Origin of the sequence: Duganella dendranthematis (assembly GCF_012849375.1) — a bacterium.
Taxonomy (GTDB): Bacteria; Pseudomonadota; Gammaproteobacteria; order Burkholderiales; family Burkholderiaceae_D; genus Rugamonas; species Rugamonas dendranthematis.
Genome location: NZ_CP051684.1, coordinates 6,225,690 through 6,456,375, shown reverse-complemented (window position 1 = coordinate 6,456,375; position 230,686 = coordinate 6,225,690). Strand labels below are relative to the sequence as shown.

The following is a 230,686-nucleotide window of genomic DNA, read 5'->3' as shown; positions in this document are numbered from 1 at the left end:
CCAGCAGCGCACCGTCGGCAATACCGCGCTGCGTCCTGAAATCGCCCGCAACAAGATCTTCGGCATCGTGCTTGATCGCCCATCGTGGGCGCCTGGCTTCAGCGCTTCGCTGGACTACTTCGACATCAAGGTCGGTGGCGTGATCTCGACCCTGAACGCGCAGCAGGAGGTGGATCTGTGCGTGGCCGGTAACAAGGAAATCTGCAACGTCATGTCGCTGGGGAATGCGGTCCAGACCAACAACTACGTGACGGTGCAGTCGTTCAACCTGGCCTCCATGCGCCTCAAGGGCTACGACCTGGAAGCGGCATATCGCCTTAACCTGAAGGACTGGAACCTGCCGGGCCGTGTCACCCTGCGTGGCCTGGTGACCCGCAACATCACCTTCCTGACCGACAGCGGCGTGGTGGGCACCATTCCATCCGAGGGCGCGGGTAACAACCTGGGTAACACGCCACGCTGGAAAGGCCTGACCTCGCAGTCGTGGGATACCGATAAATACAGCCTGACCCTGACCGAACGCTGGATCAGCAGCGGCAAGTACAGCAACGAGTTTATCGAGTGCCAGACCAACTGCCCGGTATCGACCGTGATCCATCCGACCATCTACGACAACCACATGAAGGGCGCCTTCTACGTGGACCTGGGCGGCACCTGGAAGTTCTCGGACAAGGCCACCGCCTTCTTCAAGGTCGATAACATCGGCAACGTCGATCCGGCCGCCGCGCCGCAGACCAACCTGAGTTACGGCATCAACCCGGCGCTGTACGATGTGGTCGGCCGTGTATACCGTGTTGGCATGCGCTATAACTTCTAAGCGATGACCACTACCAGTCCGTTGGCGGCGCTGTTCGGCGTCACGCCAGCTGTTTGGGCGCTGCTGGCCGTGGCTTTGTCGGTCGGCTTGCTCACGCTGCTGATCGCCTGGGCCAAGCTGCAGCCGCTGATCGCGTTTGTGGCGGCGGCCTTGGCGGCCGCACTGCTGCTTGGCATGTCGGTGGAAAGCATCCCCAAGTCGATCGACAAGGGGATCGGCGATCTGCTTGGATCGCTGATCGTCATCGTCTGCCTCGGCGCGGTGTTCGGCAAGCTGATTGCCGACAGCGGGGCGGCGCAGCGCATCGCCAGTTACCTGATCGGCGTATTCGGTTCCGCGCGCATGCCGGTGGCGTTGACGCTGACCGGCTTTGTGGCGGGCATACCGCTGTACTACAACGTCGGTTTTGTGCTGCTGGTGCCACTGGTGTTCTCGCTGGTGTACCAGAGCGGCCGGCCGGCGGTGGCGCTGGCGATACCCCTGCTGTGTGGCCTGTCGATTGCGCACGGGTTCCTGCCGCCGCATCCGTCGCCGACAGCGCTGGTGGCGCAGTTCCATGCCGATATGGGCCGCACGCTGATGTATGGGCTGATCGTGGCGGTGCCGACGCTGATCATCGCCGGGCCGTTGTTCGCTATGACGCTCAAGCGCATCCAGGCCACACCGGCGCCGATGTTCCGCACCGGCTTGCGTGACGAAGCTGAGCTGCCCGGTGTATTCAACAGCTTCGCGACGGCGCTGCTGCCGGTGTGGCTGCTGGCGGCCGCCACCGCCGCCGCCGCGTTGCCGATTGCCGATCCGGCATTGAAGTCGCTGGTTGGTTTTCTCGCCAATCCGATGATCGTGATGCTGGTGGCATTGCTGGTGGCGGTGATCACGCTGGGTGTGGCGCGCGGACAGAAGCTGGTGGCGTTGATGTCCGGCGCGCAGGATGCGTTGCGTGACATCGCCCCCATCCTGCTGGTGATTGCCGGCGCCGGCGCCTTGAAACAGGTGCTGGTGGATTCCGGCGTCAGCGCGCAATTGGGCACGCAGCTAGGCGCGCTGCCCGTGCCGCCGCTCCTACTGGGCTGGCTGGTGGCGACGCTGATCCGCATCTGCCTCGGTTCTGCCACGGTGGCGGGGCTGACGGCGGCTGGCATCGTGGCGCCGGTAGTGCAGGCGTCCGGTACTGATCCAGCGCTGATGGTGCTGGCGATTGGCGCCGGCAGTTTGATGTGCAGCCATGTGAACGATTCCGGCTTCTGGATGTTCAAGGAGTATTTCGGCCTGTCGCTCAAAGACACCTTCCGTTCGTGGACCTTGATGGAAACGTTGGTCGGCGTATTCGGGCTGATTTTCGTATTGATTCTTTCTGCCTTATTGGGATAAACAGATGAAACCATTATTGACGATGCTGGCGGCGGCAGCCCTTGTTGCGCCCCTGCTGGCGCAGGCGGCTTCCATTTCCGCGTACCAGACCATGCCGGACGATCCGCGCGCGGTGCAAGTCAAGGGTGCCGGCGACGGCCGCACCGACGATAGCACCGCGATCCAGGAAGCGCTGAACGAAGCCTCCAATCAGGGCGAGGGCGGCGTGGTGTTCCTGCCGTCCGGACGCTATCGCATCACGCGTTCGCTGCTGGTGCCGCAGGCGGTTCGCTTGTATGGCGTTGGCGCCACGCGGCCGGTGCTGGTGCTGGCCGCGAATACGCCGGGCTTCCAGAAAGGCGTGGCGAACATGGTAGTGTTCACCGGTGGCGACCAGTACACGGTCGGCAAAGTGCCGGTGCCGGTGAAAAGTGCCGTGCCATACAGCGACGAGGTACGCGATGCGAATTCCGCCACCTTCTATTCGGCGATGAGCAATGTGGACTTTGAAATCGGCGACGGCAATCCCGCCGCTGCAGCAGTGCGCCTGCGGACAGCGCAGCACTCGTACCTGAGCCACATGGACTTCCACATCGGCTCTGGCCTGGCGGGCGTATACATGGTCGGCAACGAAAGCTTCGACCTGAAATTCTATGGCGGCCGTTACGGCATCCTCACCGAAAAAACCTCGCCGGCCTGGCAGTACACGCTGATGGACTCCACCTTTGACGGCCAGCGCGATGCGGCGATACGCGGCCACGAAGCGGGGCTGACGCTGATTAACACCACCATCCGCAACACGCCGGTCGGCATTGAAATCGACCGTGGTTACGGCGACTGGTTGTGGGGCAAGGACGTGCGCTTCGAGAACGTGTCGAAGGCGGCGGTCATCATCAGCAATGAGGACAACGTCTACACGCAAGTGGGCTTCGACAATGCGCTGGCGAAGAACGTGCCGGTGTTCGCGCGCTTCCGCGACAGCGGCAAGACGGTGGCCGCCTATGGGCCGGTATATCAGGTCAGCGAATTCAATTACGGCTTGATGCTGCCTGGCGTTGGCAGCGTGGGCAAGTTCACCACTAACGTCAAGGGCGCGGCGCTGAAGACGTGGCCGACAGCACGCGCGCCTGTAATGCGCGCGCTGCCGTCCACCAAAGAATGGGCCAGTGTGCGAGCATTTGGCGCGGTGGGCGATGGCGTGACGGACGACACTGCAGCGGTGCAGAAGGCCATCGACAGCAAGCGCGTGGTGTATCTGCCGCTGGGCTTCTACATGGTGCAGGATACGATACGACTGAAGTCGGACACGGTGCTGGTAGGTTTGCATCCCGGCGTCACGCAGCTCATTCTGCCGAATGGTTCGCCGGCTTATGTCGGCGCTGGCGGTCCGAAGGCGCTGCTGGAAAGCGCCAAAGGCGGCGATGCGATTGTTTCCGGCTTCGGCCTGGCGACTGGCGAAGTTAATCCGCGCGCAACGGCGCTGTTGTGGCGCGCCGGCCCGGATTCGCTGGTGGACGATATCCGCATCCAGGGTGGACATGGCACGCGTCTGTACGACGGCAGGCGCCGCGACCCCTACCAGAAGACCGCCAATTTCGATCCCACGCAGTATTGGGACCGGCAGTACCCGAGCATCTGGGTAACCGACGGCGGCGGCGGCACGTTTGTGGCTTGCTGGTCGCCGAGCACCTTCGCGCAGGCAGGCTTCTACGTCTCCAACACCAAAACGCCGGGCAAGGTGTACGAGCTGTCGGCCGAGCACCACGTGCGGGCGGAGATCGTGCTGGATAACGTCGAGAACTGGGAGTTCCTGGCGCCACAAACGGAGCAGGAGGTACGCGACGGCATGGATGCGGTGTCGCTGGAGATCCGCAATTCGCGCAACATCACCTTTGCCAACTACCATGCGTATCGCGTCACGCGCTCGATCAAGCCTGCCGTGTCGGCGGTGAAGATGACCAACTCCGAGAACATCCGCTTCCGCAATGTGCATGTGAACGCGGAGAGCGGCTTTGCCACCTGCGACGAAAACGGTTGCGATACCTATCTGCGCGCCAGCAAATACCCGTTCGAGAATACGCTGCAGGATCTGACGCACAAGCAGGAAGTGCGCGAACATGAATTTGCGGTGCTGGATATCGGCGCGGGCACGCCGGCAAGCGCTCCCGCCGGCAAGGTGAGCAAGCTGGAAGAGGGCTTCTACTCCATCGCCGGCGCGACGGTTGACAGCAAAGGCACGCTGTATTTCGTCGACCGCCGCTTCAACCGCATCTACAGCTGGTCTAAGCAGCGCGGGCTGGCGGTGGTGCGCGATGCGCCGCTTGACCCGGTCAACCTCGCTATCGACAAGAGCGGCGCGATACTTGTGGTGTCGTCGTTTGGACCGGAGGGCACGGTGTATTCGTTCGATCCCGCCCAACCGGCTGGCCCGGTCACCGTCATCAAGCCAACGCCGGTGAAGGCGAACAAGGACGCGCGCGTGCTGGCGCCGGTGAATTTCTGGCAGAACGGCGAGTTCCGCGATCAGCTCAACTTCGATAGCTACGAATTCACCACGCTGGCCGAGATGTTCGCGCGCGACGTGGCGCTGCCGAAGCAGCGCGAGTATGTATCGCCGGACGGTAGCCTGGTGCTGCCAGCCTATCGCGTTTTTAAGCAGGGACCGAACGATCACCTGGGCTACCGCTTTTCGGACACGCTGGACACGCATGGCCTGGTATCGGCTGGTGTCAATGGCCGCGTGGTGTTCACCAACGGTTCCGAGAACCGCACCTTTAGTGGCGTGATCGGCGCGGGCGGCGGCATCACGGATTTGAAACTGGCGGCCAATCGCGGCGGCGAGAGTGCAGCGGTGGACGGCAAGGGCAATGTCTATGTCGCCAATGGCCAGGTCTTCGTCTACGCGCCGGACGGCAAGGAGATCGGCCGCATCGACGTGCCGGAACGTCCGCTGCAATTGATCTTCGGCGGCGACGATGGTCGTACACTGTTCATTCTTACCCATCACGCGTTGTACGCGACAGGAGACATTCATGCGCAATAAACTGGCGTTGCTACTGCTGGCGTTCTGCACCCACGCCGGCGCGCAGCAGCTCGCGTTGTGGCCGGACGGTGCGCCGGGTTCGGAACAACGCCGCGCCGAGGCGGAGAAGGTGGACAACACCTACATCAGCAATATCCACAACCCGTCGCTGACGGTGATGCGCGCCAATCCGCGCCACGCCAACGGTGCCGCCGTCATTATCGCGCCGGGCGGCGGCCACCGCATGCTGGTGTGGCAGAACGAGGGCATGGTGGCGGCCAAGTCGCTCAACCGCGCCGGCGTCACGGCCTTTGTGCTGAAGTACCGGCTGGCGCGCGACCAGGGCGCCAGCTACTCGATCGAGAACGATGCCGCCGCCGACCTGCGTCGCGCCGTGCGCTGGGTGCGCGCGCATGCGGCGGAGTATGGCGTCGATCCGCACCGGCTAGGTGTGATGGGCTTCTCGGCCGGCGGCGAACTGGTGTCGCTGGTGGCGGATAATCGGGAACCAACGCCGCCCGCTGAACAGGACGCCGTTGACCGCCAGAGCGCGCGGCCTGATTTCCAGGTGCTGGTCTATCCCGGTCCGCTGGGCGTGCCTGGCAAAGCGGTGCAGAACGCGCCGCCGGCATTCATCGTCGCCGGCTCCAGCGACAAGTGCTGCATGCCGCCGGCGCTGGCGTTGTATCAGCAACTGGTCGGCGCCGGTGTCTCGGCAGAGCTGCATCTGTATGCCGACACCGATCACGCCTTCAATATGGGCCAGCGTTCCGAGCGATTATCTGATGTGCACTGGCCGGATCGCCTGGCAGACTGGCTCAGCGACGGCGGCTGGCTGATCCCGCACGACGGCCAGCCACCGCAGGGCGTACCCGCGCCGTAGTTGCGTCATCACCACGGAGGTACGTTACCGCACGGCGCAACCTGCTGTAGAATCCCAGAATTGGATTTTGTCCATATTCTCAGGAGGCAGTAATGTCTACCAAGCAAACTTTCCGGCCCGACTTTCAATCCTCCGAGCTAGTGGAGGCCGGTATCGAGCGGGCCGACCGTCTCGGCCCGGAGAGCGCAGCCGAGTACCTCAGCCATCGCGGCGTGCTGGAAAGCGTGATCAAGCGCGTTATTTCCGAGCCGGAACATCGGCGCAACCCGGGGCGTCTGCGCTCCCGCGATGAGCGCATGATTGAAGAAGGTTCGCGCTTTAAATTCATTCCTTGAGATCCTGCGCCACGTAGCGCAGTAGCATCTCCTGCTCAGCGGCGCGCCGCGCAGCTGCTGAGCGTCTCCATGCCCATCTTTTCCCTTTCCTAGCAGCATTAAATATCTTAAGCGTAGGATCAGGCTGACACCGGCCTATGTTCCTTGCCTACATAAGGCCCATCTGTGTTCCTATAATCGAGCGTACATAGCACGGATATAGTGTGAGTCATCCAACACATAAACAGATGAGGCACAAAATGTACGCAGCTAATCAAACTTCCGTCTCCGCCAGCATCCCTCGCTCGATGCAGCAAACTGCTACACCGGTGATCAGCCTGACGGGCGCGCAGCAGAACGAATTGCTGCGTGGTCTGTCGCGTGAGGAGCTGATTGACCTGTTTGTCCATCTGGATCTGGTAACGCTGGAAGCCGGCAAACGCCTGTTCGATACTGGTGAGTCGATGGAATATGCCTACTTCCCGACCAATGCCATCGTTTCGCTGCAATATGAAACCGAAGAGGGCGGCGCCGCCGAAGTGGCCGTGGTCGGCCGCGAAGGTGTCGTCGGCGTGACGATGTATGAAAACGAGCGCGCCAACTGCTCGGCCGTTGTCCAGACCAGCGGCTACGGCTACCGCATCAAATCGTCCGTGCTGCGTCAGGCATTCTTCAGCGGTGGCGCATTGGCGCAGCAACTGATGCGTCATACCAGCTCGCTGTTCGCCCAACTGGCTCAGACCGTGGCCGGTGTCCGTCACGGCAGCATTGAACAGCGCCTGTGCCGCTGGTTGCTGGAACGTCTGGACCGTTCGCTGACCAACGAATTGAAAGTGACCCAGGAGATGATCGCCAACATGCTGGGCGTGCGCCGTGAATCGATCACCTGCTGCGCCGGCAAGCTGCAAGAAGAAGGCTTGATCGAATATCGCCGCGGCACCGTCACCGTCATCGACCGTCATGCCATGGAACGCCGCGCCGGCGGTTGCTACTCTGCTGCCTAATGCAAGTATCGTGGCGCATGCTGGAGTTGATCCAGCTTGCGCTGCACCAGCTGATACCATGCCTGCGCCCAACGCGCCGCCGCTTCCGACTCTTCCACAGTGTTTGCTGAAATCGTCCTGCGTACCGCCACCATCTGCCTGTGCATCGCATAGGCGGCCGGTGGGAATTTGCGTGGTTTGATTAGTTCGGGGTGCGTATCCATAGACTTTATTTTGCGCGCCCCCAGTGGCTGCGGCTGTACGCTGTCTCACCTTGACGGCCACGCAATTTCTGCATAAAGAAGCTTGTTTAAATTCGTTTCCCGTTGCGTTCGCCCAATTTATACTCACTTTTGGGAGAACATCAAAAGGGTATAGATGAGCAAGCGCACCTTACTGGCAGTCGCCGCCTTGTCGGCCGGCGTCGCCATCGCCGCAGAGCCGGACTCGGACAAAATCGAAAAAGTAGAAGTTACCGCCACCCGTTCCGCCACGGCGGTCGACGTGCAGCAAGTGCCGGCCGCCATTACGGTGATCAAGCCGGATAGCCTGACGCGCTACGGCCAGGGCAATCTGACCGATATCGCCAACCTGGTGCCGGCCATGTCGGTGCAGGAGCAGGGGCCGGGCGTTAACAACATCACCATGCGCGGATTGGTAGTGCGCGGCATCGTGCCATCCGAGGTGCAGGATTCGTCACTGGTGGCGGTGTACATCGACGATATGCCGGTGACGCTCAAATCCGGCAACCCTGACCTGAAGGTGCTGGACCTGGAGCGGGTGGAAGTGCTGCAAGGGCCGCAAGGCACGCTGTTTGGCGCGGGCGCGATGGCCGGCGCGGTGCGTCAGATTACGCAAAAGCCGGAGCTGAATGACTTCTTCGGCACTGTGGAAGCGGTGGGATCGCAAACCTCCAAGTTTGGGGGCGCCAACCACAATCTGCGCGGCGCGGTCAATCTGCCGCTGAAGGATGATGTGGCCGCGCTGCGCCTGACCGCATATACCGGCAATGACTCCGGCTACATCCGCAACCAGTACAACGGCGCCATTACCAATTCCGTATCGACCAATCAGGGCAGGGCGGCATTGCGCGTGAAGCCATCGCGCGATCTGGTGATTGACGCCAGCGTCACCGCCTCCAATATCAAGGGCGGCATCAACGATGCCTACGCCGGGCTGGCGCCGTACACCACCTTCGCGCTGATCCCGCAGACCAGCAACGACAAGCTGCAACTTTATAACTTGGGCGTGAACTATGACTTCGGCGGCGCACAGTTGGTGTCGTCCACGTCGTATCTGCATCGCGATACGCTGTACGTGACATCGGCGCAGTATCCCGCCACCGCCTTCATCTTCGGCGGCAAAGACCCGCTGATGAAGGCTGCGTACACGATCGGCAATGCGGTTAAGGACTTCACGCAGGAGTTCCGATTGAGTTCCAAGGGTGATGGCCCGTTCAAATGGACCGCCGGTGCCTTCTTCGAGGCGGGCAAGCGCGATACCCGGCAGGACGAGCCAACCGAAGGCTTTGATGCGCGCTTCGCCGAGACGCACAACTTCCCCGGCTATAACTCGCAGACCAACGAACTGGCCTTCAATCCGAATGACTTCTTCTCCGGCCAGCAGAATACCAAGTCGCGCCAGGCCGCGCTGTTTGCGGAAGGGACGTACACGGTGTGGGACAAGCTGGACCTGACGGCCGGCCTGCGTCTGTTCCGCGGCACGCAGGATTTTGATTTGCGCTTCACCGGTTTGTTCGGCAATCTGGTCGGCGCCACGCCCACCGCGCCGGTAGGCCAGCCGGAACTGAGCAACAGCAGTGCCACCTCGCGCGGCGGCAATCCGCGCTTTGCGGCGGCCTATCGACTCGACCCCGATCACACCTTGTACACGTCGGTGGGCAAGGGCTTCCGCTACGGCGGGAACAATCAGCCGGTGCCATTCAACTTCTGTGGCATCAACGCGCCATCGACCTTTGCGCCGGACAGCTTGTGGAACTTTGAGGCCGGCACCAAGAACACGCTGCTCGATCATCGCCTGACCTTCAACGCCAACGCCTACCTGATTGAGTGGAGGGACGTGCAGGTGTTTAACAAGCTGCCATGCACCTACTACTTCACGCAGAACGCCGGCAAGATCCGCAGCGAAGGGCTGGAGCTGGAGACGGCCTTCAAGATCACCCGTCGCGCATCGGTGGGCTTGAGCGCAGCCTACAACCATGCCTACGCCACGCGCACCGTGGTCACCGGCATCGCCGCGCAGAATATCCCGGAAGGCAGCCGCGTGCCGTATGCGCCGCGTCTCGCCGCGACCGTCAACGCCAGTTACTACGTACCGGTAAACGGCGTGGACGAATTGGGCTTCCTAGGGAGCTACTCGCATCGCGGCAGCGCCTACACCAACTTCGCAGCGGCGCAGGGCAGCTACGAAGAGATACCGTCTTCGAATACGCTGAACGCCACCGTGACCTATCGTACCGGCGCCTACGAATTCGGCCTGTTCGGCACCAACCTGACCAACGGCGCCAAAGTCAGTGACGTGACGGCGAACACCATCGCCATCCAGCCGGGGAACCTGGTGTACATGGTGCGTCCACGCACGGTGGGCCTGCGGGTGAAGGCGCGCTTCTGATGCAAGCCTGGATCGACGCTACCCAGCAGCACGAGGTCACGACCGAACGCCGGCGCGCGTTGTGGCGTGGCGAGTGGCCGACCTGGCTGTTGATTGCGGTGATCCATGGCGGCTGGCTGGCCACGCTGGCTGGTTGGCCGCTGCTCGGCGCGGCGCCGGCGACCTTGCTGATGATCTGGTGGTGCGCGTGGTATATGTCGCTTCAGCATGAGCTGATACATGGCCATCCTACGCGCTGGCCGTGGGTGAATCGTTTTTTTTGCTATCTGCCGCTGGCGGTGTGGTATCCGTACGAGATTTACCGCGAGAGCCATCTGCGGCACCACGACGATTTCAACCTGACCATGCCGGCGCTGGATGCGGAGAGTACCTATGTGTCGCCGGCCGAGTGGTCTGCCATGAGCCGCCCGCGACGCGCGCTGCATTGGCTGAACAAGACCTTCTGGGGCCGCATCGCGGTCGGCCCGGCATTGGCGATTGCCGGCACTTGGGGCAGCGCTGCCCAGCGCATCGCTCGCGGCGACCGGAGCGATGCCGGCGTATGGCTGCGGCATCTGTTCCTGCTGGCTGGTTTGCTGTGGTGGGTGCAGGCGGCGTTTGGCGTATCGGCGGTGTGGTATGTGCTGGCGATTTCTTATCCGGCGCAGTCGCTGGCCATGATCCGCTCCTACTACGAACACCGGCCGGCGGAAGACCACAAGCAGCGCATCGTGCTGAATGACGCGGGCCTGGTGTTTCGAGTGCTGTTCCTGAATAATAATCTGCACCTGGTGCACCATGACTTGCCGTCGCTGCCGTGGTACCTGCTACCGCGCGTGTATGGTGCGCGCCGCTCGGCTTATAATGCGCGCAGCGGCGGCTTCCAGATCAATGGGTATGGAGAGCTGATGCGCCGCTATGGATTTCGTCCCATCGACGCACCTGTACACCCTCGCATGCCATGAACTGGAAAGTAGCGCTGCCGATGTATAACGTCTCCCCGCGATTGCAGCGGGAGTATGAGGCGTTCGCGGCGTCGCTGCTGGCGCAAGCCGAGGTGCAGGAACCTATGACACTGCTGCCTTCTCCGGAGCTGCCGTCACTATGGCATCGCGAGGATCTGCTGTTGACGCAGACTTGCGGCTATCCCTATATGAAATCACTGCGCGACAAGGTCTCGCTGCTTGCTACGCCGTGTTTTGACTTTGACGGCTGCGAAGGCAGCGATTATTCAAGCGTGATCGTCACGCGCACCGGCGGCCAGGTACACGCGCTGGCCGATGCGCGAGGGCTGATTGCGGCGGCCAACGACCCACACTCCAACAGTGGCATGAATGTGCTTCGGCACGCGGTATCGCTGCAGGCCAACAAGGGGCGCTTCTTCGGCGAGGTGAAATGGAGCGGCAGCCATGCGGCCAGTCTGCGCATGGTGCGCGACGGCGAGGCCGATATTGCGGCCATCGATTGCGTCACCTACGGCTACCTGAAGGAAGAGTCTCCAGAGAGCCTGCGCGGCACGGAAGTCTTGCACTACACGGCGCAGACGCCAGGCCTGCCGCTGGTAACGGCGCACAGCGTGCCGGAGAAGTTGCAGCGCCGCTTGCGCGACGCCTTGCTGTCGCCTGGCGCAAAGCTGCGCGCGAATATGGTGGCCTTGCACATCCGCGAATTCCGACACGTCGCTGACGCCGAATATGAACGTATCCTTCGCCTGGAAGCAGTCGCACTCGCAGTCGGCTATCCGTCGCTAGCCTGACCCCAAGCCGTTGGGGTCTGACCCCATTCGGGGTCAGACCCCTGTCTCCGCAGTGCGGGTTGAGCGCTTAGCGCGGCCGCCAAAGCGGCACGGCCGTCGCATCCAGCTTGCGCGGCAGCAGACCCTCGGCATAGAACGCATCGGCGATTCTCTGCTGCTCGCCCAATGCCTCCTTGACAACCGGCCGCACCTCGTAGCTGCGCCGGCCATTCGCCAGCTCCACCGTCGCCGCATCCAGCCCCCATGCGGGCGCCAGCAACTCCGCCGCCTCCCTGGGCGACTGCTTGACCCACTTGCCCGCTTTGCGCAGCGCCTCAAAGACCACCGCCAGCACTTCCGGATGCGCCGCAGCATACGCGCTGGACGCCAGATAATAACGCTGGTAATCCGCAATCCCGCGTCCGTCCCCCAGAATGCGCACCTGCGACTGCCGCTGCACGCCGGCCAGATACGGGTCCCACGTCACCCACGCCGCCACGCTGCCGCGCTCAAACGCCGCGCGTCCATCGGCCGGCGTCAGATAGGCCGGTTCAATATCCTTGAACCGCAAGCCCGCTTTGTCCAGCGCTGCAATCAGCAGATAATGCGATCCCGCCGCCTTGGTCACCGCAACCTTCCTGCCCTTTAAATCTGCCACGCTATTGATCGGCGAATCCGCCCTCACCACAATCGCCTGCGCGGACGGCGAGGGCGCCTCTTGCGCAAAATACGTCAACTGCGCGCCGGCCGCCTGCGCGAACACCGGCACCGTATCCGCTACATCCGCGCTCAAATCCACCCCGCCGACATTCAACGCCTCCAGCAACGGCAAGCCGCTGGAGAACTCATGCCAGGTCACCTTGACGCCCAGCGGCGCCAGATCCTGTTCCAGCTGTCCGCGCACTTTCAGCACCGTCAGCAAGGTGGACGATTTCTGATAACCGATGCGCAAATTGGACGGCGCCTTCTGCGCCAAGGTCGCAAACGGCAACAACGATAACAAAGACAGCAAAGTACGGCGATGCATAAAAGGCCCCTGAAGAGTGTTATCTCCCGATAGTACGACGCTGCTGCAAGCCGCTGGAACGAATGCTTTCGAGTTTGAATATAGCGCCAGCGGATATCGAGCATGTAAACACATTATTCTTAAAATTCATATTTCAATATGATAAATAATTAGTTTATACATAATCTTGGTGCGTCATAAGATCGCTTCAACATCACCAACTGGAGCGATTGAAATGACCGTAACGCGCAGAACATTCCTGATGCAGCTGGCCGCCACCAGTGGCTACACCGCTGCCGCAGCCGCCATGGCCACACTGGGCCTGGGCGCCTCCACCATCGCCGCCGCAGCTGTCCAGAACCCGCCGTTGCAACTGGCGCCAGGCTCCGGCAAGGGCGTCAAGGTGCTGGTGCTGGGCGCCGGCATCGCCGGCTTGGTGTCGGCCTACGAACTGCGCAAGGCCGGCTATCAGGTCCAGCTGATTGAAGCGCGGGACCGTGTCGGTGGCCGCAACTGGACCATCCGCAACGGCACCCGCATCGAATACGAAGACGGTGCCACGCAGGTTGCGGATTTCGAACCGGGCCACTACTTCAACGCCGGACCGGCGCGCCTGCCCAGCCATCACCAGACGATACTTGGCTACTGCCGCGAATTCGGTGTGGAGCTGGAAGCGGAAGTGAACACCAGTCGCAGCGCCTACTTCCTGCCGGATGCGGCCAAGGGCGGCCAGCCGATCCAGCTACGCCGCGCGGTGAACGATGCGCGCGGCCACGTCGCTGAATTGCTGGCGCGCGCCACCAACAAGGGTGCGCTGGATCAGGAGCTAAGCACTGACGACCGCGTCAAGCTGGTCGACTTTCTCAAGGTGTACGGCGACCTGACGCCGCAGGCGGAATTCAAGGGTAGCGAACGCTCCGGCTACAAGGTCTATCCCGGCGCGGCAGAGCAGGTAGGAGAGCGCAACGAACCGCTGCCGCTCGAAGCGTTGCTCGACCCGGACCTGTGGACTGCGCTGATCTTCGATGAGCTGCTGATCTTCCAGCCAACCATGCTGCAACCGGTGGGTGGCATGGATCGCATTCCCTATGCCTTCCATCAACGCCTGAAAGACGTCTCGCGCCTGAACACGGAAGTGAAATCGATCCGCAACAAGGACAAGGGCGTGGACGTGGTGGTGCGCGACCGCACCACAGGCAAGCAGCAAACGCTGTCGGCGGACTACGCTATCGTCACCTTCCCCTTGCCGGTACTGGCCAAGGTGGAGACCAACTTCGCGCCGGATGTGCAGCAGGCCATCAACAGCGTCCACTACGACACCGCCAGCAAAATCGCCTGGCAGTCGCGCCGTTTCTGGGAGACGGAAGCGCAGATCTATGGCGGCATCTCGGTGGTGAAAGCCGAAACGGGCTTGATCTGGTACCCGAGCGGCGGTTTCCACAAGAAGACCGGTGTGCTGGTCGGCTGCTACAACATCAGTCAGGCCGCGCGCGACTTCACTGCGCAGCCATTGAGCGCGCAGTTCGCCGTGTCGCGCGATGTGATCGACCGAGTGCATCCTGGCCGTGGCGTTGAGCTGAAGAATCCCGTCAGCGTGGCCTGGCACAAAGTGCCTTACAGCCTGGGCTCCTGGGTGCACTGGGCCACGCCGGACGAGAAGGAATACACACGTCTCAATCAGCCGGAAGGCCGCGTGCACTTCGCCGGCGAGTATCTGAGCCAGATCGGCGCATGGCAGGAGGGCGCCGCCTTGTCCGGCCACCACGCTATCGCCGCCATCGCCCGTCGCATCGCCTCTTAACCTTAAAGGACCGCCATGAAAACCTCTTTACTGCTCGCCGCAATGTTGATCGCAGCACCTGTCGTCCACGCACAACAGATCAAACGTACCCCCATCCCCAACTCCAACTTCCCGATCTCGGTCGCCGTCAGCGTGCCGGCCGGCGCGGACACCGTCTACTTCAGTGGCGTGCTGCCGGAAACGACCGACGGCGACACGCAAGCGCAAACGCACTCCGTGCTCACGCGATTGAAAGCCGCACTGGCCAACGAAGGACTGACCTTTGCGGACGTGGTCTCGCTGCGCGTGTTCTTGGTCGGCGATCCCAGGCTAGATAACAAGCTCGATTTCAAAGGGCTGAACGCTTCCTTCGGCCAGTTCTTCGGCACCGCCGAACAACCGAACAAGCCAGCCCGCACGGCGCTGCAAGTGGTCGCGCTGCCACAGCCTGGCGCGCTGGTCGAAATCGACCTGATCGCCGCCCGCGTCAAAAAATAATTAGGCACCCCGAAACGAAAGGGTCTGACCCCGTGCGGGGTCAGACCCTGGGCGCAGCGATGTGCGGGTGTCGCGGGTGCGGCCTGCATCACAGCCAAGATCAAACAACTTTAACCCTATTGGAGTTTATTCGCATGAATCAACCGCAATCGAATCGACCGCGCCGCCTGCCGTTAGCGCTAGCCATCTCCCTGGTGTACGCCGTCTCGCCCGTATGGGCAGCCGATGGTGATGACGCCATCTCCGCCGCACCGGCAGCCGCCGTCGCTATCCAGGACGTGGTGGTCACCGGCACCCGCGACACCCAGCGTTCGGCCGCCGAAAGCCTGAGCCCCATCGACGTGATCAGCGCCAAGGACTTGCAGCGCACCGGCCAGACCGACCTGCGCGACGCGCTGGTCAAGCTGCTGCCATCGGTGAACCGCCTGGCGCAAACCGGCGACGCCGCCAACCTGACCAGCGCCCTGACGCTGCGCGGCCTGAGTCCCAATCACGTACTGCTGCTGGTGAACGGCAAGCGCCGTCACACCTCGGCCAATATCACCGCCGATGCCGGCTCGCAGCAAGGCGCGACGCCGGTCGATATCGACCTGATTCCCGTCAGCGCCGTCGACCACATCGAAGTGCTGCGCGACGGCGCCGCCGCCCAATACGGCTCCGACGCAATTGCGGGCGTAATCAACATCATCCTGAAAAACGGCAGCAGCGGCGGCAGCCTGACCCTGACCAGCGGCGAATACTACAAGCATGACGGCTTTACGCTGGGCGGCGCCACCGACGCCGGCATCCCGCTGGGCGAAGACGGCTTTCTGCACCTCAGCGCAGAATACCGCCGCCATGAACACAGCTTCCGCAGCGGCGCGGATGAACGCACCGGCACCTTTGCCAACAAGACGCTGGGCGATCCGCAGATACGCCGCGAGTCGTTTGGCGCCAACGCCGGCATCAATCTCACCAAGGATATCGAGGCCTACGCCTTCGCCACGGTGGCGCACCGTTCCGGCGGCAGCTACCAGAACTACCGTCTGCCATCGCGCGTGCCGGCCATCTACCCAAACGGCTTTACGCCGGTGGAGACCAGTAACGAGACCGACGGTGGCATCACCGCCGGCATCAAGGGCGCCGACCTGGCAGGCTGGCGCTGGGACTTGAGCGCCAACTACGGCACCGACAACGTCAAGATCGGCATGGTCGATTCGGCCAATACCGATTTGTACGCGGCCACCGGCGCGACGCCGACCAGCTTCCACCTGTCGCAATTCCAGAACACGCAGCAGGCAGTGAACGGCGACATCGCGCGCTCCTTCGATACCGGCGCCCTGCCGGCGGCGTTGAGCGTGGCGCTGGGCTCCGAGTTCCGCCGCGAGACCTATGAAATCGGCGCCGGCGATGCGGCTTCGTACTATGGCAGCGGCGCGCAAGCCTTGCCCGGCCTGTCGCCGGTCAGCGCCGGCAAGCACTCGCGCAATATCGGCGCGGCGTATGCCGACTTGTCCACCAAATTCACCAAGGAGTGGGAGGGCGAACTGGCCGGCCGCTACGAGCATTACAGCGACGCCGGCAGCGCCCGCAACGCCAAGCTGTCCACCCGCTACGAGTTCACGCCGCGCGTGGCCTTGCGCGCCACCGCCAGCACCGGCTTTCGCGCGCCATCGCTGGCGCAGGAGTATTACACCAGCCTCGCGGTATCGCCAACCACAGCCGGCGGCCAGCTGGCGGTGAACTCGGATGCTGCGCGCAAGCTGGGCGCCACGCCGCTGCGTCCTGAGAAATCGCGCAGCTACAATCTGGGCCTGGTGGCGGAGCCGGTCGACAATCTGCACCTGACGCTGGACGCCTACCGTATCGACATCCGCGACCGCATCGTGCAGGGCGGTACTTACAGCGGTCAGGCGGCCATCGACGCGCTGACCGGCGCCGGCATATCGCTGCCGAGCGGCCTGTCTTCGGTTAGCGCCAACTACTTCGCCAACGGCGTCAATACGCGCACCCAGGGGCTAGACCTGGTGGCCAGCTATCCGACCAACCTGGGTAACGCCGGCCGCATCGACTGGGACGTCAGCGCCAACATCAACAACAGCAAGGTGACCAAGGTTGGCATCGACGGCAATGGCAAGACGCTACTCAACGCCCAGCAGATCGGGTACCTGACCACCGCGACGCCCAAGAACAAGCTGATTGTCGGCGGTGCGTGGACACTGGACCAGTGGAGCGTGAGCCTGCACGCCACCCGATACGGCAAGACCGCCACCGAAGCGACGTTCTATTCTGGTCCGAATATCTATTCGACCTCGGTGTTCAATCACATTGAAAACGATCCGAAGACGATCACCGATCTGGAACTGCGCTACGCTGTGACCAAAAAGCTGCAGATTGCGGGCGGCGCCAATAATCTGTTCAACGTCTATCCAACCAAGGTGCCGGCGGCTAGCCGTTACCTCGGCGTGTATCAGTACGATACAGCGGCGGCGCAGATTCCGTTCAATGGCGGGTATTACTACCTGCGCGCCAGCTACAAGTTCTGATGCTGTTAAGATGGCGGCTGATTTTCGTATGGCTTACTTTGACAATGACATGAAAATAGATGACATCAGCGCCTTCGTGGCAGTGGTGCGCAACCAGTCGGTAAGCGCTGCGGCCGAGGCCCTGGGGCTGACCCAGTCCGCCATCACCCGGCGCGTGCAGAATCTGGAACACGCGCTGGGCGTAGAACTGCTGGACCGCAGCGTCAAGCCGCCCAAGCCCAGCGCCATGGGCCGGCAGGTGTTCGACCAGGCAGGCAAGGTGCTGCAGGAAGTCGATCGCCTGCGCGGCCTGGTGCAGGTCGATCATGCGCCGACCGGCGTATTCCGCATCGGCGTGATCCAGACCATCGGCGACGTGGTGCTGCTCGATACCCTGCAAAAGCTGAACCGCACCTTCAAGGATCTGCACACGGAAGTGTCTTCCGGCTGGGGTTCGCAACTGGTGGAGCGGGTGGCCAATGCGGAAATCGACGCGGCGGTAGCGCTGTTCCCCGCCACCAAAGTGCTGCCGGACGGCCTGTCCGGCCGCGCGCTGGGCCGCATCGAGCTGGTGGTGGTAGCCAAGAGGGACACGATGCCGAAGCGGAGCTACAAGCTGCGCGAGATTTTCGGCACCGGCTGGGTGCTCAATCCGGACGGCTGCGGCTTCCGCGCCGGTCTGGCGCGGGCGCTGGCGGAGCAGGGCCTGTCGTTCAAGATTAATCTGGAGACCTTCGGCACCGACTTGCAGCTTGGCCTGGCGGCCAGCGGTATCGGTCTGGGGTTGATGCCGCGTCCTATCCTGGAACGCAGCCGGCATCGCGCCCACCTCGATATCGTCAACGTCTCGGACTTCAAGCCGGTGCTGGACATCTGGCTGGTACAGCCCTTGCAACCGGGCCCGGTACAGCATGCGATCGACTTCTTCGCGCAGGCTGTGGAGCATGCGTTCGCCGAATCGCCGCTCAAAGTTGTCGCAAGATAACAGTCAAAGATTATTCCTGAAAATCATATATCAATAATCGAAACGATTAGTTTAATCATAATCATTTGCTCCCTATACTAGCTTTCACCAGCTAACAAAAGGGATGCAAATATGTCGGTTTCCTCTTTAGCATACGGCGCCGCACCAGCAACTGCGGGCCGTCTGCGAATCCAGCACAATCTCCTGATCTCCGTTTTTCGCCGCGCCATCGGTCCGCTGGTGCTGCTGGCGATATGGGAGACCGCATCGCGCACCGGCATCCTGCCGGAACGTATTCTGGCCGCGCCATCGCAGATTTTTACCACGCTGGGGGAGTTGATCGCCTCCGGTGAAATGGGCAGCAATGTGCTGGTGTCGCTGCAGCGTGTCCTGATCGGCATGGCCGTATCGCTGCCGCTGGGCGTGGCGCTGGCGCTGATCGCCGGCCTGTCGCGCCAGGGCGAAGTGGCGGTCGACTCCAGCATGCAGATGGCGCGCACCGTGCCCTTCCTCGGGCTGGTGCCGCTGTTCATCCTGTGGTTCGGCATCGGCGAATTTACCAAGATCGTGCTGATCGCCTATGCCACCACGTTCCCGATGTACCTGTCGCTGTACAGCGGCATTCGCGGTGTCGACTCCAAGCTGGTGGAAGCCGCGCGCCTGTTTGGCCTGAGCTACCCGCAGCAGATCGTGCATGTGATCCTGCCGGGCGCCTTGCCGTCCTTCCTGATTGGCCTGCGCTACTCGCTGGGCGTCAGCTGGCTGTCGCTGGTGGTGGTGGAGCAGATTAACGCCACGGCGGGTCTGGGCTACCTGATTAACAACGCCCGTGACTTCATGCGCACCGATGTCATCGTCGTCTGCTTGATCGTCTACAGCCTGCTGGGTCTCGCCACCGACTTGCTGGTGCGCGGCATCGAACACTACGCGCTGGCCTGGCGTCCGACTTTCATCAAGGATTGAGCATGCCAACGATTTCCCTGAACCTGCCGGGCCTGGGCCTGAAAGCGCGCAACGACGGCGCCGAGGCGCAGCACGATACGCCGGCGCTGCCGCGCAGCCCTGTGCAGGCGCGCCAGCTGAGCAAGCGCTTTGGCGCCAACACCGTTCTGGATGACCTGGACCTGGACATCCGCGCCGGCGAATTCGTCGCGCTGCTGGGCCGCAGCGGCTCCGGCAAGACCACGCTGCTGCGCGCACTGGCAGGACTGGACCGCATCAGCTCCGGCACGTTGGATGTGCCGCAAGCCCGCGCCGCCGTGTTCCAGGAGCCGCGCCTGATGCCGTGGAAGCGCGCCTGGCGCAACGTCACGCTCGGGCTGAAGATACACCAGCCACGCGAACGCGCGCTGGCCGCGCTGGAAGAAGTGGGGCTGGCGCACCGCGAAAACGCCTGGCCATCCACGCTGTCCGGCGGCGAAGCGCAGCGTGTGGCGCTGGCCCGCGCGCTGGTGCGCGAACCGCAGTTGCTGCTGCTGGACGAACCCTTCGCGGCGCTGGATGCGCTGACCCGCATCCGCATGCACCAGCTAATTCTCTCGCTGTGGCGCCAGCATCGCCCGTCCGTGCTGCTGGTGACGCACGATGTGGACGAAGCCGTGCTGCTGGCCGACCGCGTGCTGGTGCTGGAGAAGGGCCGCATTGCCGCCGACATCGCCATCACCCAGCAACGCCCGCGCAGCGCTGACGCGCCGCAGTTCCAGAAAGTGCGCGCGCAGTTGCTGCAATTGCTGGGCGTCGAAATCGAAGCGCCGGGCGAAGCGCAGCCGGAACCACAGACGCCGACGCCAATTATCGCGCCGTTCAACTTCAGTAACTTCTCGATCTGACACCATGACCTCCGTCCTCCGCTTGCCTATCGCAGAACACAGCCACCAGTTGGACAGCCCGGAATTTGCCGCGCTGCTGGACACGCTGACCGCCGAATTTGCCGCCACCGCCGAACAGCATGACCGTGATGGCAGCTTCCCGCACCGGAATTTCGATCGCCTGCACGAACTGGGCCTGCTCGGCCTGACCGTGCCGCGCGCGCAGGGTGGCCTGGGTGCCAACCTGGCGCAGACCACGCGCGTGATCGCCGCCGTGGCGCGTGGCGAACCATCCACCGCGCTGGTGCTGACCATGCAATATCTTCACCACGCATCCGGCCGGGGCGCCAAATGGCCGCAGCACCTGCTGCATCGGGTGACCGAAGAGACGCTGCGTGACGGCGCCTTGATCAACGCGCTGCGCGTCGAGCCGGAACTCGGCACGCCGGCACGCGGTGGCCTGCCTGGCACCTTGGCCAGACGCACACCGGAGGGCTGGCGCATCAGCGGTCGCAAGATCTACTCGACCGGGATTCCCCGACTGACCTGGCTGGCCGTGTGGGCCCGCAGCGACGATGCCGAGCCGCTGGTAGGCAGCTGGCTGGTACGTCACGACACGCCCGGCATCACCATCAACGAAATCTGGGACCATCTGGGCATGCGCGCCACCGGCAGTCACGAAGTCGTGTTCGATGATGTGCTGGTGCCGCTCGATCACGCGGTGGACGTATCGCCCGCCAGCGCCCCGCCTGAGCTGGATGCATCGCTGCTGCTTTGGATGTCGGTGCTGCTGGCCGCCATCTACGACGCGGTGTCCCGCAATGCGCGCGACTGGCTGGCCAGCTGGCTGGAAGAGCGCGTGCCGGCCAATCTTGGCGCACCCTTATCCAGCCTGCCGCGCTTTCAGGAGTCACTGGGCCAGCTGGACGCCTGGCTGTTTTCCAGCCGCGTGATTCTGGACGCCGCCGCCAACGGCGCGGTGCCGCCGTCGGACGCGTTTCGTATCAAATACCTGGTCACCAATACGGCGATCCAGGTGGTGGAAAAGGCGATTGAGCTGAGTGGCAATCCCGGCCTGTCGCGTGCCAATCCGCTGGAACGCTACTACCGTGATGTGCTGTGCAGCCGCATCCACACGCCGCAGAACGACACCATTCTGATTAACAGTGGCCGCGCCGCCTTCGCCGCGCGCGCCGCCGCCAAAAAAGCTTCCCCCGCCGGCGTCGCCGGTATTTCAACCATCACCGCAAAGGACGCATCATGAGTATCGAGTTTATCGGCTTTAGCGCCACCCAGGAAACCTCGGAAACCGTTCTGCCGCAAGGCCCGGTCGTCAACAAGAGCTTTCTCGGCGCGGTAGCGCGCGCGCACGAATATGCGGGCTTCGACCGCGTGCTGGTGGCGCACAGCAGCGCCTCGGTGGACGGCTTCCAGGTCGCGTCCTATATCGCTTCGCAGACCGACAAGCTGGGCATCCTGCTGGCGCATCGTCCGGGCTTTGTGTCGCCGACGCTGGCGGCACGCCAGTTCGCCACGCTGGATCACTTCAGCGACGGCCGCCTGGCAGTCCACGTCATCAGCGGCGGAGACGACACCGAGCAGCAGCGCGACGGCGACTTCCTCGACCACGACCAGCGCTACCAGCGTACCGACGAATACCTGGACGTGGTGAAGAAGACCTGGACCTCCGACGGTCCGTTCGACCACGACGGCCCGCTGTACCACTTCAAAGGCCAGAACGCCGGCGTGCGTCCGGTGCGCGACCAGCATGTACCGGTGTATTTCGGCGGCTCGTCCGACGCCGCGATTGAAGTAGCCGGCAAACACGCCGACGTCTACGCGCTGTGGGGTGAATCGCTGGCGCAGGTGGCCGACACCATCGCTCGCGTGCGCGCCGCAGCCGCCAAGCATGGCCGCGCCGACAAGATCCGTTTCAGCCTGTCGCTGCGTCCAGTGCTGGCGGAGACTGAAGAGAAGGCATGGGCCAAGGCCGACGCGATTCTCGCCACCGCCACCGAACGGGTGAAACAGAACGTCCACTTTAACAAGCGCCCGCAAGACCCGCAGAACGCCGGCTCCAAGCGCCTGCTGGAGACGGCTGCACAAGGCAAGGTGGTGGACGAGCGCCTGTGGACCGGCATCGCCGCGCTGACCAAGGCATCCGGTAACTCGACTGGCCTGGTCGGCACGCCGGAGCAGGTGCGCGATGCGCTGGTCAAATACTGGGAGATCGGCGTGACCACCTTCCTGATCCGCGGCTTCGATCCGATCCAGGACGCGCTGCAATACGGCCGGGAACTGATCCCGCTGGTACGCGCGGTCATCGCCGAACGCGAAGCGCAGGACCAGCGCCTGGCAGCTTAACGACGCAACATAACGGAGCACGGCGATGAGCGCAGTGAAGAATGATTTGATCGTAGCCAGCCAGTTCGACCCCAAGGTCAACGCGCTGCTGGCCCAGCGTACCGGCCTTGCGGTGCGCGATGTGGCGCCCGGTCCGCTGACCGCATTGCCGCCGGGTGCGGACGTGCTGTTTGCCTTGCCTGCGCCAAAAGGCCAGTCCTTGCTGGAGGTGCCGGCGCCGCAAGGCTGGAGCGACGTGCAGTGGGTGCAGCTGGCCTCCGTCGGCATCGACTACTACCCGAACTGGCTGTTCAACGGCCCGGTGGTGACGTCGGCGCGCGGCACGGCGTCGATCGCCATCGCCGAATACGTGCTGGCGGCGATCTTCACTGCCGCCAAGCGCATTCCGGAAATCTGGCTGGAGCAGTCCAACGACTGGCGCCGCATCCAGCTTGGGCTGGTGCAGGGCACCACGCTTGGCCTGTACGGCTTTGGCTCCATCGGCCAGGCGCTGGCGCAACGCGCGCTGGTGTTGGGCATCAAGGTGGTGGCGTTGCGCCGCTCCGATGCGCCGTTTGAGGTGGCCGGCGTGGAGCGCGTGGAATCGCTGGAGGACCTGGTGCAGCGTTCGGACCATCTGGTGCTGGCTGCGCCATCGACTGCGGACACGCACCACGCGATCAGCCGCGCCTCGCTGACGCATGCCCGGCCGAATCTTCACCTGATCAATATCGCGCGCGGCAACCTGGTCGATCACCAGGCCTTGCTCGATGCGCTGAACGAGGGACGCATCGCGCTGGCAACGCTGGATGTAACTGATCCGGAGCCGCTGCCGGCCGGCCACGCGTTCTACGGCCATCCGCGCGTGCGCCTGTCGCCGCACATTTCGCCCAGCACCGACCAGATCGTGCCCGCACTGATCGACAAGTTTGTGCTGAACCTGGACCGCTTCCGCAGCGGGCAACCATTGACCGACGTGGTGGATACCGCGCGCGGCTACTGACATGAGGATTCCCCAATGAGCAGCTCTGCACCACTGTATTCCGCGCCGCTGGCGCGCCCCCATCTGCGCACGGTCGGCAAGCAGTATCCGCGGCCGTCCATCTACAGCGCGCCACGCGACGAGAAGGGCAATATCATTTTTGCCCAGCCGCCGGAGCCGGAAGGTTTCGAGGCGCAGCGCCAGCACCGCAAGGAACGGCTGGCGGTGTCGTTCCGCTTATTCGCGCGCTATGGCTTCGACATGGGCGGCGCGGGCCACATCACGGCGCGCGATCCGGAATTCCCGGACCACTTCTGGGTCAATCCGGCCGGCGTCTACTTCGGCCATGTGCGGGTGTCGGACCTGCTGCTGGTCAGCCACGAAGGCAAGGTAGTGGAGGGCGATGGCCTGTTGAACCGCGCAGCCTTTGCGATCCACTCGGAGCTGCACAAGGCGCGGCCGGACGTGATCGCGGCGGCGCATTCGCATGGATTGTATGGCAAGGCGTTTGCTGCGCAGGGCCGCTTGCTCGATCCGCTGACGCAGGATTCCTGCGCGTTCTACGAAGACCATTCGATCTTCCAGGACTTCAGCGGCGTGGTGCTGGATTCCAGCGAAGGCGAATGCATTGCCGAAACGCTGGGCCAGCGCAAGGCGGTGATCCTGCAAAACCACGGCCTGCTGACGGTGGGTGCGTCGGTGGAGTCGGCAGTATGGCGCTACATCGCGTTTGAAAACGCGGCGCAGGCGCAGTTGCTGTCGGAAGCCGCAGGACCGACCAAGCCAATTCCGCATGACGTGGCGCTGCATACGTCCAAGCAGATGGGGTCTGAGGCCGGTGGCTGGTTCAGCTTCCAGCCGCTGTGGGACGTCATCACGCGCGAAGAGCCGGATTTGTTCGACTGACAGGAGAGCCATCATGACCAGCGCCACCCTATCGTTACAGGACAATTACGCCACCGGCGAACCGCCGGCTGCGGGCTACGCTGCCGCCATCGTTTTGCCGAGCGCCGGCCACGCGCACTCTTATCTGGAGTCAGGCAGTGGCCAGAACTGGCTGCGGCGGCCGGGCGCCGTCGCTACGGTGGCGATCCACGGCGCTGCCTTGTTGGCGGTGTGGAGCTGGTCCAGCGGCATTGTCAAGCCGCCGGTGACGCCGCCGGTGATAGAGCTGATCCGCATTGCGCCGGAGCCGAAGCAGATTACGCCGCCGAAGCCGGAGCCGGTAAAGGACAAGCCGGTCGCCCTGGCGCCGCCTAAACCAGCCGCACCACCGCTTCCGGCGCCGAAAACCGTCGAGGCCTCCGCCGCGCAGGCGGAGACTTACACGCCACCGGCGCCGCCAGTGCACGCCGTGCCTCCCGGCCCGGTAACGCCACCGCAGCCGGCGCCGGTACCCGCGCAGCCTGTGCCACCAGCTGCTGCCGCGCCTAAGCAGATCAGCACCGAAGGCATACCGACCGACTACGTCAACCAAGTCTACGCCCGCATCAACCGCAACGCAGACTATCCGCGCGAAGCGAAGATGCGCCGCCAGCAGGGCAAAGTCGGCTACCGCCTGACGCTCAATCCTGATGGTTCACTGGTGTCCTTCGATATTCAGTCGTCCGGCGTGGAAGCGCTGGACGAAGCGGCGCGCGACGCCATACGCCGCGCCGCACCTTTCCCGCGCTTGCCCGACCTGGGCGGCAGCAGCTATCTGCTGGCCGGGAACATCGTCTTTAAAATTAACTAACAAGGAACCGCCATGACTGCTACCCAAGTCGCCGCCCATCTGACGCCGCTGGAGTTATTCGAGCAGGCCGACGTGATCGTCAAATCCATCCTCATACTGCTGACGCTTGCCTCGCTGGTCAGCTGGGGCGTCATCATCGACAAGCTGATTCGCTTTGCCAGGCTGCGTCGCAACGCCATCAACTGGACTGCGGCAGTGGCCGGACAGCGCGCGCTCGGCCGGCTGGCGCAGGAGCTGAAGCAGCATGCGCAAGATCCGTTCGCCCGCATCTATCACGCCATTGTCGACGAATGGCAGATCACGCACCGCCAACACCTGCACCAGACCGAGTCTGGCCGCGACAGTCTGAAAGAGCGAATCAACCGTGTCGGCCAGATCTCCAGCAATGTAGAAGTGGAACAGTTGCAGCGTGGCCTGTCGGTGCTGGCCACCGTTGGTTCGGTGGCGCCGTTCGTCGGCTTGTTCGGTACCGTGTGGGGCATCATGAACGCCTTCCAGGGCATCGCCGCCAGCAATAACACCAGCCTGGCCGTGGTGGCGCCGGGCATCGCAGAAGCCTTGTTCGCCACGGCACTCGGCCTGGTGGCGGCGATTCCTGCGGTGGTGGCCTACAACCGCGCATCCGGCGATTTGAATAATTATGCCGGCCGCTTGTCGACGCTGGTCGGGCTGGTGGAAGTGCAGCTCTCACGCCAGCTTGAAGCAGGCGAGTCGCAAGTTGAAAACGTCGATGTCGCGCCAGCCAAGGCGGATCATGCGGGCCGCAACGTGACGTCGTTGTCGGCGCAGGGAGCCTGATATGGGCGTGCGTCTCTCTTCCGGTCCTGCCACGCGTCCGACGCCGGTTAGCGATATTAACGTGACGCCGCTGGTGGATGTGATGCTGGTACTGCTGATTGTGTTCATGGTTGCAGCGCCGATGATGACCGCCGGCGTCAAGGTCGATTTGCCGACATCGAACGCCAAGCCGCTGCAAGAGCCGAAGCCGCCGATCGTCGTCAGTATCAACGCCGAAGGCACCGTCTACGTCAACCAGACCGCCGCCACGCCGGAGACCCTGCCGCCGCTGATGGCGAAGGAGGCCGATGGCGACAAGGAGCGCCGCATTCACCTGCGCGGCGACCAGGCGCTGGCCTACGGCCGCATCGTCAAGACCATGGGCGCCCTGAATGATGCCGGTTACGCCCGCATCGCGTTGGTGTCGGAACAGCCCTCGCAATAACTCACTGATTAAAGGTTGGAAGATGGATTCGATGATTTCGAAGGGCGGCGCTCGTCGTCAATTTCTGAAAAAAGGCGCAGCCATGGCCGTATTGGTGGCCAGCTGGAGCAACGCTACCCGCGCCGCAGCGGCGCAACTGCGCGACACCACGCTGCGCATCGGCACCTACAAGGGCGGCGACAGCTACTACTTTAACGAAGCCGGTGTGGCCGACATCCCGTACAAAACCGCCGTGGCGGAATTCTCGGGCGGGAACCTGATCGTGGAAGCCATGTCTTCCGGGACGCTGGATTTCGGCGGCATGAGCGAGATTCCGCCGATTTTCGCGGCGGCCAGCGCGGCGCCGCTGAAGGTGATTGCGGTGCTGCGTGGCGATGTGAATAACCAGGTGGTGCTGGTGCCGAAGAATTCGACCATTAGCGACCCGTCGCAGTTCAAGGGCAAGCGGATTGGCTATGTGCGTTCCACCACCTCGCATTACTTCCTGCTCCAGCTGCTGAAGGAGAACGGCCTGACGATCAAGGACATCCAGCCGGTGGCGCTGCCGCCGCCGGACGGACTGGCCGCCTTCAAGAGCGGCCAGCTGGATGCCTGGATTATCTACGGGCTGGTGGTGGAATTTGCCAAGAGCCAGGGCGCGCGCGTGCTGCGCACGGCGAAGGGCTACCTGTCCGGTAACTACGTCATCAGCGCGTCGACGCAGGCAATTGCCGATCCGGCCAAGCATCAGGCGGTGGGCGACTACCTGCAACGCGTGTCCAAAGTCTACGACTGGATCAACAACAATCCGGAAAAGTGGGCCGCCAAAAGCGGCCAGATTGCAGGCGTGCCGGCGCAGTTCTTCCTGAATCAGGTGAAGAACCGCAGCGAACCATTCAAATTGATCGCGGTGGACGATGCGGCCATCAAATCACAACAAAGAGTCGCGGACGTATTTGCCGACGCGGGCCTGCTGGGCCGGCGCGTCGACGTGCGTCCGATCTGGGATCACAGTTTCGCTAAATATTTGACCTGAAAATTTGAGCTGGTAATAACAGAGAGGAAGAAAAGGCATGCAGCATTATTCCAAGAAGATCGCATTGACGCCATTGAGCCTGGCGCTGATGGCTATCGGCGTACCAGCGCTGGCGCAGACCAGCGTGGGCCAGGTGCAGGACGTGGTGGTGACCACCGGCGTGCGCGGCGAGGCCCGTACCGTGGCGGACAGCCCGGCGCCGATTGACGTGATCAGCGGCGAACAATTGATCCACACCGGCCGCGCGGAACTGGCCGAGGCGCTGGCGCGCCTGCTGCCGTCCTTTAACTTCGGTACCAACCAAGCGGGCGTGAACTCGGTGGTGCGACCGGTGAGCAATCGCGGTCTCGGACCGGCCTACACGCTGGTGCTGGTGAACGGCAAGCGCCGTCATAACAGCGCGTTGCTGACCAACGGCGGTGGCGACACCAGCGGCGTGAACGCCATCGACCTCGATACCATTCCGCTCAGCGCCATCGATCATATCGAGGTGCTGAAGGATAGCGCGGCGGCCCAATACGGCTCGGATGCGGTGGCGGGCGTGGTCAACGTCATTCTCAAGACCGGCAACCATGGCGGCGAAATCTCGGCCAGCTACGGCAAGCTGAAAGAGGGCGATGGCGACCTGTCGAGCAAGAAGATTGAAGGCGATGCCGGCTTCGCGCTTGGCGACGATGGTTTCCTGCATATCGCCGCGGCGGCGCGGAAGCGCGGGCAGGCCTGGTATAACTTCCCATCGACAAATCTGGTGGCATATTCGCCGGCCTCCAATCCGAAGAACGCGACCTGGAACCGCGACGGCGCGCATAACGGTGATCCGGGTATCGAGGCTTACGATCTGGCTTTCAATGCGGAGAAGCCGTACAACGCCGATATCACGCTGTATGCTTTCGGCACGGCCGGCACGCGCAACACTGTGGCGGGCAATAACTTCCGCCGTCCAAACGGGTTGGCGACCATCGCGCAGATTTTCCCGGACGGGTATTTCGCGATCAATAATATGAGCGCCTTCGATTATCAGCTGAACATCGGCGCGCGCGGTAAGACCTCGGGCTGGAATTGGGATATCAGCTCCGGCTACGGCAAGAATCGCGCTCGCCAGTACAGCAATCTGACGCTGAATCCATCGCTGGGCCCAACCTCGCCGACCAGTTTCGACAACCTGGCCACCTATCAGTTCGAGCAGTGGACCACCAACGAGGACTTTACGCACGCGGTGGATATCGGCTGGAAAAAGCCGCTGCAATGGTCGTGGGGATTGGAGCAGCGGGTTGAGCGCTTCTCGACTTTCGCCGGCGATCCGCTGGGCTATATCAATGGCGGCTATGTCTTCAAGACCGGCGATCAGGAAGGCAATCCTAACGTCGGCAAGCCGGCGGCGGTGGGTGCGCAGGCCGGCGTGGCGTTATCGCCTGCGGATGCGACCAGTATCCGCCGCACGGTGCTGGCGGTATACAACGACCTTGGCTTCTATCCGGTCGCGGACTGGTTTGTCGATGGCGCGGTGCGCATTGAACATTACAACGACAGTGCCGGTAACACGGCCAGCGGCAAGATCAATAGCCGTTATGATTTTTCGCCGAAGGTAGCAATACGCGGTACGGTGGGTAGCGGCTTCCGCGCGCCTTCGTTGACGCAGACCGGTTATTCGCAAACCGACAACCGCACCAATATCAATCCGGTGACGGGTGTGGTGGAGCCGAGTTTGTCCAAGCTGCTGCGCAACGATTCCGAGCTGGCGCACAAATTCGGCGCGCGCGATCTGGACCCGGAGAAGTCGGTCAACTTTGGCCTGGGGCTGGTGCTCAAGCCTGCGGATAACATCAATGTGACGCTGGACGGCTATCAGGTCAAGGTGAAGGACCGCATCGTCCGCACTGGTTATATGTTTGGTCCGGCGTTTGCACCGACACTGATTGCGGCGGGGCTGACTGGCACGGAATGGGTACAGTATTTCGCCAATGCGGTTGATACGCGCACGCGCGGTGCCGATCTGGTGGCTGACATTACCAGCGACTATGGCGCCTATGGGCTGGTGCGATGGGGCGGGGCGCTAAACTGGAACAAGACCACTGTCACGCGCATCAATGCGACGCCGTCGCAGATTACGGCGCTGGGTGCGAACACGGGCGGCAGTTCGGTATGGTTCGGCTATTCGGCGGGCGGCGGTATCGGTGATTTGAGTGCGACGCCCAAGACCAAACTGATATTGTCGGCGCGTTGGTTCCTCGGTGATTTTGAGGCCAATGTGCAGACCACTCGCTATGACTCTTACACGTGGCAGACCACCGCGAATCGCGCACAGGATTATCACTTCGGCGCAAAGTGGCTGACGGATCTGGACGTGAGTTATGCGATAAACAAAAAGCTCAAACTGGTGGTTGGCGCGGCCAACGTATTTAACACCAAGCCGGACAAGAATGGACCGGGCGATGCCAACTCCGGCGGCAATAGCTTTGTGTACGGCCCGGCTCCGTTTGCGCCGAGCGGTGCGTACTACTACGGCAAGGTGACGTATGCCTTCTGATCCGGATGTAATCCGTCGTCGGCTGCTGGCGATGCTGCCAGCGGCGGCATTGCTGGGTGCTTGCGGCAAGGGCGGCGCCGGCGCGTCGGCTGGTGCCGGTACCGCTGGGCAGGGCGCCGCCGACGCTGGCGTACCGCCCGACCTGTCCAAGGTCACGCTGGTACTGGGTGACCAGGTCCGCCTGCTTCAGACCAAGGCTGAAGCGGCTGGCGTGTTGAAAGACGTGCCGTACAAGATCCAATGGGCCAGCTTCCAGGGCGCGGCGCCGTTGTTTGAGGCGGTGGTCTCCGGCGACGTCGATACCGCCATGGCGGCCGACACGCCAGCCCTGGCGGCAGCCGCCGGTGGCGCGCGCGTCAAGGTGGTGGCGGCCAGCGTCTCCTCGCCGGTCAGCGTCGCCATCCTGGTGCCGCCGGATTCGCCGATCAAGACCGTGGCCGACCTCAAAGGCCGCAATGTCATCGTCTCTTCCGCCCGTGGCAGCGTAGCGCACTTCCTATTGTTTGGCGCGTTGCGCGAAGCGGGCCTCAAGCCGCAAGACGTCACCACCGGTTTCCTCCTGCCGAGCGACGCCGCCGTCGCTTTCTCCAGCGGGAAGATCGAGGCATGGGCCACCTTCGGCACCTACCAGGCGGCCGCCGAGATACGCGGCGGGCGCGTGCTGCGTAATGGCGTTGGCATCAATTCCGGGATCGGTGTCATTGCCGCTTCGGACGCCGCGCTGTCCGATCCCGGCAAGCGCGCCGCATTGGCGGACGTGCTGCAACGGCTGGCGCAATCGAACGTCTGGGCCAATGCCCATCCCAAGGAGTACGGCGAAGTATTCCAGCGGCTGACAGGCCTGCCGCCCGACGTAGCCAAGCTGGCCGTCAGCCGCGACAAGCCGCAACTGCGCGCAGTGGACAGTGAAATTGTCCGCCAGCTGCAGGAAGTCGCAGACACCTTCTACGAAGCCAAATTATTCCCGCGCCGGGTAGACGCGAGCAAGCTGGCAGACCCCAGCCTGTTCTATCCCGCCTGACCCTACATACAAGGAGCATCACCATGAGCACTCGACAACTGAAACTCGGCTTTATCCTGCACGGCGTTGGCCCCGGCTGGGGCGATTGGCGGCATCCGGATGCCGACCCCACGGCCAGCACCAACATCGACTTCTACCTGCGCCAGGCCAAACTGGCGGAGCAGGCCAAGTTCGACTTTCTGTTCGTGGCGGACAGTGTGCACATTACCGAAAAATCCAGCCCGCACTACCTGAACCGCTTCGAGCCGCTGACCATCTTGTCCGCTCTGGCCACTGCCACGCAGAACATCGGTCTGGTGGGCACGCTCACCGTCAGCTACAGCGAACCATACACCGTGGCGCGCCAGTTCGCGTCGCTGGACCATATCAGCAAAGGCCGCGCGGGCTGGAACGTGGTCACGTCCTGGCTGTCCGGCAGCGCCGACAACTACGGCAAACCGACGCACCCGCCACACGAAGTCCGCTACCGCATCGCCGCCGAACACCTGGAAACCGTGCAGGGCCTGTGGGACTCGTGGGAAGACGATGCGCTCACGCGCGACAAAGCCAGCGGCCAGTTCTTCGACCCGTCCAAGCTGCATACGCTCAACCACAAGGGCGACTTCTTTTCGGTGCGCGGCCCGCTCAACATCAGCCGTTCGCCGCAAGGACAGCCGGTGATCTTCCAGGCCGGCGCCTCGGAAGACGGCCGCAATTTCTCGGCCCGCTATGCAGACGCCTTCTTCACCGAGAACTCGTCGTTTGAAGCGTCACAAGCTTATTATGCCGATATCAAGCGCCGTGCCGCCGCCTTTGGCCGCGCGCCGGAACGCCTGAACGTGCTGCCGGCGCTGCGCGCCATCGTCGGCCGCAACGAGGAAGAGGTAGAGCGCCTGTTCCAGGAAGCAGTAAGCCTGATCCGCGTGGACGACGCGCTGGTGGCGTTGGCCCGTTCCTTCAACGAGCATGACCTGACGCAGTACCCGCTGGACGGCCCGTTCCCGGACATCGGCCACTATGGCGCCGAAAGCAACCGCAGCTCCTCCGAGCGCATCATCCGCACCGCGCGCGAAGAAAACCTGACGCTGCGCGAGACAGCGCTGCGCTACGCCAGCCCGCGCCGCGAATTCGTCGGCACCGGCGTGCAGGTGGCGGATGCCATCCAGCGCTGGTTTGAGGCCGGCGCAGCCGATGGTTTCATTTTGTTTGAATCGCTGCCGCGCCAGCTGGACGCGTTTGTCAGCGAAGTCGTGCCGGTTCTGCAAGAGCGCGGCCTGTTCCGCCGGGAGTACGAACACCATACCTTACGTGGTAATCTGGGCCTGGACGTGCCGGAAAACCGCAACACCGCCGCACGCCGCCAGGCTGCGTAAGGAGGAAGCAAGATGAGCGAAGTATTACAATCCGATCTGCCGCCGCGACTGCGGCATTTCGTCAGTCAGCTGGAAGCCTTGATTGGCCAGGACGAAGCACAGCTTGTCGAGCAAGGCTCGGCCGCATTGCGCGAGCTGATTGCCCATGACGACTGGCTGCCGGCGCAAGCCGCCGTACCGGATCCGCAGTTTTATCGGCAGTATCTGCTGTATCGCGATCCGGCGGCGCGGTTTTCAGTAGTCAGCTTTGTCTGGGGACCGGGACAATCAACGCCGATACACGACCACACCGTATGGGGCTTGATTGGCCTGCTGCGCGGCGCCGAGATTTCGCACGACTTCCGCCGCAACGCGGACGGCACGCTGGAGCGTCATGGCGAGCCGCAACGGCTGGAAGCCGGCACCGTGGTTGCGGTGTCGCCGACGCTGGGCGATATCCATCAGGTCTACAATGCCTATGCCGACCGCGTATCGATCGGCATACACGTCTACGGCGCGGATATCGGCGAGGTCGATCGCCACGTGTTTACACTGGACGGACAGGTCAAGCCGTTCCGCTCCGGCTATACGCCGCAGATTCCGCTGCGGAGCTACGAGCAGGTGAGGGCGGAGCTGCTGGCGGGCCGAGAGATCGCGTTGCTGGACGTGCGCGAAGAGGACCCGCACGCGCAAGAGCATCCGCTCTTCGCCGCCAATTTCCCTTACGGCCGCATCGAAGTCGACGCCTACACCAAGCTGCCGCGCCGCGATGCGCCGATTGTGGTGCTGGACGATGGCGAAGGACTGGCGCTGCCATCCGCGCTGCGGCTGCGCCAACTGGGCTACACCAATGTGGCGCTGCTCGACGGCGGCATCGCCGGCTGGCGCGCCGCCGGTGGTGAACTTTTCCGTGATGTGAATGTGCCAAGCAAATCCTTCGGCGAACTGGTGGAGCACGAGCGGCACACGCCATCGCTGTCCGCGCCTGAGGTGAAAGCGCTGATCGACAATGGCGAGAACATCGTCATCCTTGATGCGCGCCGCTACGACGAATACCAGACCATGAGCATCCCAGGCAGCATCAGCGTGCCGGGCGCGGAGCTGGCCTTGCGCGCGCGCGAACTGGCGCCAGACCCGTCGACTCGGATCATCGTCAACTGCGCCGGACGCACGCGCAGCATCATCGGCACGCAGTCGTTAATTAATGCCGGCGTGCCGAATCCGGTGTCCGCGCTGCGCAACGGCACCATCGGCTGGACGCTGGCGCAGCAGCAGCTGGAACATGGCCAGTCGCGCAGCTATCCGCCGGCGTCGGAGGCCAACCGGCAGACGGCGGCGCAAGATGCGCGCGCGCTGGCCGACCGCGCCGGCGTGCCGCGACTGGGTCGCGAGCAGCTGGCAGAACTGCATGCGGACCGTGCGCGCACTAACTACTTCTTCGACGTGCGCAGTCCCGGCGAGTATGGCGACGGCAGGTTACCGTACTTCCGCAACGCGCCGGGCGGGCAGCTGGTGCAGGAAACCGAACAATTCGCGCCGGTGCGCGGCGCACGCATCGTGCTGGCCGATAGCGACGGCGTGCGCGCCAACCTCACCGCGCACTGGCTCAAGCAGATGAACAACGACGTGTATGTGGTCGATGGCTTGCAGCCGGCTGACTTCAGCGTCGCCGGCGCGTGGAAGGACGAGCTGCCGCCGCATCCAGCGGTGGAAGAAGTCAGCGTCGAGACGCTGGCCGAGTGGTTGGATACTGCGCCGCAGCAGGTGGCGGTACTGGACTTCACCTCTGGCGTGAACTACCAGAAGCGACATATTCCCGGCGCCTGGTTCGCCTTACGCTCTCAATTGGCTGCGGCGCTGGCGCAACTGCCGGACGGCGTGCAGCGCTACGTGCTTACATGCGGCAGCAGCCTGCTGGCGCGCTATGTCGCCGCCGACCTCAAGGCGCTGACAAGGCTGCCGGTGCTTGTGCTGACTGGCGGTACGGCTGCCTGGCAGGCGGCCGGGAAGCCGGTGGAAGCCTGCGCCACGCGATTGGCGTCACCGCTGATTGACCGTTATCGCCGACCCTACGAAGGCACGGACAACCGCGCGGAGGCCATGCAGGCCTACCTAGATTGGGAGTTTGGACTGGTGTCGCAGTTGGGCAAAGATGGTACACACGGCTTCAAAGTGCTTCAAAAATGAATTGTCATATTGCAAGTTAAGTTGCAATGCAGCATAATTGTCCTGTTATGTTTGGTTAACCGAACTTGGGAAAATGGCAATGACAATTACGAAGCGTTTGATACTTACTCTGTCGCTGGCGCTAGCGGCGCTGATCTTTGTCGGCGTCGCCGGCCTGACGCAACTGTCCAAGGCGCAGCAGCGACTGGATATGGTGCAGACGCGCCTGATTCCCAGCATCGCCAGCCTGAACATGGCCAAGGGTTATATGGCCGACTCGCGTCTGGCCGGCTATCGCCTGTCGGTATTCTCCAATCTGGCCGATAAAACCGCGCTGGATAAAGCCTACAACGACGCGCACACCAAGTTTGACGAGGTGATGGCCAGCTACGAAAAGGAACGGGTCTTTGACGACACCGACCGCAAGATGCTGGTCGCTGACAAGGCGGCGATGGCCGCCTACCGCCAGGCGCTGGTGCCCTTCCTTGCTGCGGCGCATGCGGGCGATATGGACGGCGTGCGCGCCACGCTGCAAGCCGGTACGCCGCTCGCCACGTCAGCAGGCGCGCTAAAAAAAGCCTTCGATGACCATCTCGCCTACAACAACAAGCTGAGTGACGATGTGCGCGCCGAGAGTGTGGCGGCATACGACTTCGCCTTCCGCCTGCTGGTGACGGTGATTGTGCTGGCGGTGATTGTGACCGGCGTGCTGGCATGGCAGCTGTACACCACCATTCGCAGCAGCCTGGCCTCGATTCGCGGCACGCTGGAAGATGTGAGCCAGTCGCTGGACCTGACCAAACAAATCCGCGTTGAGCGCATGGACGAAATCGGCCATACGGCCGTGGCGTTCAACAAGCTGCTGGAGCAGATTGCGGGCGTGATTGACACAGTGCGCGCGTCCACCAGCGCAGTTGGCGCGGCGTCGCAGCAGATTGCATCGGGCACCGGCGACCTGTCGCAGCGCACTTCGTCGCAAGCGGCGGCGCTGGAAGAAACAGCGGCCAGCATGGAGCAGCTGACGTCCACCGTCGGCCAGAATGCGGACAACGCGCGTCAGGCGAACCAGCTGGCGCGTTCGGCGTCCGAAGTGGCGACGCAGGGCGGCGCGGTGGTGGAGCAAGTGGTGGTGACCATGGGTTCCATTAATGAATCGTCGCGCAAGATCGTGGATATTATTTCGGTGATTGACGGTATCGCGTTCCAGACCAATATCCTGGCGCTGAATGCGGCGGTGGAAGCGGCCCGCGCCGGTGAGCAGGGACGTGGCTTTGCGGTCGTCGCCACTGAAGTGCGGAACCTGGCGCAGCGCTCGGCGGCGGCGGCCAAAGAGATCAAGGCGCTGATTGATGATTCGGTCGAGAAGGTTGGTTCGGGCACCAAGCTGGTGGAGCAGGCCGGATCGACGATGCACGAAGTGGTGGCCAGCATTAAGCAGGTGACCGACATCGTCGGCGAAATCAGCGCCGCCACGCAGGAGCAGAACGACGGCATCTCGCAAGTGCACCGCGCTGTGACGGAGATGGACCAGACCACCCAGCAGAATGCCGCGCTGGTCGAGCAGACCGCCGCCGCAGCAGCCACGCTGCGCGATCAGGCGGACAAGCTGGAAGAGGTGGTGAGTGCGTTCCGCATCAACAGTACATATGCGCCACCGGCCGCGCGGACTGTCGCCACGGTGACATCGCTGCCGAAAGCCCCTCGCGCCAAGCCAGCGCCCAAGCCGGCACCGCAAAGATTGAAAGCTGCCGCTGCGTCGAGCAACGAGTGGGAAGAATTCTAAGCAGACGCTTTTCGGAGTGAATGCGTGAATACAGGGCCAAGTTTTTCTTGGCCCTTTTGTTTTGCCAAATCGATAATCTCCTGATAAAGTCGATACACTCCCCAATCAAGTGAAATATGCGTGATCATCATGAACGAATTCAGGTTCAATATTTTCGGTGCGCTCATCGCAGTGACGGCCGCTGAAGGGGCCTGGCAAGCTTTTTACCTGGGCGTCGACGGCAAGCGCCGGCCGGCAGATTTCGTCGTGCCAGGGGATGTTGTCGAGAGTGAGTTGTGTGAATATTTGGCGGACTTGTATCACGAGAATGCGACGCCTCGCAACGCCAAGGCGGTACAGTTAACACAAGGCCTGCTTTCGGCCAATGAGGGATATTGAAAGGAGTCTCAGGTCGCATGCAAACGTCGAACGGTAAGGTGGCTCACTTCGTCGCCGGTGGGGTGGTTGTGGGCGGGCTTCCGCTGCTGGCGTTCATCTTCCTATTTTTTCAAATGGCGAGAGCACTAAACGCCGGGCATCCATACAGTGGCGATGCGATCGGCTTGGCGATCATGTCAGTATTTTCGTTCGGACTTGCCTTACTGAGTTTGTTGATCGGCGTTGCATATTTTGGATATCAGCGGAAGCGACACCAATTGCGGCCCAAACTCGGGCACCTGATAGCACTGGCCTGGGTTGCGACTGAATTGTTTTTCCCTATTTTTTACTTCGCATTTTTCTGAGACTGATAAGGAGATAGTATTGCCGTGCGCATCATCTTCTCAATAGTGTTGGCGCTTAGCGGCCAAGCACGGATGCGGCTTTTGAGGACGCGATTTTTCTCTGCGCGCTACAATTAAGATCCAGCGCGCCGTGGTGCGCGCCAATTTGGAGGATTGCGATGAATTTCAAGCGTCTTGGAAAGTCCGGCCTGCGTGTGCCGGAACTGAGTTTTGGCACCGCGACATTCGGTGGTGGGAATGACTTCTTCAAAGCCTGGGGCAGTACTGACGCCGGCGGCGCTTCGCGCCTGATCGACGTCTGTCTGGAACACGGCGTCTCCCTGTTCGACACCGCCGACGTCTACTCGGACGGCCTGGCCGAACAAATCCTCGGCGAGGCGATCAAGGGCAAGCGCAATCGTTTGCTGATCTCCACCAAGGTCACGTTCCCTACCGGCGATGGCGCCAACGATTACGGCTCGTCGCGTCAGCATATCATCGACGCTGTCGATCAATCGCTGAAGCGCCTGCAGGTCGATCACATCGACCTGCTGCAACTGCACGGCCAGGACTACAACACGCCGGTGGAAGAGACGCTGTCTACCCTGGACCAACTGGTCCGCGATGGCAAGGTGCGCTACACCGGCGCCTCCAACTTCTCCGGCTGGCACCTGATGAAATCCCTGGCGACCTCGGACCGCTACGGCTATCCGCGCCATGTGGCGCACCAGATCTACTATTCGCTGCTGAACCGCGACTACGAATGGGAACTGGCACCATTGGCGGAAGACCAGGGCGTGGGTGCAGTGGTCTGGAGTCCGCTGGGCTGGGGCAAGTTGACTGGCAAGATCCGTCGCGGCCAGCCTGCCAAGCCAGGCACGCGAGCGCATGACATCGCAGGCACCGGTCCGCACTTTGAAGAAGAGCGCCTGTTCCGCATCATCGATGCGCTGGATGTGGTGGCCGAGCAGACCGGTAAATCCATCCCGCAAATTGCGCTGAACTGGCTGCTGGGGAAGAAAACCGTAGCCAACGTCATCATCGGCGCGCGCGACGAGAAGCAGCTGATCGAAAACATCGGCGCCACCGGCTGGTCGCTGACGCAGGAGCAGAAGGCACTTCTGGAACAAGCCAGCGATGTGCCACCGGCTTATCCGGTATGGCACCAGCGCAGCTTCACCATGCTGAACGAGCGAGGCGCCTAGAAGTTCTTGATCAGCGTCGCCCGCACGGAGCGCGATTCGATGGGGTGGAAGTGGATGTCGGACACCGGCGCCGCTTCGCCCTTTAGCTGCGACGCATAGTAGTAGTCGATGGCCGAGTCGTGGCGGTTGGTGATGTTGAACGCTTCCAGCTCCAGCCGCAGGTCCTTGCGGATTTTCCAGCCCAGGCGGCCGTTCAGCGTCATGCTGGAACTGGAGCGCACGCTGTTATCCTCGATCAGTGGACGCGGGCCGAAGTAGCGCAGCTTCAGCGATGCCGAATACGGTCCGCCATCGTCCACGGTAACGGCCAGTTGCCCGGTGCCTTCAATCGCGCCGGCGATGTAGCTGCCTTGTTCCACGTAGCCGCGCGAACGCGCGCGCGCATACGCCAGGTCCAGGTCCACCGACAGCCATTTCAGCGGCTTGTAGTAGTTGGAGAATTCAACGCCATAACGGCGGCTTGGCGGACCGGCTTCGGTGGTGCCGGCGTCGCCGGCGTAAGTCAGCTCCGAATCGAAGTCCAGACGGTACACCGACAGCGAGGTTTGCAAGCCAGGCAGCCAAGATGTGCGCGCGCCAATCTCCATGCCGCGCGAGCGCACCAGCGGCTGCACCTTGTCCGCCGCCAGGCCGGTCTTGGGATCGATGGTGATGGTGGACCCGCGCGCGTCGTTGCTATGGAAGCCGCTGCCGAAATTGGCGTACACCTCGGCGGTCTGCCACGGGCCGTAGATCAGGCTCAGACTCGGGCTGACCAAGTGGTCATTGGCCTTACCGGAGTTGGCGGCCAGGTCGCTCTGCACGTCGAAGCGATAGCTGTCCAGCCGCGCGCCGGCCACGGTGCGGAAGGCTGCATTCCAGCGCGTGTTGTTCTCGACGAACAGGGCGGCGCTGGATTCGACGATGTGGTCCTGCCGCGTCACCGACAGCGTGCGGCGCGCCTGCGTGTTGTACAAGCCGTTGAAGATATTGTCGTTCTGGAGCTGCACGCCGACGGTGGTTTCGGTGTTGCCGGTGTCGGTGTGCTGGTGCCAGCTGTGCGACGCATTCACGCCGCTGGTTACGCGCTTGTCCGGCTGCGCAAACTGGTCACCGTGCACCGGATCGTCCATGAAGTAGGTGAAGTTGGACCACAGGTCCAGCTGATTGGCGATGATGTAGGCGTTGACCTTGGACGCGCTATCGTCTGTGGTGCGGCGCCAGGCGCCGGACAGGCTATAACGGTGGGCCTTGCCGCCGTCCGTATTGTCGATGGCGTCGTTGCGGCCGATCTGGCCGTCCTGCACGGCGCGCAGCGGAATCTGGTCGGTGGAATTCCAGTCTGCCTTGTAGGCCATCAGCGCGACATTGAAGCCGTTGTTGGCGTAGCCCTCGCTGTAACGCAGCACGGCGTTCAGCTTCTGGTAATCGTCCGGTCGGGTGAACGGGCCGTCGTTGTGCATCGCTTCGATGGCGTACAGCAGGCTGCCGCGCTGGGTGTCCACCGAATCGGCGACCAGCACGCGGCCGTAGCCGTTCTGGCCTGCCGATACGCTGGCCACGCCGTGCAGCAGGCGATTGGCGTACACCACGGACGCGGTGCCGGCCGACGCAAAGTCGCCTTCCTCGGCGGAGTAGGGGCCTTTCTTGTAATCGAGGCGCACTGCCAGTTCGGGAATCAGGAAGTTAAGGTCGGTCCAGCCCTGGCCATGCGCGTGGCTGCGCTGGTTGACCGGCATGCCGTCGACGGTGGTGCGCAAGTCGGTGCCGTGATCGAGGTTGAAGCCGCGCAGGTAAAACTGATTAGCCTTGCCTTCGCCGCTATGCTGGCTGACCACCAGTCCCGGCACCGCCTCCAGCACTTCGCCGGGACGGTAGACGGTGCGTGCCGCCAGTTCGTCCTGCGTAATGGTGCCGGCGCTGGCTGCATCGGCCACGCCCAACTGGTTGGTGCGCGAGCCATCGACAAAGACCCGTTGCAGGATCTGGTCGTCGGCCTGGGCGGAACCCAGGGCCAACAGCAAAGTATATTTAAGGGGCGATTTGATCGATGCTGTCTTGATCGAAGAAGAGTGTTTTGACGGTGCCATCGGTTTCCACATTAACGGTGTTTCTTTGCGACGGCAGGAAGTCTATCAGCAAAGCGTTGTGGATGCGGCTACCTTTTGTCAGTTTTACGCCTTTGAGTTCCTGGTAAATCATGATGCTGTCGGCATCGACCTTGGCGCCGACCCATTGCAGCGACAGGCTTTTGCCATCCTGGTCGGTGACGGTGAATTGTTTTTCCACGTAGCGGCGCAGCGGTGCTTCGCTGTCCGGTCGGCCCAGATCGAACTGGCGGCCGTAGAGATTCGTCAGCAGCGCGGCGAGATCGTGCCCCGTATAGGTGTGCACGATCTCGGTGCTGCCGGTGCGCTGGTTGTAGCTGATATCCGCTATGCCCATGTGGAAGTTATGGGCAGATGCGGCCATGCTGGCTGCGGCCAGCATGGTTGCTACCACCGCGCGCAGGCGGCGTGCGATCACTTCTTCTCGTCCTTTTTCAGTGGCGTGTTGAAGTCGCGCATCAGGTTATTGCGGTCACGCTCGGTCTTGAACAGCTCCAGGCGCGATTGCGAGACTTTACGTGGCCACGAATTGTTGGACGTATCGATGTCGGCGGTTTCCCAGTACGGGTCCTGGGTCAGGCCTACCATCGGTTCATCGGTCACAATCAGCTTGGTGATCTTCTTCGGCGAGTAGCGCCATACTTCGGCCGGCACGCGCTCGATGTACTTCTTGCCGCTCTTCAGTTCAACTTCCAGAATCAACGGCATCACCATGCCGCCCAAGTTGGAGAAGTCCACCAGGTACAGGTGCTTGCCCTGATCCAGCAGCTTCTTCTCCCACGGTTCCAGCTTCTCGATCGCTTCGGCGTAGCTGTTGCGGTCCTTGTTGGTGACGGTGAATTCGTCGTGCTCGTTGTAGAAGTCCTTCAGTTCCGGATGGTCCGCCAAGCGCTTAGGCAGGGCCTTGTTGCGCTGTTCCGAAACGGAGATAGGCTGCGCGTCCTTCTGCGCTTTTTTCCAGGCCTTTTCGGTTTCCGGATTTTTCGTGCCTACGCCGTACTCGGTGATGCCGTCGATGCTGATATCCACCGGATCGGTGGTGTAGAACCAGCCGTGCCAGAACCAGTCGAGGTCCGTGCCTGATGCGTCTTCCATGGTGCGGAAGAAGTCTGCCGGGGTAGGGCGCTTGAACTTCCAGCGCTGTGCGTATTCGCGGAAGGCATAGTCGAACAGTTCGCGGCCCAGGATGGTCTCGCGCAGGATGTTCAGGCCAGTGGCCGGTTTGGCGTAGGCGTTGTTGCCCAGCGCAGCGATCGACTCCGAGTTGGTCATGATCGGCACCTGGTTGCGGCTCTTCATGTAGTCGACGATGTTGCGCGGCTCGCCGCGGCGCGATGGGTAGTTGTCTTCCCATTCCTGCTCGGCCAGGTATTGCACGAAGGTGTTCAGGCCTTCATCCATCCAGGTCCATTGACGCTCGTCCGAGTTGACGATCATCGGGAAGTAGTTGTGGCCCACTTCGTGGATGATCACGCCGATCAGACCATACTTGGTCTGCTGCGACCAGGTCAGCTGGCCGGTTTTCTTGTCCTTGGTCGGGCGCGGGCCGTTGAAGGAGATCATCGGGTATTCCATGCCGCCCACCGGACCGTTGACCGAAATCGCGGTCGGATACGGGAAGTCGAAGCTGTACTTGTTGTACTTGTCGATGGTGTGGATGATGGCCTGGGTGCTGTACTTGCCCCACAGCGGATTGCCTTCCTTCGGATAGTAGGACATCGCCATCACGTCGGTGGTGTCCTTCTTGTAGCCTTGCGCATCCCAGATGAATTTGCGGCTGGAGGCCCAGGCGAAATCGCGCACGTTGCTGGCCTTGAAGTGCCAGGTCTTGCTGGCGGTGCTGTGCGACTTCTCGGCGGCGGTGGCTTCTTCCTGCGTCACGATGACCACCGGTGCGGTCGCGGTGCGGGCCTTGGCCAGGCGGTCACGCTGGGTTGCGGTCAGCACGTCGTTCGGGTTTTGCAGTTCGCCGGTGGAAGCTACCACGTGATCGGCCGGAACGGTCAGTTGAACGTCGTAGTCGCCGAATTCCAGCGTGAATTCGCCGGTGCCCAGGAACTGCTTGTGCTGCCAACCGTAGACGTCGTAGTAGGCGGCCATGCGCGGGAACCACTGGGCGATCTCGAACAGGTCGTTCTTGTCTTCGTCAAAGTGCTCGTAGCCGGAACGGCCGCCCAGCACTTGCTGTTCGTTGATGTTGTAGGACCAGTCGATATTGAACACGAACTGCTCGCCGGACTTCAAAGGCTTAGGCAGGTCGATGCGCATCATGGTGCGGTTGATGACGTACTTCAGCGGCTGGCCGCCAGCAGCCACGGTCTTGATCTTGAAACCGCCGTCGAATTCACGGCCGGCCAGGATGCCGCGCATGCCTTCGAACTTGTAGCCGTCTTCCGGATTGGCCGGCTTGGCCCACGCTTCGCGCGATGGCTGCGTCAGCATCATGCGGGCGTCGGAATCCTTCTTGTAGATGTTCTGGTCCAGCTGCACCCATAGATAGCTCAGCGTGTCCGGCGAGTTATTGTGATAGGTGATTTGTTCGCTACCGGTGAGGGCGCGCTTGGCTTCGTCCAGCGAGGCGCTGATGGTGTAATCAGCGCGCTGCTGCCAGTAGGCATGGCCTGGTGCGCCGGATGCGGTGCGGTAGGCGTTTGGAGTCGGCAGGATTTCTTCGAGTTGACGGAATTTGTCGTCGAAAGGTTCCGCCGCGTAGGCGGAAACTGTCAGGCACAGGGCCAGGAAGCCAAGTTTCTTCTGCATTGGTTATGTTTCCTCAAGATAAGAGGATAAATTGTATAGCAGGTTTGCAATCGATTACCTGCTGATACAATAAAATACAAACCGTTGTTACCGTTTTGCCTGCGACTCTTGAAATTGATAGTGCGCGTCGTCGCTGGCTGTGATAGTTTTTGAGACGACATCCAGTTGCATTAAGCGGGAGCCCATGCCAGCGCTGGCTTGCGGCCATTCCGGCAGGCCTGCGCCGTTGGGATTTCCGGTCTTGATGAAATTGGCGAAGTAGCTCTGCATCTGTGCGGACAGCGCATAATCTTCTGCGCTCCATGCATATACTTTATTACCTGGCAGGTTACCCAGCGCGTATTCGATTTCTACCGAGTGGCCGGCGCCTTCCTGGCCTGGACGCGGATGCGTGTAGTAATAGCGGTAGGTCGGCTTGCCGCTGGTGCGCGCATGGCTGTCTATCCATTTCCAGGTGCCGTAGGCGATGAAGCGGTCGCTGGCCAGTGCCGTCGCCGCCTGTTTGACATCGCCGCTGTAGGCTTGCTGCGCGGCTGCGGCCTGGTCGCCGTACAGTTTTTCCAATGCGGCGGCGAAGTTTTCGCTGGTCGGTTCGGCCTCGCCGAGGATTTGCTTGTAGTGGCCTTCGTAGGAATTCCAGCCTGCCAGCAGCGGCACCTTGGCTTGTTCGCCCGCCGCGTACATGACCACCGGCGAGCGCGGAATCACGTAGCCGTCCTGCACCGCCGAGAACCATTTTCCAGGTTTGTTGGTCTCTTCCAGCAGCTGCTCGGCGGGCAGCGCGCGCAGTTCGGCCAGCGTTGGCTTGCCGATGCTTTGTGCGAAGCCTAAGCCGCCTTGCTCGCCGGCCGCCAGCGGCGCGGGCGCCATCAGGCCAAGCAGCGAGCCGCTTTCGCCAATCGCGCCGGCGAACAGGCCTCTGGACTGGGGATTGATCATCTGCGCGCTGACCGAGAAAGAGCCGGCCGATTCGCCGGCGATGGTCACGCGCTTTGGATCGCCGCCGAAGGCCGCGATATTCTTCTTCACCCACAGCAGCGCTGCCGCCTGGTCCATCAGGCCGTAATTGCCGGACGCATGATGCGGCGACTCCTTGCTCAGCTCCGGATGCGCCAGAAAGCCGAACACATTGAGTCGGTAGTTGATGGTCAGCGTGACGACGCCCTTGGTCGCCATGCTTTCGCCGTCGTAGCGCGGCTCGGAGCCGTCACCGGCCGCAAAGCCGCCACCGTAGAAGTAGACCAGCACCGGCAGCTTTTCCTTCGGCGACTTGGCCGGCGTCCAGACATTCAGGAACAGACAGTCTTCGCTGACGCCGTCGGAGCGGAACACCATGTCGCTAAACAGCGGCAGCTGCATGCAGCGCGCGCCGAAGTGATCGGCCTTGCGCGTGCCTTTCCATTTGGCCGCCGGCTGCGGCGCCTTCCATCGCAGCTTGCCCACTGGCGCCGCCGCATAGGGAATGCCCTTGTATGCGGTGACGCCGGATGCTTCCGCCACGCCTTCCACCGCGCCGGTGGCGGTGGTGGCTTTCGGCGCCGCATGGGCGGAGAGTGCAAACACTGTGGAAGACAGAAGCAGCAGGCCAGCTTTTTTCATGGGCGTCAGTGATGTAAGGTGATTATTTAGCTTTGCCGGCGATTTTGGCCGATGGCCTCAGGCGCGGCGCGGCGTCGGACTGGCGGCGAACCAGCGTGTGTTTGGTGACGACGTGTTCCGGCGCCTCCGGCGTGCCGTTGCGCTGGGCGCGGATCAGGCGCACCAGCGACTGCACCGCTTCTTCCGCCATGGCGGTAATCGGCTGGCGCACGGTGGTCAGCTCCGGCCAGATGGTGGTGGCCAGCGCGGTATCATCGAAGCCGGCCACTGTCAGGTCGCCCGGCACGTCCAGGCCCAGGCGGTGGGCGATGGCCACGACGGCAGCGGCCATATCGTCATTACTGGCGAAGACGGCGGTCGGGCGTTGCGCGAGTCCCAGCAGCGACTCCGCCGCATCCAGGCCGGAACGGTAGGTGAACTGGCCTTGCACGATCAGTTCTGGCGCGCTTTGCACGTGCTTCTCGGCGATGGCGGCCCTGAAGCCGGCCAGGCGGCGCGCACTGGCGCTCTGGTTCGGATGGCCGATAACGAAGCCGATGCGCTGGTGACCCAGCGCGATCAGGTGGCAGGTCATCGCATACGCAGCCTGGTAGTCATCGATACTGACGCCGCCGACGCGCGGGTCGGGCTGGCCGCAGGCGACGGTAATCGCCGGCGTGCCGGAAGTGGCAATCAGGTCGATCAGGTTATGCACGTCGCACAGCGGCGGCGGCAGGATGATGCCGTCGACGCCATTGGCGATCAGCCGGCGCGCCTGTTCGACGCCGTGTTCATCGGCCTCGCATTTTTCTACCACCAGCTGCACGTTATTCGGGCTGGCCTGGTTCAGCAGGCCAACCAGGAATTCGCTCAGATAGCCGGCGGACGGATTCGAATACAGGAAGCCGACGCGGATCGGGCGCGAGCCGGCCAGGCGGCGCGCCGCCTGATTGGGGACGTAGTTAAGGGCAGCAACGGCAGCATCGACGCGGTTGCGGGTTTTCTCGCGGACGTTGGTATCGCCGTTCATCACGCGCGACACCGTCATCGGGGATACGCCTGCCAGTTCGGCCACATCGGCCATGGTCGGCGCTTGCGAGCGGCTCTGCACGGCCGGTACCGGCGCCGGTTTCACCTTGGATTTCGTCATCTGTCCTCAATAAATATAAAGCTAAGTTAAGCCCCGGACTTTACCACAAGCGGGGCTTATCCACGACCCGGCGCATAGGGGTAGCTTAGCGATTTGTAGTAATCCAGCGGGTGCGCTGGGGCTTGTACGCCGGGCGGCAGCGCCAGGCCGGACACCGACTGAAAGTAGGCGATGCAGGCGTCGCGCCACAGGATGGCGTTGTTGACCTGGCGCGTCAGGCGCTGTTCCTCTTCCGCGTAGCGGCGTGCGTCGATCAGTGGTTTCAGCGCCACCCAGCGCGCGCGCAGCGAGCGTGCATCGGTCAGGCCCTGGTCATAGCGCGTCAGCAATTCGGCCCACAGCGTGCGGCCGGAAGGCATGGCGTAGTCCCATGGCAGGTGATGGAACCACAGCAGGTACTGCTCCGGCGTGGTTTTGGGATCGGCGTACTGGCGGGCGATCTCCGGCGCATATTGTTCCAACGCGTTGCTGCCCTTGGCGGTGCGGTCGAAGCCGATGCCGTCGCGACTGGCGCGATGATAGTAGACCGGATTCCAGTCCGGACGCTCCAGGTTATCGACCCATGGCGCGGGACCGAAGTGGTGGCCGGTGCCCATGATGTGGTGCAGGCCGAGTGGCGTCATGTAGTTCACCACCGTTTCGCGCGACAGCATCATCATGTCGACGATGGGCGGGACCACGCGTTTGTCCGGGCCGAAGGTGAGAGCGGCCCATTCGGCGGCGACCTCGCGCGCCTTGGCTTGCGGGTTCCAGGCCATGCGGCCGAAGGCGTACCAGTTGGACTGGTCGAACTGCGAACCAGCCCAATTGCGATCGCTGCCGATGTTGGCCACGCCGGCCATGCCGCTCAAGGTGTTGGCGACTTTGCCGGCAGCGGTCTTGGTGTCGCTTTCCAGCGTCTCTTCAAACATCGTGCCCAGATAGGCCATGTCGGTTGAATAGCCCAGGTACTCCTTGGTGATCTGGAATTCCATCATCAGCGGCGTTTTCGGCATGGCGCCAAACAGTGGGTGGAACGGCTCGCGCGGCTGGAAGTCGATGGCGCCGTTTTTCACCTGTACCAGCACGTTGGCCGCAAAGGCGCCATCCAGCGGCTTGAATTCTTCGTAGGCCTGGCGCGCGCGGTCGTCGGCCAGGTGCGCGCCTTTCGGTGCGTAGACAAACGCGCGCCACATGACGATGCCCTTGTGTGGCGCCAAGGCGGCGGCCAGCATATTGGCGCCGTCGGCGTGGGTGCGGTGATAGTCCTGCGGGCCAGGCTGGCCTTCGGAGTTGGCCTTGACCAGGAAGCCGCCGAAGTCGGGAATGGTCTTGTAGATTTCATCGGCCTTGCGCTGCCACCATGCTCGCACTTCGGGCGACAGCGGATCGGCGGTGCTGGTCTCTTTCAATTCCAGCGGCGTCGAGAAGCGGGCCGACAGGTAGACCTTGATGCCGTAAGGGCGCAGCACGTCGGCGACGGCGGCGGCTTTGGCGATGAACGGCGCGGTCAGCACTTCCGGCTTGGAGTTGACGTTGTTGAGCACCGTGCCGTTGATGCCCAGTGAGGCGTTGGCGCGGGCGTAGTCGGTATAGCGCTGGTCCTTGATATCGGGCAGCGCCCACCAGTCCCAGATCGATTGGCCGGAGTAGCCGCGTTCCACGGTACGGTCCAGATTATCCCAGTGATTCAGCAGGCGCAGTGACAGCTTGGGTGCGGACGACGCTTCCAGTTTCGCGCCGGTGCCTGCGTCGCGCAGCCACGCGTAGGCGCCGTACAGCAGGCCGATGTCAGTGTTGGCGGCGATCAGTGTGACGCTGTGACCTTGCACGCGGGTCTGGCGCAGCAGGTAGCCTTCGTTGCCCAGCGTGGCCAGTTCGGCGCGCAACGGCGATGCGGCGGTGGTCAGTTCCGGCAGGCGCGCGGGCGTGGCCAGCAGCAGAGCGCCATCGGTGATGCGCGATGCTGGCGCCGGTGCTCTACCGAGCATGCCGGCCAGCCCGCGTTGCAGTTCCGCGACGACGGCTTGCGTGGTCGGCGACGAGGCACCTGGCAGCACGATGCTGCGGGCTTGCGATTGCACGTTGGCCTGCGCGGTGCGGTCCAGTGGGCGGTAGCGCAGCCACAGGTCGTAGCCGTCTTCGTCGGCAACTGCCGCTGTCGCGCAGAGCGTCAGCAGCAGCGCTGCCAGCGCGGCCGGAAAGTTAATTCGCATCTTGTCTCCGTTTTTATGATAGCGTAACCATTTCATTATGCCACGATGTTAGCAAACAATTCCAACGAGGAGTGAGACAAAAATGAAGATATCCCGACGCGCGATTCTGGCGATGATGGCGGCTGGCGGTTTGCTGCCTTTGCATGCGGCAGAAATGCCGGAACCCTTGAAAGTGCTGGGCAAACGCAAAGGCCTCAATGTCGGCAATGCGCTCAGCCGCCACCATTTGCACAATCCCGGCTACACGGCCTTGATGGCCCGCGAGTGCAATATGCTGGTGGCCGAGAATGAAGGCAAGTGGCAGGCTTTGGAGCCGCGTCAGGGCGCCTATGAGTTTGGGCCGGCGGACGAGTTGTATGCGTGGGCACGCTCACAGGGCATGCTGGTGCGCGGGCATAACCTGATCTGGCAGGATGCGAAGTGGCTGCCGAAGTGGGTGAATGCCTATGACTTCGGCACGCAGCCTGCGCAGGCCGCGGAAGCGCTGCTGCGCAAGCATATTGTGGCAGTGTGCGATCATTTTGGTGATGCGATTCATAGCTATGACGTGGTCAATGAGGCGGTGGACCCGAAGACCGGCGGCTTGCGCGTGAATGTTTTCACGGAGCGTCTGGGCGCGGTGGAGCAGATGGATCTGGCGTTCCGCGTGGCGCATGAGCGGGCGCCGAAGGCGCAGCTGGTTTATAACGATTACATGCGGCCTGATACGGGCAGCACCAAGCATCGGGCGGGCGTATTGAAGCTGCTGCATGACCTGAAATCGCGCGGCACCCCGGTGCATGCGCTGGGTTTGCAGAGTCATATCGGCTCGTGGGATGAGATGGGGACGGGCGACCAGCAGCGCGAATGGCGCCGCTTCCTCGATGAGGTGACCGGCATGGGGCTGGACCTGCTGGTGACCGAGTTTGACGTCAATGACCGCAAGCTGCCTGGCGATGTGGCCAAACGGGATGCTGGCGTGGCGGCGCTGGCCAAGGATTATTTGGATGTGACGTTCAGCTATCGCCAGTGCAAGGACTTCCTGATGTGGGGCATGGCGGATAATTTTAACTGGCTGCAGACCTGGGACGAGGCGCCGCGCACCGATGGACTGAAGATGCGGCCGACGCCTTTCGACGATCAGTTGCGCGCCAAGCCGCTGCGCGATGCGATCGCCGCGGCCATCAACGCGATGCCGCCGCGTTAAGGTCGGAACGCATCTGATGTAAACTGCCGAATATATACAGCTCTCGTGTGCCGGCAGCGGCCACGAGCCATTTGGCAGCATGATCGCGAGGAGCGTCTCATGGCAAACATTCGGATGTTCAGACGGGTTGGTTATGCGTTGATCGCGTGGATAGGCTTCAGCGTCGGCACGCCTGCGCTGGCGCAGGCCACGTCCCGTCAATGTGAGGACGGCGGCGGCAAGGATGATCTGCCGGGGCCTGCGTGTCTTCTTTCCCACCAAAGCCTGGGCAAGCTTGGCGTCGACTCCGTGTACTGGAACCTGGACAAGTATCCCAGCGTGGAAGCCGCCCAACAGGACCTGGTCGGTAGCGGTTCGGTTGTACGGGCGTTTGGCGGCATCTGGCTGTTTACCGTCGGGCGGTCCGCGCCACCTCCGCGCAATGGAGAGCGCGTTGCACAAGTAGGTCCTATTCCGGTCGATAAAAATACGCTGTACGACGCGGAGTTCTTAAAGTCTACTTTCAGCCCCGGCATGACTGCACCGCTCCACGTGCATTCGGGGCCGGAAGCGTTTTACGCAGTCAGCGGCGACTCCTGCCTCGAAACACCGGATGGCGTGCAGGTGGCCCGTGGACCAGGTAATACCATGGTGGTACGCGCCGGCCCGCCCATGCTGTTGATGACGCCGGGACCCGAGCCACGCAAAGGCTTTGCGCTGATCCTGCACGACCCATCCCTCGCGCCGACCACGTTGGTCCATCACTGGACGCCAAAGGGACTGTGCAAGGTGGATGTGCGTTAGATGTAGCTCGCAGCCAGATGGCGAATGTCCCGCCACATTCGCCACGCGTGCCGCTTACTGGCGCGGACTCTCCGGCGGGCCGAGGTAGCTCGGGTGCAGGCCGCCGGCATTGACGACCAGTTTTTGTAGCACCAGTCCTGCATCCACCACCCAGAACTTGAGCGTGTGCTTGCCTGGTTTGTCAATCTGGTGCTGCGAGGTCAGCACCGTTGCACCATCCGAGACAGTGCGCTCCCACGCTTTTTCGCTGCTGTCTGCGTGGATGTTGATGATTTGTGGCGCTTCGTCATCAATCGAAATCGCGTAACGCAGACCAGCACCCGGCTTGAATTTCTGCGTCGGCGCCAGCGTCGCCTGCACCGCCACTTTCCCGGCGCTGAATAGCTGCATCTCATATTCCAGCCGCATGCGCGGCTTCTCATCCGCCGGCGCATCCACCGGCAGCGCCGTCATGCCGGACAACGTGCGGCCATGATCCGGAATCCGCTGCCACGCGCGTTGGTCGGCCACCACCGCCCGCGTATAGTGCTCCGCTTCCATCGACACCACGCCACCCACTTCGATAAAGCCTTTCAACGCCGCCGCGCCAGCCGGCTTGCGCAGCGGGACCGCGACCGTTGTCTTGCCGCCGGCGCCCGAGATGGTCAGCGTTGCGCTGCGCACGCCATCCGGCACCTCCGCCCAGCGCACATCCACCATTACACGCTGCTGGCGCGCCACCTTGCCCGCCGGCTTATCCAGCGTAATCCATGGTTCGCTGGCGGATACCTTGTAGTCAAACACCTGCTGCCCGCGATTGAAGATATCGACAAACCGTGCCTTCTTCTCAAATACGTCCAGCGCGGGCAGGGCCAATGTCTCGCCGCCCGGTCCAGGCCAGACCTGCGCGTTGCCTTCCACCGCCACGCCCATATCCGCTTCCTTCGGCACCTGCATCTCGGTCACCGGCGGCATCACGTTGCGCGGCGGCTGGTTCCAGTACGTGTAGCCCAGGTGCGTCTGCGACATCATATGGTTCCACTTGCCACCGCTGATATCCTCGTGATAACGCCGCACCAGCTCCGCATCTTGCGCAAACAAGGCGCGCGCCCGCGTTGCCAGGTCATTGGTCGACGCGCGGCCCTGCAATCCGTAAAGCTGATTCAGGCCCGCCGTCACATATAACTCATTCAACACCGCGCTGGCCTTCACCGGATACAGCACCAGCTGATAGAACGCATCGCGCTGGTTGGCCGGCAGCGCGGCGGAAATCTTTTCCGCCCGCGCCGCAATGGCGTTGTAGTCCGCGACGATGCTTGCGGCTTCGTTATAGTTCACAAGGCTGTAAGTGTTCGGCTCCAGCTGCTCCGGCTTGCGGCGGCCGTTGTACTTGGTGTACTTGGCCACGATGTCGGCGATATCGTCCGCATATTGTGGCCCGAATTCACGCGTCGCCCACAGCTTCAGGTAGTCAGGCAGACGCTCGGCAGGCCAGGCTTCCGGATTCCACGCATAGGTCAGGAAGAACTCAATCGGTACTTCCATCGGCTTGAGGTCGCCCACATTGACGATCCACAGTTTGTTCGCCTGATACTGCCACGCCAGATGCATCTGTTCCCACACCTTCGGCAGCGGCGTGACGTTGAGCCACTTGTACGAACGTGGACCGCCGACATAGTCGAAGTGATAGTAGATGCCGGCGCCGCCGGCGCGCTTGCGCTCCTCGGCGGTTGGCAGGCGGCGGATGTTGCCCCAGTTGTCGTCGCACCATAAGAGCATGACGTCATCCGGCACACGCATGCCTTTCTCGTAATACTCCTGCACCTCCTTGTACAGCGCCCATACCTGCGGCACCTTGGTCACGTCCGGATTGATCTCCCTGGCGATAATGCTGCGCTGATCGCTGACGATATGCTCCAGCAGCGACACATTGGCGCCTTCCGACATCGGCTCGTCGCCGTCGCCGCGCATGCCCAGCGTGATCAGCTTCTCCTGGCCTTGCGACGCGCGCAGTCCCTGGGTCCAGAAATCGCGAAGGGTATTGGCGCTGCGGTTGTAGTCCCACGGCTTGCTGCCGCCGTAACGGCGCCATTCGTCATGCGCGCGCATCATCGGCTCGTGGTGCGAGGTGCCGATGACAACACCGTAGTCGTCGGCCACCTTGCCGTTTAATTTGTCGTCATCGTAGAACGCCTTGCCCCACATGGCCGGCCACAGGTAATTACCGCGCATGCGCAGGATCAGCTCATAGACTTTCTCGTAAAACTGGTGATTGAAGCCGCCGTAGCGCTGCTTGACCCAGTCGGTCAGCGCCGGTGCTTCGTCATTGAGGAAGATGCCGCGATACTGCACCACCGGCGCATCGCTGACCGCAGCGGGCGCCGAGGCATAAAGGCTTGCATGTTTCGGCGCCGGCACATCGGCCCACCAGTTCCACGGCGAGACGCCAATCTGCTCCGACATCTCGTAGATGCCGTAGATGGTGCCGCGCTTGTCGCTGCCCGCAATCACCAGCGCGCGTTCCACGCCGGGCAGCGGCGTGATGATGGTCTGTACCTGCCAGCCTTCCCATTTGCCCTTGATGGCTGACACATCGAGCTTGCCGGCGGCAACCAGCTGGTCGATCAACGCGCTCTTGCCGATGGTGCCGATGATGATCACATCCGCGCCCGCCGGCTTGCCGTCCTTGATCAGCGCCGGCTTCGCCGCGCTGACGCGGGCGATATCAGACTGCAGATCGCCCGCCGCGCGCAGCACGCCGACATGATCGGACGAATCGACATACAGCCGCGCAGCCTGGCCGTTGCGGGCCACCGTCACCGCATCGGCGGGTGGTTGATCGAACCAGGCCAGTTTTTTCTGGCCCAGCGCCTGCGCGGGCAGGGCGTGACAGAGCAGGGCCAGCAACATGGCCCCGGCGGCAATAACGGGTTGTCTCATATCGTTTTATTTTTCCAGCGGTGTGTAATCGAACCAGGCAAAATCTGCTGCCGGCATGGTTTGCTTCCCCGCGCCTTCGGCGTACATGCCGATAAAGACGCCAGTAAAACCGCCCGCCGATTCTGATGACAGCGGTGCGGTGGGAACAGTGCCGATCAATTTGAGCGGGCCGTCGCCGCTGCCAAAACTGAACGTGTATTGGTTGGCCGACGACTCCACTTGCAGCTGTACAGGCCCTGGCGGCAGTGGCGCCGCCGCCTTGAGCGTGGTGACGCCGCCGGTGCGCGCCACCAGTTCCACGCGGCGTTCCGGGGTGCCGGTCACGCGCAGTTCGTAGTAGTTCTTTTCATTCTGGCGCAGCACCAGGCCCGCCGCCTGCGCAGCGTCGCCTGGCTGGAATTCCAGCTGCGTGGCGGCGCGCATGCGCATGTGTTCCTGGCGCCGCGCGACAAACGCCGGCTGGGCGATGTCGTTCATGGTGACACTGCTGCCTTTCAGACGCAGGTAACCGGGACGGTCGGCTAATGACCACAGGCCGTCGCCGGGACCGCGCAGCAGCGTCCATTGCAGGCCAAGTCGGGACGCGCTGAAATCATCACGCACAGCTTGCATCGGCCAAGGCGAAGAGGGCGGCAGGCCATCGGCTGCCATCTCGGTCGTCAGCGACTGGCCCTTGTTGACGACCAGCCAGCCCTGATCATTCCACGCAACTGGCGCCAGCAGCGTTTCGCGGCCAAGGTGGTGAAGCTTGTCGACCGGGCGTATGCCCAGCAGCGGCATCCACCATTTGCCTTCCGGCGTTTGTATCAGGTCGCCGTGGCCTGTCGCTTGTAGCGGGAGTTCAGGGTGGTCTCGATGCGTGAGGATGGGATTCGACGGATTGGCCGTGAAAGGCCCGAATGGCGATGATGAACGCGCCATTGTCAGGCTGTGGTTATATGACGTGCCGCCCTCGGAAATCATCAGGTAATACAGGCCGTTGTGTTTATATAGGTGCGGACCTTCTGGCCACACGCCGCCGGTGCCGGACCAGATCAGGCGCGGTTGTTCCAGCAGCTTGCCGGCTTTGAGGTCGATTTCCGCCTGGTAGACGCCGCCGTGTTCACCGCCGCCGTGTCGGGTGTAATAGACCTTGCCGTCGTCGTCGAAGAACAGCGACGGATCCATGGCGAAGCTCGGGTCGTTCAGCCAGACCGGTTCCGACCATTCGCCGGCGGGGTCTTTGGTATGCACGTAGAACGCGCCGCCGCCCTCCATATTGGTGGTCACCATATAGAACACGCCGTCGTGGCAGCGCAGCGTTGGCGCGTAGATGCCTTGCGAGCTGCGGGTGTGCGTCAGGTTCAGTTGACTGGCGCGCGTGAGCGCGTGGCCGATCTGGCGCCAGTGAACCAGGTCCTTGCTGTGGTAAATCGGCACACCGGGGAAGTATTCAAAGCTGCTGGTGGCCAGGTAGTAGTCGCCGCCCACCCGGCAGATGCTAGGGTCGGCGTGGAAGCCGCTCAGGATCGGATTGGTGTAGGTGGCCGGCGACGCGGCGTCCGCTGCACGCACCGCGCCAGGCGCCACGGCAACGAAGGCGGACAGCGCGATCCGCGCAGTCCGCGCCATCGCTGCCGCGTAGAAGTCGGCCATCATTTGGCGGCTCCGCATTGGCGCCGCAATGCGGCTAGCGGCAAGGTTTCCGCCAGCGCGCGATACCCTGCCAGCGATGGATGCAGGTGGTCGCCGCCATCGTACACCGGCTTGATGCGCGAAGGCTGTGCCGGGTCGCGCAGCGTGGCGTCGAAATCGGCGACGGCGTCAAACACGCCGGCAGTGCGTATCCATTGGTTCAGCTCCTGGCGGTCCGCTTCGTTTTCCTGTTCCGGGTGATAGTAGTCGCTACCGACGTACGGCGTTACGGTGCCGCCGATCAGGCAGATGCCGTGCGCGTGTGCGCGTTCGGCCAGTTGCCGGTATCCTGCCTTCAGGTCGGCCAGCAGTTGCTGGCGGTCGGCCGGCGTGTCCGGGCCGTTGCGGTGCTGGATGCCGAAGTCATTCACGCCGATCATCACCAGCGCATGGGTGACGCCGGCGCGCGCTATCACGTCGCGGTCGAAGCGCGAGACCAGATTCGGGCCAAGACCGTCCTTCAGCAGGCGCCCGCCGCCAATGCCGGCATTGACCACGCCCAGTGTGTCCTTATTGTCGCGCAGGCGCGCGGCCAGCACGTCGGTCCAGCGGGTGTTGGTATCCGACGGCACGCCGTAGCCGTCGGTGATCGAGTCACCGATTGCTACCAGCGCGCCGACGCTGCGCGGCGCCTGCACTTCCACGTCGCTGATCGCATACCAGCGCGTGACCTTGCCGGCATCGGCCCACACAGCGTCCATCACGCGGTTGCCTTTGGCGAGGAAAGTCGTGGCGCGCGCGCCACTGTGGGAGGTCTGGCGTGCCGGTTCGCCTTTAAAGTACAGCGAAATCGCCAGGTCGGCGGCCGGTCTGATCTCCATGGCGACGGCGTCGCTGTAGTATTCCGCGCCGGCCGGAATGGTGACACTGGCGCGGCCACCGAAGGTCAGCGCGCGCAGGGTAGGGGGCTGGATGCCTGCCTCGCCGGCCGTCTGCGCCAGCGCAACGCTGGCCGCGTCCAGTGTTAATGGTGCGGTGCCATATACATTGCTGACACGTACCCGAATTTGTTTGCCGCCCAGAGTGAGATGGACCACCTGGCGCATGCTGGCGTCGCGCCAGTGTTCGGCCGCGAGCTCGTTGTTCGATTCGGCGATTTGCTGCGCCGCACCCCAACTCGCCACCCAGTGTGAAGGCGCTGGTGTCGTCGTCTGTGCAGACGATCCGGCGGCTGCCGTTTGCATCAGGCCAGCCATCACAATGGCGCTGAAATAACGGGGTAAAGCGTGTTGACTTGATCGCATAATTCCTTCACACTCATAAAATGTTAGCGCTATTCATTTTAGGGTAATAAGATGGTAGGTGCAACAAAAATGCCCTGAGCGGCCAGCCTGGTAGTGACACGAAACCAGCCATATGAGACAAGGATATTCTGTGAAAAATACGCTGAACCACGCGCCCGTTGCGGCGCATCTCCCCGCCGACCTGTCGGACGCCCTGCTGGTAGGCCGCGTGTGGCGGAATGACGTCAATGGCCCCAGTGTGGTGGTGGTGCGCCAGGGCGAAGTATTCGACATCACCGCGCAAGCGGCGACCGTCTCCGATCTGCTGGACCACGACGATGCCGCCGCTTTCGCGCGCGCTGCGCAAGGCGAGTCGCTCGGCCGGGTGGAAGCGCTGATCGAAGCCGCCTTGCGTGGCACCGATGCGCCGGTGCGCCTGCTGGCGCCGTGCGACGTGCAGGCCATCAAGGCCTGCGGCGTGACCTTCGCCGTCAGCCTTCTGGAACGCGTGATCGAAGAACAGGCGGGCGGCAATCCGGCGCGCGCCGACGAACTGCGTTCTTCGCTGCTGAAAGATATCGGCGCCGACCTGTCCGCTATCAAGCCAGGTTCGCCGGAAGCGGAAAAGCTGAAGCAGGAATTCATCGCGCGCGGCGCCTGGTCGCAATATATGGAAGTGGGCATCGGCCCGTACGCGGAAGTGTTCTCGAAATCGCAGCCCATGTCGGCGGTCGGTTTCGGCGCCGACGTCGGCCTGCACCCGGAATCGAAATGGAACAACCCGGAGCCGGAGATTGTGCTGGCCGTGAACAGCCGCGCGCAAACCGTCGGCGCCACGCTGGGCAATGACGTCAACCTGCGCGACATCGAAGGCCGCAGCGCGCTGTTGCTGGGTAAGGCCAAGGACAACAACGCCTCGTGCGGCGTCGGTCCGTTCATCCGCCTGTTCGACGAACGCTTCACCATCGACACCGTGCGCAATGCGGAACTGCGCTTGCTGATCGAAGGCGCGGAAGATGAATTCCGACTGGACGGCGAGAGCCGCATGCGCGAAATCAGCCGCGATCCGCTCGACCTGGTGTCGCAGACCAGCGGCGCGCACCACCAATATCCGGACGGCTTCATGCTCTTCCTCGGCACCATGTTCTCGCCGATCAAAGACCGTGGCGCGCCGGGCGCCGGCTTCACCCACAAGCTGGGTGACCGCGTCAGCATCAGCAGCCCTTCGCTGGGCATGCTGGTCAATCACGTACAACTCAGCACCACCGCAGCGCCGTGGACCTTCGGCGTGCGTGCCCTGTATCGCAATCTGGCCCAGCGCGGCCTGCTCAACTAAAACAAAACAATATCTCAGGAGGAGAAACAAGATGGGGCAAACTTTGGTCTACGCGACCTACCCGGACCTCGCCGGCAAGCGGGTTCTGATCACTGGCGGTGGCACAGGCATTGGCGCCGGTATCGTGGATGCCTTCGTTAAGCAAGGCGCGCAGGTGTTTTTCATTGACATCGTCGTCGATGCATCGAAAGCACTGGCGGATAGCCTGAAAGACGCGAAGTTTGCGCCGCAGTTCATCCACTGCGACCTGACCGATCTGGGAGCGCTGTCCAATGTCATCGCGCAGGTCGAAAAAGACCATGGCGCGATTGAAATCCTGATCAACAACGCGGCCAATGATAACCGTCATAAGGTGCAGGACGTCACCCCTAAATACTGGGACGACAGCCTGGCCGTCAACCTGCGCCACCAGTTCTTCTGCGCGCAGGCGGTGGCGCCGGGCATGAAGGCGGCCGGCGGCGGCGTGATCCTGAACTTCGGTTCCATCTCGTGGCACCTGGCGCTGTCGGATCTGACCTTGTACATGACCGCCAAGGCAGCCATCGAAGGCCTGACCCGTGGCCTGGCGCGTGATCTGGGCAAGGACGGCATTCGTGTCAACACCATCATTCCGGGCTCGGTGCTGACCGAGCGCCAAAAAGCACTGTGGCACTCGCCGGAAGCCGGCCAGGCGATCCTGGACGCACAGGTGCTGCCGCAAAGCGTGGAACCGGAAGACATCGCCGCCATGGCGCTGTTCCTGTCCTCGAACAATGCACGACGCTGCTCCGGCCGCGATTACTTCGTCGACGCCGGATGGTATGGAGCATGAATCTCTATCAGCCTGAGTGCATCTGGCCTCTGGGCGCGACGCTGGCTGAAGGCCCGGTATGGCACGCGGAAGACAAGGCACTGTACTTCGTCGACATCAAGCAGCGCGCGATTCACCGCTGCGCCGAAGATGGCGGCCGTCGCCAGAGCTGGACGGTGCCGGATGAAGTGGGCTTTGCATTGCCCATGCACGGCGGCGATTTCGTCTGCGGCCTGCCGGGCCGCATCGAGCGCTTCTCGTTCGAGACCGGCGAACTGACGCCGCTGCAGCCGCTGGAAGCACACCTGCCGGGCAATCGCCTCAACGATGGCTATGTGGACCGCCACGGCGCGCTGTGGTTTGGCTCCATGGACAACGCCGAGGAGGCGCCCAGCGGTGCGCTGTATCGCCACGCCGCCGGCGAAGCCGTGCAGCACAAGGATGGCGGCTACGTCATCACCAACGGTCCGTGCGTCAGCCCGGACGGCCGTACCTTCTACCATACGGACACGCTGGAAAAAACCATTTACGCGTTTGACCTGGACGAGCAGGGCAACCTGTCCAACAAGCGCGTGTTCGTGCGCATTGAAGGCAGCGGCTACCCGGACGGCACGGCGGTCGACGCCGACGGCGCCTTGTGGGTCGGCCTGTTTGGCGGCGCACGCATCGAGCGCTATGCGGCATCCGGCGAACTGCTGGACACCATCAACATGCCGTGTTCGAATATCACCAAGGTCACCTTCGGCGGTGAAGATTTGCGCACCGTATTCGTGACCACCGCCCGCAAGGGCCTGTCAGCCGAAGAATTGAGCCGGGAGCCACTGGCGGGAGGCATCTTCAGCTTCCGCGTGGCCTCGCCGGGACAACTGCAACACTTGTACATTCCAGAATAGGCACTCTATGAGCACCCAATCGCGTCGCTACCGCTCGCAGGACTGGTTCGATAATCCGGACCACATCGATATGACCGCGCTGTATCTTGAGCGCTTTATGAACTACGGGATCACGCCGGAGGAACTGCGTTCCGGCCGCCCGATCATCGGCATCGCACAATCGGGCAGCGACATCAGCCCGTGCAACCGCATTCACCTGGAACTGGCCAAGCGCGTGCGCGACGGCATCCGCGATGCGGGCGGCATTGCGATGGAATTCCCGCTGCATCCGATCTTTGAAAACTGCCGCCGCCCGACCGCCGCGATTGACCGCAACCTGGCGTATATGGGCCTGGTCGAGATCCTGCACGGCTATCCGATCGACGCCGTGGTGCTGACCACCGGCTGCGACAAGACCACGCCGTCGCAGCTGATGGCTGCCGCCACGGTCGACATTCCAGCTATCGTGCTGTCCGGCGGTCCAATGCTGGACGGCTGGCTGGATGGTGAACTGGTGGGCTCCGGCTCGGCGATCTGGAAAGGCCGCAAGCAGCTGGCCGCCGGTAAAATCGACAACGAGAAGTTCCTGGAAATCGCCGCCGCCTCAGCGCCGTCGGCAGGTCACTGCAACACCATGGGCACCGCATCGACCATGAACGCGATTGCGGAAGCACTGGGCATGTCGCTGACCGGCTGCTCGGCGATTCCCGCGCCTTACCGCGAACGTGGCCAGATGGCCTACGAAACCGGTAAGCGCATTGTGGAGATGGCCAAGCAGGACATCCGTCCATCGCAGGTCTTGAACCGTGACGCTTTCCTGGATGCGATCGTGGTCAACGCCGCCATCGGCGGTTCCACCAACGCCCAGCAGCACATCGTCGCCATGGCGCGCCACGCGGGCGTGGAGCTGAAGTCCAGCGACTGGATGGAATACGGCCACAAGGTGCCGCTGCTGCTGAACATGCAGCCATCCGGCAAATTCCTCGGCGAGCGTTTCCACCGCGCCGGCGGTGTGCCGGCCGTGATGTGGGAACTGGAACAGCAGGGCAAGCTGCGCTCCAACCGCTTCACCGTCACCGGCAAGACCATGGCGGAAAACCTGGTCGGCCGCGAGACCAACGACCGCGAAGTGATCTACCCGTTTAATGCGCCGCTGAAGGAAGATGCCGGCTTCTTTGTCCTGAAGGGCAATCTATTCGATTTCGCCATCATGAAGACCAGCGTGATTTCGCCGGAATTCCGCCAGCGCTACCTGAGCGCGCCGGGCAAGGAAAACATCTTCGAATCGCGCGCCATCGTGTTTGACGGTTCGGGCGATTACCACGACCGCATCAACGATCCGGCGCTGAATATCGACGAGAACTGCATCTTGGTGATTCGCGGCGCCGGACCGATTGGCTGGCCTGGTTCGGCGGAAGTCGTCAACATGCAACCGCCGGATGCGCTGATCAAGCGCGGCATCAACTGGCTGCCGACGCTGGGCGATGGCCGTCAGTCCGGTACCTCGGATAGCCCGTCGATCCTGAACGCGTCGCCGGAAAGCGCGGTAGGCGGCGGCCTGGCCTACATCCGCACCGGCGACACCGTGCGCGTGGACCTGAACGAAGGCAGCTGCAATATGCTGATCAGCGACGAGGAACTGGCCAGGCGCAAGGCCGAAGGCATTCCGCCGGTACCGGCCAGCCAGACGCCGTGGCAGCAGCTGTACCGCGCCACCGTCGGCCAGATGGAAACCGGCGCCTGCATGGAGCTGGCGCTCGAATACCGGGGAGTGGGACAAACGCTGGCGCGGCACAACCATTAACAGCAACGTCATTCCGGCGAAGGCGGACGGTCCGCCGCTGCGGTCCATAGAACGCGAGATGCGATGCAAGCTCGGCATGGATTCCGGCGTACGCCGGAGTGACGGGTAAAAGAATCTAATTTACGGAGACAAAAATGAAGAAGATTGTATTGAGCGCAGTTATCGGCGCGATGATGGCGCTGAGCGGCGGCGCGGCCATGGCCGACGCCAAGAACCCAAAGATCGGTTTTTCCATCGACGACCTGCGGCTGGAACGCTGGGCGCGTGACCGCGACTACTTCACCGCCGAAGCGGAGAAGCTGGGCGCCAAGGTCTACGTGCAGTCGGCCGACGCCAGCGAGCAGCGCCAGATCGCGCAGATCGAGAACCTGATCTCGCGCGGCGTGGACGTGCTGGTCATCGTTCCCTACAACGCCACGGTACTGAACAACGCCGTGCGCGAAGCGAAGAAGGCCAAGATCAAGGTGGTGTCGTACGACCGCCTGATCCTCAACGCCGATATCGACGCCTACATCTCCTTCGACAACGCGAAGGTCGGCGAACTGCAAGCCAGCACGCTGGTGGCGATCAAGCCAAAAGGCAATTACTACCTGCTGGGCGGCGCGCCGACCGACAACAACGCCAAGATCCTGCGCGAAGGCCAGTTGAAAGTGCTGCAACCGCTGATCGACAAGGGCGACATCAAGGTGGTCGGCAAGCAGTGGACCAAGGACTGGAGCGCCTCCGAAGCGCTGGCCATCGTGGAAAACGCGCTGACCGCCAACGGCAACAAGATCGATGCAGTGGTCGCGTCCAACGACGCCACCGCCGGCGGCGCGATCCAGGCGCTGGCTGCGCAAAAGCTGGCCGGCAAGGTGCCGGTGTCCGGTCAGGATGCCGATCTGGCGGCCGTCAAGCGCGTCATCGCCGGTACCCAGGCCATGACCGTCTACAAACCCCTGAAGGTGATCGCCACTGAAGCGGCGCGCCTGTCGGTGAAGCTGGTGCGCAACGAGGCGCCGGCCTTCAACTCGTCCTACAACAACGGCTTCAAAAACGTCAGCACGATGCTGCTGGCGCCAGTGGCGCTGACCAAGGCCAATGTCAATGTGCTGGCCGACGACGGCTTCTACACCAAGGCCCAGCTGACCGCAAACTAAGGAATCAGCATGGCCGAATATCTTCTGGAAATGCGCGGCATCGTCAAGGAGTTTGGTGGTGTGCGCGCGTTGAATGGCATCGACATCAAGCTCAAGGCCGGTGAATGCGCTGGCTTGTGCGGCGAGAACGGCGCCGGCAAGTCGACGTTAATGAAAGTGCTGTCCGCCGTTTACCCGCATGGCACCTGGGACGGCGAGATCATATGGGATGGCCAGCCTTTGCGGGCCCAGTCCATACGCGAGACCGAGGCGGCAGGCATTGTCATCATCCATCAGGAACTGATGCTGGTGCCGGAGCTGTCGGTGGCGGAGAACATCTTCCTCGGTAACGAGATCACGCTGCCGGGCGGCCGCATGGACTATGCGGCCATGAACCGCCGCGCCGAGGAGCTGCTCAAAGAACTGAACATCAATGACGTCAACGTGGTGCTGCCGGTGAAGCAGTACGGTGGCGGCCACCAGCAGCTGATCGAGATCGCCAAGGCGCTCAACAAGAATGCGCGCTTGCTGATTCTTGACGAGCCATCGTCGTCGCTGACGGCGTCGGAGATCAAGGTGCTGCTGACGATCATCCATTCGCTCAAGGCGAAGGGCGTCACCTGCGTGTACATCTCGCACAAGCTGGATGAAGTAGCGGATATCTGCGACACCATCGTCACCATCCGCGATGGCCAGCATATCGCCACCACGCCGATGTCGGAGATGAATATCGACCGCATCATCGCCCAAATGGTGGGCCGCGAGATGACGCAGCTATATCCGCAGCGCGAACATACACCGGGTGAGGTCATTTTTGAGGCCCGCAACGTCACCTGCTACGACCCGGATAACCCGGAACGCAAGCGCGTCGACAACATCTCCTTCAAGCTGCGCAAGGGCGAGATTCTCGGCATCGCCGGCCTGGTAGGCGCCGGCCGCACGGAACTGGTGTCGGCCATCTTCGGTGCCTATCCGGGACAGAGCGAAGCGGAAGTCTGGCTGAATGGCCAGAAGCTGGACACCAGCACGCCGGTCAAGGCGATCCGCAACGGCCTGGCCATGGTGCCGGAAGACCGCAAGCATCACGGCATCGTGCCGGACCTCGGCGTCGGTCACAACATGACGCTGGCGGTGCTGGGTGACTTCGCGCGCGCCACCCGCATCGATCAGGAAGCCGAGCTGGCGACCATCCGCAAGGAGATCAAGAGCGTCAAGCTGAAGACTTCCAGCCCGTTCCTGCCGATTACCGGTCTGTCGGGCGGCAACCAGCAGAAGGCCGTGCTGTCCAAAATGCTGCTCACCAAGCCGAAGATCCTGATCCTCGACGAACCGACGCGTGGCGTCGACGTCGGCGCCAAGTTCGAGATTTACCAGCTGATGTTCGACCTGGCCAAGCAGGGCGTGTCGATCATCATGGTGTCGTCGGAACTGGCCGAGGTGCTGGGCACATCCGACCGCGTGCTGGTGATCGGCGAAGGCCATTTACGCGGCGATTTCGTCAACGATAATCTGAGCCAGGAAACCGTGCTGGCAGCGGCGCTGGACCAAGCGCATTGATGAGGACTACCAATGAAAAGTAATTTGAAACAGCTGTTCACGCAGTACAAGATGCTGGCCCTGCTCATCGCGGTCGCGCTGATCTGGGCCTTCTTCAGCTATCATACCGAGGGCGGCTTCCTCACGCCACGCAACCTGTCCAACCTGATGCGCCAGATGGCGATTACCGGCATCGTCGCCTGCGGCATGTCGCTGGTGATCATTGCCGGCGAGATCGACCTGTCGGTCGGTTCGCTGCTTGGCCTGTTGGGCGGCATCGCGGCGGTGCTGGATGTGACGCACCATCTGCCGCTGCCTGCCACGCTGGCCGCGGTGCTGGTGGTCGGCCTGCTGATTGGCCTGTTCAACGGCTACCTGACGGCATACCTGGGCATCCCATCCTTCATCGTCGGCCTGGGCGGCATGCTGGCGTATCGCGGCATCGTGCTGGGCGTGACCGGCGGCACCACCATCGCGCCGGTGTCCGACGACATGGTCTACATCGGTCAGGCCTACCTGTCGCCGACGCTGGGCATCGCACTGGGTGTGCTGCTGTTCGTGGTGGCCGTCTACCTGATCCTGCAACAGCGCAGCAGCAAGGCAAAGCATGCGCTGGAAGTGGCGCCGGTGTGGCGCGACGCCGCCAAGCTGGCGATTCTGGGCGTGGTGCTGGCGGCGTTCGTCATCACTTTCAATTCCTACGAAGGCATTCCGCTGCCGGTGCTGCTGCTTCTGGCGCTGCTGGGCATCTTCAGCTACGTGACCACCCAGACGGTGTTCGGCCGCCGCGTGTACTCGGTCGGCTCCAACATGGAGGCGACGCGCCTGTCGGGTATCAACGTCAAGTCGATCAAGCTCTGGATCTTCGGCATCATGGGCTTGATGTGTGCACTGGCCGGCATCGTCAACACGGCGCGCCTGGCGGCCGGTTCGCCGTCTGCCGGCACTTCGGGCGAGCTGGATGCGATCGCGGCCTGCTTCATCGGCGGCACCTCGATGCGCGGCGGCTCCGGCACCGTGCATGGCGCGCTGATTGGCGCGCTGGTGATGGCGTCGCTGGATAACGGCATGTCGATGCTGGACGTGGATACGTATTGGCAGATGATCGTCAAAGGCGCAATTTTGACGCTGGCGGTCTGGGTGGATGTGAGCACCCGTGCAGGTAAGCGGTAAAACTATAAAAACCAAAGGAGACAATGCATGAGCAACAACCGTAGGCAGTTCCTGACTTCCGTCACCGGCATGGCCGGCCTTTCCGTGCTGCCGCAGATGGCGCTGGCCGCCGCGTCGTCGCCGTACAAGGACGCGGCGCTGCCGGTCGAGAAGCGGGTCGATGACCTGCTGGGCCGCATGACGCTGGAAGAGAAGATCGCGCAGATGCAGTGCACCTGGCAAGCCAAGACCGAGATCCAGGACGCCAAGGGCGAGTTCTCGGCGGCGAAGGCGCAGAAGGCGTGGCCGCATGGCCTGGGCATGATCGGCCGCCCGTCGGACCGCCAGCTGGGCCAGGCCGCCGGTGCAGGCGACACCGGCGCCACCGCCAACCGCAATGCGCTGGAAACGGCGACCTACACCAATGCGGTGCAGAAGTGGGCGGTCGAGCAGACCCGCCTCGGCATCCCGTTGTTCATGCATGAAGAGGCGCTGCACGGTTACGTGGCGCGCGATGCGACCTCGTTCCCGCAGGCGATCGGCATTGCGTCGTCATTCGATACCGACCTGACCACGAAGATTTTCAGCGTGGCGGCGCGCGAGATGCGCGCACGCGGCGCCAACCTGGCGCTGGCCCCGGTGGTGGACGTGGCGCGCGAACCGCGCTGGGGACGCATCGAGGAAACCTATGGCGAAGATCCGTACGTGTGCGGCGAAATCGGCAAGGCGGCCATCATCGGCTTCGCCGGCACCGATCCCAAGCTGGCCAAAGACAAAGTACTGGTCACGCTGAAGCACATGACCGGCCACGGCCAGCCGGAGAGCGGCACCAATATCGGCCCGGCGGAAGTCAGCGAACGCACGCTGCGCGAGGAGTTCTTCCCGCCGTTCGAGAAGGCCATCAAGGAAACCAATGTCGGCTGCGTCATGCCGTCGTATAACGAAATCGGCGGCGTGCCGTCGCACGCTAACAACTGGCTGCTGCATAAGGTGCTGCGCGACGAGTGGGGCTTCAAGGGCATCACAGTGTCGGATTATTTCGGCATCAATGAACTGATTACGCGCCACAAGCTGGCGGCGACGCCGAAGGAAGCCGCGCTGCGCGCCATCAAGGCTGGCGTGGACGTGGAAACGCCGGATGGCCTGGCGTACAAAACGCTGGGCGAGCTGGTAAAGGAAAAGCGGGTATCGGAAGCGGAGATCGACGTTGTCGTGCGCCGCATCCTGACGCTGAAATTCCAGGCCGGCCTGTTCGAGCAGCCATACGTGGACGCCAAGGCGGCCGATGGCCTGACCGCCGCCCCGGATGCCGTTGCGCTGGCGCGCCTCGCTGCGACGCGCACGCCGGTGCTGCTGAAGAACGATAAAGGTGTGCTGCCGCTCGACGGCAAGAAGGTCGGCAAGCTGCTGCTGATCGGCACCCACGCCAAGGACACGCCGATTGGTGGCTATTCCGACCATCCGCGCCACATCGTATCGATTTACGATGGCCTGCAGGCGGAAGCCAAGGCACAGGGCTTCTCGCTGGCGTACTCCGAAGGCGTGCGCATTACCGAAAGCCGTGTGTGGGGGCGGACGAGATCAAGTTCACGCCGCCGGAAGTGAATGCGAAGTTGATCGCCGCCGCAGTGGAAGCCGCCAAATCGGCCGACACCATCGTCATGGTCCTGGGCGACAACGAGCAGACAAGCCGCGAGGCATGGGCCGACAATCACCTGGGTGACCGCGAAAGCCTGGACCTGCTGGGCCAGCAGAACGATCTGGCGCGCGCCATTTTCGCGCTGGGCAAACCGACCGTGGTGTTCCTGCTGAACGGCCGTCCGCTGTCGATCAACCTGCTGGCGGAAAAGGCCGACGCTATCATCGAAGGCTGGTACATGGGCCAGGAGACCGGCTATGCTGCGGCCGACCTGCTGTTCGGCCGTGCCAACCCCGGTGGCAAGCTGCCGGTGTCGATTGCGCGTAGCGTCGGCCAGCTGCCGATCTTCTATAACCACAAGCCGTCGGCGCGCCGTGGCTACATCGATGGTTCGACCAAGCCGCTGTATCCGTTCGGCTTTGGCCTGAGCTACACCACGTTTGCGATTTCCGAGCCGCGCCTGACCAAGGCGAATATCGGCGTCAGCGACTCGACCAAGGTGGAAGTCGACGTCACCAACACCGGCAAGCGTGCCGGCGACGAAGTGGTGCAGATCTACATCCGCGACGACGTCAGCTCGGTCACGCGGCCGGTGCTGGAACTGAAGGCGTTCAAGCGCGTGACGCTGCAACCGGGCGAAAAGCGCACGCTGAGTTTCGACATTAAGCCGTCCGACCTGTGGTTCTACAACACCGAGATGCAGCGCGTGGTGGAGCCGGGCAGCTTCACCATCCACGCCGGTCCGGACAGCGCCAACCTGAAATCGGTCAAGCTGATGGTGGGTTGAGTGGTGCGCTGACCGCAAGCTTAATTCTGTAAAATCGTCGCTCCGGCAGCATCGGCTGCCCGGGTGGCGAACAGAGGAGAGACATGATGGTAGCGAAAAATACGATCTGCCTGTGGTACGACCAGGACGCGGAAGAAGCCGCAAACTTCTATGCGCGTACCTTTCCCGATAGTGTAGTGGGCGCCGTGCACCGCGCGCCATCCGATTTCCCCGGCGGCAGTGCAGGGCAGGTGCTGACGGTTGAATTCACCGTCTGCGGCACGCCGTGCATCGGCCTCAATGGCGGGCCTGTCTTCCAGCACAGCGAAGCCTTCTCATTCCAGATTGCCACCGACGACCAGGCCGAGACCGACCGGTACTGGAACGCGATCGTCGGCAACGGCGGCGCCGAAAGCGCGTGCGGCTGGTGCAAGGACAAGTGGGGCCTGTCGTGGCAGATCACGCCACGCGTGCTGACCGACGCCATGATGCAAGGCGGCGCGGTGGCGCAACGCGCCTTCCAGTCCATGATGACGATGAAGAAAATCGACGTTGCCCAGATCGAAGCCGCCGTGCGCGGTTAGCTGAGTGCCTTAACTCGGTACAGCATCCACGCCGCCGACAGATACCAGGCGGCGTAGAGGGCGAATAGCGCGATCAGACTGCGTGGTGTCAGCAGCAGGTCGCCGAATAGTATCCATGCCGCCGGCACGATGCCGGCCAGGGCGCCTATCGCCGTGAACCAGCGCACGCGCGGCCACGCGGTGCACGACCACAGCAATATGGCTGCGCTTTGTGCGATAAAGCCTGCCTTGCTGAATACCTGGATCATCACACCAATCGGGTGCAGCACCGCAATGGCATCTGCCAGCTGCGGCAGGACAAACCCATCCAGCAGCATCGCCACGCCAAGCAGCACGCAGCCGAGGCGATAGACATACAGCGCGCCGGAGCGCTCGTTCAGCTTTTCACTCAATACCGCCAGGGTGCTCGCCAGCACCGATAGCAGTACGATCAGGATGCCGTGTATCAGATTGTCCTTGCCGGCCTGCTGCGCCAGCTCGACATTCGTGGTGGCGACGGGATGGTGAAACAAGGCCAGCGTGATAAGCAGGACCACGACAACAATGGTGAGGGCGGCTACGCGCGATAACAATTTCATGCTGTTCCTTTACATGGTGTTGGGAGTGACATTAATATCAGCGGCAGCGCCGCAGTTGGCGGCGTGTTGGCGCCCGAAGTCCGTTAGCAGACAAAAGGGCGCTAATGTCCATCAGGAGACCATATGACGGTGGCACCCGACAGGCGGCAGACCAGAACCCGCGCCGCATTGCACGCCGCCTTCCGCGCGCTGGTGCTGGGGCAGGGCTATGAAGCGTTGACGGTTGGCGCTGTGGCGGACCGGGCCAACGTCGGCCGCTCCACGTTCTATGAGCATTACCGGACCATGGATGATTTGCTGCGCGAGAGCATTCAAGGCCCGTTCACGACGCTGGCGGATCTGGTGGACCATCCGCAAGGCGGCGATGCGCTGCGCGATCTGCTGCTGCATTTCCGCGAAAACCAGCAGGTGGCGCGCGTGCTGCTGGGGTGGCCGACCCGGCCGGTGCTGGCCTCCGCGCTGGCGCAGTTGATTGGCGACCGGCTGCGTGCCGTGCCATTGGCGACGCCGCTGATCCCACCAGAAGTTATCGCCCGCCAGATCGCCGAGATGCAGCTGGCGTTGATCGAGGCGTGGATCGCCGGCCGGCCTGCTATGCAGGAAGCGGCGGCAGTGGCAGCGTTGTCGGCCGGAACTAACGCGCTGGTGCAGACCCTCCTTAAAAGATAGCAACCTCGGATTAAGCGAGTTGACGCCGCCTGCCGTTTTTCTATATACTAAGTTAAACGTTTTACTAAAATATAGAAAAACATCGAAAATAGCTCTTGATAATAGAGTTAAACGATTTCACGCAGGCGGAAACATGTTTCACAAATTGCTTGGTATTTTGTTAGCACTGGCAAGTCTGGCCTGCGCCGCGCAAGCACAGCCGCCTGATATCGCCACGCTGGACCGACAGCGCATCCTGCAAGCCGCAGACGCCGCCTTGGCGCAAGCGCCGGTGACGATTACCGCCTTTTCCAGTTCGCGCAGCAGCGGCGGGCTGCACGACTTTTACTCGGAAGGCGACTATTGGTGGCCCGATCCAGCGCATCCGGGTGGCCCGTATATCCAGCGTGACGGTCTGACCAATCCCGACAACTTCGTCGCCCACCGGCGTGCGCTGGTAGGGTTCTCGGTGCAAGTGCCTGCCCTGGTGGCGGCGTGGAAGATCTCGGGCGAGCGTCGCTATGCGCAGCACGCCGCAGCTCACTTGCGCGCCTGGTTTATCGATCCTGCCACGCGGCTCAATCCTAATCTGCAGTATGCGCAGGCGATTTCCGGCAAGACCACCGGCCGAGGGATCGGTATCATCGATACCGTGCACCTGGTCGAAGTGGCGCGCGCCATCGAGGTGCTGCAAACCAGCGACGTCTTGTCCGCCGAAGAACAAGGGCAAATCAAGCGCTGGTTCACCGACTATCTTCGGTGGCTCACCACCAGCAAGAACGGCCAGGAAGAGCGCGACGCCAAAAACAACCATGGTTCGTGCTGGCTGCTGCAAGTCGCCGCCTTCGCCCATCTGACCGGCGACCAGCAACTGCTGGCGTATGCCCGCGAACGTTTCAAGACGGTGCTGTTGCCGACCCAGCTGGCCGCCGACGGCAGCCTGCCGCTGGAGCTGAAACGCACCAAGCCTTACGGTTACGCGCTGTTCGACCTGGAAGCACTCGCCGCGCTGTGCCAGATCCTGTCGACGCCCCAGGATAACTTGTGGACCTACGCCACGCCGGACGGCAGGAGCATGGCCAAGGCCGTCGCCTGGATGGCGCCCTACATCCGCGACAAAGGCAAGTGGCCGTTGCCGCCGGACGTCATGTATGACAAGGAATGGCCGATGCGCCAGACCAGCTTGTTGTTTGCCGGCCGCGCGCTCGGCAAACCGGACTACCTGGCCTTGTGGGCCAGCTTGCCCGCCGATTCGACGGTGGAAGAAGTCATTCGCAATTTCTTCATCCGCCAACCCGTACTTTGGTAATTCCCGAACTATAAAAATGGAGACAAACTTGAATCACAAGACTACCCACCTCATGCTGCCACGCCGCTTGCCGGCCGCAGTCGCGCTGGCATTGTTAAGCATGTCCGCTGTCGCCCAGGCTCAGCAGGATGACACCATGCAAAAAGTGGAAATTACCGGTTCCAGCATCAAGCGCGCGGTGGCCGACCAGGCCTTGCCGGTCACCGTGGTCAAGGCGGAAGACTGGCTGGCGCAGGGCATGGTGACCATCGACGATATCCTGATGTCGATGTCGACCGCCTCCGATTACGTGCCGAACACCACCTCCGGCGTCGGCAACAGCGCCAATATGCGCGGCATCGGCACCTCGCGCACGCTGGTGCTGTTGGACGGCAAACGCTTGAACGACGTGCCGATCAATCCGAACAGCATTCCGGTCAGCGCGCTCGACCGCACCGAGGTGCTGCGCGATGGCGCCTCGTCCATCTACGGCAGTGACGCGATTGGCGGCGTGATCAACTTCGTCACCAAAAAATCCTACACCGGCGCTTCGCTGACGCTGAAGGGCAGTGCGCCGAGCAAGAGTGGCGGCGGCGAATCGACCGGCTTGAGCTTCATCGCCGGCAAGGGCAACCTGAGCACCGACGGCTGGAACGTCTACGTTACCGGCGACATCAATAACCAGAATGCGCTGCCGCAATCGGCGCGGCCGAATATCACCTCGGACGCGCGCCTGGCCAGCGCCGGCTTCCCGCCGCCCAAGCTGACCAAGGGCGGCAATGCGATACCGGCCAACGTCACGCTGGCGGACGGCTCGACCAAGGTCGGCAATATCACCATCGGCGGCAATCCCTACTACGCGAGCGGCTGCCTGGCGCCGTATTCCAGTCCCGGCCTGAACAATACCTGCACGGCCAGCTACACCGCCAACAGCCTGGCGCTGACCAAGGAAAGCCAGGAAGCCTCGCTGTTCACCAAGGGGACGCTGATGCTGGGCGAGGATCACAAGCTGTCGGCCTCGCTGCTGTATTCGTCGATCTACAACCGTCCGGTGAAAAATCCGACCTTCGGCATCAACCCGTCAATCGCTAACTTTCCGGCGCTGACCATCGGCCCGAACAGCAAATATTATCCGGGCAAGGGCATCGTCCCGGCCATGCCCGGCATTACCAACCAGAAGCTGACGCTGGCCTGGTCGCTGTACGGCGACCTCGGCCCGACCGTGCTGGACTACAAAACGGAAACCACCCGCCTGACGGTGGACGACGAAGGGCACCTGGGCGCCTGGGATTACAAGGCCAGCTTCTGGTCCGCGCTGTACAGCACCCGTACCAGCTTCCGTTCCGGCTTCGTCAACAGCTACGATTTGCTGGCTGGCGTCGCCAATGGCCAGCTGAATCCGTTCGGCCTGCAAGACCAGGATGGCAAGGATTACCTGAGCAGCATCTCCACCAACGGCCAGACCGCCAACGCCGGCCTGACGCGCATGAACGGCGTCGACCTGAGCGGCAGCCGCGAGCTGATGACGCTGCCCGGGGGCGCGGTCTCGCTGGCGGTCGGCGGCAGCGTGTATCACGACTTCTCGTATAACTCGATTCCGGCCACGGTGGCGCTGTCCGGCGGCCAGACCGGCAATACCGCAGCGACCAACCAGAGCGCCTCGCGCAACGTGGCGGCGGTCTATGCCGAGCTCGACTTCCCGATCACCAAGGCGCTGGACGTCGACCTGGCCGTGCGCACCGACCGCTACAGCGACTTCGGCGCCACCACCAATCCGAAAGCCAGCTTCCGTTACAAGCCGGCGGAGTGGGTCATGCTGCGCGGTTCGGCCGGCACCGGCTTCCGCGCGCCGACGCTGGCCGAGCGCTACTTCGGCGCCACCGATGGCCCGACCGGCATCACCAGCACCACGTATAACGATCCGGTGCTGTGTCCGGGCGGCTCGCCGGGCGCTACCACCGGCGGCACGGCTTTGCCGGGCTACAACCCGAGCACCGTCTGCAATGCGCGTCAGCCGATCAACACCGGCGCCAATCCGCAGGTGGGGCCGGAGCGTTCCAAGACCTTCAACCTTGGCGTGGTATTTACGCCGACCCGCTCGCTGCTGGTATCGCTGGACTACTTCCGCGTCCAGTTGCGTGACTCGATCGGCCAGCTGACGCAGCCGACGCTGTTCCAGAATCCCGCCTATGCCAACCTGTTTGTGCGCGACCCCAAGGGCAATCTGCTGTACATCGACGACCGCCTGACCAATATGGGCGGCGTGCGCACGGACGGCATCGACCTGACCACCACCTACAACTTCCCTAAAACGCGATGGGGCCAGTTTGGTGTCCAGCTGGATGGCACCTACGTGCACGAGTTTGAAACCCAGGTCGACCGCAATGGCGCATGGATTTCCAGCGTCAATAAATTTGGCCCGCTGGATGCCAACGTCATGAACTTCCGCTGGAAGTATGGCGCCTCGGCGAAATGGATCAGCGCCAACGGCAACTGGACCTCGACCCTCAACCAGCAATACAAGCAGAGCTTTGAGGACCGCAACAGCGGCACGGCGTACCACGTGATCGACCAGTACACGGTCTACAACTGGTCGGTGCAGTACAACGGTTACAAGCAGTGGAGCTTGATGGTCGGCGTCAACAACCTGTTCGACCGCGATCCGCCGGCCGCCAACTACCGTGGCGAAGGCTACTCCAGTGGCGAAGCCAGCCCGGTCGGCCGTACCTACCGCGCGCGCGCGACGTTCAACTTCTGATGCGAGCCAAGATGATCCAACGTTCCCTGTGGTGCGCGGCCTGGTTGGCCGCGAGCCTGTCCGGTGCGGCGCTGGCGGCATCGCCGTCGCAGTTCTATACCTACGATCCGGCCGAGCTGGCGCTGGCCAAACAGAAGCTGGCGGCGCATGATCTGCTTTACCTGCCATCGTATGACGCGTTGCTGAAGGAGGCGAATGCGGCGCTGACCCACCGGCGTTACAGCGTGGTGGACAAGACCCTGAGTCCGGCCAGTGGCGACAAGCATGATTTCTTCAGCTTCGGGCCGTACTGGTGGCCCGATCCGGCGAAAACGGACGGCTTGCCTTACATCCGCAAGGATGGCGTGCACAATCCGGCCTCGTCCACCGACGGCACGGACAGCACCCGCATGGGCAAGTTCTCGCATGACGTCACGGTGCTGGCGCTGGCCTGGTACTTCACCGGCGAACAGAAATATGCGCTGAAGGCGGGCGAACTGTCCCGCGCCTGGTTCCTCGCGCCGGAAACCCGCATGAATCCCAACCTGGATTACGGGCAGGCGATTCCGGGCCGCGTGAACGGACGCGGCATCGGCATCATCAGCAGCCGGTCGCTGATCGACGTGATGGACAGCCTGGCCTTGCTGCAACCTACCGAGGCCCTGAGCGACGCCGAAAACGCCGGCGTGCGCGCCTGGTATCGCGACTACCTGAACTGGCTGCTAAACAGCCGCAACGGTTTTGAAGAGAGCAACGCACACAACAACCACGGCACCTTCTATTCCGCGCAAGTGGTGGCGTATGCCTTGTACACGGGACAGCAGGAGATCGCCAAGCGCGAGCTGGACATCACCAAGATCCGCCGTATCGCCGGCCAGATCGACCGTGAAGGCAAGCTTGTCGCGGAGCTGGAACGCACGCGGCCATCCGGCTACGTTAATTTTGCGCTGGAAGCATTTGGCTATCTCGGGCGCTATGGTGAACTGACGGGACAGAAAGTCTGGGAGCATGGAGAAGACGCGCATAGCATCGCCCAGGGCTATCGTTTCGTTGCGCATTATGTGAATGGGGAGAAGTGGCCGTATCCGGAAATCGATCCCAAGGAAGGCTCGGTAGACGGCATCAACAAGCACGCGATGCACAATATGCTAGCCGCCGCCCGCGCCTACAAAAGCGAGCCGTTATTCGCGCAAAAGGCGCGCTGGTTGCTGGAGCATTATCCCGGCCAGCTGGATGCGCTGATACTGCCGTTGGAGTAGGCTGACACGTTGCCCATTCTTGCGTTGACTTGATATTTGCGATGAATCTACTATGTGTCAACATCTGGAAGATTTATGGAGTGCCAATTCAGAAATGGGCAACAGCGCTGAGGTGAGTTTGCCTACGGAGTTGCGCGGCATATTCACTCACGAAATCAACGTCGCTTATTCCGTACATTGAGAATCTAGCGCAAGGGATTCCCTACCTCGAGACGAGATTGTAAGCCGCTTCAGAGAATTAAACGGCCAGGAACCCAGCAGTTATGAGTCGAAATTCTGCTGACGGGCAGCAGCGATCGTTGTGCGACCGCTCCTATGGACCTTAACGTTTGCTGTTAACCATCTCGAAAAATTCCTTGTAATCAGCTTGCCCCTTTTCGGCGGCGAAGCGCTGGCGGTGGACGCGCTGAACTAGAACTTCTTCAATATGAGGCTGCGTTTCCAGAAGGCCGACGACCTCATCGATAAATGCCTGAAGCGGCATGGCATTCGGGTCGGTAGCCTGTTGCGCACTCATCAACTCTGTCTGTACATAAGGCGGAGCAATTTCAATGACGTCCACGCTAGTGTCTTTCAACTGATGACGCAGCGACTCGCTGAACGAATGAATTGCCGCCTTGGTGGCGCAATATGTCGGGGCGAGAGCCAGCGGCACGAAAGCCAGTCCAGACGAAACCGTTACCACGGTTGATTGCGCCTGCTTGCGCAACAGCGGGAGCAATGCCGCAGTCAGCATAATCGGCGCCACCAAATTCGTCATGATTGTTGCGTGGGCCGTCGCGGTATCGACGGTCGCTGCGGTCCAATCTTCAGCACGCATAATTCCGGCGTTATGAATGACCATATTCAGCGATGGGTACTCGCTTTTCATCTGGTGCGAAAAACGGTCGATGTCTGCCGTGTCCGTGACGTCCAGCAGGGCCGTGGCGATACCGGGATTGGCGTTGGCGACTTCATCGAGCATCTCTTGACGGCGACCCGCGATGATGACTTGATTTCCGCGCTGATGAAACGCTTCGGCCAATCCGCGACCGATGCCGGAGCCACCGCCTGTAATAAGTATGGTATTTCCATTCGTCTTCATAACTGTTCCTTGTATTTGTCAAAGTTAGGGTGCTTCTGGCGGCACATCGTCAGAAACTTGTGATAGCCTAGCCTCGTTACTCTCACAAAGGAAGTAGGCACTTATTTGTGGGGTACAAACACAATGGTAACTAATGGGAAGCCCTAATGGCCAAAGCAGAAAAGAGAAGTGTTATTTTCCAGCCGGGTGGCGCCGCCAATATGAACCAACAGCCACGGCAAGAACTTGACGCCCTGGTCCTTAACGTTCTTGGTCGCGTCGCTGACAAATGGACGATGTGCGTCCTTGAAGTCCTGCATCAAAACGGCAGGCAGCGCTTCACGCGGGTCGGGGAGATGGTGGGGGCAATCAGTCAGCGCATGCTGACAAAAACCCTGCGGCAGCTGGAGGCGGATGGGCTGGTGTTACGAACGGTGTACCCGGAAGTGCCCCCACGCGTGGAATACGAGCTAACGGAAATGGGAACCAGCCTGTGCGCTGCGTTTTGTAGTCTGTGGATATGGGCCGAGCAACATGAGCCTGCCCTGCGAAGATTGAATGCCGAGCGAACGTCGAATAGTGACAACACCTAGCACTATTGAAGCGGAATACGCTCCCTTTACGAATCGGCGATACCGAAGGCATCGCCGCTCACAGTACTGCTTTTCGCATGTTCGGCCATTCAAGCGCCGCGCCCACTGTTGATCTTGGCTCTCTATAACCAGACAATCAACCCCACCAAACCGATAATCAGTGCCGCCTTGGTGACTTGGTAGGCGGTTTTATTCCATGCTTTGTAGCGACGCCGGTACTGCCCCATGACAAACGAAATCGTGAACAGCTTGCTGATCAGGCCGGTCTGGTCGCCGGTCTCGTTGGGGGAGCTGGCGGCGGTCATCAGCGTGCGTCCCAGCCAGCGGTTGACCGCCTGCGCCCAGCGAAAGCGCATCGGGCGTTCAATGTCGCAGAACAAGATGACGCGGTTGGTCTCGCTGTCGTTAATGGCCCAGTGGATAAAGGTTTCGTCGAAGATCACGCTCTCGCCATCGCGCCAGCTATGCCGCTGTCCATCGACTTCGATGAAGCAGCGGTCGTCGTTCGGCGTGGACAGGCCAAGGTGATACCGCAGCGAGCCGGCATACGGGTCGCGGTGCGGGTTGAGCTTGGCGCCGGGCGGCAGTTCGGCAAACATCGCTGCCTTCACCGATGGAATCCCGCGCAGCAGTGCCACCGTCTGCGGGCACAGGCGCTCAGCGGACGGATGGCCGGCAGCGTACCATTTCAAGTAAAACCGCTTCCAGCCGGTTTTAAAGAAGGAATTGAAGCCGGCGTCGTTGTTTTGCTCGGCGGCCTTAATTTTTTGCAGCGCCAGCAGATTCACCGCCTCGGCCCGGATGACTTGCCAGTTCTGCTTCAGCGGCGCCAGATCGTCCCACGGCCCTTCATTCAGAAACGGCTGCGCAGGGACGCGCGACAACAGCTGCATGAACAGGTTGATCGGCGCCATGAACGACGAGTGGTCGAACAATTGGCGCATGAAAGGCAGGCGCACCTTGCCGCGAAAATGGACGTGCAGAATGCAGAGAAACAGAAAACCTACAGCGATATACTTCATACTTATTATCTCCAATACGCCGTCACACAGGTTGACGGATAGTTATTGTACTGTCATTCGCGCCGGCGCGCTGCGCGGCCTACCCTCGGATAGGGATGGACGCAATTGCAACAGGGTGCGCTAGCGAACATTCCTTAGCTCATCCGTTTGCTACGATGCTTTCACCGATTAAATAAAAGGCGAGGCAAAAATGGCAAGCGCACAACAAGTTCTGGTAGTAGATGACAATGTCGATATGGTGGAGTCGCTGTCGGCTCTGCTGCAATGTCAGGGTTACGAGACCGCCTCGGCGCATAATGGCTACGAGGCTTGCGACTGGGTACGCGATGCGATGCCGAAGGCGATCATCATGGATCTCGGCATGCCATGGATGGATGGCTTTGGCGCAGTGCGGGCGATTCGCCGCATGCCTGGCGCCGAATCGGTGCCGATCATCGCGCTGACCGGTTCAGCCGACCGCGATTCGGCCAAGAAGGCCGTCGCGGCGGGCTTTACGCAGCACTTTTCCAAGCCGCTGAACTTCGATCATCTGAACCAGTATCTGAACAACCTCGGTTAAACCGCTGCCGGCTGCGCGCCGACCGCGCGGCCGGCAAATACCAGCAGCAGACCGGCGGCGGCCATCACGGCGCCGGCGACCGGCACTGCGGCGTAGCCCATGCCGGCCGAGATGACCGCGCTACCGATGGCGGCACCCGCAGCGTTGCCTAGGTTGAAGGCGCCGACGTTGACCGACGACGCCAGTCCCGGCGCCTCGGCCGCCGCGTGCATCACGCGGATTTGCACCGGCGGCACAATCGCAAACGCGGCCGCACCCCACAGCACGACACCAATCAGCGCTCCCCAATGGCTGGTAAACAGCAATGGCAAGGCCAGCATGATCACCGCCAATGACGCCAGGAAGATCTTGGTGGCGCCATCCAGCGACCAATCGGCCAGCTTGCCGCCGATGCCGTTACCGAGCGTGAAGCCGACCCCAATCAGCACCAGCGCCAGCGTCACAAACGTACCCGAGGCGCCGGTCAGCGTGGTCAGGATCGGTGCGATATACGTATAGACGGTGAACATGGCGGCCGAGCCCATGACCGTGGTGGCTAACGCCATCAGCACCACCGGGCGGGCCAGCACGCGAAGCTCTTTGCGGATGTCGGGCATCGCGCCCATTTCGCCGCGTGGCAGTGCGAGCACCAGCGCCGCCATCGCCAGCAGGCCCAGTCCCGCAGTGCCAGCAAACGCCATGCGCCAGCCGATCTGCTGGCCGATCCAGGTTGCCGCTGGCACGCCGCCGATATTGGCAATCGTCAGTCCCATGAACATTGTGGCCACCGCGCTGGCGCGTTTGTCCGGCGTGACCAGGTTGGCCGCCACCACCGAACCGATACCGAAGAAGGCGCCGTGATTCAGGCTGGTGACCAAGCGCGAGGCGAGCAGTGTCCAGTAGCCGGGCGCCATGGCCGACAGCAGATTGCCAACCACGAAAATCGACAGCAGCACAACCAGCGCATGCTTGGCGCGCAGACGCGCCAGCAGCAGTGTCATGATCGGTGCGCCGATCATGACGCCCAGCGCGTAGGCGCTGATTAACAGGCCGGCGCTGGGGATGGAGACGTGCACGCCTTCGGCGATGACAGGCAGCAGTCCCATAGGCGAAAATTCGGTGGTGCCGATGCCGAAGGCGCCGACGGCCAATGCCAGCAACGCCCAGGTGGGCTTCTTGTTCGTATCCGTCACTGTGTACTTTCAGTTAACTAAAAGAGGTCAACTATAGTGGAGTTCGGGATTTTCTGCAGAGGTGGGGAGGGAATCCGGCGGCGATGCCGTCCCAGGCCAGCGGTGACAAACACGTGTCATTGCCCGGAGACGTTGGCGTAGCCGCATTGGCAACACACTTCACAGCAAACGATGGCCCCATCTTCTGGCTGTCGCCATCGTCCGCCGAAGGGGAGAGCGGCGCAGGCCCGGTCGGGCCTTGCCGCAGCAATTTAACGCAGGGTTTCGGTCAGCACGCGGCCTTCCGAGCCGGCCGGTGGGCGGACGTGCAGCAGGTTGGCCAGCGTCGGCGCGATGTCGACTACTTCGGCATACTGGCCGTAGGCGCCCGGCTTGATCCAGCGTTTACCCATGATCATCAGTGGCACGTTGGTGTCGTAGGCGTACGGCGAGCCGTGCGAGGTGCCGCTGACGCCGGTGCCGAAGTACCAGAACGGTTTGGTAACCACCATCAGGTCGCCCGACAGTTCGCGGTTCCAGGCGCGGCGCATCAGGGTGTTGATATGCGTGCCTTGCACCGCGCCGCTTTCAAACTGGGTGCGGGTGAAGGTGTCGACGATGCCGTTCTGCGCCAGCAGATAGCGTGCGGCGGCGTTTTCCACGTCTTCGCGTTTCAGTTTGTTTTGCTCGGCCAGCGCGTAGTCCAGGTGGATGTTCGGCAGCGACCAGGCTTGCACCAGTTTGGACACGCCAAACTTGGCGGCCAGATGCTGGTCCAGTGCGGCCATCATCTTGTCGCCGTCGATGCGCTGGGCATCGAGGTTCTGGGTTTTAGCGAATTCCGGCGTGTTCGGGAAGCCGTGATCGGCGGTCAGCACCACCAGCACATTGTCCATGCCGACGCGTTTATCCAGGTAGTTGAAGAAGTCGGCCAGCATGCGGTCCAGGCGTTGCAGGTGGTCGTGCGACAGTTTGCTCTCCGGGCCGAAGGCGTGATTGACGTAATCGTGCGCCGACAGGCTGACGCCCAGCAGGTCCGGCACGCCGGCCGGATTGCGGCCGAGGTTTTCGCCTTCGACGGCGGCGCGCGCGAAGTCCAGCGTCAGTTGATCGAGGAAGGGGCCGACGCGCAGGCTGGCGTAGTAGCCGGCGTCGATCTCGCCGCTTTCGCTGTAATAGGTGTACGGCAGGCGGTTATGCGAACCGGCTTTCGGAATGTTCAGGTCTTCCGGCGCGTCGCTGGCGTAGGCCGATTCCGGCAGCAGCGGCGCCCAGGTCTTGCCGTAGTAGCGGTCCTGCGGCTTGGCGGCCAGGTACTTCTGCGCCCATTCCGGGTGCTGCTTCATGTAGTAGGTGCTGCTGGCGAAGTGGCCGGTTTTGTCCATGTACATATAGGCGGTGCCGGTTTTACCCGCCAGCAGGATGGCGCCGCGGTCCTTGCCGGAGACGGTGATCACTTTGCTGCGGCTGCCGGTGGCGTAGCGCAGTTCATCGCCCAGCGTGTCGACTTTGAGCTTGGCCGGCGAGGTGCCGTCGCTCGGCTTGGTCTCTTCGCCGATGTAGGTGTAGTTGGTGTCTTCGGTGCAGTAGACCGATTTCTTGGTGACCGGATCGATCCAGTTATTGCCGATGATGCCGTGCACGTAAGGATAGGCACCGGTCAGCACGGCGCTATGGCCGATGGCGGTGACCGTGACGCCATGCGCCTGGTGCGCGTCGCTGAAGGACGCGCCCTGGTCCAGCATGCGGCGCAAGCCGCCCTGGCCAAACTGGTCGCGGTAACGTTGTACCTGCTCGTTCGGCAGGCCATCGACCACCAGCACCACCACCAGCTTGGGCAGGGTGGAGGCGGTGGTCGGCGCCGCAGGGGCGGCCGAAACGTGGGACAGCGCGAGGCAGGATGCGGCAATGGTGATTGCGCGCAGGGACAGATGCTTGGTCATAGAGTGTCGTCAGGTTGGATAGGATAGTTTGGCGTGCGGGATACTATCCTATTCCTGTGACAGTTCTATGACAAGGTCAGGCCTTGCGCTTTTCTCCCGCCACCAGTTGCACGATGACGGCGATGACGATGTTCAGTAGCAGCGCCGTCAGGCCGGTGTAGGCGGTGTAACCGTCGCCGCCGATGATGAAGGTGTGCACCGGCTTGATGCCGTCGCTGAACGCCAGCAGGCTGCCGGCGACGATGCCGACTGCCCAGCCGCTGAGCAGCGCGCGGGCGCCGAACCAGCCGAAGAACAGCCCGAACACCACCGACGGGAAGGTCTGCAGGATCCACACGCCGCCCAGCAGTTGCAGGTCCAGGGCGAACTTGGTCGGCAAGAATAGGATGAACACCAGCGCGCCGACCTTGACCACCAGCGACACCAGCTTGGCCACCTTGGCTTCGCCGGCCGGCGTGACGGCCGGATTGACATACGGCTTCCAGAAATTGCGGGTGAACAGATTGGCAGCGCCGATCGACATCACCGCTGCCGGCACCAGCGCGCCGATGGCGATGGCGGCGAAGGCAAAGCCGCTGAACCAGCTCGGGAACAGGGCGTTGAACAGCGCCGGCACCACGTCGTTATTACTGGCGACGGTGATATGGGCCGCATACGCCATGAAGCCCAGCAGCGCGATCAGGCCAAGCAGGATGGTGTAGGCCGGCAGGAACACGGCGTTCTTGCGGATGGTGTCCGCGCTGTTGGCGGCGAAGATGCCGGTCAGCGTGTGCGGATACATGAAGGCCGCCATGGCCGAACCCAGGGCCAGCGTGGCGAACGGCAGGATCTGCGCCGATTTCAGCGTCAGGCCGGTGGCGCCGCCCTTGGCGGCGAAGGCGTCGCCGGCGGCCGAGAACACCGCGCCGTAGCCGCCCAGTTTCATCGGCACCAGCACCACCGCCACCAGCACCACGATGTAAATCATCAGGTCCTTGACGAAGGCGATCAGCGCCGGCGCGCGCAGGCCGGCCGCGTAGGTGTACAGCGCCAGGATGACGAAGGCGGCGGCCAGCGGCAGTTCGCCGGTCAGGCCGAGCGCCTTGATCACCACTTCCATGCCCACCAGTTGCAGCGCGATGTAAGGCATGGTGGCGACCACGCCGGTCAGGGCGATGGCGAATTCCAGTGGACGCGAACGATAGCGGCCGAACACCACATCGGCAGCGGTGACATGGCCGGCTTTCTGCGCCGCGTGCCACAGCTTGGGCATGATGGTGTAAACAATCGGGTACACCAGGATGGTGTAGGGCAGGGCGAAGAAGCCATAGGCGCCGACCGCGTACACCAGCGCCGGCACGGCGATCACGGTGTAGGCGGTGTAGAAGTCGCCGCCGACCAGGAACCAGGTGATCCACGCGCCGAAGTTACGGCCGCCGAGGCCCCATTCTTCCAGGTGGTTGCCGTCCTTTTGCTTGCTGCCCATCCAGCGCGAGGCGCCGAAGCCCAGCACCGTCACCAGCACAAAGAAGAAGATGAAGACGCTGAGCGCGGTCCAGTTGATTTCAGTGGGCATTATTCAACTCCCTTCTTCTTGTCGCTCTGGTACACCACCCAGATGATCAGCGCCGTCAGCGGCACCCAGGCAAACTGATACCAGTAGAAGAAAGGGAAGCCGAACAGCGAGGGCAGTTCTTTGTTATAGAAGGGCAGCCAGAGGAGGCCAATGAAGGGTAGGGCAAGCAGATAGCGCACGGCGACTCCATATTCTAAGTTGTCGCTGCATGGTATAAAAATGGCGAGAAGCGCGCTACCACCTATCGGGGTATATATTGTAGCGGGGCTGTTACAAATGAAATCTATCAAGCCGCGCCGGTGATTAATTTTCTCAATTGCAACAGTGTGTAAAAGCAACTGTTTTGGCGAAAAAGAGCAGTTTTTTGCAGTAGATGCCGGCACGAAATGATAACTCTTGCTAAAACGCTGATAGAATGTAGTTGTGAGGAATCTTCTTGCAGGAGTGAATGATGAGTATGGTGAACAACATTGGTGGTGGTACGTTGTCGGCAGCCTTGGTTGCGGACAAGGCGCTCGCGCCCGTACGAGTTCAATCTGCCACGGATAGTGGTGCTAACGCGGACCTGAGTGCATCGGTTGCCGCGTATTTCTCGTTGCCTGGCTTTAATGCCACCAGCCCCCTGCAGGCTGACACCAGCAACTCGCCCGATAGCGGCGACCAGGCCAATGCGCTGGTCAAGGCCGTGTCGGAGGACGATAGTCTGAAAAGCGCGTTACAGCAGTTTGACGAAGGTCTGAAAAAACTGGCGTCGCGTCCTGAAACGCAGATTTTCCAGGCCCGCTTTGGCGCCGACAATTCAGCCAACGGCGTGGATGGCCTGACCAATGCTACGCCGCCGGACCCGCTGCTGTCGCCGGAGCCGCTGCCTGGCGTGGGTGAAGACGGCGTGCTGGGCGTGCCGCCGCCGGCTACCGAAATGGCTGCCGACACCAATCATGATGGCAAGGTAAGTGAAGATGAGCGCATCCGCTATGAAGCGCCGCTGACCTATCGCAGCCTGGCTCACGCTGATGGCGCGGATGCCCAGACCAATGGTCCTAACGCTTTCTCGCTGACCGAAGTAAATAGCGCTTACGGTGCTGCCGGTGCCGCTGTCCCGGCCTGATCGTTAATCATCCCGAATTGGAAGGGCCTTGCCAGAGATGGCAAGGCCCTTTTTTTATCCCGTCCGGTAATTAAAGTCCACACCTGATCCATAAAAAATGCGAACATCATATGTGAATGTACATACATTAACCTTTAGTGTGCATCAATCTTAAATATTAGTAACAGTGCGGGAGATTGTAGTGAAAAGAAGAATCTTCAAGCAGTTCAATGCGCTGGCCCTGCGGGCCGGCGTGGCGGCGTTGATTGCCGCCGGTCTGGGCGGTTGCGCGCTCGGGCCGAATTTTAAATCCCCCGCTGCGCCGGCCACTGCCGGTGACAGCTACACGCCGACACCGCTGCCGCAGCAGACCGCGTCGGCGCCTGGCGTTGGCGGGGCGTCTCAGCAGTTCGCATTTGGGCAGGAGATTCCTGCGCAGTGGTGGTCGTTATTTCGTTCGCCGGCGCTGGATCAGTTGATCCGCAGCGCGCTGGCGCAGAACCCCAATATGGCCGCGGCTGAAGCGGTGTTGCGGCAGGCGCAGGAGAACTACAACGCGCAAGCAGGCAATCTGCTCTATCCATCGGTCAACGCGCAGTTGGGCGGCGGGCGGCAGAAGATCAGCGCGTCCAGCGCCGGCGCTGCAGCCGGCGTTTATAACGTCTACAACGCATCGGTCAACGTCGCCTACACGCCGGACGTGTTTGGCGGCACGCGCCGCACACTGGAAGGCGCGCAAGCCGCTGTAGATTACCAGCGCTTCCAGGTCGAGGCGACTTACCTGACGCTGAGCGCCAACGTGGTCACCACCGCCATCCAGGAAGCATCGCTGCGGGCGCAGTTGCAGGCCACGCGCGAAGTGCTGGATGCGCTGACCAAGCAGCAGAATGTGATCGAGAAGCAGTTCGAGTTCGGCGCCATTCCGCGCACCACGGTGCTCAGCCAGCGCAACCAGGTGGCGCAGATTAACGCCACCATCGCGCCGCTGGAAAAAGCGCTGGCGGCCGCGCGCCATCAATTGTCGGTATTGGCCGGCAAGCTGCCGGGCGAAGGCGGCATGCCGGAGTTTACGCTGGAGTCGCTGACACTGCCGCAGCAGCTGCCGGTGTCGCTGCCGTCGGCGCTGGTGCGCCAGCGGCCCGACATCCGCGCCAGCGAGGAAGCGCTGCATCAGGCCAGCGCCAATATCGGCGTGGCGACGGCGGCGCAGTATCCGCAGTTCTCGCTGACCGGCAGCTACGGCTCCAGCGCCACCACCTTCGGCAAGCTGTTCGACTCGCAGACCACCGCATGGAGTTTGCTGGCCGGCGTTGCGCAGCCAGTGTTCAACGGTGGCGCGCTGAGCGCGCAACGCCGCGCCGCCGAAGCGGCCTACGATGCGGCGTCAGCGCAGTATCGCGCCACCGTGCTGACCGCGTTCCAGAACGTCGCCGACACGCTGCGCGCGCTGGACTCGGATGCCGCCGCGCTGAAGTCGCAGGCGGAAGCCGAGGCCCTGGCCAAGGAAACGCTGGACTTGTCCGAACAGCAGTACAAGCTGGGTGGCATCAGCTACCTGGTGTTGCTGGACGCGCAGCGCAGCTATCAGCAAACCCATATCAGCCTGGTGCAGGCGCAGGCCACCCGCTATGCCGATACGGCAGCGCTGTTCCAGGCACTGGGCGGCGGCTGGTGGAATCGCGCCGATGGCGTGCCGGCCGCAACGACGGTGTCCGCCGCCGCACCATATGGCAAAGACGGTAAAAACCAATAAACGCATCATTCAAATCCGCAGGAGAACGATTCATGGCCAAGCGACCGACGACCAAGCGCATGCTCATCATGGTAGGGTTGGTGATTTTACTGATCGCTGTACTCGCGTTCGGGAAATTTTTACAGATTAAAAAATTGATCGCCAGCGCGCCCAAGCCGGCCGCGCAGGTGGTTACCGCCGTCAAGGCGCAAACCGCAGAATGGCAGCCGCAGCTGACCTCCGTCGGCACGCTGGCGCCGGTGCGCGGTGTCGATGTCACCACCGAGATCGCCGGCCTGGTGCGCGAAGTGCGCTTCAAGTCGGGCGACGAGGTAAAAGCAGGGCAGGTGCTGTTTGAGATGAATGCCGATTCCGACATCGCCCAGTTGCGCGCGCTGCAAGCCAACGCCGATCTGGCCGGCACCACGCTCAAGCGCGACAAGCTGCAACTGTCGGCGCAAGCCATCAGCCAGGCGCAGGTCGACGGCGACGAAGCCGACCTGAAAGCCAAGCAGGCGCTGGTCTCGCAGCAGAAAGCTCTGGTCGACAAGAAGACCATCCGCGCGCCGTTCGCCGGCAAGCTGGGGATCACCGCCATCAATCCGGGCCAGTACCTGAATCCGGGCGACAAGCTGGTGACGCTGCAAACCATCGACACCCTGTACGCCGATTTCTTCATCCCGCAAAAGCAGCTAGCCAGCCTGTCCATCGGCCAGAAGCTGAACCTGACCAGCGATTCCTATCCTGGCGTGGGCTTTGCCGCCAAGGTAACTTCGATCAGTCCTAAAATCGATGCGGCCACCCGCAACGTGCAGGTGCAGGCCACGCTGCCGAACGCCAAGCGCCAGCTGTTGCCGGGCATGTTCGCCAACGTCAGCCTGGATCAGGGGGAGCTGAAAAAATACCTGACCTTGCCGCAGACCGCCATTACCTACAACCCGTATGGCTCGACCGTGTTCCTGCTGGCGCCGCCGCCGGCCGATTCCAAGGATGCCATGAAGGATGACAAAGGCCAGGCTTACCTGGTGGCGCAGCAGGTGTTCGTGACCACCGGTCCGACCCGTGGCGACCAGGTGGCGATTCTCACCGGCTTGAAGGAAGGCCAGACCGTGGTCACCAGCGGCCAGCTGAAACTGAAGAACGGTACGCCGGTTGTGATCGACAACAAGGTGCAGCCGGCGAACAGTCCGAATCCGACGCCGCAGGAACACTGAGGATAAAGCGCCATGAATTTTACCGATATCTTCATCAAGAAGCCGGTGCTGGCCAGCGTGATCAGTTTACTGATCGTGGTGCTGGGCCTGCGCTCGCTGTTCAGTCTTCCGGTCAACCAGTATCCGAAGACGCAGAATGCGGTGGTGACCATCTCCACCACCTACTATGGCGCGGATGCGGCCACGGTGGCGGGCTTTATCACCCAGCCGCTGGAATCGGCCATCGCGCAGGCGCAGGGGATTGATTACCTGTCGTCGTCGTCCAACAGCGGCGTGTCGACCATTACTGCCACGCTGCGCTTGAACTACGATTCCAACCGCGCGCTGACCGAGATCACCACCCAGGTCAACTCGGTCAAGAACCAGTTGCCACAACAGGCGCAGCAACCGGTGCTGACGGTGCAAACCGGCCAGACTACCGACGCCATGTACATGGGCTTCTATAGCGACACGCTGCCGACCAATAACGTGACCGACTTCCTGGCGCGCGTGGTCAAGCCGAAGCTCGACTCGGTCCAGGGCGTACAGACCGCCGAGCTGCTGGGCGCGCGCCAGTTCGCGCTGCGCGCATGGCTGGACTCCGACAAGATGGCGGCGCATGGCGTCACCGCGGCGGAAGTCAGTCAGGCGCTGGCGTCCAACAACTACCTGGCCGGCCTGGGTTCGACCAAGGGCCAGGCGGTGACCGTGCCGCTGACTGCCGGCACCGACCTGCACACGGTGGAGGAATTCAAGCAGCTCTCCGTCAAGCAGCAGGACGGCGCCATCGTGCGGCTGGAGGATATCGCCACCGTCACGCTGGGTTCCGAGAACTATGACTTCAACGTTGCCTTCAGCGGCGTGCGCTCGGTGTTCATCGGTATCAAGGTGGCGCCGGACGCCAACATCCTGGACGTGGCCAAGCGCGTGCGCGAAGCCTTCCCCGGCATCAAATCGCAGCTGCCGACCGGCCTGACCGGTGAAATCGTCTACGACTCGACGGAGTTCATCAACACCTCGATCGATGAAGTGGTGAAGACGCTGATCGAAGCGCTGGTGATCGTGACCATCGTGATCTACCTGTTCCTCGGCAGCTTCCGTGCGGTGATCGTGCCGGTGGTGGCGATGCCGCTGTCGCTGATCGGCACCTTCTTCGTGATGCTGATGCTGGGTTATTCGATCAACCTGCTGACGCTGTTGGCGATCGTGCTGGCCATCGGCCTGGTGGTCGATGACGCGATTATCGTGGTGGAGAACGTCGACCGTCATATGAAGGAAGGCATGTCGCCGATGGACGCCGCCATCCAGGCCGCGCGCGAACTGGGTAGTCCGATCCTGGCGATGACGGTGGTGCTGATCGCGGTGTATGTGCCGATCGGCTTCCAGGGCGGCCTGACCGGCGCGCTGTTCACCGAGTTCGCGTTTACGCTGGCGGGCGCGGTGGCGGTGTCCGGCATCGTCGCGCTGACGCTGTCGCCGATGATGTGCGGCCACTTCTTCGACCACAAGCAGGATGAAGGAAAATTCGTCAAGGCCATCGACCGCGTGTTCGCCAAGGTGCATGACGGCTATCTGCGCGTGTTGAGTAGCCTGCTGAATACCTGGGTGGTGCTGATCGTGTTCGGCTTCATCGTGTTTGGCCTGCTGATCATCCAGTTCAAGATGTCGCAGTCCGAGCTGGCGCCGGAAGAAGACCAGGGCATCGTGCTGTCGCAGGTGGTCGGTGCGCCTACCGCCACGTCGGACCAGATGCAGACGTACGCCAAGCAGATTTTCGATGTGGCGAAATCGCTGCCGGAATACGATCAGATGTTCCAGATCACCGGCGTGCCGACCACCAATGCCGGTATTGGCGGCGTACTGTTTAAATCGTGGGACAAGCGGAGCCGCTCGGCGCACGAAATCCAGACCGAATTGCAGGCCAAGTGGAATCACATCGCCGGCGGCCGCGTGGCGGCGTTCCAGTTCCCGGCGCTGCCGGGCAGCTCGGGCTTGCCGGTGCAGTTCGTGATCACCACCACCGAGCCGTTCGAGAATCTGAACGCGGTGGCGCAGGCGGTGCTGGACAAGGCGCGCAAGGACAACAAGTTCTACTTCGTCGACGTCGACCTGAAAATCGACACGCCGCAAGCCAAGGTCGAAGTGGACCGCGACAAGCTGGCCACGCTGGGCCTGACGCAGCAGGACTTCGGCAACGCCATGGGCGCGGCGCTGGGCGGCGGTTACGTCAACTACTTCTCGATCGCCGGCCGTTCGTACAAGGTGATCCCGCAGGTGCAGCAGGTCGACCGTCTCAATCCGGACGATGTGCTGAACTTCTACATTAAGACCCCGACCGGCGACATGATCCCGGCCAGCACCGTGGCCAGCATCAAGTACACGGTGCAGCCGGAATCGATTACCCGCTTCCAGCAGCTGAACTCCGCGACCATTTCCGGCGTGACCGGCTCGTCGCAGGGCGAGATCCAGCAGTACCTGCGCGACGCCCTGAAGGAAGTGGCGCCGTCGGGCTATACGGCTGACTTCTCGGGTGAATCGCGCCAGTATGCGGCGGAATCGGGCGGCTTCCTGGCGACCATGCTGTTCGCCGTGATCATCGTGTTCCTGGCGCTGGCGGCGCAGTTTGAGAGCTTCCGCGATCCGATCGTGATCCTGTTCTCGGTGCCGATGGCGCTGTTCGGGGCGATGACGTTTATCTTCCTCGGCTTCGCCTCGATCAACATCTACACCCAGGTGGGTCTGGTGACGCTGATGGGCCTCATCTCCAAGCACGGCATCCTGATCGTGGAGGTGGCCAATCACCTGCGCGAATCGGGCAAGTCCAAGCGCGAAGCGATCGAGGAGGCGGCAGCCACCCGTCTGCGTCCGATCCTGATGACGACGGCGGCGATGGTGTTCGGCGTGATCCCTCTGGTGATCGCGTCGGGCGCCGGCGCGGCCGGCCGTCACGCCATGGGCCTGGTGATCTTTACCGGGCTGTCGATCGGTACCTTGTTTACGCTGTTCGTCGTGCCGGCCATGTACCTGTGGCTGGCCGGCGAGCATAAGGCGCACGCCGAACCAGCGGACGCGCCGCCCGAAGGTCCGACCCAAGGTCCGACCCCTGAGCCGGCTCACTGAGATGCGTCATGAGTAGCACCGACAAACCCGGCGCCGGACGCTGGCGCTGGCTGTCGGGAGGGCGCCAGCGGCGTCAGGAAGAAGTCATCCTGATGATGCTGTGCGCCCTCAGCATCCCGAGCATTCTTCCCTTTGGTATTTACCGGCTGCTGCAAGGCAGCTGGGCTTCGGCCATGGTCGACATGGCGCTGGTGCTGGCCATGTCGTCGGTGATTGTGCATGTGTGGCGCACCGGCCGTTATCAGGTGGCTAGCGTGTGCGTCACCATTTTCTACACCGGCGGCATGCTGACCACCGTTTATCTGCGCGGCGTGGGGCTGGTGTACTGGGTGTATCCGACCATGATCTCGGCGTACTTCGTGCTGCGGCCATCGGTGGCGCTGGCGATCAACAGCGTCGGACTGCTGGTGCTGGTGGCGGTCTTGCATGGACGGGTGGAGATGCTGAACCTGGCCACCATCATCGTCACGGTCGGCCTGGTCAACCTGTTTGCCTACATATTCTCTTACCGCACCGGCGTGCAAAACCGCCGGCTGCATAATGCGGCGGAGCTGGATTTCCTGACCGGCGTGGGCAACCGCCGCGCGCTGGAGCGGCATCTGGCCGAATACGCGCAGGAGCGCCGTCCGCAGCTGGAATCGAGCTTGCTGCTGCTGGATCTGGATCATTTCAAGCAGGTCAACGATCAATATGGGCACGCCGCCGGCGACAAGGTGCTGATGCGACTAGCAGAGTTGATGCGGCGGCACACGCGTTCGTCGGACCGGATTTTCCGTTACGGCGGCGAGGAGTTCGCGATTATCGCCAGCGGCGCGGGCCTGAATGCGGCGGCCAGCCTGGCCGAGGGCTTGCGCGGCGCGGTGGCCACGGCCACGCTACAGGAAGATCATCCGATCACCATCTCCATCGGTGTGGCCTATATGGACAAGGCGCAGAAGCCTGCGGACTGGCTGGCGCAGGCCGACAAGATGCTGTACGCTGCCAAGCAGGGCGGACGCAATGCGGTCCGCGTGGCGGAACCTTCCTGACCCCTTCCATGCCTATTATCCTCACTACTTTGCTGGCGGCGCATACCTTCGCTGCTGCGGCGGCGCAGAAGGAAGCGGCCATCGAGCTGACGCCGCCAACGCAGGCGGCGCCTGCGCAGCCGGCGTTGACCGATGACGTGATCAAGAAAGCAGTGCGCGAGACCGTCGCTGAAACGCCGCAGCCGCCGCCGCCGCTGGCGGTCAATCCGCAAGCCGGCGCTTTCCGCGCCAATTCCGTAGAAGCACGCATGAGCGCCGCCTTCGAGCAGGCCAAGGTGCCGGACTGTCTGCATTCGGACGCGCTGAAGCTGCAACCGGCCCATATCGGCCCGGTGAAGGTGGTCGGCCCTTACTCGCTGCCGTGGGTGATTGCCGCCGTGGTGCGCGGCAAATGCAATTAGAACGGCCGCACGCCGATCAGCGGCAAGTGCAGCCATAGCGCGAAGATGATGGCGCCGGCAATGCCGGCCACGATGGTGAGCGCAGTGGCGCCGCCGCTGCCTTGCGGGTAGATCGTGCCTAGTGCCGCATCACGTTTGCGCGAGGCGCGAAACAGCAGGATCGCCCATATCAGGAAGCTGCCGAACAACAGGATGTCGTGCAGCGTGCCGTTGGCGATCAGGTGGGCCAGCGCCCAGGTCTTGATCCCCAGCGTCATCGGGTGATGCAGTTTGGCCTTGATGCCGTTGCGCGGGATGTAGGCGGCGGTGATGAAGACGAAGGCGATTACCGCCAGCAGCGCGGCCAGGTGGCGCGTGAATGGCGGCGGCGTCCAGATGATGATGGGTGCCTGGCGCGCCAGGCTATAGCCCCAGATGATCAGCAGCAGGCTGCTGATCGATACCACGGAATACAGCGCGCGCCATGGCAGGAGGCCCATGCGGACGCGTACCCGGTTCCGCCAGTCTTCCGCGAAGATGCGGATCGAGTGCAGTCCGAGAAAAATTATCAGGCCCAGTATCAATATCGTCATCGCGCGTTCCATGGTTGTCTGCTGCCGTGACAATACACCGGTGAAGGGTGGCGCGCAACGCCGCTAGCGCAAGTTTCCCGCCAAATGAACGCTGGCACCGGCGCCGCTGCCGACCAGCCGCACGGCGCGCCAGCCATTAGCGCCGGGCGGCGCTGTTTGCACCGTCAACGCGGTGCAGGGCAGCGGTACCGGCTTGACGAAGCGAACGTCGATCTCGCGGAAGCTGATCCCTTGCTGCTGCAGCATTTCGTAGCTGCGCACGAAGCTGCCGAAGCCGTGCAGCACCAGGCTGCGGAACGCCGAACGTCGCGCCAGTGGCCCGCACCAGTGGATAGGATTGAAATCGCCAGTCAGCAGCGCAAAGCGCAGGCCATCACGCGCGTCGGCCTGCCAGGCGCCGGCGGTTTGCCACTGAGGTTCATTATGCCGCACGTGCGCAGCCTTGGCCGGACGCGGTCCTGGCAGCAAAAAGCTCATATGCAGACGCGCCTCCACCAGCAACGGCAGTTGCGCCGTGCCTGTGATGACCGCCACCACCAACTTGATCCGGCCCGGCGTGTGCTCAATCTGCTCAACCGCGGCGCTGACATGCAGCGGCGTGTCGCGTGGCAGCGGGCCATGTACGCTTAGGCCTACGCCCTGATTGATTACGGTGGTTAGCTTGTGGGGCATGCGCAGCAGCAGCTCGCCAACCAACGGCAAACTCCACTGCGAGACCATGTGCGGCGGCAGCTCACCTTGATAGCCGTCGTCAGCGCCCGACCAGGCAACGTACTGCGCCACCAGCTCCGCCGCAGGCGCATCGATCACCCGCGCGACGGTGTCGGTGCTACGCGCCGGTGTCGGGGATGCTGGCCCAATCGCGTTAAGCACAGTATGTCCGACCACGCGCGCGCCGGTCAGCAGCATCGGCAGGTGGTGGCGCAGCAGGCGATACGGTACGCCCGTCATTGCTGCACCGCCTTCATCACCGCCGCCAGTAGCGCCTGCGGCTGATACATCAGCCGATGCGGCGTTAAGCCAAGCCGCACCACCACCAACTGCTGCGACGGCACAATGGCGATGCTTTGTCCATCGTGCCCCTCCATCCAATACGTATCCGCAGGAAGCTGAAAACGCGTATCGGGATTCTGCCCCTCCGGCGTAGCGCCCGAAGGCCCATAGCGCCATACCGAGCCTTGCCCATACGCGCCACCCGACGCCGGCGCCACCTGCTGCATTCCGCTGACAAAACCATCCGGCAAATAGCGCTTGCCCTGCCAAACGCCGTCCTGCAACAGGAACTGGCCAAAGCGCGCCCAATCCTGTGTGGTCGCATACATATAACTGGAGCCAACCAGATTGCCACGTGCATCGGCTTCGATTACCGCGCTGCTCATGCCTAGCGGCGCAAACAAACGGTCATGCGGCAGCGACAGCACCGCAGCCGACACCGCGGCCTTGGCGTCACCGCCGGCAGCCCGCTGCCAGATACGCGACAACAGCACCGTGCTGCCACTTGAATAATTCCACTTCGTGCCCGGCGGGTGCTCCATGGGTTGCGTCGTCGTGAAAGCCGCCATATCCGGTTCCAGATATAGCATGCGTGTCGCATCGGAGACATCGCCGTAGCCTTCGTTCCAGCGCAAGCCGCTGCTCATCGACATCAACTGCGCGAGCGTGATCTGCGCGCGCTCATCGCCAGCGGGCCAAAAACCGCTCTGTTGCAAGGACAGCTTGCCATCTGAGATCTGCATGCCGGCCAGCGCCGCGCTCACGGTCTTGGCCATCGACCATCCCAGCAACGGCGACGCCGCCGTGAAACCTGCGCCATAACGCTGCGCCACCAAACGCCCGCGATAAATCACCGCCATGCCGCGCATGCCCGCACCGGCCAGCGCATCCTGCGCCAGCAAAGCCTGCACCGCCGGATTGGTATCTTCCATCGAACCGGTAGGCCACGGCACATTAGGCGATGGCCCCCAGATCCTGATCGGATTGAATTGATACTGTGAAGCCCGCGCCGCATCGCCATCCGGCGCCGCCGCGCAGCCGGTGCCGGGGCGGTACACCGCCAGACCGTCGCCGACAAAACCAAAGAACTGCGCCCGTACGGTTTTGCGCTGCTGGTCTACCTGCACCTTTAAATATTTCAGCACCGGATGGCCGGGCGCCTGCACATCCTCCGCCAGCACCGCCTGGGCATTACGGCCGGCGATAAACACATTCGAGCAGACGATCTTGGCGCCGTAATTGGCGCCTACCCGCAGCAAATCGGGCGGCTTCACCGCCAGCGTCGCCACACCGCCGGCCGCGATCACCACCACCGCCGCAGCAGCCAGTAAGAGTTTTGATGCCATTACATGCCAGCCCTGAATTCGACGCCGGCGCGCGGCGGCGTCATGTTGGAATACTTCGTAACCTGCTACGATTGTACCCACATGGCGGCATCAGGGCTACCGCACTGCAAGGATCTTGATTGTCAGGGCCGCAGAGGATACGCCCAACAGGTGCGCCTGCCACGCAACGTGGACATCGGCCGGCAGGTCCGACCAGCCGGTGGTATAGCCGAGGGCTTCGGCGCCGATCTTCACGGCCAGCGCCACGCCGAGGAGCGCCAACGCGGTGCGTGCCCGGATGCCGGCTTGTCTCCACAAAGTGCATGCCGCCAGCACCACCAGCATCACGGCCATGCCGGACGCGCCGCGATAATAGATCAGATCCGGTGCCAGAAGCAGCAGGCCGCCGGCAATCAGCGGCGCCGTCAGCGCAACAGCAAGGCATAGCCGCCGCCAGCCCAGCACGGGCAGGGCCACTGAACACGCCGCTGCCGCAGTGGCTAAGTCGATCAATGCATGCCGCGTTGAGTAGTGGACCAGATGGCAGGTCCACAGCCGCCAGATTTCGCCCGCCAGGATGGCATGGCGGTCGAACTCCAGCAGTTCAGGCACGACGCCGAACCGCATACGCCACGCCGGCCAGCAATACTGCCAGCGCAAGGCTGATCCAGCCCATGGCGCCGCCGCCTTTGTAGCCAGCCTTGTTCTCGACCTGGTAGTTGGCGTTGTTCTTGATCCGTTCGCGGAAGCCGTCCAATTCCGTTTGCAGCTGCGGGATCAACTGGTCGACCGCGCGTTCATAGCCTTCGCCTGCGGCCAGGCGCTGTTTTTCACTAAGGCCGGCCCACGTCGCCCCGCCTTTGACGCGGCTGGTTCCCGGCGCGCGAAACAGCAGCTTGTGGCTCTGGACATCGAAGACGGCGGCATCCACCATGGTCTGTACGTCGTACTGGTCGCCGTGGATCACGTAGGCGCCGATGATGGTCCAGTACAGCACCGCCAGTGCATTGGTGTCATTGAACTGCACCTGATCGTAGGAGAGCAGGGTGACCACCTCCACGTCGAACATGCGCGCCACCTGTTCCAGGTTGGTGAATCCGCCTTTGGCTTGCAGGTACTGGCTCGGGATGATCTCGATCTTGCCGATGTACTGATGCTTTGCGAACGAATCGCGCACACGCTCCAGCAATTTCATCTTGGCGGCTTCCGGCAAGCCGTTGTTCCAGTTTGCGCCGGGCACGAAGGCGATGCCCACCTTGACCGGCGGCCGCAGTTTGACCACGCTTGGCGCCAGGGTCGGCGCCTCTTTCGCGTTCGGATAAAGATAGTCGACCAAGCTGCCGGTCTGCTTGGCGCCATCAGGACTGCGCCAGCCGACGCAGCCACTCAGGCCGGCGGCGACCGCGATGATCAACAGGGTTTTAAGAAATCGCATGTGCTTCTCCGTTCGGTTGCTGGTTCAGGATCTTGTAGCAGCTGATGGCGCCCATTAGCGGTATGCCGATATGGACCACGATCAGCCACCACAGGCTGCCGGTCAGCACATAGCCCACGCTGAACAAAATAGCGGAGACGATGCTGAGGGTGATTTGTTTGGGATTGCTGTAGCCATGGCCGGCGCCATACGCCACCCCGGCGATCATTACCGCGCCCCAGGTGCCCACCAGGGGTGTCAGCACCAGCGTGAGGAAGCCGCGGTACAGCAGCTCCCAGCCGCCGCCGATGAACAGCGTGGTCACTACGAACAGCTTCAGTTCGCCGGAAGTGCGTGGCAGGGCGTCGCTGGCGCGCACCTGCTCATACATCTCGGCGACTTTTTCGGGAGGCATTTTCGCCTCGCGCGCCTTGCCGGCATAGTGCAGCAGGGGCAGGCCGAGGATCGGTATCAGCAGGCACCAGAGGGCGGCGCCGGAGGCTGGAACACCCAGCCCGAGGTCGGATGCGGTGTGGCCGCTCCACCAGCACGCCGCCACCAGCGCGATCAGCGTCACGCCGATGCTGCGAATGGTGGCGAGATAGCGTTGCGCGCGCGACCGCTTGGGCTTATCGCTCTTGTGGATGCTGCGCCATAACTGCTGGGAGGGGAGAACCAGGACCAGATAAAACGCCAGCGCAAGATCGATCATATTCGGGCCACCTTAAGTAAAGGACAACGGCCGATTATACGTTACGAAATATGCAATCTGAAAGCGCAGGCGTTCAGGTATCAGTGGGTGCTGCACGCAGTATCGCCGTGCAGCACCGCCGACTTTAGAAGCTGGTCGACAAACCAGCGTAGATGGAGCGGCGTTCGCCGTATTGCGGTGCGCCGACGCCGACGCCCGAACCGTCGCGCAGCAGGTAGACTTTGTCGAAGGCGTTGATCAGCGCCAGGCGACCTTCCACGGTGCCGACCGGTGTCGCTTTCCAGGTGTGGGTCAGCGCCAGGTTGACGGTGGTGTAGTGCGGCAGGTGGCCGGAGTTCGGCGCGCCGTTGTCAGGCGTCAGACGCAGGCCGCTGCCATACAGGAAATCGCCGCTGACCTGCGAATCGCCGAAGTGGTAGTGGGCGCCGCCCGATACCGTCACCGTCTGGTCGTGGTCCACGTGGATGTAGTGGTTGGCGATGTAGGCCAATTCGTCCGGGCCAAACAGCGACTGGCCGGAAGTGATGTTGGTGCCTTCCGCCTTTTGCGTGGTCACGTTGAGGAAAGTGCCCCAGTTCTTCTCGCTGTAGACGCTGGACAATTCCAGGCCCTTGGCGTAGCCGCGGTCGTAGTTGAACGGCGACAGGATCAGCGCCTGGCCGAACTGGCCTTCATCCAGCATATTGCGGATTTTCTTGTAGTAGGCGTCCGCGGTCACGGTCAGCTGTGGCGTCAGCTGGTGGCTGATGCCGATGTCGTAGTAGTTGGTGCGTTCGGATTTGACGTTGTCGGACACGCCCACCTCCGGCGCATTCGAGGTGCCGGCGTATTTGTCGATGCTGGACTGCGCGGCCAGTTCCTGCGGCGGCGGCGTAAAGTAGCGCGAATAGCCGGCGTGCAGCGCCGTGCCTTTGGCCAGCTGGTAGGCCACGTTGATGCGCGGGCTCCATTGCTGCTCGTTGACGTAGGCGTCCACCTTATCGAAGCGCACGCCGTAGTTGACGGTCAGCGGCGCGCTGATGTGCCATTCGTCCTGCAGGTAGATGCTGGACAGCTTGCCGGTCTTGCTGCTGTTGTCGATGATGGTGCGCGGATCGGTGCTGGCCTGGGTGCCGTCGTCGTTCATGTCAAACACGCCCACAGTGTTGTCGCTGTGCGTGGTCTGGCGGGTGTAGGCCAGGCCGGTGCGGATGGTGTGCTGGTCATTGAGCTTGTAGCTGGCGTCGAATTGCAGGCCGTTGGCGGTGTTCGAGCGCAGCGTGTTGGAGGCCACGCCGTTGTAGGCCAGGTCGCCGATGGGGTCCGGCGTGTAGTGCAGTTCCGAATACTGATGGAAGGCCGAGACCTGGTAATTCAGATCGCCCAGGCTTTTTTGCAGCGACAGCACCAGGAAGCGGTTTTTCTCGCGCTGGTTTTCGTCCAGCTGCGACGAGTCAGGCGCGGTGGCGCCGGTGACGGCGAATGCCGGTTCCTGATTCGGATTGTTCGGAATCTGGAAGCGGCCGTTGTAGGTGCCGAACATCAGGCCCAGGCGGGTGTTATCGTCCAGGAAGTACGACAGCACGCCGAACGACTTGGTCTGATTGGTCTTGTCGTGCAGCGCGCTGGTAGTCGGCAGCGGATTCTCGATCCCCAGCTTGTTGGTCAGGTAGCTGCCAGACAGGTAGTAGTTAAACGCGCCCTGGGTGCCGAAGAATTCCGCGCTCGGCTGGATCTGATCGTGGCTGCCAACCAGCACGCCCACGCGGCCGCCCGATTGCGGCAGGCCCTCCTTGGTCTGGATGTCGACGATGCCGGCGGTGCGCAGGCCGAATTGGGCTGGCAGCGCGCCGGTGATGAAATCGGTGGATTCAACGAAGCGGGTGTCGATCGACTGGCCAAAACCGCTGATCGATTCCGGCAGCTGCACGCCGTTGACGCGGTACTGCACGTTGGCGTGGTCGTCGCGCACGTGGATCGAGCCCGAGCCCTTGGAGTCCTGGCTCACGCCCGGAAGACGCAGCAGCACTTCGTTGAACGGCGTGTTGTCGCCTTGGCCCAGCTGGTCGACCATATGCTTGTCGATGCTGTAGATGGTGGTGCCGACGTTGGGCGAGAGATCGATGCGGGCGCTCTTCAGGTGAGCGGCGGTGACTTCCACTTGCTGCATCGGTGCTTCGTCCGGCGCGGCGGTCGTGGCGCTAGTTGCCTGCTGCGCATTGGCATGATTGGCATAGAAAGCGGCGGCGATCAGCAGGGGCAGAATACGGAGTTGTGGCTTGTGTTGCATGTTAAATCCTTGAATATACAGACGTGGCGATGCATTGGTCCCTCTCGCAAGAGAGGCCGGCAGTGCAGCGATTAAAATTCAGATGGAGAAAACAGCAACGCCGGGCGGCGCGTGAGATGGTGGCGTGAGGTAGCTGGTTTGCGCGGCGCGCACCACGGTGCGTGGCGCCAGCACCGGCAGGCTGCCGCCTTGCAGTGCGACCGGGGCCACCAGCAAGGTGGCGGGCGGTACGCCGCCGGCAGGCAGATGAACCACCGAGCAGGCCGCGCAATCCGGCTCATGATCGGTGTAGGCGTGGGTATGCGAACTCGCGCCGATCAGCTGCAGCGCCAGGAACATCAGCACGAAGAACATCATGACGCGTTGATAACGCGTCTGGCGATGTGGAGTGCTCATGGTGATGGTCGGGGCATGCATCCCCTGATTTTACAGGGGATCTGCCATATTAGACAACGGTTAATGCGTTAGTGCGCTGGCGTGGCGGCCGAATCGCCCACCAGGCCGCGCCGGGTGGCAAGGACCACGGCGTGGGTGCGTGCCGTCGCACCAAGCTTGTCAAACAGGCCTTTGACGTGGGTCTTGACGGTGCCGACGCCGATGCCCAGCTCACGCGCGATCGACTTGTTGCACTGGCCCTGGGCCAGCAGCTGCAGCACGTCGGTCTCTCGGCTGGTCAGGCCGATGCGGGTAAAGCTGTCGGCCACGCAGCGGCTCAGGTCCGCGCTCAGGTAGCGCATGCCGCGGCTCAGGGTGCGCACGGCGGTCAGCAGTTGTTCCGCATCCGAGTTTTGCAGCAGGTAGCCGTGCACGCCCGCCATCATCGCGGTACGCACTTCCCATTCGCGTTCCAGCTGGGTCACGATCAGCACGCGCGGCTGGCTGTCGCCGTGGTGGGCGTTGGCGGCGCGGCGCATGTGTTCCAGGCCGTTGCGGTGATCGAGGACGATCACGTCGGCGCCGCCAAGGCTGGCCGCCTCGCTGCTGGCAACGGTGATCTGCATATCGCTGTTGGCGCCCAAAAGGGCGGCCAGGCCGGCGTTGACGATCGGGTCCGCATGTGCGATCAGCACATGGACTTTATCGCCTTGCTGGACGATGCCGTTGGTGTTACCGGTGCCGCCGACGGCGGACTGAGGCCAGGATCGGGTATCCACTCGCATGTCACTCTCCTAAATTGAAAAACTGGTGACTAGAAGATTAAGCTTTTCCAGCGCGTTTGCCACGCCCCGATCCGGGAGGATGGCCATCCCTAGATGGAGGTATAGCCAGACCCTTGCGCCTGTGGCATCCTTACGCTAGAAGCCAGAATTTCATCCACGATGTACGAGACGCCAATGAATGCCCCGATCAAGATCCTGAGCGTGGACGACCACCCGATGTTCCGCGAAGGCATAGCCAGCGTGATCGCCGACGAGGAAGACATGCAGCTGCTGGAGGAGGCCACCAACGGCGTGCAAGCCGTGGAGGCTTACCGCCGCCTGCAGCCTGACGTCACGCTGATGGACATCCAGATGCCGGACATGAACGGCATCGACGCCACCATCGCCATCCGCAAGGAATTTCCCAACGCCCGCATCGTGGTGCTGACAACCTACGAGGGCGACGTACTGGCGCAGCGCGCCATCGCCGCCGGCGCCGCCGGCTATCTTCTCAAGAGCATGCTGCGCAAGGAGCTGCTGGCGACGATTCGCACCGTGCACCAGGGCCGCCGCAGCATTCCGGCGGCGGTGGCCAGCGGCATCGCAGAACACTGGCACGAAGGGGCGTTGAGCAAACGGGAGACCGAGGTGCTGCAGCTGGTGGCCGGAGGCCAGAGCAACAAGCGCATCGGCATGCATCTGGCGATTTCAGAAGAAACCGTCAAGGTGCACATGAAAAGCATCCTGGCCAAGCTGAATGCCAGCGACCGCACGCACGCGGTCACGCTGGCCATCGAACGCGGCATCCTGGACCTGCATTCCTGCGGCGTGATCCAGTAATCCAATAACTACGCGGCCTCGCGCATCAGCCAGCGCCGCAGCGCGCCCGGCTTGCGTTCATAGACGGCCGCTCCCGGCGCGCTGACCTGCGCCACCGTGCCCATGCCGGGACGGCACCACAAATCCAGCGCCGCATCGATTTTCATCGCCCGTTCGCGCATGCCGATCAGGCCCCAGTGGCCGGGCAGTTCGCCGGCCGCCAGCACCTTTTCATCAATGCCACGGCCATCGTCGCGCACCACCAGCGTGAAGTGTTCGGCCGCATAGCCCAGTTCCAGCTCGATGCGGCTGGCGCCGGAGTGGCGGAAGGCGTTCAGCAGCGCTTCACGGCCAATATGGTACAGGTGCTCGCGCGCGGACTCGGTCAATGTGGCCTGTTGGCCGGTGACGATCAGCGCAAAGTCAGCCGCGTGTTCTTCGCGCAGGTGCTGTCCCAGTTCGCCGAACATGTGCGGCAGGTCGTCGAGGTGCGGCACGCTGCGCAGGCCGCGCACCTGGTTGCGGCCTTCGGCCAGCACCTGGTCGGCCTGGTTGAGGATCTTCTCCACCAGTTGATAGGCCTCGCCGTCGGGCGGCAACCGCTTGAGCAGCGTTTGCACGCGCAGCATCAGCCCTTGCACGCTTTGCAGGAATGTGTCGTGCAGCGTGCGGGCGATGCGTTCGCGCTCGTCGGCGCGGTCCTCTAGCCGCGTGCGCAGCTGGCGGGTGACGTGTCGCAGGCGCAGGCGGTACACCACCCATAGCAGCGCCGCCAGCGCCAGCACGCACAGCAGCTTGAACCAGGCGGTTTCCACGAAGGTGGGCGGAATGCTGAAGCCCAGTTGCGCCTCCTGCGGATTCCACACGCCGTCTTCGTTGGCCGCCATCACGCGGAAGCGGTACTCGCCAGGATCGAGATTGGTGTAGAAGGCTTGGCGGCGCGCGCCCGGGTCCTGCCACTCGGTGTCGACGCCGTCGAGCCGATAGCGGAAGCGCACCCGCTCCGGAATGCTCAGGCTCAGCGCCGTGTAGTCGATGCGCAGGTTGCTGGTCGACTTGGGCAGCACCAGGCCGGGAAGGGGACTGTAACGCTGCTCGCCGACCGCGATGTCCTGCACCAGCACCGCCGGCGGCACCGGGTTGCGCGTGATGTGGGCCGGATTGATCCAGTTGATGCGATTGGCGGTGGCCATCCACAGCAGGCCGTCGTCGCCCATCACCAGCGACGGCATCGGCCGCAGTTGCGAGGCGGCGCCCAGCAGGCCGTCGTGGGCGTCGAAGCGTTCGTATTCCACTTCATAGCCCGGTGTGCTCATGGCCCGCGCTACCTGCGCGGCGGTGATGCGGCTCAGGCCTTCGGTGCCGAACAGCCACAGGTCGCCCTGCTCGCTGCGGGTGATGCCGGACACGCCGCGGAAGATCTCGCCGCGCAAGCCGTGCAGGGTGGCGAAGCGCTGGCCGTCAAACCAGGCCACGCCACGTTCGCCGCCGGCCCACAGCTGCGTGCCGCTGCGGTGTAGGGTCAGCACGTGGCCCAGGTCCAGTCCTTGGTCGGCGCTATAGATATCGACTTTGCCGTCGGCCAGGCGCACGATGTAGTTGCGAATGTAGCCGGCCCACAGCGCACCGTCACTGCCGGTTTCCAGCGAGGTGGGGAACTGGTCGCCCATCCCAGGCGTGGACAGCGGCAGCGCCGGCTGGCGGCGCCACTGGCCGTCCTTGAGCAGGTACAAGCCCTCGCGCACCACTGATACCCACATGCCGCCGCCGCTGGCGCGGCTCATCGCCTGCACCTCATAACTCTTGGCCTCAGGCGGCAGCGGATAGCGTTCCACCCGGCCGCCTTCCACGCTCCACACTTCATCGTCGTTGCCGGCCCAGAGTACGCCGTCCGGGTCGCGGTACAGCGCGGAGATGTGGCCGGACAGCACGCTGCGCTTTTCACCCTCGGGCCCCAGCACGCGCAGCGCGCCGATACGGTCGCCGGCCCAGACGCCGCCGCCGGTCACCGGCGCAATCGCCGGATGGTTGAACACCATTTGCAGCGGTAGCGTCAACAACCGGTTATGACGGAAGCGGTTCAGGCCCGCCGAGGTGCCGATCCACACATTGCCTTCGCGGTCCTGGAAAAAGCTTTGCGGCAGGCCGCCGCTCAGATCCTGCCGTTGCGACTCGCTGCTGCCGGCGTTGCGGCGTTCCAGGCCGCCGGCGCGGAAGATCCACTGGTTGCCTTCGCGGTCGAAGTACATATTGTTACCCTGTAGCGCCGGCCGCGCACCACCGTCCCCAGATGGCGCTTCCGCTTGCAGGCGGTAGTAGCTGTCGATGTCGGACGCCCACACGCTGCCATCCGGCGCCAGCGCCATGCCGCTCAAATCCCCGTGCGGCCAGGCCGGCATGAACTGCGCGCGGCTGTCGGTGCGGCTGAAGATCCCGCCCTGCATGGCGACCCACTGGCGCCCGCCGCGATCGAACAGCACCTGGCGCGCACGCCGCGCCGGCAGGCCGAAGTCGGCGCCGATGGTGACGAAATGGTCGCCGTCCAGCCGCGCCAGGCCGTCGCGCGCGGAGATCCACAGCACGCCGTCCGGTGCGCGTGCAATGCTGGTGATGGCGCCAGACGGCAAGCCCTGGCCGGCGGCGAAGTGACGCGCCTGATTGCGGCTGAAGTAGCTGATGCCGCCGCCAATGCGGTAGCCAACCCACAAGCCGCCTTCCGGCGGCGCGTACAGCGTGCGCACATTGGACGACAGCAGCGCGTGGCCTTCAACGCTGTCGACCCGTTCATAGCGCTTGCCATCGAAGCGGTACAAGCCGGTGCCGGCGGCCAGCCATAGCCAGCCATCGCTGGTCTGGGCGATGCTGAGGATGTCGACCGGCGCGCTATCGAGCGCACCCCAGGAGGTGTGAGTGAACTGTTCCAGCAGGCGTGCCGGCGGTTGCTGCGCCAGCGCCGGCGGCGGGGCGCACAAAAGCAGGCCGCAAAAGGCGGCGAAGGCGGCATGCAGGAGCAGGGAAGCGCGTGCAGTCGTCATAGGGTGAGAGGTTCTGGGAATTTGAGGATTTTAGCATCTATCCAGGTGCAAGCCAGTCCCTCCCAAAAGAGGGGGGAATTGTCAATCAATCCCGGTGATGCCGGTGGGGGGAGACATGACTACACTATGCGCACGTTTAAAATTACCGGAGCTTCGCTAAATCATGAAAATTTATATTGTATCGCTGGCCGTTGGCTTGCTGGTTGGCCTCCTTTATGGCTTTCTGAATGTGCGATCGCCGGCGCCGCCAGTCATTGCGCTGGTTGGCCTGCTCGGCATCCTGCTCGGTGAACAACTGCCGCCGCTGCTGCGCCCCTTGTGGCAAAAGGACGCGCCGAAAGTATCGTGGATCGAAGACCACGTCAAGCCGCATTGTTTTGGCCAACTGCCATCCGCACAAAAGTCTGATGAAACCCGGAGCACTTAAATGACCCAAACCCACAGCACCCCTGACCTGATCCTGCACCGCGGCCTGTTCACCACCCTGGACCGCAGCAACCCGCACGCCGAGGCAGTCGCCATTAAGGATGGCAAGTTCACCGCCGTCGGCCGCGCCAACGAGGTGATGGCGCTGGCCGGACCGAATACCAAGATCATCGACCTGCATGGCAAGCGCGTGCTGCCCGGCCTGATCGACAACCACTGCCACATCATCCGTGGCGGCCTGAATTTCAATCTGGAGCTGCGCTGGGATGGCGTGCGTTCGCTGGCCGACGCCATGGCCATGCTGAAGGCGCAAGTGGCGATCACGCCGGCGCCGCAGTGGGTGCGCGTGGTGGGCGGCTTCACCGAACACCAGTTTGCCGAGAAGCGCCTGCCGACCATCGAGGAACTGAATGCGGTGGCGCCGGACACGCCGGTGTTCATCCTGCACCTGTACGACCGCGCGCTGCTGAACGGCGCCGCGCTGCGCGCCGTCGGCTACACCAAGGACACGCCGGAGCCGCAGGGCGGACAGATCCTGCGTGACGCAAATGGCAATCCCAATGGCCTGCTGCTGGCCAAGCCGAACGCCGCGATCCTGTACGCCACGCTGGCCAAGGGGCCGAAACTGCCGCTGGAGTATCAGGTCAACTCGACCCGCCACTTCATGCGCGAACTGAATCGGCTTGGCGTGACCGGCGTGATCGACGCCGGCGGTGGCTTCCAGAACTACCCGGAAGACTACCAGGTGGTGCAGCAGCTGTCGGACGCCAAGCAGCTGACGGTGCGCATGGCCTACAACCTGTTCACGCAGAAGCCCAAGCAGGAGAAGGAAGACTTCCTGAACTGGACGCAGAGCGTCAAGTACCAGCAGGGCGACGACTACTTCCGCCACAACGGCGCCGGCGAAATGCTGACCTTCTCGGCCGCCGACTTCGAGGACTTCCGCCAGCCGCGCCCGGACATGCCGGAATCGATGGAAGACGACCTGGAAGGCGTGGTGCGCGTGCTGGCGCAGAACCGCTGGCCATGGCGCATGCACGCCACCTACGACGAAACCATCAGCCGCGCGCTGGACGTGTTTGAACGCGTCAACCAGGACATTCCTCTGGAAGGCCTGAACTGGTTCTTCGACCATGCCGAAACCATCTCGGACCAGTCGATCGACCGCATCGCCGCGCTGGGCGGCGGCATCGCCGTGCAGCACCGCATGGCCTACCAGGGTGAATACTTCATCGAGCGCTATGGTCACGGCGCCGCCGAAGCCACGCCGCCGATCAGGAAGATCATCGACGCCGGCGTGAAAACCTCCGCCGGCACCGACGCCACCCGCGTGGCCTCGTACAATCCCTGGGTCTCGCTGGCCTGGATGATCACCGGTAAAACCGTCAGCGGCGCGCAGCTGTACCCGCGCGCCAATTGTCTGGACCGCGAGGCGGCGCTGCGCATGTGGACCGAGAACACCACCTGGTTCTCCAACGAAGAAGGCAAGAAGGGCCGCATCGAAGTGGGCCAGCTGGCCGACATGATCGTGCCGGACAAGGATTTCTACGCCTGCGCCGAAAGCGAAATCTGGGATCTGAGCTCGGAGCTGACCATCGTCGGCGGTAACATCGTCTACGCGGCCGGCGCCTTCGCCAGCCATGACCTGCCGCCGCCACCGGCCATGCCGGACTGGTCGCCGGTACGCCGTTTCGGCGGCTACGCCGGCTGGGGCGAGAAGCAGGGCACCAGCCGCGCCGCGCTGAAGGAACTGGAACAGCGCCAGCTGAAACAGAAGCGTGAACGCGAGCAGCAGGCCGCCGCCTGCGGTTGCGCCAACAACTGCAATGTGCACGGCCACCAGCACGCCAACTCGTGGGGCAGCAAGGCGCCGGTGTCGGACCTGAAGAGCTTCTGGGGCGCGCTGGGTTGCGCCTGCTGGGCGGTCTGATGCGCTCGCAGTGGATCGAGCGATTCTTTCTGCTGCTGTTGTGTGCCGCCTATCTGCAAGGCGGCATCAACAAGCTGATGGATTTTAATTCGGCCATCGGCGAGATGCAGCATTTCGGCCTGTCGCCGGCGGCGCCGCTGGCGGCGCTGGTGATCGCGCTGGAGCTGGGCGCGTCGGTGGCCATCATCGCCGGCGTGTATCGCTGGCTCGGTGCAGGCTTCCTCGGCGTTTTTACGCTGATGGCCAGCTTCGTCGCCAACCGCTTCTGGGAGATGGGTGGCCAGGAGCGCTTCATGGCGGCGAATAGTTTTTTCGAGCATGTGGGGCTGACCGGCGCTTTCCTGCTGGTGGCCTGGCTCGATTTCAAGAAAGGTAGTAATGGAACGCGGTGATACTAAACAAGGCGTGGCGCTCGGATTTTTGGCCGGCTACGTCGACACGCTGGGCTTTGTCGGCCTGTTTGGCCTGTTCACGGCCCACGTGACAGGCAACTTTGTGCTGATCGGCCGTGCCGTGATCGAGCCTTCGCAAGCCATCGGCATCAAGCTGCTAGTGTTCCCGGTGTTTATTCTGTTTGTCGCCATGGCGCGGCTGGCGATTGTGCATTGGGACCGCAGCGGTAGCAAGACGCTGCGCAACAGCTTCCTGTTTCAGCTGTTCATGATGATCGCAACGGTGATCTGCGCCTGGCAGGCGGCGCCGATCGTGGAAGCCTCGGCGCCACTGACGCTGTTGACCGGCTCCCTGTGCGCCGGCGCGATGGCGATCCAGAACGCCTACGGCAAGCTGTTGTTGAGCAAAACCTCGGCCACTACCGTCATGACGGGCAATGTGACCGGGCTGGTGATCGAGCTGGTGGATTCGATGCGGGGCGACCCGGACGCCATCGGCCGCTGCAAGAAGCTGACCTGGCCGGTGATTGCATTTGCGGTCGGCTGCATGAGCGGCGCGCTGGCGTTCGTGCAGTTCGGCTTCCACGGGCTGCTGCTGCCGTGCGCCATCCTGGTGGCGCTGGCCGCGACGGCCAGGGACTAAATTGAAATAATGCCGCGCTTGAGGGCGATCGTTACCGCGTGGGTGCGATCGTTGGCGGCCAGCTTGGCCAGCACGTTCTTCATGTGAGCCTTGACGGTTTCCTCGGAGATCGTCAGGCGCTCGGCGATACGGCGATTGGAATGTCCGCTCGCCGCCAGATTCAACACTTCCATCTCGCGCGGGCTCAACGGACCCTGGCCCATGTGCTGGGCCAGTTCCATCGCAATCTCCGCCGGAATGCGGCGCTGTCCCATATGGACGCCGCGCACCGTGTCCAGCAAATCCTTGCGCAGTGTGCTCTTCAGCAGAAAACCGGCGGCGCCACCTTGCACGGCGCGCAAAATCTGCGCGTCGCCCTTGTAGGTGGTCAGCATGACGACGCGGGCATTGTTATGCTCGCGCCGTATCTCATGCAGCGCCTGCACGCCGTCCAGCTCCGGCATGGCGATGTCCATAATGGTGACATCGGGCCGCAGCTGCGTGTAGGCGTCCACGGCCTCGCGGCCGTTGCAGGCTTCCCCGACAACGCGCATATCGGGCTGGCTGGAGATGGCCTCCCCCAGGCCGGCGCGCAGCAGGGGATGGTCGTCGACGACGAGCACAGAGATGGAGCTGAAAGAGGTACGCGTGTCCATAATGATCAGTATTCCTGAAGTTGCTGACGGATTGCTGACAGGATGCTTACTAGCGCAGCTGCGAGTACGCGACCGGCAGCCAGTCGTAGCCCTTGCCGTCCACCCGCAGGTGGCCCAGGCCAGGGAACGACAGGTGACCGGCGCCGACCAGCGCGCCTTCCTTGGCGACCGCCGGGAACACCTTGCTGCGGGAAGCCAGGGCAGCCTTGGCGTCGCTGTCAAAGCCGATGGTGACTTCCGGGTGCTCCAATTGTACCGCCGCCACGTGGATCAGGTCACCCACCAGCACCAGTTTTTTGCCCTTGCTTTCGAAGGTGTAAATGGTGTGGCCCGGGGTGTGGCCGTAGGCCGAGGTGGCGTGTACGCCCGGCGCGAGTTCGGTGTCACCGCTGAACGGTTTCAGGTGCTGGGCCGTCGCGTACGGCGTCAGCGAGGCCATCGCGCCCTGGAAGAAGCCTTTGCTGTCGGCCGGGGCCTTGTCCAGGTTGGCCTGGCTGAGCCAGAAGTCGGTGTCGCGCTTGTCGGCGCGCAGGATGGCGTTCGGGAACACCAGCTTGCCGTTGGCCGCCAGTCCGCCGACATGGTCCGGGTGCAGGTGGGTCAGGTAGATTTCATCGATCTGGTCAGGCTGGTAGCCGGAGGCCTTGATGTTGGCCAGAAGCTTGCCCAGCGTTGGGCCGAACAGGCTGCCGGCGCCGCTGTCCACCAGGATCAGCTTGCCGCCGGTGTTGACCAGGAAGGCGTTGACCGAAGTTTCGGTCGGCACCGATTCGTAGTTGCGGGCCAGGGCTTTCTTGGTAACATCGGCTGGTTCGTGCAACAGCTTGTCTAACGGCAGGTCGACGGTGCCGTCGCTGATAGCGGTAACTTCGAAATCACCCAGCATGACGCGGTGGAAGCCGGGTGCGTTGGTGCCGGCCAGCGGCGCGGCGGCGAAAGAAGGGGCGGCAGAGGCCAAAGCCAGCGCAGCGAACAGTGGTGTGAATTTCATATTGGTGTCCTTAACAATTCAGTGATGAACGAAGTATGCATCTTTGCAAAAAATGGCACAATACGGAATAAAGCAAAGAGTCTTTGCAGATTCGACAAAGACGTATGGCTGGGGAGAGAATTGTGATAGATGGCCTGAAATGCTTTGTGACGGTGGTGGAACTGCGTAGCTTGACCAAGGCGGCGATTCACCTTGAAATGGCGGTATCATCTGTTTCCCGAAAGATAGATGCGCTGGAAGCGGAGCTGGGCGCGCGGTTGCTGTTGCGCAGTTCGCGCCAGGTGATTGTGACCGACGCCGGCGAACGCTTTTTGCCGCGCGCCCGCAATATACTGGCTGAACTGGCGGATGGCAAGAACGCCGTGCAGGAACTCGACAGCGAACCGCGCGGCCTGCTGACGGTGACCGCGCCGGCCGCGTTCGGCCGCCTGCACGTGGCGCCGGCGATGGCCGCCTTCCTGCAGCGCCATCCGCTGATCGAGGTCGACCTGCATGTCAGCGACGACGTGGTCGACCTGTCGGCGCGGCGGGTGGACGTGGCGGTGCGCGCCGGCGTGCTGCCGGCCAGCGACCTGGTGGCCACCCGGCTGGCCGGCATGAACCGCGTGGTCAGCGCCAGTCCCGCCTATCTGGAGCGCCATGGCTGGCCGCAGCAGCCGGAAGACCTGCTCGATCATCAATGCCTGACCGTGACGGGCAGGGTGGCGCCACGCGGCTGGTGGCGCTTTGAAGGCGTCAACGGCAATCAGCCGCTGCCGGTGCGGGGCAAGTTGCGCTGCGACGATACCGACTCGCTGCTGCATGCCGCCATCAGCGGCGCAGGCATTGCGCATCTGGCCAACTGGCTGGTCAGCGACGCCATCGTGGCAGGCCAGCTGGTGCCGGTGTTTCCGATGCCGCCGGTCGAACGCAGCGAGATTGCACCGCGGCGCGATCCGGCCGATCCGGCCATCCATGCGGTGCACATGCCGGGCCGCTCAAACCAGGCCAAGGCGCAGCTGCTGATACGTCATTTGAAGGAATATTTCGGCAGTCCGCCGTATTGGGACCTCGCGATGGAGGCAGCCGGGGCGGGCGAACGCCACGCCCCGTGAAGGAGAGGGGGGGAGAGGGTTAATCCCAGTCGCCGCCGCCACCACCGCTGTCGCCACCACCGCCACCGCTGCCGCCGTCATCCCAGCCGCCGCTGACGCCGAAGTCGTTGCCGCCCATGTCGTCGCGGCGCAGCAGGTCGTCGCGTGCCGCTGGATCGTCATAGACGATATCGTTGCGCGACTGGTCTACATTGCTGGCGTTGGCCTCATGGCCGCCGGTGAACTGGCGTGCCAGCGCTTCACCGGCGACGATACCGGCGCCGACCGCTGCGCCCGTTGCCAGGCCGCCCATGATGCGCGAACCCATGCCAGGCTGACCCGGCTGCTGCGGATAGCCGCCTTGCTGGCCCCAGCCGGCCTGGCCGTAGCCCGGTTGCGGCGGCACGCCGCCAGGCGCGTAGCCGGGCGCCGCACCCGCGTTGTAGCCGGCCGGGTTGTAACCGTCATTAACAGCTGCCTGTTGCTGGCGCCGCGCCATGAAGCGGGTGGCCAGCCAGATAAAACCCGCCAGGCCGAGGCCGATAATCAGGATGCCGCCCCAGCCGATACCGCTGCTCTGCGGCGCGTTGGCGTAACCGCCGCTGCCGTAGTTGCTACCGCCATTGCCGCCATTACCGGCATGATTGCTGCTGCGTTTTTGCGAATAGTCCAGCTTCTGACCTTCCGCCAGCAGCGCGCGCAGCTTGCTGACGGCCTCCGGCTTGACCTTCGGCAGGCCGGGCGACAGTTCCTCCGCCTTGGCCAGCGAGGTCTGGGCGGCAGCAAACTTGCCCTGCTTGGCAAGCAATTCCGCTTCGACAAAGTGCGCGCTGGCGCTCTTCGGGTGGGCCGCCAGCACCTGGTCCATCATGGACTGGGCCTCGGCGAACTTGCCGGCATTGGCTGCCGCATAGACCTCCTGGATGGTGGGCTCGGCGGCAAATACGGGGGCCGCCAGCGCCATGGCGCCAGCCAGCAGAGTGATACGTGCAATAGATTTAGCCGTCATGTCATACCTCCTAGTGAAGACGAGCCTAAGATGACGCCAGTTTACGCCATTTTCAAGGGGCTGGCGGTGCGTTGCCGCACCGCCTCCCAAGAGGAGGAGATGGCGCTGGCCACAAGATCAGCGGTGGCGGCCGACAAAGTCCAGCCCAGGTGACCGTGGCCGGTGTTGTAGAACACCCCGGCGCCTTGCCGGGACCGACGCGGGGCATCAGATCCGGCATCATGGGCCGCAGCCCGGCCCACGGCGTGATGCTGCGCGTGCAGACCTCGGGGAAGTTGTGCCGCACCCAGTCGGTCAGCGGCGCGATGCGGTCGGCGCGGATGTCGCGGTTATGGCCGTGGAATTCGGCGCTGCCGGCCACGCGGAGGCGATCCTCGCCAAGCCGGCTGCACACCAGCTTGACCGTGTCGTCGACCAGGCTGACGTTTGGCGCGGCGGCGCGGCTGGCCGCGTCGTCCAGCTGCACGGTGACCGAATAGCCCTTAACCGGATAGACGTTGACGCTGTCGCCGACCTGCGCGGCCAGCGCGCGGCTGGCGGCGCCGGCGCAGATCACCACCGCGTCATAGCGGCTGGTCTCGGCGCCTTCGCCTTGCAGCACGGTGACGTCGACGCCGTCCGCGCCGGCGTCCAGATGCACCACCTGCTGGTGATAGCGCAGCTGCGCGCCGAGCCGTTGCGCCGCCTGCGCTAGGCCGGTGGTGAATTTGTGGATATCGCCGCTGCTGTCGCTGTCGGTGAAATGGCCGCCGTAAAACTCGCCGCGCAGGGCCGGCTCGATGGCGCGCATCTCGTCCGGCGTGACGGCGCGGCGCTGCACGCCACCGCGCGCCAGCAGCTTGCTGACCGCCACCGCATGCTCGAACTCGGCGCGGTCGCGGTGGATGTGCAGGATGCCGTGGCGCTTCAGGTCAAATTCGATGCGCTCATCGTCGGCCCACTGGAACAGATGGTCGCGCGCCGCCACCGCCATGCGCGCCAGGGCGATCGTGTTGTGGTGGTAGTTGGGCATGGCCGACACAAACTCGGCAAACCAGGACAGCTTGTGCCAGGTGGGATGCAAATGCACCAGTAGCGGTGCGTCGCTGCGCAGCATCCATTGCAGCGCCTTGGCTATGGTGGCGCGGTGATTCCACACTTCCGCATTGGAGGCCGACAGCTGGCCGCCGTTGGCATAGGAGGTTTCCATCGCTGGATAGCGATGACGTTCCAGCAGGGTGACGGCGAAGCCGCGCTTGGCGAGGGCATAGGCGGTCGTCACGCCGGTGACGCCGCCGCCGATAATGGCGATGGTTTTCATGATGGCGCTGACAAGCTTACAAGAAAACCATCGACCTACAAAAGACTTTTATGCCTTCTGTTGTTTCGCTATGTAGCGGTCGATCACGGTCGGCAGCACCGTCAGCGGCACGCCGCAGCTTTCCACTAGCGCGTCGTTAAAGCCGGCCAGGTCGAACTTGCCGCCCAGCGCCTGCCTGGCGCGGTCACGCTGGCTGATGATTTCGTTGTGGCCCATCTTGTAGCCGCAGGCCTGGCCAGGCGATACCGTGTAGCGGTCGATTTCGCTGGTCATGGCCTGTTGGCCGCGGCCGGTATTCTCGACCAGGAAGCGGATCGCCTGTTCGCGCGTCCACTTCATCGCGTGCATGCCGGTATCCACCACCAGACGGCAGGCGCGGAATTGCTGTGCTTGCAGGTAGCCGATCTGGCTGAACGGATCATTGGCGTACAGGCCAAATTCATCGACCAGCTGCTCCGCATACAGGGCCCAGCCTTCAACAAACGCATTGAAGCCGATCAGCGAGGAAATCAGCGGCAGGTCGGCGTGGTGCTCGGCCAGGTAGGCGCCTTGCCAGGCGTGGCCCGGAATGCCTTCGTGCGCGGTCAGCGTCGACAGCTCAGACTTCGGCCACAGCTTGGTCGACTTCAGGTTGACGTAGTAGATGGCCGGCCGCTTGCCGTCCAGCGATGCAAAGTTCATATAGCCCAGCGGCGCGCCGGCCTCGATATCGGTCGGCACGCGCTTGATTTGCAGCGGCGCCTTCATGTCGAGGTGCGAAATTTGCGGCATCAGCTTGCGCACCGCGTCCACGCGCGCGTTGCAGTAGGCGATCAGCTCTGCGCGGCCCGTATCGTTGTCGGCGTAGAAGCGGCTTGGATCCTTGGAGAGACCCAGCAGGCGCTCGCCGACGCTGCCCTGCGTGATACCCTGTTTTTTCAGGATGGCATCGATGCGCGCTTGCAGCTGCTTGTTCTGTTCCAGGCCGATGGCGTGGATTTCCTTGGCGCTGTGGGTGGTCGAGGTGCCGAGGCGCAGCGCCCACTCGTAGTAGGCGGCACCGTCCGGCAGGCGGTGCACGCCGGCCACGTTGGTGGCTTTGGCGGCGGCCTTGCTGAACGTGGCGATCTGGCGGTCCAGCGCCGGATAGACCGAGCCTTCCACCAGTTTCAGTGCGCGCGCGTGCCAGTCGCCGGCGATGTTGAGCTTTTGCGTGCGCTCGGTGATCGAGGTCACCAGTTTCTGGCTGGCGGCGGCGGTCTTGCGGAAGTCCTGCAACTGGCCCAGCGCGGTCTTGCAGATGAAGTCCGGCGGCGCGATGCCCTGGCCGGATTGTTCGGCGATGCGGGCGGTTTCCTGGTCCAGCAGTTTGCTCATGGCGGCCAGGCGCGCCAGGTACGCTTCGGCATCGGCGGCATTGGCGATCTGGTGCTGCGAGTCGAGGAACTCCGGAATGCGGGTCAGTGTGCCGTCCTGCTGCGTGACCGGGAATGGCGCGGTGCCGCCATTGAAGCCACTGGCCGCGCCGCCGAACGGGAAGCGCAGACCCTGCACGCCCGATTCGGCGGCGTAGGCAACGGTGTCGTAGCGGATCTGCGCATCGGCGCTGAGCGTGGCGCGGTTGATGCCGCGCAGGCGGCTCTGGATCGATTTGACTTCGTCGGCCCAGGCTCTGTCGCCGGCCGGCGACAGGTCTTCCAGCTGCGACTTCAACGCGGCGCGCGCGCCGTTATCGAGACCCAGGCCGGTGGCGCCGGTCGGCGACAGACGCAGCACTTCATCGGCGATATCGTCCAGCAGCTTGGAGAAGCTGGCGTCGGCCGGTGAGGCTGCGGCGGCCCAGGCCAGGCCGGGAACGGCGCCGACGGCGGTGGCGGAGAGGGCGGCCAACAGCAGGTCGCGGCGGGAAGGGTTGTGTAGGCTCATGGCATCCTTTGATGGGGTAAGGTAAAGAATCGGCGCGACGGCGACCTTAGCCTGCTCCCTGCCAGGATGTCAATGGCATTTAGCTATCGGTGCTGAACCTCAGTTGGAAGCGAGCGGCTAACCCGCGCAGCGTGTCGATCTCCTGGCGCGGCAAGGCCATGGAAACGTGCATGTCGGGCCGGACCAGATAGGCGGCATCTTCCAGCAGGCCGGCGTGGGCGTGGGCCTCGGTCCATGGCCATGCGTGTAAAGGCAGATGCAGCGCCTGCGCGGCGGCAGTCAGCTCCGGCGTGGCGTGGCCGTAGACGTGCAGTTGCCAGTCCAGCGATTGCAGCGGGCGGAAGTTATCCGCCACCCACGGCAGCCGGTCGCCGCCAATGATGTCGCCGGCGCGGCCGCCGCTGAGAGGGCTGTCGGGATAGTGAATCATGATTTGCGACAGGGTCTTGAACAGCGTGCGACGCGCGGAGCCGAAGCCGCTCAGCACCGGGAACAGGTGCGGCAGCAGCCAGTGGCGCAGCAGCTCTCCACCGGCGCCTTGCGACACCATCATCTGAAAGGCGCGGTCGGTGGTGGCGACCAGCTTGCGGGCGAAGACGATGCGCTCGGCCTCATAGGTGTCCAGCAGCGCGGCGTCGGCACGCTCTTGCAACACGTGGGCCAGCTTCCAGGCCAGGTTGATGGCGTCGCCGATGCCAGTGTTCATACCCTGGCCGCCGGCCGGGCTGTGGATGTGGGCGGCGTCGCCGGCGATGAAGCAGCGGCCGACGCGGAAGCGCGCGGCCACGCGGTGGTGCACACGGTAGGTGGAAAACCAGTTGACCTGTTCCACGCGGATGCCCAGCAGCGGCTCCAGCGTCGGCCGCACCGCTTCAAAGTCTGGCTCGGGCGGGGCGTCGGCCGGCAGGATGCCGATCAGGCGCTGCATGCCGCGCGAGCGCACCGGCAGCATCAGCGCGAAGATGTGGGCGGCCAGATGGGCCACCAGGTCGCGGTTGGGCGTGCCGGCGGTGTGAACGTCCGCCACGTAGTACAGGTGATCGTAGGTGCCGCCGGTGAAGCTCACCTGGAGAGCATCGCGCACGCGGCTGCGGGCGCCGTCGCAGCCGCACAGATAGGCGCTGCTGCAGGCGATGCGGTCGTCCCCGTGCCGCAACACCGCGCGCACGCCCCATTCGTCCTGCGTGAAGGATTCCAGTTCGGTGTTCCATTCCACCTGCACGCCTTCGGCCTGCAACTGCGCCACCAGCAGACGTTCGTGGTCGTCCTGCGGGAACGCCAGCACGAACGGGTAGGGACTGATGCCGGCGCCGATGTCGTTGAGCGGCAGCTGGGCGATGTCCTGGCCATCTTCGCGCAGGTGGAGGGATGCTATCGGGATGCCCTGGTTGATCACCACATCGGCAAATCCCAGCTGGCGGTAAAACTCCAGCGTGCGCGCATGCACGGCCATCGCGCGCGAGGCCTGGCCAGGGCCGCTGTTGTGGTCAATGATGCGGACGACAACGCCCCGTCTTGCCAGGGCAATGGCAAGCACCAAGCCGGTCGGACCGGCGCCGACGATGAGCACCTGAGTAGCCATGGCGTGAGTTTAGCGCCACCATTTATCGCGGTGCGCGCAATTGAAGCTTGGCGTTTTTGGCAAGTATGTGATATGTTTATTTTTACTTAACTCTTATTCCTGGGCCGATGACCGATTTCACAACCCGCCGTGCGTTGATGCTGGCGCTGGCCAGCGCGCCGCTGGCGCGTGCCGCCGACTTGCTGGATCAGGCGCCGACCACCGCGCCTGTCTCGCGTACCGGGTTGCTGGCGCGGCTGGAAAAGGAATCCGGCGGGCGGCTGGGTGTGGCGGCGTTTAATACGGCCGACGGTCGCCAGCTGCTGCATCGGGCCGACGAGCGCTTCCCGCTGTGCAGCACCTTCAAGATGATGCTGGCGGCGGCCGTGCTGGCGCGCGATCCGTCGCTGCTGGACAAGCGCCTCCGCTACGAGAAGAGTGATCTGGTACCGCATTCGCCGGTCACCGGCAAGCACGTGGCGGAGGGCATGACAGTGGAAGCGCTGTGCGAAGCCACGCTACAGTACAGCGACAACACGGCGGCCAATCTGCTGATGAAGCAGATCGGCGGCCCGACGGCGGTAACGGCCTACGCGCGTTCCATCGGCGACAGCGAATTCCGGCTGGACCGCTGGGAGACCGAACTCAATTCCGCGATTCCCGGCGATGTGCGCGACACCACCACGCCGCAGGCGATGGCGAAGTCGCTGCAAAAACTGGTGATGGGCGAGGCGCTGCCGCTGCATTGCCGCCGCCAGCTAAAGGACTGGATGATCGGGAATACCACCGGCGCGACGCGCATTCGCGCCGGCGTGCCGGCCGGCTGGATCGTCGCCGACAAGACCGGCGCCGGCGACTACGGCACCGTCAACGATATTGCCGTGATCTGGCCGCCCGGCCGGCCACCGATGCTGCTGGCCGTCTACGTTACATTGCCGGGCAAGGACGACAAGGCGCGCGTCGAGCTGCATGGCGAAGTGGCCAAGGTGGCGATCGAGGCGTTTCGGTGAGCGCTTCTCCCTTCGCGTTTGAGGCCGACCTTCGTGAGGCGATACTGGCGCGGCGCGAGGAGCGCTATGATTGCGCGCTGTCCTTGCTGATTGATCTGTTCGCGCGAGAGGATGGTACGCATACCATCGCCATGATCGAATGGCGGCTGCTGATCGAGCAGTATGCGCCGGCGCGCGAGGCGATGGTGCGCGAACGTGCGGTGCAAGCCGATCGCGTGCTGGCTGGCGATATCACCTTTGGTGACAGGCGGCGCGACCGCTTCACCGTCATCGGCCACATGGACGAGGCGTTGAAGGATAGCCGCGCCACGTATGAACTTTTCCTGCAAATGCTCGCGGTGCTGCCGGAGGTATCGAAAAGCAGCATTCGACACGCCCTGCCCGCGATCGTCGACGCGCAGGATTACGCGCTGGCGCAGCGCTATGTCACAGATCCGCTGCCTTTGCTGGCGGAGCTAAACAGGCTGGCGGAACATCTGCCGCTGCTGCCCACCGATGGCGCGCCGCGCCTGGCGGCTGAGCTGGCGAATTATGTCCGTGACCTGTCTCTATGCGAAGCGGTATGGCGTGGACTGGGACGCGTCGTCGAAGCGGATGCGCTGCGCGCCGCCGCGATTGACGGCATTGCCGACAACGCCGTGCGTGCACTGGCGCTGCGCGAACTCGCCGAACCCGGCGCCATCTTCCGAGAATTTGACGAAGGCAGAGCGCGTCCTGACATGACAGACATCCGATATACCAAAGAAGAAGACTGGCATGAACTGAAACGGGTACGACTGGCTGCGTTGCTGGATGCGCCGCAGGCCTTCGGCGTCAGCCACGCCAGCGCCTTAGCCTATACCGACGAAGCATGGCGCGACCGCGCGGCCGGCCGTGGCCAGGCGCGCTTCATCCTCGCATTCGATGGCGAAGAAGCCGTTGGCATCGTCGGCCACGTGCCCATTGACCAGCAGGAGCTGGAGCTGATCGCCATGTGGGTAGCGCCATCGCAGCGCGGCACGCCGCTCGCGACACAGTTGGTCGACGCAGTAAAAAGCCACGCCGCTGCGCAAGCGTACCGGCGCATCCTGCTCGACGTCGCACCGGCCAACCAGCGCGCCGCAGCCTTTTATCAAAAACTCGGCTTCACCTTCCTGCCCGAATGGGAGCCGCTGGAAAGTCACCCGCACATCCAGCTCCAGAAAATGGAGTGGCTCGTGCGACCTGGCTTGCGCTCGGTAGCGCAGCTTCGTGAATATGTCGATGGTGGCGGCCAAGTCAAGATGCTCATGTTCTGGGGTCACCAGCCATCGCAAGACGGCTCCATCACGAAAACCTGTTTCAGCCAATGGTTCGAAGCGTCATTTGAGGTTGACGGTACCCGATACCTGACGGCGGAGCACTATATGATGGCAGAGAAAGCACGCCTGTTTGGCGACGAAGCTGCACGCGAGCGTGTGCTGGCTGCCGCCAATCCCGGCGCGGCGAAGGCGATAGGCCGCGAGGTGCTTGGCTTCGACAACCAACGGTGGCTGGTGCACCGATGGGACATCGTGGTCCGCGCGAACGTGGCGAAGTTTTCTCAGAATGCCGCACTGCGCACCTTTTTGCTTCAGACGCAGGACCGGTTGCTGGTCGAGGCCAGTCCCGTTGACGCCATCTGGGGCATCGGCCTGGCCGCCGACGACCCGCGCGCCGCAGATCCGGCTGCGTGGGAAGGACTCAATCTACTGGGCTTTGCGTTGATGGAAGTGCGTAGTCGGCTACACAGAAACGCTTAGAATTTGGAGAGCAATTGTTTATTAAAATTATGGCTGGCATCGCCGGTCTGGTCGCGACCATTGTCGTCGCTGGCGTTTCGGGTCTCAGCTTTTATCTTTGGCCGACAGGTTTTTATGATCATGAATTGGCCATCACGCCACAGGTCATACAGCAGTTGCGTGATTTACAGTCAGAACATAAATTCGGCCCGAATGCCGCGACGTTTATCCAGGCGCGTTAAATGAGAGTCAGGCCGCAACTGCACAGGCATCGGTAGATGCGACCATTCAGTCGCTGATTACCGAGCTACCTAAACGCCCACAACGCTCAACGGTGCTGGGGACAATGAAAATCGCGCTGGCGAATTTCGACATCTCAGAGTCTGAAGAACGCGACCAAATTCTTTCGTATCTGGGCAGAGTGATGGATGTTTGCGGCGTGCATAGCTCCGGCGAACTATTCAACGACTGGCTAATATAACGACTCAAGCCAACACGCTGCGCCGCTAACGTACGTTCAAGAGCTTGGCAATTTCATTTTCAATCTTGATCTTCAAATCATCATGTTTGAAGGGTGGAAGAATGAACACGCTGTTGTTATTGTCTGAAGAAACGCATAGCTGAATTTTGAAAGGCTGCCCTGTGTGGTCCAGTAAAATTTTCACAGTTCGCGTGGTCACAGCCGGGTGCCAGACAATTTCTTTGTGAAAATAGGTTCTCCAGCTTCCGCTATGGAGCGGCTCAGATACAAGGCCCATTTCCTGTGTCAGAAACATGTGCAGCTCATCCAGGCTGGAATAAATATCAAGCATTTTCATGTCGCGATAGGTCGAAATTGTCTTGGCGTTGCGCCCATTGATTTGCGCATCAGGCGTCTGAGCGTGCTGGTGTCGACGTAGCCGACCCGTTCCGCCACCTGTTCCACCGTCAGCCTGCTGGTTTCCAGCAGCATGCGCGCTTTGTTGATTCGCACGCTCTGTAGCAGGGCAGAAGTGCTGCGCCCTGTGGCGACGCGCACGTGGCGCGACAGCGTGCGGTCGGACATGCAGAATTCCGCCGCCAACTGCGTCACGCTAGGCGCATCCGGCAGCGCCAACTCGAAACGCGCCACCAGTTTGGCAATCAGTTCATTACCATTGGCGAACATGGCCGGTACGACGAATTGCGCCTGCGATTGCCGGCCATCGATCAGCAGCGCGCGCGATACGGCGTCGGCAAGCGCTGGACTGAATTGCATGCTTAGCAGATGCAGCATCAAATCGGTTTGCGCGAACGCCGCGCCGGCGGTTACGACTGCGCCATCGCTTATCACCATGCGGTCGGCATCGACTACGCAACCAGGCTCAAGTTGCTGCAACAACGGCGCCAGCCACCACGAGGTGGTGACTTTGCGTTGCGCCAGCAGGCCCGCCGACTGCAATAGAAAAACGGCGGAGCATGACGCGGCCACCGTGTAGCCGGCACGCGCATGCACCTGCAAGGCTTTCGTGGCGCGCACGGCGTCGGCCTGCTCGAAGCGGCGCTGGACGACACGGGGACTATCCAAACCGATGCCTGGCACGACCCACGTGGAAGCTTCCGCGCGGCCGGTTTTCGGCAAGACCTTGGCGTCAATCGTCACGCCATGATTGAGCCGAACGACGCTTTCGGTAGACACCACGCGCCAGCGTGGCGTGGCGCAACCGACCGTTGGTGCAAGCAGCGCTGCTGCCGACAAGATATCCAGCGTCAACGTGACGCTGGATGCGTAGGCGCCGGGTAAGACCAAAATCGTAAAATCGTTCATTGACTGAAAAAGCCCGAAATATGTCAAAACAGACACTGGGATGCTGAACCAATTGGCGTTGTAATGCAAGCTCTCATTTAATAACCGAAAGCCGGCCATGCCCAATATTCTTGTCAAGATTCCCAAGGATGTATTCCCCGCTGAACACCGCGCCAAGCTGGTAAAAAAGCTAAACTACGCCGCCACCACGGCGGAGGAGATTCCCGACGACCCGAGGAAGCGCTCACTGTGCTGGGTCGCCATCGACGAGGTGGATCCGACCACGTGGACCTGCGGCGGCATCGACGTGCGCGAACGCTTGCTTCCCTGTCTGGTCGTGATCTACGTGCCGGAAGGTGTGTTGGACGACGCTTCGCGTGCCATCTACGTCGATCTGGTTCATGCCGCGTTCAAGGACGCGCTGCCGGCCGCCGAGCAACGGCAGCTGGCCACCTCCGTCATACTCAATGACGTGCCGGACGGCACTTGGGGAGTCAATGGCGTCATCTGGCGGCTGCCTAGATTCGTGCAGGCGGCAGGATATGCGCACCTTCAATCGCGTTTGGCCCTGACGTAATGATGCGTGCTCGTTTCTTTGCTCATCCCATCACGCGGATTGTTGTCGGCATTGCCGTCGTCATGGCCGCAACCCTCATCACTATGGCCGTCGTCGATTCGCTGGTACCCAATTCGTTGCGCGTAGCTTGTCCCGTGCCGCTGGCCACCTTGACGGGAGTGCTGGGCTACCGTTTCTTCTTCAGCCGCGTGGAAAAGCGCGCAATCACGGAGCTGGCACTGCCCGGCGCTGCGCATGAAGCAGCTACTGGCATCGCCGTTGGCGCGGTGCTAGGACTGTTGGTCGCCGGCGTGCTGGCCATCGTGGGCTCTTTTTTCGTCTCGGGCAGCAACGGGTGGAGCGTAATGTTCAAGTCGCTGCCAGAGCAAGTCATGGTGGCTTGCTTTGAAGAGCTGCTGTTCCGTGGTGTGTTGTTCCGCATCGTCGAGCAGCGCTGGGGCACGCGCACGTCACTGATTGTGTCGTTTGTGGCGTTCGCGTTGGCCCATTTGCCGAACGGGCATGTGAGCCTGTTGGCAATTCTGGTAACCGGCGTGGCCGGTGTGACATTCAGCGCATGCTATATGTTGACGCGCCGTTTGTGGCTGTCAATGGGCGTGCACCTGGGCTGGAATTATCTGTACGACGGCCTGTTCGCAGTCCCGGTCTCGGGACATGCGGCACGCGGTTGGCTGCAAGTGGCCATGCCTGGCCCGGATTGGCTGACCGGCGGCAGCTACGGCGTGGAAGCGTCGGTGATGACGCTGTTGGTCTGGGGCGCCGCCGCGATCCTGCTGCTACGGCGCGTGCCAAAGTAAGGCTATGTGTCGAAATGCGTAGCGACCCAGCGGCGCGCCAGTTCCCACAGGGCTGGTGCGCCGCGCTGAATGGTTGGGCCGTACCGTTCGAGTACCTGTTCGTAACTGACGCAGCTTTCCGACCAGGTTCCACCTTGCGTAAATACGTTTACCAGCAACGGCTGGAAGCGGTCCAGGGCTTTCGCGAACTGGGCGTCTTCTGATTGGCCGTCTTCAAATTCCCGCCAGAGTTCACCGAACACCTGGTTGGCATCATCCGGTAGCAGCCCAAAAATGCGCTCCGCAGCGCGCGTCTCAAGTTCTGCCTGATGTTCGTTGGATGCGCCGTGTATTGGTATATCGCCTGCGTCCACTTCGACGATATCGTGCAGCAGTAGCATCTTCATGACACGCGTGATATCGATGGTGGCCGCCGCATAGTCAGCCAATACGAGCGCATACATGGCTAGATGCCACGAGTGTTCGGCCGAATTTTCTTTTCTGCTCCGGTCTAGCAGTGGCGATTGCCGGACGACGCACTTCAGCCGGTCGATCTCTCGCAGGAAGTCAAGTCGGCGGGACAGGTCATCAATATGCATGGCTAGTCGTTCATCCCTTTGCCATCAAGGATGCGCTGAACGCTTTTTTCGATGCGCGAGATCCGCGTGGACGCTTGCTTGGCCGAGGAAAAGTGCAGCAGGTAGGCGCGCTGGCGGCCGGGCGTGAGGGCTTCGAAGGCGGTCCGCAGGGCGGGCAATTCGTCCATCTTGTGCTCCAGCTCTTCGGGGAAGGAGAATTCGGCGGTTTGCTTCATCTCGACTTTGGCACCGGATTTTTCCGTTGCGATGGCGTCCTTGATGTAGTCCTTGAGCGTCTTCTCCTGCCGCGTGATGTCGACCAGCGTGGTAAAGCGGATCTGGCGCGCGGCCTGCACGTTTTCGGTTTGCTGGATCAGGATGTTCTTCGGATCCTTCATCAACGCGCCTTTGAAGAACAGCAGTGCACAGTATTCCTTAAAGCCGTGTATCAGCACGACGTTGTGGCCATCCAGCGTGAAGCAGGGCTGGCCCCACTTGACGGTTTCGTCCAGGCCGCAAGCGCTGACGATGGCGCGCAGCGCTGCAAACTCCGCTTGCCATTTGTCGGTGCTCATTGCGCGGCTTCCCATTCCAGGTGGACCACTTTGTAGCCTTTGTCTTTCAGGACCTTGAGCAGCGTGGGCAGGGCTTGGGCGGTGGGACCGTTCGCATCGTGCATCAGGATGATGCCGCGGCCGGCTTTGTCCAGGCTTTCGGTCAGGCGCTGGGCGAGGATGGCGGTGGTGTCTTCCGGGATCCAGTCGTTGATGCCCATGTCGATCGAGGCGACGGTGATGTTGTCGCGCTTGAGCGCTTCCAGCAGCGTTGGCGTTTCTTCAAGGTAGGGGAAACGGTAGGCTGGCGTCTCGACGCCGAAGGCGGTTTTGTAGGCGGCGCGGCTCAGTTTCAGGTCCTCCAGCTGCTGGTCGGTGGTCATCGACGCCAGGTGCGGGTGGGTGTTGCTGTGGATGCCGGCGGAGTGGCCTTCGCGAATCAGTCGGCGCGCCAGGTCGGGCTGCTGGGCGATATGTTCGCCGATCAGGAAGAAGGTCGCTTTGGCGCATTGGTCGGCCAGCGCTTTGAGCACCAGCGGGGTGTTGTCGGCGGACGGGCCGTCGTCGAAGGTCAGCACTACTTCGCCTTTTGCCAGCGGCAGCGCGGTGTGCTGATGCGCGCCGTACAGGGCGCCTTCGCGCTTGAGCGTGATGGTGCGGGCGGTGTTGAGTTGGTCCGGGCCGCATTCGGCGGCGCTGGCGTGGATGGCGATGGCGGCGAGGATCAGGGCGACGGATCTCATGCGGTTTTGTCTCCAATATGGATTTGGCCTGCCAGATGCGGGTCTGGCAGGATCAGCGATATGGAGGCGCCGGAAAGCCCGGCTTGCCATTCGCTGAGTTGTTGTGCATGACATTTTAGCGCGGCTTCGCGTTGTGTCCACGCTTGTGTGAAGGCGAGCGGGCGGTTGATGGTATTTTGCAGCGCGGCGGCGACGGCCGGGCCGAGGTAGTCGCTGGCGACGGTTTGCCAGTCGGGGATGTCCTGCACGCGCATGATGTCGGCGCCGATCGGTCCATGCAAGTTGATGGCGGCCAGTCCGTAGCCGTCTTCGTGGCTGAAAGAGATGCCGATGTGGCTTCCAACGCCGGCCAGCAGAACGTGTGGCGGCGTGCCTGGTGTAGAGACGATGGAGATGTCGGCAGCGGGCATGCGCAGCACCGCACCCAGCGCTTCGCGCGCGGCCTGGCGGATCTGGCGCCGGGCAGCGTCGCGTTGCTGCCCGGCGCCTGACGCGGGCGGCGGGACCGTGCTTGCTGCGTTGGGCGCCGGCGCGCTTGCGGTGCCTGGCGGCGACGACGCGGCGCTGGTGTTGATCAGGATTGCGAACAGGCCGTCCTGCGGCGCCGGTGTGGGGCCGGGCCAGCGTTGGACGGCCAGGCTTTTCATTTGCGCAGCGGAGCGGCCGGGCAGCCGGCCCAGTTGCCGTTGGCCGGAATGTTCTCGCCCTTCATCACCAGCGTCAGCGCGCCGAGGCGGGCGTTATCGCCGACGGCGGCGCTGTACAGCACCGATGCGCGTGGTCCCATGTAGACACGCTCTCCGATCACCACCTGATCAATCTTCATTACGCGATCCTCGAACAAGTGGGTCTGCGGGCAGGTCAGCGCATTCAGTTCACTATGATCGCCGATCTGCACGCAGTCGAATTCCGTGATGTCGGTGGTGTCCATGTAGACGCCTTTGCCGATGCGGCAGCCCAGCAGGTTGAACGCAATCGGCAGCCATGGCGTGCCGCGCAGGTAGCGCATGAAGTTCGGCACGGCGATGCCTTCATACAGATTGGTCACGCCTTCCGACAGCCACACAAACGGCGTCCACATGGGCTCCGACTGTTTGCGATAGCGCCCGATCAGCAGCCATTTGAGCAGCACCACAAATACGTAGTTGCCCACGCCGTAGACCAGGCCCGCCAGCGCCAGATCCCACGTCACTTCGGCCCAGCGGCCAGCACCTGCCGCCGGCATCACCGCCAGCACCAGCGTGTAGCCGACTGCGATCACCAGCGCATGCGGCGCGACGATGCGGAATGCTTCGATCAGTCCACGTCCCAAACGGCGCATTGGCGACGGATGGAAAGTCAGATGCTCCGGGTAGCCACTGGTCTGCTCACGCGCCGGCAGGTTGATCGGCGGGGAGCCGAGCCACGTGTCGCCATGCTTCATCTGCTCATTGTCCGGCGCGCGCGAGTGGACGCCGATCAGCACATGCTCCGGCAGGATGGTGCCGTCCGGGATGTAGGCGCCGTTGCCGACGAAGCTGCGATTCGAAATGACGGTTGGCTTCATCACCATCCAGCCGCCGTCGATTTCCTCGTCGCCCAGCATGACCGCATCGGCGATGAAGGTTTCGTCGCCCAGCGTCAGCATGTCCGGCACCACGCCCAGCGCGGTGGAAATTTCGGCGTCCTTGCCGACTTTGGCGCCGAGCAGGCGATACCAGTACGGCGCGAACACCGTCGCGTAAATCCCGTGCAGCACATTCAGGCTCGATTCCTGGATCTGGCTCACCAGCCATTTGGCGCAGTAGGTATTGCCGTGGATCGGGAACTGGCCCGGCTTGAGGCGCGGCAGCGCGCTCCAGCGGATGCCGGCCGAGATCAGCGCCGTCAGCACGATCAGCACCGTGCTGGCCGGGAAAGCCAGCAGGAAGTAGCGCAGCAGCTGGATTCGCATGTCGTCGCCCTGAATCCACGGCAGCCAGCCCGCTTCGTCAAACCAGTCGATCAGCACAAAGCTCGGGAACACCGGCATGAAGAACAGCGTGACGATGCCAAGGATGCCCAGCACGAAGAACAACGCTTCGGCGGCGCGGCGCGCGGCGGTGACCGGCAAGCGTGCCGGCAGCCGGGCGGTGTCGAAGGCGCGCATGTCGCGTGCCGGTGAACCGGCCCAGACGCGGCCTGCCGGCACCACGCCGCCGTCGCTCAGCGCCGACTGGCCTTCCAGGTGGCCCAACGCTTCCACGCGGGTATTGCCTTCCATGATGGCGTAGGAGCTGACGCAGGCGTCTTGTTCCAGCGTGATCTGGCCGAGGTGCAGGTGGCCGCGTTCGACGCGCGCGTTCTCGAAGTTGACCGCGTTGCCGATGCTAACCTGGTCGCCGATATGCAGCAGGTCTGGCGCGCGCAGCGTGTACGAGCCAATGATGACTTCCTTGCCGACTTTGGCGCCGAGCGCGCGCAGCCACCAGGCGTTGAGCGACGAGCCACTGAGCAGGTAGGCCGGCGCGGCTTCCACCAGACGGTCGGCCAGCCACCAGCGGTAGTAGGTCAGCCCCCACAGTGGATAGACGCCAGCCTTCAGGCGGCCGGCGATCAGCCATTTGCCGGCGATGGCGACGGCGAATTCGCCAATGGTCGCCAGCAGGAATACGCCGACCGAGGCGGCGATGGCGCGCGGCACCGAGTCGCCCGGATCGCCGGTGAAGAAGTGGTAAGTGAAGAAGGGCGCCAGCCATTGCGCCATGCGCAGCGTGACCAGCGGCGGCATGGCGACAGCCTGCGCGACGCCGCAGATCCAGCGTTTGATGGTGGACGGCGGCGTCCATGGCTGTTCTTCGGTGGTGCTGCCCGGCGCTTCGGCCAGCACCTGCGCGATCTTGCCGATCTGGCGCTGCTGGTAGATGTCGCGCACGGTCACGTGAGCGAAGCGCGGATCGGTGCGCAGCGCGGACGCCAGACGGGCGGCGAAGAACGAGTGGCCGCCAAGGTCGGTGAAGAAGTCGGCCTGGCGTTGGATCGGCTGGCCGGGGAACAGGGCCGCCAGTGCCGTGAACAGGGCTTGTTCGGCCGGCGTTTCCGGCAGGTCGGAGTCGGCGGCGCTGCCGGTTGGCGGAGCGCTGAGTGGCGTGGCTTTCAGTGTCTTGCGGTCGATTTTGCCGGAAGTGAGGCGCGGCATGGCGTCCAGCATTTCGTAGCGGCCCGGCACCATGTACGGTGGGAGCTTCTCGGTCAAGGCGGCACGCAGGGCGCGGTTATCCAGCGCGGCGCCGGCATCGGCGACCAGATAGGCGACCAGCTGGTCGATGCCGTCGTCTTTGCGCAGCAGGACGGCTACGGTGCCAACACCCGGTTGCTGCGCCAGCAGGGCTTCGATTTCGCCCAGTTCGACGCGGAAGCCGCGGATTTTGACCTGGTCGTCGGCGCGGCCAAGGCAGGTGACTTCTTCGTCAGGGCCGATGCGGGCCAGGTCGCCGGTGCGATACAGGCGTGCGTCGTGCGGGCCGGTGGAACAGGGATTGGGCAGGAATTTTTCCGCCGTCAGGTCCGGGCGGCCAAGGTAGCCGGCGGCAAGGCCCGGGCCGGTGATGCACAATTCACCCACTTCGCCGTAGGGCAGCAGGCGCAGGATCGGGCCTTGCGCCGGCGCTGCGTCGGGTACGGGATCGGTATTGGCGTCGATGACCAGCAGTCCGTAGTTGGGCAGCGGGCGGCCGATGGTCACCGGGTAGCCCGGTTGCAATCGCGCCAGGCTGGCCGATACCGTGGCTTCGGTCGGGCCGTAGGTGTTGAACATCTGCCGGCCTTCGCGCGACCAGCGCGTGACCAGCGATTCCGGACAGGCCTCGCCGCCGAGGTTAATCAGCCGCAGGCTAGGCACTTCCTGATTGAACAGCGCGAGCAGCGTCGGCACCGCGTGCAGCACCGTCACCTGGTTCTGCTCCAGCATGCGCGGCAGCGTCTCCGGATCACCGCTGATTTCCTTGGGGCCGATCCACAGCGTGGCGCCGACCAGATACGAGATCCAGATCTCCTCAAACGACATGTCGAAGGCCACCGAGAAGCCCTGATATACCTTGTCCTGGGCCTGCACGCCCAGCACTTCGTTCTCGCTGCGCAGGAAATGGCAGATGCTGCGCTGGGTGATCAGGATGCCTTTCGGCTTGCCGGTCGAACCGGAGGTGTAAATGACATACGCCGGCACATCCGGCGACACCGCGCCGCGGCGCGCCAGCACTTCGCCGGCGGCGGGAGCGGCCAGCAGCGCTTCGGCGGTCCACACCGGACGGCCAGATGCCGCAAATTCAGGCAGGGCGGCCAGCCGCGGCGCAAACGCGGCCGAGGTCAATACGCCGGCGCCGTCCGCGTCGTCCAGGCAAACCTGCAAGCGCTCGACCGGCGTGTCTTCATCCACCGGCAGCCACGCCGCGCCGGCCTTGGCGATGCCCGCTTGCAGCACCAGCAGCTCGATCCCGCGCGGCAGCCACAGACCGACGATCTGGCCCGGCTGCACGCCGGCTGCGATCAGGCGCGCCGCCACCAGGTCCGCCTGCGCGTTCAGTTCCCGATAACTCAGCCGGCGTTCGCCGAAAATCAGTGCGATCTGCTCGGGGGAGCGCGTGGCGCTGGCTTCCAGCAGGTCGGCGAGGATTTCCTCGCGCAGCAGACTTTCCTGCTGCGGGCCAAAAAGGACGTGCGGTGTTACGGCGTGATTCATGCGGTGGCTTTTCTCCGTGTCAGGGCGTCATTGTACGGTACGCCAGATGGTTCCCATAGAGGGAGAATGCAAGTTCCGCTTACAGCCTTTACAATAGGAAATACAAGCCAAAACTGAAGGAGCCGCATGACTACCACCCGTCCATTCATCGCCCCCATGCAGTTTGACGACGCCCAGGCGGCCTACGACCAGGTGCGCGCCATTTACGACGCCAACATCGCCTATCTGCGCGACGCGATGAAGCGCTTTGTGGCGGGCGAAAACGTCGGTGACCATGTGCGCGCCTGCTATCCCTTTGTACGCGTGCATACCGACACCGTGGCGCGCGCCGATTCGCGGCTGGCGTTCGGTTTTGTCGCCGGTCCCGGCACCTACGAAACCACGCTGACGCGGCCCGACCTGTTTGCCCGCTACTACCTTCAGCAATTCAAGCTGCTGCTGAAGAACCACGGCAGCCACCAGGTCAAGCTTGAAGTAGGCGTCAGCGCGCAGCCAATTCCGATTCATTTCTCGTTCGCCGAGCATGAGCACATCGAGGGCAGCCTGTCCGCCGAACGCCGCCTTCTGATGCGCGACGTGTTCGACCTGCCCAACCTGGCCGCGATGGACGACGGTATCGCCAACGGCACCCACGAGGCGCCGATGGGCGAGGCGCAGCCGCTGTCGCTGTTCACCGCGCCGCGCGTCGACTACTCGCTGCAACGGCTGCGCCATTACACCGGCAGCTCGTGCGAGCACTTCCAGAAGTTCGTCCTGTTCACCAACTACCAGTTCTACATCGATGAATTCATCAAGCTGGGACATGAATTGATGGTTAGTCCGGCCGGTGAGCCGGGCAACGACTACATCGCCTTTGTCGAGCCGGGCAACCTGGTAATGCGGCGCGTGGGGCAGGCGGTGGAGCCGGGCGACGTGCATGGCGCACCGCTGCCACGCTTGCCGCAGATGCCGGGCTATCACCTGATCCGCGCCGACGGCACCGGCATCTCGATGGTGAATATCGGCGTCGGCCCGGCCAACGCCAAGACCATCACCGACCATATCGCCGTGCTGCGGCCGCACGCGTGGCTGATGCTGGGCCACTGCGCTGGCTTGCGCAACACCCAGGAACTGGGCGACTACGTGCTGGCCCACGGCTACGTGCGCGAAGATCACGTATTGGATGAAGACCTGCCGCTGTGGGTGCCGATTCCGCCGCTGGCCGAGGTACAGGTGGCGATTGAGGCGGCCGTGGCCGAGGTCACGCAGCTGACCGGTCACGACCTGAAGCGCGTGATGCGCACCGGCACCGTCGCCAGTACCGACAACCGCAACTGGGAGCTGATGCCGCAGCGGACGCCGGAGCGACGGTTCAGTCAGAGCAGGGCGATTGCGCTGGATATGGAAAGCGCAACCATTGCCGCCAACGGTTTCCGGTTCCGCGTTCCCTACGGCACCTTGTTGTGCGTGAGCGACAAGCCGATGCATGGGGAAATCAAGTTGCCCGGTATGGCTAACCAGTTTTACCGCGACCGTGTTGACCAGCATTTACGCATCGGCATTCGTGCAGTTGAACTTTTGCGCGCGCTTGGTGTGGATAAACTACACTCTCGCAAGTTACGCAGCTTTACCGAGGTAGCTTTCCAATAGCCGCAACCCCATGCCCAGGCCCGCTTTCAGCGGGCTTGATACTTTTTTTGGTATCAAAAACCCGAAAAAATTGATTGGTTAGTTTTTTCTCCAGCCCATAAGATTTGTTCAACCAGCGCTGCCCTTGAGCAGCTCTCTATAAAACAGACAACACTGGAGACTTATGAAACACACAGTAACCGGGACTTCGATGTCCCAGGCAACCCATCGTCTCGTCCTCAAATCCGGCGTCGCCGTGCTGGCCGCCGCTGGCCTGCTAAGCGCCTTCCCAGTCGTAGCACAAGAGACTACCCCGGCCAGCGACGCCGCGCAACCTGCGCCCGAAGCCACCGTGACCGTCACCGGCGTGCGCCGCGCTGCGCAAAGCGCGCAAAAGATCAAAAAGGATGCCGATAACGTTATCGACTCCATTGTTGCTGACGATATCGGTAAGTTTCCAGATACTAACGTCGCCGAGACGCTGGCCCGCGTTACCGGCGTCCAGGTCCGACGCGACGGCGGCGAAGCCAACACCGTGCTGATCCGCGGTCTGCCGGGCATCGCCACGCTGCTCAATGGCCGCGAACTGTTCACCACCACCGGCCGCTACATCCAGCTGGCCGACATTCCATCGACCATGCTGCAACGCGTGGATGTGTACAAATCGCAGTCGGCCGACCTGCCGGAAGGCGGTATCGCCGGCGTGATCGACGTGCGCACCAACCGTCCGTTCGACTTCAAGGGCTTTACCGCCGTGGTCAATGGTGGCGCCACCAATAACTCGCAGGCCGAGCGTACTGATCCGAACGTCAGCGGCATGATTTCCAACCGCTGGAAGACCGATATCGGCGAGATCGGCGCGCTGTTCGGTGTTTCGTATGTGCGCAACCATTACTCCGAAGAGCGCGCCTTCAACACCAAGCCGATCGACAAGAGCTGGCTGCTGCCCAACCTGACCGGTCCTGACCTGATGGGCCTGCAGGCCATCGGCGGCGACCGTCGCCGCACCGCCGGCAACTATGCGCTGCAATGGAAGCCGAACCAGGATCTGGAAGTGTACGCCGAAGGCCTGGCCACCCATTACCTGGACAACAACGAAACCGACTACCTGGTGGCGCTGCCATGGTGGGGGCCAGGCGACACCATGTCCGGCACCAAGATTCCTGGCTCGAACCAGCTGCAAACGCTGACGTCCAAAAACGTCAACACCATCATGTCGACCCAGGCCAACCGCAAGGACAACGTGACCCAGCAGCACGCCATTGGCGCCCGCTGGAACGCCGCGCCGGGCCTGCGCCTGAGCACCGAACTCGCCCGCACGCTGTCGGACTACGACTGGCAGAATCCGATCCTCGATACGCTGACCGTGATGCCGAATTCGGTGGTGACCACCAATGCCGGCGGCGGTGCGAATATTTCGTACAGCGGCCAGGACATCACCAATCCAGCCAATTACCGCATCGACCAGCTGTTCGACCGCTATGGCCACGACCACGGCTCCTCGACCGACTGGCGCGCCGATGGCACCTACACCATGGCGGATGAAGGGCTGTTCAAGGACTTCGGCTTCGGCGTGCGCGCCGCCAAGCGCACCGCAGCGTCGATCAAGTCCTTTGAAGGCACTTCGGTGGCGCCGGACGGCGTGCCGGTCACCAGCCTGCCGGGACTGAACTGCACCGCCAGCATGCAGAATAATTGGGGCACCACCGCCTGGTACACGCCATGCGCGAGCTACCTGCTGACCAACACCGGCGCCGTACGCCAGGCCGTCACCGGCACTTCGGCCGCGCGGGCGATGGACCCGGGTTCCTATTTCGCCGACGAAGAAAAGAACTACGCCCTGTATGGCAAGGCGCACATCGGCTGGGATACCGCCGGTATCCCAATCGACGGCGTGCTGGGCATGCGCGTGACCAAGACCGACTCGGACCTGCTGGGTAATTCGGTAGTAGGAACCGCTTACGTGCCGACCTCGAAAACGTCGAGCGACACCGCCTATCTGCCGAGCGCCAACTTCAAGGCTACGCTGCGCGACGACGTGATCGCGCGCTTCTCGGTCACCAAGACGCTGACCCGCCCGGACTTCGGGCAACTGAATCCTGGCACCGCCTACATCAACGCCAACGGCACCACCAACCTGGCGACGGCATCGGGCGGCAATCCTGACCTGAAGCCGTTCACCGCGCGTAACTACGACGGTTCGCTGGAGTGGTATTTCTCGTCGACCGGCATGGCCAGCGTGGCACTGTTCCGCCACGAGTTCAAAGGCTACATCCAGAACAAGGTGGTCAAGGAAACCTTCAACGGCGCGATCTACGACACTACCCGTCCATTCAACACGGATGACGGCTACCTGCAAGGCGCCGAAGTGGCATATCGCACCTTCTTCGACAAGCTGCCAGGTTGGCTGGGTGGCTTCGGCGTGGAGGCGAATGCCACCTACACCGAAGGCCAGACCAGCACCGCCAGCGATCCAAGCCTGAGCAACAAGCCGTTTGCCGGCATGTCGAAATGGTCGTACAACGTGGTGGGCCTGTATGAGAAATTTGGCGTGTCGGCGCGCCTGGCGTACAACTGGCGCTCGAAGTTCGTGCAGATCTACAATGATGGTGGTCCGGGCCTGGATCTGATCGCATCGCCGATGTCGTCGCTGGATGGTTCGCTGGGCTACAAGATCAACGAGAATACGTCGATCACGCTGACCGGCTCCAATCTGCTGAACTTCAAGTACACCGACTACTGGAGCAACAAGGCGCTGTACCCACGTGACACCCGTCGTTATGATCGCTCGGTTGGCGTATTCCTGAACTGGAAGATCTAACTAAGCAGCGCCCCCACCGTCATTCCCGCGCACGCGGGAATCCATAGGCCGCCTGATTGCCGGCGTAGTATGGATTCCCGCTTTCGCGGGAATGACGTAGTCATTTGAAGAGGTAAATATGTCGAATCAAAAAATGTCGGTGCTGGAGAAGGTCGGTTTCGGGTCGGGCGACATGGCGCTGAATGTGGTGATCTCGTCGATGATGTTGATGATCACCTTCTTCTACACCGACGTCTACGGCCTGAAGACCACCGACCTGGCCTTGCTGTTCGTGCTGGTGAAAATCATCGGCGCCTGCAGCGACCTGGTGATGGGCCAGATCACCGACGCCGTCATGACGCGGTGGGGACGTTACCGTCCGTGGCTACTGTTCCTCGCCGTGCCGTATGGCCTGAGCGTGTTCTTCGTCTTCACCACCCCGGACTGGGGCTACAGCGCCAAACTGGTATGGGCCTATTCGACCTATATCATCATGACCGTCATGACTTCAGGCGTGGGCGTATCGTATATCTCCCTGCCCAGCACCTTGTCCAATGACCCGCAGCAGGTGCTGTCGGCCAATGGCTACCGTCTGTTCCTGGCCAAGGTTGGCGCCTTTATGGTGACGGTGGTGGTGCCGGTGCTGTCCGAGCGCTGGGGCGCCGGCAATGCTGCTGTTGGCTATCAGGCCGCGATGGCGCTGATGGCGGCGATGGGCGTGGCACTGTTCCTGTTCTGCTTCTTCACCACCACCGAGCGCGTGGTGCACAAGGTGCAGCGCCAGCCGCTGGGCGATCAGATCAAGGTGTTGATGCAGAACGACCAGTGGCTGATCCTGTGCGCCGTGTGCGTGGTCGGCACCATCGGCTATGTGGTGCGCGGTTCGGTCGCCATCTATTACGCCAAGTATTATCTCGGTGCGAACACCGAAACCGTGTCGGCCTTCCTGTCGACCGGCGTGGCGGCGGCCATCCTGTCGATGGTCGCTTCGACCTGGATCACCAAGTTCTATTGCAAGGTCAAGCTGTTCCGCTGGACGCAGATTGCGGTGGGTGTCATCAGCGTGGTGATGTACTTCACGGTGAAGCCGGGTGACACTGTGCTGGCCTTCGTGCTGTATTTTCTGCTGTCGTTCGTGGTGGACCTGCACGCGCCGGTATTCTGGTCGGCGATCGCCGAGACCATCGACTACGGCGTGGTCAAGACCGGGCAGCGCGTGTCCGGCTTCGCCTTTGGCGGCATCTCCGTGTGCCAGAAGGCCGGCATGGGCATCGCCGGCGCGCTGGTAGGTGTATTGCTGACGTACTTCCAATACCACCCCAACCAGGAGCAGACCGCCTTCGCCATGCATGGCATTGTGCTGATGCTGACCGTAATTCCCGGCTTCTTCCACACCGTCATGGGCCTGCTGATGTTCCGCTATCGTCTCACCGATGCACGCTACGGCGAGATCAAGGCGAAGCTGGTGGCCCAGAATTATGTGGCAGTTTAATTTTTTGGAAAACGACATGGACAACGTTCTTACCCCATTGATCGAGCAGCGCGCCGATCCGCATATCTATCGTCACACCGACGGCTATTACTACTTCACCGCCTCGGTGCCGCAGTACGACCGCATTGAGCTGCGCCGCGCGACAACCATCGCCGGCCTGGTGGATGCCGAAAAGGTCGACGTCTGGCACAAGCCTGACACCGGCGCCTACAGCGAACTGGTTTGGGCGCCGGAGCTGCACTTCAACGACGGCGCCTGGTACGTCTATTTCGCCGCCGCGCCGAGCCGCGAGATCAAGTACAAGCTGTTCCAGCACCGCATGTACGCGATCCGCAATACCAACGCCAATCCTTTGGTCGGCGAGTGGGAATTCATGGGCCAGATCGACACCGGCATCGACACCTTCTGCCTGGACGCCACCACCTTCACCCACAAGGGGCAGCTCTACTACGTGTGGGCGCAGAAGGACGTCGCCATCGAAGGCAATTCCAATATCTACATCGCGCCGATGAAGACTCCCTGGCAGTTGGGCGGCCCGCCGGTCATGCTGAGCAAACCGGAATTCGACTGGGAGATCCGCGGCTTCTGGGTCAACGAAGGTCCGTCGGTCCTGAAAAAGAACGGCAAGATCTTCATCAGCTATTCGGCCAGCGCGACCGATGAAAACTACGCCATGGGCCTGCTGTGGGCGGACGAAAACGCCGACGTGCTGGACCCGGCGGCGTGGACCAAGTTGCCGCAGCCGGTGCTGCAGACCGACTTTGAACACAAGATCTACGGCCCTGGCCACAACAGTTTTACCGTGGCGGATGATGGCGAAACGGTGATGTTGGTTTATCATGCTCGTACCTACACCGAAATTATCGGCGACCCGCTGTGGAATCCGGACCGTCACACGTTCGTCAAGCCGCTGAAATGGGACGAGCAGGGGATGCCAGTATTCGGGAAACCGTCGATCGCCTAAGTCCGCGAGCGCACCATATTCCGGCGGCCGAACAGGGAAACCTCTCGGCCGCCTTGTCATTAGAGAGCCAAGATGCAAGCAACCATCACAGAATCCCCATTCGGCACGCTGCCGGATGGCCGCGAAGCCACGCTGTACACGCTGACCAACGCCAATGGCATGGTCGCCAAGATCAGTAACCTGGGCGGCGTGATCGCCGAACTGCACGTGCCGGACCGCGATGGCGTACTCGCCGACGTCTGCCACGGCTACGATAACCTCGCCGCCTACATGGGCGAGTCGAATTATTTCGGCGCGCTGATTGGCCGGTATGGCAACCGCATCGCCAACGGCCGCTTCACGCTGGACGGCGTTGAACATCAGCTGGACCTGAACGATGGCGCCAACCATCTGCACGGCGGCACCAATGGTTTCCACCGCCAGCTGTGGGATGCCGAAACCTTCAACACGCCCAAATCAGTGGGCCTGATCCTGTCGCATGTCAGCCCGGACGGCGACCTGGGCTACCCTGGTAGCGCCGAAGTCACCGCCATTTATGAACTGCGCGACGATAACGAGTTGCGCATCGCCTTCCACGCGGTGGCCGACAAAGCCACACCGATGAACCTGACCAATCACGCCTATTTCAACCTGGCCGGTCAGGGCGACATCCTCGGCCACGAGCTGACCATCGTCGCTGACGCCTACACCAAAGTGGGCAAGGGCCTGATCCCGGTCGGCGCGCCGGCGCCGGTGGAGGGCACACCGTTTGACTTCCGCACGCCGCATACGATCGGCGAACGGATCGGCGAAAAAGATGCGCAACTGGACTTCGGCTCGGGCTATGACCATAACTTCGTGCTGAAAAAATCGGCGGAAAAAGCGCTGGAAGTGGCGGCCCGCGTGGTCGATCCGGCGTCCGGCCGGGTGCTGGAAGTGCTGTCGCAGGAGCCGGGGATCCAGTTCTACAGTGGTAACTTCCTTAACGACAGCATCAGCGGAAAAGGGCGCATCTACGGCTATCGCAGTGGCTTCTGCCTCGAACCGCAGCACTTCCCGGATTCGCCAAACCGTCCCGACTTCCCGTCGACCATCCTGCGGCCGAACGAGGAGTATTCCACGGTAATGGCCTACCGCTTCAGCGTGGCCTGACCCATATCGATTTTGATATCGAAGTCGATAAACAATTTATTGGAAAGTTATCTCAGTACATCTTAGTATGCCCTATCGATGCGGGGGCATGACATTCACGTCCCCGCACAGGAAAATACTGAGGAGAATTGCATGTCTGAGAATGACAAAAAGGTGAAGCTGCGCTCCGCCGAGTGGTTTGGTACCCAAGACAAAAACGGTTTCATGTACCGTAGCTGGATGAAGAATCAGGGCATTCCTGATCACGAATTCGAAGGCAAGCCGATTATCGGCATCTGCAACACCTGGTCTGAACTGACACCCTGCAACGCCCATTTCCGCAAGCTGGCGGAACACGTCAAGCGCGGCATCTATGAAGCCGGCGGCTTCCCGGTTGAATTCCCAGTGTTCTCCAACGGTGAATCGAACCTGCGTCCGACCGCCATGCTGACCCGTAACCTGGCGTCGATGGACGTGGAAGAATCGATCCGCGGCAATCCGATGGACGGCGTGGTGCTGCTGGTCGGTTGCGACAAGACCACCCCGGCGCTGCTGATGGGCGCCGCCTCGGTCGACATTCCGACCATCGTCGTTACCGGCGGCCCGATGCTGAACGGTAAACTGAACGGCAAGAACATCGGCTCCGGCACCGCCGTCTGGCAGCTGCACGAGCAGGTCAAGGCCGGCGAAATCTCGATGCACGAATTTATCGGCGCGGAAGCGGGTCACTCGCGTTCGGCCGGCACCTGCAACACCATGGGCACCGCATCGACCATGGCCTGCATGGCCGAATCGCTGGGCACTTCGCTGCCGCACAACGCCGCCATTCCTGCGGTGGATGCGCGCCGCTATGTGCTGGCGCATATGTCGGGCATACGCATCGTCGAAATGGTCAAGCAGGATCTGAAGCTGTCGAAGATCCTGACCAAAGAGAATTTTGAAAACGCCATTCGCGTCAACGCCGCCATCGGCGGTTCGACCAACGCCGTGATCCACCTGAAGGCCATCGCCGGCCGTATCGGTGTCGATCTGGAGCTGGAAGACTGGACCCGCGTGGGCCGTGGCACGCCGACCATCGTCGACCTGCTGCCGTCGGGTCGCTTCCTGATGGAAGAGTTCTATTACGCCGGCGGCCTGCCGGGCGTGATCCGACGCATGGGCGACGGTAACATCCTGCCGCACCCGAACGCGCTGACCGTCAATGGCAAAACCATCTGGGAAAACTGCAACGACGCGCCGATCTACGACGAAGAAGTCATCCGCACGCTGGATAACCCGATCCGCAAGGACGGCGGCATCTGCATCCTGCGCGGTAATCTGGCGCCACGCGGCGCGGTGCTGAAGCCATCGGCCGCCACGGCGGAGCTGATGCAGCATCGCGGCAAGGCCGTGGTGTTCGAGGACTTCGAGCATTACAAGTCGCGCATCATGGACCCGGACCTGGACGTCGATAAAGACTCGGTGCTGGTGATGAAGAACTGCGGCCCGAAAGGTTATCCGGGCATGGCGGAAGTGGGCAATATGGGCCTGCCGCCCAAGCTGCTGGCTGCTGGCGTCAAGGACATGGTGCGCATTTCGGATGCGCGCATGTCGGGCACCGCTTACGGCACCGTGGTGCTGCACGTGGCGCCGGAAGCCATGGCCGGCGGCCCGCTGGGCATCGTCAAGGATGGCGACTACATCACGCTGGATTGCGCCGGCGGCTTGCTGAACCTGGAGATTTCGGACGAAGAGATGGCGGCACGCCAGGCGGTCCGCGTGCAGGGCAGCGCGCCTGGTCCCAAGACCGGCTACCAGCAGCTGTACATTGAGCACGTACTGCAAGCCGACGAAGGCTGCGACTTCGACTTCCTGGTTGGTAACCGCGGCTCCGCGGTACCGCGTCACTCGCACTAATACTACCGTCGTCCCCGCGAAAGCGGGGATCCACAATGAGCAAGCGTTCTATGGATTCCCGCCTGCGCGGGAATGACGGCGCTTAGGAGACTCTTCATGCTACTCGTACAATTCAAAAACGAACAAGGCGCGCGCCAGGTCGGCGCCCTGGAACAGAACACCATCCGCATCATCGACGGCTACAGCACCACCTACGCGCTGGCCCAGGATGCGATCCGCAAAGCTGTCGGCCTGGCCGCGCTGGTGGAAAAGTCGGTCGGTGCGCAAACCGCCGCCTTCGACGCCGTGGCCGCCGCCGGCCGCCTGCTGTCGCCACTCGATCACAGCGACGACGCCCACACCTACGTCACCGGCACCGGCCTGACCCACCTGGGCTCCGCCGATACCCGCGACGCCATGCACAAGAAAATCGGCGGTGACGTCGAATCGCTGAGCGACTCCATGAAGATGTTCCGCATGGGCGTGGAAGGCGGCAAGCCAGCCGCCGGTGAAGCTGGCGTGCAGCCGGAATGGTTCTACAAAGGCGACGGCTCGATTGTCGCCGCCAGCGGCCAGGATCTGTCGATGCCGGACTTCGCGCTGGACGGCGGCGAAGAGCCGGAAGTCGCCGGCCTGTACGTGATCGGCGACGACGGCCAGCCATACCGCGTCGGCTTCGCCATCGGTAACGAATTCTCGGACCACGTGACCGAGCGCCAGAACTACCTGTACCTGGCGCACTCCAAGCTGCGTGTCTGCGGCCTGGGTCCGGCGCTGCTGGTCGGCGAAGCGCCGGCAAGCATCGAAGGCACCTCGCGCATCTACGACAAGGAAGGCAAGGTACGCTGGGAGAAGCCATTCTTCAGCGGCGAACAGAATATGTCGCACACCATCGCCAACCTGGAGCACCACCACTTCAAGTACCCGCTGTTCAAGCGTCCGGGCGACGTGCATGTGCACTTCTTCGGCACCGCCACCCTGAGCGTGGCCGACAACATCGTGGTGCAGCCTGGCGAAACGTTTGAAATCGATTCGCCGCAATTTGGTCCGGCGCTGCGCAACAAGCTGGCCGTGTACAAAACCGAAGTCGCGAAAGTGAAAACCTTATGATCATTACCGGTGATGCACTGATCGGCGGCAAAGCCGTCAAGGGCACGGGCGCCGGCGTCCGCGCGTACAACCCGGCGCTGAGCCAGGTCATCGAGCCTGAGTTCCGCACCGTGGATGCGTCTCAGATCGACCAGGCCTGCCGCCTGGCCGATGAAGCATTCGACACCTTCCGCGCGTTGAGCGACGATAAGCGCGCCGCCTTCCTTGAAACCATCGGCGAGCAGATCATGGCGCTGGGCGATGTGCTGATCGAGCGCGTGATGGAAGAAACCAGCCTGCCGCGCGCCCGCGTGGAAGGTGAGCGTGGCCGCACCGTCGGCCAGCTGAAACTGTTTGCCAACTTGCTGCGCGAAGGCTCGTGGCACGATGTGCGCTTTGACAAAGCTCTGCCGGATCGGACGCCGCCGCGTCCCGACCTGCGCATGCGCATGATCGGCCTTGGCCCTGTGGCTGTTTTCGCGGCCAGTAACTTCCCGTTGGCTTTTTCTGTCGCTGGCGGCGACACCGCGTCGGCGCTGGCCGCCGGCTGCCCGGTGGTGCTGAAGGCGCACTTTGCGCATCCAGGTACCTCGGAGCTGGTGGGCCGCGCTGTCGTCAAAGCAGTGGAGATCTGCGGCCTGCCGGCCGGCGTATTCTCGCTGCTGACTGGTGTCGGCAATGAACTGGGTATTGAGCTGGTGCGCCATCCAGCCATCAAGGCGGTCGGCTTTACCGGCTCGCGTGGCGGCGGCATGGCGCTGGTGGCTGCTGCCGCTGCGCGTCCGGTGCCGATTCCGGTGTATGCGGAAATGAGCTCGATCAATCCTGTATTCCTGCTGCCGCAGGCGCTGAAGAATCGGGCGGAAGATATCGCCACCGGTTTCGCGGCCTCGCTGACCATGGGTGTCGGCCAGCTGTGCACTAATCCCGGCCTGGTGCTGGCGATTGATGGTCCGGACCTGCAACGCTTTACCACCGCCGCTTCGCAAGCGCTGGTGGGCGGTGCGGCCTGCTCGATGCTGTCGCCGGGGATCGCCGGTAACTTCGCGCGTGGCGTCAATCAGTTGGCCGAACACGCGGAGGTGACGACGCTGGCGTTGGCGCCGCAGGCGGAAGGCAAGGGCGCGCCGGCGCTGTTCGTGTCGTCGGCAGCATCGTTCCTGTCGCAGCACGCACTGCAGGAAGAGATTTTTGGCCCGGCGTCGCTGGTCGTCGTGTGCAAGGACGTGGCGGAACTGCGCCAGGTCGCGGAGAAGCTGGAAGGCCAGCTGACCGCCACGCTGATGATGGACGAAGGCGATCTGGAAGCGGCGCAGTCGCTGTTGCCGGTGCTGGAGCGTAAAGTCGGCCGCATCCTCGCCAATGGCTATCCAACCGGCGTGGAAGTGTGCAGCGCCATGGTGCACGGCGGTCCGTTCCCATCGACTTCGGATGGGCGCACGACGTCGGTCGGCACGGGCGCGATCACGCGCTTCCTGCGTCCGGTCTGCTACCAGAACCTGTCGCAAGGCTTGCTGCCTGAAGTCCTGCGCGACAACGGCACGGCCACCTGGCTGCGCCGCGAAGGTGAATTGACTCGCAACTAAAAAAACAGTGATAAAAATCAGGGAGACTGTATGACACAACTGGCCAAGTTCGGCAGCCTACGCGGCAAGCGCGTATTCATTACCGGCGGCGGCACCGGCATCGGTGAAGCCATGGTGATTTCCTTCGCAGAGCAGGGCGCGCAAGTCGCTTTCGTCGACATCGCCCGCGACGCCAGCCTGGCGCTGATCCGCCGCGTGAAGGAAGCCGGTTATCCCGAACCGCTGTTCCGCCAGTGTGACATTACAGACATCCCTGCGCTGCAGGCCACCATTACCGAACTGGCCGGACTGGTTGGCGATTTCGATATTTTGGTGAATAACGCCGCCAACGATCAGCGCCACGAAACCGCCGACGTCACGCCCGACTTTTGGGACAAATGTATCGCCATCAACCAGCGTCCGATGTTCTTTACCTGCCAGGCCGTCCTGCCAGGCATGAAGAAAAAGGGCGCTGGTTCGATCATCAATATCGGCTCGATCTCGTGGCATGTCAAGAACGCCGGCTATCCGGCCTACGCCACCACCAAGGCCGCCACGCATGGTCTGACCCGCGGCCTGGCGCGCGAATTCGGCGCCCACGGCATCCGTGTCAACACGGTTACGCCAGGCTGGGTGATGACCCAACGCCAGATCGACCTGTGGCTGGACGAGGCGGGTGAAGAAGACATCAAGCGTAACCAGTGCTTGCAGAACAAGCTGATGCCGCAGCACGTGGCATCGATGGTGCTTTTCCTGGCCGCCGACGATGGCGCCATGTGCACCGCGCAGGAATTCATCGTCGACGCAGGCTGGGTATAAGTCACACGCACTGGTAACACCGTAGCACCGTTCGCCCCCGGAGACACCGCGCTCGACGCGGCGGGGTATCGCAACCATAGATAAATGGTAGGAACATGGTGAAGACAACCGTAGTCACGGCGCTGACCTGCGCCGCTTTATCCCTGGCAGCCGCCGCGCCGGCTGCGACCGCCGCTGTACAGTCGCCCGCTGCCGTCGCGCCGGCCACGCTGCGCAGCCCTGACAAGCATATTGCCGTCACCTTCCAGCAATCGGACGGCCGGCTCACGTATGCCATCGCCCGCGACGGCAAGCCGGTGCTGCTGGCCTCCGATCTCGGCCTGCAACTCGCCGGCGCCGACCTGACCGACGATCTCACGCTGCTGTCCACCTCCACGCCGCACGCTGTCGAGGACCACTACCTGATGGCAGTTGGTAAGCGCAAAGACATCACCTACCGCGCCAACGAACAAACCTGGTCGCTGCAAAACAAAAAACAGCAGAAGATCGACATCGTTTTTCGCGTATCGAATGACGGTGTGGCCTTCCGCTACATCGTCGCCGACACCTCGCTGCCATTAAAAAAACTGGTGCAGGAACACACCACCTTCGCCTTGCCAAGCGGCGCAAAAGCCTGGCTGCAACCAATGGCGGTTGCCCAAACCGGCTGGAGCAACACGAATCCGTCTTACGAAGAGCATTACCAGATGGAGATCGCGGCAGGCACCAAGTCGCCAACCGAAGCCGGATGGGTATTCCCTGCACTGTTCAGTACCGGCGCCAACTGGGTCGCGATCTCCGAAGCGAATATGGACGGCAGCTGGCAGGCATCGCGCCTCGCGCAAGACTCCAACGGCGGCATTTACCGCATTGGCAACCCGATGGCGGCCGAGGTCTACACCAACGGCGGCCTGATGGCGGAGACGGAAAGCACGCTGACCTCCCCATGGCGCGTTATCGCCCTCGGCCCGCTGGCCACCGTCACCAACTCCACGCTCGGCACCGACCTGGCCGCACCCGCCGTCGCCTTCGACGCTGCCCGGGTCAAGCCCGGTCATGCCTCGTGGAGCTGGGGCATCCTCAAAGACGACGCCACCGTCTACGATGTCCAGAAGAAGTTCATCGACTACGCGGCCGATATGAAGTGGGACTACACGCTAATTGACGCCGACTGGGATCGCAAGATCGGCTACGACAAAATCAAGCAACTGGCGGACTACGCTGCAACCAAAAATGTCGGCCTTCTGCTGTGGTACAACTCGTCGGGCGATTGGAACAAGACCGAATACACGCCTAAGAGCCAGTTGCTGACGCATGCGCAGCGCGTCAAGGAATTCAAACGCCTCAGTGACATGGGCATCAAAGGCGTCAAGATCGACTTCTTCGGCGGGGATGGCCAGTCGATGATCGCGTACTACCTCGACATCCTGCGCGACGCCGCCGATGCTGGCCTGCTGGTCAACTTCCATGGCGCGACCCTGCCGCGTGGCTGGACGCGCACCTGGCCTAACTTGATGACCATGGAAGCGGTCCGCGGCTTTGAGTTCACCAGCTTCGAGCAGGTGGACGAAGACCTGATGCCATCACACGCCGCCATGCTGCCGTTCGCACGCAACCTGTTCGACCCGATGGACTTCACGCCTGTGGTATTTGGCGATATCCCCAAGATCAAACGCGCCAGCAGCAACGGCTTTGAACTGGCGACTTCAGTGCTGTACCTGTCCGGTATCCAGCACTTTGTCGAGATCCCGGAAGGCATGGCGACGGTGCCTGACTACGTCAAGAAATTCATGCAAGACCTGCCGCGCAGCTGGGACGACAGCCGCCTGGTGGATGGCTATCCCGGCAAATACGCCGTTATCGCCCGCCGCGCCGGGGACACCTGGTACATCGCCGGCATCAATGGTGGCACCACCGACAAAACGCTGACGCTGGACCTGTCCTTCATCGGCAATAAGCAGGGCATGATCATCACTGATGGCGACAGCCCGCGTAGTTTTAACCAGCGCAGCATCGCTGCCGGCAAAAAAGTAGCAGTAACCATCAAGCCGCACGGCGGCTTTGTCATCCAACTATAAAATCAAGGAGACTGAGAAATGAACCCAATTCAACGTGGTGTACTCGCGCTGTGCATGATGACAGCTGGCGGCGCATTCGCTGCCGATGCGGTCAGCCTGACCATCGACACCGGCAAACCAGGCGCGGTGATCAACAAGGACGTCTACGGCCAGTTTGCAGAACACCTGGGCACCGGCATTTATGAAGGCCTGTGGGTCGGCCCGAAATCGAAGATCCCGAATACCAAGGGCTGGCGCAACGACGTGGTCGGCGCACTGAAAGACATTCATGTGCCGCTGGTGCGCTGGCCGGGCGGCTGCTTCGCCGACGAATACCACTGGCGCGACGGCATTGGCGCGCGCGAGAAGCGTCCGGTCAAGGTCAATACCAACTGGGGCGGCGTGGATGAATCCAACGCCGTCGGCACGCATGAATTCTTCGACCTGGTGGAAATGCTGGGCGCGGACGCTTACGTCAACGGCAACCTGGGTACCGGAAGCGCGCAAGAAATGTCGGAGTGGGTGGAGTACATGACCTCGGACAGCAAGTCGACGCTGGCCAATATGCGCCGCAAGAATGGCCACGATAAACCGTTCAAGGTCGCATACTTCGCCGTCGGTAACGAGGCATGGGGCTGCGGCGGCAATATGAGCCCGCAGTATTACTCGGATCTGTACAAACAGGTCGAGACCTTCCTGCGCGCGCCTAAGCAGTATCGTCCGAAGATCATCGCCAGCGGCGGCAACGACAATGACGTGACCTGGTCCGAGGTGCTGAGCAAGGAGCTGAAGAAGCAGACCGACGGCATCAGCTTCCACTACTACACCATCCCGACCGGCAAGTGGGAAGTGAAGGGCGCTTCGACCGGCTTCCAGGAAAACGAGTGGATCTCCACTTTGTCCAACACGCTGCGGATGGAAACGCATATCCAGAAAAACAGCGCCGCCATGGACAAGAACGACCCGGAGAAAAAACTGGGCCTGCTGGTGGACGAGTGGGGCACCTGGTATGACGTGGAGAAGGGCACCAACCCTGGCTTCCTGTTCCAGCAAAATACGTTGCGCGATGCGGTGGTTGCGGCGCTTAACTTCAATATCTTCCACGCACACGCGGACCGCGTGCGGATGACGAATATCGCGCAAATGGTTAACGTGCTGCAGTCGATGATCATCACCGACAAGGACAAGATGCTGCTGACGCCAACCTACTACGCTTACCAGATGTACGTGCCGTTCCAGGGCGCGACTTCGCTGCCGATTTCTTTGAAAGATAATCCAGACTACAGCGCTGGCGGTTTCAAGGTGCCCGAGATTAGCGCTTCGGCCGCGCGCGGTGCGGACGGCAAGCTGTATGTGGCGCTGGTGAACACCAATCCGAACAAGCCTGCCGATGTGGCACTGAATATTCCTGGCCAGACTATCAAGTCGGTGAAGGGCAATCTGCTGACCGCGTCCGCCATGGATACGCATAACACCTTCCAGTCGCCGAATGCGATCAAGCCTGTGGCGTTTAACGCTGCAGCCGGTGCCGATGGCAAGCTGACCGTCAAGGTGCCGGCCAAGGCGGTCATCGTGGTAGCGGTGGAGTAAGCGCATGGACGATATCAAAATCACGCGCCGCAAGGTGATTACGGCCGGCGGCGTGGCGCTGGTGCTGGCCGGCTGTGGTGGAGGAGGAGGCGGCAGCACTGTCGCCGCCACGCCAACGCCGACACCGACGCCCACGCCGACACCTACGCCGACACCTACGCCAACACCAACGCCGGTGCCTACACCAGCGCCGACGTCCATTACGTTCGCCGAAGCTTCGGTCCACGATCCATCCGTCATCAAGGTGGACGGCACGTTTTACGTCTTCGGCTCGCACCTGGCGGCGGCCAAGTCGACGGACCTGATGAACTGGACCAAGATCGCCGATGGCGTCAATACGGCCAATCCGCTGTTCAACAACGTGGTGACCGCGTTGGCCGATACCTTCGCCTGGGCGCAGGTTACCGACCTGTGGGCGCCGGACGTGGTCAAACTCGCCGACGGCAAGTTCTATCACTACTACTGCGCTTGCAAGGGAGACTCTCCGCGCTCCGCGCTGGGTGTCGCGGTCGCGGACAAGGTGGAAGGCCCGTACGTCAACAAGCAGATCCTGCTCAAGTCGGGCATGTGGGGGCTGCCGGGCGAGGATGGCGTGACGATCTACGACGCGCTGACCATGCCCAACGTGGTCGATCCGAACACCTTCTTCGATCAGAACGGCAAGCTGTGGATGATTTACGGCTCCTACTCGGGCGGTATCTTCATCCTGGAGATGGACACCACCACCGGTTTGCAGAAACCAGGTCAGGGTTACGGCAAGCATCTGCTGGGTGGTAATCACGCGCGGATCGAAGGCGCCTATGTGCTGTATAGCCCGCAGTCGAAGTTCTACTACCTGTTCACGTCCTTTGGCGGGCTGGATGCGAACGGCGCGTACAACATGCGCGTATCGCGTTCGCTGAATCCAGACGGTCCGTATGTAGACGCGAAGGGCACCGACATGGCCAACGTGAAGGCCAATCCGACGCTGCCGCTGTTTGACGATGCGTCGATCGCGCCATACGGCCAGAAGATCATGGGGAACTACCAGTTCGCGCTGGCGGCCGGCGAGACCGGTACACCGCTGGGCTATGTGTCGCCTGGCCATAACTCGGCCTATTACGAAGCGTCGACCGGCCAGCACTTCCTGATCTTCCATACGCGCTTCCCGAATCAGGGCGAACTGCATCAGATCCGCGTGCATGAGATGTTCATCAATGGCGACGGTTGGCCGGTGGTGGCGCCATTCCGCTACGCGCCGCTTAGCAAGAATACGACGGCGCTGTCGGCCGTTGTGACTGCGGCCGATGCGGTGGGCACGTACAAGATGATCAACCACGGCAAGGATATTACGACGACGATCAAGTCGTCTGCGAATGTCCTGCTGGCGTCGGACGGCACGGTGACTGGGGCGGCGACCGGCACGTGGAAGCATGACGGCAATAACAATGTCACCATTTCGCTTGGTACCGCCGGTACTTTCTCCGGCGTTTTGTCGCGCCAGTGGAATACCAACGCCAGCGCATTTGTGGTGACGTGGACGGCGCAATCGGTGGAAGGCGTATCCATCTGGGGCGCACGTACGGGTAATTAAGAAGAGGTTCGCAATGAAGCATGTTTTATCGACGGTGGCGTTGGCGTTGGCGGCCATGGGATGCTCGGCCAAGGAAGTCAGCGTGCATGATCCGGTGATGGCGAAGGAAGGCGATACCTACTATGTGTTTAGCACAGGGCCGGGTATCACTTTCTACAGTTCGAAGGATATGAAGAACTGGACGCCGGAGGGCCGCGTGTTCAAGGGCCAGCCGGTGTGGGCGAAGAAAGCAGCGCCGACGTTTGACGACCATATCTGGGCGCCGGACATCCAGTTCCATGACGGTCAATACTACTTGTATTATTCCGTTTCGGGCTTTGGAAAAAACACGTCCGGCATTGGCGTCACCGTTAATAAAACATTGAACCCTCGTTCTCCTGACTACAAGTGGGTGGACAAGGGGATGGTGTTGCAGTCGGTGCCGGTGCGGGACGACTGGAACGCTATCGATCCGAATGTGATCGAGGATGGCAAGGGCAATGCCTGGATGTCGTTCGGCTCTTTCTGGAGCGGGCTGAAACTGGTCAAGCTGAATAAGGATTGGACTGGCATCGCGGAACCGCAGGAGTGGCATGCCATCGCCAGCCGCACCAGCGGCGAAGCTGCAGCCACCGAGAAGGCGGGACCGGGCGAGATCGAGGCGCCGTTTATCTTCAAGAAGGGCGATTACTATTATCTGTTCGTGTCGTTTGGGCTGTGCTGCAAGAAGGCTGACAGCACTTACCATGTGATGGTCGGCCGCTCGAAGGAGGTGGCGGGGCCGTATCTGGACAAGAACGGCGTTGACATGATGAAGGGCGGCGGCACACTGGTGATTGCGGGCGATAAGGACTGGAAGGGCTTGGGCCACAACAGCGCTTACACCATGGACGGCAAGGATTACCTTGTGCTGCATGCTTATGAGACTGCGGATAATTATCTGCAAAAGCTCAAGATCATGGAGATGAAGTTTGACGCCGCCGGCTGGCCGACAGTCGATCAGGCGGATTTGAATAAATACCGCAGCAACCAGCTGCCGGCGAAATAATGGCCAGCCCGCGCAAGTCCTCCCGCCGCCGCGCGCTGAAGCTGGCCGCCGGCGCAGCTGCCTCGGTGGTGTCGCATGGCGCGTTTGCCACTGTGACGCCGGCCGCGCGGGCTGAGGGTGCCGCCGGTTCTCAGGGACAGGTCGCGCTATTCCCGCTGAGCGACGTGCGCCTTGGACCCAGTCCTTTTCTGGAAGCGCAGCGCACCGATCTGCGCTACATCCTGTCGCTTGACGCCGACCGTCTGCTTGCGCCTTTCCTGCGCGAAGCGGGCCTGCCGCTTAAGCAGCCGACCTACGGCAACTGGGAGTCCACAGGCCTCGATGGCCACATGGGCGGCCATTACCTGTCGGCGCTCGCCTTGATGTACGCAGCCACCGGCGATGAAGAAGTCCTCAAGCGCCTGAATTACTTCGTCGCAGAACTCAAACGCTGCCAGCAAGCCAATGGTGACGGCTACATCGGCGGCGTTCCCGGCGGCGCGTCCGCATGGCGCGACATCGCCCAAGGCAAACTGCAAGCCGATAACTTCTCGGTCAACGGCAAATGGGTCCCGTGGTACAACCTCCACAAAACTTACGCCGGTTTGCGCGACGCCTATACCTACGCCAGCAACCAGGACGCCCGCGCCATGCTGATCGTCCTATGCGACTGGACGCTGGACCTGACCTCACACCTGAGCGACGAACAAATGCAATCCATGCTGCGCGCGGAACACGGCGGCATGAATGAAGTGCTGGCCGACGTGGCACAAATGACCGGCCAGCAGAAGTACATGGAACTGGCGATCCGCTTCTCCCATCAAGCCATTCTGCGCCCGTTGGAAGAAAACAAGGACCAGCTCACCGGCCTGCACGCCAATACCCAGATCCCGAAAGTCATCGGTTTCAAACGCATCGGCGACATCACCAGCCGCAAAGACTGGCAGCACGCTGCCGCCTTTTTCTGGCAGACCGTCCACGATCACCGCACCGTCGCCATCGGCGGCAACAGCGTCAAGGAGCACTTCCACGACGACAAAGACTTCGGCCCAATGATCGAAGAGGTGGAAGGCCCGGAGACCTGCAACACCTACAATATGCTCAAGCTCACTGAGTTGCTGTTCCTCGGCGATGCCAAAGGCAGCTACGCCGACTACTACGAGCGCGCGCTGTACAACCATATACTTTCGTCGCAGCGGCCTGACAGCGGTGGCTTCGTCTACTTCACGCCGATGCGGCCGAATCACTACCGCGTCTACTCGCAGCCGCAAAAAGCCATGTGGTGCTGCGTCGGCTCCGGGCTGGAAAGCCACGCGAAATACGGAGAATTTATTTATGCCCATCGCGGCGACAACCTGTACATCAACCTGTTCATTCCATCCACGCTGGATTGGCGCGAACAGGGTGTGCAAATCCGCCAGACCAACCGATTCCCGGATGAAGACCGCAGCACCATCACCGTCAAGGGCAACAAGACTTTCACACTGAAGCTGCGCTATCCCGAGTGGGTCAAACAGGGCGCCTTGCGTATCACCGTCAACGGCAAGCCGGTGGCCGCCGCCATTGGCGCCGACCGTTACGTCAACGTGCGCCGCGCGTGGCGCGATGGTGACAGGGTTGAGATCCACCTGCCGATGACAACGCGGCTGGAGCAGATGCCCGACAAATCCGCTTACTACGCCGTGCTGCACGGTCCTGTGGTGCTCGCCGCAAAGACCAATCCATTCCCCGGCGAGCAGCTTAACTACCTGGCCGACGATAGCCGCATGGGCCACATCGCCAGCGGACCTGTATGCCCGCTGGAGCAGGCGCCGGTGCTGGTCAGCGACAGCGCGGCGTTTGCCAACCGCTTCCGTCCCGTTCCCGGCCGACCGTTGACCTTTATGGCGCCGGGACTGGTGCAGTCGGTGGACGCCGGCCCGACCACCTTCGTGCCGTTCTTCCGCGTGCACGATGCGCGTTACGTCGTTTACTGGCCATATTCCACGCCGGGCGACCTGGCCGAGCGCCGCGCCAAGGCCGCCGAGGACGAAAAGGAGCGCCTTGCGCTAGACGCCCGAACCATCGACCAGGTGGCGCCGGGCGAACAGCAACCGGAATCCGACCACTTCTTCAAGGCTGAAGGCGCGGACGCCGGCATCAACAAGGGCAAGCACTGGCGCCATGCGACCAGATGGTTCAGCTATGAGCTGACCGACAAGAAGGGAGAGGCGCGTACTCTGCGGCTGACATATTCAAAACTGGATGCCGGACGCCGTTTCGATATTCTTGTCAACGACAAGCTGCTGGCCGAAGTGCGTCTCGACGCCAGCGCGCCACAGGAGATTTACACCCGCGACTACCCGATTCCCGCAGGTACAGCGCAGGCTGGCAAGCTGATCGTCAAGTTCGTCGCCCGTGACGGCTCGGTGGCGGGAGGGCTTTACGGTCTGCGCTTGTTGCGTTGATATACCAAAAAAGATATCGCAGAGTGTGAAAATATCATTGGATAGATATTTATGTTTCTCATAGTATTGATCCAAATAACAATATAAAAAATCTTATCAGGAGACTTGCCATGACATGCAATCGCAGAACCGTATTGGTCACCGCGTTGGCCGCCGCCATCACACTCAGCGTGCCATCCGCCTTCGCCGCCAAGCCACTGGTGATCGGTTTCTCGCAGGTCGGCGCCGAAAGTGAGTGGCGCACCGCGAATACCGTCTCGATCAAGGACGCCGCCAAGAAGGAAGGCGTCACCCTCAAATTCGCCGACGCCCAGCAAAAGCAGGAAAACCAGGTTAAGGCCATCCGCTCCTTCATTGCCCAGCGGGTGGACGTGATTGCGTTCTCGCCGGTGGTGGAATCAGGCTGGGATACGGTGCTGCTGGAAGCCAAGCGCGCCAAGATTCCTGTGATCCTGACCGACCGCGCGGTCAAGGTCAGCGATCCGTCGCTGTACGTGACCTTCCTCGGCTCGGACTTCGTAGAAGAAGGCCGTCGCGCCGGCCGCTGGCTGGTGGAGCGTCAGAAGAAAACGCCTGATGCCGTTTTGAATATCGTCGAACTGCAAGGCACCGTGGGCTCGGCGCCTGCGCTGGACCGCAAGAACGGCTTTGAAGAAGTCATCGCCGGTAATCCGAAGCTGAAGGTGATCCGCTCGCAGACTGGCGACTTCACCCGCGCCAAGGGCAAGGAAGTGATGGAAGCCTTCCTGAAAGCCGAGGGCAAGAAGATCAATGTGCTGTATGCGCACAATGACGATATGGCCATTGGCGCGATCCAGGCGATTGAGGAAGCCGGCCTGAAACCGGGCAAGGATATCCTGGTGATTTCCATCGACGGCGTGAAGGGCGCGTTTGAGGCCATGATCGCCGGGAAGCTGAACGTGACGGTGGAGTGTAATCCGCTGCTCGGTCCTCAGCTGATGCAGCTGGCCAAGGACGTTGTCGCGGGCAAGCCTGTACCCAAGCGCGTTGTGACGCAAGAAGGCGTATTCCCGGCCGACGTCGCAGCCAAGGAATTCCCGAACCGTAAATACTGATGACGATGAATTCTTCCGCACCCGCGAACCCGGTGCTGGAGCTGCGCGGCATCAGCAAGGCTTTCACCGGTGTGCAGGCGTTGAGTGGCGTGTCGCTCAATCTGTATCCCGGAGAGGTGCACACGCTGATGGGCCAGAACGGCGCCGGCAAGTCGACCCTGATCAAGGTGCTGACCGGCGTGTATGCGCCGGATCAGGGCCAGATTCTGTTGGCTGGCCAGCCGATACAGCCGCAGTCCACACTGGATGCGCAGCACCATGGCATCAGCACTGTTTATCAGGAAGTGAATCTCTGCCCGAATTTGTCGGTGGCGGAGAATATTTTCATTGGCCGTTATCCGCGCAAGCTGGGACGCATCGATTGGGCCAGCATGGCGGCGCAAGCCACGGCGCTGCTGGAGCGGATGCAGATTCGGATCGATGTGACGGCGCCGCTGGCGCAGTATCCATTGGCGATTCAGCAAATGGTGGCGATTTCGCGCTCGTTGCTGGTGTCTGCCAAGGTGCTGATTCTGGACGAGCCGACTTCCTCGCTGGATGAGAAGGAAGTGGATTTACTGTTCAACGTTTTGCGCGGCTTGCGCGAGCAGGGCATGGCGATTCTGTTTGTGACGCACTTCCTTGATCAGACCTATGCAATTTCGGATCGGATTACAGTGATGCGCAATGGCGAGCGGGAAGGGGAATACCTGGCCGCCGATTTGTCGCGCGTTGAGTTGGTCAACAAGATGGTGGGTGCGCCGGCCGTTGCGCAGGCACCCGCGGTCGCCGACACGGATGCGGCGCAAGCCCCTGTCGGCAGCGGCACGCGCTTCGGCGCTTTTTTGCGTGCAGTCGGCTTGAGCCGCAAGGGCGCCTTGCAGCCGATGGATCTGGAAATCGGCCAAGGCGAAATGCTGGGCCTCGCCGGCCTGCTGGGCTCCGGGCGCACCGAGGCGGCGCGCCTGCTGTTCGGCGCGGACAAGGCGGATACCGGTACGATCACGATCGACGGCAAGCAGCGTAATTTCTCCTCCCCACGCGACGCCATCGCCGCCGGCATCGGCTTCTGCTCGGAAGACCGCAAGCACGAAGGCGCAATCCTCGAACTGTCGGTGCGCGAAAACTTGATCTTGGCGCTGCAAGCCCGCATGGGCATCCTGCGCGCCATCCCGTTGAAACGCCAGCAGCAACTGGCGGAAGAATACGTCAAAGCGCTCGGCATCAAAACTGCCAGCATCGAAACGCCAATCGGCTCGCTCTCCGGCGGCAACCAGCAGAAAGTGCTGCTGGCGCGCTGGCTGGTGACTGATCCCCGGTTGCTGATCCTGGACGAACCAACCCGCGGCATCGACGTGCGCGCCAAGCAGGAAATCATGGACTACGTCTCGGCCCTGTGCAAGAAAGGCATGTCTATCCTGTTCATCTCGTCCGAGCTGCCCGAAGTGCTGCGCGTGAGCGACCGCATCGTCGTCATGCGCGACCGCAAGCAAGGCGGCGAATACCCGCGCGGCGCGCTCGACGAAACCACCGTGCTGCACGTGATCGCGGCAGGGGACCAGCATGCATAGTCCCGCCGCCCGCACCGGCAGCGCGTCAACCAAACCGAGTCTGCCCATGTTTGTGCAACACCCCATATTTCGTTCACTGGCCGCACTGGCGATCCTGCTGCTGATTGACCTGATCATGGTCCCCGGCTTCTTCCACCTGGAGATCAAGGATGGCCACCTGTACGGAAGCCTGATCGACATCGCCAACCGCGCCGCGCCACTGATCCTGGCCGCCATTGGCATGACCCTGGTCATTGCCACGCGCGGCATCGACATTTCGGTTGGCGCCACCGTTGCCATCAGCGGCACCGTGGCCGCCATGCTGGTGGGTGGCACCATGGTCACGAACAACGGCACGCCGGAGTACGTGGCCAATACGCCGATGTGGCTCGCGCTGGCCGCCGCCATGGGCGCTGGGCTGCTGTGCGGCGCGTGGAATGGCGCGCTGGTAGCCGGCCTTGGCCTGCAACCGATCGTCGCCACGCTGATCCTGATGGTAGCGGGGCGTGGTCTGGCGCAGTTGCTGACCGATGGCCAGATCATCACCGTCTACTACCAGCCATTCTTCTTCCTCGGCAGCGGCTATCTGTTTGGCTTGCCGTTCTCGCTGTACATCGTGGCGGCCGTGTTTATCGTCACCGCGCTGTTGATGCGGAAGACCGCGCTCGGCCTGTTCATTCAGTCGGTCGGCATCAACCCGGTGGCGGCGCGTCTGGCCGGCCTGAAGACGGCGGTCCTGATCTTCTTCGTCTACGTGTTTTGCAGCGCTTGCGCCGGTGTGGCCGGCCTGATGATCACCTCCAACATCAAGAGCGCGGACGCCAACAACGCCGGCCTGCTGCTGGAACTGGACGCCATTCTGGCCGTGACGCTGGGCGGCACGTCGCTGGCCGGCGGTAAATTCAACCTGGCCGGCAGCGTGATCGGCGCCTTGATCATCCAGACGCTGACCTACACCATCTACTCCATCGGCTTGCCGCCGGAGGTCAACATGGTCGTCAAGTCGGTGGTGGTGTTCGTGATTTGCGTGTCGCAGTCGGCGGAGTTCAAAACCATGTGGCGGCGCGCATTCCCGGCTGCCCGCGGAGGTAAAGCACAATGAGCAGCATGAGTATTCCCGCCGCTGGGCCGGCGCGTTCGATCATTTCGTCGCCTTATTTCACGTCGTTGATTACCGTCTTCCTGTTGCTGGTCTTGCTGGTCGCTGGCGGCGCGGCGTATCCCGGTTTCCTGTCGGTGCAGGTGCTGTTCAATCTCCTGATCGACAACGCCTTCCTACTGGTGATCGCGGTCGGCATGAGCTTTGTCATCCTGTCCGGCGGCATCGATCTGTCGGTCGGCTCGGTGCTGGCGCTGACCACCATGATCTGCGCCTACATGCTTCAGACCTGGCACTTGCCGCCGCTGCTGGTGATCGGCATCGCGCTGGCGCTGGGTACCGTGTTCGGCGCCGCACAAGGTGCGTTGATCCATTACTTCAAGCTGCAGCCGTTCATTGTCACGCTGGCCGGGATGTTCCTGGCGCGCGGCTTGTGCTACCTGATCAGCATTAACTCGATCACCATCGACGATCCGTTCTTCGTCGCGATGTCGCAAACGCAGCTGCCGATCGGCGACTGCTTCATCTCACCGGGCGCGTTGATCGCGCTGGTGACGCTGGCCGCCGCCATCTACGTTGCGCACTGTACGCCGTTCGGCCGCGCCATCTACGCCGTCGGCGGCAATGAACAGTCGGCGCTGATGATGGGATTGCGCGTGGCGCGCACCAAGGTGCTGATCTACGCCTTCTCCGGCTTCTGCGCGGCGCTGGCTGGCGTACTGTTTTCGTTCTACATGCTGTCCGGGTATGGCCTGCACGCGCAGGGCACGGAACTGGATGCGATTGCGGCGGTGGTCATCGGCGGCACGCTGCTCAGCGGCGGTTATGGCTACGTGGCTGGCGCGCTGACTGGCGTGCTGGTACTGGGCGCGATCCAGACGCTGATTGCCTTCGACGGCACGCTCAGCTCCTGGTGGACCAAGATTGTGATCGGCGGCCTGCTGTTCATCTTCTGTGTAGTACAACGCGTGATGACGATGCGCGCCAATAAAAAATAATTAACGACGACACTGGAGAGTATTTTGAAAAAAAGTCTGATGTTCGCTGCGGCGAGCGTGCTGGCGGGTTTGCTGGCGCCTGTCACGCAAGCCGCCAATCCCATCCTGCCCAAGGTGTTCACTGCCGATCCTGCGGCCTTTGTGGAAAACGGCACCGTCTATCTGTACGTCGGCCACGACCAGGCCACGCCGGCCGACAAGGATTACGTGATGAAGGAATGGCGCCTGTACAGCAGCTGCGACATGAAAAACTGGACCGACCGCGGCTCGCCGATCCAGCCGTCCGCCTTTAAATGGGCGATCGGCAAAGTGGATGCGTGGGCGGCCGACATCACCAAGCGCGATGGCAAATACTATTTCTACGCCACCGTCGATCACGCGAGCATTCCGGGCCGCGCCATCGGCGTGGCGGTTTCCGACAAGCCGGAAGGCCCGTTTGTCGACGCGCGCGGCTCGGCGCTTATCACCAACAACATGACGCTGGAAACGCAGATCGCCTGGGACGATATCGACCCGGCGATCTTCCAGGACGACGACGGCCAAGCCTATCTCTACTGGGGTAACTCGGTGCTGAAGTGGGCCAAGCTGAAAGCCAATATGATCGAGCTGGATGGCCCGATCCATACCGTGGGCGTCGAGCGCTTCACGGAAGCGTCCTACCTGCACAAGCATAACGGCACTTACTACCTCTCGTACTCGCGCGAATTCCCGGAGGAGACGGCGTACATGACCGGCCCAAGCGCCACCGGCCCGTGGACTTATCGTGGCGTGATCATGTCGAAGAACGTCAAGGTCAAGACCATCCACCAGGCGATTGTTGAATTCAACGGCAAGAACTACATCATCTATCACAACGCCAAACTGCCGGGTGGTGGCGAGTACCGCCGTTCGGTCGCGGTGGAGGAGTTTGCGTACAACGCCGACGGCACGATTCCATTTATCAAGCAGACCAAGGAAGGCCCTGCGGCCAACCCTAGTGCTGCTTGCAAGTGATATCAATAACCATGGCATTGAATAATAATCAATGCCGAACCTGATATCATTTACCTATGGATACAAACCCTAACTGGTTCCTGCGCGCGCGCCTCAAAACGCGCCAGCTGCTGTTGCTGATCGCGCTGGACGAACAACGCAACATCCACCGCGCCTCCGAGGAGTTGCACATGACGCAGCCCGCCGCGTCCAAGCAGCTCAAGGATCTGGAGGAGATGCTGGGCGTGCAGCTGTTCGATCGTCTGCCTCGCGGCATGGAGCCGACCATTTACGGCGAGACGATGATACGTCACGCCCGCATGGCGCTGACCAGCCTCTCGGCGGCGCACGAGGATATCGTCGCCATCAAGGCTGGGCTGACCGGGCAGGTGGACATCGGCACCATCATGACGCCGGGGATTTCTCTGCTGCCGAAGGCGATCACGCGCACCAAGCAGCTGGCGCCCAAGCTGCGCATCGGCGTGGAGATGGAGCTATCCAACGTGCTGCTGGAGCAGTTGCAGCGCGGCCGGCTCGATTTCATGATCGGCCGTATTCCGGAACGCGAAAGCGCGCAAGGATTGAGCTACGAGGAGCTGGGCGACGAACCGGCATGCGCGGTGGTGCGGGTTGGCCATCCGCTGATGAAGTCCAAGAACCTGCAACTGCGCGACATCGCCAACCAGCCGTGGATCTTGCCGCCGCAAGGCTCGATCCTGCGCGCGCGCTGTGAACTGATGTTCCGCCGCGCGGGGCTGGAAGTGCCGATCAACGTGGTCGACACGACGGCGGTGCTGCTGATTAAACCGCTGCTGCAGCAGACCGACGCGCTCAATGTGATGCCGATCGCGGTGGCGCAGTATTACGAGTCGCAGGGTGTGCTGAACATCCTGCCGATCGAGCTGCCGTGCCGCATGGACGCTTTCGGCATCATCACCGTCAATGGCCACATCCTGTCGCCGGGCGCCGAGCTGCTGCTCAAGTCCGTGCGCGAGGTGGCGCAGGAGATCTACTGACGGCGGATTTAACTTTGGTAGGGATTTTGTCGCTACTATAGGTTATGACGACCATATCCCCTTTAAGTAGCAGCGTTGTCTCTGTGCCTCCGGTATTCAAGGCGCAGGAACAACAAAATCTTCCCATGGTTGCTGACACTGGGGCGCAAGCGTCCAGCGTCGAATCTTCCGGCAGCCTGACAAGCATGCAAGCACCGTTGGCCAGCGCGCTGACGTGGAAGGTCAAATCCAGCGATCCGCTGACGTCGCTGATGACCATCAATTACGGTTCAAAATCCCTGTTGAACCGCTTTGACGGTTTGGGCGCCGCCGCGCTGCGCGACGTGAACAACTTCTCGCAGTCGGTATCGCTGTTAAATGCCGATCCGGTAGCGGGGGGGGATCAAGTCACGTTGAGCATCAAGATGGCTGATGGTATCGACGTCAAGGTCAACCTGGATAGCAAAGCCAATAGTCTCTCGCTACAGGTAAGCAGTGGCAGCAAGCTTGGTGCGGCTGACCGCGCCGCACTGGCCAAGCTGGCGGACGGCTTCCAGAACGCCATCGACAGCATGCGGGATGGATCCAAGCTGGATTTCACCGGGCTGCTGGCCTACGATTCGTCATTGGTGTCGTCGATTGATGTGGAGGCGAAAACGCAGTTTGGTACCATGCCGGCGCAAACGCAGACTTTTCATGTCGATCACGCGAAGCGGTCGTTCACCTCGGATGGGCCGGACAGTAAAGTTAATGTCAGCGTCGACCTACGCCAGTTGGCCGGCATGGGCAATGCGCAGCAGCGCAAGGTGGGCATGGACGCGTACCTGAAGCAGTTTGACGAAGCGGGTATTCGCGGCCACGCCAATGAGTCGACGCTGGCCACATTCAAGTCGGCGTTTCAGCAGATGACGGGTATGGCGTCGGAGACCACTGCGGTCAGTAATCGCCCCATTAATTTGTCGGACAGCGACCACGCGCTTTTGACCGGGTTGCCGGACTTTGACGCTTCCATGAGTAACACGCCGGTCGCGTCCAATCCGATGCGCCAGAATGAAGTCGATACGTTCTCATACCAGGTCTCGCAGAGCACCAACATCAGCGGCGACAGCCAGCGCAATCGCTCGATCTCGCAGAAGCGGCACGCACATCTGGAGGCCAGCTTCCACGAGTCGCTCGGCGCTACGCCGCTGGCGCTGGACAATAGCAAGGGCCCGCAAAACTACTACTTCAAGCATGTCAGCGAAGACCGCTCCAGTGACACCGAGATCGGCTACCACAATGGCATGCTGGTGCGCGCAACGGCAGACGAGCAGATTACCCGCACCACGCAGGTATTGAAGTACGTGATGGGCATCCTGACTGACGACAGCAGCACGCCCGAAGTATCAAATACCCGGCGCGATCTGATGACGCCATCTCACCTCGGTATCTAGGCAGCCATCGCACGGCAGGTGTGTTCGCACGCCTCACAGGCGCGGGCGCATTCTTCCATGCCATCCAGTTCCAGGCAACTCAGCGCGCAGGCATGACAGATGTCTGCGCACAGGGCGCAAAGGCGTGCACTGAAGGGGGAGCCGCTCAGTTGCAGGTTGGCGGAGGTTTCACAGATAGCGGCACAGTCCATCATCAACCGGAAATGGTCCGGCGCGACATGCCTGCCGCCCATCTGGAGGCAGTGCGTGAGCGCGGTTTGCAGGCAGGCCTGGTGGCAGTTGGTGCAGGCGTCAATGCAGTCCTGCATGTCTGGGATGTCGTTCATAGCCGCTCCTTTGAAGAAGCTACCATGCTAGGCCCGCGGCTCGCCCGCTTCTGTGCGTTGCCTATCAAATTCGCGACAGCCCGGGTCTCAGCGCACGCGGACCCCCGACATTTGCTCAAACGCTTCCAGCAGAATCTTGGCGCGGAAGGGTTTGAGGATGACGCGGCTGACCTGGCGGTCGCGCAGTTCGCGCATCAGGTCTGTGGTGGCCTGGTCGACCATCACCGCGATGGGGATCGCGGCGTCGCTGGCCGACATGCCGTTTCGAACCTTGTCCAGTAGTTCCAGGTTGTAGTGGCAGCCGTTCTGCACGCCGCAGTCGATGGCGATCACCGCGCCTTGAAACGCGCGCTCGCGCAGCATGCGTTCGGCCGCCTGCACGGTCGCCGCTTCGTGCACCGTGCCCAGGCCCAGCGAGCGCGCCGTCATGGAGACGGTTTTGCGCAGTAGTGGTTGTTCTTCCACCAGCAGCATGTTGAGGTGTCTGGACGGCGCGTCATGCATGGCCTGCCTCCGCGCGATTGGCCAGTTCTTCCAGCAGCAGGTCGCGCAAGGAGGTGAAGATCGCCATTTCGGTGGCGTCCAGCGTGCGCGGTTGGTGATCGATCAGGCATAGCGTGCCGATGACGAAGCCGGATGGCATCGGCAACGGCGCGCCGGCATAGAAGATGACGTGCGGTTCGCCGGTCACCAGAGGATTGTCGGCAAAACGCGCATCGGCGCGTGAATCGGGAATAACGAAAATGTCCGGTTGCAGGATGGCGTGCGCGCAGAAGGAGACATCACGGCCAGTCTCGCAGGCGTCGAGGCCAACGCGGGCTTTGAACCACTGGCGGTTTTCGTCGATCAGTGAGATCAGTGCGATTGGCACGTCGAATTCCTGTGCCGCGAATTGCACCACCTTGTCGAAGCGCTCTTCCGGTGGTGTGTCCAGGATCAGCATTTCTCGCAGGGCGGCGAGACGCTCTTTATCGTAGTCGGGTATGGGTGCAGCTAACATGGCGTGAGACGGCGCGACGGCCGCGTGGTCGTGTTGAGCTTACTCTAACATTATCTGCTACACGGAGCCATGCAAGATTGTTGACTCAGTCAGCAATGTGTCGCACAATTGCCCTGTATCGTTTGTTGGAGTTGTCATGCCTGTCCCTGTTTTTAACGACCGCGTTGCGGCGGTTCGTTCGTTTAACCGATTCTTTACACGTCAGATCGGCGTGCTGCGCGAAGGCCTGCTGCACAGCGAATTCACGCTGACCGAAATGCGCGTGCTGTACGAGTTGGCGAACCATGGCGACCAGCCATCGGCCGCGCTGTGCCGCGACCTTGGGCTGGATCGCGGTTACCTCAGCCGCATCCTCGCCAAGTTTGAAAGCGCGGGCCTGGTCAGCAAGGTGCCGTCGGCCACCGATGGCCGCTCCAAGCTGCTGCATCTGACAGACCACGGCCGCGCCGTCTACGAACCGCTGGACCGCCGCTCGCGGGAAGAGGTGGGCGACATGCTGTCGCGCTTCGGCGATGCCGACCAGTTGCGCATGCTGGACGCGATGCGCACCATCCGCGAACTGCTGGACGCGGAGTCCGGCCTCAAATACGCCCAGCCGTTCGTGCTGCGCGCGCATCGTCCGGGCGACATGGCGTGGATCACGCGCCGTCACGGCGAGCTGTATGCCACGCAGCAGGGCTGGGACCGCAGTTTTGAAACGCTGGTCGGCCAGATCTGCGCCGACTTTGAACGCGACTTCGATCCCGCGCTGGAACACTGCTGGATCGCCGAGATGAACGGCCAGCCGGTCGGCTCGATTGCGCTGGCGCGCAGCGGCGAGGAAGGCGTGGCTAAACTGCGGCTGCTGCTGGTGGAGGAACAGGCGCGCGGCTATGGACTGGGATCGCGGCTGGTGGACGAATGCCACCGCTTCGCACGCGCAGCCGGCTACCGCAAAATGCGCCTGTGGACCACCGACCAGCAGAAGGAGGCGCGCCATATCTACCAGAGCAAGGGCTACGTGCTGGTGGCCGAGGAGCCGGTACACGCCTTCGGCAAAGATATGGTCAATGAGACGTGGGAGCTCGATCTTATGGCAATATGCATAGCTTCATCCTAAATTGGGGACAGCATGCGGACGAGCAGACTGGCGGAGTGGTCGAAGCGGATTTTATTGGCGGCGCTGATTTTGCTGGTGCTGGCGGTTGCCGGGGCCTGGCTTTATTTGCGCGGCAGTCTGGCGCAGCTTGACGGCACGCGCCAGGCGCCCGGAATCGACACGACGGCCAGCATCGCGCGCGACGCGCACGGTGTGCCCGTCATCAGTGGCGGCAGCCGTGGCGACGTCGCCTACGCCACCGGCTTCGTGCATGCGCAGGAGCGGTTCTTCCAGATGGATTTGCTGCGCCGCGTGGCGGCCGGTGAGTTGTCCGAGCTGTTTGGCGACCGCGCGCTGGCGCTGGACAAGGCGCATCGGCTGCACCGCTTCCGCGCGCGCGGCGAACTGGCGCTCAAGTCCATGCCGGCAGAAGACCGCGCGCTGCTGGACCGCTATGTGGCCGGTGTCAACGATGGCCTGCACGCGCTCAAGACCAAGCCGTTTGAATATGCGCTGGTCGGCGCGACACCGCGCCCATGGACGCAGGCCGATACGCTGCTGGTGGTGTGGGCCATGTATTTCGATTTGCAAGGCAATCTGGAATCGCGCGAACTGGCGCGCGGCTGGTTCCGCGATCACACCACCGACGAACAACGCGCTTTCCTCGCGCCTGAGTCCACGCCATGGGATGCGCCGCTCGATGCGCAGCAGATCGACGCCGAGGTAGTGACGCCATCCGCGCCGCCTGCGTGGTGGGGCAAGCCAAAAGCCGGCGATACCGACTCGGTCAAGTCGGCCAGGCTGGCGCAGGCCGACTTCCTCAATACCGTCGGCAGCAACAACTGGGCGGTGGCGGGCGCGCGCAGCGACAGCGGCGCCGCCATCGTCGCCGACGATATGCATCTTGGCATACAGTTGCCGGCCATCTGGTATCGCGCCGCCTTGCAGTTCCCAGATGGGAAGGGCGGCCAGCGTCGCATCGTCGGCGTCACGCTGCCCGGCGCGCCATTCGTGGTGGTGGGCAGTAACGGTCATGTGGCCTGGGGCTTCACCAACAGTTATGGCGATTACCTGGACCTGATCGCGTTCGATAGCGACGCCGCCAAACCGGGCCAGGTGCGCACGCAGGCCGGATGGGAGACGCCGGTGGTGCAGGAGGAAACCATTCTGGTCAAAGGCGCGCCGGCGGTCAGGCTGGCGGTGCGCGAGACGTCGCTCGGCCCGATCCGCGAGGTGCAGGGCCGCAGCTATGCGCTGCACTGGAGCGCGCATCTTCCGGGCGCTGTCAACTTCAATGCGGGCAAGCTGGAGTCGGCCGACACGCTGGATCAGGCGCTGGCGATTGCGCCGACGCTGGGCGTGCCGGCGCAGAATTTCGTCGCCGGCGATGACCAGGGCAATATCGGCTGGACCATCGCCGGTCCGTTGCCGCGGCGTGCGACGCCCGGCACGGCGTCCACCTATCCGCTGACGGCCGACGATGCGGCTGGCCAGTGGCAAGGCTGGCTGGCGCCGGCGGAGTATCCGAAGGTGGTCAATCCGCCGCAAGGACAGCTTGGCACCGCCAACAACCGCCAGCTGGCCGGCGACGGCGCGGCGCTGATAGGCGACGGCGGCTTCGACCTCGGCGCGCGCGCGCATCAGGTGCGCGACGACTTGACCGCGCTGGGCCCGAAAACGGATGTGAAGAAAGTCTACGCCATCGGCCTCGATGACCGCGCCGTGTTCCTGACCGCGTGGCGTGAGCGTGCCATCGGCGCGCTGGACGCCAAGGCCATCGCCGGCAACGCGCAACGCACGGGTGCGCTGGCGCTGCTGAAGGATAACTGGAGCGGCAAGGCCAGCGTGGATTCGGCCGGCTACCGCATCACGCGCGGTTTCATGTACGCGGTGTATGACATCACCTACGGCGGCGTCAATGCGGAACTGGCGCAGATCGATCCCAAGGCCAGCATGGCGGCGGTCAGCGCGCGCTGGCCGGTGGTGCTGGCGCGCCTGCTGGACCAGCAGCCGGCCGGCTGGCTGCCGCCGCAATATCCGAGCTGGGAGGCCTTGCAGCTGGCGGCGCTGGACCGCGTGATCGCGGAGCTGACCAAGGAAGGCCAGCCGCTGAGGAACGCCACCTGGGGTCAGCGCAACACCGCAGCCAGTGCCCATCCGATGGCGTCGGCCGTGCCGCTGCTGGGCAAATACCTGAAGGTCGCGCCGGACATGCTGGCCGGAGATCAGCACATGCCGCGCGTGGCCGGGCCGACCTTCGGCCAGTCGGAGCGGCTGACGGTGTCGCCGGGCCACGAGGAGCAGGGCATCTTCAACATGCCGGGCGGGCAGAGTGGCCATCCCTTGTCGCCGTACTTCCTCGATGGCCGCATGGACTGGCTTACAGGGCGGGAGTCGCCATTGCTGCCGGGGCCTGCGCAGCATACGCTGACTTTTGTGAAGTAAGTCCGAACAGGGGGCGCAGCACGCCGATGCGGCGCACCACTTCAAACACGCCGAAGCTGATGCCGAAAGTGAGCACGATCAGGAATACGCCTTCGATGCCCGGCGCCAGTTTGATCGGCTTCATCCAGTGCGCCATGCTGACGATTAGCGTCTGGTGCAGGATGTAGACCGGGAATACGGCTTCGGTCAGGTAGCGGCGCTTGGCGCTGTCGAAGTTCAGATGACGGTGACCGAAACCGCACGCGGTCAGGATCGGCGCCCACTGGCACAGGCAGTAGATGGCGCGCATCACCGGCTTCCATTGCAGCACTTCCGGCGTGGCCAGCGCTTCCGGGATCGACCAGTAGCAGACGATCAGCGCCCAGCTGCACAGCCACAGACCAAGGCTGGTCCAGCGCAGTGCGTCAACGCGGGCCCAGAAGCCCGTCTGCATCGCCAGCAGCGCACCGAGTGCGAACAGGAAGAAGTACTGGGAGTGGCTGTACCAATCGTTGGTGAGCGCATGGGTAGTCGGGAAACGGTCGACCAGCAGGTAGCGCGCCGCCGCCAGCACGGCCACCGGCAGCACGACGATGCGCCAGCCGCTGAGCAGTCGTCCCAGCGCATCGGAGACGCGCTGGAAGCGGGAGCCCAGCAGCCACACAATCAGGCCGCCGATCATGGTGTAGGTCCACAGATAGGCGACGAACCACAGGTGGTTCCAGGTCGGCATGCGCAGGCAGTCGTCGCCGCGGCAGAAGCCGTGGTAGCCGCTGACGTAGAGGCGCATGAATTCCGCATAGCTGCCGTGGTAGGCGATTTTTTCCACCACTTCAAAATAGGACTGCGGCGGCACGATGACGAACATGCCAAAGATCAGCGGCACCAGCAGCCGCCAGCTACGCTGCTTGAGCAGCGCGCCGACGCGCATTTTTTGCAGCATGAAGGCGGTGGCCACGCCGGAAATCATGAACAGCAGGCCGAGACGCCACGGCGACGACAGGATCATCAGCGGTTCGATGGCGTCGCTGGCGTAGGGACTTTTGACGTGCCAGTCCCAGGTTACGTAGTACATGCCGGTGTGGTAGAAGATCAGCACGAAGAACGCGAAGATGCGGATCCAGTCGAGGAAATACAGGCGTGGCTTGGTCATTGATAGCTCCTTTGTGATGTCTTTAGATTAAGGAGCTGGCCGTGCGGCGTCCAGCGTCATGGGGCGAAATGGGTGGCGCGTGGGGCGAGCTGGAAGCCGGCAGCTTTGGCTAGCTGTTGCCGGCGATCCGCGCGATGACGTCGGCGCGGTATTGACGGCTGAGGGGGACGCGCGCGCCGCTGTGCAACAGCAGTTCGCCGTCCCCTTTTTCGTGGTTGACGATGCTGGCGATCCAGTCCAGCTGCACGGCGGCGCGGCGGTGGCAGCGGATGAAACGCGGGCCGAGTTTGTCCAGCAGGCCGGCCAGGGTTTGTCGCATCAGCGGTTGGCCGTCGGCGGTGTGCAGGATGATGTAATTGTCGGCGGTTTCGATCCACTGGATGGCGTCGACTTTGATGATGCGGGTGCCGGTGCGCTCGGGGACCAGTAATTGGGTGACGGCGGGCAGGGCGGGGGCGGGCGTTTGCAGTGGCGCTGCGGCGGTTGGTGGAGCCGTTGCAGTGCGCGTTGCTGCCAGGCGTTCGCGCGCGCGCTGCAGGGCGCGTTGCAGGCGTGGCTGGTCGTAGGGCTTGAGCAGGTAGTCGATGGCGTTGGCGTCGAAAGCGCGCACGGCGTATTCGTCGTAGGCGGTGACGAACACCACCAGTGGCGCCGGCGTTGGCAGCGAGGCGGCGACATCGAGGCCGGTGATTTCGGGCATCTGGATGTCGAGCAGTAGCAGGTCGGGCGCGAAGGCGGGCAGCATTTCCAGCGCTTCGACGCCGTCGCGGGCTTCGTCGATGGCGCTGATGTCCGGTTCCGACGCCAGCATGCGACGCAGTTTGTCGCGCGCGGGACGTTCGTCGTCGACGATCAGCACGCGCATGGCAGCCTCACTTCGGCCCGCACGCCGGCGGGCGACAGCTGGATCAGGTCAAACGCCGCACGGTCGCCATACAGCGCGGCCAGACGTTCGCGCAGATTGCGCACGCCGATGCCGCCCACGCCAATGCTGGCGCTGCGGTCCGCGTCCGCGCCGCCGGCCGCCGCCGCCGCGCTACCTGCTGCTGGCGTGGCGGCGGGCAGCAGGCCGGCGTCGTCCTCGACGCGCAGCACCAGCGTGTCTTGCTGGCGCTGGACGGATAGTGTGATGGCGGTTGGCTGGCGGCGCTTTTCCACGGTGTGCTTGAACACATTTTCCAGCAAGGGCTGCATGCTCATCACCGGCACTGCGCACGCCAGTAGTGCGTCATCAATCTCCCACGAGATGGTGACGCGGTCGGAAAACCGTTCCGCCATCAGCGCCGCGTAACCGCGCAGCAGCCGCAGTTCCATTTCCAGCGGAACCAGATGACGCTCGCCGACATCCAGCGTGGCGCGCAGCACGTCCGACAATTGCACCAGCATGGCGTCGGCGCGCGCCACCTCGCTGTACATCAGCGACGATATCGTATTCAAGGCATTGAACAGGAAGTGCGGCTGCATCTGCTGGCTCAGTCGCAGCAGCTGCGCCTCACGCAATGACGCATTGGCGCGTTCCACCCGCAGCTTCTCATCCAGCATGGCGTGGAACGACAGCACGCCGAACGTGATGGTGGCGAAGATGAAGAAAAACACCGTCATCTTGATGTCTTCGTACAAAAATACTTCGGCCCAGCCGCCGTGGGTATAGGCGTCGCCGGCCAGCGCGTACACCGCGTAGCGGCTGCCGAAGGCGACCGGCACAAACGCCAGCCAGTACACCGGCAGCCACACCAGCTGGCGCGCAAACCAGCGCAGCGGCGCATGCACCAGATAGTCGTAGCGGCGTGTGAAGTGGCGCTGCGCCAGCAGCAGCAGGGTGCAGGTCAGCGCCGACGAGGTCTCCCACAGCACCGGCTTCCACATGCCATGGTCATGGTCGCGCAGGTATTCCTGCACGGCGGTGCTGATCATCAGCAGCCAGAATAAGACCCAGGCGATGGCGAGGACGGTGCGGGTTCTCTGCATGGCGTTAGCGGTAGCGTGCTTCCATCAGGTCGATTTCGCGTACCAGCTTGCGCGAGGTTTCGTCGGAAATGTGATCGTGGCGGGCCAGGTCGAACACGGTGTTGCGCTCGGCCGCCAGGGCCGCCAGCCGCAGTTCGCGTTCGGCGGAATCGGTCTTGCGCCACGCTTGTTGGCTTTCGGGATCGACTTCTTTTAGCTTGTGCTCATAGAAGGCGATCACGCGCGCGGCCGCCTGCGGATACACATCGGGATCGATGCAGGCGTCGGATTCCATCAGCTCTATCTGCGCTTTCTCGATGGCGGAGATGGCGGCATTGGCGGCGGTGCGGCGCGCCAGGTCTTCTTCCTGCTGTTCTTCCGGCTCGGCCGGGAAGGTCATGCCGGCCAGCAGCCGTGGCAGGGCGATGCTGGCCACCAGCAGCGACAGCAGGATCACCGAGCAGGCCATGAAGATGGTCAGCGCGCGCGCCGGGAACGGCGAGCCGTCCGGCAGCACCAGCGGCAGCGTCAGCACGCCGGCCAGCGTGATGGTGCCGCGTGCGCCGGCCAGCGTGGTGGCCAGCAGCAGGCGCGGATTGATTTTCTGGCGCGGCTGGTGGCGGAATTTCTGTTTGAAGATGGTCAGCCGCAGCGAGGCCCACACCCACGCAAAGCGCAGCACCAGCAGGCCGGCGGTAATGGCCAGCGCGTACACCAGCAACCACCAGCGATTCAAATGGCCGCTTTCTTCCAGCGAGGTACCGGCCAGGTGGAAAATCTCCGGCAGTTGTTCGCCCAGCAGCACGAACATCACGCCGTTCAGCGAGAACTGCACCGTGTCCCACACGGCCGAGCGCTGGATGCGGGTGCTGGCCATGGCGTGGCCGCTCAACTCGACGTAGCTCATGGTGATGCCGGCCGCCACTGCGGCCAGGATGCCGGAGGCGTGCAGGCGTTCGGCCACCAGGTAGGCGCCGAACGGCATCAGCAGGTTGACCAAAATCGGCGAGCCTGGCGGTTCGCCGAAGTGGCGCGTCAGCCAGCGTTGCAGCCAGGTGATCAGCCAGGTCACGCCGACGCCGGCCGCGATGCCGCCGGCCACCAGCCAGAAGAAGGTGATGGCGGCGGTTTGCAGCGAGAAGGCGCCGGTCATGGCGGCGGCCACCGCAAAGCGGAAGCACACCAGGCCGGAGGCGTCGTTCAGCAGCGATTCGCCTTCCAGGATGTGCATCAGCCGTTTTGGAATTGGCGAGGTGGCGGCGATCGAACTCACGGCCACCGGATCGGTCGGCGAGACGATGGCGGCCAGCGCAAACGCTACCGGCAGCGGCATGGCGGGAATCATCCAGTGGATCAGGAAGCCGGCGCCGATCACGGTAAACACCACCAGCCCGAAGGCCAGCTCGATGATGGTGCCTTTGTCGCGCAGCAGGCCGCTCTTGGGTATGCGCCAGCCGTCCAGGAACAGCAGCGGCGGCAAGAAGACCAGGAAGAACAGGTCCGGTTCGAGGTCGACCCCATGTTCGGACTTGGCGGCGATCAGCGCGCCCAGGCCGATCTGCACCAGCGGCAGCGGGATGGTGCCCGGCAGCACCCGGCGAATATAGGCGCTGGCGACCACCGCCAGCATCATGACCAAGACGACTTCAATTGAATCCATTCCTACCTTGACTCCGTGTACAGTTAAACAGGCTAAGCTTACACTATCGGGTGTTCGCTAAAAAGTTGGGGCATGGCACTGGCGGAAGAGAAATCTTTCTGTCATAATGCATGCCTTCTGCGGGAGTAGCTCAGTTGGTAGAGCGCAACCTTGCCAAGGTTGAGGTCGAGAGTTCGAGACTCTTCTCCCGCTCCAGAATTCAGTAGCACATCAGTAGCAAACACTAAGGAAGCCCACGGGCTTCCTTTTTTGTTGTTTATCGTTCTCCAATACAACATATTCGGCGTTGCTAACGTTATACTGGGTTAGGACCACCGAAGGAGACGAATCCATGAAATCTGTTCAACAGGAAGTTGATGAGCGTAGTAACTTAACCAACTCCAACAAGTTCGAACTCCTCTTGTTCCGTCTCGGCGGCGACGCCAATGGCGAACATTCTGAGCTGTTCGGTATTAACGTCTTCAAAATCCGCGAAATCGTTGCGATGCCCGAAGTGACTGCTGTGGCCGGATCCCCGCCACACATGCTGGGCGTCGTGAACCTGCGCGGACAAATCATCACGGTGCTGGATTTGCCTGGCATTGTCGGTGTGACCCCAAAAACTGGTCTGAATATTATGTTGGTCACTGAATTCGCGCGCACCACGCAAGCGTTCGCGGTCGAATCAGTGGATGAAATCGTGCGCCTGGACTGGAGCCAGGTGCTGACGGCCGAAGGCACGGCCGGCGGCAAGGTCACCAGTATCGCCCGCGTCGACGGCGACACGCAAAACACCCGCCTGGCGCAGGTGCTGGACGTGGAAACCATCTTGCGCGAACTGGTGCCGCCGGAACGCGAAGACATCGATCCGGAAACCATCGGCCCGAAAGTGCTGCTCAAGCCGGGCGCCGTGGTGCTGGCCGCCGACGATTCGGTGGTGGCGCGCAACCTGATCGAAAAAGGTCTGGAAGCGATGGGCGTGCATTTCATCATGACCAAATCCGGCAAGGAAGCCTGGGACCGTCTGCAAACCATCGCGGAAGGCGCCAAGGCCGAAGGGCTGCAGATTACGGATCGCGTGGCGATGGTGCTGACCGATCTGGAAATGCCGGAGATGGATGGCTTTACCTTGACCCGCCTGATCAAGCAGGACCCGCGCTTCGGCAAGATTCCTGTGGTGATCCATTCTTCGTTGTCCGGTAAAACCAATGAAGACCACGTCAAAGGCGTGGGCGCCGATGCGTATGTCGCCAAGTTCTCGGCCGAGGACCTGGCCGGCACGATTCGTTCGGTGTTGGGCAAGGCTGCGGCGTAAGTCGCAAAACACGGTAGTATGAAGGGCCGCGATGGTGACGTCGCGGCCCTTTATTTTTTTCGAAAGGATATACCGTGGCAGCCAAGAAAATTCTGTTCCTGACCGGCGACTTTGCGGAAGATTACGAGACCATGGTGCCGTTCCAGGCGCTCCAGGCCGTCGGCCATGTGGTACACGCCGTGTGCCCGGACAAGCGGGCCGGCGACACCATCAAGACCGCCATTCATGATTTTGAAGGCGACCAGACCTACACCGAAAAACCCGGCCACCTGTTCAAGCTGAACGCCAGCTTTGCCGACGCCGAGGTGGGTAACTACGATGCGCTGATGATCGCCGGCGGCCGCGCGCCGGAATATCTGCGACTCAATGCGCGCGTGATCGAGCTGGTGCAGCAGTTCGCGGCGGCCGGCAAGCCGATTGCGGCGGTGTGCCACGGCGCGCAACTGCTGGCGGCGGCCGAGGTCATCCGCGGCAAGACGATCTCCGCTTACCCGGCCTGCGCGCCGGAGGTCAAGCTGGCCGGCGCCACCTATGCCGACATTCCAGTCGACCAGGCGGTCACCGACGGCATCTTCGTCACCGCGCCGGCGTGGCCTGCGCATCCGGCGTGGATCGGCCAGTTCCTGCAGAAACTGGGCACGGAAATTAAACTGTAGCCAGATTCTTCGCGTGGAAGCGCAGGTGGTCTTCCACGAAGGTCTGGATGAAGTAGTAGCCGTGATCGTAATCCGCGTGGCGGCGCAGGGTCAGCGGCTGCGCCGCCGTCTGGCAGGCGGCCTCGAACGCTTCCGGATACAGCTGCTCGGCCAGGAATTTGTCGCCCAGCCCCTGGTCGATCAGGATGCCGGCCGGGAAGGGCGTCTTCAGCCCTGCCATCAGCAGGGTGGCGTCGTACTGTGCCCATGCCGTAGTATCCTGCCCGAGGTAGCCGCTGAACGCCTTCTGGCCCCACGGGCATTGCGACGGTGCGGCGATCGGCGCAAACGCCGACACCGAGCGGAACACGTCCGGGCGTTTCAGCGCCATGGTCAGCGCGCCATGGCCGCCCATCGAGTGGCCGAAGATGCCGAGGCGTTGGGCATCGACCGGCAGCGTTTTTTCAACCAGTTCGCGCAGCTCATGAATGTAGCTGTACATGCGATAGTGCCTGGCCCACTTGGCCTCGGTGGCGTCGAGATAGAAGCCGGCGCCGACGCCGAAATCCCAGCTGTCGCTTTCGCCGTCGACATTGGCGCCGCGCGGGCTGGTGTCGGGCGTGATCAGCATTAGGCCCAGTTCGGCCGCCACGCGCTGCGCGCCGGCCTTGATCATGAAGGTCTCTTCGGTGCAGGTCAGGCCGGCGAGGTAGAACAGCGCCGGCACCGGGCTGTGCTGGGCCTGTGCCGGGATGAATACCGAGAAGCGCATCGGCAAGCCGATCTCCTGCGATTGATGGCGATAAAAACGCTGTATGCCGCCGAAGCAGGCATGTTCGTTGACAATCTCTAGCATATTTGTTTCCTAATGTTCCCCAGCGCACAGTAAAAGCGGCCGATCCAGCGCAGAATTGTACAAGTATTGTTAAAAAGGAGAAGTACATGCCGGATATTCAGGTCATTTTGGCCGATCTGGGCTGGCCACTGGCAATTGCCCTGGCTTGGCTCTCGGGGGAATTCGTGCATCGCTGGACGCGCCTGCCGCGCATCAGTGTTTACGGTTTGGTGGGATTTTTACTGGCGCAGGCATTCCCGGAAGCGCTCAGCAGCGGCGCATCGAGCAATGTGACCATTCTGGCCAATATGGCCTTCGGTCTGATCCTGTTTGAATTTGGTTATCGCATCAATCTGCACTGGCTGCGGATTAATCCGTGGATCGCCGTCAGCGGGCTGGTGGAGTCGGCCGCGACCTTCGGCGTGGTGTACCTGATCGCGCATCTGACCGGCATGCCGCCGCTGACTTCTCTGCTGCTGGCCTCGTTGGCCATGTCGACTTCGCCAGCCGGCGTGCTGCGCGTGATTAACGAAGAAAACAGCTCCGGCCAGGTGACCGAACGGGTGCTGCACCTGGTCGCCATCAATAGCGTCATCGCCGTGTTCGTGTTCAAGGTGGTGGTCGGCTTCTGGGTGTTCCAGACCTCCGGCAGCCTGACGCAGGCGGTGTCGCACAGCGGGATTGAACTGCTGGTGTCGGCCGCGATGGGCGCGGTAATGGGCTTCATTGTGCCGGCCTTGCTGCGCCGGCTAGGCGCGCTGGCGCAGGACGGCACCATCGCGTTTGCGCTGGGCGTGATCCTGCTGGTGGCGGCCTCGCGCGCGTTTGACGTGTCGCCGGTGCTGGCCACGCTGACCTTCGGTCTGGCGGCGCGGCACAAGCGGGTGGCGTTCAGCCGCACCGAGCGCAACTTCGGCGGCATCGGCGAATTGCTGACCGTGCTGCTGTTCGTGTTTGCCGTGTCGACGCTGGAGTGGGAGCGCGTGGTCGACGGCGCCGGCCTGGCGGCGGTGTTGCTGCTGGCGCGCTTCCTGGTCAAGACGGCCAGCGTGGCGGCGTTTGCGCACGTCAGCGGCATCTGGTGGCGCAAGGGCGTGCTGACCGGCATCGCGCTGTCGCCGATGTCGGTGTTTGTCACGCTGCTGCTGGAGCAAACCAAGTACATGGGGATCGTACTGGTCGATGAGCTGGCCGCGCTGACGGCCATGACGCTGCTGCTGGAAGTGGTCGGTCCGATGATCACCCAGCGCGCGCTGATCTGGGCCAATGAATCGCCATCGCAGGAGGAAAAATAATGGCATTGGAAGAATTTAAATCGTCGAAGCCGCTGACCATGGGCGTCGAGCTGGAATTGCAACTGATCAGCCTGTCGGACTTCGACCTGACCGCGTCCAGCCCGGACTTGCTGCACCTGTTGAGCCGCAAGCCTTTCCCCGGCAACGTGACGCCGGAAATTACCGAAAGCATGATCGAGATTAACAGCGACGTGCATACCAACCATACTGAACTGGTAGCGCAGTTGCAGGTGATCCGCGACACGCTGGTGCAGGCCGGCGAGCAGCTCAATATCGGCATCTGCGGCGGCGGCACGCACCCGTTCCAGAAATGGTCGGACCGCCGCATCTTCTCCAAGCCGCGCTTCAAGGAAGTGTCGGAGCTGTATGGCTATCTGGCCAAGCAGTTCACCATTTTCGGTCAGCACGTGCACATTGGCTGCGCCTCGGGCGACGATGCGCTGTTCCTGCTGCATTCGCTGAGCCGCTACGTGCCGCACTTTATCGCGCTGTCGTCGTCGTCGCCGTATGTGCAGGGCAATGACACGCTGTTCAACTCGGCGCGGCTGAACTCGGTGTTTGCGTTTCCGATGAGCGGCCGGGCGCCGTTCACGCAAAGCTGGCACACCTTTGAGCACGAGTATTTCGCCAAGATGGAACACACCGGCGTGATCAAGAGCATGAAGGACTTCTACTGGGATATTCGTCCCAAGCCGGAGTTCGGCACCATCGAACTGCGCGTGTGCGACACGCCGCTCACCGTGGAGCGGGCGGCGGCGCTGGCCGTCTACCTGCAATCGCTGTGCGCCTATCTGCTGGAGCGGCGCGAGGCGGCGCCGGAAGAGGACGACTATCTGGTGTACAACTACAACCGCTTCCAGGCCTGCCGCTTTGGCCTGGACGGCACGGTGGTCCATCCGAAAACCTATGAGAGCCTGTCGCTGCGCGAAGACATCCTGACCACGCTGCGCAAGATGGAACCGTACGGCGCGCAACTGGGCGCCACGGCCGGCTTACAGCATCTGATGCAGGTCACGCATGAGGGCAGCGATGCGCATTATCTGCGCCAGCAGTTTGACGCCAGCGGCAGTGTGGAAGGCGTGGTCGACGCGGCTATTCACCGCTTCCGCGGACGTTGATTACTTGAAGGTGATTGCCTTGTTGAGACGGGCGATCACCTCATCCGGCACGCTCTTGCCGCACATGATGTAGCGCTCCATGCCACGCGGCATATCCTTGAATTGCAGTAGCCGCAGATTGGGCGCCTGCTGGCCGGCGTGGTGCTCGATGATGTAATGGCCTTCGTCGTCGGAGACGAACATCAGGTCCACCATGCCTTTGCTGACCGATTGCACCATCTTCAGCGTGGGCGCGGTCGAGATGGCCGTCACCGGCTGCCAGTGCTGCATGAAGGCATCCAGCTCGCCATACGAATAGTTATCCTTAACGAGCACGCGGGCGTCGTGCTGGCGTGCCAGTTCGGCAAGCGAGCCGATGTTGCGCGCGGCGAAAGCGGCGTTGGTCAGTACCACCCAGCTGCGGTCACGATAGATAGGCTTGGTGAATTTGCCGTATTGCCGCCGTTCCGGCGTATTGAACCAGCCGATGGCGCAGCTGGGGCTGGCGTGGTCTTTCACCATCATCAACTGGCGGTTGGTCGGTACCTTATGCCATTGCACCGGGATGCCGGCGTGTTTGAACGCGGCGGTGGCGGGCGCGCCGGTCAGGCCGCCAGGCGTGCCATCCGGCTGCGTAATCATGTACGGCGGCCGCTCGCTGTACGCCACGTGGATCACTTCCTCGGCCGAGGTGGTCGGCGAGGCAAGCAGCATACAAGCGGCAATCACGGCACGTCTCATGACTATTGTTTTGATTTTATGGTGCCGCCAGTCTACACCAATGTCTTGATCCGTATATACATAGGGGCTTGTACCTCAAGCCGATGCCTGCTTTTGGCTGAAATCGCCTGAGCGATGCCTGCATTTGTAACAGGCCGCAGGCCACTCTTCATAGGAGAATGACAGCGGGCAGACCAAAAAAAGCAGGCAATCTTCAGACCATTTCAGACAAAAGCAGGCATCTGCCGGGGACCACACAGGGTGTGCATACGCCGGCAGCGGTCAGAAGCGTGTCTCGCGGGCCACACGCAGGAAGTTGTCGAGGATGCCGGTGCAGTCCAGCAGTTCGACGCCGCCGGCGCGGTGGAATTCCGGGTGCCATTGCAGACCCATCACGAACGGCGCCTTGCGGTAGCGGATCGCTTCGACCATATTGTCCGGCACCGACAGCGCCTCCACCGACATATCCCGCCCCAGCGTTTTGACCGCCTGGTGGTGGATCGAATTGACCAGTCCACGCGCCTGTCCCTTGAACATGCGCGCCAGCGACGAGCCGGCTGGGAAGCTGATTTCATGGCGGTTGCGGTCGTAGTCGTCGTTGACGTGGGCCAGCGATTCCGGCACATCCGACGCGATATCCTGGTACAGCGTGCCGCCGAAGGCGACGTTGATCAGCTGGCAGCCCCGGCAAATGCCCAGCACCGGCTTGCCGGCCTCGACAAATTCATGCAGCAATTCCAGCTCGTACATATCGCGCGCCCGGTCGCCACCCCATTCGGGCCGGGTCGGTACCTCGGAATAACTCTGCGGCGACACGTCGGCGCCGCCTTGCAGCACCAGTCCGTCCAGATGCTTGGCGTAATCGCGCAGGCGGATGTTGGACGGGTGCAGCAGGCCATCGGTATTCACGGTGGGGATCATAAACACCAGCACATCGCGCGACATCACCCACTGCGCGATCGACTCTTCGAGATACTGTAGATTCTTGCTGCGCAGACCGGTCGCACCCGGTTCCGGGTGGAAGATGCGCGCCGAGACGCCGATGTGCAATGGTCGCTGGATAATGTGCCGGGTGGCGGCCGCCGCGACGCGCCGGTAGCGCGCCATGATGACGCGGCCCCACAGGCTGAAGACGGTATCGCCGGGATCGAGATAACGCGGCGTGCCGCTATCGTGCTGGGTCTTGCGGTCCTGTTTGCGACGCTCGCCCTGGTCGGCGGCGCGGCGTTGTGGCGTGACTGGGGGATCTTGCTCGTCTGGTCCGTCGCTCATGCTCATTCCTGTTGGTCTCGGATGGCATCAGTGTGCCACAGGTCGAAGTCAACAGTCGTACGCTATCGCTGGCGAAGGTGAGCGCGCGTACACTGCGCGCCCGCCCATGCCCGCTTACTTCGATTTGTTGCCGGATTTGCTGGCTTTGTTGCCGCTGGCGGCCGACTGGCTGTTGCCTTTGCTGCTGCCGCCATTGCCGGTGGACGACGAGCCGGTAGTGGCCGACTTGCTGCCTTTGGCTTCCTGCACGCTGCTGTTGCCGCCGTTTTTACCGCCTTGGGTCGGTTTGCTCATGATGTTTCTCCGTGTGAAAGGCGCACCTCCAGTAGGGCGCTGAGGAACATCTTAGCGGCGTATGCTAGAGCAGGCTGTAGGCCGGACGCTCGTGTTCGCGTAGGCGCAGCCTGTGTAACCTGTTGGCTCATCCATATGTGACCCAGGCTCTTCAGAAGCAAGGAATCTCCTACGCGAACACAGGCGAGCTGCTCTACCCGTGCTGCGGCACACGTCTTACGATGAGCACTCACTGGCGCATCAGTGCCGGGAAAACACCTAAAGGGAGACCAGATCATGGCCAGTTCTAATCAAGGCAATCAAGGTAATCAAGGTAATCAAGGCAATCAAGGCAACCAAGGTAAGCAGGGCAGTGACAAAGGCAGCAGCGAGCAAAGCGACACCAGCAACCGCGGCTTCGGTTCGATGGATCCTGAACGGCAGCGCGAGATCGCGGCGGAAGGCGGCCGTGCCGCCCATGCTTCCGGCAATGCGCACGAATTCACCACCGAAGAAGCCCGCAAGGCCGGCAGCATGAGCCATAAGAATGATGGCAATCAGCAAAGCGGCAATGCGGGCAGCAGCGGTTCCCCCGCAGCGAAGACGATGACCGGGATGACGACTCGCGCGGCACCACCGGTTCCAGCGGAGCGCGCAGTGGTGGCAGCCAGCAAAGCGGTGGCGCTGGTTCGCGCAGCAGCGGCGCGGGCACCGGCAATACCGGCAGTGGGGGTAGTGCCAGCAGCGGCAGCGGCACTGGCGGCAGCGGCAGCGGCGGAACGCGTGGCGGCACGCCGGAGCAGCATGCGGAAGCCGGCCGTCAAAGCCACAAGAAAGATCGCTGATTATCACAGTCCACCCGGCGGCCGCGCGCCGCCGTGTTGACATCGTTAGCGCCCGCACATACTCGCGGGCGCTATTGCGTTTACGCTCAAGCATCACGCAAGGAGACCACATGTTCGATATGAGCTTGCCGTGGTGGGAATTTGTCCTGCGCGGCGTCATCGTGTATTGCGTGTTGCTGGTGCTGGTACGGATGTCCGGCAAGCGCACGGTAGGGCAGTTCACGCCGTTTGACCTGCTGGTGGTGATGCTGCTTAGCGAAGCAGTGTCCAACTCGCTGTCCGGCGGCGACGACTCGATCGGCGGGGGGCTGCTGATCGCCTGCACGCTGATTGCGCTGAATATCTCGCTGGCCTACATCTCCTCCCGCAGCCGCAAGCTGGCCAGCATCATCGACGGCGAAAGCGTGCTGCTTGGCCGCGATGGCCGCGTTTACCATGACGTGCTGAAAAAATGCCGGATCGCCGAAAGCGACGTCGAACAGGCATTGCGCGAAGCGGACGTCGAACTGGCCGACGCCCGCTGCATTTTCCTCGAAGCGGACGGCAGCATCACGGTGCTGGAGAAAAAACGCCGCGCATGACGGCGATACTAGGCGACAGGATTTGCCAGCATTCCGACCAGCGCATCGGCAAACGCCGTCACCAGCGGATCGGCTTTGCGGCGCGTGGCCAGGCCGACGCTGGTGAGCAGCCGGCCTTGCGACAGCGTCACGAAGCGCACGCCGGCCGGCGCCGTCAGCCGCATGCATTCGGGCACGATGGCGATGCCCAATCCCGCCTCGATCAGATTCAGCTGCGACGACTTGCGCGACAGCGCCCGCGCCGGCTTGGGGAAGAAGCCTTGCTCCAGGCAGAGATTGGCCACCAGATAGCTCAAGCCGCCGCGATCCTTGTGTGGGATGGAGATAAACGCTTCATCGCTGAGCGCGGCCAGTTCCACGTTGTCCAGCGCCGCCAGCGGCGAGTGCTGCGCCACCGCCACCATCAGCCGCTCGCTGCCGATCTCGCGCACCTGGATGTGCGGATGGCGGCGCAAGGTGGGCAGCCGCAGCAGGCCGAGGTCGGCGCGGCCCTCTTCAATTTCCAGCGTCTGGTTTTCCGACGGCAGCATCGACACTTCCAGCGTCACGCCTGGATGCGCGTCCAGCGTGCGCGCCAGCGCGTTGCTGATGCGCGGCGTCAGGATCACCGAGCTGGAATGCTGCAGCCGGATCACGCCTTGCGCGCCTTGTCCCACATGCCGCGCCTGCACCAGCGTGTCGTCGATGTCTTCCAGGATGCGCTTGCCGCGTTCGAAGAACAGCTGCCCGGCCGGCGTCAGTTCGAACTGGCGGGCGTCGCGCATCAGCAGCGGCGTTTGCAGCTCGTCTTCCAGTTCCTTGATTTGCCGGCTCAGCGCCGACTGGGCGATGTACAGCTTTTCCGCCGCGCGCGAGTAGCTGCCCGCTTCGACGATCTCTATAAAATATTTAAACTGTTTGAGCGAAATCACCGTTATGCCGTTTCGAGATAGATGGTCGCCGTTTTTGATATTGGATCAAACCCGGGCTGGCCGTTAAAGTGAAGCGTCTCTTCTTCGCATCTCTATTAATGAACGGAACCTGCCATGTTGGAATTATTGGGCATTGTCGGCGTGGTGCTGAGTATTGCAGTAAAACTGATCTGCGTCCAGATCGGGTGCACCAGCGGAGTCGACGACAAGGAGGATTAGGCTGCATAATCGGGGCATGACTAAACATATCCTGACGATTGTCGCCATGCTGATAGCCTCTCTTGTGATGGCCGCGCTGGCGGCTTGGGGCGCGTGCGCGCTGTGGTTCCAGCTGCCAGCCGGCGATTTGCCGCGCAAGCTAGCGTTGGTGGTGTGGACGGTGATCAGCGTCGCCGCGCTGGTGTGCCTGTGGCGACGCAGCTGGCCGGCACCGTCCGCGTGGCTGGTGCTGCTGATCGGGCTAATGGCGTGGTGGAGCACCATCCAGCCGTCGCACGACCGCCTGTGGGCTGATGACGTCGCGCGCATGGTGACGGGCAGGGTGGACGGCAGCATCGTCACGCTGGACCAGGTGCGCAATTTCGACTGGCGCAGCGACACCGATTACACAGTGCGCTGGGAGCCGCGCCAGTACGATCTGAACCAGCTGCGTTCGGTCGATGTGGCGCTGTCTTACTGGATGGGACCGGCCATTGCCCACACGCTGGTGTCGTTTGGCTTTGCCGACGGACGCTACCTGACGTTTTCGATTGAGATCCGCAAGGAGCGCGGCGAGAGTTTCGATGCGCTGGCCGGCTTCTTCAAGCGCTACGAAACGGTGCTGATCGCTGCCGACGAACGCGACATCCTGCGCGTGCGCACCAACGTCCGCGACGAGGACATGTGGCTGTATCGTTTGAAGATGCCGCCGGAGACGATGCGCTCCCTGTTCCTGGCTTATCTCGATGAGGGCGAACAACTGAAACGGACGCCGCGTTTCTACAACACGCTGATCGGCAACTGCACCACCATCATCTACGAGATGGCGCGCCGCATCCAGCCCGGCCTGCCGCTGGACTGGCGTCTGCTGGCCTCCGGCTACCTCGATCGCTACCTGTACGATCTCGGCGCGTTGCAAGGGCAGGGCGATTTCGACACGCTGCGGCAAAATGCCCACATCACCGCCCGGGCGCGGGCTGCGGGCCAGGCCGACGATTTCTCCGAGCGCATCCGTCACTGACAAGCGGCCCGATCTGGCGTATAAGGGAGGAAGTCCTGGCGCAGGGGAGAATCGATGCGGCACTTGATCGCAGCATGGCTGGCTATGTGGGGCATGACGGCGTGGGCGGCCCCGCTGGAGCTGGTGATCGCCACCAACGAATATCCTCCGTATATCAGCGCCGATCCCCGGCAAAGCTTCATTAGCGAATTGTTCGAGCGGATCGGCAAGGATATCGGTGTGAAGTTCACCTTCCGCTTCATGCCGTGGAAGCGCTGCCTGGTGCTGCTGGACGCGCGCGACGTGTGGGCGGCGGTGCCGTTTGTCGCCACGCCCGAGCGGCTGGAGCGCTATCTGCTGTCCGACACGCTGTATGCGCGCAGGGCCAAGTTCTTCTATTACGACCAGCCTGGCCGCAGCTGGCTGGCCGGTTACAAGGATCTGGCCGAGCTGCGGCAATTCAAGATCGGCGGCGTGGCGGGCTATTGGTACGAAGATTTGTTCAAGGCTGGCGGCATTGCGCTGGACCTGGCCAATAATGACCCGACCAACTTCCGCAAGTTGCAGGTGGGCCGCTTCGATCTGGCCATCGCCGACGAAAATGTCGGCAACTATATTATCCGCACCGAATTCGCGCAGCAGGCGGCAGGCTTTCACAGCCTGGACACGCCGTATTACCGCTCCGAGAATGTCATGCTGGTGAACCGCAGCCCGGCCAACGCCGAGTTGCTGGTCAAGTTCAACCGCGCGCTGGACAACCTGCGCAAGAGCGGCGCTTATGACGATATCGTCAGTCGCCGCAAGCTGGTTCTGCTACCAGTCGGCTCTTGAGGATCTTGCCGGAGGCCGCCGCCGGCAGTGCGTCCATGGCGATGATCTGCGACGGCCGCTTGTACGGCGCCAGCTGGTCGCGCAGGTACAGGTGCAGAGCTTCCATCGTCACCGGCTGGCGCGGGTCGAGCTCCACGAACGCCATCACCTGCTCGTCGCCATCGGCCGCCGGCCGGCCCACCACCGCCGATTGCGTCACGGACGGATGGGCATTCAGCACCGTCTCCACTTCCAGCGGATAGACGTTGAAGCCGGAACGGATGATCAGCTCCTTGGTGCGGCCGACGAGGTGCAGCGCGCCGTCGTCGTCCTGGCGCACCATGTCGCCGGTATTGAGCCAGCCGTCCGCATCCAGTACGGCCGCCGTCAGCGCCGGCTCGCGGTAGTAGCCGCGCATGACGCTGGGGCCGCGTACCCACAGTTCGCCGACGCCGTCCTCGCCAGCGACTACCCGCACCTCGATGCCGGGAATGGCGTGGCCGACCGAGGTATCGCTGCGCGGCCGGTCCAGGCGGGTCTGGCTGACCGTGGGCGAGGTCTCGGTCAGGCCGTAGCCGTTGTGCAGCGGCAGGCCGAGTAGCTGCTCGACCTGCGCCTTCAGCGACGGCGGCAACGGCGAGCCGCCGGCGTAGGCGAAGCGCAGTTGCGTGTCCAGGTGCTGTTGCGCGCCGCCCAATTTCTCCAGCAGGCGCGCATACATGGCCGGCACACCCTGCACGATGGTCAGGCGATCGTCGCGCAATGCGGTCAGCAGGCCGTCCGGCGTAAAGCGCGGGCACAGATACAGGCATGCGCCGGCGTACAAGGTGCCCAGCATGACCGAGGTCAGGCCGTAGACGTGGGTGATCGGCAGCACGCCATAGGCACGGTCGGCCGGCGTCAGGCCGCGCAGCGTGCTCGACACGGCGGCGATGAACAGCAGGTTGCGGTGCGTGAGCATCACCCCTTTCGGCTGGCCGGTGGTGCCGGTGGTGTACAGCAGCGCCGCCACTTGCTGCTCCGATGCCGCATGCACCGGCTCGGGCACGCAGTCCACGTTCAGCGGGCCGACCAGCCACTGGCCCAGTGACGCCTCTAACGTTTCCGCTGCCACTGCCCCGTTACGCGCACCATGCGCCGCGGTTTCCGGCGAGGCCGACGTGGCCAGATAAATCGCCCGTCGCGCGCCGCTATGTTCCAGCACGCCGTCCACTTCGCGCGCCGTCAGGCGGCCGTTAATGTGTACTATCCATGCATCGACATCGGCGGCGGCAAAACTCAGCGCCACTTGCGCCACGCAGTTTTCACCGACCACGGCCAGACGGTCGCCCGGCCGCAGCTGCCATGTGCGCAGCTGCGCGGCGGCGTGGTCGATGGCGGCAGCCAGTTCGGCATAGGTCCAATGGCGCTGGCCGTCGTGCAGCGCGTGGGCGTGCGGCGTCTGTGCGGCCCAGCGGCGCGGAATAGCGGAGATACGGGAAGGCAGGTCGGCGAGGAGTGGTGCGATCTTCAGGGTATTCATTACCGCGCATTGTGGCCGAAACGGCCGGTGGCGATCAAGCCTTGATATCAATCAGCGTGCCCAGATTCTGGTCGGCGGCCTGTACCACCTTAGCCGACAGGTCGAATTGCGCCTTGTAGACCAGCGAATTGGTGGTCTCCACCGCCAGGTTGGTGGCGCTGGGGGCGTCCACCTGCTGCAACTCCTGGCCGCGCATGGAAATCGAAACGCCGGTGCCGGCGGGGGTATTTTCGGCAAAGGTGGCCTGCGCCGGCTGGAAACCCTGGGTGCCGATATTGGCGATCGCGTGCGCGCTGTTGCCCAACGCGCGCTGTGCGACGTTGAGACCGGTAATTCCTGAGCTAAGTGCGGCGATGGCCATGGCATTTCCCTTCGGCAATATCTGGTAGTTTACACCGTTGCCCGAAAGAATGCACGAACTGATTAAAAAATAGGCGAATCCGTGTTGCAATTATTCTTGTCAGCTTGACAGTGCCGCGCAGCTAGCGCACGATGAAAGTAGATTCATTTTTGGAAGCCGCCATGCGTATCCTGTTGCTGCTGTGTCTATGCTTGAATGGGCTGGCCTTTGCCGCCGGGCCGGCGGTCGTTCATTACCCGCGCGTGGACGGCGATGGCGAGCAGGGCGACTATGGCATCGCCTTGCTGCAACTGGCGCTGGCCAAGGCCGGCGGACACTACCGCGCCGAGCCGTCAGCGTCGCGCATGCAACAAAACCGCGCGCTGGTCGAGCTGCAATCCGGGGCCGGCCGTATCGACGTGGTCGGCACCATGACCTCGGCCGAGCGCGAGGCGCGGCTGCTGCCGGTGCGCATTCCGCTGACGCGCGGCCTGATCGGCTGGCGCATCGCCTTGCTGCGCGCCGACCACAAGGATCTGCTGCAGTCCGTAAAAGGGCTGGACGACCTGCGCTATTACATCAGCGGGCAAGGGCAGGACTGGCCGGATTTGCAGATCCTGCGCCACAGCGGCGTGACGGTGCAGCCGGCGGCGGTGTACAGCACGATGTTCGGCATGCTCAACGCCGGCCGCATCGATTGGGCGCCGCGCTCGGTCAACGAAATCTGGGCCGAGGCCGCGCGCCATCCCGAGCTGGCCGTCGATCCCTATGTGGTGGTGCGGTACCCGACCACCGATTACTTCTTCGTGAACCGCAACAATCCGGCGCTGGCCGAGGAATTGCGCGCGGGACTGGAAGCGGCGCTGGCCGACGGCAGTTTCGAGAAGCTGTTCTACGCCTATTACGGCGCGCAGATCCGCCGCGCGCGGCTCGACAAGCGCGTGCTGATCCACCTCCCCAATCCCTTGCTGACGCCAGAGACGCCGCTGCAACGCAAGGAATTGTGGTTCACGCTGGACGACCTGAAACGGCTGCCCTAGCCATTTCACTTATGCTATCCTTGCGCCCGATATTGTTCATAAGAAACACATTTCGGGGAAAAGGTGAATGGCTTTGTTTGATTTTCTGGAGAAGGAGCGCACCGTCGCCGGTGCTGGTTTCAATCGTTGGCTGGTGCCGCCTGCGGCGCTGGCGATCCACCTGTGTATCGGCATGGCCTATGGCTTTTCCGTATTCTGGCTGCCTCTATCGAAGGCGCTGGGGATCAAGGAATCGATTGCGTGCGCGGCCGATATCGGCCTGCTGGAGCGCATCCTGTCGTCCAGCTGCGACTGGCAGATTTCCATGCTGGGCTGGATGTACACCATGTTCTTCGTCTTCCTCGGCTTGTCCGCCTGGCTGTTCGGCGGCTGGCTGGAACACGCCGGTCCGCGCAAGGCCGGCGTGGTGTCGGCGCTGTGCTGGTGCGGCGGCCTGGTGATTTCGGCGCTGGGCGTGTACCAGCACCAGATCTGGCTGATGTGGCTGGGCTCCGGCGTGATCGGCGGTATCGGCCTTGGCCTGGGCTACATCTCGCCCGTCTCGACCTTGATCAAATGGTTCCCGGACCGGCGCGGCATGGCGACCGGCATGGCCATCATGGGCTTTGGCGGCGGCGCCGTCATCGGCGCGCCGCTGGCCGACAAGCTGATGAAATACTTCGCCACCGCCACCTCGGTGGGCGTGTGGCAGACCTTCCTGGTGATGGCCGCGATTTACTTCGTCTTCATGATGGCCGGCGCGCTGGCCTACCGCGTGCCGGCAACCGGATGGAAACCGGCTGGCTGGACGCCGCCTGCCACCAACGGCAATGCGATGATCACCACCCGCCACGTCCACGCCAGCAAGGTGTGGGGCATCCCGCAATTCTGGCTGGTGTGGTGGGTCTTGTGCCTGAACGTGACGGCCGGTATCGGCATCCTCGGCATGGCCTCGCCGCTGCTGCAGGAAATCTTCGGCGGCCAGCTGCTGAATTTACCGCTGTCGTTCAATGAGCTGGATACGGCGCAGAAGGCACAGATCGCCGCGATTGCCGCCGGCTTCACCGGCTTGCTGTCGCTGTTTAATATCGGCGGCCGCTTCTTCTGGGCGTCGTGCTCCGATTATCTGGGCCGCAAAGCCACCTATGGCATCTTCTTCGTCCTGGGCCTGGCGCTGTATGCGTCGATTCCATCGCTGGCGCATGGCGGTTTGCTGGCGCTGTTCGTGATCTTCTTCTGCGTGATCCTGTCGATGTACGGCGGCGGCTTCGCCACCGTGCCGGCCTACCTGGCAGACTTGTTCGGCACTCAGATGGTCGGCGCCATCCACGGCCGCCTGCTGACCGCATGGTCGGCGGCCGGCGTGTTTGGGCCGCTGCTGATCGGCTTCGTGCGCGAGTACCAGATCGCCCATGGCGTGCCTAAGGCGCAGGCTTACGACATCACCATGTACGTGCTGGCCGGCTTGCTGGTGGTGGGCCTGATCTGCAATCTGCTGGTGCGTCCGGTGGCCGACAAGCACTTCATGACCGATGCCGAACTGGCGGCAGAGAAGAAGCTGGCGCACGAACGCGACGCGGCGGCATCGAACGGCGCGGCGGTGACGTCGAACGGCGTTACCAGCCCGCTGGCCGTGGCCTTCGGCTGGCTGGCGGTCGGCATTCCTCTGGCGATTGGCATAGCGCTTACGGTGCAAAAAGCATCGGTGCTGTTTAAATAACACGGTAGAATAAATCTCCAGCTTACGGGGCCGGTGACGGCCCCGTTTTCATTTCAGGAGTGCCATGCTCGAATTACGCAATGTCGTCAAGACCTTTGGGAAGAATGTACGCGCGGTGGATGATGTCAGCGTGACGTTGCCATCCGGCGTGGTAGGCCTGATCGGCCATAACGGCGCCGGCAAGACCACGCTGATGCAGATGATCGCCACCATCGCCAAACCCACCAGCGGACAAATCCTGTTCGACGGTGTCGACATCGTGAAAAAGCCGGAGGCCATGCGCGCGCGGCTTGGTTTTCTGCCACAGGACTTTGGCGTCTATCCCAATCTGAGCGCGCTGGAATTCATGCAGTATTTCGCCGCGCTGAAAGGCGTGCGCGATCCGGGCCGCATCCGCCGCTTGCTGGAACTGGTCAACCTGCACGACCACGCGCACCGCCAGGCGGCCGGCTTCTCGGGCGGCATGCGGCGACGGCTGGGCATCGCGCAGGCGCTGCTCAACGATCCCGATGTGTTGATCGTCGACGAACCGACCGCCGGTCTCGATCCGGAAGAGCGGCTGCGCTTCCGCCATCTGCTGTCGGAGATCGGCTTCCGCAAGCTGGTGATTGTGTCGACGCATATCGTTTCCGACATCGAAAACATGGCCGGCCAACTGGCCGTCATGAATCAGGGCCGGCTGGTGGCTTGCGACACGCCGGACAGCTTTGTGCAGCGCGCGCGCAACCAGGTGTGGTCGGTGACGGTGGCGGCGCAGGATTACGACGCGCTGAGCGAACAACTACAGGTACTGCAAGCGCAGCGCCATGCGGACGGCATCACGCTGCGCATCGCCCATCCCACGTCGCCACTGGCCGGCGCGGTGCCGGTCGAACCGACATTGGAAGAAGCCCTGATGGCGCAGCGATACGCACTGAGCGCGGTGCGCGGCAGCGTGGAACTGGCGGCATGACGGCGGCATTGATGCCGTTCACCGGCGACGCGCTCAAGATGCTGCTGCTGACCGAAGTGCGGCTGCGCATGCGGCGTACCGGCACGCTGGTCGCGGTGCTGGCGCTGATTGTGCTCACGTGGCTGATGGTTGGCGATCCTGCGCTTCATCAGGCGATGATCGTCAGCGACGACGCGCGCGTGGCGTACACCAGCATCTGCCTGGCGATGGGCAGCGCCGCGCTGACTGGCTTGTTCTTCGGCCTGGCCGGCTTTTATCTGGCGCGCGGCCGCATGGGCGAGGATGTCCGCAGCGGCATTGGCGCCGTGCTGGCCGCTACGCCGCTGGGTTCCGGCGTGTTCCTGCTGGGCCGCTGGCTGGGCAACGTGGCCTATCTGTGCGGGCTGCTGCTGATCTTCCTGGCCACCATGCTGGTGCTGCATCTGCTGCGCGGCCAAGGCCCGATCCAGCTATTGATCTATCTGCAAACCTATGCACTGGTGCTGCTGCCGCTGGTGTTTTTCACGGCCAGCATGGTGATGCTGTTTGACGCCTGGCCGCCGCTGATGGGCAAGGGCGGCGATGTGCTGTACTTCTTCGTCTGGGCCGCGCAACTGGGCGTCGGCGCTTTCGCAACCATCGGCCGCACCGAGTGGCATCCCTTGCTGCTGCTGGACTTCTCCGGCATTGGCGCCATCGTCGGCGCGGTGCAGCAGGTGCTGCCCTCGAAAGGACTGACGATCGGCGGCGGCACGTTCGATCCCGCGCTGGCTGCCGTCACATTGCCGGATCACTTGTGGAACGCGCAAGCGGGATGGACGCGTGCCGCTTGCGCCGTGCTGGCGTGGCTGCCGCTGCTGCCGGCGCTGGCGCTGTTCCACCGCTTCTCGCCGGACCGCGTGAAGGCGCGGGCAGGGCGGCGCAATTGGTCGCCGCTGGCGCTGCTGAACGGTTGGCTGCAACCGTTTGCCCGCGTGGCGCGGCCTGTGTTTGGATTGGCGGCGCGGCTGCCTGGCGTGGCCGGTCACGCGCTGGCGGTGCTGGCGCTGGTGCTGGCCTCCAATCCGGCGGCGGCGGTGGCTATTCCCGTATTGCTGGTGGGGGGCTGTGTGATCGGCAGCGCGAAACTGGGTTCGGTGATCGCCGCCGCCATCGCCATCTGGGGCATCCTGATCAGCGAAATCAGCGTGCGCGATACGCAGTACGATGTGGCGGCGCTGAATGCGGCGGCGCCCGGCGGCCCGGCGCGCGCATATGCGGCGCAATGGTTGGCGGCCGTGTTGCTGGCGCTGCTGTTCACGGTGCCGGTGCTGATCCGCTGGCTGGCAATCGCACCGCTGCGCGCGGCGGCATTGTTGAGCGGCGTGTTGGCGTTGTCGGCCGCTGCCGTCCTGTTTGGCGGCTTGAGCCGGACGGCGCGGGTCTTCCTGGGCCTGTTTCTGTTCGGCATGTATGTGGCGAAGCAGGCGAAGACGGTGGCGGCGCTGGATGTGGTCGGCTTCAACGGCGCGGCGACCGTGCCGTCCGTGCTGGGCTACCTGGTGGCGGCGGTGCTACTGCTGTGTGCGGGTTGGCTGGTGGAATTACGGCAGAAGTAGGCCACGTTTGACGCAGATCAAACGTGGCAAATCGGGCTAACGTAGCCTTGACGTTCGCGCTGCATGTCGCGGCGCTGACAACTCAACGAGGCTTTTATGTACCCATTTTCCCAAACTGTCACCCCAGCCGCAAAAACCCATCTGGAAGCGCAACTGTCGTTCTTCAATGATCTGTCGAAAACCTTGTTCCGTTCTGTTCAGCAATACAGCGACCTGAACATTCAACTGGCGCAAACCCTGTTGGAAGAATCGACGCAAGTCGGCCAGCAGATCATTATCGCCCATCGTCCGACCGAGGCAATTTCAGCGGCGGCTTCGCATGCGCAGCCTACTGCTGAGAAACTGCGCGCTTACCAGCAACACCTGTCGCGCATCGCCGCCGACACGCAAGTGGACCTGTCCCAAGTGGCCGAAGATCACATTCAGGAAACCAGCCGCACCGCCAAGGCCCTGGCCGATGAAGTGGCGCGTGTGACGTCCGAAGAAACGGAAAAAACCCTGCGTAACCATCAGGATGCGGTGGAGAAATTCACCGATCCATTCCGCATCGACGGCCAACGCCAGGCGCGCGGTAACGATGTGCGCGGCCAGTCCGCACAAAATGGTCACAGCGGCGCCGAAGCCCGCGACAGCGGCAATGTGCAAGGTCAAGCTACCCAAGCCCAAACCGCCGCCCAAGCTGCCGCCCAGAGCAGCAAACAGACTGGCGCTCGTAAAGAAACCTGATAGCAACCCCTGAACGGAAGGGTCTGACCCCATACGGGGTCAGACCCTGGCGCAGCGGTGTGCGGGTTAGAAGATGCCGCCAACCGCCAATGCGTCCTCTACGTTTAAGCGGATACACATTTTCCGTCCTTGGATTATCATGCTCAGCTTGTAGCCGGAGATGAGACATGACCAATTCCCCCAACGCGCAGCCTGAGTCGCTGCATATCGTCTGCCCGCATTGCGATGCGGTCAACCGCGTGCCCACCGCCAAGCTGGCATCCGAGCCCGTCTGCGGAAAATGCCAGAAGTTGTTGTTCACCGGTCAGCCGACCGACCTGAGCAGCGCGCGCTTCCTCAAACATATCGAACGCAGCGACATTCCGGTGCTGGTCGACTTTTGGGCGCCGTGGTGCGGCCCGTGCCGCACGATGGCGCCGTTTTACGCCCAGGCCACACAGCGGCTGGAGCCGCATTTCCGCGTCATCAAGGTCGACACCGAACAGGCGCAGGATCTGGCCGCGCGCTATGCCATCCGCAGCATTCCAACGTTGGCCTTGTTCAAGGGCGGCCGCGAAGTGGCGCGCCAGCCAGGCGCGATGGATGCGCAAAACATCGTTGCCTGGGCAACCCAGAACAACCGCTGATCAGTTCTCGGCCGCGCGCTCCAGCCACTTGCGGATGCCGTCCAGCGTCCGGAAGTCGGCCACCGAGCGGGTGGCGATGTGCGGGTGACGGTTTTGCAGCATGCGCGACAGGGCGCCGCCGGGACCGAGTTCCAGCGCGACGGTGATGCCGGCTTCGGCAACGGCGTCCATGCAGGCTAGCCAGCGTATTGGCTCGGCCAGTTGGCGCGAGAGCGTCTCGACGGCGCGTTCGTGGTCGTGCACGGCCGCTGCATCGATGCCGGCCAGTACCGGCGCTTGCATAGTCTGGAACGCGGTTGCGCGCACGGCCTGCGCCAACGGCGCGACGGCGCCTTGCATATAGGGCGTGTGCGACGCCACCGCCACCGGCAAGCGCTTGCCGCGTGCGCCGGCTGCTTCTATCGCTTGCAACAGGTGGTCCGCCTGCGCGCCGGGGCCACCGGCGATGCAGGTGTCTTCTCCCGTTTCTATGCTGATGTGGTAGCCGTATGTGCTTGCCAGTTTGCCCGCGTTCGCCAACGTCAGCCCGGTGATGCTGACCAGCGCCTGGCCGGGGGCGGCTTGCTGGCAGTCGTCCATCCACTGCGCGCGCTGTGTCGCCAGCGTGACTGCTTGTTCGGGCGTGAACGCGCCGGCCACGCCGTAGGCTGATAACTCGCCGATGCTGTAGCCGGCGACCAGCGCGGGCTGCGGCGCAAAGTCGCGGATGGCTTGCCACATGCCCAGCGTGGCCGTCACGATCAGCGGCTGGGCGGTGCGGTTGGCGAAGATATCCTCGCCGGTTGGCGGCTGCATGTTCAGCAGACGGTCAATCAGCGCGCTGGCGGCTGGATTAGTGCGGGCCAGATCGAACATGCCGGCATGCTGGTCGCCTTGGCCGGGGCAGAGCAGCAGGAGACGCGCGCGACTCATGGCGTGTCCAATGCGGCGATGGCTTGCACCAGGCAGCAGGCCGCCAGCAGATCGGCCGCGCCGCCGGGCGACAGGCGGTGTTGCATGAAAACGTAATGGCTGGCGATGGCGTCGGCGCGCCAGTTGCTGTTGGCGGTGCCGCCTTGGGCGAGAAAGCGTTCGGCGTGATCGCGCACGATCTGCGCGCCGTGCGGCCCGGCACGGTGATAGACGTTGCTGTCGCTGATGTGGGCCATCAGTGTGTACAGCGTATCGATACGCTCCTCGGTGACGGTAGCGCCACGCGCGCGCGCGGCCAGAAGGGCAGGGAGGCCGACCTCAAACACCGACGGAAGTCCCAACGCCCCTTCCTCACGCGCACCACTCACCGCATACCGCGCCGCTACGCGCAACCCGTTACTTATCCCGCCCGCGACCTCGCCGCCTGGCAGGCTACTGCCCGCCGACCCCGCCGCGATCGCCATCGCTGGCAGCACGCCGCGCGGACTGCCGCCGAGGGTTGTGATGCTAGCATGCGTGCCGAAGCCGGGCTCCGCTTGCGTGGCGTGTGGGCGGGAGGGGGCTGCGCGCGATGGTCTGGAGCTGTTTGCCGCAGGGGCGGCGTGCATTGCCAGCTCTTCGCCCCAGCGGATCAGCATTTCAGCGCGAAGGGCGGAGGGTGTCATTGGTGTGCCTTGTGCGCGGGCGCGGCCGGCGGTGGCACATAGCATGCCCAGGCTGAAGATCGCACCGCGATGCGTATTAATACCACGCGTCGCTTTCAGCATCGCCGTCTCCGCTGCGATGCCCAGTGACTTCAGTTGCGCGAACGGTGCATCGTTCAATCCTGCCAAACAGATTTTCTTAAAGTAGTGACGCAGCGCGAACATGCTGCGCATGAACGTCCCCGCGTCCATGTCGTCATGACTGCCGCTGTCGACCGGTGACACGAGGCCTGGCTTGGGATACAAGCACAATTCGGCATGCAAACTACGCACCGCCAGCCGCGCTACCTCGCGCGAAAAGCCCAGCTTCTCAGCGCGCCCGAGCCGACGGGCGCTAATCGCCGACGTCGCCATCGCCGGCGCGGCGCGGAGCGATATAGCTGTCGCGCGCGTCATTGCGCCTCCAACGTCGCCAGCAGCGATGCCGTATCGACCAAGCGCACCGACTGCAAATCCTTCACCAACACCTTGGCCGGGTGCGTCATCGCCATCTGCCACTCCTTCCATGACACGGCGGCGCCGCCAGCGAACACAATTTCGCCATCCAGCAGCAAGCGTTCCGCATGGCGCGCCAACAGTGCGTTGCCTTCTTCAAGCTGGCGACGGCTGGCCGGGTGAAACAGCACATCCACGTCCGACGTCGGCGACAGATACTGCAAGCCAGTCAACGCCTGCATCGCCACCGACCCAAACACGCGCAACGGCAGCGCGCCGGCATCGTCACACAACGCCTGCACATCGCGCACCGCCGCGGCATCACGCAGCAACAGCGCCGGCGACAAGCGGCTGATATCCGCCACCCGCGCGCGCAACGCAATCCTTACCTTCACGCCAGCGCTATCCGGCGGCAGCGGCAGACCGAGACAAACCTCGTCGGCGCCAGCATCCACATCCAGCCGCCGCACCACTACCGGCCAATCCTGACTCTCCCACAACGTCAAAGCCGTCTTGTGCTCATCGCGTGCAGCGGCAATCGCGGTGTGCCAACCGATGGCGGTCAGCCACACCAGCATATGCCGCTCAAAATGGTTAGACGCGTTGGACATGAGCGCCAGACAGCACCGCATCAATCACCGGCTGCGCCAGACGACGGCCGCCACGCTGCAACCCCAGCGCACTACGCTGATCGCCCGCCACCGGCTGAGCGAGTGCCGTGCGCAAATGCGCCGCCAGATCGCCATGCCAGATCGACTCCAGGCCTCCCATGCGCAAATAATTCTCCGGCCCCGGCGCAAACACCGGATTACTTTGCGCCAGTTCCGTCAACTGCTCCTCCGGCACCTTGGTAATGCGCGCCATCGCCGGCAAACCCATCACGCGGATGGTGGCATCCGGCAGCGCATGACAAGCATCGGCCATCAGACCGCTGGTGATAAAGCCACCCGACAGCGCCTGGTCGTACACCAGGCCGATAATCTTGTGTCCCTTGCGCCGCGCCAGATCCACGCACTTGCCCAAGTGCGCCATGTAGCTGTTAATGCCCAACATCTCATCGCGATGCCGCAAGCGCTGGCCCTGCGTATCGATCAGCATCAGAATCGGCCGTCCGGGGAAATCACGCACCGTGCGCAGAATCGCCTGCGCCTGCGCCAACGCGATCTCGATGCCGATGGGCGTGTGACCAGTGGTGCCGATCACCGCGACGGTCTGACCGTCCACCTGTGCTTCACCGCTCAGAAACTCATTCTGCTCACTGATGCTATGCCCTTCAGGGAACAGCGTATTTGCCAGTTTTTTCCAGTCCATCTCAACCTCCGTGGCGGTGCGATGCCGCCGCCGCGACAAAACTGTCCGCATCCAGCATCGGAATATTGGCCGCATCCGGCATCTGCATCGCAGTCCAGATATCGATCGGATCATGCAGCGCGCCGTAATTGTTCAAACGGTCGGACAGCATTTTCTGCTCGGCCTCCAGCGCTTCCAGCGACAAGGCGGTATCGCCGCCAGCCAGCGAGGCCACAGCCTCCTGCGCTGCAACGCGGAAGGCCGCTACATCATCTGCCACGATGCGCTGACAGTCGCCCAGCAGGTAGCGATGCTTGCCGCCAGTCGTGCGCCACACCAGCGCGCGGTCACGCGAATCGAATTCTTCCACGCCGTTGGCGGTTTCAATCACCTCGGGACCGGACATCGCCAACCGTCCTTCTTCCGACATGATGACCACATTAGCGCAGCGCGTCACGATGCCCATGCCGCCGAAGGCGCCGTTCGATCCGCCGACCAGTACCACCACTGCAACCCCGGCATCGCGCGCATCCAGCAGTGCGCGCATCACTTCCGACACCGCGATCAAGCCGGCATTGGCTTCGTGCAGTCGCACGCCGCCCGATTCCACCAGTAGCACCACTGCTGCCACCTTGTCGGCCACCGCTTTGCGTAGCAGACCAACCAGCTTGGCGCCATGTACCTCGCCGACCGCGCCGCCCATGAAAGCACCTTCCTGCGCCGCCACGTACACCGGCACGCCGCCCAGCAGCGCACGGCCGATCGCCACGCCATCATCAAACGCCACCGGCGCATTCAACTGCGGCAGGTGAGGGCTGGTGACGCGTTCCGACGGCGGCAGGAATTCTTCAAAGCTGCCGGCATTGAACAGGTGGTGCAAGCGCTCGCGCGCGGTCGCTTCCTGATAGCTGACAGGGCGGCTCATGGTGCATCTCCCAGCATGGTTTGCACCGCCTGGTCCAGCCGCAGGCTGACCACGGCCGGCGTGGCGCCCATGTCGTTGATTGAAATACGGGTATCGGCCAGCAGCCAGCGCTGTTGGAAGTCGCGCATCACCGCTTCCCAGATCTGGCCAAAGCCAACGGCGGCGGTGGTGATCTCGATGCTGCATGCGCCGTCCAGTGAAGCCGGCTCGATCAGCACTTCCAGATTGCCCGAGCCGACTACGCCCACCACTTCCGGCGGCGCGGTCAGGCGGTGGGTGCCGTTTTCAAATCGATAATTCAGTGTTTCCATGTTTTAGACTCCTAACTCAGCGCCGTCATTCCCGCGCAGGCGGGAATCCATGCTGAGTATGGGTTCCCGCCTGCGCGGGAACGACGGGGGAGGTCACCAGTTGCGGAACCGCTTGGGCGGATTGTACAAACCGCCCGATGCGCGCACCAGGTCTTTCATGTTACGGGCGGCCAGCAGATCGCGCGTGGCCATGCGCTTGTCGATGTCCAGATCCTCGGCGCGGGTGATGATGCCACGGTCGCGCAGGTTCTCCACCATGCGCTGGTCGCGCGCCAGACCGACCGGCGTGTAGCCAGCCACGCCGCGTATCGCCTGTTCGCGTTCTTCGTCGGTGCGGCACAGCAGCAGGTTGGCGATGCCTTCCTCGGTCAGAATGTGGGTGACGTCGTCGCCGTAGATCATCACCGGCGGGATCGCCATCTTGGCCTGTTCCATCAGCTCCCACGCATCCAGCTTTTCAACGAAGGCCGGTTGCATATGCTCGCGGAAGGTCTCGACCATCTGCACCACCAGCTTCTGGCCGCGCGGGATGGTGTTGCGGCCAGCGCGCGCCTGCTCGCCGGCCTTAAGCCATGCCGGGCTGGCGTGACGCCGGCCGCGCGCATCGGCGCCCATGTTGGACGCGCCGCCAAAGCCGGAGATGCGGCCCGCCGTCGCGGTGGACGAATTGCCCTGCAAATCGATTTGCAAGGTCGAGCCGATGAACATATCGCAGGCGTAGTGGCCGGCGGCCTGGCACATGGCGCGGTTGCTGCGCATAGTGCCGTCCGGGCCGATCGCAAACACGTCCGGTCGTGCATGGATGTAGTCTTCCATGCCCAGCTCCGAGCCAAACGAGTGGATTGAGGTGACGAATCCCGCTTCAATCGCAGGGATCAGCGCCGGATGCGGATTCAGTGCCCAGTGCTTGCCGATCTTGCCGCGCAGGCCGAGCGATTCTGCGTAGGTCGGCAGCAGCAGCTCGATGGCCGCCGTATCGAAGCCGATGCCGTGATTCAGCCGCTGCACTTCATATTCGGCATAGATGCCTTTGATGGCCATCATTGCCATCAGCACCTGGATCTCCGAAATCTGCGCCGGGTCGCGCGTGAACAGCGGCTCGATGTAGTAGGGACGCGGCGACTGCACCACGAAGTCCACCCAGTCGCCCGGCACGTCGACGCGCGGCACCTTGTCCACGATCTTGTTCACCTGGACGATCACGATGCCCTGCTTGAACGCTGTCGCTTCGACGATGGCCGGCGTGTCCTCGGTATTCGGCCCGGTGTACAGATTGCCGTCGCGGTCCGCCGCTTCCGCCGCGATCAGGCAGACGCGCGGCGGCAGATCGATGAAGTAGCGGCTGAACAGCTCCAGGTAGGTGTGGATGGCGCCGATATTCAGCTTGCCGCTGGAGGCCAGCCGCGCCACCCGGGCTGCCTGTGGGCCGGAGAACGAAAAGTCCAGCCGCGAGGCGACGCCGCGCTCGAAGACATCCAGGTGCTCCGGCAGCGCCAGCACTGACTGCAGCATGTGCAGATCGTTGACGCGCTCCGGATTCAGGTTGGCCAGCGCATGGCCGAGGAAATCGGCCTGCTTCTGGTTGTTCCCTTCGAGGCAGACGCGATCACCACACTCGATGACAGCATGCAGCAGATCGGCGATGCGCGCGGGCGGCAGGCTTTTGCCGTCCAGCTGATTGCCCAGTTCCGTTCGGGCGCGCTGCAATCGCGCTTCGCGATTTTGCTGCAAGGTGTTCCAGGACATTTTATTTTGCTCCCATAATCATGTCAGGCAGGCCGGTTGCAATCGATGGGAAGACGCACAGCAGCAGCACCGCTAGCACCATCAGCAACAGGAAGGGGAATACGCCCCAGATCACATCCTTCAAAGGAATGTCCGGCGCGATGTTCTTGATGACGAATATATTCAGTCCCACCGGCGGGTGAATCAGGCCCATCTCCATTACCACCGTCATCACGATGCCGAACCAGATCAGGTCAAAACCGGCTTCGCGCAGTGGAGGCAGGATGATTGGCGCCGTCATCAGAATGATCGACACCGGCGGCAGGAAGAAGCCGAACACGATCACCATAAACAGGATCACCGCCAGCAGCACCCATTTGGACAGGTGCAGGCCGACCACCCAGGCGGCCGCCGACTGGCTGATATGCAGATAGCTCATCACGTAGGAGTACAGCAGCGACATGCCTATGATCAGCAACAGCATAGTCGATTCCTTGATCGACGAACCCAGGATCGGCGACAGATCTTTCGGCTTCCACACGCCGTAGATCACGGCCAGCAGCGCCAGCGCCAGCAGCGCGCCGAGGCCTGCGGTTTCCGATGGCGTGGCGAAGCCGCCGTACAGCGCCACCATCACGCCGATCAGCAGCACAATGAACGGCAGCACGCGCGGCAGCATTTCCACTTTCTCTTTCAGGGTGAAATGCTCGTCTTCCAGGTAGGCCGACTTTTCGCCGCCTTTTTCATAGATCTCCAGCGCCATGCGGTATTCCTTGCGGGCGCGGTAGACGGCGTAACCGGCAAACAGCAGTACCAGCAGGACGCCGGGGCCGATCCCGGCCAGGAACAAGCGGCCCAGCGACTGTTCGGCAGCCACCGCGTACAGGATCATGGTGATCGACGGCGGCAGCAGGATGCCCAGCGTGCCGCCGGCGGCGATGATGCCCGCTGCGAAGCCCGGCGAGTAGCCGCGCTTGCGCATTTCCGGAATGCCGGCCGAACCAATGGCCGAACAGGTGGCTGGCGAGGAGCCAGCCATGGCCGCGAACAGCGCGCAGGCAAAGACGTTGGCGATACCAAGACCGCCGGGGATCTTGTGCATCCACGTGTGAATCGCCGAATACAAGTCCCGGCCCGCCGGCGATTTGCCGATGGCCGCACCCTTCAGGATAAACAGGGGAATCGACAGCAGCGTGATCGACGCCATCTCTTCGTAGACGTTCTGCGTGATGGTGTCCAGCGACGATGCCGGCATGAAGAAGTACATAAAGCCGGTGGCCACGATGCCCAGCGCGAACGCGATCGGCATCCCGGAGAACATCACCACCAGCGTGACGGCACCGTACAGCGCGCCCAGGGTCAGGTCACTCATGCTGCATGCTCCGGTTTGTTGGTCAGGCGGGCCAGCGTTTGCAGTAGCAGCTGCAAGGACAGCAGCGTCATGCCGGCCGCCATCATGGAGTAGGGAATCCACAGCGGCGGCGCAAAGGTGGAGGAGGTGGTTTGTCCATCGACCCACGCTTCATGAAACAGCAGCCACGATTTCCACGTGAAGAAGGCGACGAACAGCAGCGACGCCACATCCACGATGAATAGCCGCACCGCATTCACGCGGCGCGGCAGCAGGCCCGCCACCGCTTCAATGCCGATATGGCCGCGATGGTGCTGCACAAAGGCGGTGGTGAAGAAGGTCACGCCGACCAGCATGAACACCGAAGCCTCGTCCTGCCAGTCGGTGGGCGCGTTGAAGAAGTAACGCGACACCACCGAATAGGTCAGCACCAGCGCGGTGAGGATCAGCGCGCACATGGACAGTGTCATCAGCCCGCGATTGAGCTTGTCCAGCGCCGCCGTCAGCGCTGCGATGACGGCGTTGTCGGGCGGCGCAGGGCCGCGCGACGGGCCGATATCGACGCCGTGGCTCACAGCGTTTTCTCCGCCAGTTTCAGCAGGTTGGCGCAGCTTGGGCTCTTGTCGCTGTAGTCCTTCCATGCGGTGGCGCGGGCGATGGTCTGCCATTTTTTCAGCGAGGCCGGCGTCATGTCGACCACCTTGGCGCCGACTTTCTGATACACGGCTGCCACTTGCTGGTCATCTTCCTTGGAGGACTTGAGCGCGAACGCTTCCAGCTCGGCGCCCACGGCCAGGATCAGCTGCTGCTGGTCCTTCGGCAGTTTGTCGAACACGCTGCGCGACATCATCAGCGGTTCCAGCATGAACCAGTAGGAGCCGGCGCGCGCGGTGGTCAGCCCTTTCGATACTTCTTCAAGACGGAACGAGATCAGCGAGGTGGAGGAGGTCAGCGCCGCTTCCATGGCGCCGGTCTGCATCGCCGCGTAGATTTCGTTGGACGGCAGCGTGACCACGGCGGCGCCGGCAGCCTTCAGCATCAGGTCCATCTCGCGCGAGCCGCCGCGAATCTTCATGCCCTTGGCGTCGTCCGGATCGACCACCGGCTTGGTGCGCGAGGCCATGCCGCCGCCTTGCCAGATCCAGCTGACCATCACGATGCCTTTGTCGTACAGGATGCGCGCCAGTTCCTTGCCCACTTCGGCGTTCTTCCAGCCGTAGGCTTGTTCGTATGAAGTGACCAGACCGGGCATCAGTCCGATGTTCACTTCCGGGACTTCGCCGCCGGCATACGACAGCGGCACCAGCGACAGGTCCAGCGCACCTTTGCGCATGGCCGAGAACTGGGCGTTGGTCTTCATCAACGACGAACCGGGATAGATCGAAAACTTCAGCGCACCCTTGGAGCGCTTTTCCACTTCAGCAGCAAACATGCGCGACAGACGGTCACGGAAATCGCCGGCATCGATGGTGCCGCCGGGGAATTGGTGGGACAGCTTGAGCGCGGTCTGGGCCCAAGCGGATTGCAACAACAGGGGGCTGGCTGCCAGTGCTGCAAGGGATGCCATCGCGGACCTGCGGGTGGTAACAGTCATACGTCCTCCAAGGGTTGATGTACAGAAATATTATCGTTATCGCATTCGATATGCAATCAGCTTTTTTATGTATACAAGAATAGCGCTTGCGAATACATTGTCAAGCGATATAATGCGATTCATGACTACGCACTCCGCCACCCTCCGCGAGCACATTGAAGAAATGATTGCTGTCGGCGAGCTCAAGCCCGGCCAGCATCTGGACGAGACTGAGTTGGCCACGCGCTTTGGCGTGTCACGCACGCCCATCCGGGAAACTTTGATCCAGCTGGCTTCCATGGGGCTGGTGGTGATACGGCCGCGGCGCGGCGCCATCGTCGCCGAACTCGGGCCGCAACAGCTGGTGGAAATGTTCGAGGTGATGTCGGAGCTGGAAGCGACTTGCGGCCGCCTGGCTGCGCGCCGCATGACGCCGGAAGAGCAGACGGCGCTGCTGGCCGCGCATCAGGCCTGCCAGGAAGCGCTCGATGCGCAGGAGCCGGACACCTATTATTACAAGAACGAGAGCTTCCACGAGGCGATTTACGCTGGCAGCCACAATCAGTTTTTGATCGACCAGACGCGGGCGCTGTACCGCCGCCTACGGCCATACCGCCGTCTGCAACTGCGCGTGCGCAACCGGCTGGCTAACTCCTACAATGAACACGACGGCGTGGTGCAAGCCATCATCGATGGCGACGGCGATCGCGCCGCCCAGCTGCTGCGCGAGCACGTGATGATCCAGGGGCAGCGCTTCTCGGATTTGATGGCGTCACTGCCGCAGCTGCGTCAGGACGCGGCGTAAATCACTCCTTGTCGCGCGCGCCTTTGCGGTATGCGGTGGGGCTGTTGCCGGTCCACTGCTTGAAGGCGCGGCAGAATACCGCTGAATTGGAAAAGCCCAGGTCCAGCGCCAATGCTGCCACTGTGACGTTGGAGTGCGTCAGCTTATGCACGGCGATGTCCCGCCGCAGATCGTCCTTCACCGTCTGGAATCCCGTGCCTTCCTCGGCAAACTTGCGGGTGAGGTTGCGCACCGAGAGGTGCAGGGCGTCGGCCAGATCCTGAATCGTGATCGCCTCCTCGATGCGCGGCTCCAGAAAGATCCGGGTCTTGGCCGCCAGCGAAGTGCGGTTGACTGCGGCGAAGGTCCAGTCTTCCGGCGCGCGTTTCAGAAAGCCCCACAGTGCGTGCTTCTCGCGTTTGAAGGCCGACGCGCAATCCTTCTCGTCGAGATAAATGCTGGTGTCGGCCGCATCGAAACTGACCCCGCCCGGAAACAGGAAAATGTAGTCCTGCACGTAGCGCGGCCGGGCAAAGCAGAACTCCACCTTGTGCACCGCGACCTCGCGTCCCAGCAGCCATGAGGTGACGCCGTGGACCAGCTTCATCATCAAGCCGTGGCCGAGCGGATTGGCGTTGCTGGCAGGCGTGCGTGCGATCAGCGCCAGTCTAACCATGTCATTTTTCCTTGTCATCTGCAGCCGATAATCGTCCAGCAGCAGATTCCAGAAACGTACGAAGCGGTTCAACGCCACCATCACCGTGGGCGTGTCCAGCAAACTCAGCATCAGATACTTCAGCGTACCGCTGCGAATTGGACGTGACCACAGTCCCAGCATCTCGTCATCCAGCTGCGCCGCTACCGATTTGTACAGCGCCACATATTGCTGGCGCGTGATGCGTGCATCCGGCTGTGCCATCAGCGACAGCGGGATGCCGGCGCTGGCCAGTGTGTCTGCGACGCCGCCGCCGCCGCGCTGCGCGCGCATGAACGCCAGCATACCCTGCACGAAATGGGCGGAAACGGTATGGGAAAATGTTGGCGCGTTTTGCATATAAACTGGCTCGAACGGTGAAGCATGTTGAACCGTTGCTCCCTATACTTGCTGTCTATTGAGGGCGGCGTCGCATTGGAATGTGGCGTACTTTGCCTATTCTGCATGGCTAATCTGGATGGAGCAAGTATTCATGAGCAAACGTATCGTGGTGACCGGCATGGGCATCGTCTCGCCGCTGGGGAGTGGCTGTGAAACCGTCTGGCAGCGCCTGCTGGCGGGACAGTCGGGCGTGGTTCAGCTGGACGAGCAGCACACGCTGGATATTCCGTGCAAGATCGGCGGCGTCGTGGCCGACTTTGACGCCACCTTGGCAGCCGAGCCCAAAGACCAGAAAAAGATGGACCGCTTCGCGCTGTTTGCCTTGGCGGCAGCGCAGGAAGCACTGGACCAGGCAGGCTGGCATCCCGACACGGAAGACGCGCAACTGCGCACCGCCACCGTGGTCGCTTCCGGCATCGGCGGCTTTGGCGCGGTGGTGGAGGCAGTACGCACCACGGATGGACGCGGACCGCGCCGGCTGTCGCCGTTCACCGTACCGGGCTTCCTTGCCAATATGGCGGCCAGCCAGATCTCGATCAAGCACGGTTTGCGCGGCCCGCTCGGTGCGCCGATCACCGCTTGCGCCGCTGGTGCGCAGGCAATTGGCGATGCCGCGCGTTTGATCCGCGCCGGCGAAGCTGATATCGCCGTCTGCGGCGGCGCGGAGGCGTGCATTGACCGCGTCAGTCTGGGTTCTTTTGCCGCCATGCGCGCACTGTCCACCAGCTTTAACGATGACCCGACCACGGCATCGCGGCCGTTCGACCAGGCGCGCGACGGTTTCGTCATGGGCGAGGGCGCCGGCATCCTGGTGATTGAAGAGCTGGAGCACGCCTTGCAGCGCGGCGCCGTGCCGATCGCGGAACTGGTGGGCTACGGTACCAGTGCCGACGGCTATCACATGACATCGCCGCCGGACGACGGCAACGGCGGTCGCCGCGCCATGGAGCAGGCGATACGCCAGGCCGGCGTGCCGGCATCGGCCATCGGCCACCTGAATGCGCACGCCACCTCAACCTCGGTGGGCGATATCAGCGAACTGGCCGCCATCCGCGCGGTGTTTGGCGCGGATGGCGGCCCGGCCATCTCCGCCACCAAATCGGCGACCGGACATTTGCTGGGCGCGGCCGGCGGGGTAGAAGCAATCTTTACGATTCAGGCACTGCGCGACCAAACGGCGCCGGCCACCCTGAACCTGACGGAGCGCGATCCCGCCGCTGAAGGTCTCGACATCGTCGCCGGCTCACCGCGTCCAGTGCACACCGAATACGCGATTTCCAACGGCTTTGGATTCGGCGGCGTCAACGCCAGCCTGCTGTTCCGGCGCTGGCCGTCAGGACGCTGATAGAATATTTCTGTTTAAATGGAATAAAGTAGCTCCAGCTGCGTTCACCACGTAGTAACACACAGTTTTCACTTGTCGATCACTACGGAGCTACCCATGAAACGTCTCAGCCTGCCCCTCCTTTTCCTGTTGACCTGCGCCGCTGGCGCCAATGCCGTCGCCGGCCCCGCCCTCGACGCGGCGCAAGCCCATTTCGCCGCCATCGGCGCCGGCGACCGCAGCGCCATCCTGCGCGATTACAGCGATAGCGCGCGGCTGCTGTGGGTCGGCGGTCCGCTGGATGGCGCATATGACGGCACTGCCGCCATCGGCGCGGTCTGGGACAAATTCGGCGCGGCGCTGGGCAATGCCAAGGTGAGCGTCGGCGCCATCGAGGAGTCGGCCAATCCGAAGGGCGCGACAGTCACTGCCGCTGTGCAGTTCGACGGTAAAAATCAGGTGAAAGTACGTTACGTGCTGACTTATCGCGAGGGCAAGCTGGTTCACGAAACCTGGCAAGTCGATCCCAAACTGGCGATTACCGCGCGCTGAACCATGCCTGACCAAGCACCGGGCGCCGACGCGCTTCTTTTGGCTTGCGTGCCGCGCCTGCGGCGGTACGCGCGCGCGCTGACGGGCAATGCCGCCAGCGCCGACGACCTGGTGCAGGACACGCTGGAGCGAGGCTGGGCCCGCCTCGCGTCCTGGCAAGCCGGCACCGATATGCGTGCCTGGCTGTTTTCGATCATGCACAATGTGCGGATCGATCAACTGCGGCGCAATCCGGCGCAGGTGGAAGAATTTAACGCGGACACCCATACCGGCGCCGTGCACGACGATGCCACCGTGCGCCTGCAATTGCGCGACATGGAGACCGCCCTGCGTCTGCTGCCGGAAGACCAGCGCACCGTGTTGCTGCTGGTCGGACTCGAAGAGCTGCGCTACGAAGAAGTCGCCGCCATGCTGGAAATCCCGTTGGGAACGGTGATGTCGCGCCTCGCGCGCGCCCGTGAAAAATTGCGTGCCCTGATGGAAGGCCGCCCGTTGCGCGCGCCGCTGAAAGTCGTCAAATGAGCCAGATGCCTGTTACCGAAGCCGAACTGCACGCCTATGTCGATGGCGTCCTGCCCGCTGCCCGCATGGCGGAGATCGAAGCCTATCTCAACGCCCGTCCGGAAGAGGCGGCACGCATCGCCGCCTATGTCACCCAAAACGACGAACTGCGCCGCCTGTTTGATCCGGTGCGGGATGAGGTTCCGCCTGCCGCCATGCTGGCGCGGCCGCAGGCTGACCGCCAACGTCAACCCTGGCTGCGCGCGGCGGCCATGGTCGCCATCGCCTTTATGGGCGCAGTCGCTGGCTGGGGATTGCATGGAATCGTCGCGCCGGCGCAGATGCAGGCGCGCGTGACGGACGATGCCGCGCCCATGCTGGCCAGCGCCGGCGGCCTGGCCCAGCGCGCCGCAGTGGCGCACGCGGTCTACACGCCGGATATGCGGCGGCCGGTCGAGATCGGCGCGCTGCAGGAGGAGCAACTGGTGACCTGGCTGTCGAAGCGGCTGGGCAGCGATGTGCGCCCGGCCCGTCTCGGCAAGCTGGGCTATGAACTGATCGGCGGGCGGCTGCTGCCCGGTGATAGTGGGCCGGTGGCGCAGTTCATGTATCAGGATCAGGCCGGCCGTCGCCTGACTTTATACGTATCCAATGAGCAAACCCGCAATCAGGACACCGGGTTCCGCTTTGCCAGGGAAGGCCGGGTCAACGTCTTCTACTGGATCGACGGCAAATTCGGCTATGCGCTGTCGGCCGGCGCGGACAAGGGTGAACTGGCGCGCGTGGCGACCAGCGTCTACGAACAATTGGAGCGAGCCGAGCCCAGACCGTAGCTCTACCGAGGTGCGTAGCCGATATTCCTGTGCAGCGTGCGTCATGCCTGAGTTGGTCCAGTTATAATCGGAACAACGCTTTGCTTGATTCTACGAGGAGATACGATGAAGGCCTGCCTGTGTTTGCTGCCTGTGCTGACCCTGATCGCGGCGGGCGCCGCCAATGCGCAGGAGCGCTATCGCGACGACCGTGGCGAAGATATTCAACTGGTGTGCTACGGCGGTGCGGAAAAGCCGACGGCGGAAGTGCGCTCCGGGTTTGAATGGGATGCGCAACAGCATAAGTATGTGCCCAAGCAGAGCGTGGAAAGTGGCAAGTCGGACTTCCAGGCAACCATCAATGTGTCGATTCACGGCGACCGTGCCGAGATCCAGCTACCGAAAAGCCTGATTCCGCCCCTGCATGGCGATAGCAATAACGGCTGGTGGAACATCAACGACCTGATCGTCGGGCATGATGAAATCCGCGGCCAGTTTCGCCTGAACGGCCTCAATCAGCCGCGTTTGTCGATCAACCGGCGCAGCGGCGCCATCACCATCGACGGCATGATCAAGTTCAACGGCCGCTGCGATGCGGATGATGGCCATCGCCGTTTCTGATCGCCGTCAAGGCCGCCGTTAGCGCGCCGCCGCCGGCGCACTGACGTTCGCTTCCAGCACATAGGCGGCCTGCTCGTTCCGCCGCGCGGCATTGCGCATCAGGTAGACGCTGACTTTGTAGACCGCGCCGGCAGGTGCGGCCATGGCAAAGTGATCGCCGTCGCGCGAACCGACGAACAGCGCCTCGTCCGCGCCATCGGCGCTGACATTGAAGTTGGTGGAGCGGTTGGCGCTTTTCAGCTTGAGATCGAGCGCGCCGCCGGCCGGTACCGCCAGCCGATATTCCACCGTACCATAGCCCTTGAGCTTGCCGCTTAGTTTCTTCAGCGGGGCTCCCTGCGCCAGCTCAAGCTGTTCGTGCCGTACCGGATCGGCAGCCCAGGCGCTGGCGCTCGCCAGCAATAAGCAGGTCAGGAAAGGGGCGATTTTATTCATGGTTTGCTCCAGGTGGGGGACGTAGATTGACATCAATCTGTTGGTAGGGAATCTCAATGCCGGCTGCTTGCAAAGCCGCCAGCACGCGCTGCAGCAGCTCGCCCCGTACCTGCATCCAGTGGCTCAAGTCGGCAGTCCACGCGCGCACGATGAAATTGAGCGCACTGTCGCCGTAGCCGGTCATCAGCACCACCGGCGCCGGCTCGCTTTCCACGCCCGGGGTGGCGACGGTGGTGGCGTTGAGCAGGGCGATGACTTGCGCCGGATCGGCGCCGTAGGCCACGCCTACCGTAATGTCGAAGCGGCGGCTGCTGTCGTACATGGTCCAGTTGGTGAGATTGCCGCTCAGCAGCAGGCCATTCGGCACGACCGCATCGGCGCCATCGAAGGTGCGGATGGTGGTGGCGCGCAGGCGGATGTCGCGCACGGTGCCGGAGATGCCGGCCGCGTCGATGACGTCGCCGGGCTGGATCGGCCGCTCAAACATCAGCACCACGCCCGAGACGAAATTGTTCACCACGTTTTGCAGGCCAAAGCCGATGCCCACGCCCAGGGCGCCGAACACCAGCATCAGCTGGCTGACCTTGAAGCCGGCGGCCGACAGCGCCACCAGCAATCCCAGTATCAGCAACGCATAGTAGCTCAGAGACGCGATGCTGTTGCCAACGCCGCGCGGCAGCTTGCTGTGGCCGGGCAATTCTTCGCGCAGCAGCCGGCGCACCGCGCTGGCGACCCACACCGCCAGCCAGCTGGAGAACAGGAACACCAGTACGTCGCCGAGGTGGATCGAGACTTCGCCAACGTCAATGCCGGCGCCCAGCACGGTGGCGCCTGCACCTTGCAGCGGACGCAGCAGCCGGAAGCGATGCAGGCTGTACAGCAGCCAGCCGAGCACCGCGCCGAGCACCAGCAAGCGTTCGAAGATGGCTTGCAGCACCGGTCCTTGCCGGTGGATCAACTGACGCCCAGCAAGTTGCGGCTGGTTCAGGATCACCTGCAACAGGCCGAGGCAGGCGGCCACGCCGGCATACAACATCAAGGCCATGTAGCCGCTGTCGATGACGCCGCTGGTGAGCGTCTCCGCCAGCGAGGTGTTGCCGACGACGTTGCAGACCAGGGCGACCGCCAGCATCAGCAGGACCGCCCAGGCCAGCACGGGACGCAGCCAATGCAGCGCCTTGCCGCAGCCGACGGGCAATGCAGGCGGGCGGCGCAGTATCCAGATGGTCAGGCAGAGCGCCAGCGTGTTCAGCGCAAGCAGGAACAGGCGGTAAATGCCGGCATCGGCCACTGCCGCGACCCCCAGCCGGTCCAGCGCATACAGGCCGACCGCGATGTAAGGCGGGACGCCGAGCCAGGCTCTGGTGTTGTCAGGCAGCAGCCGCAGCACCGGCACCAGCGCCAGCAGCAGTGCGAATTCCTGCACCAGCAGCGGCGCGTCCGGCTCGAACACCAGCGCCGACAGCATGGCCAGCAACAGCCAGGCGGAGAGCGGGCGGCGCAAGGCTGGCACCGCCGTACTGAAGCTGGCGTTGCCGTGGCGGCTGCGCAGCACCAGCCAGAGTATCAATGGCAGCAACAGCACCTGCACCACGTGCAGGGCCTGCTGGTTGGCGGTGCCGGCTGAATTGTAATCGTGCGCAAACTGCACTTCGACATCGAGGCCCTGCTCCACGGCGTCGAGGGTGGACTGCGGATTGTGATTGAGGTTGAGCCCATGCCACAGCGGCGGCACATCGACGCGTAGCAGGCGGCTATCAATATCGTCGATGGCTGCGGCCACGTCGGCTTTTCCGGCGCGGATGCGCGCCGTGATCGTGTTGGCGCGTTCACTCAGCGCGAACTGGCGGGCCAGCGCCGTGCCCAACTCGGCCTCGCACGCATCGATCTGGGCCAGGATGGCGTCCACGCGGTCGGACATGATCGGCGGCAGGCCGTCGAGCAAGCCGGCCGCGCGCGTGGCCGACCACGCCAGGCGGCGCTGCGCCAGCTGCATCGCGGTCTGCTCGTACGGCGCGAACGCCTTGCGCGCGTCCGCTTCCCAGCGGGCAAAGCGGCGCTCATCGAATTCCCAGTGCCGCGCCAGGCTTTCCAGCCGCATGATCGGCAGCGCCCGCAGCATCGCGCCATTGGCGTTGCGCTGCTTGGCATCGACCGGGGCAAGAATCTCGTCGAGGGTAAGGCTCAGCCGGTCCGTCGGCTGCGGCGCGGACAGCAAGCGCCTGGCAAATTCCACTTGTTGCTGTTCGTCGCTGGCACGTGCCAGGATGTCCGGCACGGCGATTGGCCCAATAGCAGTGCTGGCGTTGGCAGTCTCCGGTGGCGCTGTGGCGGCGGGCGCCGCGTGAACGTCGGCGCCCGCTAGCCAGCACATGATCAGCACCAATGCCGCAGCCAGCCGGCGCAACGAGGAGGCCGGCGTTGGGGGGGTGTGCGGCGCCGCGCCATCACTGCTGCGCGCGCTCCCACGTGTAGCTGCCCGCATTGCCGCCGAGTTCCAGCAGGAGGCGGCCATTGACGATGCGGTAGGAGCGCACTGCCTCGATATCCTGCGGCAGTCGCTGGCCCACCGGATCGGGCGGGCACATCATGCGCGTCAGCGCCAGCGGCCCAAGCTGCAAGCTGCCGCCCTGGCCCGCCGGCGTGGCTTGCCACTGGCCACTGCCACGGTTGCAGTCGACCTGCGCCAACAGGCGGCCGTCTGGCTGGAAGGTCAGTCGATATTGATCTGGTCTTGCCGGGCGGACGGCGGCACCGTCGCCGTCAGGCTGAAACGCCATCAAACTCCAGCTGCTGCCGGCCAGACTGGCCGGCTGATCCGGATTGCTGGAACTTGCCGCACAGCCGGACAGCAGGGCTGCAGCCGCCAGCGGGACACCAACAAAGCGATGCTTCATGACCCCTCCCTATTGAGCGATAATTATAAAGCTATTAAGAATATTCTAAACCAAGCGGGGGGCTTGTGCGTTCAGGCGAACGCTGGCGTCAGGCTTTGTGTGACTTGACCGAATTGCGGATGATGCGCACCGGCTTGCTCTGCGAGTGCACCGGATCGGCCGGCAGCATGTCGGCCAGCGTTTGCTGATCCAGCACGTTGAGGAAGGCTTGGGTGGCGTCGTTGAGCGTGTGTTTCAGCTTGCAATTCGGCGTCAGCGGACAGGTGTCGGTGGAGCGGTCGAAGCATTCGGCCATGAAGAAATCGGTCTCGGTGGCGCGCACCAGCGCGCCGATGTTGATGTCCTTCGGCTCTTTCCCCAATCGCAGCCCGCCATTACGCCCGCGCACCGTCTCGACCAGACCGGCCAAGCCCAGCTGGTACACCACTTTCATCAAGTGGTTTTTGGAGATTACGTGCAGATCGGCGATGTCCTGAATGGTGACCAGACGATCCCGATTGGCCGCCAGGTACAGCAGCGTGCGCAGCGAGTAATCGGTAAAAGAGGTGAGACGCATGCGTTGATTCTGACTTAAGACAGATTAATGCGCCATTTTACATGCTAGTGAGTTATCTTGCGTACCGACGCGCAGAAGCGATGGCCGCAGACTGGCGTTATCTGGAATCTCGGGAGGCCTTATGGACAATGAAGATGAACGCCGCCGCTTTATCGGCGAATTGTGGCAACGGTTCGAGCAATTGCAGGCATGGGCAGTGGAGAACTGGCCTGATAAAGAGCACCCGCTTTCGAGCGCCGACTTTGTGGAGTCGCGCAAGGAGATCCTCGGCCTGCGCAATCCGGCCCAGGCCCCCGGCGGCGTGCCGGCAGACCGGGAACCGGAGCAGGGCGGCGCGCAGTATATCGATGTGACCCCGGCGCCGTGGCCTTGAGGAGCAGTGATTAGTCGTGGACCACTGGCGTGCCGATTTGCGCCAGCAGCCACGCAATCAGGCTGACCACCAAGCTGGCCAGCACGCCCCAAGCCAGATTCAGCGCACTGTCGAACAGCAGCGGTGCCACCAGTCCGGACACCAGTGCGAACAACAGCATCTGGATGAAGGACTGCATCGACGACGCCAGCCCGCTGTTGTTCGGGAAGTACTCCATCGCGATCAATGACAAAGGCGTCATCGCCAGCGCCAGGCCGAAGGAGTAGATAAACAGCGGCATCACGGCCCACGGAATGGCCGCGACAAACGCCAGGTTATAGGCGACGTTGATTGCGCCTGCGGTAATCATGACCACAAAGCCCAGCCACACCTGGCCTTTGCGCGAGAACTTCTGCGCAAATTTGCCCGACAGCGCGGAGCCGATCACCATGCCGCTAATCAGCGGCACAAACATCCACGCGAACGCGGTTTCCGGCAGGTGCAGGATGTTCATTACGAAGTAGGCGGCGGAGCCGATATACAGCGCCACGCCCGCAAAGCACATGCCGACGGCCACCGCCAGCAGCAGGAAGTGGTGGTGGCACAGCACCTTCCAGTAATTCTTGGCGATCACGCCCAGGTGGAACGGATGGCGGTCCTTGACGGCCAGGCTTTCCGGCAGCGCGCGGAATACCGACACCAGCATCAGCAGGCCGAAGGCGCTGAGGAACCAGAAGATCGACCGCCAGCCGAGGCTCACCTGCAGCCAGCCGCCCAGCACCGGGGCAATCGCCGGCGCCAGGCCGAATACCATCATGATGTGCGACAGGATTTTCTGCGCCTGGATGCCGTCGAAGCGGTCCAGCACAATCGCCCGTCCCACCACCGAGCCGGCGCCGGCGGCCAGGCCCTGCACCACGCGGCAGGCCAGCAGCACGCCGATCGACGGCGCCATTGCCGCCACTACCGAAGCGGCGATGTAGGCCACCAGCGAAACGATGATGACCGGACGGCGGCCGAAGGAGTCGGACAGGGTGCCGTAAAACAGCATCATGAACGCGAAGCAGAACAGGAACATCGATAGCGTCTGCTGCACCAGCAAGGGGCTGGCGTTGAAGGCCACGGTAATCGCCGGGAAGGACGGCAGATAGGTATCGATGGCCAGCGGTCCGACCATGGTCAGGCCGGCCAGCAGCAGCGTCAGCAAAATATTCATGAATAGCGTATTGTTCGTTGGACCCGGCATTTTACGCGATATGCGCTTGCCGCATAAGAATGGCCGAAAACCTTCGTTTGTTTGCGTGCAGCGGGCGGTTATGCTGCGCAGTGGGCGATTGCGCTCAGGATTTTCGAATTAGAGACACTATGACTATAGACACCTTTGACGGCACCTCCGTCAAGCCTTCGCACTGGAACCTGGCCAGTGTGATCGAACAGCTGCGCGTTTCGCGCGAGGCCACCCACAACATCCGCCACCACGGCCGCGTGCGCGAACTGCCGTCGCGCGAGGCGCTGACCATCATCGTCAACGGTTTGCAGGCGGTGCTGTTCCCGACCCACTATGGCCGTCCCAACCTGACCGACGAAAGTATCGATTTCTTTGTCGGCGATACGCTCAACACCACCTTGAACCGGCTGGCCGAGCAGGTGCGGCGCGGTTTGCAGTTTTCGTCGGAAGAGGCGATTCCCAACGAAGAGGCGCTGACCAAGCAGGCGCACGACATCACGCGCCAGTTTGCGGCCGGACTGCCGGAAATCCGCGCGTTGCTGGTGTCCGACGTGCAGGCGGCGTTTTCCGGCGATCCGGCGGCGACCTCGGTGGCCGAGATCATGCTGTGCTATCCGGGCACCATCGCCATTCTGTATTACCGTCTGGCGCATAGCCTGCATCGCCTTGGCTCGCCGTTCCTGGCGCGTCTGGTTTCCGATATTGGCCATTCGCTGACCGGAATCGATATCCACCCCGGCGCGCAGATCGGCGCCAGCTTCTTCATCGACCATGGCACCGGCGTGGTGATCGGCGAGACCGCCATCATCGGCCAGCGCGTGCGCCTGTACCAGCATGTGACGCTGGGCGCCAAGCGCTTCCCGGCAGACGAGCAGGGCGTGTTGATCAAAGGCGTGCCGCGCCACCCGATAGTCGAAGACGACGTGGTGATCTACGCCGGCGCCACCATTTTGGGCCGCATCACTATTGGCGCTGGGTCCACCATCGGTGGTAACGTGTGGCTGACGCAAAGCGTTCCGCCGGCCAGCAACGTCTCGCAGGCGCAAATGCGCAACGACTGAGGCAATCAGTCCACCATCCGCTTCACGCCCAGCCTTTCCAGTTGCTCCGACACCTCGGGCGAGGTGTGGAGCAGGATGCCGTAGGGTTCCTGCGATGTCTGCTTTTTGTACAGCAGCGTAAAGCCGTCGCCCGGCAGGTAGACGCCCTTGAGCGCACGCTTCCAGCGTAGTTCCGGCTTGTCGTTGGCGATGCGCGTGTAAGCCACTTTATCGTCGAAGAACTGGTACTCGGCGTCGAAGGGTAAAGACTTCTTCGCCGATTTGAGCACGCGGTTGGCGGTGAAGCCGGCCAGCCGAAAGTTAAATGCCGGCTGGCGTCTTTTCTGCAGCGCTTCAATCGCCGGCACGAAGTAGGTCACCACCATGATCGCCACAAAGAACGCTGCGAACAGCAGTTCTAGCCGATAGCCCTTGTAGGGAATCCCACCGATAAGCGTCATCAGCAATGACACGATCAATCCGAACGTGCCGAGCGCGTAAACGATTTTTTGCGAATTGGGCCGCCGCTTCGGCATGTAGCGCATGACGCGACTGACGAAGCGCGCGTTCATCATTGCCAGCCTGGCGGCGGAGATGGCGCGGACTTCGGCATGCATGCGCTCCCATTCGGCAGCATCAATGGGTGCGCACACGCGCAACAGGGGATCGGCTGGTTTATCCATATCAAAGATGATTTGCCATGCAATCTAGGGATTGCAAGCTTACATTTGCTTACGCGCGAAACCTGCTTTATACATCAGATTCCGCCGCTCGCGCGTTATTGATCCTGGTTGCGGCAATCGCCGCACAAAGAACGAGGACTTATACAATGACGAATAAAATGATCTATGCGGCGGCTCTCGCCACGGTTATCGGCCTCGGTGGCTGCACCACGGTGGTCAAGGAGCGCGTTGTGGTGCACGATCATCCGACCACCGTGCGCTATGCGCCGGCCCCGGTGCAGGAAGTGATGCCGCCGGCGCCGGCTCCCGGCTACGCCTGGGTGCAAGGCCACTGGGCCTGGCGCGACCACGGCTGGCAGTGGCAGCGCGGTTACTGGTACCAAGGCCCGTCGCGCCCCATGCCAGCCGTGATCGTGGAGCAGATCACGGTGGCGCCGAGTCCATCGCACTACTGGGTGCCGGGCCATTGGGCATGGCACCACAACGAATGGCAGTGGACGCGCGGTCACTGGGAGCGTTGAAACACCTTCTCGCGTAGGGTGCCGGGCGTGTATTCCTCGCGGTAGCGGCCACGCCGCTGCAGTTCCGGCACGATCAGGTCGACCACGTCGCGCATGCTCTCGTGGGCGACGGCGAAAGCCAGGTTGAAGCCGTCGATGCCGGTGTCGTCCTGCCAGGCTTCCAGCTGGTCGGCGATCTGCGCAGGATCGCCCACCAGCACCGGCCCGCGTCCGCCAAGGCCGATGAACTGCGCGGCTTCGCGCACGGTCCAGCGGCGGTCCGGGTCGGCCTGGCTGAAGGAGGCCAGCGCCGAACGGCCGGCGTCGGAGTCGATGTATTCGATGGTGGCGTCCAGCGGGAACTTGCTGAAGTCGACGCCCGTCCAGCCGGATAGCAACGCCAGTGCGGCTTCGATGTCGATGTAGCGCTTGTATTCTTCATGTTTGGCGTGCGCTTCGGCTGCCGTTGGTGCGGTAATGATCAGCGCCTGCGCGTAGATTTTGAGATCGTCGCCGTCGCGGCCGGCCGCGTGCACTGCGGCACGCAGGTCGTCCGCATACTTCTTCACCACCTTTTTGCTTGGACCGCTAACGAAGGTGCATTCGGCATGCTGGGCCGCGAACGCCGTGCCACGCGGCGAGGTGCCGGCCTGGTACAGCAGCGGCGTGCGCTGCGGCGACGGTTCGCACAGGTGAAAGCCGGGCACCTTGAAGTATTTTCCTTCGTGGTTGATCGGGTGGATGCGCGACGGATCGGCATACACGCCGCGTTCCTTGTCGTTGATCACAGCGCCGTCTTCCCAGCTTTCTTCCCACAGTTTGTGCACCACCTCCATGTATTCGTCGGCGAGATCGTAGCGTTCGTCGTGGCTCAGTTGCTGGTTCAGGCCCAGGTTGCGCGCGGCGCTGTCGAGGTATCCGGTGACGATGTTCCAGCCGATGCGGCCGCGCGTCAGGTGGTCCAGCGTGGAGATGCGGCGGGCGAAGGTGTAGGGATGCTCATACGTCAGCGCGCACGTCACGCCGAAGCCGAGGTGCGTGGTCACCTGCGCCATCAGCGGGATCAGCGCCAGCGGATCGTTGAGCGGCACCTGCACGCCGTGACGGATGGCGGCGGCGGGACTGCCTTCAAAGACGTCGTACACGCCCAGCACGTCGGCCAGGAAGATGGCGTCGAAACGGCCGCGTTCCAGCAACTGCGCCAGTTCGGTCCAGTGGTCGGGGTCCTTGTAGCGGTGGCTGTTGTCACGCGGGTGCGTCCACAGTCCCGGCGACTGGTGACTCACCGTGTTCATTTGAAAAGCGTTGAAGCGTATGAATTTCGGCATTTACTTGGTTTTTTCCAGCGCCACTTGATCATCGGTCTTGGCGTAGTCAGGGAAGTATTTCTCGGTCACGGCGAGGAATTCGCGCGAACGGTAGGCGGCGGCGATGTCCTTGGCGAACTGTTTGTCCTTGTCGGCGGTACGGATGGCGACCAGATTGGCGTAGGCCGGCGAGATTTTCTCGGTCAGCAGCGCTTCCTTCAGCTTCAGGCCCGAGGCCAGCGCGTAGTTACCGTTGATGAAGGCGTAGTCGGCGTCTTGCAGGGAGCGTGGCAGTTGCGCAGCTTCCAGCGGCAGCAGCTTGATCTTCTTGATGTTGGCGGCGATGTCGCGTTCCGACGCCTTGATCGGATCGGTCTTTTCGCGCAGCTTGATCCAGCCCAGTTGATCCAGCAGCACCAGCGCGCGGGATTGGTTGGTCGGGTCGTTTGGCAAGGCGACGGTGGTGCCTTCTTTGACTTCGTTCAGCGACTTGTGCTTTTTGCTGTAGATGGCGATCGGCGCGGTCGGGATCTTGACCAGTTCCGACAGCGCCAGTTTATGGTCGGTCGAGAACTTGGTCAGGTAGATGATGTGCTGGAAGACGTTGGCGTCCAGCGAACCTTCGGCCAGCGCGTAGTTGGGCTGGATGTAGTCGTTGAATTCCACCAGTTTGATTTTATAACCCTGCTTTTCCAATATCGGCTTGATGCCCAGTTTGATCTGGTCCGCATATGGACCGGAACTGGTGCCGATGACGATTTCCTTCGGATCCTTGGCGTAGGCGGAGAAGCTGATTGCGGCGGCGACTGCGGCCAGCAGCAGGTGACGGCGAGTGTTCATGTGTTCCTTTAGCGTTTGTCGATGCGTTTTGCGATGCGGTTGCCGGTGAACTGGATCACCTGCACCATGAGGATCAGGATGGCGACGGTGGCGACCATGATGTCGGTTTCGAAGCGGTAGTAGCCGTAGCGGATGGCGAGGTCGCCGATGCCGCCGCCGCCCACCACCCCGGCCACAGCGGAGTAGGAGAGGAAGCTGATCGACAGCACGGTGAGCGCTAGCACCAGGCCGGAGCGGGCTTCCACCAGCAGCACGCGCAGGATGATCTGGAATTCCGAGGCGCCCATGGCGTGGGCGGCTTCGATCACGCCGCGCGGGACTTCGCGCAGGTTTTGTTCGACCAGGCGGGCGAAGTAGGGGATGGCGGCGAACGACAGCGGCACGGCAGCGGCCAGCGGTCCGATGGAAGTGCCGGCGATGATACGCGTGAACGGCACCAGCGCCACCAGTAGGATAATGAACGGGAAGGAGCGCACGGTGTTCACTAGCCAGCCCAGTACCATTGCGGCCGGGCGGTTTTGCAGCGATTGGCCGTCGCCGACCAGGAACAGCATAACGCCAACTGGGCCGCCGATCAGGATCGCGGCCGTCAGGCCGATGCCAAGCATGACCAGCGTCTGGCCGAGCGCTTCCCACATTTCAGGCAGCATGGCGAAGATGGCGTTGGCCGAGGCGCCCAGCGAGGACAGGAGTTCAGACATGGGCGGTCTCCGTGAGTGGCGCGATGGCCGCCAGCGCGTTGGCGGCGGATGCGCGGTTGGCGACGGCGGCGGCGAGTTCGCGGCCGAGCGTCGTGTGGCGTGGCGCGGCCAGGCTGGCTACGTCGTCCAGCGCGAATTGTTCGGCGATGGCGCCGTTTTCGATCACCGCGACGTGGTCGCAGACTTCACCGATCACGTCCAGCTCATGGCTGACGATCACAATCGTCACGTCCAGCCGCTGATTGATGTCCTTCAGCGTGCCAAGCAGCGCGCGCGTGGTTTCCGCGTCCAGTGCGGACGTCGGCTCGTCGCACAGCAGCACCGCCGGCTTGCTGGCCAGCGCGCGGGCAATGGCGACGCGCTGCTTCTGGCCACCCGACAGCTGCGCAGGATAGCTGTCCGTCTTGTCGGTCAGCCCCACCAGATCGAGGCAGTCGCGCACGCGTGCGGCGATCTGCTGCTTGCTTTGCCCGCCATGGATGTGCAAGGGGAAGGCGACGTTATCAAACACGGTGGCATTCTGCAGCAGATTAAACTGCTGGAAGATCATGCCGATATTGGCGCGTGCGTCGCGCAGGTCGCGCTTTGACAGCGACGTCAGTTCACGGCCATCGACCGTGATCGCGCCCTGGTCCGGCCGCTCCAGCAGGTTAATCAAGCGAAGCAGCGTCGATTTGCCGGCGCCGCTCTTGCCGATCAGTCCAAAGATTTCACCTTGGCCGATGTCCAGCGACACATCGCGCACCGCGCGAAAGTCGCCGAAGGCTTTGCTCGCATGCTCGATGCGAATCAGGGTAGTAGTCATCAGGAATAAGCAGTAGGTTCAGGCAGCGTACCGTCGAGCGCATAGCGTCCGAGGTCGCGGATTTTGTAATCGACCGGATCGTGCAGGGTATGCACCCGCACGTTGCGCCAGAAACGGTCGTAGCCAAATTTGGCGGAAGTAGAGCGGGCGCCAGTCAGCTCGAAGATATCGTTGCTGACATCCACGCCCGCCTGATGCGCCAGCACCTTGGCCTCGGCCACCGACACCGCCAGTTCGCCGCGCTGCTGCGCCGTGATGGCAGCGCCAAGGCGGAACAAGCGGTCCAGCTCCTGCGCCGCATGGTCTGCCAGCACCGAGGCAGGCCGCAACTTGAGCCACAGCTGGCCGAAGCGATGCTGGATCAATGGATCGGCGCCGGCTTTCTCCACGCCGGAGGCGAACCAGGGCCGCGCCTCCTTGGCGATGTAGGCACGCGCCGCTTCAAATGCGCCTTCGCCGATGCCCAGATAGAGATTGGCCATGATCAGCTGCGCCACCTGCGAGCGCAGCGTGGCCTGCGCCGTCGCCTTCACGCCTGGCGCTTGCAGCACCTGCGTCGACGGCAGCGACACCTGGGTAAAATGCACATTGCCGCTGTCGGTCTGCTTCTGGCCGAAGGCATCCCAGTCGGCTTGCACCGCTACGCCATGCTGGCGCGTTGGCACCACACCGATCAGCGCCGACTGCGACTCTTCGTGCCAGGCCGAGATGGTCAGCCAGTCCGACCCCACCGAGCCAGACGAAAAACTCTTGATGCCGTCCAGCTGGAAGCCGTAATCGGCATCCAGGGCGACGGTGCGCTTGTCGAGCGGATTGAGGGCGTTGCCCCAAAAGAGATTCTGCTCCACGGTCTGCGTCAGAAAGCGACGCTGCTGCTGCACGCTGCCATACAGCTGAATCCCGGCCAGTTGCAGATGGTGGAAGCCGAAGACGTGCGCCAGCGCGCTGTCGGCGCGGGCCAGGATGCGGATGACTTGATACACCGTCGGCCAATCGGCGCCCTGGCCGCCGTAAGCGGTGGGGATCGATAACGTCAGCAGGCCGGATTCGCGTATCCATTCACGCTCCTGCGCCGCATGGCCGCCTGTCTGGTCGCGCACATTGGCGGTTGCTGCAAGCCGCTGCGCCAGTTCGGCCGCGACTTGCAGCGGATCGTCGGCGTGAGTGGACGACGGTTTAAGTAATGCATGAGACATGGTATGTCCACTAAATAGAGAAATCGGTCTTGCCAGTATGACGACCGCCCTAAACTCAGTACACGAAGAATTCCGGCTTTCCTTATGCGGAAAAATCATGCTATGGATTTTGCATATAGAAGCGCAAAACTATTCGTTTTGAATTGAATGGGGCGGATTTATGCTAAGCGCCACCATCAAGAAAACAGGGGATAGGACCATGAGCATTCTTCTACTGAGCGGCAGCCCGGCAGCGCCTTCGAGCACCGGCCGTTTGCTGGATCATGTCGGCGACAAGCTGGCTGCGCTCGGCCACCGTCACAGCAAGCTGCAAGTGCGCGACCTGCCGGCCAAGGCGCTGCTGCATGCCGACTTCGCCGACCTGACGCTGAAGCGCGCGATAGACGCCGTGGCCGAAGCGGATGCGATTGTGATTGCCACCCCGATTTATAAAGCCTCCTACACCGGCGTGCTGAAAGCCTTTCTGGACCTGCTGCCGCAGGACGGGTTGAAGGACAAGCTGGTGCTGCCATTGGCCACCGGCGGCAGCCAGTCGCACATGCTGGCGCTGGACTATGCGCTGCGCCCGGTGCTGCACGCGCTGGACGCGCGCCAGGTGTTCACCAGTATTTACGCCACCTCGCAGCAGCTGGTGTGGAATGACGTGAGCGGCCTGACGGTTGATCCGGCCATCGCCTGGCGCGTACAGGCCGGCGTGGATGCGCTGTCGGCATGTCTGAACGCGCTGCGCCAGCAGCCGGATGATGTCTTCGTCACGCAGCCGCAGCCCGTGCGGCTGGCGCGCTAAGGAGATAGCATGAGCATCGAACAAAAACGCGCCTCGCGCCGCCATACTCTCGGCCTGCTGTTTGCAGCGGGCGTGATGGCGGCGGGTGCGGGTCAGTCGCAAGCGCAGACGCCAGCCAGGCAGGAAATCCGTATCGGCTATCAGAAGTACGGCACGCTGACGCTGCTGAAAGGCCGCGGCACGCTGGAGCAGCGTCTGGCCTCGCGTAACGTCACCGTGAAGTGGACCGAATTCCCGGCCGGCCCGCAGCTGCTGGAAGGCCTCAACGTCGGCAGCGTGGACTTCGGCACCGTAGGCGAAGCACCGCCGATCTTTGCGCAGGCGGCTGGCGCCAACCTGGTCTACGTCGGCAACGAGCCGCCGTCGCCAGGCAGCGAAGCCATTGTGGTGCACAAGGATTCCAAGCTGCGCAGCCTGGCCGATTTGAAAGGCAAAAAGGTCGTATTGAACAAAGGCTCCAACGTCCACTACCTGCTGGTGAAGGCGCTGGAGAAGGCGGGCCTTGGCTACAAGGATATCGAAGTGGTCTACCTGCCGCCGGCCGATGCGCGCGCGGCGTTTGAGCGCGGCAGCGTGGATGCCTGGGCGATCTGGGACCCGTTCCTGGCCGCCGCCGAGAAGCAGCTGAACGCGCGCGTGCTGGCCGACGGTAAAGGGCTGGTAGCCAATCACCAGTTCTACCTGGCCGCGCGTCCCTATGCTGAAAAGAACAGCGACATCGTCCGCATCGTGCTGGAAGAAATCGCCAAGGTCGATGAGTGGGGCGCCAAGAATCCGAAGGACGTGGCGCAAATCCTGTCGGCGCAAACCGGGCTGGATATCGACATCGTGGCGCTGGCTGCCTCGCGCTACAGCTACGGCGTCAAGCCGATCAGCGCCGACGTGCTGGATCAACAGCAAAAAGTCGCCGACGCTTTCTCCAATCTGAAACTGATCCCGAAACCGATCGCGGTCAAGGATGCAACCCTGCCGGCCAAACAGCTGGCGGCGCAATAAGGAAGTCACGATGTCTCTGAATCTGTTCTGGTTTATTCCTACCCATGGCGACAGCCGCTACCTCGGCACCTCCAAGGGCGCGCGCGCCATCGACGCCAACTATCTGAAACAGGTGGCGGTGGCCGCCGACACGCTGGGTTATGACGGCGTGCTGCTGCCGACCGGCCGCTCGTGCGAAGACGCGTGGGTGGTGGCGTCGTCGCTGATCCACGTGACGCAGAACCTCAAGTTCCTGGTGGCGATCCGTCCGGGCCTGACCACGCCGGGACTGGCGGTGCGCATGGCATCGACCTTTGACCGGCTTTCCAACGGCCGGTTGCTGATCAACGTCGTCACCGGCGGCGACCAGGGCGAGCTGGAAGCCGATGGCCTGTTCGCCGATCACGCCAAGCGCTACGAAATCTCGGATGAATTCATCCGCGTATGGCGCGCTTCGCTGGCCGGCGAGGGCGGCGACAAGGGTTACGATTTCGAAGGCAAGCACATTACGGTGAAAGGCGCCAAGACGCTGTATCCGCCGGTGCAAAAGCCGTATCCGCCGCTGTACTTCGGCGGCTCGTCGGAGCCGGCGCACGAACTGGCGGCCGAACAGATGGACGTCTACCTGACCTGGGGTGAACCGCCAGCGGCGGTGGCGGCGAAGCTGGACGACATCCGCGCGCGCGCCGCCAAGCGTGGCCGCACCGTCAAATTCGGCATCCGCCTGCACGTCATCGTCCGTGAGACCAATGAAGAAGCGTGGCGCGCCGCCGATGAGTTGATCAGCAATCTGGATGATGAAGTTATCGCCAAGGCGCAGGCGTCGTTCGCCAAAATGGATTCAGTAGGACAGCAACGCATGGCAGCTTTGCACGGTGGCCGCCGTGACAAGCTCGAAGTATCCCCCAACCTCTGGGCCGGCGTGGGACTGGTGCGTGGTGGCGCCGGAACCGCGCTGGTGGGGGACCCCGAAACCGTGGCAGCGCGTATCAAGGAATACGCCGACCTGGGTATCGAGACCTTTATCTTCTCGGGTTATCCGCACCTGGAAGAATCGTATCGTTTCGCGGAACTGGTGTTCCCGCTGCTGGGCAAGGGCAAGGACCACGGCGAACAATCCCTGACCGGTCCATTCGGCGAGATCATGGCCAGCGACATCCTGCCCAAGAAGAAGGCCGCGTAGATGAAGAAGCAAAGTGTATGGGCGCCATGGGCATTGCCGGTGCTGCTGATCGCGGTGTGGCAGGCGTCGTCGCAACTGGGCTGGCTGTCGAGCCGCATCCTGCCGGAACCGTGGGCGGTGGCCAAGGCTTTCTGGACGCTGGCGGTGTCGGGCGAGTTGTGGGTGCACCTGCGTACCAGCTTGTGGCGTGCGATCAGCGGTTTCGCCATCGGCGCCAGTCTGGGCCTGGCGCTTGGGCTACTGACCGGCAGCTTCCGCCGCGCCGAGACGCTGCTCGATACGACGCTGCAAATGGTCCGCAATATTCCGGCGCTTGCGTTGATTCCACTGGTGATCCTGTGGTTCGGCATCGACGAAACGGCCAAGCTGTTCCTGCTGGCGGTGGGCGTGTTCTTCCCGGTATACCTGAATACCTTCCACGGCATCCGTTCTGCGGACCAGGGATTGATCGAGATGGCGCGCAGCTATGGCTTGTCCGGCTGGCCGCTGTATCGCGATGTGATTCTGCCGGCGGCGCTGCCGTCGATTCTGGTCGGCGTACGGTTTTCGCTCGGCCTGGTGTGGGTGCTGCTGATTGTGGCGGAGACCATTTCGGCGCAAGCGGGCATCGGCTACATGACGATGAATGCCCGCGAGTTCCTGCAAACCGACGTGGTGCTGGTCGGGATTCTGTTGTACGCCTTGCTGGGCAAGGCGGCTGACCTGGTGTCGCGCGGATTGGAGAAGCACTTCCTGCGCTGGAATCCGGCTTACCGTTAAGGAGATCGCATGTTCATTTCTACCGCTTTATTTGATACCGGCGCGCTGCCGCGCGAGAGCGCGACCTGGACCAAGGCGTCGCCGGCACCGGCGGCACGCCGTCAGGGCGTGGCGCTGAATCTGGAGAGCGTCAGCAAATCTTTCGGCGCGCGCCAGGTGCTGCATGATGTGCAGCTGGAGCTGCATCCCGGCGAATTCGTCGCCATCGTCGGCCGCAGCGGCTGCGGCAAGAGTACGTTGCTGCGCGCAATTGCAGGACTGGAGAGCACCGACAAGGGCAGCATCCAGGTCGGCGCCGGCAATCTGGCTTCCAGCATCCGCATCATGTTTCAGGAAGCGCGCCTGCTGCCGTGGAAGACGGTGCTGGAGAATGTGGCGATCGGCCTGCCGCGCTCCTTGAACGCGGCGGCGGCCACGCTGGCGACGGTCGGCCTGGCCGAGCGCGCGAACGACTGGCCGGCCGAGTTGTCCGGGGGGCAGCGCCAGCGTGTGGCCCTGGCGCGCGCGCTGCTGCACGAGCCGCAGTTGCTGCTGCTCGATGAGCCGCTTGGTGCGCTGGATGCGCTGACGCGGATCGAAATGCAGCAGCTGATCGAGTCGCTGTGGCTGTCGCGCGGCTTCACCGCCGTGCTGGTGACGCACGATGTGCAGGAGGCGCTGGCGCTGGCCGACCGCGTGGTGCTGATCGAGGAAGGGCGGATCACGCTGGACATGAAAGTGGACCTGCCGCGTCCGCGCGGAAGGGGGAATGCGGCGTTTGCCGCGCTGGAACAGCGCTTGCTGGGCCGTATCCTGAATCAGACGCCGGCCGAGAGCAATATCGCAGCGGCTGCCTGAGGCTAATAATCCCGATACAATCGATTTTATCGATAGTAAGGCGGTAAATTTTTCGTTTTACAACTTTAGATGTGGCGCGCATAATCGTCCTCACTCGAACAATCTTGTTCACCACTCTAGGAGTTTCTAAATGAAAAAAATCGTTGCCCTGCTGATCGCCGCTGGTTTCTCGCTGTCCGCCTTTGCCGCTGCTGATACCTTCGTTTCCGACGCTAACCACACCTTCTCCAGCTTCAGCTACAGCCACTTTGGCTTCAGCAACCAGCAAAGCCGTTTCAACAACACCACCGCCAAGGTCACGCTGGACCGCGCCGCCAAGACCGGCTCGGTAGAAGCAACGATTGACGCTAAATCGGTCGACACGGGTTCGAAACTGTTCGACGGCCACATCCAGGGCGAGCAATTCCTGGACACCGCCAAGTTCCCAACCATCACCTACAAGTCGACCAAGGTCAACTTTAAAGGCGATGAGCCATCGACCGTTGAAGGCAACCTGACCGTCAAGGGCGTGACCAAGCCAGTGACGCTGACCATCACCAACTTCAAATGCGCTGACCACCCAATGGCCAAGAAACTGGCTTGCGGCGCTAACGCCACCGCCAAAATCAAACGCACCGAATTCAACGCCGGCGCCTACGCACCGAACGTTGGCGATGACGTGACCCTGACCTTCGCGATCGAAGCCATCAAGGAATAATCGGCACTCGCTGAATGAGAAGCCCGATCCCGCGTGGGATCGGGCTTTTTTTATTGCGGCAGGAACCAGCCGATCAGTGCGCCGGCGGCCAGCAGCCAGAGCAGGTGGATGCGGGTGCGCCAGATCAGCAGGCCGGCGATCAGCGAGATCAGCCATAGCGGCCAGTCGGCTGCGGCGTCGCCCCCGGCGGACGCGAGGATGATGCCTACCGAGATCATCAAGCCTACCACGACCGGCGCCATGCCTTGCTTGAAGGCGCGCACACCCAGCAGTTCGCGGTTCTTGTGGCCCCAGCGCGCGGCGCAGTAGGTCAGCGTGGTGCTCGGTATCAGAATCCCCAGCATGGTCACCGCCACGCCCGCCAAAGCGGCCGCGTAGCTGCCGGCATTCAAGCCCACATTCCACCCCATCAGCGCGACGAACAGCACGTTGGGGCCAGGCGCGGCCTGGGCGATGGCCAGCGAGTTATTGAACTGCGCCTGCGTCAGCCAATGATGCTCGACCACCAGGTAGCGGTGCATCTCGGTCGAGGTGGATACCGCACCGCCGATCGACATCAACGACAGCAGCATGTAATGGCCGAACAGGCCGATCCAGTCCGCCAGCGTCAGCACAATGTGGAGAGGCGCGTCGTTCATGGCGTGCTCTTTTCCAGTTTGCGCCAGGTCAGCGCGAAACTCAGGCCGCCGAGGATCAGCAGCGTGTAGGCCAGCGGCAGGTGCAGCAGCAGGCCGAAGCCCATGCAGGCCAGTACGATCAGCCCGGTCAGCCAGACTGGCAGCGGATGCTTGCGCAGCGCTGCTCCCAGCTTGACGCCGGTGGCGGTGATCAGCCCGGCGGTGACAGCCGCCATGCCGCGCAACGCGCCGGCCACGCCCGGATGATTACCGTACTGCGCATACAGCACGGCCAGGCCCAGCACCACCAGCAGCGGCACGCACAGCATGCCGGCCAGCGCCGTCAGCGCGCCGCGCAGGCCGAAGTAGCGGTCGCCGATCATCAGCGACAGGTTGACTACGTTGGGGCCGGGCATGATCTGCGCGACGGCCCAGTCTTCGATGAATTCTTCCTGCGTCAGCCAGCGCTTGCGCTCGACCATCTCGCGCTGGACAACCGCCAGCACACCGCCAAATCCCTGCAGCGCAAGGAGGGTGAACGAGATGAACAGATCCAGCAGGGAAGTAGGGCGAGGGCGCTCGTCAGTCATCCCACATTATAGAACGGAACATTTTTAATTGCGTAATGATAGGAGGCTGACATTGACTTTGTCTGGTGGTCGTCCATACTCGTTGAGCGCATCACCGATCGGGGCGGCAGCCTCTCCACTCTCGCAAGGATCATGATGAATGTCTCGCTCGCCCAGCAGTCCCGCCACAACGAAGAATGCAGCGCAGTCGTCAACCGCGGCATCCTGGTGCAATCCAGTTTTAATACCGTATGTGCGATCGAATACATGAAGTCGCACAACGTCGATCCCAAGGTGATCGAACGGGTGTTGCTACACCCGGACCAGCGTCGGGAAGTAACGCATTGATATGCGTCCCCGACGTTTACTTATGCACAAATCATGTTGGCAAGAATTTTTTTGAAAACTTTTCGCGTTACAATCGGTGACTTTGTAAGTCATTGATTTTTAAGGCGATTAGTTTTGCCTGTTGGATGGGCAGTTTGTAGAAAACCGCGCCGTTACAGGCTGTATCCGTTGTCAATGGGGGTCTATCCACATAGTTATGCACAGCATTTGTGGATATCTGGAAAAACGCTACTAGAATCCGAGACTTAAGCCAAACTTAAGGCAGAATTCAGAGCGGAACTTTTAGCGCCTGCAGTACGCTGCCGACGATGATGGCGCCGCTGTCGTCACCGGTCACCGTTACCCGCAGGCGCACTTCCTGTCCATCGCGCCGCCAGGTGGTGATGACGTCGGTCCATGCCTCGCCGTCTTTCAGCGCCTGTAGCGCGTCGGCCAATTGGTCCTGCGGATAGGGCGGGGCGTGCAGCAGGCGCGCATCGGCGCCCAGCAGTTCCTCGCGGCTGTACTGGAATACGGCGCACAGCTTGTCATTGACCGACGTGATGTGGCCGCGACCATCCAGCGTGGCGATCACCGCGTGCTGGTCGACCGCCGCCAGCAGCTTGCGCGCTGCGTCCAGCTCCACTTGCAGGGTTTGCGTGCGGCGATGTGCTTCTTCCAGTCCGGCATAGGCGCGCAGCGACGAGATCACCGTGGTGAACAGCTTGCGCGTGGTGAGGTCGGTCTTGCACCAGAAATCGTTGATGTCGTAATCGAGAATAATGCTGTGTTCCAGCGCCTGGCCCGGTTGGCCGGTGCGCAGCACGATGCGCACCAGGTTGTTGTGCAGGGTGTCGCGGATCTGGCGCGCCACGTGCAGGCCGGCATCGCTGGTTTCCATGATGACGTCCAGCAGCACCAGTGCGATGTCCGGCGTGTTGCGCAGCACGTTGAGCGCTTCCTCGCCGCTATAGGCGTGCAGGAAGCTCAGCCGGCGACCCTGGAAGCAGGCATTGCTGAGCGAGAATTTGGTGACCACGTGCACATCGACATCATCGTCCACGATCAGCACCCGCCATGGCGGCGGCGCCGGGGTGGCATTGGCGCTGCCGCTGCGGACCTGGCTGGCCGGCGCCTCGTCTTCTATCATCCAATCGGTATCGTCGTCGTTCTGATTCATGCAGGTTCCCATGGTAAGTCGAACTAGCCGCACTCCAGAGTGACACTATTCCTTGCCAGCACTTTTGTCAAAGGATTCCCGGTGTGGCGTAACAACGGTGTCACGCTTCCCACTTATGCACAGAAAACTTATTTTCAAGTCCGCCGAAATACGCTCGCCATCAAGTTTTTACAATTTGTAAGTCGTTGATTTTACGAGGGAAAAAATCTGCCTGTGGATTAGGCATTTTGTTGTACAGCCCGCCGTTACAGGGCTTCTTGGCTGTCAAGAGGCGCTTATTCACACCCTTATCCACAGTTGGTGTGGATATCTGGAAAAACCACTTTAAATACGCTGGTTTATCCCTTTTTGCTGAGAAAATGCTTGCGCTATGTCTTTTGACAGATGGCGGCTGGTCAGGATAAGGAAAACCACCAGCGCATGCAAGGCCAGCGCAAAGGTGATGCTGACGTTGGCCTGGTCGCCGGCCAAGGCCGGGTAAGCCAGCAGCGCCAGGGCGGGTGCCAGGCCGTAGCGGTCGCCCTTCAGAAGCTGTTTGGCGTCGAAGCGGATCCAGCCTATGATACCGGCGCCGAACAGCACCCAGCCGGCGGTCTGGTAGTCAAGGTTGGCCAGCACCAGGGCGGCAAGCAGGGCAATGGCGCTGATCGGCAGCGGCAGGGAGTGAAGGCGGGCTTTGATGTGCATGGTAGTACTCTCTAATCTGTGGAAACTTGTGACCAGATTAACGGCTGCACGGTTATTGGTAAAATTTATTGTATCTATACTGCCGATAGGTTTTACTTATACTTAAGTTTTCGTCTATCATATAAGTCTCATCAACAAACTAATTGCCCACCTGTGAGCCGCCGCCTTTTCCCGTTGTTACTGGTGTTGGCCCTCTTTATGCCGCGCGCGTGGGCGTTGGACAGCAAGGTCGCGCTCAGCGATTATCATCACGATATCTGGACCGGCAAGGACGGCGCTCCCGGCGAAGTCAACGCCATGGCGCAAACCGCCGACGGCTGGCTTTGGATCGGCAGCACCAACGGCCTGTACCGCTTTGACGGCGTGCGCTTCCGCCGCTTTGAGGCGCTGCCGGGCGAGGTGGCGCTCAAACGGCCGGTTACCGCACTGAAAGCGCTGCGCAATGGCGATCTGCTGATCGGCTACGTGTTTGGCGGCCTCAGCTTGTTGAGCAAGGGGCATATCACCCATTATCCATCGCATTTCGGCAAGGATTTGATCGGCCCGGTTCTGAACGCCGTGATTGATGACGACGGTGTGGTCTGGGCCACCACCAGTACCGGCTTGCTGCAGTTGCGCCAGGGTGAGTGGCGTAACGTCGGTACGGAATTGGGCTTGCCGCCCGGACGCGTGTCCAACATCATGCTTGACCAGTATTTGCAGCTATGGCTGGCAGCCGGCGACCAATTGATGATGCTGGAGCGCGGCGGCAAACGTTTCCGCACTGTGCTAAGCGGCTACCCCACGGTCAACCTCAGTGCCTCGCCGGACGGGCGCTTGTGGCTCGATACGCATGGCAAGCTGATTCCGGTGCCGGCCCCGCATCCAGGCCCGCAGTTGCCGCGGCCAGCCTGGCTAGCCCAGTCGGAAGGACAGGAGAATGGCCTGTTCGACCGCGACGGCAATTACTGGACGCTGGGCTGTCCAGGCGTCTGCCGCACCGACGGTATCGGTCAGCAGACCAGCGGCATCCAGACCCCCATGGCCAACGCCAGCAGCAAGCTGGACCAACCCTGGCAAGTCAGCAGCCTGACCGGCAACGCGGTGTTTGAGGACCGTGACGGCAGCATATGGATCGGCACGCAAGCCGGCGTCGAGCGCTTCCGCAACAACCGGCTGAGCACGGTGCGCATGAGCGGCGGTGAGCGTTTCTTCAGCTTTGGGCGCGATGCGGCCGGCCGCGTGCAGGTGTGGACCAAACCCAATAACGAACTGTGGCAGCTGAACGCCGACGGCACCGCCACGCAACTGGACCATGGCCCGGCAACCTCATTCGGCGTGCTGTCCAATAGTCCGGACGGTGCGCTGTTGAAAGCCGGGCTGAAGCAGATTGAGCGCCACCATGGCGACCAGGTCGAGATCATCGCTTATCCGCCAGGCATGGAGGACCAGGGCAATATGTCGGCCACGCGCATCATGGACGATGGCCGCGCGTTGTGGCTGTCGCTGTCGCGGCGTGGCACGTTCCGCTGGCTGGACGGCAAATGGACGCCGCAGGCCGAACTCGGGCTGCCTAACGGCATCGCGTTTGCCGCGCCGGGCACGCTGGGCGCCATGTGGTTCGGCTATAACGATGGCGTGGTGCTGCATTACGATAACGGTCGCATCACCCGCTACGCGCCGCAGGCCGGCAACGATGTCGGCGCCATCACCTTTGTCCATGGCGGGCCGCAAGTAATTATCGGTGGCAACGCCGGCCTGGCGGTGCTGGAAGGCGGTGGCTTCCGCCGTCTCATGGTCCTGGACCCGGATGTGCTGTCGCGGGTTTCCGGCATGGTGATGACCGCCGATGGCGACCGCTGGTTTAACGGCAGCAAAGGCGTGGTACAGGTGCGCGCGGCGGACTGGCAGGCGGCGCTGGCCGATCCGCAGCGTGTGCTCAAGTATGTGCTGTATGGCGTGCTGGATGGCTATCCGGGCTTTGCCACAACCACCAACCGTCTGCCGAGTGCGATTGTCGATGCCAGCGGCCAGCTGTGGTTTGCGGGGGTAGGCGGCATTGCCCGGCTGGACAGCACGCGCGCGTATCCGCCGCCGCATCCACCGCAGGTCAAGATCGAGACGCTGGTGTCGCAAGGCCAGCGCTATATTGACTTTGCGCGACAGCTGTTGCTGGCGCCGGGCACGACCTCGTTCCGCATCGAATACACCGCGCTCAGCTACACCATGCCGGAAGGTCTGCAGTTCCGCTATCAGCTGGAAGGCGTCGATACCGAGTGGCAAGACCCAGGCGCGCGGCGCGCGGTCTCCTATACCAACCTGGGGCCCGGCGATTACCGCTTCCGCGTGGCGGCGGTCAATCAGTTCGGCCAGTGGAATCAGGAAGAGGCCGCGATCGCGGTGCGCATTCTGCCGACCTTTATGCAGACCCCGCTGTTCTATGTGCTGGTCGCGCTGGCGGCGGCCGGTGTGTTGTACCTGCTATATCTGTTATGGCTGCGCCAGGCCACGGTGCGCTTCGCCGCCCGCATGGCCGAGCGCGAACGCATCGCCCGCGCGTTGCATGACAGCTTCCTGCAAAGTGTGCACGGCCTGACGCTGAGCTTCCAGTCGGCGCTGGGAGGACTGGCGGCCGATTCGCCGGCGCGCGCCAAGATCGAACGCGTGCTGAGGATGGCGGACAAGGTGATGGAAGAGGGGCGTGACGAGTTGCAGGAATTGCGTTCCGGCGCAATGGGCGACGGCGACCTGACGCGCGGCCTGCTGCTGGTGGGGGAAGTGCTGGAGGAAAGCCATCGCGCCGTGTTCAGCCTGCGCACGCAGGGCACGCCGCGCGCGCTGCAAGAGCTGGCGGCCTGCGAAATCTACAGCATCGGCCGCGAAGCGCTGATGAACGCCTTCCGCCACGCCGATGCGGCATCGATACAAGTGGAATTACACTATGACGCCGCTCAGTTCAGCCTGCAGGTGATTGACGATGGCAAGGGCATCGAGCCGGCTATCCTGAATAAGGGCAGCTCCGGCCATTGGGGCTTGACCGGACTGTTTGAACGCGCCAGCCGCATTGGCGGCCAGTTGACGCTGGACAACCGCGACAGCGGCGGCGTCCGCGTTCGACTGATCGTGCCGGCCGCGCGCGCCTACGCAGGGCAGGCGCACTGGAAACGCTGGCTCAATTAAGCAGCTTACATCTGTGCCAGCAGCTTGCGCACGGCGCCGTGCGCCATCACCAGTTCCGGACCATCGTGCAGCAGCGCGTTGTATTTGGCGCGGAATTCCTGGTCGCCTTCCTCGCACGGGCCGATCAGCATTTCCAGCGACTGGCGGAACGCCTTGGCTTCCTCACGCGTGACCGGTTCCGGATCGTCCAGACGCTCGTCGATTTGCGTCATCAGGCCGGACAGCTTTTGCAGCCAGGCGAAATGCGGGTGATTGGTGATCAGCTGCAAATGCTCCAGCGGGCTGCCGACGGCGCCGAAATACTGGGTTTCCAGGTTGATCAATTGTTTGTGCAGGTCGCGCAGGGCGCGAGTCAGGTCATTGAGTTGTGTCTTCATGGTGCACTTATCTTAGCAGAGGCGCGATCAGCGCGACGCCTATATTTAGATGAGTAGTGTTTGCGGCCTTCACCGCCTAAGATGGATTTTCCCTTTACACCACATGGAAACACCATCATGAGCAATCCGAAATTAGAAGTCCTGACGCCGCAAAACAGCCAACTGATCTTCATCGATCACCAGCCGCAAATGGCGTTTGGCGTGCAGTCGATCGACCGCCAGGTGTTGAAGAACAACACCGTGGCGCTGGCCAAGGCCGCCAAGGTATTCAATATTCCGACCACCATCACCACCGTGGAAACCGAAGCCTTCTCCGGCCACACCTACCCGGAACTGCTGGACGTGTTCCCAGAAAAAGAAATTCTGGAACGCTCGTCGATGAACTCGTGGGACGACCAGAAAGTACGCGACGCACTGAAAGCCAACGGCAAGAAAAAAGTCATCGTGGCCGGTCTATGGACCGAAGTCTGCAACACCACCTTCGCCCTGTGCGCCATGCTGGAAGGCGACTACGAAATCTACATGGTGTCCGACGCTTCCGGCGGCACCTCGAAAGAAGCGCACGACCAGGCCATGGCGCGCATGATCCAGGCTGGCGTAGTGCCGGTGACCTGGCAGCAAGTGCTGCTGGAATGGCAGCGCGACTGGGCACGCAAGGAAACCTATGATGGCGTGATGGCCATCGTCAAGGAACACTCGGGCGCCTACGGCATGGGCGTGGACTACGCCTACACCATGGTGCACAAAGCGCCGGAACGCACCAGCACCCAGCATAAGGTGCTGGCGGCAGTGCCAGCCAACAAGTAAGCTAGAAGACGCTGAGCAAGCCGCGCCGGGCCGCCACTGTGGCGGCTTCGGTGCGGCTGGCTACGTTGAGTTTGGCCAGAATATTATTGACGTGGAATTTGACGGTGCCGACCTCGATGTCGGCGCTGCGCGCAATCATCTTGTTGCTCTTGCCGGTGGCGAGGTGGGCGAGGATGTCCAGTTCGCGCCGCGACAGCTGGCTGGTGGCTTTGCGCTCGGCCAGCTTGCTGGCCACTTCGGCCGGCAGGAATTGCTGGCCGCTGGCCACGGCGCGCAGGCAGTCGACCAGTTGCCGCGAGTCACCGTCCTTCAGCAGATAGGCCTTGGCGCCGGCGCGCAGGCCGCGGAACACGTCTTCGTCGCCCTGGTAGGTGGTGAGGATGACGATGCTGGCGCTGCTGTCCTCGGCGCGGATCTGCTCGATGGCTTCGACGCCGTTCAGGCGCGGCATGCTGAGGTCCATGATGACTACGTCCGGCCGGTGCTGGCGGTACAGCGCCACAGCCTCCAGGCCGTCGGTGGCCTGCGCCACCACGCGGAATTCCGGCATTGTCGCCAGCAGCGACGCCAGGCCGGCAAGGATCAGCGGGTGATCATCCGCGATCAGGATCGAGATGGGGTCCATAAGGTGTACTCCTTGAAACTTAGGTGAAAAACGGTGCCGTGCGGTTGTCCGGGTTCACTCCAGATGCGGCCGCCGTGCGACTGGACGATAGTGCGGCAGATCGCCAGTCCCATGCCGGTGCCGCCGGGCTTGGTGGAAAACAGCGGATCGAAAATGCGTTCGGCCAGCGCCGGCGCAATGCCGACGCCGTTATCGGCGACGCTGATACGCAGGCCGTCATCGGCAAGCGAAGTGTGCAGCGCCAGCGTGCGCGCACGGTCGTGCAGGTCGCGCGCCGCCTCGATCGCATTCAGGATCAGATTCATCAGCACCTGCATCAGCTGCACGCGGTCGGCGCGCAGCTGGTAGTCGGGCGCATAGCTTTCGGTGACCGTGATGCATTGCTGGCGCAGTTCGCCGCGCAGCAGTTGCAGCACGTCGCGCACCACATCGTTGACCACCAGCGGCTGGCGCTGCGGCGCAGCCTGGCAGGCCATGCCGTGCAGGCTGCGCAACATCGCCGACGCGGCGGTGCTGGCCTCCAGCACCACGCGCAAGGCGGTGCGCGCCTGGTCCACCCGTGGCGGATCCTGCTCCAGCCAGTGCAGGCAGGCTTGGGCGTTGAGCGTCACCGCCGCCAGCGGCTGCTTGACTTCATGCGCGATGGAAGCGGCGAATTCGCCCAGCGCATTGATGCGCGCCGGTCGCAGATCGGGAGTGGGCTTGATGCTGGCCATACTGCTGCTCCAGTGGTGTTAAAACAAATTGCGTTAACACACATCATGCAGGATAGGCCGGAAGAGGGATATACGGCAGATTTGCAATAAGCGGCATACCCGATAGGGTTAGTCGCTTATTGCTAGTTTTTTCTAATTATTGCTGTGGATTAAGGTTTGGCGGCGTTTCGTCGTAGTTCAGCGGCAGCCATTGATACTCGCCCTGATGCTGGCGGATATGGCCCAGGCCGGGGAAGGCGATGTGCGCAGCAGCCACGGTCAGCCGCTCGTTGGTGACCAGCTCCAGCAGGCGCGCGCGCGTGGCTTGCGCATTCGGTTCGTTGCTGTCGTACTTGAGCGTGGCGTTCGGATGCGGGAACTGGATGCCGGCCACGTGGACGATGTCACCCCAGATCAGCAACTTTTGCGACTTGCTCTGCACCAGATAGGCGGCGTGGCCGGGCGTATGACCGGGCGCCGGCAGCGCCTCGATGCCGGGTTCCAGCGGGCCGAAGGTTGTATACGGCTGGTAATGGCCGGCCGCCTTGTACGGCGCCACCGCCGCCTGCGCCGCATCGAAGAAGGTCGACAGGAAGTCCGGCGCCTTGGCCTTGTTGGTCGGCGTAAGCCAGTAATCGGCCTCGGCTTGCGACAGGCGCAGCACGGCATTGGGGAAGGCGGCCTGACCGTCGCGCATGATGCCGCCGGCATGGTCCTTGTGCAGGTGGGTGAGGTAGACCTCGTCCACCTGCTCCGGCTGGTAGCCGGCGGCGCGCAAATGCGCCATCAGCTTGCCGCAGCACGGACCGTACAGCGCGCCGGCGCCGGCATCGACCAGGATCAGCTTGCTGCCGGTATTGATCAGGAAAGCGTTGATCGAGCCTTGCACCGGCAGCTTGAGGTCGACCTCGGCCAGATCCTGCAAGGCTTGCTGTTGCGTGATGTTGGTCATCACGGTATCGACCGGGAACGGATGGGTGCCGTCGGACAGCGCGGTCACTTCAAAGTCGCCCAGCATGATGCGGTAGTAGCCAGGCGCCTGGCTCTGGGCCATCGGCGCGGCGGCGTGGACCAGGCCGGCACAGGCCAGCAGACAGGCCGCCATCAGGCGGCGCGGGAATGCAAACATTGACTACCTCCAGTATCGATCAGAATGCTTGGAGTCTAGTCTTTTCAGCAGCCGGTTGCGCCTGCAATAAGATCAGCGCGCCTTGAGGCCCATTTCGTCGAATTCCGCGTCCACCCCGGTATCTATTGCCCGTGCGGCTTTCAGGTCGGCGTTGCCGCTCTCATGCTCGCCCAACTTGCGTCTGGCTAGGCCACGTCCATATAGCGAAGTATAGTATTTGGGCCGCTGCGCCAATGCCGCGTTGTAGGCGGCGATCGCGTCCTGATAACGTCCCATGCGCAGCAATACCATGCCGCGACTGTCCAGCGTAGCGGCGTGATGGGCCGATTTCGCGAGCGAAGCATCACACAGCGACAGTGCCGTGTCCAGTGAACTGTTATGGGTCGCCAGCAGCCAGCACAGGTTGTTCAGACCGGTGGTGCTGTCGACCAGCGCGCGGGCGGCATCGTAGTCGCTTTGGGCCAATGTGGTGGCGCCGGTTCCGGTGTAGGCAATACCACGCAGGCCCAGCAAGATGCTGCGCTCATCTTTGGTGAGGCTACTGTTGTTCAGGAGCGAGGTGAGGATGGGCTGTGCATTGCTGAAATTACCGTTGCCGATCTCCAGCTCCGCGCTGTCGCGCACGATATTGAACGATTGCGGCTGCAGCGACAGCGCTTTGGCCAGGTCGCTGCGCTTTTCGGCCATTTGTGTCAATGGACGCAATTGCGCGCGGTAGAGGTACAAGTTGGCGGTCGGGCTGCGTTCGATACCGCGCGTCAGCACCGCAATCGCCTCAGGTTGCTGGCCCCAACGCATGTACGCCCGCGCGGCAATATGATAGGCGTAAGCTGTATCGGGAATGGCCGTCAGCGTCGCTTGTATTTCCTTGAGGGCGGCCGCCTTGTCCTTATGCGTCCAGGCGACTTCCAGC

The 230,686-nt window shown here is 62.7% G+C and carries 206 protein-coding genes, 1 tRNA gene and 2 pseudogenes (2 of these 209 only partly in view); 124 read left to right on the top strand and 85 right to left on the bottom strand.

Annotated features, from left to right (window positions below; genetic code table 11):
• The 9 genes from HH213_RS29480 to HH213_RS29440 form a co-directional block, all read left to right on the top strand.
• Positions 1-817 carry the final stretch of a TonB-dependent receptor plug domain-containing protein gene (locus HH213_RS29480; RefSeq protein WP_169114785.1) on the top strand. The gene continues 2,171 nt to the left of window position 1, outside the view, so 817 of the gene's 2,988 nt are visible here — the last part of the coding sequence; the start codon falls outside the window, past its left edge; its stop codon occupies positions 815-817.
• 3 nt (positions 818-820) lie between these two features.
• Positions 821-2,188, top strand: a complete 1,368-nt coding sequence (locus HH213_RS29475; protein ID WP_169114783.1) for a gluconate:H+ symporter — start codon at positions 821-823, stop codon at positions 2,186-2,188.
• A 4-nt stretch (positions 2,189-2,192) separates the two neighbouring features.
• Complete coding sequence (locus HH213_RS29470; RefSeq protein WP_169114781.1) at positions 2,193-5,210, top strand: glycosyl hydrolase family 28-related protein; 3,018 nt, start codon at positions 2,193-2,195, stop codon at positions 5,208-5,210.
• Complete coding sequence (locus tag HH213_RS29465; RefSeq protein ID WP_169114779.1) at positions 5,200-6,072, top strand: alpha/beta hydrolase; 873 nt, start codon at positions 5,200-5,202, stop codon at positions 6,070-6,072. The genes HH213_RS29470 and HH213_RS29465 overlap by 11 nt, the downstream gene beginning before the upstream one ends.
• 92 nt (positions 6,073-6,164) lie before the next feature.
• Complete coding sequence (locus HH213_RS29460) at positions 6,165-6,407, top strand: hypothetical protein (RefSeq protein WP_110849307.1); 243 nt, start codon at positions 6,165-6,167, stop codon at positions 6,405-6,407.
• 239 nt (positions 6,408-6,646) lie between these two features.
• On the top strand, positions 6,647-7,390 hold the full coding sequence (locus HH213_RS29455) for a Crp/Fnr family transcriptional regulator (RefSeq protein WP_110849308.1): 744 nt from the start codon (positions 6,647-6,649) through the stop codon (positions 7,388-7,390).
• 357 nt (positions 7,391-7,747) lie between these two features.
• Entirely contained in the window at positions 7,748-10,000 is a 2,253-nt protein-coding gene (locus HH213_RS29450; protein ID WP_169114777.1) for a TonB-dependent receptor, read from the top strand.
• Positions 10,000-10,944 carry a fatty acid desaturase gene (locus HH213_RS29445; RefSeq protein ID WP_169114776.1) on the top strand — a complete coding sequence of 315 codons (945 nt, stop codon included), beginning with the start codon at positions 10,000-10,002 and terminating at the stop codon, positions 10,942-10,944. The genes HH213_RS29450 and HH213_RS29445 overlap by 1 nt, the downstream gene beginning before the upstream one ends.
• Positions 10,941-11,735, top strand: coding sequence for a phosphate/phosphite/phosphonate ABC transporter substrate-binding protein (locus tag HH213_RS29440; protein WP_169114775.1), 795 nt, complete (start codon positions 10,941-10,943; stop codon positions 11,733-11,735). Before HH213_RS29445 ends, HH213_RS29440 begins: the two co-directional genes overlap by 4 nt.
• Before the next feature lie 67 nt (positions 11,736-11,802).
• Here HH213_RS29440 and HH213_RS29435 read toward each other — a convergent pair whose 3' ends face one another.
• Entirely contained in the window at positions 11,803-12,741 is a 939-nt protein-coding gene (locus HH213_RS29435; protein ID WP_169114774.1) for an aliphatic sulfonate ABC transporter substrate-binding protein, read from the bottom strand.
• A 214-nt stretch (positions 12,742-12,955) separates the two neighbouring features.
• Between HH213_RS29435 and HH213_RS29430 the strand changes: the two genes are divergently transcribed.
• The 22 genes from HH213_RS29430 (at position 12,956) to HH213_RS29325 (ending at position 38,305) form a co-directional block, all read left to right on the top strand.
• The gene (locus HH213_RS29430; protein ID WP_169114773.1) at positions 12,956-14,521 is read left to right on the top strand and encodes a flavin monoamine oxidase family protein; all 1,566 of its coding nucleotides are present in this window, start codon (positions 12,956-12,958) and stop codon (positions 14,519-14,521) included.
• 15 nt (positions 14,522-14,536) lie between these two features.
• Entirely contained in the window at positions 14,537-14,998 is a 462-nt protein-coding gene (locus HH213_RS29425) for a Rid family hydrolase (RefSeq protein WP_169114772.1), read from the top strand.
• 134 nt (positions 14,999-15,132) lie between these two features.
• Positions 15,133-17,523: a TonB-dependent receptor plug domain-containing protein gene (locus HH213_RS29420; protein ID WP_169114771.1), complete on the top strand. Its 2,391-nt coding sequence runs from the start codon at positions 15,133-15,135 to the stop codon at positions 17,521-17,523.
• Positions 17,524-17,572: 49 nt separating this feature from the next.
• Positions 17,573-18,487 carry a LysR family transcriptional regulator gene (locus HH213_RS29415; protein ID WP_169114770.1) on the top strand — a complete coding sequence of 305 codons (915 nt, stop codon included), beginning with the start codon at positions 17,573-17,575 and terminating at the stop codon, positions 18,485-18,487.
• Positions 18,488-18,598: 111 nt separating this feature from the next.
• A complete protein-coding gene (locus HH213_RS29410; protein ID WP_169114768.1) occupies positions 18,599-19,429 on the top strand; it encodes an ABC transporter permease in 831 nt (276 codons plus the stop codon).
• A 2-nt stretch (positions 19,430-19,431) separates the two neighbouring features.
• The gene (locus HH213_RS29405) at positions 19,432-20,295 is read left to right on the top strand and encodes an ABC transporter ATP-binding protein (protein WP_169114766.1); all 864 of its coding nucleotides are present in this window, start codon (positions 19,432-19,434) and stop codon (positions 20,293-20,295) included.
• Between the two features lie 4 nt (positions 20,296-20,299).
• Positions 20,300-21,538, top strand: a complete 1,239-nt coding sequence (locus tag HH213_RS29400; RefSeq protein WP_169114764.1) for an acyl-CoA dehydrogenase family protein — start codon at positions 20,300-20,302, stop codon at positions 21,536-21,538.
• Positions 21,535-22,638: an LLM class flavin-dependent oxidoreductase gene (locus HH213_RS29395; protein WP_169114762.1), complete on the top strand. Its 1,104-nt coding sequence runs from the start codon at positions 21,535-21,537 to the stop codon at positions 22,636-22,638. Before HH213_RS29400 ends, HH213_RS29395 begins: the two co-directional genes overlap by 4 nt.
• 25 nt (positions 22,639-22,663) lie before the next feature.
• Positions 22,664-23,620: a D-isomer specific 2-hydroxyacid dehydrogenase family protein gene (locus tag HH213_RS29390; protein WP_169114760.1), complete on the top strand. Its 957-nt coding sequence runs from the start codon at positions 22,664-22,666 to the stop codon at positions 23,618-23,620.
• 15 nt (positions 23,621-23,635) lie between these two features.
• Positions 23,636-24,505, top strand: a complete 870-nt coding sequence (locus tag HH213_RS29385) for a class II aldolase/adducin family protein (protein ID WP_169114758.1) — start codon at positions 23,636-23,638, stop codon at positions 24,503-24,505.
• A gap of 13 nt (positions 24,506-24,518) precedes the next feature.
• Positions 24,519-25,334, top strand: a complete 816-nt coding sequence (locus HH213_RS29380; RefSeq protein WP_169114756.1) for a TonB family protein — start codon at positions 24,519-24,521, stop codon at positions 25,332-25,334.
• Between the two features lie 12 nt (positions 25,335-25,346).
• Positions 25,347-26,132: a MotA/TolQ/ExbB proton channel family protein gene (locus HH213_RS29375; protein ID WP_169114754.1), complete on the top strand. Its 786-nt coding sequence runs from the start codon at positions 25,347-25,349 to the stop codon at positions 26,130-26,132.
• A gap of 1 nt (position 26,133) precedes the next feature.
• Complete coding sequence (locus tag HH213_RS29370; RefSeq protein ID WP_169114752.1) at positions 26,134-26,556, top strand: ExbD/TolR family protein; 423 nt, start codon at positions 26,134-26,136, stop codon at positions 26,554-26,556.
• A gap of 82 nt (positions 26,557-26,638) precedes the next feature.
• Positions 26,639-27,571: an ABC transporter substrate-binding protein gene (locus HH213_RS29365; protein WP_229263225.1), complete on the top strand. Its 933-nt coding sequence runs from the start codon at positions 26,639-26,641 to the stop codon at positions 27,569-27,571.
• A gap of 37 nt (positions 27,572-27,608) precedes the next feature.
• Positions 27,609-30,098: a TonB-dependent receptor plug domain-containing protein gene (locus HH213_RS29360; RefSeq protein ID WP_169114748.1), complete on the top strand. Its 2,490-nt coding sequence runs from the start codon at positions 27,609-27,611 to the stop codon at positions 30,096-30,098.
• Positions 30,088-31,119, top strand: a complete 1,032-nt coding sequence (locus HH213_RS29355; RefSeq protein ID WP_169114746.1) for an ABC transporter substrate-binding protein — start codon at positions 30,088-30,090, stop codon at positions 31,117-31,119. The genes HH213_RS29360 and HH213_RS29355 overlap by 11 nt, the downstream gene beginning before the upstream one ends.
• A 23-nt stretch (positions 31,120-31,142) precedes the next feature.
• Positions 31,143-32,471 (top strand): LLM class flavin-dependent oxidoreductase, encoded by a 1,329-nt coding sequence (locus HH213_RS29350; protein WP_169114744.1) that lies wholly within the window; start codon positions 31,143-31,145, stop codon positions 32,469-32,471.
• Between the two features lie 576 nt (positions 32,472-33,047).
• Positions 33,048-34,637, top strand: coding sequence for a rhodanese-related sulfurtransferase (locus HH213_RS29345; RefSeq protein WP_217363547.1), 1,590 nt, complete (start codon positions 33,048-33,050; stop codon positions 34,635-34,637).
• Positions 34,638-34,716: 79 nt separating this feature from the next.
• Positions 34,717-36,399 carry a methyl-accepting chemotaxis protein gene (locus HH213_RS29340; RefSeq protein ID WP_169114740.1) on the top strand — a complete coding sequence of 561 codons (1,683 nt, stop codon included), beginning with the start codon at positions 34,717-34,719 and terminating at the stop codon, positions 36,397-36,399.
• A 129-nt stretch (positions 36,400-36,528) separates the two neighbouring features.
• Complete coding sequence (locus tag HH213_RS29335; RefSeq protein WP_169115504.1) at positions 36,529-36,777, top strand: DUF7661 family protein; 249 nt, start codon at positions 36,529-36,531, stop codon at positions 36,775-36,777.
• A 17-nt stretch (positions 36,778-36,794) separates the two neighbouring features.
• Positions 36,795-37,121: a hypothetical protein gene (locus HH213_RS29330; RefSeq protein WP_169114738.1), complete on the top strand. Its 327-nt coding sequence runs from the start codon at positions 36,795-36,797 to the stop codon at positions 37,119-37,121.
• Positions 37,122-37,279: 158 nt separating this feature from the next.
• Positions 37,280-38,305 carry an aldo/keto reductase gene (locus HH213_RS29325; protein WP_169114736.1) on the top strand — a complete coding sequence of 342 codons (1,026 nt, stop codon included), beginning with the start codon at positions 37,280-37,282 and terminating at the stop codon, positions 38,303-38,305.
• Here HH213_RS29325 and HH213_RS29320 read toward each other — a convergent pair.
• The 6 genes from HH213_RS29320 to HH213_RS29295 form a co-directional block, all read right to left on the bottom strand.
• Positions 38,302-40,374 (bottom strand): TonB-dependent receptor, encoded by a 2,073-nt coding sequence (locus tag HH213_RS29320; protein ID WP_169114734.1) that lies wholly within the window; start codon positions 40,372-40,374, stop codon positions 38,302-38,304. The genes HH213_RS29325 and HH213_RS29320 overlap by 4 nt on opposite strands.
• Positions 40,316-40,810 (bottom strand): DUF6702 family protein, encoded by a 495-nt coding sequence (locus tag HH213_RS29315; protein ID WP_169114732.1) that lies wholly within the window; start codon positions 40,808-40,810, stop codon positions 40,316-40,318. Before HH213_RS29315 ends, HH213_RS29320 begins: the two co-directional genes overlap by 59 nt.
• Positions 40,807-43,152: a M1 family metallopeptidase gene (locus tag HH213_RS29310; protein ID WP_169114730.1), complete on the bottom strand. Its 2,346-nt coding sequence runs from the start codon at positions 43,150-43,152 to the stop codon at positions 40,807-40,809. Before HH213_RS29310 ends, HH213_RS29315 begins: the two co-directional genes overlap by 4 nt.
• An 87-nt stretch (positions 43,153-43,239) precedes the next feature.
• Positions 43,240-44,751 carry a carboxylesterase/lipase family protein gene (locus HH213_RS29305; RefSeq protein ID WP_110849337.1) on the bottom strand — a complete coding sequence of 504 codons (1,512 nt, stop codon included), beginning with the start codon at positions 44,749-44,751 and terminating at the stop codon, positions 43,240-43,242.
• 22 nt (positions 44,752-44,773) lie between these two features.
• Positions 44,774-45,880 (bottom strand): LacI family DNA-binding transcriptional regulator, encoded by a 1,107-nt coding sequence (locus HH213_RS29300; RefSeq protein ID WP_110849338.1) that lies wholly within the window; start codon positions 45,878-45,880, stop codon positions 44,774-44,776.
• Between the two features lie 56 nt (positions 45,881-45,936).
• Entirely contained in the window at positions 45,937-48,075 is a 2,139-nt protein-coding gene (locus HH213_RS29295) for an alpha-glucuronidase family glycosyl hydrolase (protein WP_169114728.1), read from the bottom strand.
• Between the two features lie 82 nt (positions 48,076-48,157).
• Here HH213_RS29295 and HH213_RS29290 point away from each other — a divergent pair, with 82 nt between their 5' ends.
• Both HH213_RS29290 and HH213_RS29285 read left to right on the top strand, forming a co-directional pair.
• Complete coding sequence (locus HH213_RS29290; protein WP_169114726.1) at positions 48,158-49,261, top strand: endo-1,4-beta-xylanase; 1,104 nt, start codon at positions 48,158-48,160, stop codon at positions 49,259-49,261.
• Positions 49,262-49,375: 114 nt separating this feature from the next.
• The gene (locus HH213_RS29285) at positions 49,376-50,044 is read left to right on the top strand and encodes a hypothetical protein (protein WP_169114724.1); all 669 of its coding nucleotides are present in this window, start codon (positions 49,376-49,378) and stop codon (positions 50,042-50,044) included.
• A gap of 54 nt (positions 50,045-50,098) precedes the next feature.
• On the opposite strand, the gene HH213_RS29280 is transcribed toward HH213_RS29285, so the two are convergent.
• Genes HH213_RS29280 through HH213_RS29270 form a run of 3 tightly spaced genes read right to left on the bottom strand, consistent with a single transcriptional unit; the run spans position 50,099 to position 55,821 of the window.
• Positions 50,099-52,963 carry a glycosyl hydrolase 115 family protein gene (locus HH213_RS29280; RefSeq protein WP_169114722.1) on the bottom strand — a complete coding sequence of 955 codons (2,865 nt, stop codon included), beginning with the start codon at positions 52,961-52,963 and terminating at the stop codon, positions 50,099-50,101.
• A gap of 6 nt (positions 52,964-52,969) precedes the next feature.
• Complete coding sequence (locus tag HH213_RS29275) at positions 52,970-54,601, bottom strand: glycoside hydrolase family 43 protein (protein ID WP_217363479.1); 1,632 nt, start codon at positions 54,599-54,601, stop codon at positions 52,970-52,972.
• Positions 54,598-55,821, bottom strand: a complete 1,224-nt coding sequence (locus tag HH213_RS29270) for an SGNH/GDSL hydrolase family protein (RefSeq protein ID WP_229263224.1) — start codon at positions 55,819-55,821, stop codon at positions 54,598-54,600. The genes HH213_RS29275 and HH213_RS29270 overlap by 4 nt, the downstream gene beginning before the upstream one ends.
• Before the next feature lie 202 nt (positions 55,822-56,023).
• Here HH213_RS29270 and HH213_RS29265 point away from each other — a divergent pair, with 202 nt between their 5' ends.
• From HH213_RS29265 to HH213_RS29225, 10 genes are all read left to right on the top strand, one after another.
• On the top strand, positions 56,024-57,196 hold the full coding sequence (locus tag HH213_RS29265) for a fumarylacetoacetate hydrolase family protein (protein ID WP_169115498.1): 1,173 nt from the start codon (positions 56,024-56,026) through the stop codon (positions 57,194-57,196).
• 31 nt (positions 57,197-57,227) lie between these two features.
• A complete protein-coding gene (xylB, locus tag HH213_RS29260) occupies positions 57,228-58,007 on the top strand; it encodes a D-xylose 1-dehydrogenase (RefSeq protein WP_110849344.1) in 780 nt (259 codons plus the stop codon).
• Complete coding sequence (locus HH213_RS29255; protein WP_110849345.1) at positions 58,004-58,879, top strand: SMP-30/gluconolactonase/LRE family protein; 876 nt, start codon at positions 58,004-58,006, stop codon at positions 58,877-58,879. Before xylB ends, HH213_RS29255 begins: the two co-directional genes overlap by 4 nt.
• Positions 58,880-58,886: 7 nt before the next feature.
• Positions 58,887-60,662, top strand: coding sequence for an IlvD/Edd family dehydratase (locus tag HH213_RS29250; protein WP_169114720.1), 1,776 nt, complete (start codon positions 58,887-58,889; stop codon positions 60,660-60,662).
• A gap of 134 nt (positions 60,663-60,796) precedes the next feature.
• Positions 60,797-61,801 carry a D-xylose ABC transporter substrate-binding protein gene (gene xylF / locus HH213_RS29245; protein ID WP_110849347.1) on the top strand — a complete coding sequence of 335 codons (1,005 nt, stop codon included), beginning with the start codon at positions 60,797-60,799 and terminating at the stop codon, positions 61,799-61,801.
• 9 nt (positions 61,802-61,810) lie between these two features.
• Positions 61,811-63,337, top strand: a complete 1,527-nt coding sequence (gene xylG, locus HH213_RS29240; protein WP_110849348.1) for a D-xylose ABC transporter ATP-binding protein — start codon at positions 61,811-61,813, stop codon at positions 63,335-63,337.
• Between the two features lie 12 nt (positions 63,338-63,349).
• On the top strand, positions 63,350-64,489 hold the full coding sequence (locus HH213_RS29235) for a sugar ABC transporter permease (RefSeq protein ID WP_169114719.1): 1,140 nt from the start codon (positions 63,350-63,352) through the stop codon (positions 64,487-64,489).
• 27 nt (positions 64,490-64,516) lie between these two features.
• The gene (locus HH213_RS29230) at positions 64,517-66,073 is read left to right on the top strand and encodes a glycoside hydrolase family 3 protein (protein WP_217363478.1); all 1,557 of its coding nucleotides are present in this window, start codon (positions 64,517-64,519) and stop codon (positions 66,071-66,073) included.
• On the top strand, positions 66,034-66,894 hold the full coding sequence (locus HH213_RS30495) for a glycoside hydrolase family 3 C-terminal domain-containing protein (RefSeq protein ID WP_217363477.1): 861 nt from the start codon (positions 66,034-66,036) through the stop codon (positions 66,892-66,894). Before HH213_RS29230 ends, HH213_RS30495 begins: the two co-directional genes overlap by 40 nt.
• Positions 66,895-66,980: 86 nt before the next feature.
• Positions 66,981-67,457: a VOC family protein gene (locus tag HH213_RS29225; protein ID WP_174864476.1), complete on the top strand. Its 477-nt coding sequence runs from the start codon at positions 66,981-66,983 to the stop codon at positions 67,455-67,457.
• Here HH213_RS29225 and HH213_RS29220 read toward each other — a convergent pair.
• Positions 67,454-68,035: a hypothetical protein gene (locus HH213_RS29220; RefSeq protein WP_169114717.1), complete on the bottom strand. Its 582-nt coding sequence runs from the start codon at positions 68,033-68,035 to the stop codon at positions 67,454-67,456. The two genes, HH213_RS29225 and HH213_RS29220, sit on opposite strands and share 4 nt — an antisense overlap.
• Positions 68,036-68,158: 123 nt before the next feature.
• On the opposite strand from HH213_RS29220, the gene HH213_RS29215 reads away from it, so the two are divergent.
• From HH213_RS29215 to HH213_RS29200, 4 genes are all read left to right on the top strand, one after another.
• A complete protein-coding gene (locus tag HH213_RS29215; protein ID WP_110849353.1) occupies positions 68,159-68,704 on the top strand; it encodes a TetR/AcrR family transcriptional regulator in 546 nt (181 codons plus the stop codon).
• Between the two features lie 133 nt (positions 68,705-68,837).
• Positions 68,838-69,992, top strand: a complete 1,155-nt coding sequence (locus HH213_RS29210) for an alginate lyase family protein (RefSeq protein ID WP_169114716.1) — start codon at positions 68,838-68,840, stop codon at positions 69,990-69,992.
• Positions 69,993-70,020: 28 nt separating this feature from the next.
• A complete protein-coding gene (locus HH213_RS29205; protein ID WP_169114715.1) occupies positions 70,021-72,729 on the top strand; it encodes a TonB-dependent receptor domain-containing protein in 2,709 nt (902 codons plus the stop codon).
• 11 nt (positions 72,730-72,740) lie between these two features.
• A complete protein-coding gene (locus tag HH213_RS29200) occupies positions 72,741-73,967 on the top strand; it encodes an alginate lyase family protein (protein ID WP_217363476.1) in 1,227 nt (408 codons plus the stop codon).
• A 322-nt stretch (positions 73,968-74,289) separates the two neighbouring features.
• On the opposite strand, the gene HH213_RS29195 is transcribed toward HH213_RS29200, so the two are convergent.
• Positions 74,290-75,051, bottom strand: coding sequence for an SDR family oxidoreductase (locus HH213_RS29195; RefSeq protein WP_169114713.1), 762 nt, complete (start codon positions 75,049-75,051; stop codon positions 74,290-74,292).
• Between the two features lie 146 nt (positions 75,052-75,197).
• Between HH213_RS29195 and HH213_RS29190 the strand changes: the two genes are divergently transcribed.
• Entirely contained in the window at positions 75,198-75,623 is a 426-nt protein-coding gene (locus tag HH213_RS29190) for a winged helix-turn-helix transcriptional regulator (protein ID WP_169114712.1), read from the top strand.
• A 122-nt stretch (positions 75,624-75,745) separates the two neighbouring features.
• On the opposite strand, the gene lpxO is transcribed toward HH213_RS29190, so the two are convergent.
• Positions 75,746-76,645: a lipid A hydroxylase LpxO gene (gene lpxO / locus HH213_RS29185; RefSeq protein WP_169114710.1), complete on the bottom strand. Its 900-nt coding sequence runs from the start codon at positions 76,643-76,645 to the stop codon at positions 75,746-75,748.
• A 190-nt stretch (positions 76,646-76,835) separates the two neighbouring features.
• On the opposite strand from lpxO, the gene HH213_RS29180 reads away from it, so the two are divergent.
• A complete protein-coding gene (locus HH213_RS29180) occupies positions 76,836-77,204 on the top strand; it encodes a response regulator (protein WP_110849359.1) in 369 nt (122 codons plus the stop codon).
• Here the strand turns inward: HH213_RS29180 and HH213_RS29175 are convergent.
• From HH213_RS29175 to HH213_RS29160, 4 genes are all read right to left on the bottom strand, one after another.
• Entirely contained in the window at positions 77,201-78,376 is a 1,176-nt protein-coding gene (locus tag HH213_RS29175) for an MFS transporter (protein ID WP_169114702.1), read from the bottom strand. The genes HH213_RS29180 and HH213_RS29175 overlap by 4 nt on opposite strands.
• A gap of 251 nt (positions 78,377-78,627) precedes the next feature.
• Positions 78,628-80,298, bottom strand: a complete 1,671-nt coding sequence (locus HH213_RS29170) for an alkaline phosphatase family protein (protein ID WP_169114700.1) — start codon at positions 80,296-80,298, stop codon at positions 78,628-78,630.
• A gap of 76 nt (positions 80,299-80,374) precedes the next feature.
• Complete coding sequence (mctP, locus tag HH213_RS29165) at positions 80,375-81,853, bottom strand: monocarboxylate uptake permease MctP (RefSeq protein ID WP_110849362.1); 1,479 nt, start codon at positions 81,851-81,853, stop codon at positions 80,375-80,377.
• A complete protein-coding gene (locus HH213_RS29160; RefSeq protein ID WP_110849363.1) occupies positions 81,853-82,032 on the bottom strand; it encodes a DUF3311 domain-containing protein in 180 nt (59 codons plus the stop codon). The genes mctP and HH213_RS29160 overlap by 1 nt, the downstream gene beginning before the upstream one ends.
• 416 nt (positions 82,033-82,448) lie before the next feature.
• Here HH213_RS29160 and HH213_RS29155 point away from each other — a divergent pair, with 416 nt between their 5' ends.
• From HH213_RS29155 to HH213_RS29130, 6 genes are all read left to right on the top strand, one after another.
• A complete protein-coding gene (locus tag HH213_RS29155; RefSeq protein WP_229263223.1) occupies positions 82,449-82,961 on the top strand; it encodes a hypothetical protein in 513 nt (170 codons plus the stop codon).
• Positions 82,962-83,142: 181 nt separating this feature from the next.
• Positions 83,143-84,693 carry an efflux transporter outer membrane subunit gene (locus HH213_RS29150; RefSeq protein WP_229263222.1) on the top strand — a complete coding sequence of 517 codons (1,551 nt, stop codon included), beginning with the start codon at positions 83,143-83,145 and terminating at the stop codon, positions 84,691-84,693.
• Positions 84,694-84,725: 32 nt separating this feature from the next.
• Positions 84,726-85,886 (top strand): efflux RND transporter periplasmic adaptor subunit, encoded by a 1,161-nt coding sequence (locus tag HH213_RS29145; RefSeq protein ID WP_110849366.1) that lies wholly within the window; start codon positions 84,726-84,728, stop codon positions 85,884-85,886.
• Between the two features lie 12 nt (positions 85,887-85,898).
• A complete protein-coding gene (locus HH213_RS29140) occupies positions 85,899-88,985 on the top strand; it encodes an efflux RND transporter permease subunit (protein ID WP_169114698.1) in 3,087 nt (1,028 codons plus the stop codon).
• Positions 88,986-88,993: 8 nt separating this feature from the next.
• Positions 88,994-90,013 (top strand): GGDEF domain-containing protein, encoded by a 1,020-nt coding sequence (locus HH213_RS29135; RefSeq protein ID WP_169114696.1) that lies wholly within the window; start codon positions 88,994-88,996, stop codon positions 90,011-90,013.
• 8 nt (positions 90,014-90,021) lie between these two features.
• Entirely contained in the window at positions 90,022-90,414 is a 393-nt protein-coding gene (locus tag HH213_RS29130) for a hypothetical protein (RefSeq protein ID WP_169114694.1), read from the top strand.
• Here the strand turns inward: HH213_RS29130 and HH213_RS29125 are convergent.
• The 9 genes from HH213_RS29125 to HH213_RS29085 all read right to left on the bottom strand — a co-directional run bounded on the left by HH213_RS29125 (position 90,411) and on the right by HH213_RS29085 (position 98,859).
• Positions 90,411-90,998, bottom strand: coding sequence for an NnrU family protein (locus HH213_RS29125; RefSeq protein WP_229263221.1), 588 nt, complete (start codon positions 90,996-90,998; stop codon positions 90,411-90,413). The two genes, HH213_RS29130 and HH213_RS29125, sit on opposite strands and share 4 nt — an antisense overlap.
• Before the next feature lie 51 nt (positions 90,999-91,049).
• Complete coding sequence (locus HH213_RS29120; RefSeq protein ID WP_169114692.1) at positions 91,050-91,937, bottom strand: MaoC/PaaZ C-terminal domain-containing protein; 888 nt, start codon at positions 91,935-91,937, stop codon at positions 91,050-91,052.
• Positions 91,934-93,325, bottom strand: a complete 1,392-nt coding sequence (locus tag HH213_RS29115) for a serine hydrolase domain-containing protein (protein WP_169114690.1) — start codon at positions 93,323-93,325, stop codon at positions 91,934-91,936. The genes HH213_RS29120 and HH213_RS29115 overlap by 4 nt, the downstream gene beginning before the upstream one ends.
• 96 nt (positions 93,326-93,421) lie before the next feature.
• A complete protein-coding gene (gene rrtA / locus HH213_RS29110; protein ID WP_169114688.1) occupies positions 93,422-93,931 on the bottom strand; it encodes a rhombosortase in 510 nt (169 codons plus the stop codon).
• Positions 93,909-94,739, bottom strand: coding sequence for a rhombotarget lipoprotein (gene rhlP, locus HH213_RS29105; protein ID WP_169114686.1), 831 nt, complete (start codon positions 94,737-94,739; stop codon positions 93,909-93,911). Before rhlP ends, rrtA begins: the two co-directional genes overlap by 23 nt.
• Positions 94,726-95,430, bottom strand: a complete 705-nt coding sequence (locus tag HH213_RS29100; protein WP_169114684.1) for a CPBP family intramembrane glutamic endopeptidase — start codon at positions 95,428-95,430, stop codon at positions 94,726-94,728. Before HH213_RS29100 ends, rhlP begins: the two co-directional genes overlap by 14 nt.
• A 124-nt stretch (positions 95,431-95,554) precedes the next feature.
• Entirely contained in the window at positions 95,555-97,699 is a 2,145-nt protein-coding gene (locus HH213_RS29095) for a TonB-dependent receptor (protein WP_169114682.1), read from the bottom strand.
• Positions 97,700-97,777: 78 nt separating this feature from the next.
• The gene (locus HH213_RS29090; protein WP_229263220.1) at positions 97,778-98,095 is read right to left on the bottom strand and encodes a hypothetical protein; all 318 of its coding nucleotides are present in this window, start codon (positions 98,093-98,095) and stop codon (positions 97,778-97,780) included.
• A gap of 68 nt (positions 98,096-98,163) precedes the next feature.
• A complete protein-coding gene (locus HH213_RS29085; protein ID WP_169114680.1) occupies positions 98,164-98,859 on the bottom strand; it encodes a LuxR C-terminal-related transcriptional regulator in 696 nt (231 codons plus the stop codon).
• A 174-nt stretch (positions 98,860-99,033) separates the two neighbouring features.
• On the opposite strand from HH213_RS29085, the gene HH213_RS29080 reads away from it, so the two are divergent.
• Positions 99,034-99,678: a response regulator gene (locus HH213_RS29080; protein WP_229263219.1), complete on the top strand. Its 645-nt coding sequence runs from the start codon at positions 99,034-99,036 to the stop codon at positions 99,676-99,678.
• Positions 99,679-99,686: 8 nt separating this feature from the next.
• On the opposite strand, the gene HH213_RS29075 is transcribed toward HH213_RS29080, so the two are convergent.
• Positions 99,687-102,692, bottom strand: coding sequence for a ligand-binding sensor domain-containing protein (locus HH213_RS29075; RefSeq protein WP_169114678.1), 3,006 nt, complete (start codon positions 102,690-102,692; stop codon positions 99,687-99,689).
• A 163-nt stretch (positions 102,693-102,855) separates the two neighbouring features.
• On the opposite strand from HH213_RS29075, the gene HH213_RS29070 reads away from it, so the two are divergent.
• The 4 genes from HH213_RS29070 to HH213_RS29055 are packed head-to-tail and all read left to right on the top strand — an operon-like array spanning position 102,856 to position 106,083.
• Positions 102,856-103,119, top strand: coding sequence for a DUF1427 family protein (locus HH213_RS29070; protein ID WP_110849378.1), 264 nt, complete (start codon positions 102,856-102,858; stop codon positions 103,117-103,119).
• The gene (locus HH213_RS29065; RefSeq protein ID WP_169114676.1) at positions 103,120-105,048 is read left to right on the top strand and encodes an amidohydrolase; all 1,929 of its coding nucleotides are present in this window, start codon (positions 103,120-103,122) and stop codon (positions 105,046-105,048) included.
• On the top strand, positions 105,048-105,440 hold the full coding sequence (locus tag HH213_RS29060) for a DoxX family protein (RefSeq protein WP_161054821.1): 393 nt from the start codon (positions 105,048-105,050) through the stop codon (positions 105,438-105,440). The genes HH213_RS29065 and HH213_RS29060 overlap by 1 nt, the downstream gene beginning before the upstream one ends.
• Entirely contained in the window at positions 105,427-106,083 is a 657-nt protein-coding gene (locus HH213_RS29055; protein ID WP_110849380.1) for a YoaK family protein, read from the top strand. Before HH213_RS29060 ends, HH213_RS29055 begins: the two co-directional genes overlap by 14 nt.
• Here the strand turns inward: HH213_RS29055 and HH213_RS29050 are convergent.
• Both HH213_RS29050 and HH213_RS29045 read right to left on the bottom strand, forming a co-directional pair.
• Entirely contained in the window at positions 106,080-106,718 is a 639-nt protein-coding gene (locus tag HH213_RS29050) for a response regulator (RefSeq protein ID WP_110849381.1), read from the bottom strand. The genes HH213_RS29055 and HH213_RS29050 overlap by 4 nt on opposite strands.
• Before the next feature lie 49 nt (positions 106,719-106,767).
• Positions 106,768-107,709 carry an MBL fold metallo-hydrolase gene (locus HH213_RS29045; protein ID WP_169114674.1) on the bottom strand — a complete coding sequence of 314 codons (942 nt, stop codon included), beginning with the start codon at positions 107,707-107,709 and terminating at the stop codon, positions 106,768-106,770.
• A gap of 122 nt (positions 107,710-107,831) precedes the next feature.
• On the opposite strand from HH213_RS29045, the gene HH213_RS29040 reads away from it, so the two are divergent.
• Complete coding sequence (locus HH213_RS29040) at positions 107,832-108,803, top strand: LysR family transcriptional regulator (RefSeq protein ID WP_229263218.1); 972 nt, start codon at positions 107,832-107,834, stop codon at positions 108,801-108,803.
• A 19-nt stretch (positions 108,804-108,822) separates the two neighbouring features.
• On the opposite strand, the gene HH213_RS29035 is transcribed toward HH213_RS29040, so the two are convergent.
• The 4 genes and pseudogenes from HH213_RS29035 to HH213_RS29020 all read right to left on the bottom strand — a co-directional run bounded on the left by HH213_RS29035 (position 108,823) and on the right by HH213_RS29020 (position 114,578).
• On the bottom strand, positions 108,823-109,791 hold the full coding sequence (locus HH213_RS29035) for a tetratricopeptide repeat protein (RefSeq protein WP_169114670.1): 969 nt from the start codon (positions 109,789-109,791) through the stop codon (positions 108,823-108,825).
• A 41-nt stretch (positions 109,792-109,832) separates the two neighbouring features.
• Positions 109,833-111,091: pseudogene (locus tag HH213_RS29030) on the bottom strand (D-amino acid dehydrogenase).
• 48 nt (positions 111,092-111,139) lie between these two features.
• Positions 111,140-112,996, bottom strand: coding sequence for a DUF885 domain-containing protein (locus HH213_RS29025; RefSeq protein WP_169114668.1), 1,857 nt, complete (start codon positions 112,994-112,996; stop codon positions 111,140-111,142).
• Between the two features lie 79 nt (positions 112,997-113,075).
• A complete protein-coding gene (locus tag HH213_RS29020; RefSeq protein WP_169114666.1) occupies positions 113,076-114,578 on the bottom strand; it encodes an FAD-dependent monooxygenase in 1,503 nt (500 codons plus the stop codon).
• Positions 114,579-114,685: 107 nt separating this feature from the next.
• Between HH213_RS29020 and bla the strand changes: the two genes are divergently transcribed.
• The 5 genes and pseudogenes from bla (at position 114,686) to HH213_RS29940 (ending at position 117,787) form a co-directional block, all read left to right on the top strand.
• Complete coding sequence (gene bla / locus HH213_RS29015; RefSeq protein WP_169114664.1) at positions 114,686-115,567, top strand: class A beta-lactamase; 882 nt, start codon at positions 114,686-114,688, stop codon at positions 115,565-115,567.
• 131 nt (positions 115,568-115,698) lie between these two features.
• A pseudogene (locus HH213_RS30615) lies at positions 115,699-116,700 on the top strand (GNAT family N-acetyltransferase); the annotation flags it as partial.
• Between the two features lie 129 nt (positions 116,701-116,829).
• Positions 116,830-117,327 carry a riboflavin biosynthesis intermediates N-glycosidase gene (gene ybiA, locus HH213_RS29010; protein ID WP_229263499.1) on the top strand — a complete coding sequence of 166 codons (498 nt, stop codon included), beginning with the start codon at positions 116,830-116,832 and terminating at the stop codon, positions 117,325-117,327.
• A gap of 14 nt (positions 117,328-117,341) precedes the next feature.
• Positions 117,342-117,548, top strand: a complete 207-nt coding sequence (locus HH213_RS29945; RefSeq protein ID WP_199240554.1) for a hypothetical protein — start codon at positions 117,342-117,344, stop codon at positions 117,546-117,548.
• Positions 117,509-117,787, top strand: coding sequence for a DUF4844 domain-containing protein (locus tag HH213_RS29940; RefSeq protein ID WP_199240568.1), 279 nt, complete (start codon positions 117,509-117,511; stop codon positions 117,785-117,787). Before HH213_RS29945 ends, HH213_RS29940 begins: the two co-directional genes overlap by 40 nt.
• Positions 117,788-117,812: 25 nt before the next feature.
• Here HH213_RS29940 and HH213_RS29000 read toward each other — a convergent pair whose 3' ends face one another.
• On the bottom strand, positions 117,813-118,124 hold the full coding sequence (locus HH213_RS29000; RefSeq protein ID WP_110889097.1) for a hypothetical protein: 312 nt from the start codon (positions 118,122-118,124) through the stop codon (positions 117,813-117,815).
• On the bottom strand, positions 118,121-119,092 hold the full coding sequence (locus HH213_RS28995; RefSeq protein ID WP_110849391.1) for a GlxA family transcriptional regulator: 972 nt from the start codon (positions 119,090-119,092) through the stop codon (positions 118,121-118,123). Before HH213_RS28995 ends, HH213_RS29000 begins: the two co-directional genes overlap by 4 nt.
• A gap of 97 nt (positions 119,093-119,189) precedes the next feature.
• Here HH213_RS28995 and HH213_RS28990 point away from each other — a divergent pair, with 97 nt between their 5' ends.
• Positions 119,190-119,648 carry a tautomerase family protein gene (locus HH213_RS28990; RefSeq protein ID WP_169114662.1) on the top strand — a complete coding sequence of 153 codons (459 nt, stop codon included), beginning with the start codon at positions 119,190-119,192 and terminating at the stop codon, positions 119,646-119,648.
• A 62-nt stretch (positions 119,649-119,710) separates the two neighbouring features.
• Entirely contained in the window at positions 119,711-120,445 is a 735-nt protein-coding gene (locus HH213_RS28985; protein WP_169114660.1) for a CPBP family intramembrane glutamic endopeptidase, read from the top strand.
• A gap of 2 nt (positions 120,446-120,447) precedes the next feature.
• Here HH213_RS28985 and HH213_RS28980 read toward each other — a convergent pair whose 3' ends face one another.
• From HH213_RS28980 to HH213_RS28960, 5 genes are read right to left on the bottom strand one after another with little or no spacing between them, the layout of a single operon-like run.
• On the bottom strand, positions 120,448-121,023 hold the full coding sequence (locus HH213_RS28980) for an HD domain-containing protein (RefSeq protein ID WP_110849394.1): 576 nt from the start codon (positions 121,021-121,023) through the stop codon (positions 120,448-120,450).
• A gap of 2 nt (positions 121,024-121,025) precedes the next feature.
• A complete protein-coding gene (locus HH213_RS28975) occupies positions 121,026-121,577 on the bottom strand; it encodes a YdeI/OmpD-associated family protein (protein WP_229263217.1) in 552 nt (183 codons plus the stop codon).
• Positions 121,574-122,299, bottom strand: a complete 726-nt coding sequence (locus tag HH213_RS28970; protein ID WP_169114656.1) for a polysaccharide deacetylase family protein — start codon at positions 122,297-122,299, stop codon at positions 121,574-121,576. Before HH213_RS28970 ends, HH213_RS28975 begins: the two co-directional genes overlap by 4 nt.
• Positions 122,296-122,946, bottom strand: a complete 651-nt coding sequence (locus tag HH213_RS28965; protein ID WP_169114654.1) for a 4'-phosphopantetheinyl transferase family protein — start codon at positions 122,944-122,946, stop codon at positions 122,296-122,298. Before HH213_RS28965 ends, HH213_RS28970 begins: the two co-directional genes overlap by 4 nt.
• Positions 122,943-126,995 carry a Pls/PosA family non-ribosomal peptide synthetase gene (locus HH213_RS28960; RefSeq protein WP_169114652.1) on the bottom strand — a complete coding sequence of 1,351 codons (4,053 nt, stop codon included), beginning with the start codon at positions 126,993-126,995 and terminating at the stop codon, positions 122,943-122,945. Before HH213_RS28960 ends, HH213_RS28965 begins: the two co-directional genes overlap by 4 nt.
• Before the next feature lie 126 nt (positions 126,996-127,121).
• Between HH213_RS28960 and HH213_RS28955 the strand changes: the two genes are divergently transcribed.
• The 21 genes from HH213_RS28955 (at position 127,122) to HH213_RS28855 (ending at position 157,071) form a co-directional block, all read left to right on the top strand.
• Positions 127,122-128,624, top strand: coding sequence for an AMP nucleosidase (locus HH213_RS28955; RefSeq protein ID WP_110849399.1), 1,503 nt, complete (start codon positions 127,122-127,124; stop codon positions 128,622-128,624).
• Positions 128,625-128,787: 163 nt separating this feature from the next.
• Positions 128,788-131,424, top strand: a complete 2,637-nt coding sequence (locus HH213_RS28950; RefSeq protein ID WP_169114650.1) for a TonB-dependent receptor — start codon at positions 128,788-128,790, stop codon at positions 131,422-131,424.
• Between the two features lie 118 nt (positions 131,425-131,542).
• Entirely contained in the window at positions 131,543-132,895 is a 1,353-nt protein-coding gene (locus HH213_RS28945; protein WP_169114648.1) for an MFS transporter, read from the top strand.
• Positions 132,896-132,911: 16 nt separating this feature from the next.
• Positions 132,912-133,859, top strand: coding sequence for a glycoside hydrolase family 43 protein (locus HH213_RS28940; protein ID WP_169114646.1), 948 nt, complete (start codon positions 132,912-132,914; stop codon positions 133,857-133,859).
• Positions 133,860-133,931: 72 nt separating this feature from the next.
• Positions 133,932-134,990: an aldose epimerase family protein gene (locus HH213_RS28935; RefSeq protein ID WP_169114644.1), complete on the top strand. Its 1,059-nt coding sequence runs from the start codon at positions 133,932-133,934 to the stop codon at positions 134,988-134,990.
• A gap of 132 nt (positions 134,991-135,122) precedes the next feature.
• Positions 135,123-136,865: an IlvD/Edd family dehydratase gene (locus tag HH213_RS28930; RefSeq protein WP_110849403.1), complete on the top strand. Its 1,743-nt coding sequence runs from the start codon at positions 135,123-135,125 to the stop codon at positions 136,863-136,865.
• A 96-nt stretch (positions 136,866-136,961) separates the two neighbouring features.
• Positions 136,962-137,954 (top strand): AraD1 family protein, encoded by a 993-nt coding sequence (araD1, locus tag HH213_RS28925; protein ID WP_169114642.1) that lies wholly within the window; start codon positions 136,962-136,964, stop codon positions 137,952-137,954.
• Positions 137,951-139,519 (top strand): aldehyde dehydrogenase (NADP(+)), encoded by a 1,569-nt coding sequence (locus HH213_RS28920; RefSeq protein WP_169114640.1) that lies wholly within the window; start codon positions 137,951-137,953, stop codon positions 139,517-139,519. The genes araD1 and HH213_RS28920 overlap by 4 nt, the downstream gene beginning before the upstream one ends.
• A gap of 30 nt (positions 139,520-139,549) precedes the next feature.
• Positions 139,550-140,317, top strand: a complete 768-nt coding sequence (locus tag HH213_RS28915) for an SDR family NAD(P)-dependent oxidoreductase (RefSeq protein ID WP_169114638.1) — start codon at positions 139,550-139,552, stop codon at positions 140,315-140,317.
• Positions 140,318-140,412: 95 nt separating this feature from the next.
• Entirely contained in the window at positions 140,413-142,374 is a 1,962-nt protein-coding gene (locus tag HH213_RS28910) for a glycoside hydrolase family 97 protein (RefSeq protein WP_169114636.1), read from the top strand.
• Positions 142,375-142,392: 18 nt separating this feature from the next.
• Positions 142,393-143,943: an alpha-N-arabinofuranosidase gene (locus tag HH213_RS28905; RefSeq protein ID WP_169114634.1), complete on the top strand. Its 1,551-nt coding sequence runs from the start codon at positions 142,393-142,395 to the stop codon at positions 143,941-143,943.
• Between the two features lie 4 nt (positions 143,944-143,947).
• Complete coding sequence (locus tag HH213_RS28900; protein ID WP_169114632.1) at positions 143,948-145,516, top strand: glycoside hydrolase family 43 protein; 1,569 nt, start codon at positions 143,948-143,950, stop codon at positions 145,514-145,516.
• Positions 145,517-145,529: 13 nt separating this feature from the next.
• Positions 145,530-146,543 carry an arabinan endo-1,5-alpha-L-arabinosidase gene (locus HH213_RS28895; RefSeq protein WP_169114630.1) on the top strand — a complete coding sequence of 338 codons (1,014 nt, stop codon included), beginning with the start codon at positions 145,530-145,532 and terminating at the stop codon, positions 146,541-146,543.
• Positions 146,543-148,969 carry a glycoside hydrolase family 127 protein gene (locus HH213_RS28890; RefSeq protein ID WP_169114628.1) on the top strand — a complete coding sequence of 809 codons (2,427 nt, stop codon included), beginning with the start codon at positions 146,543-146,545 and terminating at the stop codon, positions 148,967-148,969. Before HH213_RS28895 ends, HH213_RS28890 begins: the two co-directional genes overlap by 1 nt.
• 110 nt (positions 148,970-149,079) lie before the next feature.
• Positions 149,080-150,045: an ABC transporter substrate-binding protein gene (locus HH213_RS28885; protein WP_110849412.1), complete on the top strand. Its 966-nt coding sequence runs from the start codon at positions 149,080-149,082 to the stop codon at positions 150,043-150,045.
• A complete protein-coding gene (locus HH213_RS28880; RefSeq protein WP_110849413.1) occupies positions 150,045-151,595 on the top strand; it encodes a sugar ABC transporter ATP-binding protein in 1,551 nt (516 codons plus the stop codon). The genes HH213_RS28885 and HH213_RS28880 overlap by 1 nt, the downstream gene beginning before the upstream one ends.
• A gap of 46 nt (positions 151,596-151,641) precedes the next feature.
• Entirely contained in the window at positions 151,642-152,676 is a 1,035-nt protein-coding gene (locus tag HH213_RS28875) for an ABC transporter permease (RefSeq protein ID WP_174864473.1), read from the top strand.
• Positions 152,677-152,681: 5 nt separating this feature from the next.
• Positions 152,682-153,671, top strand: coding sequence for a galactofuranose ABC transporter, permease protein YjfF (yjfF, locus tag HH213_RS28870; RefSeq protein WP_110849626.1), 990 nt, complete (start codon positions 152,682-152,684; stop codon positions 153,669-153,671).
• Positions 153,672-153,710: 39 nt separating this feature from the next.
• Positions 153,711-154,664: a glycoside hydrolase family 43 protein gene (locus tag HH213_RS28865; protein ID WP_169115490.1), complete on the top strand. Its 954-nt coding sequence runs from the start codon at positions 153,711-153,713 to the stop codon at positions 154,662-154,664.
• Positions 154,665-154,720: 56 nt separating this feature from the next.
• Entirely contained in the window at positions 154,721-155,659 is a 939-nt protein-coding gene (locus tag HH213_RS28860) for a LysR family transcriptional regulator (protein WP_110849415.1), read from the top strand.
• Between the two features lie 125 nt (positions 155,660-155,784).
• Entirely contained in the window at positions 155,785-157,071 is a 1,287-nt protein-coding gene (locus HH213_RS28855) for a hypothetical protein (RefSeq protein WP_169114624.1), read from the top strand.
• On the opposite strand, the gene HH213_RS28850 is transcribed toward HH213_RS28855, so the two are convergent.
• The 3 genes from HH213_RS28850 to HH213_RS28840 all read right to left on the bottom strand — a co-directional run bounded on the left by HH213_RS28850 (position 157,068) and on the right by HH213_RS28840 (position 158,397).
• Positions 157,068-157,397, bottom strand: a complete 330-nt coding sequence (locus HH213_RS28850) for a four-helix bundle copper-binding protein (RefSeq protein ID WP_110849417.1) — start codon at positions 157,395-157,397, stop codon at positions 157,068-157,070. The two genes, HH213_RS28855 and HH213_RS28850, sit on opposite strands and share 4 nt — an antisense overlap.
• Positions 157,398-157,484: 87 nt before the next feature.
• Positions 157,485-157,901, bottom strand: coding sequence for a DNA-binding transcriptional response regulator (locus HH213_RS28845; RefSeq protein WP_110849418.1), 417 nt, complete (start codon positions 157,899-157,901; stop codon positions 157,485-157,487).
• Positions 157,894-158,397: a GAF domain-containing protein gene (locus tag HH213_RS28840; RefSeq protein ID WP_110849419.1), complete on the bottom strand. Its 504-nt coding sequence runs from the start codon at positions 158,395-158,397 to the stop codon at positions 157,894-157,896. Before HH213_RS28840 ends, HH213_RS28845 begins: the two co-directional genes overlap by 8 nt.
• A gap of 136 nt (positions 158,398-158,533) precedes the next feature.
• Between HH213_RS28840 and HH213_RS28835 the strand changes: the two genes are divergently transcribed.
• Both HH213_RS28835 and HH213_RS28830 read left to right on the top strand, forming a co-directional pair.
• Positions 158,534-159,496: a bifunctional helix-turn-helix transcriptional regulator/GNAT family N-acetyltransferase gene (locus HH213_RS28835; RefSeq protein WP_169114622.1), complete on the top strand. Its 963-nt coding sequence runs from the start codon at positions 158,534-158,536 to the stop codon at positions 159,494-159,496.
• Positions 159,497-159,508: 12 nt separating this feature from the next.
• Positions 159,509-161,920: a penicillin acylase family protein gene (locus HH213_RS28830; RefSeq protein WP_169114620.1), complete on the top strand. Its 2,412-nt coding sequence runs from the start codon at positions 159,509-159,511 to the stop codon at positions 161,918-161,920.
• Here the strand turns inward: HH213_RS28830 and HH213_RS28825 are convergent.
• From HH213_RS28825 to HH213_RS28810, 4 genes are all read right to left on the bottom strand, one after another.
• Positions 161,856-163,052, bottom strand: coding sequence for an acyltransferase family protein (locus HH213_RS28825; RefSeq protein WP_169114618.1), 1,197 nt, complete (start codon positions 163,050-163,052; stop codon positions 161,856-161,858). The two genes, HH213_RS28830 and HH213_RS28825, sit on opposite strands and share 65 nt — an antisense overlap.
• A 109-nt stretch (positions 163,053-163,161) precedes the next feature.
• The gene (locus HH213_RS28820; RefSeq protein ID WP_169114616.1) at positions 163,162-163,917 is read right to left on the bottom strand and encodes a LytR/AlgR family response regulator transcription factor; all 756 of its coding nucleotides are present in this window, start codon (positions 163,915-163,917) and stop codon (positions 163,162-163,164) included.
• On the bottom strand, positions 163,905-165,020 hold the full coding sequence (locus tag HH213_RS28815) for a sensor histidine kinase (RefSeq protein WP_169114614.1): 1,116 nt from the start codon (positions 165,018-165,020) through the stop codon (positions 163,905-163,907). The genes HH213_RS28820 and HH213_RS28815 overlap by 13 nt, the downstream gene beginning before the upstream one ends.
• A gap of 4 nt (positions 165,021-165,024) precedes the next feature.
• Complete coding sequence (locus HH213_RS28810; protein ID WP_110849425.1) at positions 165,025-166,659, bottom strand: Na+/H+ antiporter; 1,635 nt, start codon at positions 166,657-166,659, stop codon at positions 165,025-165,027.
• 119 nt (positions 166,660-166,778) lie between these two features.
• On the opposite strand from HH213_RS28810, the gene HH213_RS28805 reads away from it, so the two are divergent.
• The 3 genes from HH213_RS28805 to HH213_RS28795 all read left to right on the top strand — a co-directional run bounded on the left by HH213_RS28805 (position 166,779) and on the right by HH213_RS28795 (position 168,609).
• Positions 166,779-166,854 (top strand) — tRNA-Gly (locus HH213_RS28805).
• Between the two features lie 136 nt (positions 166,855-166,990).
• Complete coding sequence (locus HH213_RS28800) at positions 166,991-167,953, top strand: chemotaxis protein (protein WP_110849426.1); 963 nt, start codon at positions 166,991-166,993, stop codon at positions 167,951-167,953.
• 74 nt (positions 167,954-168,027) lie between these two features.
• Entirely contained in the window at positions 168,028-168,609 is a 582-nt protein-coding gene (locus tag HH213_RS28795; RefSeq protein WP_169114612.1) for a DJ-1/PfpI family protein, read from the top strand.
• Here the strand turns inward: HH213_RS28795 and fghA are convergent.
• Complete coding sequence (gene fghA, locus HH213_RS28790) at positions 168,599-169,444, bottom strand: S-formylglutathione hydrolase (RefSeq protein ID WP_169114610.1); 846 nt, start codon at positions 169,442-169,444, stop codon at positions 168,599-168,601. The two genes, HH213_RS28795 and fghA, sit on opposite strands and share 11 nt — an antisense overlap.
• 86 nt (positions 169,445-169,530) lie before the next feature.
• Between fghA and HH213_RS28785 the strand changes: the two genes are divergently transcribed.
• Together HH213_RS28785 and HH213_RS28780 are read left to right on the top strand one after the other, a co-directional pair.
• Positions 169,531-170,718, top strand: coding sequence for a cation:proton antiporter (locus HH213_RS28785; protein WP_169114608.1), 1,188 nt, complete (start codon positions 169,531-169,533; stop codon positions 170,716-170,718).
• Positions 170,718-171,836 (top strand): YbdK family carboxylate-amine ligase, encoded by a 1,119-nt coding sequence (locus HH213_RS28780; protein WP_169114606.1) that lies wholly within the window; start codon positions 170,718-170,720, stop codon positions 171,834-171,836. The genes HH213_RS28785 and HH213_RS28780 overlap by 1 nt, the downstream gene beginning before the upstream one ends.
• Here HH213_RS28780 and HH213_RS28775 read toward each other — a convergent pair whose 3' ends face one another.
• The 3 genes from HH213_RS28775 to HH213_RS28765 all read right to left on the bottom strand — a co-directional run bounded on the left by HH213_RS28775 (position 171,837) and on the right by HH213_RS28765 (position 174,101).
• Complete coding sequence (locus HH213_RS28775; protein ID WP_229263216.1) at positions 171,837-172,544, bottom strand: substrate-binding periplasmic protein; 708 nt, start codon at positions 172,542-172,544, stop codon at positions 171,837-171,839. It lies immediately after the preceding gene.
• A gap of 273 nt (positions 172,545-172,817) precedes the next feature.
• Complete coding sequence (locus tag HH213_RS28770) at positions 172,818-173,807, bottom strand: gamma-glutamyl-gamma-aminobutyrate hydrolase family protein (RefSeq protein WP_110849432.1); 990 nt, start codon at positions 173,805-173,807, stop codon at positions 172,818-172,820.
• Between the two features lie 114 nt (positions 173,808-173,921).
• A complete protein-coding gene (locus tag HH213_RS28765) occupies positions 173,922-174,101 on the bottom strand; it encodes a hypothetical protein (RefSeq protein ID WP_110849433.1) in 180 nt (59 codons plus the stop codon).
• Positions 174,102-174,377: 276 nt separating this feature from the next.
• Between HH213_RS28765 and HH213_RS30745 the strand changes: the two genes are divergently transcribed.
• Positions 174,378-174,965 (top strand): KGG domain-containing protein, encoded by a 588-nt coding sequence (locus tag HH213_RS30745; protein WP_169114602.1) that lies wholly within the window; start codon positions 174,378-174,380, stop codon positions 174,963-174,965.
• A gap of 70 nt (positions 174,966-175,035) precedes the next feature.
• Entirely contained in the window at positions 175,036-175,506 is a 471-nt protein-coding gene (locus HH213_RS28755; RefSeq protein ID WP_169114600.1) for a DUF421 domain-containing protein, read from the top strand.
• Positions 175,507-175,514: 8 nt separating this feature from the next.
• Here HH213_RS28755 and HH213_RS28750 read toward each other — a convergent pair whose 3' ends face one another.
• Positions 175,515-176,417: a LysR family transcriptional regulator gene (locus tag HH213_RS28750; RefSeq protein WP_169114598.1), complete on the bottom strand. Its 903-nt coding sequence runs from the start codon at positions 176,415-176,417 to the stop codon at positions 175,515-175,517.
• 235 nt (positions 176,418-176,652) lie between these two features.
• Here HH213_RS28750 and HH213_RS28745 point away from each other — a divergent pair, with 235 nt between their 5' ends.
• Together HH213_RS28745 and HH213_RS28740 are read left to right on the top strand one after the other, a co-directional pair.
• The gene (locus tag HH213_RS28745; RefSeq protein ID WP_169114596.1) at positions 176,653-177,636 is read left to right on the top strand and encodes an Lnb N-terminal periplasmic domain-containing protein; all 984 of its coding nucleotides are present in this window, start codon (positions 176,653-176,655) and stop codon (positions 177,634-177,636) included.
• A gap of 54 nt (positions 177,637-177,690) precedes the next feature.
• Positions 177,691-178,446 (top strand): substrate-binding periplasmic protein, encoded by a 756-nt coding sequence (locus HH213_RS28740; protein ID WP_169114594.1) that lies wholly within the window; start codon positions 177,691-177,693, stop codon positions 178,444-178,446.
• On the opposite strand, the gene HH213_RS28735 is transcribed toward HH213_RS28740, so the two are convergent.
• Positions 178,406-179,947 (bottom strand): class I adenylate-forming enzyme family protein, encoded by a 1,542-nt coding sequence (locus tag HH213_RS28735; protein ID WP_169114592.1) that lies wholly within the window; start codon positions 179,945-179,947, stop codon positions 178,406-178,408. The genes HH213_RS28740 and HH213_RS28735 overlap by 41 nt on opposite strands.
• Positions 179,948-179,981: 34 nt before the next feature.
• Entirely contained in the window at positions 179,982-180,308 is a 327-nt protein-coding gene (locus tag HH213_RS28730; protein ID WP_110849444.1) for a flagellar basal body rod C-terminal domain-containing protein, read from the bottom strand.
• A gap of 161 nt (positions 180,309-180,469) precedes the next feature.
• Here HH213_RS28730 and HH213_RS28725 point away from each other — a divergent pair, with 161 nt between their 5' ends.
• The 6 genes from HH213_RS28725 to trxC all read left to right on the top strand — a co-directional run bounded on the left by HH213_RS28725 (position 180,470) and on the right by trxC (position 186,907).
• The gene (locus HH213_RS28725) at positions 180,470-181,327 is read left to right on the top strand and encodes a substrate-binding periplasmic protein (RefSeq protein ID WP_169114590.1); all 858 of its coding nucleotides are present in this window, start codon (positions 180,470-180,472) and stop codon (positions 181,325-181,327) included.
• A 67-nt stretch (positions 181,328-181,394) separates the two neighbouring features.
• Positions 181,395-183,026, top strand: coding sequence for an OFA family MFS transporter (locus HH213_RS28720; RefSeq protein WP_169114588.1), 1,632 nt, complete (start codon positions 181,395-181,397; stop codon positions 183,024-183,026).
• A gap of 64 nt (positions 183,027-183,090) precedes the next feature.
• Positions 183,091-183,978 (top strand): ABC transporter ATP-binding protein, encoded by an 888-nt coding sequence (locus HH213_RS28715; RefSeq protein WP_169114586.1) that lies wholly within the window; start codon positions 183,091-183,093, stop codon positions 183,976-183,978.
• Positions 183,975-185,555, top strand: a complete 1,581-nt coding sequence (locus HH213_RS28710) for an ABC transporter permease (RefSeq protein WP_169114584.1) — start codon at positions 183,975-183,977, stop codon at positions 185,553-185,555. Before HH213_RS28715 ends, HH213_RS28710 begins: the two co-directional genes overlap by 4 nt.
• A 96-nt stretch (positions 185,556-185,651) precedes the next feature.
• Complete coding sequence (locus HH213_RS28705; protein WP_110849449.1) at positions 185,652-186,281, top strand: phasin family protein; 630 nt, start codon at positions 185,652-185,654, stop codon at positions 186,279-186,281.
• A gap of 167 nt (positions 186,282-186,448) precedes the next feature.
• On the top strand, positions 186,449-186,907 hold the full coding sequence (gene trxC, locus HH213_RS28700) for a thioredoxin TrxC (RefSeq protein ID WP_161054756.1): 459 nt from the start codon (positions 186,449-186,451) through the stop codon (positions 186,905-186,907).
• On the opposite strand, the gene HH213_RS28695 is transcribed toward trxC, so the two are convergent.
• From HH213_RS28695 to dctP, 10 genes are all read right to left on the bottom strand, one after another.
• Positions 186,908-187,819, bottom strand: a complete 912-nt coding sequence (locus HH213_RS28695; protein ID WP_169114582.1) for an ACP S-malonyltransferase — start codon at positions 187,817-187,819, stop codon at positions 186,908-186,910.
• Complete coding sequence (locus HH213_RS28690) at positions 187,816-188,919, bottom strand: triphosphoribosyl-dephospho-CoA synthase (protein ID WP_503826785.1); 1,104 nt, start codon at positions 188,917-188,919, stop codon at positions 187,816-187,818. The genes HH213_RS28695 and HH213_RS28690 overlap by 4 nt, the downstream gene beginning before the upstream one ends.
• Complete coding sequence (gene mdcG / locus HH213_RS28685) at positions 188,916-189,569, bottom strand: malonate decarboxylase holo-[acyl-carrier-protein] synthase (RefSeq protein ID WP_229263215.1); 654 nt, start codon at positions 189,567-189,569, stop codon at positions 188,916-188,918. Before mdcG ends, HH213_RS28690 begins: the two co-directional genes overlap by 4 nt.
• Positions 189,553-190,269: a biotin-independent malonate decarboxylase subunit gamma gene (gene mdcE, locus HH213_RS28680; RefSeq protein ID WP_169114578.1), complete on the bottom strand. Its 717-nt coding sequence runs from the start codon at positions 190,267-190,269 to the stop codon at positions 189,553-189,555. The genes mdcG and mdcE overlap by 17 nt, the downstream gene beginning before the upstream one ends.
• Before the next feature lies 1 nt (position 190,270).
• Positions 190,271-191,173 carry a biotin-independent malonate decarboxylase subunit beta gene (locus HH213_RS28675; protein WP_169114576.1) on the bottom strand — a complete coding sequence of 301 codons (903 nt, stop codon included), beginning with the start codon at positions 191,171-191,173 and terminating at the stop codon, positions 190,271-190,273.
• Positions 191,170-191,484 carry a malonate decarboxylase acyl carrier protein gene (gene mdcC / locus HH213_RS28670; protein WP_169114574.1) on the bottom strand — a complete coding sequence of 105 codons (315 nt, stop codon included), beginning with the start codon at positions 191,482-191,484 and terminating at the stop codon, positions 191,170-191,172. The genes HH213_RS28675 and mdcC overlap by 4 nt, the downstream gene beginning before the upstream one ends.
• A gap of 93 nt (positions 191,485-191,577) precedes the next feature.
• Entirely contained in the window at positions 191,578-193,230 is a 1,653-nt protein-coding gene (mdcA, locus tag HH213_RS28665) for a malonate decarboxylase subunit alpha (RefSeq protein WP_169114572.1), read from the bottom strand.
• Position 193,231: 1 nt separating this feature from the next.
• Entirely contained in the window at positions 193,232-194,581 is a 1,350-nt protein-coding gene (locus HH213_RS28660; protein WP_110849458.1) for a TRAP transporter large permease, read from the bottom strand.
• On the bottom strand, positions 194,578-195,135 hold the full coding sequence (locus HH213_RS28655; RefSeq protein ID WP_174864444.1) for a TRAP transporter small permease: 558 nt from the start codon (positions 195,133-195,135) through the stop codon (positions 194,578-194,580). Before HH213_RS28655 ends, HH213_RS28660 begins: the two co-directional genes overlap by 4 nt.
• A complete protein-coding gene (gene dctP, locus HH213_RS28650; protein WP_169114568.1) occupies positions 195,132-196,154 on the bottom strand; it encodes a TRAP transporter substrate-binding protein DctP in 1,023 nt (340 codons plus the stop codon). The genes HH213_RS28655 and dctP overlap by 4 nt, the downstream gene beginning before the upstream one ends.
• 121 nt (positions 196,155-196,275) lie before the next feature.
• Here dctP and HH213_RS28645 point away from each other — a divergent pair, with 121 nt between their 5' ends.
• The gene (locus HH213_RS28645) at positions 196,276-196,938 is read left to right on the top strand and encodes a GntR family transcriptional regulator (protein ID WP_169114564.1); all 663 of its coding nucleotides are present in this window, start codon (positions 196,276-196,278) and stop codon (positions 196,936-196,938) included.
• A gap of 1 nt (position 196,939) precedes the next feature.
• On the opposite strand, the gene HH213_RS28640 is transcribed toward HH213_RS28645, so the two are convergent.
• A complete protein-coding gene (locus tag HH213_RS28640; RefSeq protein ID WP_169114562.1) occupies positions 196,940-197,971 on the bottom strand; it encodes an AraC family transcriptional regulator in 1,032 nt (343 codons plus the stop codon).
• Positions 197,972-198,089: 118 nt separating this feature from the next.
• Here HH213_RS28640 and fabF point away from each other — a divergent pair, with 118 nt between their 5' ends.
• The 5 genes from fabF to HH213_RS28615 all read left to right on the top strand — a co-directional run bounded on the left by fabF (position 198,090) and on the right by HH213_RS28615 (position 201,823).
• Entirely contained in the window at positions 198,090-199,358 is a 1,269-nt protein-coding gene (gene fabF / locus HH213_RS28635; RefSeq protein ID WP_217363475.1) for a beta-ketoacyl-ACP synthase II, read from the top strand.
• Between the two features lie 96 nt (positions 199,359-199,454).
• On the top strand, positions 199,455-199,889 hold the full coding sequence (locus HH213_RS28630; RefSeq protein WP_169114558.1) for a nuclear transport factor 2 family protein: 435 nt from the start codon (positions 199,455-199,457) through the stop codon (positions 199,887-199,889).
• A gap of 3 nt (positions 199,890-199,892) precedes the next feature.
• Positions 199,893-200,411 (top strand): sigma-70 family RNA polymerase sigma factor, encoded by a 519-nt coding sequence (locus HH213_RS28625; protein WP_169114556.1) that lies wholly within the window; start codon positions 199,893-199,895, stop codon positions 200,409-200,411.
• A complete protein-coding gene (locus HH213_RS28620; protein ID WP_169114554.1) occupies positions 200,408-201,223 on the top strand; it encodes an anti-sigma factor family protein in 816 nt (271 codons plus the stop codon). Before HH213_RS28625 ends, HH213_RS28620 begins: the two co-directional genes overlap by 4 nt.
• A gap of 105 nt (positions 201,224-201,328) precedes the next feature.
• Positions 201,329-201,823 (top strand): hypothetical protein, encoded by a 495-nt coding sequence (locus tag HH213_RS28615; protein WP_110849465.1) that lies wholly within the window; start codon positions 201,329-201,331, stop codon positions 201,821-201,823.
• Positions 201,824-201,841: 18 nt separating this feature from the next.
• On the opposite strand, the gene HH213_RS28610 is transcribed toward HH213_RS28615, so the two are convergent.
• From HH213_RS28610 to HH213_RS28595, 4 genes are all read right to left on the bottom strand, one after another.
• Positions 201,842-202,258 carry a hypothetical protein gene (locus HH213_RS28610; protein WP_169114552.1) on the bottom strand — a complete coding sequence of 139 codons (417 nt, stop codon included), beginning with the start codon at positions 202,256-202,258 and terminating at the stop codon, positions 201,842-201,844.
• Positions 202,251-204,743, bottom strand: coding sequence for a mechanosensitive ion channel family protein (locus HH213_RS28605; protein ID WP_169114551.1), 2,493 nt, complete (start codon positions 204,741-204,743; stop codon positions 202,251-202,253). Before HH213_RS28605 ends, HH213_RS28610 begins: the two co-directional genes overlap by 8 nt.
• Entirely contained in the window at positions 204,706-205,155 is a 450-nt protein-coding gene (locus HH213_RS28600) for an META domain-containing protein (RefSeq protein WP_169114550.1), read from the bottom strand. Before HH213_RS28600 ends, HH213_RS28605 begins: the two co-directional genes overlap by 38 nt.
• 88 nt (positions 205,156-205,243) lie before the next feature.
• Entirely contained in the window at positions 205,244-205,711 is a 468-nt protein-coding gene (locus HH213_RS28595; protein WP_110849469.1) for an RrF2 family transcriptional regulator, read from the bottom strand.
• Between the two features lie 121 nt (positions 205,712-205,832).
• Here HH213_RS28595 and HH213_RS28590 point away from each other — a divergent pair, with 121 nt between their 5' ends.
• The gene (locus HH213_RS28590) at positions 205,833-206,084 is read left to right on the top strand and encodes a hypothetical protein (RefSeq protein ID WP_110849470.1); all 252 of its coding nucleotides are present in this window, start codon (positions 205,833-205,835) and stop codon (positions 206,082-206,084) included.
• Between the two features lie 10 nt (positions 206,085-206,094).
• Here HH213_RS28590 and HH213_RS28585 read toward each other — a convergent pair whose 3' ends face one another.
• Entirely contained in the window at positions 206,095-207,279 is a 1,185-nt protein-coding gene (locus HH213_RS28585) for a multidrug effflux MFS transporter (protein ID WP_169114549.1), read from the bottom strand.
• A 149-nt stretch (positions 207,280-207,428) separates the two neighbouring features.
• Between HH213_RS28585 and epsC the strand changes: the two genes are divergently transcribed.
• Complete coding sequence (epsC, locus tag HH213_RS28580) at positions 207,429-208,352, top strand: serine O-acetyltransferase EpsC (protein ID WP_169114548.1); 924 nt, start codon at positions 207,429-207,431, stop codon at positions 208,350-208,352.
• Between the two features lie 5 nt (positions 208,353-208,357).
• Here the strand turns inward: epsC and HH213_RS28575 are convergent, their stop codons facing one another.
• Positions 208,358-209,014 (bottom strand): hypothetical protein, encoded by a 657-nt coding sequence (locus tag HH213_RS28575; protein ID WP_110849472.1) that lies wholly within the window; start codon positions 209,012-209,014, stop codon positions 208,358-208,360.
• A gap of 146 nt (positions 209,015-209,160) precedes the next feature.
• Here HH213_RS28575 and HH213_RS28570 point away from each other — a divergent pair, with 146 nt between their 5' ends.
• A complete protein-coding gene (locus tag HH213_RS28570; protein ID WP_169114547.1) occupies positions 209,161-209,535 on the top strand; it encodes a YXWGXW repeat-containing protein in 375 nt (124 codons plus the stop codon).
• On the opposite strand, the gene HH213_RS28565 is transcribed toward HH213_RS28570, so the two are convergent.
• Genes HH213_RS28565 through HH213_RS28545 form a run of 5 tightly spaced genes read right to left on the bottom strand, consistent with a single transcriptional unit; the run spans position 209,520 to position 214,363 of the window.
• Positions 209,520-210,842 carry an LLM class flavin-dependent oxidoreductase gene (locus HH213_RS28565; protein WP_169114546.1) on the bottom strand — a complete coding sequence of 441 codons (1,323 nt, stop codon included), beginning with the start codon at positions 210,840-210,842 and terminating at the stop codon, positions 209,520-209,522. The genes HH213_RS28570 and HH213_RS28565 overlap by 16 nt on opposite strands.
• Positions 210,843-211,661 carry a MetQ/NlpA family ABC transporter substrate-binding protein gene (locus tag HH213_RS28560; RefSeq protein ID WP_110849474.1) on the bottom strand — a complete coding sequence of 273 codons (819 nt, stop codon included), beginning with the start codon at positions 211,659-211,661 and terminating at the stop codon, positions 210,843-210,845.
• Between the two features lie 8 nt (positions 211,662-211,669).
• Complete coding sequence (locus HH213_RS28555; protein WP_174864443.1) at positions 211,670-212,362, bottom strand: methionine ABC transporter permease; 693 nt, start codon at positions 212,360-212,362, stop codon at positions 211,670-211,672.
• Positions 212,355-213,167 (bottom strand): methionine ABC transporter ATP-binding protein, encoded by an 813-nt coding sequence (locus HH213_RS28550; RefSeq protein ID WP_169114545.1) that lies wholly within the window; start codon positions 213,165-213,167, stop codon positions 212,355-212,357. Before HH213_RS28550 ends, HH213_RS28555 begins: the two co-directional genes overlap by 8 nt.
• Positions 213,167-214,363: an acyl-CoA dehydrogenase family protein gene (locus HH213_RS28545; protein ID WP_169114544.1), complete on the bottom strand. Its 1,197-nt coding sequence runs from the start codon at positions 214,361-214,363 to the stop codon at positions 213,167-213,169. The genes HH213_RS28550 and HH213_RS28545 overlap by 1 nt, the downstream gene beginning before the upstream one ends.
• A gap of 199 nt (positions 214,364-214,562) precedes the next feature.
• On the opposite strand from HH213_RS28545, the gene ssuE reads away from it, so the two are divergent.
• The 6 genes from ssuE (at position 214,563) to HH213_RS28515 (ending at position 219,601) form a co-directional block, all read left to right on the top strand.
• Positions 214,563-215,150, top strand: coding sequence for an NADPH-dependent FMN reductase (gene ssuE, locus HH213_RS28540; RefSeq protein WP_169114542.1), 588 nt, complete (start codon positions 214,563-214,565; stop codon positions 215,148-215,150).
• Between the two features lie 9 nt (positions 215,151-215,159).
• Positions 215,160-216,146 carry a sulfonate ABC transporter substrate-binding protein gene (locus HH213_RS28535; protein WP_110849478.1) on the top strand — a complete coding sequence of 329 codons (987 nt, stop codon included), beginning with the start codon at positions 215,160-215,162 and terminating at the stop codon, positions 216,144-216,146.
• A 16-nt stretch (positions 216,147-216,162) separates the two neighbouring features.
• Positions 216,163-217,308 (top strand): FMNH2-dependent alkanesulfonate monooxygenase, encoded by a 1,146-nt coding sequence (ssuD, locus tag HH213_RS28530; RefSeq protein WP_217363546.1) that lies wholly within the window; start codon positions 216,163-216,165, stop codon positions 217,306-217,308.
• Positions 217,309-218,067: an aliphatic sulfonate ABC transporter permease SsuC gene (ssuC, locus tag HH213_RS28525; RefSeq protein ID WP_110849480.1), complete on the top strand. Its 759-nt coding sequence runs from the start codon at positions 217,309-217,311 to the stop codon at positions 218,065-218,067.
• Positions 218,068-218,076: 9 nt separating this feature from the next.
• A complete protein-coding gene (locus HH213_RS28520; RefSeq protein ID WP_169114538.1) occupies positions 218,077-218,904 on the top strand; it encodes an ATP-binding cassette domain-containing protein in 828 nt (275 codons plus the stop codon).
• A 130-nt stretch (positions 218,905-219,034) separates the two neighbouring features.
• Positions 219,035-219,601, top strand: a complete 567-nt coding sequence (locus HH213_RS28515; RefSeq protein WP_110849482.1) for a YceI family protein — start codon at positions 219,035-219,037, stop codon at positions 219,599-219,601.
• Positions 219,602-219,651: 50 nt separating this feature from the next.
• On the opposite strand, the gene HH213_RS28510 is transcribed toward HH213_RS28515, so the two are convergent.
• Both HH213_RS28510 and HH213_RS28505 read right to left on the bottom strand, forming a co-directional pair.
• On the bottom strand, positions 219,652-220,239 hold the full coding sequence (locus HH213_RS28510) for a chromate transporter (RefSeq protein WP_110849483.1): 588 nt from the start codon (positions 220,237-220,239) through the stop codon (positions 219,652-219,654).
• On the bottom strand, positions 220,236-220,808 hold the full coding sequence (locus HH213_RS28505; RefSeq protein ID WP_169114536.1) for a chromate transporter: 573 nt from the start codon (positions 220,806-220,808) through the stop codon (positions 220,236-220,238). Before HH213_RS28505 ends, HH213_RS28510 begins: the two co-directional genes overlap by 4 nt.
• A gap of 132 nt (positions 220,809-220,940) precedes the next feature.
• Between HH213_RS28505 and HH213_RS28500 the strand changes: the two genes are divergently transcribed.
• Positions 220,941-221,135: a hypothetical protein gene (locus tag HH213_RS28500; RefSeq protein ID WP_229263214.1), complete on the top strand. Its 195-nt coding sequence runs from the start codon at positions 220,941-220,943 to the stop codon at positions 221,133-221,135.
• A gap of 268 nt (positions 221,136-221,403) precedes the next feature.
• Here HH213_RS28500 and HH213_RS28495 read toward each other — a convergent pair whose 3' ends face one another.
• Together HH213_RS28495 and HH213_RS28490 are read right to left on the bottom strand one after the other, a co-directional pair.
• Entirely contained in the window at positions 221,404-222,294 is an 891-nt protein-coding gene (locus HH213_RS28495) for a PAS domain S-box protein (RefSeq protein WP_169114534.1), read from the bottom strand.
• A 324-nt stretch (positions 222,295-222,618) separates the two neighbouring features.
• A complete protein-coding gene (locus HH213_RS28490) occupies positions 222,619-222,981 on the bottom strand; it encodes a hypothetical protein (protein ID WP_169114532.1) in 363 nt (120 codons plus the stop codon).
• Positions 222,982-223,179: 198 nt separating this feature from the next.
• Between HH213_RS28490 and HH213_RS28485 the strand changes: the two genes are divergently transcribed.
• Positions 223,180-226,140, top strand: coding sequence for a sensor histidine kinase (locus tag HH213_RS28485; protein ID WP_169114530.1), 2,961 nt, complete (start codon positions 223,180-223,182; stop codon positions 226,138-226,140).
• 5 nt (positions 226,141-226,145) lie between these two features.
• Here the strand turns inward: HH213_RS28485 and HH213_RS28480 are convergent, their stop codons facing one another.
• Entirely contained in the window at positions 226,146-226,517 is a 372-nt protein-coding gene (locus tag HH213_RS28480; RefSeq protein WP_161054720.1) for a hypothetical protein, read from the bottom strand.
• A gap of 117 nt (positions 226,518-226,634) precedes the next feature.
• Between HH213_RS28480 and HH213_RS28475 the strand changes: the two genes are divergently transcribed.
• Positions 226,635-227,324 carry a hydrolase gene (locus HH213_RS28475; RefSeq protein ID WP_110849490.1) on the top strand — a complete coding sequence of 230 codons (690 nt, stop codon included), beginning with the start codon at positions 226,635-226,637 and terminating at the stop codon, positions 227,322-227,324.
• A gap of 1 nt (position 227,325) precedes the next feature.
• Here HH213_RS28475 and HH213_RS28470 read toward each other — a convergent pair whose 3' ends face one another.
• The 4 genes from HH213_RS28470 to HH213_RS28455 form a co-directional block, all read right to left on the bottom strand.
• Complete coding sequence (locus HH213_RS28470; RefSeq protein WP_110849491.1) at positions 227,326-227,949, bottom strand: response regulator; 624 nt, start codon at positions 227,947-227,949, stop codon at positions 227,326-227,328.
• Entirely contained in the window at positions 227,928-228,665 is a 738-nt protein-coding gene (locus HH213_RS28465) for a sensor histidine kinase (protein ID WP_169114528.1), read from the bottom strand. The genes HH213_RS28470 and HH213_RS28465 overlap by 22 nt, the downstream gene beginning before the upstream one ends.
• A 136-nt stretch (positions 228,666-228,801) precedes the next feature.
• Positions 228,802-229,773 carry an MBL fold metallo-hydrolase gene (locus HH213_RS28460; RefSeq protein WP_169114526.1) on the bottom strand — a complete coding sequence of 324 codons (972 nt, stop codon included), beginning with the start codon at positions 229,771-229,773 and terminating at the stop codon, positions 228,802-228,804.
• Between the two features lie 72 nt (positions 229,774-229,845).
• Positions 229,846-230,686 carry the 3' end of a J domain-containing protein gene (locus tag HH213_RS28455; RefSeq protein WP_169114525.1) on the bottom strand. The gene runs 1,394 nt beyond the window's last position, so 841 of the gene's 2,235 nt are visible here — the last part of the coding sequence; its start codon lies beyond the right edge, outside the window; the stop codon is at positions 229,846-229,848.

Excerpts from the sequence above, each read along its gene's own strand:
- HH213_RS28535 (WP_110849478.1), top strand. The coding sequence starts at position 215,160 with ATGAGCATCGAACAAAAACGCGCCTCGCGCCGCCATACTCTCGGCCTG.
- HH213_RS29400 (WP_169114764.1), top strand. The coding sequence starts at position 20,300 with ATGACCTCCGTCCTCCGCTTGCCTATCGCAGAACACAGCCACCAGTTG.
- HH213_RS28755 (WP_169114600.1), top strand. The coding sequence starts at position 175,036 with ATGTTCGATATGAGCTTGCCGTGGTGGGAATTTGTCCTGCGCGGCGTC.
- HH213_RS28965 (WP_169114654.1), bottom strand. The coding sequence starts at position 122,946 with ATGAAAAGCCTGGCCGTCCAACGCTGGCCCGGCCCCACACCGGCGCCG.
- HH213_RS28985 (WP_169114660.1), top strand. The coding sequence starts at position 119,711 with ATGGCCGCAACCCTCATCACTATGGCCGTCGTCGATTCGCTGGTACCC.
- HH213_RS28590 (WP_110849470.1), top strand. The coding sequence starts at position 205,833 with ATGGACAATGAAGATGAACGCCGCCGCTTTATCGGCGAATTGTGGCAA.
- HH213_RS28585 (WP_169114549.1), bottom strand. The coding sequence starts at position 207,279 with ATGAATATTTTGCTGACGCTGCTGCTGGCCGGCCTGACCATGGTCGGA.
- HH213_RS28600 (WP_169114550.1), bottom strand. The coding sequence starts at position 205,155 with ATGAAGCATCGCTTTGTTGGTGTCCCGCTGGCGGCTGCAGCCCTGCTG.
- HH213_RS28940 (WP_169114646.1), top strand. The coding sequence starts at position 132,912 with ATGGACAACGTTCTTACCCCATTGATCGAGCAGCGCGCCGATCCGCAT.
- HH213_RS29435 (WP_169114774.1), bottom strand. The coding sequence starts at position 12,741 with ATGCATCGCCGTACTTTGCTGTCTTTGTTATCGTTGTTGCCGTTTGCG.
- HH213_RS28730 (WP_110849444.1), bottom strand. The coding sequence starts at position 180,308 with ATGGCCATCGCCGCACTTAGCTCAGGAATTACCGGTCTCAACGTCGCA.
- HH213_RS29440 (WP_169114775.1), top strand. The coding sequence starts at position 10,941 with ATGAACTGGAAAGTAGCGCTGCCGATGTATAACGTCTCCCCGCGATTG.
- HH213_RS28740 (WP_169114594.1), top strand. The coding sequence starts at position 177,691 with ATGCGGCACTTGATCGCAGCATGGCTGGCTATGTGGGGCATGACGGCG.
- bla (WP_169114664.1), top strand. The coding sequence starts at position 114,686 with ATGACCGATTTCACAACCCGCCGTGCGTTGATGCTGGCGCTGGCCAGC.
- HH213_RS29225 (WP_174864476.1), top strand. The coding sequence starts at position 66,981 with ATGGTAGCGAAAAATACGATCTGCCTGTGGTACGACCAGGACGCGGAA.
- HH213_RS28575 (WP_110849472.1), bottom strand. The coding sequence starts at position 209,014 with ATGGATAAACCAGCCGATCCCCTGTTGCGCGTGTGCGCACCCATTGAT.
- HH213_RS29080 (WP_229263219.1), top strand. The coding sequence starts at position 99,034 with ATGAATGCCCCGATCAAGATCCTGAGCGTGGACGACCACCCGATGTTC.
- fghA (WP_169114610.1), bottom strand. The coding sequence starts at position 169,444 with ATGCTAGAGATTGTCAACGAACATGCCTGCTTCGGCGGCATACAGCGT.
- HH213_RS28960 (WP_169114652.1), bottom strand. The coding sequence starts at position 126,995 with ATGAATCACGCCGTAACACCGCACGTCCTTTTTGGCCCGCAGCAGGAA.
- HH213_RS28495 (WP_169114534.1), bottom strand. The coding sequence starts at position 222,294 with ATGAATCAGAACGACGACGATACCGATTGGATGATAGAAGACGAGGCG.
- xylB (WP_110849344.1), top strand. The coding sequence starts at position 57,228 with ATGGGGCAAACTTTGGTCTACGCGACCTACCCGGACCTCGCCGGCAAG.
- HH213_RS28515 (WP_110849482.1), top strand. The coding sequence starts at position 219,035 with ATGAAAAAAATCGTTGCCCTGCTGATCGCCGCTGGTTTCTCGCTGTCC.
- HH213_RS29210 (WP_169114716.1), top strand. The coding sequence starts at position 68,838 with ATGTTTCACAAATTGCTTGGTATTTTGTTAGCACTGGCAAGTCTGGCC.
- HH213_RS29140 (WP_169114698.1), top strand. The coding sequence starts at position 85,899 with ATGAATTTTACCGATATCTTCATCAAGAAGCCGGTGCTGGCCAGCGTG.
- HH213_RS28780 (WP_169114606.1), top strand. The coding sequence starts at position 170,718 with ATGGCATTGGAAGAATTTAAATCGTCGAAGCCGCTGACCATGGGCGTC.
- HH213_RS29420 (WP_169114771.1), top strand. The coding sequence starts at position 15,133 with ATGAATCAACCGCAATCGAATCGACCGCGCCGCCTGCCGTTAGCGCTA.
- HH213_RS28815 (WP_169114614.1), bottom strand. The coding sequence starts at position 165,020 with ATGCAGAGAACCCGCACCGTCCTCGCCATCGCCTGGGTCTTATTCTGG.
- HH213_RS29135 (WP_169114696.1), top strand. The coding sequence starts at position 88,994 with ATGAGTAGCACCGACAAACCCGGCGCCGGACGCTGGCGCTGGCTGTCG.
- fabF (WP_217363475.1), top strand. The coding sequence starts at position 198,090 with ATGGAGCAAGTATTCATGAGCAAACGTATCGTGGTGACCGGCATGGGC.
- mctP (WP_110849362.1), bottom strand. The coding sequence starts at position 81,853 with ATGCCCACTGAAATCAACTGGACCGCGCTCAGCGTCTTCATCTTCTTC.
- HH213_RS28935 (WP_169114644.1), top strand. The coding sequence starts at position 133,932 with ATGCAAGCAACCATCACAGAATCCCCATTCGGCACGCTGCCGGATGGC.
- HH213_RS29460 (WP_110849307.1), top strand. The coding sequence starts at position 6,165 with ATGTCTACCAAGCAAACTTTCCGGCCCGACTTTCAATCCTCCGAGCTA.
- HH213_RS28830 (WP_169114620.1), top strand. The coding sequence starts at position 159,509 with ATGCGGACGAGCAGACTGGCGGAGTGGTCGAAGCGGATTTTATTGGCG.
- HH213_RS29035 (WP_169114670.1), bottom strand. The coding sequence starts at position 109,791 with ATGACGGCTAAATCTATTGCACGTATCACTCTGCTGGCTGGCGCCATG.
- HH213_RS28865 (WP_169115490.1), top strand. The coding sequence starts at position 153,711 with ATGTTCGCTGCGGCGAGCGTGCTGGCGGGTTTGCTGGCGCCTGTCACG.
- HH213_RS29115 (WP_169114690.1), bottom strand. The coding sequence starts at position 93,325 with ATGGCATCAAAACTCTTACTGGCTGCTGCGGCGGTGGTGGTGATCGCG.
- HH213_RS29470 (WP_169114781.1), top strand. The coding sequence starts at position 2,193 with ATGAAACCATTATTGACGATGCTGGCGGCGGCAGCCCTTGTTGCGCCC.
- HH213_RS29465 (WP_169114779.1), top strand. The coding sequence starts at position 5,200 with ATGCGCAATAAACTGGCGTTGCTACTGCTGGCGTTCTGCACCCACGCC.
- HH213_RS28510 (WP_110849483.1), bottom strand. The coding sequence starts at position 220,239 with ATGAACGACGCGCCTCTCCACATTGTGCTGACGCTGGCGGACTGGATC.
- HH213_RS29360 (WP_169114748.1), top strand. The coding sequence starts at position 27,609 with ATGCAGCATTATTCCAAGAAGATCGCATTGACGCCATTGAGCCTGGCG.
- HH213_RS29045 (WP_169114674.1), bottom strand. The coding sequence starts at position 107,709 with ATGAAATTCACACCACTGTTCGCTGCGCTGGCTTTGGCCTCTGCCGCC.
- HH213_RS29355 (WP_169114746.1), top strand. The coding sequence starts at position 30,088 with ATGCCTTCTGATCCGGATGTAATCCGTCGTCGGCTGCTGGCGATGCTG.
- HH213_RS28855 (WP_169114624.1), top strand. The coding sequence starts at position 155,785 with ATGGTTGCTGACACTGGGGCGCAAGCGTCCAGCGTCGAATCTTCCGGC.
- HH213_RS29340 (WP_169114740.1), top strand. The coding sequence starts at position 34,717 with ATGACAATTACGAAGCGTTTGATACTTACTCTGTCGCTGGCGCTAGCG.
- HH213_RS29395 (WP_169114762.1), top strand. The coding sequence starts at position 21,535 with ATGAGTATCGAGTTTATCGGCTTTAGCGCCACCCAGGAAACCTCGGAA.
- HH213_RS30745 (WP_169114602.1), top strand. The coding sequence starts at position 174,378 with ATGGCCAGTTCTAATCAAGGCAATCAAGGTAATCAAGGTAATCAAGGC.
- HH213_RS29425 (WP_169114772.1), top strand. The coding sequence starts at position 14,537 with ATGAAAACCTCTTTACTGCTCGCCGCAATGTTGATCGCAGCACCTGTC.
- HH213_RS28645 (WP_169114564.1), top strand. The coding sequence starts at position 196,276 with ATGACTACGCACTCCGCCACCCTCCGCGAGCACATTGAAGAAATGATT.
- HH213_RS28810 (WP_110849425.1), bottom strand. The coding sequence starts at position 166,659 with ATGGATTCAATTGAAGTCGTCTTGGTCATGATGCTGGCGGTGGTCGCC.
- rrtA (WP_169114688.1), bottom strand. The coding sequence starts at position 93,931 with ATGCGGTTCGGCGTCGTGCCTGAACTGCTGGAGTTCGACCGCCATGCC.
- HH213_RS28800 (WP_110849426.1), top strand. The coding sequence starts at position 166,991 with ATGAAATCTGTTCAACAGGAAGTTGATGAGCGTAGTAACTTAACCAAC.
- HH213_RS29325 (WP_169114736.1), top strand. The coding sequence starts at position 37,280 with ATGAATTTCAAGCGTCTTGGAAAGTCCGGCCTGCGTGTGCCGGAACTG.
- HH213_RS29255 (WP_110849345.1), top strand. The coding sequence starts at position 58,004 with ATGAATCTCTATCAGCCTGAGTGCATCTGGCCTCTGGGCGCGACGCTG.
- HH213_RS29390 (WP_169114760.1), top strand. The coding sequence starts at position 22,664 with ATGAGCGCAGTGAAGAATGATTTGATCGTAGCCAGCCAGTTCGACCCC.
- HH213_RS28875 (WP_174864473.1), top strand. The coding sequence starts at position 151,642 with ATGTTTGTGCAACACCCCATATTTCGTTCACTGGCCGCACTGGCGATC.
- xylF (WP_110849347.1), top strand. The coding sequence starts at position 60,797 with ATGAAGAAGATTGTATTGAGCGCAGTTATCGGCGCGATGATGGCGCTG.
- HH213_RS29275 (WP_217363479.1), bottom strand. The coding sequence starts at position 54,601 with ATGATGGCCGACTTCTACGCGGCAGCGATGGCGCGGACTGCGCGGATC.
- HH213_RS28735 (WP_169114592.1), bottom strand. The coding sequence starts at position 179,947 with ATGAATACCCTGAAGATCGCACCACTCCTCGCCGACCTGCCTTCCCGT.
- HH213_RS28825 (WP_169114618.1), bottom strand. The coding sequence starts at position 163,052 with ATGACCAAGCCACGCCTGTATTTCCTCGACTGGATCCGCATCTTCGCG.
- HH213_RS29410 (WP_169114768.1), top strand. The coding sequence starts at position 18,599 with ATGTCGGTTTCCTCTTTAGCATACGGCGCCGCACCAGCAACTGCGGGC.
- HH213_RS29380 (WP_169114756.1), top strand. The coding sequence starts at position 24,519 with ATGACCAGCGCCACCCTATCGTTACAGGACAATTACGCCACCGGCGAA.
- HH213_RS29130 (WP_169114694.1), top strand. The coding sequence starts at position 90,022 with ATGCCTATTATCCTCACTACTTTGCTGGCGGCGCATACCTTCGCTGCT.
- HH213_RS29200 (WP_217363476.1), top strand. The coding sequence starts at position 72,741 with ATGATCCAACGTTCCCTGTGGTGCGCGGCCTGGTTGGCCGCGAGCCTG.
- HH213_RS29085 (WP_169114680.1), bottom strand. The coding sequence starts at position 98,859 with ATGCGAGTGGATACCCGATCCTGGCCTCAGTCCGCCGTCGGCGGCACC.
- HH213_RS29000 (WP_110889097.1), bottom strand. The coding sequence starts at position 118,124 with ATGAAAATGCTTGATATTTATTCCAGCCTGGATGAGCTGCACATGTTT.
- HH213_RS28915 (WP_169114638.1), top strand. The coding sequence starts at position 139,550 with ATGACACAACTGGCCAAGTTCGGCAGCCTACGCGGCAAGCGCGTATTC.
- trxC (WP_161054756.1), top strand. The coding sequence starts at position 186,449 with ATGACCAATTCCCCCAACGCGCAGCCTGAGTCGCTGCATATCGTCTGC.
- mdcC (WP_169114574.1), bottom strand. The coding sequence starts at position 191,484 with ATGGAAACACTGAATTATCGATTTGAAAACGGCACCCACCGCCTGACC.
- HH213_RS28930 (WP_110849403.1), top strand. The coding sequence starts at position 135,123 with ATGTCTGAGAATGACAAAAAGGTGAAGCTGCGCTCCGCCGAGTGGTTT.
- HH213_RS28625 (WP_169114556.1), top strand. The coding sequence starts at position 199,893 with ATGCCTGACCAAGCACCGGGCGCCGACGCGCTTCTTTTGGCTTGCGTG.
- HH213_RS28480 (WP_161054720.1), bottom strand. The coding sequence starts at position 226,517 with ATGAAGACACAACTCAATGACCTGACTCGCGCCCTGCGCGACCTGCAC.
- epsC (WP_169114548.1), top strand. The coding sequence starts at position 207,429 with ATGACTATAGACACCTTTGACGGCACCTCCGTCAAGCCTTCGCACTGG.
- HH213_RS29270 (WP_229263224.1), bottom strand. The coding sequence starts at position 55,821 with ATGCAAACGGCAGCCGCCGGATCGTCTGCACAGACGACGACACCAGCG.
- HH213_RS29050 (WP_110849381.1), bottom strand. The coding sequence starts at position 106,718 with ATGGACACGCGTACCTCTTTCAGCTCCATCTCTGTGCTCGTCGTCGAC.
- HH213_RS29375 (WP_169114754.1), top strand. The coding sequence starts at position 25,347 with ATGACTGCTACCCAAGTCGCCGCCCATCTGACGCCGCTGGAGTTATTC.
- HH213_RS29100 (WP_169114684.1), bottom strand. The coding sequence starts at position 95,430 with ATGATCGATCTTGCGCTGGCGTTTTATCTGGTCCTGGTTCTCCCCTCC.
- HH213_RS28595 (WP_110849469.1), bottom strand. The coding sequence starts at position 205,711 with ATGCGTCTCACCTCTTTTACCGATTACTCGCTGCGCACGCTGCTGTAC.
- HH213_RS28885 (WP_110849412.1), top strand. The coding sequence starts at position 149,080 with ATGACATGCAATCGCAGAACCGTATTGGTCACCGCGTTGGCCGCCGCC.
- HH213_RS28545 (WP_169114544.1), bottom strand. The coding sequence starts at position 214,363 with ATGTCTCATGCATTACTTAAACCGTCGTCCACTCACGCCGACGATCCG.
- HH213_RS29320 (WP_169114734.1), bottom strand. The coding sequence starts at position 40,374 with ATGGCACCGTCAAAACACTCTTCTTCGATCAAGACAGCATCGATCAAA.
- HH213_RS28990 (WP_169114662.1), top strand. The coding sequence starts at position 119,190 with ATGCCCAATATTCTTGTCAAGATTCCCAAGGATGTATTCCCCGCTGAA.
- HH213_RS28705 (WP_110849449.1), top strand. The coding sequence starts at position 185,652 with ATGTACCCATTTTCCCAAACTGTCACCCCAGCCGCAAAAACCCATCTG.
- HH213_RS28845 (WP_110849418.1), bottom strand. The coding sequence starts at position 157,901 with ATGCATGACGCGCCGTCCAGACACCTCAACATGCTGCTGGTGGAAGAA.
- HH213_RS28835 (WP_169114622.1), top strand. The coding sequence starts at position 158,534 with ATGCCTGTCCCTGTTTTTAACGACCGCGTTGCGGCGGTTCGTTCGTTT.
- HH213_RS28860 (WP_110849415.1), top strand. The coding sequence starts at position 154,721 with ATGGATACAAACCCTAACTGGTTCCTGCGCGCGCGCCTCAAAACGCGC.
- HH213_RS29215 (WP_110849353.1), top strand. The coding sequence starts at position 68,159 with ATGACGGTGGCACCCGACAGGCGGCAGACCAGAACCCGCGCCGCATTG.
- HH213_RS28850 (WP_110849417.1), bottom strand. The coding sequence starts at position 157,397 with ATGAACGACATCCCAGACATGCAGGACTGCATTGACGCCTGCACCAAC.
- HH213_RS28910 (WP_169114636.1), top strand. The coding sequence starts at position 140,413 with ATGGTGAAGACAACCGTAGTCACGGCGCTGACCTGCGCCGCTTTATCC.
- HH213_RS28980 (WP_110849394.1), bottom strand. The coding sequence starts at position 121,023 with ATGCATATTGATGACCTGTCCCGCCGACTTGACTTCCTGCGAGAGATC.
- HH213_RS29180 (WP_110849359.1), top strand. The coding sequence starts at position 76,836 with ATGGCAAGCGCACAACAAGTTCTGGTAGTAGATGACAATGTCGATATG.
- HH213_RS28945 (WP_169114648.1), top strand. The coding sequence starts at position 131,543 with ATGTCGAATCAAAAAATGTCGGTGCTGGAGAAGGTCGGTTTCGGGTCG.
- HH213_RS28605 (WP_169114551.1), bottom strand. The coding sequence starts at position 204,743 with ATGCGGGCAGCTACACGTGGGAGCGCGCGCAGCAGTGATGGCGCGGCG.
- HH213_RS28710 (WP_169114584.1), top strand. The coding sequence starts at position 183,975 with ATGACGGCGGCATTGATGCCGTTCACCGGCGACGCGCTCAAGATGCTG.
- HH213_RS29020 (WP_169114666.1), bottom strand. The coding sequence starts at position 114,578 with ATGGCTACTCAGGTGCTCATCGTCGGCGCCGGTCCGACCGGCTTGGTG.
- yjfF (WP_110849626.1), top strand. The coding sequence starts at position 152,682 with ATGAGTATTCCCGCCGCTGGGCCGGCGCGTTCGATCATTTCGTCGCCT.
- HH213_RS28695 (WP_169114582.1), bottom strand. The coding sequence starts at position 187,819 with ATGAGTCGCGCGCGTCTCCTGCTGCTCTGCCCCGGCCAAGGCGACCAG.
- xylG (WP_110849348.1), top strand. The coding sequence starts at position 61,811 with ATGGCCGAATATCTTCTGGAAATGCGCGGCATCGTCAAGGAGTTTGGT.
- HH213_RS29220 (WP_169114717.1), bottom strand. The coding sequence starts at position 68,035 with ATGAAATTGTTATCGCGCGTAGCCGCCCTCACCATTGTTGTCGTGGTC.
- HH213_RS29430 (WP_169114773.1), top strand. The coding sequence starts at position 12,956 with ATGACCGTAACGCGCAGAACATTCCTGATGCAGCTGGCCGCCACCAGT.
- HH213_RS29305 (WP_110849337.1), bottom strand. The coding sequence starts at position 44,751 with ATGAAAAAAGCTGGCCTGCTGCTTCTGTCTTCCACAGTGTTTGCACTC.
- HH213_RS28610 (WP_169114552.1), bottom strand. The coding sequence starts at position 202,258 with ATGAATAAAATCGCCCCTTTCCTGACCTGCTTATTGCTGGCGAGCGCC.
- araD1 (WP_169114642.1), top strand. The coding sequence starts at position 136,962 with ATGCTACTCGTACAATTCAAAAACGAACAAGGCGCGCGCCAGGTCGGC.
- HH213_RS28715 (WP_169114586.1), top strand. The coding sequence starts at position 183,091 with ATGCTCGAATTACGCAATGTCGTCAAGACCTTTGGGAAGAATGTACGC.
- HH213_RS29145 (WP_110849366.1), top strand. The coding sequence starts at position 84,726 with ATGGCCAAGCGACCGACGACCAAGCGCATGCTCATCATGGTAGGGTTG.
- HH213_RS29230 (WP_217363478.1), top strand. The coding sequence starts at position 64,517 with ATGAGCAACAACCGTAGGCAGTTCCTGACTTCCGTCACCGGCATGGCC.
- HH213_RS29445 (WP_169114776.1), top strand. The coding sequence starts at position 10,000 with ATGCAAGCCTGGATCGACGCTACCCAGCAGCACGAGGTCACGACCGAA.
- HH213_RS29075 (WP_169114678.1), bottom strand. The coding sequence starts at position 102,692 with ATGACGACTGCACGCGCTTCCCTGCTCCTGCATGCCGCCTTCGCCGCC.
- HH213_RS29385 (WP_169114758.1), top strand. The coding sequence starts at position 23,636 with ATGAGCAGCTCTGCACCACTGTATTCCGCGCCGCTGGCGCGCCCCCAT.
- mdcG (WP_229263215.1), bottom strand. The coding sequence starts at position 189,569 with ATGTCCAACGCGTCTAACCATTTTGAGCGGCATATGCTGGTGTGGCTG.
- HH213_RS28620 (WP_169114554.1), top strand. The coding sequence starts at position 200,408 with ATGAGCCAGATGCCTGTTACCGAAGCCGAACTGCACGCCTATGTCGAT.
- HH213_RS28970 (WP_169114656.1), bottom strand. The coding sequence starts at position 122,299 with ATGAGATCCGTCGCCCTGATCCTCGCCGCCATCGCCATCCACGCCAGC.
- HH213_RS28615 (WP_110849465.1), top strand. The coding sequence starts at position 201,329 with ATGAAGGCCTGCCTGTGTTTGCTGCCTGTGCTGACCCTGATCGCGGCG.
- HH213_RS28890 (WP_169114628.1), top strand. The coding sequence starts at position 146,543 with ATGGCCAGCCCGCGCAAGTCCTCCCGCCGCCGCGCGCTGAAGCTGGCC.
- HH213_RS29190 (WP_169114712.1), top strand. The coding sequence starts at position 75,198 with ATGGCCAAAGCAGAAAAGAGAAGTGTTATTTTCCAGCCGGGTGGCGCC.
- HH213_RS28675 (WP_169114576.1), bottom strand. The coding sequence starts at position 191,173 with ATGAGCCGCCCTGTCAGCTATCAGGAAGCGACCGCGCGCGAGCGCTTG.
- HH213_RS28745 (WP_169114596.1), top strand. The coding sequence starts at position 176,653 with ATGACTAAACATATCCTGACGATTGTCGCCATGCTGATAGCCTCTCTT.
- HH213_RS29310 (WP_169114730.1), bottom strand. The coding sequence starts at position 43,152 with ATGCAGAAGAAACTTGGCTTCCTGGCCCTGTGCCTGACAGTTTCCGCC.
- HH213_RS29365 (WP_229263225.1), top strand. The coding sequence starts at position 26,639 with ATGGCCGTATTGGTGGCCAGCTGGAGCAACGCTACCCGCGCCGCAGCG.
- HH213_RS29095 (WP_169114682.1), bottom strand. The coding sequence starts at position 97,699 with ATGCAACACAAGCCACAACTCCGTATTCTGCCCCTGCTGATCGCCGCC.
- HH213_RS29090 (WP_229263220.1), bottom strand. The coding sequence starts at position 98,095 with ATGAGCACTCCACATCGCCAGACGCGTTATCAACGCGTCATGATGTTC.
- HH213_RS28995 (WP_110849391.1), bottom strand. The coding sequence starts at position 119,092 with ATGAACGATTTTACGATTTTGGTCTTACCCGGCGCCTACGCATCCAGC.
- HH213_RS28520 (WP_169114538.1), top strand. The coding sequence starts at position 218,077 with ATGTTCATTTCTACCGCTTTATTTGATACCGGCGCGCTGCCGCGCGAG.
- HH213_RS29335 (WP_169115504.1), top strand. The coding sequence starts at position 36,529 with ATGAACGAATTCAGGTTCAATATTTTCGGTGCGCTCATCGCAGTGACG.
- mdcA (WP_169114572.1), bottom strand. The coding sequence starts at position 193,230 with ATGTCCTGGAACACCTTGCAGCAAAATCGCGAAGCGCGATTGCAGCGC.
- HH213_RS28460 (WP_169114526.1), bottom strand. The coding sequence starts at position 229,773 with ATGTTTGCATTCCCGCGCCGCCTGATGGCGGCCTGTCTGCTGGCCTGT.
- HH213_RS29125 (WP_229263221.1), bottom strand. The coding sequence starts at position 90,998 with ATGGAACGCGCGATGACGATATTGATACTGGGCCTGATAATTTTTCTC.
- HH213_RS29455 (WP_110849308.1), top strand. The coding sequence starts at position 6,647 with ATGTACGCAGCTAATCAAACTTCCGTCTCCGCCAGCATCCCTCGCTCG.
- HH213_RS28470 (WP_110849491.1), bottom strand. The coding sequence starts at position 227,949 with ATGGACCCCATCTCGATCCTGATCGCGGATGATCACCCGCTGATCCTT.
- HH213_RS29195 (WP_169114713.1), bottom strand. The coding sequence starts at position 75,051 with ATGAAGACGAATGGAAATACCATACTTATTACAGGCGGTGGCTCCGGC.
- HH213_RS29120 (WP_169114692.1), bottom strand. The coding sequence starts at position 91,937 with ATGACGGGCGTACCGTATCGCCTGCTGCGCCACCACCTGCCGATGCTG.
- HH213_RS28465 (WP_169114528.1), bottom strand. The coding sequence starts at position 228,665 with ATGGCCAGCATCAAGCCCACTCCCGATCTGCGACCGGCGCGCATCAAT.
- HH213_RS29060 (WP_161054821.1), top strand. The coding sequence starts at position 105,048 with ATGCGCTCGCAGTGGATCGAGCGATTCTTTCTGCTGCTGTTGTGTGCC.
- HH213_RS28490 (WP_169114532.1), bottom strand. The coding sequence starts at position 222,981 with ATGCACATCAAAGCCCGCCTTCACTCCCTGCCGCTGCCGATCAGCGCC.
- HH213_RS29475 (WP_169114783.1), top strand. The coding sequence starts at position 821 with ATGACCACTACCAGTCCGTTGGCGGCGCTGTTCGGCGTCACGCCAGCT.
- HH213_RS29415 (WP_169114770.1), top strand. The coding sequence starts at position 17,573 with ATGAAAATAGATGACATCAGCGCCTTCGTGGCAGTGGTGCGCAACCAG.
- HH213_RS29330 (WP_169114738.1), top strand. The coding sequence starts at position 36,795 with ATGCAAACGTCGAACGGTAAGGTGGCTCACTTCGTCGCCGGTGGGGTG.
- HH213_RS29300 (WP_110849338.1), bottom strand. The coding sequence starts at position 45,880 with ATGACGAAATCCAAGGTGAAACCGGCGCCGGTACCGGCCGTGCAGAGC.
- HH213_RS28640 (WP_169114562.1), bottom strand. The coding sequence starts at position 197,971 with ATGCAAAACGCGCCAACATTTTCCCATACCGTTTCCGCCCATTTCGTG.
- lpxO (WP_169114710.1), bottom strand. The coding sequence starts at position 76,645 with ATGAAGTATATCGCTGTAGGTTTTCTGTTTCTCTGCATTCTGCACGTC.
- HH213_RS29235 (WP_169114719.1), top strand. The coding sequence starts at position 63,350 with ATGAAAAGTAATTTGAAACAGCTGTTCACGCAGTACAAGATGCTGGCC.
- HH213_RS28880 (WP_110849413.1), top strand. The coding sequence starts at position 150,045 with ATGACGATGAATTCTTCCGCACCCGCGAACCCGGTGCTGGAGCTGCGC.
- HH213_RS29280 (WP_169114722.1), bottom strand. The coding sequence starts at position 52,963 with ATGAGACAACCCGTTATTGCCGCCGGGGCCATGTTGCTGGCCCTGCTC.
- HH213_RS28720 (WP_169114588.1), top strand. The coding sequence starts at position 181,395 with ATGGCTTTGTTTGATTTTCTGGAGAAGGAGCGCACCGTCGCCGGTGCT.
- HH213_RS28975 (WP_229263217.1), bottom strand. The coding sequence starts at position 121,577 with ATGAGCACCGACAAATGGCAAGCGGAGTTTGCAGCGCTGCGCGCCATC.
- HH213_RS29450 (WP_169114777.1), top strand. The coding sequence starts at position 7,748 with ATGAGCAAGCGCACCTTACTGGCAGTCGCCGCCTTGTCGGCCGGCGTC.
- HH213_RS28955 (WP_110849399.1), top strand. The coding sequence starts at position 127,122 with ATGACTACCACCCGTCCATTCATCGCCCCCATGCAGTTTGACGACGCC.
- HH213_RS28765 (WP_110849433.1), bottom strand. The coding sequence starts at position 174,101 with ATGAGCAAACCGACCCAAGGCGGTAAAAACGGCGGCAACAGCAGCGTG.
- HH213_RS29405 (WP_169114766.1), top strand. The coding sequence starts at position 19,432 with ATGCCAACGATTTCCCTGAACCTGCCGGGCCTGGGCCTGAAAGCGCGC.
- HH213_RS28505 (WP_169114536.1), bottom strand. The coding sequence starts at position 220,808 with ATGACTGACGAGCGCCCTCGCCCTACTTCCCTGCTGGATCTGTTCATC.
- HH213_RS29250 (WP_169114720.1), top strand. The coding sequence starts at position 58,887 with ATGAGCACCCAATCGCGTCGCTACCGCTCGCAGGACTGGTTCGATAAT.
- HH213_RS28950 (WP_169114650.1), top strand. The coding sequence starts at position 128,788 with ATGAAACACACAGTAACCGGGACTTCGATGTCCCAGGCAACCCATCGT.
- HH213_RS28555 (WP_174864443.1), bottom strand. The coding sequence starts at position 212,362 with ATGTCTGAACTCCTGTCCTCGCTGGGCGCCTCGGCCAACGCCATCTTC.
- HH213_RS29025 (WP_169114668.1), bottom strand. The coding sequence starts at position 112,996 with ATGAGCCTACACAACCCTTCCCGCCGCGACCTGCTGTTGGCCGCCCTC.
- HH213_RS29285 (WP_169114724.1), top strand. The coding sequence starts at position 49,376 with ATGTTCAGACGGGTTGGTTATGCGTTGATCGCGTGGATAGGCTTCAGC.
- HH213_RS28900 (WP_169114632.1), top strand. The coding sequence starts at position 143,948 with ATGGACGATATCAAAATCACGCGCCGCAAGGTGATTACGGCCGGCGGC.
- HH213_RS28475 (WP_110849490.1), top strand. The coding sequence starts at position 226,635 with ATGAGCAATCCGAAATTAGAAGTCCTGACGCCGCAAAACAGCCAACTG.
- HH213_RS28660 (WP_110849458.1), bottom strand. The coding sequence starts at position 194,581 with ATGAGTGACCTGACCCTGGGCGCGCTGTACGGTGCCGTCACGCTGGTG.
- HH213_RS28725 (WP_169114590.1), top strand. The coding sequence starts at position 180,470 with ATGCGTATCCTGTTGCTGCTGTGTCTATGCTTGAATGGGCTGGCCTTT.
- HH213_RS28840 (WP_110849419.1), bottom strand. The coding sequence starts at position 158,397 with ATGTTAGCTGCACCCATACCCGACTACGATAAAGAGCGTCTCGCCGCC.
- HH213_RS29070 (WP_110849378.1), top strand. The coding sequence starts at position 102,856 with ATGAAAATTTATATTGTATCGCTGGCCGTTGGCTTGCTGGTTGGCCTC.
- HH213_RS28820 (WP_169114616.1), bottom strand. The coding sequence starts at position 163,917 with ATGCGCGTGCTGATCGTCGACGACGAACGTCCCGCGCGCGACAAACTG.
- HH213_RS29170 (WP_169114700.1), bottom strand. The coding sequence starts at position 80,298 with ATGACCAAGCATCTGTCCCTGCGCGCAATCACCATTGCCGCATCCTGC.
- HH213_RS28485 (WP_169114530.1), top strand. The coding sequence starts at position 223,180 with ATGCCGCGCGCGTGGGCGTTGGACAGCAAGGTCGCGCTCAGCGATTAT.
- HH213_RS28905 (WP_169114634.1), top strand. The coding sequence starts at position 142,393 with ATGAACCCAATTCAACGTGGTGTACTCGCGCTGTGCATGATGACAGCT.
- dctP (WP_169114568.1), bottom strand. The coding sequence starts at position 196,154 with ATGACTGTTACCACCCGCAGGTCCGCGATGGCATCCCTTGCAGCACTG.
- HH213_RS28770 (WP_110849432.1), bottom strand. The coding sequence starts at position 173,807 with ATGAGCGACGGACCAGACGAGCAAGATCCCCCAGTCACGCCACAACGC.
- HH213_RS28785 (WP_169114608.1), top strand. The coding sequence starts at position 169,531 with ATGCCGGATATTCAGGTCATTTTGGCCGATCTGGGCTGGCCACTGGCA.
- HH213_RS29065 (WP_169114676.1), top strand. The coding sequence starts at position 103,120 with ATGACCCAAACCCACAGCACCCCTGACCTGATCCTGCACCGCGGCCTG.
- HH213_RS28500 (WP_229263214.1), top strand. The coding sequence starts at position 220,941 with ATGATGAATGTCTCGCTCGCCCAGCAGTCCCGCCACAACGAAGAATGC.
- HH213_RS28630 (WP_169114558.1), top strand. The coding sequence starts at position 199,455 with ATGAAACGTCTCAGCCTGCCCCTCCTTTTCCTGTTGACCTGCGCCGCT.
- mdcE (WP_169114578.1), bottom strand. The coding sequence starts at position 190,269 with ATGGACTGGAAAAAACTGGCAAATACGCTGTTCCCTGAAGGGCATAGC.
- HH213_RS28570 (WP_169114547.1), top strand. The coding sequence starts at position 209,161 with ATGACGAATAAAATGATCTATGCGGCGGCTCTCGCCACGGTTATCGGC.
- rhlP (WP_169114686.1), bottom strand. The coding sequence starts at position 94,739 with ATGCGATTTCTTAAAACCCTGTTGATCATCGCGGTCGCCGCCGGCCTG.
- ssuE (WP_169114542.1), top strand. The coding sequence starts at position 214,563 with ATGAGCATTCTTCTACTGAGCGGCAGCCCGGCAGCGCCTTCGAGCACC.
- HH213_RS29370 (WP_169114752.1), top strand. The coding sequence starts at position 26,134 with ATGGGCGTGCGTCTCTCTTCCGGTCCTGCCACGCGTCCGACGCCGGTT.
- HH213_RS29350 (WP_169114744.1), top strand. The coding sequence starts at position 31,143 with ATGAGCACTCGACAACTGAAACTCGGCTTTATCCTGCACGGCGTTGGC.
- ybiA (WP_229263499.1), top strand. The coding sequence starts at position 116,830 with ATGCTCATGTTCTGGGGTCACCAGCCATCGCAAGACGGCTCCATCACG.
- ssuC (WP_110849480.1), top strand. The coding sequence starts at position 217,309 with ATGAAGAAGCAAAGTGTATGGGCGCCATGGGCATTGCCGGTGCTGCTG.
- HH213_RS28920 (WP_169114640.1), top strand. The coding sequence starts at position 137,951 with ATGATCATTACCGGTGATGCACTGATCGGCGGCAAAGCCGTCAAGGGC.
- HH213_RS28560 (WP_110849474.1), bottom strand. The coding sequence starts at position 211,661 with ATGAACACTCGCCGTCACCTGCTGCTGGCCGCAGTCGCCGCCGCAATC.
- HH213_RS29295 (WP_169114728.1), bottom strand. The coding sequence starts at position 48,075 with ATGCGAATTAACTTTCCGGCCGCGCTGGCAGCGCTGCTGCTGACGCTC.
- HH213_RS28550 (WP_169114545.1), bottom strand. The coding sequence starts at position 213,167 with ATGACTACTACCCTGATTCGCATCGAGCATGCGAGCAAAGCCTTCGGC.
- HH213_RS29055 (WP_110849380.1), top strand. The coding sequence starts at position 105,427 with ATGGAACGCGGTGATACTAAACAAGGCGTGGCGCTCGGATTTTTGGCC.
- HH213_RS28690 (WP_503826785.1), bottom strand. The coding sequence starts at position 188,919 with ATGACGCGCGCGACAGCTATATCGCTCCGCGCCGCGCCGGCGATGGCG.
- HH213_RS29290 (WP_169114726.1), top strand. The coding sequence starts at position 48,158 with ATGAAGATATCCCGACGCGCGATTCTGGCGATGATGGCGGCTGGCGGT.
- HH213_RS28565 (WP_169114546.1), bottom strand. The coding sequence starts at position 210,842 with ATGCCGAAATTCATACGCTTCAACGCTTTTCAAATGAACACGGTGAGT.
- HH213_RS28895 (WP_169114630.1), top strand. The coding sequence starts at position 145,530 with ATGAAGCATGTTTTATCGACGGTGGCGTTGGCGTTGGCGGCCATGGGA.